The sequence below is a fragment of the Mycobacterium sp. BMJ-28 genome (genome assembly GCF_054404835.1).
In genome coordinates this window covers 1-230,686 of sequence record NZ_CM136783.1, presented here as the reverse complement: position 1 = coordinate 230,686, position 230,686 = coordinate 1, and the positions used below count along the sequence as shown (strand labels likewise).

Annotated in this window: 210 protein-coding genes, 4 tRNA genes and 3 pseudogenes (1 of these 217 cut by a window edge); 99 read left to right on the top strand and 118 right to left on the bottom strand. The window is 67.4% G+C overall.

Going from position 1 to position 230,686, the window contains the following annotated elements:
• Nucleotides 1-1,301: the 3' portion of a DUF4185 domain-containing protein gene (locus tag ACXPWS_RS01085; RefSeq protein ID WP_458710671.1), read on the top strand. The gene continues 79 nt to the left of window position 1, outside the view; 1,301 of the gene's 1,380 nt are visible here — the last part of the coding sequence; the start codon falls outside the window, past its left edge; the stop codon is at nt 1,299-1,301.
• Between the two features lie 10 nt (nt 1,302-1,311).
• On the opposite strand, the gene ACXPWS_RS01080 is transcribed toward ACXPWS_RS01085, so the two are convergent.
• Together ACXPWS_RS01080 and ACXPWS_RS01075 are read right to left on the bottom strand one after the other, a co-directional pair.
• On the bottom strand, nt 1,312-1,521 hold the full coding sequence (locus ACXPWS_RS01080) for a hypothetical protein (protein ID WP_458710670.1): 210 nt from the start codon (nt 1,519-1,521) through the stop codon (nt 1,312-1,314).
• Nucleotides 1,522-1,750: 229 nt separating this feature from the next.
• Nucleotides 1,751-3,667, bottom strand: a complete 1,917-nt coding sequence (locus ACXPWS_RS01075) for a potassium transporter Kup (protein WP_458710669.1) — start codon at nt 3,665-3,667, stop codon at nt 1,751-1,753.
• A gap of 52 nt (nt 3,668-3,719) precedes the next feature.
• Between ACXPWS_RS01075 and ACXPWS_RS01070 the strand changes: the two genes are divergently transcribed.
• Both ACXPWS_RS01070 and ACXPWS_RS01065 read left to right on the top strand, forming a co-directional pair.
• The gene (locus ACXPWS_RS01070; RefSeq protein ID WP_458710668.1) at nt 3,720-4,607 is read left to right on the top strand and encodes an alpha/beta hydrolase; all 888 of its coding nucleotides are present in this window, start codon (nt 3,720-3,722) and stop codon (nt 4,605-4,607) included.
• 5 nt (nt 4,608-4,612) lie between these two features.
• On the top strand, nt 4,613-5,236 hold the full coding sequence (locus ACXPWS_RS01065) for a hypothetical protein (protein WP_458710667.1): 624 nt from the start codon (nt 4,613-4,615) through the stop codon (nt 5,234-5,236).
• Between the two features lie 57 nt (nt 5,237-5,293).
• Here ACXPWS_RS01065 and ACXPWS_RS01060 read toward each other — a convergent pair whose 3' ends face one another.
• The 3 genes from ACXPWS_RS01060 to ACXPWS_RS01050 form a co-directional block, all read right to left on the bottom strand.
• A complete protein-coding gene (locus ACXPWS_RS01060) occupies nt 5,294-6,013 on the bottom strand; it encodes an ANTAR domain-containing protein (RefSeq protein ID WP_458710666.1) in 720 nt (239 codons plus the stop codon).
• A 215-nt stretch (nt 6,014-6,228) separates the two neighbouring features.
• Nucleotides 6,229-6,315: transfer RNA gene (locus ACXPWS_RS01055), tRNA-Ser, on the bottom strand.
• Between the two features lie 19 nt (nt 6,316-6,334).
• Nucleotides 6,335-6,847, bottom strand: coding sequence for a MarR family winged helix-turn-helix transcriptional regulator (locus ACXPWS_RS01050; protein WP_458710665.1), 513 nt, complete (start codon nt 6,845-6,847; stop codon nt 6,335-6,337).
• Nucleotides 6,848-6,888: 41 nt separating this feature from the next.
• Between ACXPWS_RS01050 and ACXPWS_RS01045 the strand changes: the two genes are divergently transcribed.
• Nucleotides 6,889-7,860 (top strand): NAD(P)H-quinone oxidoreductase, encoded by a 972-nt coding sequence (locus tag ACXPWS_RS01045; RefSeq protein ID WP_458710664.1) that lies wholly within the window; start codon nt 6,889-6,891, stop codon nt 7,858-7,860.
• Here ACXPWS_RS01045 and ACXPWS_RS01040 read toward each other — a convergent pair.
• On the bottom strand, nt 7,857-9,053 hold the full coding sequence (locus ACXPWS_RS01040; RefSeq protein WP_458710663.1) for a cysteine desulfurase-like protein: 1,197 nt from the start codon (nt 9,051-9,053) through the stop codon (nt 7,857-7,859). The two genes, ACXPWS_RS01045 and ACXPWS_RS01040, sit on opposite strands and share 4 nt — an antisense overlap.
• A gap of 111 nt (nt 9,054-9,164) precedes the next feature.
• Between ACXPWS_RS01040 and ACXPWS_RS01035 the strand changes: the two genes are divergently transcribed.
• From ACXPWS_RS01035 to ACXPWS_RS01010, 6 genes are all read left to right on the top strand, one after another.
• Nucleotides 9,165-11,132 carry a DUF6541 family protein gene (locus ACXPWS_RS01035; protein WP_458710662.1) on the top strand — a complete coding sequence of 656 codons (1,968 nt, stop codon included), beginning with the start codon at nt 9,165-9,167 and terminating at the stop codon, nt 11,130-11,132.
• Nucleotides 11,133-11,152: 20 nt separating this feature from the next.
• Complete coding sequence (locus ACXPWS_RS01030; protein WP_458710661.1) at nt 11,153-11,650, top strand: bacterial proteasome activator family protein; 498 nt, start codon at nt 11,153-11,155, stop codon at nt 11,648-11,650.
• A gap of 9 nt (nt 11,651-11,659) precedes the next feature.
• Nucleotides 11,660-12,460: a galactan export ABC transporter ATP-binding subunit Wzt/RfbE gene (gene wzt / locus ACXPWS_RS01025; protein WP_458710660.1), complete on the top strand. Its 801-nt coding sequence runs from the start codon at nt 11,660-11,662 to the stop codon at nt 12,458-12,460.
• Nucleotides 12,453-13,415 carry a galactofuranosyltransferase GlfT1 gene (gene glfT1, locus ACXPWS_RS01020; protein ID WP_458710659.1) on the top strand — a complete coding sequence of 321 codons (963 nt, stop codon included), beginning with the start codon at nt 12,453-12,455 and terminating at the stop codon, nt 13,413-13,415. Before wzt ends, glfT1 begins: the two co-directional genes overlap by 8 nt.
• Nucleotides 13,412-14,242, top strand: a complete 831-nt coding sequence (wzm, locus tag ACXPWS_RS01015; protein ID WP_458710658.1) for a galactan export ABC transporter permease subunit Wzm/RfbD — start codon at nt 13,412-13,414, stop codon at nt 14,240-14,242. The genes glfT1 and wzm overlap by 4 nt, the downstream gene beginning before the upstream one ends.
• Before the next feature lie 94 nt (nt 14,243-14,336).
• Complete coding sequence (locus ACXPWS_RS01010; protein ID WP_458710657.1) at nt 14,337-14,942, top strand: hypothetical protein; 606 nt, start codon at nt 14,337-14,339, stop codon at nt 14,940-14,942.
• A gap of 99 nt (nt 14,943-15,041) precedes the next feature.
• On the opposite strand, the gene ACXPWS_RS01005 is transcribed toward ACXPWS_RS01010, so the two are convergent.
• Entirely contained in the window at nt 15,042-15,869 is an 828-nt protein-coding gene (locus ACXPWS_RS01005; protein ID WP_458710656.1) for an oxidoreductase, read from the bottom strand.
• A gap of 143 nt (nt 15,870-16,012) precedes the next feature.
• Between ACXPWS_RS01005 and ACXPWS_RS01000 the strand changes: the two genes are divergently transcribed.
• Complete coding sequence (locus ACXPWS_RS01000) at nt 16,013-16,858, top strand: helix-turn-helix transcriptional regulator (RefSeq protein WP_458710655.1); 846 nt, start codon at nt 16,013-16,015, stop codon at nt 16,856-16,858.
• A gap of 11 nt (nt 16,859-16,869) precedes the next feature.
• On the opposite strand, the gene ACXPWS_RS00995 is transcribed toward ACXPWS_RS01000, so the two are convergent.
• A complete protein-coding gene (locus tag ACXPWS_RS00995; protein WP_458710654.1) occupies nt 16,870-17,340 on the bottom strand; it encodes a carboxymuconolactone decarboxylase family protein in 471 nt (156 codons plus the stop codon).
• Nucleotides 17,341-17,389: 49 nt separating this feature from the next.
• On the opposite strand from ACXPWS_RS00995, the gene pdxR reads away from it, so the two are divergent.
• Nucleotides 17,390-18,808 carry a MocR-like pyridoxine biosynthesis transcription factor PdxR gene (gene pdxR, locus ACXPWS_RS00990; RefSeq protein WP_458710653.1) on the top strand — a complete coding sequence of 473 codons (1,419 nt, stop codon included), beginning with the start codon at nt 17,390-17,392 and terminating at the stop codon, nt 18,806-18,808.
• Here pdxR and ACXPWS_RS00985 read toward each other — a convergent pair.
• Nucleotides 18,798-19,433 carry an HD domain-containing protein gene (locus ACXPWS_RS00985; protein ID WP_458710652.1) on the bottom strand — a complete coding sequence of 212 codons (636 nt, stop codon included), beginning with the start codon at nt 19,431-19,433 and terminating at the stop codon, nt 18,798-18,800. The genes pdxR and ACXPWS_RS00985 overlap by 11 nt on opposite strands.
• A 54-nt stretch (nt 19,434-19,487) precedes the next feature.
• Between ACXPWS_RS00985 and ACXPWS_RS00980 the strand changes: the two genes are divergently transcribed.
• From ACXPWS_RS00980 to ACXPWS_RS00955, 6 genes are all read left to right on the top strand, one after another.
• Nucleotides 19,488-19,889, top strand: coding sequence for a GtrA family protein (locus ACXPWS_RS00980; RefSeq protein ID WP_458710651.1), 402 nt, complete (start codon nt 19,488-19,490; stop codon nt 19,887-19,889).
• A gap of 40 nt (nt 19,890-19,929) precedes the next feature.
• Entirely contained in the window at nt 19,930-21,330 is a 1,401-nt protein-coding gene (locus ACXPWS_RS00975; RefSeq protein ID WP_458710650.1) for an FAD-binding protein, read from the top strand.
• A gap of 19 nt (nt 21,331-21,349) precedes the next feature.
• Nucleotides 21,350-22,129 carry a decaprenylphospho-beta-D-erythro-pentofuranosid-2-ulose 2-reductase gene (locus ACXPWS_RS00970; protein ID WP_458710649.1) on the top strand — a complete coding sequence of 260 codons (780 nt, stop codon included), beginning with the start codon at nt 21,350-21,352 and terminating at the stop codon, nt 22,127-22,129.
• Entirely contained in the window at nt 22,129-23,988 is a 1,860-nt protein-coding gene (locus tag ACXPWS_RS00965; RefSeq protein ID WP_458710648.1) for a galactan 5-O-arabinofuranosyltransferase, read from the top strand. The genes ACXPWS_RS00970 and ACXPWS_RS00965 overlap by 1 nt, the downstream gene beginning before the upstream one ends.
• Nucleotides 23,985-27,197, top strand: coding sequence for an arabinosyltransferase domain-containing protein (locus tag ACXPWS_RS00960; protein WP_458710647.1), 3,213 nt, complete (start codon nt 23,985-23,987; stop codon nt 27,195-27,197). Before ACXPWS_RS00965 ends, ACXPWS_RS00960 begins: the two co-directional genes overlap by 4 nt.
• A 184-nt stretch (nt 27,198-27,381) precedes the next feature.
• Nucleotides 27,382-28,980, top strand: coding sequence for a DUF7159 family protein (locus ACXPWS_RS00955; RefSeq protein WP_458710646.1), 1,599 nt, complete (start codon nt 27,382-27,384; stop codon nt 28,978-28,980).
• A 4-nt stretch (nt 28,981-28,984) separates the two neighbouring features.
• Here ACXPWS_RS00955 and ACXPWS_RS00950 read toward each other — a convergent pair whose 3' ends face one another.
• Nucleotides 28,985-30,475, bottom strand: a complete 1,491-nt coding sequence (locus ACXPWS_RS00950) for a GMC oxidoreductase (protein ID WP_458710645.1) — start codon at nt 30,473-30,475, stop codon at nt 28,985-28,987.
• 258 nt (nt 30,476-30,733) lie between these two features.
• Here ACXPWS_RS00950 and ACXPWS_RS00945 point away from each other — a divergent pair, with 258 nt between their 5' ends.
• The 3 genes from ACXPWS_RS00945 (at nt 30,734) to ACXPWS_RS00935 (ending at nt 38,429) form a co-directional block, all read left to right on the top strand.
• Entirely contained in the window at nt 30,734-31,894 is a 1,161-nt protein-coding gene (locus ACXPWS_RS00945; RefSeq protein WP_458710644.1) for an alkane 1-monooxygenase, read from the top strand.
• Nucleotides 31,895-31,968: 74 nt separating this feature from the next.
• Nucleotides 31,969-35,226: an arabinosyltransferase domain-containing protein gene (locus tag ACXPWS_RS00940; protein WP_458710643.1), complete on the top strand. Its 3,258-nt coding sequence runs from the start codon at nt 31,969-31,971 to the stop codon at nt 35,224-35,226.
• A gap of 29 nt (nt 35,227-35,255) precedes the next feature.
• Entirely contained in the window at nt 35,256-38,429 is a 3,174-nt protein-coding gene (locus ACXPWS_RS00935) for an arabinosyltransferase domain-containing protein (RefSeq protein ID WP_458710642.1), read from the top strand.
• Between the two features lie 90 nt (nt 38,430-38,519).
• On the opposite strand, the gene ACXPWS_RS00930 is transcribed toward ACXPWS_RS00935, so the two are convergent.
• The gene (locus ACXPWS_RS00930; RefSeq protein WP_458710641.1) at nt 38,520-39,665 is read right to left on the bottom strand and encodes an ankyrin repeat domain-containing protein; all 1,146 of its coding nucleotides are present in this window, start codon (nt 39,663-39,665) and stop codon (nt 38,520-38,522) included.
• A gap of 160 nt (nt 39,666-39,825) precedes the next feature.
• Here ACXPWS_RS00930 and ACXPWS_RS00925 point away from each other — a divergent pair, with 160 nt between their 5' ends.
• On the top strand, nt 39,826-40,734 hold the full coding sequence (locus ACXPWS_RS00925; protein WP_458710640.1) for an MBL fold metallo-hydrolase: 909 nt from the start codon (nt 39,826-39,828) through the stop codon (nt 40,732-40,734).
• Here ACXPWS_RS00925 and ACXPWS_RS00920 read toward each other — a convergent pair.
• The 18 genes from ACXPWS_RS00920 to glf all read right to left on the bottom strand — a co-directional run bounded on the left by ACXPWS_RS00920 (nt 40,731) and on the right by glf (nt 66,208).
• Nucleotides 40,731-41,732 carry a DUF4331 family protein gene (locus tag ACXPWS_RS00920; RefSeq protein WP_458710639.1) on the bottom strand — a complete coding sequence of 334 codons (1,002 nt, stop codon included), beginning with the start codon at nt 41,730-41,732 and terminating at the stop codon, nt 40,731-40,733. The two genes, ACXPWS_RS00925 and ACXPWS_RS00920, sit on opposite strands and share 4 nt — an antisense overlap.
• 9 nt (nt 41,733-41,741) lie before the next feature.
• On the bottom strand, nt 41,742-42,167 hold the full coding sequence (locus ACXPWS_RS00915) for an RDD family protein (protein ID WP_458710638.1): 426 nt from the start codon (nt 42,165-42,167) through the stop codon (nt 41,742-41,744).
• A complete protein-coding gene (locus tag ACXPWS_RS00910; RefSeq protein ID WP_458710637.1) occupies nt 42,160-42,597 on the bottom strand; it encodes a hypothetical protein in 438 nt (145 codons plus the stop codon). Before ACXPWS_RS00910 ends, ACXPWS_RS00915 begins: the two co-directional genes overlap by 8 nt.
• Nucleotides 42,597-43,982, bottom strand: a complete 1,386-nt coding sequence (locus tag ACXPWS_RS00905; protein ID WP_458710636.1) for a serine/threonine-protein kinase — start codon at nt 43,980-43,982, stop codon at nt 42,597-42,599. The genes ACXPWS_RS00910 and ACXPWS_RS00905 overlap by 1 nt, the downstream gene beginning before the upstream one ends.
• Nucleotides 43,983-44,063: 81 nt before the next feature.
• Nucleotides 44,064-45,479: a phytoene desaturase family protein gene (locus ACXPWS_RS00900; protein ID WP_458710635.1), complete on the bottom strand. Its 1,416-nt coding sequence runs from the start codon at nt 45,477-45,479 to the stop codon at nt 44,064-44,066.
• Nucleotides 45,479-47,062 carry an acyl-CoA carboxylase subunit beta gene (locus tag ACXPWS_RS00895; protein ID WP_458710634.1) on the bottom strand — a complete coding sequence of 528 codons (1,584 nt, stop codon included), beginning with the start codon at nt 47,060-47,062 and terminating at the stop codon, nt 45,479-45,481. The genes ACXPWS_RS00900 and ACXPWS_RS00895 overlap by 1 nt, the downstream gene beginning before the upstream one ends.
• Entirely contained in the window at nt 47,059-52,422 is a 5,364-nt protein-coding gene (gene pks13 / locus ACXPWS_RS00890) for a polyketide synthase Pks13 (RefSeq protein WP_458710633.1), read from the bottom strand. The genes ACXPWS_RS00895 and pks13 overlap by 4 nt, the downstream gene beginning before the upstream one ends.
• 58 nt (nt 52,423-52,480) lie before the next feature.
• Complete coding sequence (gene fadD32, locus ACXPWS_RS00885) at nt 52,481-54,370, bottom strand: long-chain-fatty-acid--AMP ligase FadD32 (RefSeq protein WP_458710632.1); 1,890 nt, start codon at nt 54,368-54,370, stop codon at nt 52,481-52,483.
• Between the two features lie 195 nt (nt 54,371-54,565).
• Nucleotides 54,566-55,576 (bottom strand): carboxylesterase Culp6, encoded by a 1,011-nt coding sequence (gene culp6, locus ACXPWS_RS00880; RefSeq protein ID WP_458710631.1) that lies wholly within the window; start codon nt 55,574-55,576, stop codon nt 54,566-54,568.
• 65 nt (nt 55,577-55,641) lie between these two features.
• Nucleotides 55,642-56,142, bottom strand: coding sequence for a DUF732 domain-containing protein (locus tag ACXPWS_RS00875; RefSeq protein WP_458710630.1), 501 nt, complete (start codon nt 56,140-56,142; stop codon nt 55,642-55,644).
• A gap of 115 nt (nt 56,143-56,257) precedes the next feature.
• On the bottom strand, nt 56,258-57,163 hold the full coding sequence (locus ACXPWS_RS00870) for an esterase family protein (protein ID WP_458710629.1): 906 nt from the start codon (nt 57,161-57,163) through the stop codon (nt 56,258-56,260).
• Between the two features lie 159 nt (nt 57,164-57,322).
• Nucleotides 57,323-58,327: an esterase family protein gene (locus ACXPWS_RS00865; RefSeq protein WP_458710628.1), complete on the bottom strand. Its 1,005-nt coding sequence runs from the start codon at nt 58,325-58,327 to the stop codon at nt 57,323-57,325.
• A gap of 154 nt (nt 58,328-58,481) precedes the next feature.
• Nucleotides 58,482-59,438 carry an esterase family protein gene (locus tag ACXPWS_RS00860; RefSeq protein WP_458710627.1) on the bottom strand — a complete coding sequence of 319 codons (957 nt, stop codon included), beginning with the start codon at nt 59,436-59,438 and terminating at the stop codon, nt 58,482-58,484.
• Between the two features lie 176 nt (nt 59,439-59,614).
• Nucleotides 59,615-61,597: a flagellar motor control protein ZomB gene (gene zomB, locus ACXPWS_RS00855; protein ID WP_458713781.1), complete on the bottom strand. Its 1,983-nt coding sequence runs from the start codon at nt 61,595-61,597 to the stop codon at nt 59,615-59,617.
• Entirely contained in the window at nt 61,581-62,498 is a 918-nt protein-coding gene (locus ACXPWS_RS00850; protein ID WP_458710626.1) for a decaprenyl-phosphate phosphoribosyltransferase, read from the bottom strand. The genes zomB and ACXPWS_RS00850 overlap by 17 nt, the downstream gene beginning before the upstream one ends.
• Nucleotides 62,495-63,019 carry a phosphatase PAP2 family protein gene (locus tag ACXPWS_RS00845; protein ID WP_458710625.1) on the bottom strand — a complete coding sequence of 175 codons (525 nt, stop codon included), beginning with the start codon at nt 63,017-63,019 and terminating at the stop codon, nt 62,495-62,497. Before ACXPWS_RS00845 ends, ACXPWS_RS00850 begins: the two co-directional genes overlap by 4 nt.
• Before the next feature lies 1 nt (nt 63,020).
• Nucleotides 63,021-64,973 (bottom strand): glycosyltransferase, encoded by a 1,953-nt coding sequence (locus ACXPWS_RS00840; protein WP_458710624.1) that lies wholly within the window; start codon nt 64,971-64,973, stop codon nt 63,021-63,023.
• Entirely contained in the window at nt 64,970-66,208 is a 1,239-nt protein-coding gene (gene glf / locus ACXPWS_RS00835) for a UDP-galactopyranose mutase (RefSeq protein ID WP_458710623.1), read from the bottom strand. Before glf ends, ACXPWS_RS00840 begins: the two co-directional genes overlap by 4 nt.
• A gap of 256 nt (nt 66,209-66,464) precedes the next feature.
• Between glf and ACXPWS_RS00830 the strand changes: the two genes are divergently transcribed.
• On the top strand, nt 66,465-67,457 hold the full coding sequence (locus ACXPWS_RS00830) for a hypothetical protein (protein ID WP_458710622.1): 993 nt from the start codon (nt 66,465-66,467) through the stop codon (nt 67,455-67,457).
• A gap of 140 nt (nt 67,458-67,597) precedes the next feature.
• Nucleotides 67,598-69,196 (top strand): N-acetylmuramoyl-L-alanine amidase, encoded by a 1,599-nt coding sequence (locus ACXPWS_RS00825; protein WP_458710621.1) that lies wholly within the window; start codon nt 67,598-67,600, stop codon nt 69,194-69,196.
• Between the two features lie 20 nt (nt 69,197-69,216).
• Here the strand turns inward: ACXPWS_RS00825 and ACXPWS_RS00820 are convergent, their stop codons facing one another.
• Genes ACXPWS_RS00820 through ACXPWS_RS00810 form a run of 3 tightly spaced genes read right to left on the bottom strand, consistent with a single transcriptional unit; the run spans nt 69,217 to nt 71,551 of the window.
• The gene (locus ACXPWS_RS00820; RefSeq protein ID WP_458710620.1) at nt 69,217-70,029 is read right to left on the bottom strand and encodes an HAD family hydrolase; all 813 of its coding nucleotides are present in this window, start codon (nt 70,027-70,029) and stop codon (nt 69,217-69,219) included.
• Nucleotides 70,029-70,775: a lysophospholipid acyltransferase family protein gene (locus tag ACXPWS_RS00815; RefSeq protein WP_458710619.1), complete on the bottom strand. Its 747-nt coding sequence runs from the start codon at nt 70,773-70,775 to the stop codon at nt 70,029-70,031. The genes ACXPWS_RS00820 and ACXPWS_RS00815 overlap by 1 nt, the downstream gene beginning before the upstream one ends.
• A gap of 5 nt (nt 70,776-70,780) precedes the next feature.
• Nucleotides 70,781-71,551, bottom strand: coding sequence for a lysophospholipid acyltransferase family protein (locus ACXPWS_RS00810; RefSeq protein ID WP_458710618.1), 771 nt, complete (start codon nt 71,549-71,551; stop codon nt 70,781-70,783).
• A 90-nt stretch (nt 71,552-71,641) separates the two neighbouring features.
• Here ACXPWS_RS00810 and ACXPWS_RS00805 point away from each other — a divergent pair, with 90 nt between their 5' ends.
• The 3 genes from ACXPWS_RS00805 to ACXPWS_RS00795 are packed head-to-tail and all read left to right on the top strand — an operon-like array spanning nt 71,642 to nt 73,716.
• Nucleotides 71,642-71,815 (top strand): hypothetical protein, encoded by a 174-nt coding sequence (locus tag ACXPWS_RS00805; protein ID WP_458710617.1) that lies wholly within the window; start codon nt 71,642-71,644, stop codon nt 71,813-71,815.
• An 18-nt stretch (nt 71,816-71,833) separates the two neighbouring features.
• Nucleotides 71,834-73,381, top strand: a complete 1,548-nt coding sequence (locus ACXPWS_RS00800; protein ID WP_458710616.1) for a Rieske 2Fe-2S domain-containing protein — start codon at nt 71,834-71,836, stop codon at nt 73,379-73,381.
• Nucleotides 73,378-73,716 carry a hypothetical protein gene (locus ACXPWS_RS00795; RefSeq protein WP_458710615.1) on the top strand — a complete coding sequence of 113 codons (339 nt, stop codon included), beginning with the start codon at nt 73,378-73,380 and terminating at the stop codon, nt 73,714-73,716. The genes ACXPWS_RS00800 and ACXPWS_RS00795 overlap by 4 nt, the downstream gene beginning before the upstream one ends.
• 3 nt (nt 73,717-73,719) lie before the next feature.
• Here the strand turns inward: ACXPWS_RS00795 and ACXPWS_RS00790 are convergent, their stop codons facing one another.
• From ACXPWS_RS00790 to serS, 5 genes are all read right to left on the bottom strand, one after another.
• Entirely contained in the window at nt 73,720-74,058 is a 339-nt protein-coding gene (locus tag ACXPWS_RS00790) for a thiocyanate hydrolase (protein ID WP_458710614.1), read from the bottom strand.
• Nucleotides 74,055-74,771: a thiocyanate hydrolase subunit gamma gene (gene scnC / locus ACXPWS_RS00785; protein WP_458710613.1), complete on the bottom strand. Its 717-nt coding sequence runs from the start codon at nt 74,769-74,771 to the stop codon at nt 74,055-74,057. Before scnC ends, ACXPWS_RS00790 begins: the two co-directional genes overlap by 4 nt.
• Nucleotides 74,771-75,610 carry an SH3-like domain-containing protein gene (locus ACXPWS_RS00780; protein WP_458710612.1) on the bottom strand — a complete coding sequence of 280 codons (840 nt, stop codon included), beginning with the start codon at nt 75,608-75,610 and terminating at the stop codon, nt 74,771-74,773. Before ACXPWS_RS00780 ends, scnC begins: the two co-directional genes overlap by 1 nt.
• Before the next feature lie 109 nt (nt 75,611-75,719).
• A complete protein-coding gene (locus tag ACXPWS_RS00775) occupies nt 75,720-76,520 on the bottom strand; it encodes a DUF5718 family protein (protein ID WP_458710611.1) in 801 nt (266 codons plus the stop codon).
• Nucleotides 76,517-77,770, bottom strand: a complete 1,254-nt coding sequence (gene serS, locus ACXPWS_RS00770) for a serine--tRNA ligase (protein ID WP_458710610.1) — start codon at nt 77,768-77,770, stop codon at nt 76,517-76,519. Before serS ends, ACXPWS_RS00775 begins: the two co-directional genes overlap by 4 nt.
• A gap of 101 nt (nt 77,771-77,871) precedes the next feature.
• Here serS and ACXPWS_RS00765 point away from each other — a divergent pair, with 101 nt between their 5' ends.
• Complete coding sequence (locus ACXPWS_RS00765) at nt 77,872-79,296, top strand: septum formation family protein (protein WP_458710609.1); 1,425 nt, start codon at nt 77,872-77,874, stop codon at nt 79,294-79,296.
• Nucleotides 79,297-79,303: 7 nt separating this feature from the next.
• Nucleotides 79,304-79,654: a metallopeptidase family protein gene (locus tag ACXPWS_RS00760; protein ID WP_458710608.1), complete on the top strand. Its 351-nt coding sequence runs from the start codon at nt 79,304-79,306 to the stop codon at nt 79,652-79,654.
• Nucleotides 79,655-79,657: 3 nt separating this feature from the next.
• Here ACXPWS_RS00760 and ACXPWS_RS00755 read toward each other — a convergent pair whose 3' ends face one another.
• The 3 genes from ACXPWS_RS00755 to pheA are packed head-to-tail and all read right to left on the bottom strand — an operon-like array spanning nt 79,658 to nt 81,506.
• Nucleotides 79,658-79,864, bottom strand: coding sequence for a hypothetical protein (locus ACXPWS_RS00755; RefSeq protein ID WP_458710607.1), 207 nt, complete (start codon nt 79,862-79,864; stop codon nt 79,658-79,660).
• A 47-nt stretch (nt 79,865-79,911) separates the two neighbouring features.
• A complete protein-coding gene (locus ACXPWS_RS00750) occupies nt 79,912-80,583 on the bottom strand; it encodes a histidine phosphatase family protein (RefSeq protein ID WP_458710606.1) in 672 nt (223 codons plus the stop codon).
• Nucleotides 80,580-81,506 carry a prephenate dehydratase gene (gene pheA, locus ACXPWS_RS00745; RefSeq protein ID WP_458710605.1) on the bottom strand — a complete coding sequence of 309 codons (927 nt, stop codon included), beginning with the start codon at nt 81,504-81,506 and terminating at the stop codon, nt 80,580-80,582. Before pheA ends, ACXPWS_RS00750 begins: the two co-directional genes overlap by 4 nt.
• Before the next feature lie 115 nt (nt 81,507-81,621).
• Here pheA and ACXPWS_RS00740 point away from each other — a divergent pair, with 115 nt between their 5' ends.
• The 4 genes from ACXPWS_RS00740 to ACXPWS_RS00725 all read left to right on the top strand — a co-directional run bounded on the left by ACXPWS_RS00740 (nt 81,622) and on the right by ACXPWS_RS00725 (nt 85,135).
• Nucleotides 81,622-82,419: a DUF2470 domain-containing protein gene (locus ACXPWS_RS00740; protein ID WP_458710604.1), complete on the top strand. Its 798-nt coding sequence runs from the start codon at nt 81,622-81,624 to the stop codon at nt 82,417-82,419.
• Between the two features lie 26 nt (nt 82,420-82,445).
• Nucleotides 82,446-83,207 (top strand): CPBP family intramembrane glutamic endopeptidase, encoded by a 762-nt coding sequence (locus ACXPWS_RS00735; RefSeq protein WP_458710603.1) that lies wholly within the window; start codon nt 82,446-82,448, stop codon nt 83,205-83,207.
• Nucleotides 83,208-83,238: 31 nt separating this feature from the next.
• The gene (locus ACXPWS_RS00730) at nt 83,239-84,456 is read left to right on the top strand and encodes an LCP family protein (protein ID WP_458710602.1); all 1,218 of its coding nucleotides are present in this window, start codon (nt 83,239-83,241) and stop codon (nt 84,454-84,456) included.
• A 127-nt stretch (nt 84,457-84,583) separates the two neighbouring features.
• Entirely contained in the window at nt 84,584-85,135 is a 552-nt protein-coding gene (locus tag ACXPWS_RS00725) for a ferritin (RefSeq protein WP_458710601.1), read from the top strand.
• On the opposite strand, the gene ACXPWS_RS00720 is transcribed toward ACXPWS_RS00725, so the two are convergent.
• From ACXPWS_RS00720 to ACXPWS_RS00710, 3 genes are read right to left on the bottom strand one after another with little or no spacing between them, the layout of a single operon-like run.
• Nucleotides 85,132-85,986 carry a glycerophosphodiester phosphodiesterase gene (locus ACXPWS_RS00720; RefSeq protein ID WP_458710600.1) on the bottom strand — a complete coding sequence of 285 codons (855 nt, stop codon included), beginning with the start codon at nt 85,984-85,986 and terminating at the stop codon, nt 85,132-85,134. The two genes, ACXPWS_RS00725 and ACXPWS_RS00720, sit on opposite strands and share 4 nt — an antisense overlap.
• 4 nt (nt 85,987-85,990) lie before the next feature.
• Nucleotides 85,991-87,052: a DUF4328 domain-containing protein gene (locus ACXPWS_RS00715; RefSeq protein ID WP_458710599.1), complete on the bottom strand. Its 1,062-nt coding sequence runs from the start codon at nt 87,050-87,052 to the stop codon at nt 85,991-85,993.
• 20 nt (nt 87,053-87,072) lie between these two features.
• Nucleotides 87,073-87,414 (bottom strand): rhodanese-like domain-containing protein, encoded by a 342-nt coding sequence (locus ACXPWS_RS00710; protein ID WP_458710598.1) that lies wholly within the window; start codon nt 87,412-87,414, stop codon nt 87,073-87,075.
• A 439-nt stretch (nt 87,415-87,853) separates the two neighbouring features.
• On the opposite strand from ACXPWS_RS00710, the gene ACXPWS_RS00705 reads away from it, so the two are divergent.
• The 5 genes from ACXPWS_RS00705 (at nt 87,854) to ACXPWS_RS00685 (ending at nt 91,320) form a co-directional block, all read left to right on the top strand.
• Entirely contained in the window at nt 87,854-88,009 is a 156-nt protein-coding gene (locus ACXPWS_RS00705) for a hypothetical protein (RefSeq protein ID WP_458710597.1), read from the top strand.
• Between the two features lie 161 nt (nt 88,010-88,170).
• Entirely contained in the window at nt 88,171-88,794 is a 624-nt protein-coding gene (locus ACXPWS_RS00700) for a superoxide dismutase (protein WP_266047188.1), read from the top strand.
• 173 nt (nt 88,795-88,967) lie between these two features.
• Entirely contained in the window at nt 88,968-89,501 is a 534-nt protein-coding gene (locus ACXPWS_RS00695) for a peptidase (RefSeq protein ID WP_458710596.1), read from the top strand.
• A gap of 267 nt (nt 89,502-89,768) precedes the next feature.
• Nucleotides 89,769-90,485 (top strand): TMEM165/GDT1 family protein, encoded by a 717-nt coding sequence (locus tag ACXPWS_RS00690; RefSeq protein WP_458710595.1) that lies wholly within the window; start codon nt 89,769-89,771, stop codon nt 90,483-90,485.
• A 436-nt stretch (nt 90,486-90,921) separates the two neighbouring features.
• A complete protein-coding gene (locus ACXPWS_RS00685; RefSeq protein WP_458710594.1) occupies nt 90,922-91,320 on the top strand; it encodes a helix-turn-helix domain-containing protein in 399 nt (132 codons plus the stop codon).
• 55 nt (nt 91,321-91,375) lie between these two features.
• Here the strand turns inward: ACXPWS_RS00685 and ACXPWS_RS00680 are convergent, their stop codons facing one another.
• The 3 genes from ACXPWS_RS00680 to ACXPWS_RS00670 form a co-directional block, all read right to left on the bottom strand.
• Complete coding sequence (locus tag ACXPWS_RS00680) at nt 91,376-92,554, bottom strand: hypothetical protein (protein ID WP_458710593.1); 1,179 nt, start codon at nt 92,552-92,554, stop codon at nt 91,376-91,378.
• Nucleotides 92,551-93,042 (bottom strand): ImmA/IrrE family metallo-endopeptidase, encoded by a 492-nt coding sequence (locus ACXPWS_RS00675; RefSeq protein ID WP_458710592.1) that lies wholly within the window; start codon nt 93,040-93,042, stop codon nt 92,551-92,553. Before ACXPWS_RS00675 ends, ACXPWS_RS00680 begins: the two co-directional genes overlap by 4 nt.
• A 62-nt stretch (nt 93,043-93,104) precedes the next feature.
• Nucleotides 93,105-94,121 carry a hypothetical protein gene (locus ACXPWS_RS00670; RefSeq protein ID WP_458710591.1) on the bottom strand — a complete coding sequence of 339 codons (1,017 nt, stop codon included), beginning with the start codon at nt 94,119-94,121 and terminating at the stop codon, nt 93,105-93,107.
• A gap of 184 nt (nt 94,122-94,305) precedes the next feature.
• On the opposite strand from ACXPWS_RS00670, the gene ACXPWS_RS00665 reads away from it, so the two are divergent.
• The 7 genes from ACXPWS_RS00665 to rraA all read left to right on the top strand — a co-directional run bounded on the left by ACXPWS_RS00665 (nt 94,306) and on the right by rraA (nt 98,576).
• Nucleotides 94,306-94,962 (top strand): DUF6474 family protein, encoded by a 657-nt coding sequence (locus ACXPWS_RS00665; protein ID WP_458710590.1) that lies wholly within the window; start codon nt 94,306-94,308, stop codon nt 94,960-94,962.
• Nucleotides 94,963-94,973: 11 nt separating this feature from the next.
• Nucleotides 94,974-95,483, top strand: coding sequence for a hypothetical protein (locus ACXPWS_RS00660; protein WP_458710589.1), 510 nt, complete (start codon nt 94,974-94,976; stop codon nt 95,481-95,483).
• A 41-nt stretch (nt 95,484-95,524) separates the two neighbouring features.
• Nucleotides 95,525-96,178: a YcnI family copper-binding membrane protein gene (locus tag ACXPWS_RS00655; RefSeq protein WP_458710588.1), complete on the top strand. Its 654-nt coding sequence runs from the start codon at nt 95,525-95,527 to the stop codon at nt 96,176-96,178.
• Nucleotides 96,175-96,678, top strand: coding sequence for a copper resistance CopC family protein (locus ACXPWS_RS00650; RefSeq protein WP_458710587.1), 504 nt, complete (start codon nt 96,175-96,177; stop codon nt 96,676-96,678). The genes ACXPWS_RS00655 and ACXPWS_RS00650 overlap by 4 nt, the downstream gene beginning before the upstream one ends.
• On the top strand, nt 96,675-97,586 hold the full coding sequence (locus tag ACXPWS_RS00645) for a CopD family protein (RefSeq protein WP_458710586.1): 912 nt from the start codon (nt 96,675-96,677) through the stop codon (nt 97,584-97,586). Before ACXPWS_RS00650 ends, ACXPWS_RS00645 begins: the two co-directional genes overlap by 4 nt.
• Nucleotides 97,587-97,647: 61 nt before the next feature.
• Nucleotides 97,648-98,073, top strand: coding sequence for a hypothetical protein (locus tag ACXPWS_RS00640; protein ID WP_458710585.1), 426 nt, complete (start codon nt 97,648-97,650; stop codon nt 98,071-98,073).
• A gap of 23 nt (nt 98,074-98,096) precedes the next feature.
• Nucleotides 98,097-98,576 carry a ribonuclease E activity regulator RraA gene (rraA, locus tag ACXPWS_RS00635; RefSeq protein WP_458710584.1) on the top strand — a complete coding sequence of 160 codons (480 nt, stop codon included), beginning with the start codon at nt 98,097-98,099 and terminating at the stop codon, nt 98,574-98,576.
• Nucleotides 98,577-98,645: 69 nt separating this feature from the next.
• Here the strand turns inward: rraA and ACXPWS_RS00630 are convergent, their stop codons facing one another.
• Nucleotides 98,646-100,115, bottom strand: a complete 1,470-nt coding sequence (locus ACXPWS_RS00630) for a flavin-containing monooxygenase (RefSeq protein ID WP_458710583.1) — start codon at nt 100,113-100,115, stop codon at nt 98,646-98,648.
• 50 nt (nt 100,116-100,165) lie between these two features.
• Here ACXPWS_RS00630 and ACXPWS_RS00625 point away from each other — a divergent pair, with 50 nt between their 5' ends.
• From ACXPWS_RS00625 to ACXPWS_RS00615, 3 genes are all read left to right on the top strand, one after another.
• Entirely contained in the window at nt 100,166-100,834 is a 669-nt protein-coding gene (locus tag ACXPWS_RS00625; RefSeq protein ID WP_458713780.1) for a TetR/AcrR family transcriptional regulator, read from the top strand.
• Nucleotides 100,835-100,857: 23 nt separating this feature from the next.
• Entirely contained in the window at nt 100,858-102,072 is a 1,215-nt protein-coding gene (dinB, locus tag ACXPWS_RS00620) for a DNA polymerase IV (RefSeq protein WP_458710582.1), read from the top strand.
• A gap of 166 nt (nt 102,073-102,238) precedes the next feature.
• Complete coding sequence (locus tag ACXPWS_RS00615; RefSeq protein WP_458710581.1) at nt 102,239-103,660, top strand: RNA polymerase sigma factor; 1,422 nt, start codon at nt 102,239-102,241, stop codon at nt 103,658-103,660.
• On the opposite strand, the gene ACXPWS_RS00610 is transcribed toward ACXPWS_RS00615, so the two are convergent.
• On the bottom strand, nt 103,639-104,079 hold the full coding sequence (locus tag ACXPWS_RS00610) for a hypothetical protein (RefSeq protein WP_458710580.1): 441 nt from the start codon (nt 104,077-104,079) through the stop codon (nt 103,639-103,641). The two genes, ACXPWS_RS00615 and ACXPWS_RS00610, sit on opposite strands and share 22 nt — an antisense overlap.
• 10 nt (nt 104,080-104,089) lie before the next feature.
• Nucleotides 104,090-105,094: a PHP domain-containing protein gene (locus tag ACXPWS_RS00605; protein ID WP_458710579.1), complete on the bottom strand. Its 1,005-nt coding sequence runs from the start codon at nt 105,092-105,094 to the stop codon at nt 104,090-104,092.
• A gap of 74 nt (nt 105,095-105,168) precedes the next feature.
• Between ACXPWS_RS00605 and ACXPWS_RS00600 the strand changes: the two genes are divergently transcribed.
• The 5 genes from ACXPWS_RS00600 (at nt 105,169) to ACXPWS_RS00580 (ending at nt 109,356) form a co-directional block, all read left to right on the top strand.
• Nucleotides 105,169-106,173: an EspA/EspE family type VII secretion system effector gene (locus ACXPWS_RS00600; protein ID WP_458710578.1), complete on the top strand. Its 1,005-nt coding sequence runs from the start codon at nt 105,169-105,171 to the stop codon at nt 106,171-106,173.
• Complete coding sequence (locus tag ACXPWS_RS00595) at nt 106,166-106,489, top strand: ESX-1 secretion-associated protein (protein WP_458710577.1); 324 nt, start codon at nt 106,166-106,168, stop codon at nt 106,487-106,489. Before ACXPWS_RS00600 ends, ACXPWS_RS00595 begins: the two co-directional genes overlap by 8 nt.
• A 7-nt stretch (nt 106,490-106,496) precedes the next feature.
• A complete protein-coding gene (locus ACXPWS_RS00590; protein ID WP_458710576.1) occupies nt 106,497-106,985 on the top strand; it encodes a hypothetical protein in 489 nt (162 codons plus the stop codon).
• A 225-nt stretch (nt 106,986-107,210) separates the two neighbouring features.
• Complete coding sequence (locus ACXPWS_RS00585) at nt 107,211-108,437, top strand: hypothetical protein (RefSeq protein ID WP_458710575.1); 1,227 nt, start codon at nt 107,211-107,213, stop codon at nt 108,435-108,437.
• A gap of 76 nt (nt 108,438-108,513) precedes the next feature.
• Nucleotides 108,514-109,356, top strand: coding sequence for an LLM class F420-dependent oxidoreductase (locus ACXPWS_RS00580; RefSeq protein ID WP_458710574.1), 843 nt, complete (start codon nt 108,514-108,516; stop codon nt 109,354-109,356).
• Nucleotides 109,357-109,506: 150 nt separating this feature from the next.
• Here the strand turns inward: ACXPWS_RS00580 and ACXPWS_RS00575 are convergent, their stop codons facing one another.
• From ACXPWS_RS00575 to gltB, 3 genes are all read right to left on the bottom strand, one after another.
• A complete protein-coding gene (locus ACXPWS_RS00575; protein WP_458710573.1) occupies nt 109,507-109,734 on the bottom strand; it encodes a hypothetical protein in 228 nt (75 codons plus the stop codon).
• A gap of 656 nt (nt 109,735-110,390) precedes the next feature.
• Nucleotides 110,391-111,857: a glutamate synthase subunit beta gene (locus ACXPWS_RS00570; protein WP_458710572.1), complete on the bottom strand. Its 1,467-nt coding sequence runs from the start codon at nt 111,855-111,857 to the stop codon at nt 110,391-110,393.
• The gene (gltB, locus tag ACXPWS_RS00565; protein WP_458710571.1) at nt 111,850-116,460 is read right to left on the bottom strand and encodes a glutamate synthase large subunit; all 4,611 of its coding nucleotides are present in this window, start codon (nt 116,458-116,460) and stop codon (nt 111,850-111,852) included. Before gltB ends, ACXPWS_RS00570 begins: the two co-directional genes overlap by 8 nt.
• A 563-nt stretch (nt 116,461-117,023) precedes the next feature.
• Between gltB and ACXPWS_RS00560 the strand changes: the two genes are divergently transcribed.
• The gene (locus ACXPWS_RS00560) at nt 117,024-117,869 is read left to right on the top strand and encodes a PaaI family thioesterase (protein WP_458710570.1); all 846 of its coding nucleotides are present in this window, start codon (nt 117,024-117,026) and stop codon (nt 117,867-117,869) included.
• Between the two features lie 124 nt (nt 117,870-117,993).
• Nucleotides 117,994-118,764, top strand: coding sequence for an aquaporin Z (aqpZ, locus tag ACXPWS_RS00555; RefSeq protein ID WP_458710569.1), 771 nt, complete (start codon nt 117,994-117,996; stop codon nt 118,762-118,764).
• Here the strand turns inward: aqpZ and ACXPWS_RS00550 are convergent, their stop codons facing one another.
• Both ACXPWS_RS00550 and ACXPWS_RS00545 read right to left on the bottom strand, forming a co-directional pair.
• Complete coding sequence (locus tag ACXPWS_RS00550; protein WP_458710568.1) at nt 118,765-119,649, bottom strand: DNA-3-methyladenine glycosylase family protein; 885 nt, start codon at nt 119,647-119,649, stop codon at nt 118,765-118,767.
• A gap of 10 nt (nt 119,650-119,659) precedes the next feature.
• On the bottom strand, nt 119,660-120,019 hold the full coding sequence (locus tag ACXPWS_RS00545) for a DUF427 domain-containing protein (protein ID WP_458710567.1): 360 nt from the start codon (nt 120,017-120,019) through the stop codon (nt 119,660-119,662).
• Between the two features lie 66 nt (nt 120,020-120,085).
• Here ACXPWS_RS00545 and ACXPWS_RS00540 point away from each other — a divergent pair, with 66 nt between their 5' ends.
• Together ACXPWS_RS00540 and ACXPWS_RS00535 are read left to right on the top strand one after the other, a co-directional pair.
• Nucleotides 120,086-120,559 carry an SRPBCC family protein gene (locus tag ACXPWS_RS00540; RefSeq protein ID WP_458710566.1) on the top strand — a complete coding sequence of 158 codons (474 nt, stop codon included), beginning with the start codon at nt 120,086-120,088 and terminating at the stop codon, nt 120,557-120,559.
• Between the two features lie 84 nt (nt 120,560-120,643).
• Complete coding sequence (locus tag ACXPWS_RS00535) at nt 120,644-121,618, top strand: aldo/keto reductase (protein ID WP_458710565.1); 975 nt, start codon at nt 120,644-120,646, stop codon at nt 121,616-121,618.
• Nucleotides 121,619-121,621: 3 nt separating this feature from the next.
• On the opposite strand, the gene ACXPWS_RS00530 is transcribed toward ACXPWS_RS00535, so the two are convergent.
• The 5 genes from ACXPWS_RS00530 to ACXPWS_RS00510 all read right to left on the bottom strand — a co-directional run bounded on the left by ACXPWS_RS00530 (nt 121,622) and on the right by ACXPWS_RS00510 (nt 126,367).
• Nucleotides 121,622-123,010, bottom strand: coding sequence for an NAD(P)/FAD-dependent oxidoreductase (locus tag ACXPWS_RS00530; protein ID WP_458710564.1), 1,389 nt, complete (start codon nt 123,008-123,010; stop codon nt 121,622-121,624).
• 74 nt (nt 123,011-123,084) lie between these two features.
• A complete protein-coding gene (locus ACXPWS_RS00525; protein WP_458713779.1) occupies nt 123,085-123,858 on the bottom strand; it encodes a class I SAM-dependent methyltransferase in 774 nt (257 codons plus the stop codon).
• A gap of 107 nt (nt 123,859-123,965) precedes the next feature.
• Complete coding sequence (locus tag ACXPWS_RS00520) at nt 123,966-125,012, bottom strand: NAD-dependent epimerase/dehydratase family protein (protein WP_458710563.1); 1,047 nt, start codon at nt 125,010-125,012, stop codon at nt 123,966-123,968.
• Entirely contained in the window at nt 125,009-125,515 is a 507-nt protein-coding gene (locus ACXPWS_RS00515; RefSeq protein WP_458710562.1) for a nuclear transport factor 2 family protein, read from the bottom strand. The genes ACXPWS_RS00520 and ACXPWS_RS00515 overlap by 4 nt, the downstream gene beginning before the upstream one ends.
• Before the next feature lie 42 nt (nt 125,516-125,557).
• Nucleotides 125,558-126,367, bottom strand: a complete 810-nt coding sequence (locus ACXPWS_RS00510) for a DUF4349 domain-containing protein (protein WP_458713778.1) — start codon at nt 126,365-126,367, stop codon at nt 125,558-125,560.
• 82 nt (nt 126,368-126,449) lie between these two features.
• Between ACXPWS_RS00510 and ACXPWS_RS00505 the strand changes: the two are divergent.
• The 3 genes and pseudogenes from ACXPWS_RS00505 to msrA all read left to right on the top strand — a co-directional run.
• Nucleotides 126,450-126,932 (top strand): annotated as a pseudogene (locus ACXPWS_RS00505) (alpha/beta fold hydrolase); the annotation flags it as partial.
• 475 nt (nt 126,933-127,407) lie between these two features.
• Nucleotides 127,408-127,860 (top strand): peptide-methionine (R)-S-oxide reductase MsrB, encoded by a 453-nt coding sequence (gene msrB, locus ACXPWS_RS00500; protein WP_458713777.1) that lies wholly within the window; start codon nt 127,408-127,410, stop codon nt 127,858-127,860.
• Nucleotides 127,857-128,369, top strand: a complete 513-nt coding sequence (gene msrA / locus ACXPWS_RS00495; RefSeq protein WP_458710561.1) for a peptide-methionine (S)-S-oxide reductase MsrA — start codon at nt 127,857-127,859, stop codon at nt 128,367-128,369. Before msrB ends, msrA begins: the two co-directional genes overlap by 4 nt.
• Here the strand turns inward: msrA and ACXPWS_RS00490 are convergent.
• A complete protein-coding gene (locus ACXPWS_RS00490) occupies nt 128,366-129,688 on the bottom strand; it encodes a cytochrome P450 (RefSeq protein WP_458710560.1) in 1,323 nt (440 codons plus the stop codon). The two genes, msrA and ACXPWS_RS00490, sit on opposite strands and share 4 nt — an antisense overlap.
• A gap of 104 nt (nt 129,689-129,792) precedes the next feature.
• On the opposite strand from ACXPWS_RS00490, the gene ACXPWS_RS00485 reads away from it, so the two are divergent.
• Nucleotides 129,793-130,368 (top strand): TetR/AcrR family transcriptional regulator, encoded by a 576-nt coding sequence (locus ACXPWS_RS00485; protein ID WP_458710559.1) that lies wholly within the window; start codon nt 129,793-129,795, stop codon nt 130,366-130,368.
• On the opposite strand, the gene ACXPWS_RS00480 is transcribed toward ACXPWS_RS00485, so the two are convergent.
• A complete protein-coding gene (locus ACXPWS_RS00480) occupies nt 130,354-130,923 on the bottom strand; it encodes a TetR family transcriptional regulator (RefSeq protein WP_458710558.1) in 570 nt (189 codons plus the stop codon). The two genes, ACXPWS_RS00485 and ACXPWS_RS00480, sit on opposite strands and share 15 nt — an antisense overlap.
• Before the next feature lie 53 nt (nt 130,924-130,976).
• Between ACXPWS_RS00480 and ACXPWS_RS00475 the strand changes: the two genes are divergently transcribed.
• Nucleotides 130,977-131,627, top strand: a complete 651-nt coding sequence (locus tag ACXPWS_RS00475) for a class I SAM-dependent methyltransferase (RefSeq protein ID WP_458710557.1) — start codon at nt 130,977-130,979, stop codon at nt 131,625-131,627.
• A 60-nt stretch (nt 131,628-131,687) separates the two neighbouring features.
• Nucleotides 131,688-133,004: a cytochrome P450 gene (locus ACXPWS_RS00470; protein WP_458710556.1), complete on the top strand. Its 1,317-nt coding sequence runs from the start codon at nt 131,688-131,690 to the stop codon at nt 133,002-133,004.
• Here ACXPWS_RS00470 and ACXPWS_RS00465 read toward each other — a convergent pair.
• The 4 genes from ACXPWS_RS00465 to ACXPWS_RS00450 all read right to left on the bottom strand — a co-directional run bounded on the left by ACXPWS_RS00465 (nt 133,001) and on the right by ACXPWS_RS00450 (nt 136,625).
• On the bottom strand, nt 133,001-134,074 hold the full coding sequence (locus ACXPWS_RS00465; RefSeq protein ID WP_458710555.1) for a prenyltransferase: 1,074 nt from the start codon (nt 134,072-134,074) through the stop codon (nt 133,001-133,003). The two genes, ACXPWS_RS00470 and ACXPWS_RS00465, sit on opposite strands and share 4 nt — an antisense overlap.
• Before the next feature lie 3 nt (nt 134,075-134,077).
• Entirely contained in the window at nt 134,078-134,791 is a 714-nt protein-coding gene (locus ACXPWS_RS00460; RefSeq protein ID WP_458710554.1) for a class I SAM-dependent methyltransferase, read from the bottom strand.
• Nucleotides 134,785-136,020, bottom strand: a complete 1,236-nt coding sequence (locus ACXPWS_RS00455) for a glycosyltransferase family 4 protein (RefSeq protein WP_458710553.1) — start codon at nt 136,018-136,020, stop codon at nt 134,785-134,787. The genes ACXPWS_RS00460 and ACXPWS_RS00455 overlap by 7 nt, the downstream gene beginning before the upstream one ends.
• A 92-nt stretch (nt 136,021-136,112) precedes the next feature.
• Entirely contained in the window at nt 136,113-136,625 is a 513-nt protein-coding gene (locus tag ACXPWS_RS00450; RefSeq protein ID WP_458710552.1) for a hypothetical protein, read from the bottom strand.
• 135 nt (nt 136,626-136,760) lie between these two features.
• Between ACXPWS_RS00450 and ACXPWS_RS00445 the strand changes: the two genes are divergently transcribed.
• Genes ACXPWS_RS00445 through ACXPWS_RS00420 form a run of 6 tightly spaced genes read left to right on the top strand, consistent with a single transcriptional unit; the run spans nt 136,761 to nt 142,520 of the window.
• Nucleotides 136,761-138,587: a hypothetical protein gene (locus ACXPWS_RS00445; protein ID WP_458710551.1), complete on the top strand. Its 1,827-nt coding sequence runs from the start codon at nt 136,761-136,763 to the stop codon at nt 138,585-138,587.
• On the top strand, nt 138,584-138,754 hold the full coding sequence (locus ACXPWS_RS00440) for a hypothetical protein (RefSeq protein WP_458710550.1): 171 nt from the start codon (nt 138,584-138,586) through the stop codon (nt 138,752-138,754). The genes ACXPWS_RS00445 and ACXPWS_RS00440 overlap by 4 nt, the downstream gene beginning before the upstream one ends.
• Entirely contained in the window at nt 138,751-139,164 is a 414-nt protein-coding gene (locus tag ACXPWS_RS00435; RefSeq protein ID WP_458710549.1) for a hypothetical protein, read from the top strand. Before ACXPWS_RS00440 ends, ACXPWS_RS00435 begins: the two co-directional genes overlap by 4 nt.
• Nucleotides 139,161-140,435 (top strand): hypothetical protein, encoded by a 1,275-nt coding sequence (locus ACXPWS_RS00430; protein ID WP_458710548.1) that lies wholly within the window; start codon nt 139,161-139,163, stop codon nt 140,433-140,435. The genes ACXPWS_RS00435 and ACXPWS_RS00430 overlap by 4 nt, the downstream gene beginning before the upstream one ends.
• Before the next feature lie 10 nt (nt 140,436-140,445).
• Nucleotides 140,446-140,994, top strand: coding sequence for a nicotinamidase (locus ACXPWS_RS00425; RefSeq protein ID WP_458710547.1), 549 nt, complete (start codon nt 140,446-140,448; stop codon nt 140,992-140,994).
• Between the two features lie 32 nt (nt 140,995-141,026).
• Nucleotides 141,027-142,520: an HNH endonuclease signature motif containing protein gene (locus ACXPWS_RS00420; protein WP_458710546.1), complete on the top strand. Its 1,494-nt coding sequence runs from the start codon at nt 141,027-141,029 to the stop codon at nt 142,518-142,520.
• 6 nt (nt 142,521-142,526) lie between these two features.
• Here ACXPWS_RS00420 and ACXPWS_RS00415 read toward each other — a convergent pair whose 3' ends face one another.
• Nucleotides 142,527-143,324, bottom strand: a complete 798-nt coding sequence (locus ACXPWS_RS00415; RefSeq protein WP_458710545.1) for an enoyl-CoA hydratase/isomerase family protein — start codon at nt 143,322-143,324, stop codon at nt 142,527-142,529.
• Between the two features lie 180 nt (nt 143,325-143,504).
• Here ACXPWS_RS00415 and ACXPWS_RS00410 point away from each other — a divergent pair, with 180 nt between their 5' ends.
• Genes ACXPWS_RS00410 through ACXPWS_RS00395 form a run of 4 tightly spaced genes read left to right on the top strand, consistent with a single transcriptional unit; the run spans nt 143,505 to nt 145,913 of the window.
• Nucleotides 143,505-143,954 (top strand): MarR family winged helix-turn-helix transcriptional regulator, encoded by a 450-nt coding sequence (locus ACXPWS_RS00410; RefSeq protein ID WP_458710544.1) that lies wholly within the window; start codon nt 143,505-143,507, stop codon nt 143,952-143,954.
• Nucleotides 143,951-144,763, top strand: coding sequence for an ATP-binding cassette domain-containing protein (locus tag ACXPWS_RS00405; protein ID WP_458710543.1), 813 nt, complete (start codon nt 143,951-143,953; stop codon nt 144,761-144,763). Before ACXPWS_RS00410 ends, ACXPWS_RS00405 begins: the two co-directional genes overlap by 4 nt.
• Nucleotides 144,723-145,565, top strand: a complete 843-nt coding sequence (locus ACXPWS_RS00400) for an ABC transporter permease (RefSeq protein WP_458710542.1) — start codon at nt 144,723-144,725, stop codon at nt 145,563-145,565. The genes ACXPWS_RS00405 and ACXPWS_RS00400 overlap by 41 nt, the downstream gene beginning before the upstream one ends.
• Before the next feature lie 51 nt (nt 145,566-145,616).
• Nucleotides 145,617-145,913, top strand: a complete 297-nt coding sequence (locus tag ACXPWS_RS00395) for a Rossmann-fold NAD(P)-binding domain-containing protein (RefSeq protein WP_458710541.1) — start codon at nt 145,617-145,619, stop codon at nt 145,911-145,913.
• Here the strand turns inward: ACXPWS_RS00395 and ACXPWS_RS00390 are convergent.
• Together ACXPWS_RS00390 and ACXPWS_RS00385 are read right to left on the bottom strand one after the other, a co-directional pair.
• Entirely contained in the window at nt 145,905-147,695 is a 1,791-nt protein-coding gene (locus ACXPWS_RS00390; protein ID WP_458710540.1) for an ArnT family glycosyltransferase, read from the bottom strand. The genes ACXPWS_RS00395 and ACXPWS_RS00390 overlap by 9 nt on opposite strands.
• An 82-nt stretch (nt 147,696-147,777) precedes the next feature.
• Nucleotides 147,778-148,995 carry a maltokinase N-terminal cap-like domain-containing protein gene (locus ACXPWS_RS00385; RefSeq protein ID WP_458710539.1) on the bottom strand — a complete coding sequence of 406 codons (1,218 nt, stop codon included), beginning with the start codon at nt 148,993-148,995 and terminating at the stop codon, nt 147,778-147,780.
• A 73-nt stretch (nt 148,996-149,068) separates the two neighbouring features.
• Here ACXPWS_RS00385 and ACXPWS_RS00380 point away from each other — a divergent pair, with 73 nt between their 5' ends.
• Nucleotides 149,069-149,884 carry a HugZ family pyridoxamine 5'-phosphate oxidase gene (locus ACXPWS_RS00380; RefSeq protein ID WP_458710538.1) on the top strand — a complete coding sequence of 272 codons (816 nt, stop codon included), beginning with the start codon at nt 149,069-149,071 and terminating at the stop codon, nt 149,882-149,884.
• Between the two features lie 33 nt (nt 149,885-149,917).
• Nucleotides 149,918-150,484, top strand: coding sequence for an orotate phosphoribosyltransferase (locus ACXPWS_RS00375; protein WP_458710537.1), 567 nt, complete (start codon nt 149,918-149,920; stop codon nt 150,482-150,484).
• Here ACXPWS_RS00375 and eccD read toward each other — a convergent pair.
• The 12 genes from eccD to ACXPWS_RS00315 form a co-directional block, all read right to left on the bottom strand.
• A complete protein-coding gene (eccD, locus tag ACXPWS_RS00370) occupies nt 150,481-152,010 on the bottom strand; it encodes a type VII secretion integral membrane protein EccD (RefSeq protein ID WP_458710536.1) in 1,530 nt (509 codons plus the stop codon). The genes ACXPWS_RS00375 and eccD overlap by 4 nt on opposite strands.
• Complete coding sequence (locus ACXPWS_RS00365) at nt 152,007-153,404, bottom strand: MinD/ParA family ATP-binding protein (RefSeq protein WP_458710535.1); 1,398 nt, start codon at nt 153,402-153,404, stop codon at nt 152,007-152,009. The genes eccD and ACXPWS_RS00365 overlap by 4 nt, the downstream gene beginning before the upstream one ends.
• Nucleotides 153,405-153,493: 89 nt before the next feature.
• Nucleotides 153,494-153,781, bottom strand: a complete 288-nt coding sequence (locus tag ACXPWS_RS00360) for a WXG100 family type VII secretion target (protein ID WP_458710534.1) — start codon at nt 153,779-153,781, stop codon at nt 153,494-153,496.
• A gap of 40 nt (nt 153,782-153,821) precedes the next feature.
• Entirely contained in the window at nt 153,822-154,133 is a 312-nt protein-coding gene (locus tag ACXPWS_RS00355) for a WXG100 family type VII secretion target (RefSeq protein ID WP_458710533.1), read from the bottom strand.
• A 206-nt stretch (nt 154,134-154,339) separates the two neighbouring features.
• Nucleotides 154,340-155,524 (bottom strand): PPE family protein, encoded by a 1,185-nt coding sequence (locus ACXPWS_RS00350; RefSeq protein WP_458710532.1) that lies wholly within the window; start codon nt 155,522-155,524, stop codon nt 154,340-154,342.
• 47 nt (nt 155,525-155,571) lie between these two features.
• The gene (locus tag ACXPWS_RS00345; RefSeq protein WP_458710531.1) at nt 155,572-155,868 is read right to left on the bottom strand and encodes a PE family protein; all 297 of its coding nucleotides are present in this window, start codon (nt 155,866-155,868) and stop codon (nt 155,572-155,574) included.
• A gap of 149 nt (nt 155,869-156,017) precedes the next feature.
• Entirely contained in the window at nt 156,018-157,808 is a 1,791-nt protein-coding gene (eccCb, locus tag ACXPWS_RS00340) for a type VII secretion protein EccCb (RefSeq protein ID WP_458710530.1), read from the bottom strand.
• On the bottom strand, nt 157,805-160,045 hold the full coding sequence (eccCa, locus tag ACXPWS_RS00335; protein ID WP_458710529.1) for a type VII secretion protein EccCa: 2,241 nt from the start codon (nt 160,043-160,045) through the stop codon (nt 157,805-157,807). The genes eccCb and eccCa overlap by 4 nt, the downstream gene beginning before the upstream one ends.
• 16 nt (nt 160,046-160,061) lie before the next feature.
• Entirely contained in the window at nt 160,062-161,588 is a 1,527-nt protein-coding gene (eccB, locus tag ACXPWS_RS00330; RefSeq protein WP_458710528.1) for a type VII secretion protein EccB, read from the bottom strand.
• Nucleotides 161,589-161,592: 4 nt separating this feature from the next.
• Nucleotides 161,593-163,314 (bottom strand): type VII secretion AAA-ATPase EccA, encoded by a 1,722-nt coding sequence (gene eccA, locus ACXPWS_RS00325; protein ID WP_458710527.1) that lies wholly within the window; start codon nt 163,312-163,314, stop codon nt 161,593-161,595.
• Nucleotides 163,307-163,852 carry a hypothetical protein gene (locus ACXPWS_RS00320; RefSeq protein WP_458710526.1) on the bottom strand — a complete coding sequence of 182 codons (546 nt, stop codon included), beginning with the start codon at nt 163,850-163,852 and terminating at the stop codon, nt 163,307-163,309. The genes eccA and ACXPWS_RS00320 overlap by 8 nt, the downstream gene beginning before the upstream one ends.
• 11 nt (nt 163,853-163,863) lie before the next feature.
• Nucleotides 163,864-164,715, bottom strand: coding sequence for an ESX secretion-associated protein EspG (locus ACXPWS_RS00315; RefSeq protein ID WP_458710525.1), 852 nt, complete (start codon nt 164,713-164,715; stop codon nt 163,864-163,866).
• Between the two features lie 637 nt (nt 164,716-165,352).
• Between ACXPWS_RS00315 and ACXPWS_RS00310 the strand changes: the two genes are divergently transcribed.
• Nucleotides 165,353-166,690, top strand: coding sequence for a MinD/ParA family ATP-binding protein (locus ACXPWS_RS00310; RefSeq protein WP_458710524.1), 1,338 nt, complete (start codon nt 165,353-165,355; stop codon nt 166,688-166,690).
• Between the two features lie 7 nt (nt 166,691-166,697).
• Here ACXPWS_RS00310 and ACXPWS_RS00305 read toward each other — a convergent pair whose 3' ends face one another.
• Nucleotides 166,698-167,375 (bottom strand): transcriptional regulator, encoded by a 678-nt coding sequence (locus tag ACXPWS_RS00305; RefSeq protein ID WP_458713776.1) that lies wholly within the window; start codon nt 167,373-167,375, stop codon nt 166,698-166,700.
• Between the two features lie 352 nt (nt 167,376-167,727).
• Between ACXPWS_RS00305 and ACXPWS_RS00300 the strand changes: the two genes are divergently transcribed.
• Nucleotides 167,728-168,018 carry a WhiB family transcriptional regulator gene (locus tag ACXPWS_RS00300; RefSeq protein WP_458710523.1) on the top strand — a complete coding sequence of 97 codons (291 nt, stop codon included), beginning with the start codon at nt 167,728-167,730 and terminating at the stop codon, nt 168,016-168,018.
• A gap of 57 nt (nt 168,019-168,075) precedes the next feature.
• Here the strand turns inward: ACXPWS_RS00300 and ACXPWS_RS00295 are convergent, their stop codons facing one another.
• Nucleotides 168,076-168,516, bottom strand: coding sequence for a hypothetical protein (locus tag ACXPWS_RS00295; protein ID WP_458710522.1), 441 nt, complete (start codon nt 168,514-168,516; stop codon nt 168,076-168,078).
• Between the two features lie 283 nt (nt 168,517-168,799).
• Between ACXPWS_RS00295 and ACXPWS_RS00290 the strand changes: the two genes are divergently transcribed.
• Together ACXPWS_RS00290 and ACXPWS_RS00285 are read left to right on the top strand one after the other, a co-directional pair.
• Nucleotides 168,800-169,756 carry a pirin family protein gene (locus tag ACXPWS_RS00290; protein ID WP_458710521.1) on the top strand — a complete coding sequence of 319 codons (957 nt, stop codon included), beginning with the start codon at nt 168,800-168,802 and terminating at the stop codon, nt 169,754-169,756.
• Nucleotides 169,746-170,024: a GNAT family N-acetyltransferase gene (locus tag ACXPWS_RS00285; protein WP_458710520.1), complete on the top strand. Its 279-nt coding sequence runs from the start codon at nt 169,746-169,748 to the stop codon at nt 170,022-170,024. Before ACXPWS_RS00290 ends, ACXPWS_RS00285 begins: the two co-directional genes overlap by 11 nt.
• On the opposite strand, the gene ACXPWS_RS00280 is transcribed toward ACXPWS_RS00285, so the two are convergent.
• Genes ACXPWS_RS00280 through ACXPWS_RS00270 form a run of 3 tightly spaced genes read right to left on the bottom strand, consistent with a single transcriptional unit; the run spans nt 170,021 to nt 171,838 of the window.
• Entirely contained in the window at nt 170,021-170,521 is a 501-nt protein-coding gene (locus ACXPWS_RS00280; protein WP_458710519.1) for a pyridoxamine 5'-phosphate oxidase family protein, read from the bottom strand. The genes ACXPWS_RS00285 and ACXPWS_RS00280 overlap by 4 nt on opposite strands.
• A 43-nt stretch (nt 170,522-170,564) precedes the next feature.
• Complete coding sequence (locus tag ACXPWS_RS00275) at nt 170,565-171,230, bottom strand: enoyl-CoA hydratase-related protein (RefSeq protein WP_458710518.1); 666 nt, start codon at nt 171,228-171,230, stop codon at nt 170,565-170,567.
• Nucleotides 171,227-171,838: a TetR family transcriptional regulator gene (locus tag ACXPWS_RS00270; RefSeq protein ID WP_458710517.1), complete on the bottom strand. Its 612-nt coding sequence runs from the start codon at nt 171,836-171,838 to the stop codon at nt 171,227-171,229. Before ACXPWS_RS00270 ends, ACXPWS_RS00275 begins: the two co-directional genes overlap by 4 nt.
• Nucleotides 171,839-171,996: 158 nt before the next feature.
• Between ACXPWS_RS00270 and ACXPWS_RS00265 the strand changes: the two genes are divergently transcribed.
• On the top strand, nt 171,997-172,932 hold the full coding sequence (locus ACXPWS_RS00265) for a DUF808 domain-containing protein (protein ID WP_458710516.1): 936 nt from the start codon (nt 171,997-171,999) through the stop codon (nt 172,930-172,932).
• Between the two features lie 31 nt (nt 172,933-172,963).
• Entirely contained in the window at nt 172,964-173,386 is a 423-nt protein-coding gene (locus tag ACXPWS_RS00260; RefSeq protein WP_458710515.1) for an EVE domain-containing protein, read from the top strand.
• On the opposite strand, the gene ACXPWS_RS00255 is transcribed toward ACXPWS_RS00260, so the two are convergent.
• Both ACXPWS_RS00255 and ACXPWS_RS00250 read right to left on the bottom strand, forming a co-directional pair.
• On the bottom strand, nt 173,367-173,729 hold the full coding sequence (locus tag ACXPWS_RS00255) for a hypothetical protein (RefSeq protein ID WP_458710514.1): 363 nt from the start codon (nt 173,727-173,729) through the stop codon (nt 173,367-173,369). The genes ACXPWS_RS00260 and ACXPWS_RS00255 overlap by 20 nt on opposite strands.
• Before the next feature lie 39 nt (nt 173,730-173,768).
• The gene (locus ACXPWS_RS00250) at nt 173,769-174,332 is read right to left on the bottom strand and encodes a TetR family transcriptional regulator (RefSeq protein ID WP_458710513.1); all 564 of its coding nucleotides are present in this window, start codon (nt 174,330-174,332) and stop codon (nt 173,769-173,771) included.
• A gap of 83 nt (nt 174,333-174,415) precedes the next feature.
• On the opposite strand from ACXPWS_RS00250, the gene ACXPWS_RS00245 reads away from it, so the two are divergent.
• Entirely contained in the window at nt 174,416-175,291 is an 876-nt protein-coding gene (locus ACXPWS_RS00245; RefSeq protein ID WP_458710512.1) for an SDR family oxidoreductase, read from the top strand.
• 59 nt (nt 175,292-175,350) lie between these two features.
• Here the strand turns inward: ACXPWS_RS00245 and katG are convergent, their stop codons facing one another.
• The 5 genes from katG to ACXPWS_RS00220 form a co-directional block, all read right to left on the bottom strand.
• Complete coding sequence (gene katG / locus ACXPWS_RS00240) at nt 175,351-177,540, bottom strand: catalase/peroxidase HPI (protein ID WP_458710511.1); 2,190 nt, start codon at nt 177,538-177,540, stop codon at nt 175,351-175,353.
• A 38-nt stretch (nt 177,541-177,578) separates the two neighbouring features.
• Nucleotides 177,579-177,983, bottom strand: coding sequence for a Fur family transcriptional regulator (locus ACXPWS_RS00235; RefSeq protein WP_458713775.1), 405 nt, complete (start codon nt 177,981-177,983; stop codon nt 177,579-177,581).
• 142 nt (nt 177,984-178,125) lie between these two features.
• On the bottom strand, nt 178,126-178,404 hold the full coding sequence (locus ACXPWS_RS00230; protein ID WP_458710510.1) for a GlsB/YeaQ/YmgE family stress response membrane protein: 279 nt from the start codon (nt 178,402-178,404) through the stop codon (nt 178,126-178,128).
• Nucleotides 178,405-178,475: 71 nt separating this feature from the next.
• A complete protein-coding gene (locus tag ACXPWS_RS00225) occupies nt 178,476-179,180 on the bottom strand; it encodes a GAF and ANTAR domain-containing protein (protein ID WP_458710509.1) in 705 nt (234 codons plus the stop codon).
• 35 nt (nt 179,181-179,215) lie between these two features.
• Nucleotides 179,216-180,211 (bottom strand): helix-turn-helix transcriptional regulator, encoded by a 996-nt coding sequence (locus ACXPWS_RS00220; RefSeq protein ID WP_458710508.1) that lies wholly within the window; start codon nt 180,209-180,211, stop codon nt 179,216-179,218.
• A gap of 206 nt (nt 180,212-180,417) precedes the next feature.
• On the opposite strand from ACXPWS_RS00220, the gene ACXPWS_RS00215 reads away from it, so the two are divergent.
• Both ACXPWS_RS00215 and ACXPWS_RS00210 read left to right on the top strand, forming a co-directional pair.
• Complete coding sequence (locus ACXPWS_RS00215) at nt 180,418-181,173, top strand: STAS domain-containing protein (RefSeq protein ID WP_458710507.1); 756 nt, start codon at nt 180,418-180,420, stop codon at nt 181,171-181,173.
• Between the two features lie 134 nt (nt 181,174-181,307).
• Nucleotides 181,308-181,985 (top strand): PAS and ANTAR domain-containing protein, encoded by a 678-nt coding sequence (locus tag ACXPWS_RS00210; RefSeq protein ID WP_458710506.1) that lies wholly within the window; start codon nt 181,308-181,310, stop codon nt 181,983-181,985.
• A 9-nt stretch (nt 181,986-181,994) separates the two neighbouring features.
• Here ACXPWS_RS00210 and ACXPWS_RS00205 read toward each other — a convergent pair whose 3' ends face one another.
• A complete protein-coding gene (locus tag ACXPWS_RS00205; RefSeq protein ID WP_458710505.1) occupies nt 181,995-182,432 on the bottom strand; it encodes an STAS domain-containing protein in 438 nt (145 codons plus the stop codon).
• Nucleotides 182,433-182,846: 414 nt separating this feature from the next.
• Between ACXPWS_RS00205 and ACXPWS_RS00200 the strand changes: the two genes are divergently transcribed.
• Entirely contained in the window at nt 182,847-184,679 is a 1,833-nt protein-coding gene (locus tag ACXPWS_RS00200) for a fatty acyl-AMP ligase (protein WP_458710504.1), read from the top strand.
• A 32-nt stretch (nt 184,680-184,711) separates the two neighbouring features.
• Here ACXPWS_RS00200 and ACXPWS_RS00195 read toward each other — a convergent pair whose 3' ends face one another.
• Nucleotides 184,712-187,123 (bottom strand): VCBS domain-containing protein, encoded by a 2,412-nt coding sequence (locus ACXPWS_RS00195; protein WP_458710503.1) that lies wholly within the window; start codon nt 187,121-187,123, stop codon nt 184,712-184,714.
• Between the two features lie 675 nt (nt 187,124-187,798).
• Here ACXPWS_RS00195 and ACXPWS_RS00190 point away from each other — a divergent pair.
• Together ACXPWS_RS00190 and ACXPWS_RS00185 are read left to right on the top strand one after the other, a co-directional pair.
• Nucleotides 187,799-189,505, top strand: a complete 1,707-nt coding sequence (locus ACXPWS_RS00190; RefSeq protein WP_458710502.1) for a hypothetical protein — start codon at nt 187,799-187,801, stop codon at nt 189,503-189,505.
• Between the two features lie 12 nt (nt 189,506-189,517).
• Nucleotides 189,518-189,967 carry a hypothetical protein gene (locus tag ACXPWS_RS00185; RefSeq protein WP_458710501.1) on the top strand — a complete coding sequence of 150 codons (450 nt, stop codon included), beginning with the start codon at nt 189,518-189,520 and terminating at the stop codon, nt 189,965-189,967.
• 555 nt (nt 189,968-190,522) lie between these two features.
• Here the strand turns inward: ACXPWS_RS00185 and ACXPWS_RS00180 are convergent.
• The 6 genes from ACXPWS_RS00180 to ACXPWS_RS00155 form a co-directional block, all read right to left on the bottom strand.
• The gene (locus ACXPWS_RS00180) at nt 190,523-191,803 is read right to left on the bottom strand and encodes an IS3 family transposase (protein WP_458710500.1); all 1,281 of its coding nucleotides are present in this window, start codon (nt 191,801-191,803) and stop codon (nt 190,523-190,525) included.
• A gap of 309 nt (nt 191,804-192,112) precedes the next feature.
• Nucleotides 192,113-192,478: a hypothetical protein gene (locus ACXPWS_RS00175; RefSeq protein WP_458710499.1), complete on the bottom strand. Its 366-nt coding sequence runs from the start codon at nt 192,476-192,478 to the stop codon at nt 192,113-192,115.
• Between the two features lie 120 nt (nt 192,479-192,598).
• On the bottom strand, nt 192,599-193,543 hold the full coding sequence (locus ACXPWS_RS00170; RefSeq protein WP_458710498.1) for a GTP pyrophosphokinase: 945 nt from the start codon (nt 193,541-193,543) through the stop codon (nt 192,599-192,601).
• Nucleotides 193,540-194,550 (bottom strand): nucleoid-associated protein, encoded by a 1,011-nt coding sequence (locus ACXPWS_RS00165; RefSeq protein ID WP_458710497.1) that lies wholly within the window; start codon nt 194,548-194,550, stop codon nt 193,540-193,542. Before ACXPWS_RS00165 ends, ACXPWS_RS00170 begins: the two co-directional genes overlap by 4 nt.
• A 645-nt stretch (nt 194,551-195,195) precedes the next feature.
• On the bottom strand, nt 195,196-196,419 hold the full coding sequence (locus tag ACXPWS_RS00160) for a hypothetical protein (protein ID WP_458710496.1): 1,224 nt from the start codon (nt 196,417-196,419) through the stop codon (nt 195,196-195,198).
• A complete protein-coding gene (locus tag ACXPWS_RS00155; protein ID WP_458710495.1) occupies nt 196,416-197,243 on the bottom strand; it encodes a glycosyltransferase family 2 protein in 828 nt (275 codons plus the stop codon). The genes ACXPWS_RS00160 and ACXPWS_RS00155 overlap by 4 nt, the downstream gene beginning before the upstream one ends.
• A gap of 238 nt (nt 197,244-197,481) precedes the next feature.
• Here ACXPWS_RS00155 and ACXPWS_RS00150 point away from each other — a divergent pair, with 238 nt between their 5' ends.
• Nucleotides 197,482-197,634, top strand: a complete 153-nt coding sequence (locus ACXPWS_RS00150) for a hypothetical protein (protein WP_458713789.1) — start codon at nt 197,482-197,484, stop codon at nt 197,632-197,634.
• A gap of 49 nt (nt 197,635-197,683) precedes the next feature.
• Nucleotides 197,684-197,819, top strand: a pseudogene (locus ACXPWS_RS00145) (IS3 family transposase); the annotation flags it as partial.
• A gap of 330 nt (nt 197,820-198,149) precedes the next feature.
• On the opposite strand, the gene ACXPWS_RS00140 reads toward ACXPWS_RS00145, so the two are convergent.
• The 4 genes from ACXPWS_RS00140 to ACXPWS_RS00125 form a co-directional block, all read right to left on the bottom strand.
• Complete coding sequence (locus tag ACXPWS_RS00140) at nt 198,150-201,431, bottom strand: type I restriction endonuclease subunit R (RefSeq protein WP_458710494.1); 3,282 nt, start codon at nt 201,429-201,431, stop codon at nt 198,150-198,152.
• Between the two features lie 44 nt (nt 201,432-201,475).
• Nucleotides 201,476-202,771, bottom strand: coding sequence for a restriction endonuclease subunit S (locus ACXPWS_RS00135; protein ID WP_458710493.1), 1,296 nt, complete (start codon nt 202,769-202,771; stop codon nt 201,476-201,478).
• The gene (locus ACXPWS_RS00130; protein WP_458710492.1) at nt 202,768-204,318 is read right to left on the bottom strand and encodes a type I restriction-modification system subunit M; all 1,551 of its coding nucleotides are present in this window, start codon (nt 204,316-204,318) and stop codon (nt 202,768-202,770) included. The genes ACXPWS_RS00135 and ACXPWS_RS00130 overlap by 4 nt, the downstream gene beginning before the upstream one ends.
• A gap of 383 nt (nt 204,319-204,701) precedes the next feature.
• Nucleotides 204,702-204,784 (bottom strand) — tRNA-Leu (locus ACXPWS_RS00125).
• A 213-nt stretch (nt 204,785-204,997) separates the two neighbouring features.
• Between ACXPWS_RS00125 and ACXPWS_RS00120 the strand changes: the two genes are divergently transcribed.
• The 7 genes and pseudogenes from ACXPWS_RS00120 (at nt 204,998) to pknB (ending at nt 214,452) form a co-directional block, all read left to right on the top strand.
• Nucleotides 204,998-206,428 carry a DUF3662 and FHA domain-containing protein gene (locus tag ACXPWS_RS00120; RefSeq protein WP_458710491.1) on the top strand — a complete coding sequence of 477 codons (1,431 nt, stop codon included), beginning with the start codon at nt 204,998-205,000 and terminating at the stop codon, nt 206,426-206,428.
• 70 nt (nt 206,429-206,498) lie between these two features.
• Entirely contained in the window at nt 206,499-206,966 is a 468-nt protein-coding gene (locus ACXPWS_RS00115; RefSeq protein ID WP_458710490.1) for an FHA domain-containing protein FhaB/FipA, read from the top strand.
• Nucleotides 206,963-208,507 carry a PP2C family protein-serine/threonine phosphatase gene (locus ACXPWS_RS00110; RefSeq protein ID WP_458710489.1) on the top strand — a complete coding sequence of 515 codons (1,545 nt, stop codon included), beginning with the start codon at nt 206,963-206,965 and terminating at the stop codon, nt 208,505-208,507. The genes ACXPWS_RS00115 and ACXPWS_RS00110 overlap by 4 nt, the downstream gene beginning before the upstream one ends.
• Nucleotides 208,504-209,913 carry an FtsW/RodA/SpoVE family cell cycle protein gene (locus tag ACXPWS_RS00105; RefSeq protein ID WP_458710488.1) on the top strand — a complete coding sequence of 470 codons (1,410 nt, stop codon included), beginning with the start codon at nt 208,504-208,506 and terminating at the stop codon, nt 209,911-209,913. Before ACXPWS_RS00110 ends, ACXPWS_RS00105 begins: the two co-directional genes overlap by 4 nt.
• Nucleotides 209,910-211,385 carry a D,D-transpeptidase PbpA gene (gene pbpA, locus ACXPWS_RS00100; RefSeq protein ID WP_458710487.1) on the top strand — a complete coding sequence of 492 codons (1,476 nt, stop codon included), beginning with the start codon at nt 209,910-209,912 and terminating at the stop codon, nt 211,383-211,385. The genes ACXPWS_RS00105 and pbpA overlap by 4 nt, the downstream gene beginning before the upstream one ends.
• Nucleotides 211,382-212,554: pseudogene (locus ACXPWS_RS00095) on the top strand (protein kinase domain-containing protein); the annotation flags it as partial. The gene pbpA and the pseudogene ACXPWS_RS00095, both read left to right, overlap by 4 nt.
• Before the next feature lie 20 nt (nt 212,555-212,574).
• A complete protein-coding gene (pknB, locus tag ACXPWS_RS00090; RefSeq protein WP_458710486.1) occupies nt 212,575-214,452 on the top strand; it encodes a Stk1 family PASTA domain-containing Ser/Thr kinase in 1,878 nt (625 codons plus the stop codon).
• Here the strand turns inward: pknB and ACXPWS_RS00085 are convergent.
• Nucleotides 214,449-215,108 (bottom strand): aminodeoxychorismate/anthranilate synthase component II, encoded by a 660-nt coding sequence (locus ACXPWS_RS00085; protein WP_458710485.1) that lies wholly within the window; start codon nt 215,106-215,108, stop codon nt 214,449-214,451. The genes pknB and ACXPWS_RS00085 overlap by 4 nt on opposite strands.
• Nucleotides 215,109-215,138: 30 nt before the next feature.
• Nucleotides 215,139-215,966, bottom strand: a complete 828-nt coding sequence (locus tag ACXPWS_RS00080; protein ID WP_458710484.1) for a DUF881 domain-containing protein — start codon at nt 215,964-215,966, stop codon at nt 215,139-215,141.
• Here ACXPWS_RS00080 and crgA point away from each other — a divergent pair.
• Nucleotides 215,965-216,246 carry a cell division protein CrgA gene (gene crgA / locus ACXPWS_RS00075; protein ID WP_024452501.1) on the top strand — a complete coding sequence of 94 codons (282 nt, stop codon included), beginning with the start codon at nt 215,965-215,967 and terminating at the stop codon, nt 216,244-216,246. The two genes, ACXPWS_RS00080 and crgA, sit on opposite strands and share 2 nt — an antisense overlap.
• 155 nt (nt 216,247-216,401) lie before the next feature.
• Nucleotides 216,402-216,818 carry a PH domain-containing protein gene (locus tag ACXPWS_RS00070; RefSeq protein ID WP_458713774.1) on the top strand — a complete coding sequence of 139 codons (417 nt, stop codon included), beginning with the start codon at nt 216,402-216,404 and terminating at the stop codon, nt 216,816-216,818.
• A gap of 65 nt (nt 216,819-216,883) precedes the next feature.
• Here the strand turns inward: ACXPWS_RS00070 and ACXPWS_RS00065 are convergent, their stop codons facing one another.
• On the bottom strand, nt 216,884-217,411 hold the full coding sequence (locus ACXPWS_RS00065) for a peptidylprolyl isomerase (RefSeq protein WP_458710483.1): 528 nt from the start codon (nt 217,409-217,411) through the stop codon (nt 216,884-216,886).
• Between the two features lie 136 nt (nt 217,412-217,547).
• Here ACXPWS_RS00065 and cwsA point away from each other — a divergent pair, with 136 nt between their 5' ends.
• Nucleotides 217,548-217,874, top strand: coding sequence for a cell wall synthesis protein CwsA (gene cwsA / locus ACXPWS_RS00060; protein ID WP_458710482.1), 327 nt, complete (start codon nt 217,548-217,550; stop codon nt 217,872-217,874).
• On the opposite strand, the gene ACXPWS_RS00055 is transcribed toward cwsA, so the two are convergent.
• From ACXPWS_RS00055 to dnaA, 11 genes are all read right to left on the bottom strand, one after another.
• Nucleotides 217,871-218,497: a hypothetical protein gene (locus ACXPWS_RS00055; RefSeq protein ID WP_458710481.1), complete on the bottom strand. Its 627-nt coding sequence runs from the start codon at nt 218,495-218,497 to the stop codon at nt 217,871-217,873. The genes cwsA and ACXPWS_RS00055 overlap by 4 nt on opposite strands.
• A gap of 286 nt (nt 218,498-218,783) precedes the next feature.
• Nucleotides 218,784-218,856, bottom strand: a tRNA-Ala gene (locus ACXPWS_RS00050).
• 123 nt (nt 218,857-218,979) lie between these two features.
• Nucleotides 218,980-219,053, bottom strand: a tRNA-Ile gene (locus ACXPWS_RS00045).
• 93 nt (nt 219,054-219,146) lie between these two features.
• Nucleotides 219,147-219,956 carry a DUF3566 domain-containing protein gene (locus ACXPWS_RS00040; protein WP_458710480.1) on the bottom strand — a complete coding sequence of 270 codons (810 nt, stop codon included), beginning with the start codon at nt 219,954-219,956 and terminating at the stop codon, nt 219,147-219,149.
• A 51-nt stretch (nt 219,957-220,007) separates the two neighbouring features.
• Entirely contained in the window at nt 220,008-222,572 is a 2,565-nt protein-coding gene (gene gyrA, locus ACXPWS_RS00035) for a DNA gyrase subunit A (RefSeq protein ID WP_458710479.1), read from the bottom strand.
• 16 nt (nt 222,573-222,588) lie between these two features.
• Nucleotides 222,589-224,601 carry a DNA topoisomerase (ATP-hydrolyzing) subunit B gene (gene gyrB / locus ACXPWS_RS00030; protein WP_458710478.1) on the bottom strand — a complete coding sequence of 671 codons (2,013 nt, stop codon included), beginning with the start codon at nt 224,599-224,601 and terminating at the stop codon, nt 222,589-222,591.
• A gap of 219 nt (nt 224,602-224,820) precedes the next feature.
• A complete protein-coding gene (locus ACXPWS_RS00025) occupies nt 224,821-225,369 on the bottom strand; it encodes a DUF721 family protein (protein ID WP_458710477.1) in 549 nt (182 codons plus the stop codon).
• Entirely contained in the window at nt 225,366-226,526 is a 1,161-nt protein-coding gene (gene recF, locus ACXPWS_RS00020) for a DNA replication/repair protein RecF (protein ID WP_458710476.1), read from the bottom strand. The genes ACXPWS_RS00025 and recF overlap by 4 nt, the downstream gene beginning before the upstream one ends.
• 16 nt (nt 226,527-226,542) lie before the next feature.
• Nucleotides 226,543-227,436, bottom strand: a complete 894-nt coding sequence (gene gnd, locus ACXPWS_RS00015) for a phosphogluconate dehydrogenase (NAD(+)-dependent, decarboxylating) (RefSeq protein WP_458710475.1) — start codon at nt 227,434-227,436, stop codon at nt 226,543-226,545.
• A gap of 30 nt (nt 227,437-227,466) precedes the next feature.
• Complete coding sequence (gene dnaN / locus ACXPWS_RS00010; RefSeq protein ID WP_458710474.1) at nt 227,467-228,666, bottom strand: DNA polymerase III subunit beta; 1,200 nt, start codon at nt 228,664-228,666, stop codon at nt 227,467-227,469.
• Between the two features lie 583 nt (nt 228,667-229,249).
• On the bottom strand, nt 229,250-230,686 hold the full coding sequence (dnaA, locus tag ACXPWS_RS00005) for a chromosomal replication initiator protein DnaA (protein WP_458710473.1): 1,437 nt from the start codon (nt 230,684-230,686) through the stop codon (nt 229,250-229,252).

Below are 230,686 nucleotides of genomic sequence, written 5' to 3'. Positions count from 1 at the left end.
GTGTGGCCTCCCCGGTCAGCGCGGAACCATGCACGGGCGCCGCCGCGGCGGCGCAGCCACCACCGGGTACCGCCGCGCTGCCCAGCCCCGGCGGGGGCGGCCCGCCGATCGGGCACAAACCCGCAGGCGCCAACGACAATGCCCCGCTGCCGAAACTGGGCCAGCTGACGCGCTCGCTCATCAGCGCGCTGACACCGCAGCAGATCCAGCAGCAAGCGGCTGTCGTCCCTGCCCCGAAACCGACGAAGACGCCGGCCCCGGCCGCCCCGCCCGCCCCCGCCGCCGCGCCGATGCCGGCACCGGGCACGGCGCTCATCGGCTGGGTGACCGGTCCGGAGAGTTCCAACAACACGATCGCCAAATACTCCATCACCGGAACCGACCTCGGAATCATGTGGGACAGCGGCAGTTCCCAGGTAATGATGGCTTTCGGCGACACCTACGGCTACTGCAGCACCCCGCAGAAGCAGTGGCGCTACAACGTGCTGATGCGCAGCCAGGACACCTCCCTGACCAATTCCGTCGCGGCCTCCAGCGCACCGTCGTGGCGGCCGGGACTGGCCAAACAGATCATCAACAGCATCGGCTGGGCGCCGGTGGAGAAGGGCATCATCCCGACATCGGGCATCGCGGTCGGCAGCACCCAGTACATCAACTTCATGTCGATCAAGAACTGGGACGCCGACGGGCGATGGTCGACGAACTTCTCGGCGCTGGCGATGTCACCCGACAACGGTGAGCACTGGGGCGTGTACCCGAACACCATCCGCACGCCGGGACCGGACGGCCTCGACCGCGTCGGGTACGTCCCGGGTAACGAGAACTTCCAGATGGGCGCGTTCATGAAGCCCGGCCCCGGGGACAGCTACCTCTACTCGTTCGGCACCCCGCCGGGGCGCGGCGGGTCCGCCTACGTCGCGCGGGTGCAGCCGGCATTGCTGGCCGACCTGACCAAGTACGAATACTGGAATTCCGACAACAATGCTTGGGTGCCAGGCAATCCCGCCGCCGCGACGGCAGTCATCCCCGGACCGCTCGGCGAGATGTCGGCGCAGTACAACACCTATCTCAAGCAGTACGTGGTGCTGTACGGCAACGGCCTCAACGACGTGGTGATGCGCACCGCGCCTGCACCGCAAGGACCGTGGGGCCCAGAGGCCATGCTGGTGTCACACGCGGAGTTCCCCGGCGGCATCTACGCCCCGTTCCTGCACCCGTGGTCGACCGGAAAGGTGTTGTACTACAACCTTTCCCTGTGGTCGGACTACAACGTCATGCTGATGCGGACGGTGTTGCCCTGACCCCGTGCGGTCACGGCAGATAACGTTTCGCCTCGGGGCTGACTTTTCGCGAGCGGCGGGCGGCCCGGTAACCGATCAGCACACCGGCAGCGGTGATCAGCACCAGGCCCAACGGATACCCCGGCCACCAGAACACCGTGGCGGCACCGGCGCAGGCCGTGCCCGCGACGACGAGCGCGCCGAGCGCAAGCAGGCGGCGGACCGGGTGATCAGTGGTCACGATCGCCCCCAGCCTCTCGAAGAGATCGCCGCAACCGTGCGGGTTCAGCAACGTAGGTACGTGCCTGTCAGGAATGTAACCGGATATCGGGCGGCGATCAAGACATGACTTGCCCGTCCCGGGCCAACCGCACGCCAGAGGCGTAGTCCCATTTTTTCGCACTGCCGACCCCGCGCCGCCCGGGCAAATCTCGCTCATATCGTTGGCAAAGTCCGGTTCGGTGCCGACCTCACACCTCGATGCGCGACCCCATGATGACGCTGCGATCCAGCGGCAGCCCGAAATGGCCGGCCGCGTCGGCGGTGATGTGCGATGTCGCGATGAACAGGCGCTTGCGCCACGGCGCCATGGTGGGCGCATCCCCGGCAATCAATTCCAGCTTCGACAGGTAGTACGTCGCGTCGCCGGCCGAGAGCGGCTCTTCCATCGACGGGTGGCTCTCGACGAGCCGCAACGCCGCGGGCACATCCGGACGTTCCATATAACCGAACTTCGCACTGACGAAGCTGATCCCGTCATCGGTGTAGCCCAGGTTGTCCAGGGTGATGCGTTGATCGTCGGGAACCCGGGGCACCGGCTGGATGTCCAGCGACATGATCACCGCGTGCTCATGCAGCACGTGGTTGTGTTCGACGTTGGCGCGCATGGCAAGTGGCGCCGTCTCACCGCCGCGGTTGAGAAAGACCGCGGTACCCGGGATGCGCACCGTCGCCGACGGGTCGGCAGCAAGCTTGTCGACGAACGCCTGCAGCGGCCCCTCGGCCTTCTCGCGCGCCGCGGTCACCACGTCCCGGCCCCGCTGCCACGTGAGCATCACCGTGAACGCGATGATCGCGATCAGCAGCGGGAGCCACGCGCCGTGCACCAGCTTGCTGAGATTGGCGGCGAAGAACATCAAATCGACCACCAGGAGCGCGCCGCCACCGACCACCAGGATCCACAGTGGTGTACGCCACCGGACGCGGGCCTGATACAGGAAAAGCAAGGTGGTGATGGTGATCGTCCCCGTCACCGCCATCCCGAAGGCGTAGGCCAGAGCCGCCGAACTGCGGAACGCGAACACCAGTGTCAGCACTGCCACCATCAGCAGTCCGTTGATCCACGGCACGTAGATCTGCCCGATCGACGACGCCGAGGTGTGCGCGATACGCAGCCGCGGCAGATAGCCGAGCTGCGCGGCCTGCGCGGCCACCGAGAACGCGCCGGTGATCACCGCTTGCGACGCAATCACCGTCGCCGCAGTCGCAAGCACCACCATCGGGATTCGCGCCCATTCCGGGGTGAGCAGGAAAAACGGTGCACTGACTGACTTTTCGTCACCCAACAGCAGTGCGCCCTGGCCGAAGTAGCTCAGCACACAGGCCGGAAGCACCAACGACAGCCACGCGGTCACGATGGCCGGGCGGCCGAAGTGGCCCATGTCGGCGTAGAGCGCCTCGGCGCCGGTGACGGACAACACCACCGCCGCCAGCGCGAAGAAGGCGATGTGGAAGTGACCGGCCATGAATCCCAGCGCATAGGTGGGTGACAACGCCCTGAGGATGTCGGGGTGTGCGGCGATCCCGGACAGCCCGCATGCCCCGATCGCGACGAACCAGGCAATCATCACCGGACCGAAAACCCGGCCGATGGTGGCGGTGCCACGGCGCTGAATCGAGAACAGCGTCACGATGATGACGACCGTGATCGGGATGACCCAGCGATCAAGCTCAGGCTCAACGACTTTGAGGCCTTCGACGGAGGAGAGCACCGAGATGGCCGGAGTGATCATGCTGTCGCCGAAGAACAATGCCGCGCCGAACAACCCCAACCCGGACAGCACCGCGGCCGATCGCTCGTGTCCGGCCGGGCAACACCGGCGCACCAACGTGATGAGCGCCATCACCCCGCCCTCGCCGTCGTTGTCCGCGCGCATCACCAGCGTGACGTAGGTGAGCGTCACGATGAGCATCACCGACCAGAAGATGAGCGACACCACGCCGTAGACGTGGGTCTCGCTGATCGGTACCGGATGCGGGTCACCGGGATCGAACACCGTCTGGAGGGTGTAGATGGGGCTGGTGCCGATATCGCCGAACACCACGCCCAGGGCGGCGATCACCAGCGGTGGCCGCAGGGACTGCGCATTGCTGTGCACGGCAGCCATTGTGCCGTCGCTGTCTGTAGGGTCGCAGCAGATCACGAATTGGTGGGGGCTGATGCGTCAGAACGTCGAATTTCTCAGTGCCGGCGAGCGCTGCGGTGCGTGGCTGTACCGGCCGGACTCATCGCAGGACACGCCGGTCATCGTGATGGCGCACGGCCTGGGCGCCACCAAGGCCATGCACCTGGACGCCTACGCCCAGCGGTTCACCGCCGCCGGATACACCTGCCTGGTGTTCGACTACCGACACTTCGGCGAAAGCGCCGGAACACCAAGGCAATTACTCTCCGTCCCGAAGCAGCTCACCGACTGGGAGGCGGCGATTGCGTTCGCCCGCACGCTACCCGGCGTCGATCCCGACCGGGTGGTCACCTGGGGAACCAGCTTCGGCGGCGGCCACTCGCTCACCATGGCGGCCCGCGACCACCGGCTGGCCGCCGCGATCGCCCAGTGCCCGTTCACCGACGGCATCGCCTCCGCACTGGCGGTCAATCCGGTGACCAGTGCGAAGGTGACGCTGACCGCCATCCGGGATGTCATCGGCGCGGCACGCGGAGCCGGCCCGCGCTATCTGCCCTCGGCGGGTCGCCCCGGCGAACCGTCGTTCATGAATGCGCCCGACGCGCTGCCCGGCATCAGTGCGCTCGGCGCCGAAGATGCCGACTTCGACAACCGGATCACCGCGCGGTCGGCCTTCGACGTGCTGTTCTACGCCCCCGGTCGGCACACCAAGGACATCCGGAGTCCGGTGTTCGTCGCCCTGTGCGATCCCGACACGGTGGCCCCGAACGGGCCGGCCCGGCGTCAGACGTCCCGGGCATCCTCTGCCGAGGTGCACAGCTACCCGGTCGGCCATTTCGACATCTACTTCGGCGAGCCCTTCGAGCGCGCGGTCACCGACTATCTGGATTTCCTGCGGCGGCACGTTCCGGTGGCGTCCTGAGCGGCTTGGGCCGCGGGAGCGGCGCAGCGCGACCGAGCCACCGGGCGAAGTACATCGCCGTCATCGCCGTCTCGATCGTCGTGGCGGTCGCCGCGGTGATCGCGATCGTCGCCGACGTACCCGGCCGGATCACCCGCGCGCTCGGCGGCGTCGCGAACGAGGATCTGTTCGCCTCGCAGCGGCTGGACTCGGAACTGGAAGCGGTGCGCACCAGGCTCGGTGACCTGCCGATGCGGCGCGTGCAGGTGACCACCAATCTGATCTCGATCGAGGCCGTCGCCGCCGACGGTCAGCTGCACATGTACTGGGTCCGCGACGGCGAGGTCGAGGACGTGGACTCGATTGCCGACCTGCACGCCGGAGAGGCAGCGTTCACCGCGGCAGATCTGTCGGGTCAACGGATACGAGCGGTGGTCTCACATGTCCGCGACCTCGGCAAGCCCGGCGAGCTCCAACTGGTGTCCTACGAGATGGGGCAGGGCCATCCGCTGTCGGTGGCCGTATGGATCCGGCACGACCCGGTGAGCTCGGTATTGCACTTCGATCCGCGCAGCGGTTCCACCGTGGTGCGCGAGGACTCGATCGAGACCGACGAACACACCTCGGTGTTCGGCGGCTGCTGGTGCTGATGGAGTCGGTTCCCGGGCGGTTCACGGACACATGCTGAATCAGGTAGGGGCGCAGAGTTATTCGGGTGGGTGCTCCACGAACACCAGTTTCCGAGCAAGCTCATATAGGGGTGTGTTCGATTCCTGCGACAGCTTCGTCAGCATGCTGAACGCCGCATTGGAAGGGACGTTGAAACGTTCCATGACGATGCCCTTGGCTTGGCCGATGATGTCGCGCGAGGCCAAGGCGCTTTGGAGTTCGTCGCCGCGACGAGCGCTGGCGAGTCCGACGGCGGCCTGAGCAGCCAGCGCCAGGGCGATGTCCTCGACTTCAGGGATGAAAACAGCGGCTGTTTCAGCGTACAAGTTGAGTGTTCCGAGCTCGGTTTCGTTGGTGTAGAGCTGAATGGACAAACTCGAGCGCACCGGCGTCTGCGCGACCACAGCGGCGACGAAGTCGGGCCACCGCGTCTCGGTTTCGTAGTCGTCAACACGAACGGTGCACAGGTTCCAGACGGATTCCAAGCTGGGTCCCTGTTGAATCTCCTCCTGCAATCTGGCGAGCGTTCTGGGGACCGATCCCGTGGCAGCGACCGTCTCGACCGTTCGGCGGCGGCGGTTGACGACCAGAGTCACGCCGCCATGGGCGACCCCAGGCAGCAATTGTGCGGCAGTTTGAGTCACTTCGAGCAACAGTCGATCAGAGTCGAGATCCATGACCTGCTGACTCTGTATGGTGCGCGCCAACCGCGCCAATTCCATTGAAATCCCGCTCGCAGATTCAGCGTCGGCGCCCATGACAACCCCTTCTCCTGGTCCTTTGCAGACGATGAGGCGTCCGGTTCGTCGACCGAGGTTCCGCACGGATTTTAACCGAGCGGCGAAGCACACCGGCGTGATCAGGGAGCTCGCTACGACCGCTGAACACCGCCCCCACATGTACGCCGAGGCGTTGCAGGACGGATCCGGAGCGCCCATCGACTCAACTGGACGTCGAAACCACCCCTGAACAGCGGTGGCGGAGGGATTTGAACCCCCGGTCGGTGTTAGCCGACTCTCGCTTTCAAGGCGAGTGCATTAGGCCGCTCTGCCACGCCACCGCCGATAAGCGTAAGGGGTCTAGACCCGACCGAGCCTCGCGGGCGGCGCATCCGACTGCAGACCGGCACTGATCCGGCGGCAGTTCTCTCCCACCGCGGCCATCTGCGGCCGCGACAACCGGCCCAGGTAGTGCGCCCGCACCCCGTCGCCGTAGGTTTCCAGTGCTTCCTTGAGCACCGCCCGCCCGTCTTCGGTGATGGTGGCGAGCACGCCCCGGCCGTCCTCCGGGCTGGCCACCCGCTGGACCAGGCCGAGCTTTTCCAGGCGGTGAATCTGCCGGGTGACCCGGCTGGGCAGCGACATCAGGTTCTCCGCCAGGTCGCCCATCCGGGCCGAACCTGTCATCGAACGGTCCAGAATGTCCAACAGACGCACATCATTGAGCGTCAGCCGATGCGCTTCCACCAGCGAGCGATTCAGCGTCGCGTACAGCCGTAGCGCGGAGTCCAGGAAGTTTTGCCAGGACCTCTGCTCGGCGATATCAAGACCGGGCATCGTGCTGGCGGTTCGCCCGGCGATAGTGCCTTCCATCGGCCCATCGTACGGCCCAACCACCGAGTAGCGTTGCCTGAATGCGCGCCATCCTTGCAGAGTCAACCGAACGTATGACAATTCAAGTAGTTCCCGACGTCGCAGCTCACACCCGTCAAGTTGTGATCAGGGTGGCCGCCGCGGGCGTCAACCGGGCGGATCTGCTGCAGGCCGCGGGCAACTACCCGCCGCCTCCGGGCGCCAGCGACCTACTCGGGCTCGAAGTGTCCGGCATCATCGCCGAAGTGGGCAGCGAAGTTGCCGACTTCGCGGTCGGGCAACCGGTATGCGGTTTGCTGGCGGGTGGCGGTTACGCCGAATACGTGGCGGTGGACGCCAGGCAGGTGATGCCGATACCCGACGGGGTCGGGCTGCACGAGGCCGCCGCGCTTCCAGAGGTGGCATGCACGGTCTGGTCGAACCTGATGATGACGGCGCACCTGGACCCGGGACGGCTGCTGTTGGTGCACGGCGGCGCCAGCGGAATCGGCACGCACGCCATCCAGGTAGCCCGGGCACTGGGCAGCCACGTCGCCGTCACCGCGGGCTCGGCCGACAAACTCGCCGTGTGCGCGGATCTGGGCGCCGACATCACCATCAACTACCGCGAGGAGGATTTCGTGGAGCGGGTACGCGCCGCGGGCGGGGCCGAGGTGATCCTCGACATCATGGGCGCGGCGTACCTGGACCGCAATATCGACGCCCTGGCCGATGGCGGCCGGCTGGTGGTGATCGGGATGCAGGGCGGCATCAAGGCCGAACTCAATCTGGGCAAACTGCTGGGCAAGCGGGCCGGGGTGATCGCCACCGCGCTGCGGTCCCGGCCGGTCGACGGGCCCGACGGCAAAGGCGCGATCGTCGCTGCGGTGGTGGCCAACGTCTGGCCGATGATCGCGGCGGGCCAGGTCAAACCGATCATCGGCGCCGAACTGCCGCTGGAGGACGCCGCCCGGGCGCACGCCCTGCTGGCCTCGGGCGAGGTGTCGGGCAAGGTGCTGCTGCGGGTCAGCTAACCGAGCGAGGCGAGCACCCGCACCAACTGGTCGACCTCGGCCGTCGTGGTGTACGGCGCCAGGCCGACGGTGACCGCGCCGCCGATGTCGCTGACGCCGATCAGGTCGAGCACCCGCGAGTTCGGGTCGACCGACGCCAGGATGCCGTTGTCCGCGAGCCGCTGCAGCACCTGTTCGGCGGGCACCTCCTGCACCGCGAAGCTGAGCACCGGGATGCGTTCGGCCGGGCTGCCGAGCACCATCACCCGCGGCAGGGACCGTAACGAGTTCAGCAGGTAGGCGAACAGCCGGTCCATGTAGGTGGCCGCGGACTCCATCGACACGCCCAGCCTTTCCCGCCGGGTGCCGACTGCCACCTCGTCGAGGGAGGCCAGGTATTCGATGCTGGCCACCACGCCGGCCAGCAATCCGTATTGGTGCAGACCCATCTCGAGGCGGGCCGGACCGGTGGCGTGTGGATCCAGTGACACCGAGCTGAACCGGTCGATCACCGCCGGATCGCGGAAAACCAGCGCCCCGATCGGCGGCCCGCCCCACGCGACCGCGTTCAGCGCGACCACGTCGGCGTCGATGTCGTCGATGTCGATGAGCCGGTACGGCGCCGCCGCCGAGTGGTCGACGATGACCAGCCCGTTGTTGGCGTGCACAAGTTTGGTGACCGGTTCCAGGTCGGTGAGCGTGCCCAGCGTCGAGGACGCCGACGTGATGGCCACCAACCGGGTCGGCTTGGTGATCAAGTTCTCCCACTGCCATCCCGGCAGCTCACCGGTCTCGACGTCGACCTCGGCCCACTTGACCTTGGCCCCATATCGATTCGCGGCGCGCAGCCACGGTGAGATGTTGGCCTCGTCGTCCAGCCGGGTCAGCACCACCTCATAACCCAGGCCCACCCGGGACGAGGCGGCATCCGACAGTGAGGTCAGCAGCACCGCCCGATCGGCGCCGAGCACCACACCGTCCGGGCTCGCACCGACCAGATCCGCGATGGCCTGGCGGGCGGCCGCGAGCACCGTCTTACTACGCCGGGCGGACGGGTGCGGGCCGGCGGCCGACGGCATCGAGCCGCGGAACGCGGTGGACACCGTCGTGGACACCGAGTCCGGCAGCAGCATCCCGTCCGGGGCGTCGAAATGCACCCAACCGTCGCCTAGTGACGGGTGCAATCCGCGCACCCGGGCGACGTCATAAGCCATGCAAGCCACCTTAGAGCGTCTGCGATTCACGCAAACGGACACAGTTCAGGTAAGTGCCCGGACGCACCCTACTGTCCCGAGCCGGATCACTTCGGCAGCCATACTAGTGCAGTGGGCTTGTCGTTCGGGGTGCTAATTGCCCTGCTGTTGCTGGTGTGCCCGGGAGCAATTGTCGCGCGGACGGCAGGCCTGACCTGGCCGACTGCGGCCGCGGTCGGTCCGGCCGTGACGTACGGCGTTGTGGCGCTGGCGATCGTGCCGCTGGGCGCGGTCGCCATCCCGTGGAACGCCTGGACCGCCTTGGCGGTGCTGGCCGTTGTGACCGGCGTCACTTTTGGTTTGCGAAAACTGCTCGGCCGGTTCGGCGACCAGGACGCCGAGACGCTGGCTGCGAGCCGCGGACCAGCGCTGGTGGTGGCCGCCGGGGTGGCCCTCGGCGCCCTGGCGATCGGGTTCGCGGCCGTGCGCGGCCTGCCGAACTGGCAGTCGATTCCCAGCAACTGGGACTCCGTCTGGCACGCCAACACCGTCCGCTGGATGCTCGACACCGGGCAGGCATCGCCCACCCACATGGGCGAGCTGCGCAACGTCGAGACCCATGACGCGCTGTACTACCCGTCCACCTTCCACGCGCTCGCCGCGATCTTCAGCCAGCTCAGCGGCGCCGCGGCCACCACCGCGTACACCGTCAACTCGCTGGTCGCCGCGATCTGGCTGTTCCCTGCCAGCGCGGCGAGCCTGACCTGGCTGATGCTGCGCCGAGTCACCTCGCAATGGCGCACCGCGGGCTGTGCGGCCGTCGCGGCCGCGCTGTCCGCGTCCTTCACGGCCGTTCCCTACGTCGAATTCGACACCGCCTCCATGCCCAATCTGGCCGCCTACGGCATAGCGGTACCGGCGGCGGCGCTCACGATCTCCGCGCTGCGGCACCGCGACCGGATCCCGTTGGCGGTGCTGGCCGTGCTGGGCGTCTTCTCGGTGCACATCACCGGCGGAGTGGTGGCCGTCCTGCTGGTCGCGGCGTGGTGGTTGTTCGACGCGTTGTGGCGGCCGGTCCGTGGCCGGCTCGGGGATTTCCTCACCCTGCTGGCCGTCGGCGTGCCGACCCTGGTGCTGCTGCTGCCCCAGTTCGTCGGCGTGCTGCGACAGGCGGAGATCATTGTCGGGCATGCGTTCATCACCCATGAGGGCAAGAAACGGGGGTTGATCGACGCCGTCGTCCAACACACCCGGCACCTCAACGATTTCCCGATCCAGTGGTTCCTGGTGCTGGCCGCGGCACTCGGTGCGGTGGTCCTGGTGTACCGGCGGATCTGGTGGCCGCTGGCGGTGTGGTGCCTGCTGGTGGTGTCGATCGTGCATTCGTCCGCACCGTTCGGCGGCATCATCGGCACCGTCACGGGCCGGTTCAGCGACCTGTTCTACAGCGACCCGCGCCGGTTGTCGGCGGTGGTGACGATGCTGATGACGTCCGCGGCCGGCATCGGGTTGTTCACCTTGGTCGCGCTGGCGGTCGCCGCGGTCCGCCGGCTGACCGATCGGGGCACCCCGCGGCTGTGGCAGGCAGTGACCGCCGCCGTCCTGGTCGCGGTGACCATGGCCAGCGCCTGGCACTACTTCCCGCGACACCGTTACCTGATCGGCGAAAAGTACGACCGGGTGATCATCGACGACAAGGACCTGGAGGCCTTCGCCTATCTCGCCGCCCTGCCCGGCGCGCGGGAGACCATGATCGGCGATGCCAACACCGACGGCACCGCGTGGATGTACGCCGTGGCGGGGCTGCACCCGCTGTGGACGCACTACGACTATCCGCAGCAGCAGGGGCCCGGTTACCACCGGTTCATCTTCTGGGCCTACGCCGATGACGCCGATCACGATCCCCGGGTGGCCGAAGCCGTGCACGCGCTCAACATCCGCTACGTGCTGACCAGCACCCCGGTGGTGCGCGGGTTCGTGATGCCCGACGGACTAGTGTCACTGGACAAGTCGAAGTCGTGGGCGAAGATCTACGACAACGGAGAGGCGCGCATCTACGAATGGCGCGGCGACGCTCCCTCGGCAGAACGCAACGGGTGAGGACTGGGTAAAGGAAGACGATGACGATCAATCCCGACGACGACAACATCGAGATCCTGGCGGGCGACCCGAACACCGGCGACGCGCAGGACGACAAGTCGCTGACCGACCTGATCGAACAGCCCGCCAAGGTGATGCGGATCGGCACCATGATCAAGCAGTTGCTCGAAGAGGTGCGCGCCGCTCCCCTGGACGACGCCAGCCGCAGCAAGCTGCTGCAGATACACCGCAGCAGCATCCGCGAACTCGAGGATGGTCTCGCGCCGGAACTGCGCGAGGAGTTGGAGCGGCTCACGTTGCCCTTCGGCGAGGGCGCGGTGCCCTCGGATGCCGAACTGCGGATCGCGCAGGCTCAACTGGTCGGCTGGCTGGAAGGACTGTTCCACGGTATCCAGACCGCCCTGTTCGCCCAGCAGATGGCCGCGCGCGCGCAGCTGGAGCAGATGCGCCAGCTGCCGCCCGGGATGGGCGGCCAGCAGCGCGGGCCGGGCCAATCCGGCACCGGGCAGTACCTGTAGTCCTGCCGTATGAGTAATCCGCATATCGAGACCCGCAACGCGTGGGTCGAGTTCCCGATCTTCGACGCCAAGTCACGCTCACTGAAGAAGGCGTTCCTGGGCAAGGCCGGCGGCACGATCGGGCGCAACGAATCCAACGTCGTGGTGATCGAAGCGCTGCGGGACATCACGCTGTCGCTGAAGATGGGCGACCGGGTGGGTCTGGTCGGGCACAACGGTGCGGGCAAATCGACTCTGCTGCGGCTGTTGTCGGGCATCTACGAACCGACGCGCGGGTCGGCCACCGTGACCGGTCGGGTCGCCCCGGTATTCGATCTCGGCGTCGGGATGGACCCCGAGATATCGGGTTTCGAGAACATCATCATCCGCGGGTTGTTCCTGGGACAGACGCGCAAGCAGATGACGGCCAAGGTCGACGAGATCGCGGAGTTCACCGAACTCGGCGACTACCTGTCGATGCCGTTGCGCACCTACTCCACCGGTATGCGGGTGCGGCTGGCGATGGGCGTGGTCACCAGCATCGACCCCGAGATCCTGCTGCTCGACGAAGGTATCGGCGCGGTGGACGCGGAGTTCATGCACAAGGCGCGCAAGCGGCTGCAAGACCTGGTGGCACGTTCCGGAATCCTGGTGTTCGCAAGCCATTCCAACGAATTCCTGGCCCAGCTCTGCGACACCGCGATGTGGGTAGACCACGGCACCATCAAGATGACCGGCGGCATCGAAGAGGTCGTCGGCGCCTACGAGGGTCCCGACGCCGCCCGGCACGTGCGCGAGGTGCTCGAGGAGAACGCCCGGGCCGATGGCTGAGCGTGTGGCCGATGAGCGCTCGCGCGAAGAGCGTGTTGTCGCGGTCGTCGTCACGCACCGCCGCGTCGACACCCTGGCCACCTCACTGGCCGCGGTCTGCGGCCAGGACCGCGCACCGGACCACCTGATCGTCGTCGACAACGATGCCGATGACCGGGTCCGCGCACTGGTCGAAAGCCAGCCGGTGCCGTCCAGCTACCTGGGTTCACGCCGGAACCTCGGCGGGGCAGGCGGTTTCGCGCTCGGCATGCTGCACGCACTGACCCTCGGCGCGGACTGGATCTGGCTGGCCGACGACGACGGCCGGCCCGCCGACGCTTCGGTGCTCGGAACGTTGTTGTCTTGCGCGGCAAGGCATTCGCTGGCCGAAGTGTCGCCGGTGGTGTGCGATATGGACCAGCCGCAGCGGCTGGCCTTCCCACTGCGGCGCGGACTGGTGTGGCGGCGATGGGCAGCCGAACTGCGCGAAGGCACCGAGGACCTGTTACCCGGTATCGCCTCGCTGTTCAACGGCGCGCTGTTCTCCGCGGCAGCGGTGGAAACCGTTGGAGTGCCCGATCTTCGGCTGTTCATCCGCGGTGACGAGGTGGACCTGCACCGCAGGCTGCTGCTGTCCGGCGTGGCGTTCGGCACCTGCCTGGACGCGGTGTACCTGCACCCGTACGGCTCGGATGAATTCAAGCCGATCCTCGGTGGGCGCATGCACACCCAATACCCCGACAACGACGCCAAGCGCTACTACACCTACCGCAACCGCGGGTACGTGCAGGCCCAGCGCGGCCAGCGCAGGTTGATCCCGCAGGAGTGGGTGCGGTTCGGCTGGTACTTCCTGGTGACCCGGCGCGACCCGGCCGGGCTGCGGGAGTGGCTGCGGCTGCGGCGACTGGGCAGACAGGAACGCTTCGAAAGGTTTGACCACCCGGACAAGCGAAGCGACGGGAGAAACGACCGATGACATTCACCGACGCGGCGGCACAATCCAAGACGTTCACCCGCGCCTGGGGCGACCTGGTGTCCGGCTTCGGCAAACGGGAACTGTGGCTGCACCTGGGCTGGCAGGACATCAAGCAGCGCTATCGGCGCAGCGTGCTCGGCCCGTTCTGGATCACCATCGCCACCGGCACCATGGCCGTCGCGCTCGGCGGGCTGTACTCCCAGCTGTTCCATCTCAAACTCGCCGAGCACCTCCCGTACGTCACCCTCGGCCTGATCATCTGGAACATGATCAACGCGGCGATCATCGAGGGCGCCGACGTGTTCGTCGCCAACGAGGGGCTGATCAAACAGTTGCCCACCCCGTTGAGCGTGCACGTCTACCGGCTGGTGTGGCGCCAGGTGCTGCTCTTTGCGCACAACATCATCATCTTCGTCGTCATCGCGATCATCTTCCCGCAGCCGTGGAAGTGGACCGACCTGATGTTCATCCCGGCGTTGGCCCTGATCGTGGCCAATTGTGTATGGGTCGCACTGTGTTTCGGGATCCTGGCGACCCGCTACCGCGATATCAGCCCGCTGCTGTTCAGCCTGGTGCAGCTGTTGTTCTACATGACGCCGATCATCTGGAACGACCAGACGCTGCGCGACCAGGGCGCCGGCGGCTGGGCCAAGATCATCGAATTCAATCCGCTGCTGCACTACGTGGACATCGTCCGGGCGCCGCTGCTGGGTGCCGACCAGGAGCTGCGGCACTGGATTGTGGTGCTGGTGTTCACCGTGCTGGGCTGGATGATGGCGGCCATCGCCATGCGGCAGTACCGGGCGCGGGTGCCGTACTGGGTGTAGTTCGTCCGTTCACCCGGACGCAATCGTCGATTCGGCTGCGGCGCGTTGAATGGCGCTCATCCCGCAGCCGACTTCCCAGTTTCCAGGAGCAGCCATGACCGACGTCATCAACGGCGAAACGACCGCCCCAGCCTCGGAGAACGTGATCGAGGCTGAACTCATCTCGGTACACGCCGAACCCGAGGTGAAGCGCACGGTGCCGGCGGTACGCGAGGTCCTGGAGCGGCAGTTGGCCGCCGGGCACGGCCTGTCCGGTGAGCTGGTCAGCGCCGCGACCGATGCCACCGCCGCGCTGGTCGAGGCCCCGGCCAAGGTGATCGCCGCGGTCCGCGACGGCGCCACCCTGCCCACCGCGTTCGGCGAGACCGGAGACGCCGTGCAGGCCGGCCTCGGTGCGGCGGGCGACCGGATCCGCCATGCCGTCGGCGAATACGTCGGTCAGCAGGCGACCCTGCCGAATGCGGTCATCACCGGTGCCGCCGAAGTCGCGGGCTCGTTGGTGCGCGCCCAGGGCTCACTGGCGGCGTCCGCCGTCGACGGAGCGTTCGGCATCGCCACCGTGGCCAGCGCGGGCGGCGACCTGCGCGACGCCATCGACCAGGAGTGGAGCGAGCTCAACGCCACCGCGGTCGCTGCGCGTGACGCCGTCCAGGCCCGCGTCTCGGCCGCCCGCCGGAGCATCCGCGACGCGGTCGCCTAGCTTTTCCCAGCCACCTCGGGGTGTGGGCCTAATGTGCCCGCACCGGCTCAGCTCCTCGGCACCCGCCGGGGAGCTGACTGCTACGCCGGGACGCGCGGGTCAGAAGTCGGCGGACAGCGCGACCTCACGCCATTGCTCCAGGTCTCGTGATGTCCGGGCGAGCTTGTCGGCGATGTCATGAACGGCATTGGCGCCGAGCTGGATTCGCTCCGGAAGCCGGTCCTCGGACGCGAGGCCGACGATGATCGCGGCGGCCTTCTCCGGATCTCCGGCCTGCCCGGCGTTGTTGTCGACGGCCCAGGTACGCGCCGCGCCGCCGGTCGAGGCGTAGTCGGCGATCTCGGTGGCCGCGATGTGCAGGCTGCTGCCGTCGAGGAAGTCCGTCCGGAACGGCCCCGGCTCGATCGCGGTCACCTTGATACCCAGCGGCTCCAGCTCATGTTTCATGGCGTCCGACAAACCCTCGACGGCAAATTTGGTCGCGCAGTAAACCCCCCAGCCCGGCCAGGCGACGAAGCCGCCAACCGAGGACACGTTGATGACGAGGCCTGATCCCTGGGCACGCATCTGGGGCAGCACCGCCCGCGTCACGGCGAGCAGGCCGAAGACGTTCACGTCGAATACCGCACGTGCCTCCGCATCCGAGGTCTCCTCGACGGCGCCCACCAGACCACGGCCGGCGTTGTTCACCAGGGCGTCGATCCGCCCGAATGCCGCCACCGCGGCGTCGACCGCCGCGGCGATCTGCTCGGGTCGGTGCACATCGAGTTCGACGGTGAGCAGGCGTTCGTCACCTGCCGGGAGCGCCTCGGCGAGGGCCTGCAGGTTGCGCGCGGTGGCCACGACGCTGTCGCCGCGGCCGAGGGCCGCTCTCGCGATTGCCAGGCCGAATCCACGCGATGCCCCGGTGATGAACCAGACGGTCATGATGTTCCCTTCGTGTTGTTGCTTACCTGGAAATCAACACAGCGGGACGGCTACGCGACAGCGGATTTCCCGCCCTGTTGTTCCTAGGTCTGCCAGACCTGGTTTCGGCTGCGCGCGCCGGCCGCTCGCCGATAATGGGAACCATGACGCAGCCCAATGAGCTCGGCGAGTTCCTTCGCTCGCGCCGGTCCAGGCTGTCGCCCGCCGAGGTGGGCCTGCACGGCAGCACCGCGCGCCGCGTCACCGGTCTGCGCCGGGAAGAACTGGCGGTACTCGCCGGTGTCAGTGCCGACTACTACGCGCGCCTGGAACAGGGCCGTGCCCGCAACATCTCCGACTCGGTGCTGTCGGCGGTAGCCGACGCGTTGCGCCTCGATGATCTCGAGCGGCGTCACCTCACCGAGTTGGTGCGGCCGGCACGGTCTGTGTCTTCGACAACCAGCAAGCCGCTGCGGGTGCGTGCCGCCCTTCGGGCGATGATCTACGCGCTGGATCCGACACCCGCTGTGCTGCACGGTCCGCGGATGGAGGTTCTCGCCATCAATCGCGCGGGTGCGGCGCTGCTCGACGACTTCGAGGCGATGCCACCCGCCGAACGCAACATGGTGCACTGGATGTTCCTCAACCCGAAGGCCAGGGCCGTATATCCGGACTGGTCCGATATCGCCGCGCAGTTGGTGGCGATTCTGCGGTTGGCCGCCGGCCGGGACGCCGGCGACCAGCTGCTGGCAGCTCTCATCGACGAAATCACCGCGCAGTCAGACGAGTTCGCCACCTATTGGTCCGACCACCGCGTGTCCCAGCACACGCACGGCCCCAAGAGATTCGAGATCGAGTCCGTCGGTGCGCTGACGCTGAACTACGAAGCACTGATCCCACCCAGTGATCCCGAGCTACGGGTGATCATCTACACCGCCGATGTGGGATCGCCGTCGGAGCAGAGACTCAGCGAGCTGCTGAAGTCCCGGCCCGTCGACGTAGGAACGTGAGCAGACAGGGCTCAGCGGCGCGGTGCCTTCATCCGGGTCGCGACGTTGAACCGGTTCCACGTGTTGATGGTGACGGCCATCGCGATGACCTGAGCCAGCTCCTTCTCGCTGAACACGGCGGCGGCCTTGGCATACACCTCGTCGGAGACGTGGCCGTGATGCAGTTCGGTGATGGCCTCGGTCAGCTCCAGGGCTGCCCGCTCGCGGTCGGTGAACAGGTTGCCCGCTTCCTCCCAGGCCGCGATGAGCGCCAGTCGCTGCTCGGTCTCGCCCAGCTTGCGGGCATCGGCGACGTGCATGTCGAGGCAGAACGCGCAGTGGTTGATCTGGCTCGCACGGATCTTGATGAGTTCGCCGATGGTCGGATCGACATCCTTGGCGGCGGCGCCCGAGAGCTTCATCATGGCGTCGTACAGCTCCGGCGAGACCTTGTAGATCTGGACGCGGTCGAGGGCGGTGGGGTGTTCGAGTGTTTGTGTCATGGCGACAACGCTAGCCAACAAAGAACCATCTACATGGTTCAATTCCATAGTGACTTCGTGGGCCAATTCTGGGCCGGCCAATCCGGGTTCGCGCGACCTCCATCTCGATCTGCGCGACGTCATCACCCCCGGCGCCCGCGGGGCGCGGGAACTTCTGCTAACTGCCCTGCGCGACGCCGTACGGTCCGGGCGCCTCGCCGTGGGCACCATGCTCCCGCCGTCGCGCACGCTGGCCGCGGACCTCGGCCTGGCCCGCAACACCGTCGCCGACAGCTACGCCGAACTGGTCGCCGAGGGCTGGCTGGCGTCGAAGCAGGGCGCGGGCACCTGGGTGGTCAACACCGGCACCGATCCGCTGCCGGCCCGCCCCCGCGGCACCCCGGGAACGCCGGCGCACAACCTGATGCCGGGTTCACCCGACGTCTCGCAGTTTCCGCGTGCCGACTGGCTGGCCGCCACCCGCCGGATGCTGGCGGACACGCCCAACGACGCCCTGCGGATGGGTGATCCGCGCGGGCGCATCGAATTGCGCACCGCCCTGGCCGAATACCTCGGCAGGGTGCGCGGGGTGCGCACCACACCCGACGAGATCGTCATCTGCGCGGGCACTCGGCACGCGGTCGAAATTCTCGCCCGCGCCCTCGGCGGCCCGTTCGCCGTCGAAGCCTACGGGCTCTTCCTGTTCCGCGATGCCCTTGCCGCGCAAGGCGTTTCCACAACTCCCATCGACCTCGACGACCAGGGCGCCGTCATCGACAGCGTGTCCGACGGCAGCCGGGCCGCGCTGCTGACACCGGCCCACCATTTCCCGCACGGCGTGCCGCTGCACCCGGTCCGGCGCACCGCGGCAGTGGACTGGGCCCACCGCACCGGGGGCTACCTCATCGAGGACGACTACGACGGCGAATTCCGGTACGACAGGCAGCCGGTCGGCGCCGTGCAGGGACTGGACCCCGACCGGGTGGTCTATTGCGGCTCGGCCAGCAAGAGCCTGTCCCCGGTGCTGCGGCTGGGCTGGATGGTGGTGCCCGGCGATCTGCTCGACCCGGTACTGGCCGCGATGGGCGGTGAGCAGTTCTACGTCGGCGGGCTCACCGCGCTCACCATGGCCGACTTCATCACCCATGGGAGCTACGACAAGCACATCCGGCGGATGCGGTTGGCCTACCGGCGCCGACGGGACCGCCTGGTGGCCGCCCTGGAACCGTTGGGGGTCGGTGTCAGCGGGCTTTCGGCGGGCCTGCATCTGTTGCTCACACTGCCCGACGGCACCGAGGCCGAGGTGGTGCGCCGGGCCGGGGAGGCCGGGATCGCCTTGTCCGGGCTGGCCCTGCTGCGCCATCCGGACGCCGGGCCGGGTACCCCCGCGCGAGACGGCGTGGTGGTCAGCTTCGGCACGCCCGCCGAGCACGCCTTCGCGGCAGCGGTGGATGCACTGTGCGGTGTGCTGGCCGGGATCAGTCGCTGAGCGAGCGGAGCTCGGCGGACATGTTGGATCGTGCGCTGTCCTCCCACATCCGTCTGCCCCGCTCGGTGCGGTACAACGACGGCGCCGCCAGCAGGGCGCCGATGATGCGCACCCGGCCGGCCCGGAACTCCGCGTCGGGGACGTGGCCGTACTCGGCGCGCACCTTGGCGGTGTTGCGCCGATAGTCCTGCGGAGGCAGGGCCAGCACGGCAAGGTCGGCGTCGGAGAGCACCTGCCCGTTGCGATCCTGCGGGGCCGGGTCGTGCTCGACGGTCAACCGCACCAGCCGGGCCACCTCCGCCACGAACGCCGGCGGCGCCCCCAGCGCGGTGAGATCGGCCTGGGCCAGCAGCGCGCTGTTCTCCTCGTCGTCGGGTTGCCCGGCGTAGACGGCGTCGTGATACCAGGCGGCCACCATCACCGCGTCGACGTCGACATCTGCGGCATCGGATCCCCTGGTCAGGTCCTCGACGGCGCCGAGCACCCCGCGCAGATGCGAAAGGTCGTGGTAGCGGCGGTGCGGCTCGGCCCACCGGGCGAGCAGCGCCGCACCCGTGGCCTCGATGGCAGAAGACGCGCTATGGCGCGTAAGCAACGCACACCACTGCGCGAGCAGATCCGTCACGCGCACATTGTCGCAGCCTTGCACCCGGGTGCGCCGCGGTTAAGCTTCCCGGCGATGACCGAGTCAGCAGCACTGAGCCTGAAGACCCAAGCGTGGCGATTCCTGGTCACCGGAGGGCTGTCGGCCTGTGTCGACTTCGGCCTGTACGTGCTGTTCCTCAAGCTGGGGCTGCAGGTCAACGTCGCCAAGACGCTGAGCTTCATCGCGGGTACCACCACGGCCTACCTGATCAACCGCCGGTGGACGTTCCAGGCCCCGCCGAGCACCGCCCGTTTCCTCGCGGTGATCGCGCTGTATGCGCTGACCTACGCGGTCCAGGTAGGCATCAACTACGTGTTCTATCTGAAGTTCGCCGGGCAATCCTGGCAGGTACCGGTGGCCTTCGTGATCGCCCAGGGCACCGCCACCGTCATCAACTTCGTGGTGCAGCGCGCGGTGATATTCCGGTTGAGGTAAATCCGCCCCGATAACCGGACCGGTATCGTCTGGCACTGATATGTCTACCGACCTTCCCCTCACGCCCCGATCCCTGACCGGGTTCGGCCGGACCGCGCCCACCGTCGCGCACGTCCTGTCCACGCCCGACGTCGAGGTGATCGCGGCGGCGGTCCGGCAGGTGGCCGATGCCGGCGCCACCAGTCCGTCCCATCTGCGCCGCGGCATCGTGGCGCGCGGACTGGGCCGCTCGTACGGCGACCAGGCGGGCAACGGCGGCGGCATCGTCGTCGACATGACCCGGCTGAACCGCATCCATTCGCTGTCGGCCGAAACCGCGGTCGCCGACGTGGACGCCGGGGTCAGCCTGGACCAGTTGATGAAGGCCGCCCTGCCGTTCGGCCTGTGGGTTCCGGTGCTGCCCGGCACCCGGCAGGTGACGGTCGGCGGTGCCATCGGCTCGGACATCCACGGCAAGAACCATCACAGCGCGGGCAGCTTCGGCAATCACGTGCTGTCGCTGGATCTGCTGATGGCCGACGGCGAGGTGCACACACTGACCCCCGACGGCCCCGAGCAGGAGCTGTTCTGGGCCACCATCGGCGGAAACGGGTTGACCGGCATCGTCATCCGCGCCCGCATCGCGATGACCCGGACCGAGACCGCCTACTTCATCGCCGACGGTATCGCCACCGCCGACCTCGATGAGACCGTTGCCGTGCACCAGGACGGCAGTGAGGACAACTACACCTACTCCAGTGCGTGGTTCGACCTGATCAACCCGCCGCCGAAACTGGGCCGCGCCGCGGTGAGCCGGGGCAGTCTGGCCAAGCTGGATCAACTGCCACCGAAGCTGGCCAAGGACCCGCTGCAGTTCAGCGCGCCCAAGCTGCCGGCGGTGCCCAACCTCTTCCCGGTCAGCGTGATGAACAAGCTGTCGCTGGGCCTGGTCGGCGAGGCGTTCTACCGGGTCAGTGGCAACTACCAGGGCAAGATCGTCAACCTGACGCAGTTCTACCACATGCTCGACATCACCACCGGATGGCAATATGCCTACGGCCCAGCCGGTTTCGCGCAGCATCAGTTCCTGGTGCCGCCCAATGCCCTTGACGATTTCAAGGACATCATCCGGTGGATCCAGACCCAGGGCCACTATTCGGCGCTCAATGTGTTCAAGCTGTTCGGCCCGGGCAACCGGGCACCGCTCAGCTTCCCGATGGCCGGCTGGAACGTGGCCATGGACTTCCCGAACAACCCGCGCGTCAACCAGTTCCTCAACGAACTCGACGACCGCGTCATGGAGTTCGGCGGCCGGGTGTACACCGCCAAGGACTCCCGGGTCAGCGCGGAGAAGTTCCACCGGATGTACCCGCGCATCGATGAATGGATCGCCGTGCGGCGCAAGGCCGATCCGAACGGTGTCTTCGCCTCAGATATGGCCCGCCGTCTCGAACTGCTGTAGAAAGGCACACCGCGTAAACATGATCGACGCCACCGGCAACCCACAGACCATCCTCCTGCTGGGCGGGACATCCGAGATCGCACTGGCCATCGCCGAGCGCTATCTGCGCAACGCGAAGGCCCGGGTCATCCTGGCCGACCTGCCCGATGCACCCAAGCGCGACGCCGCCATCGCCCAACTGGAAGCCGCCGGCGCCAAGTCGGTGCAGTACCTGGAGTTCGACGCCCTGGACCCCAAGTCCCATCCCGCGGTGATCGAATCCGCTTGGGCCGATGGCGATGTCGATGTCGCGGTGGTGGCGTTCGGGGTGCTCGGCGACGCCGAGGAACTGTGGCAGAACCAGGCCAAGGCGGTGGCCGTCGCCCAGATCAACTACGTGGCGGCAGTGTCGGTGGGTGTGCTGGTCGGGGAGAAGCTGAAGGCCCAGGGCTTCGGGCAGATCATCGCGATGTCCTCGGTCGCCGGCGAGCGGGTGCGCCGCTCCAACTTCGTGTACGGCTCCACCAAGGCCGGGCTGGACGGCTTCTACCTGGGACTGGGAGAAGCTTTGCGCGAGTTCGGCGTTCATGTGCTGGTGATCCGGCCCGGGCAGGTGCGCACCACCACCACACTTGAGCACTGGAAGGCCACCGGCGCCAAGGAGGCGCCGTTCACGGTGGACAAGGAGCAGGTCGCCGAGTTGGCGGTGAGCTCTGCGGCCAAGGGCAAGAGCCTGGTGTGGGCGCCAGGGCAGGTGCGGGTGTTGATGTCGGTGCTGCGGCACATCCCGCGCCCCATCTTCCGCAAGCTGCCTATCTGATGCGCACCGTGCTGGCCGACCCGGCACGGGTCGTGAGCCAGATGGTGGTCGCGGTCCTGCTGTCGGCCACGGTCACGGGCGTCGCACTGATCGCGATCGAACGGGTCGAATGGCCTGCGTACAACTCGTCCAACCAGTTGCATGCGCTGACCACCGTCGGCCAGGTGGTCGCGCTGGCCGGGATATTCGGCGCCGGCCTGCTGTGGCGCCGCGGCCGGCGGGTGCTGGCCCGGATCGCGGCAGTGTCGATGATCTCGGCGCTGTCGGTGGTCACCCTGGCGATGCCGCTGGGAGCCACCAAGCTCTACCTGTTCGGCATCTCGGTCGATCAGCAGTTCCGTACCGAGTACCTGACCCGGCTGGCCGACAGCCCGGCCCTGCACGACATGACCTATCAGGGCCTGCCACCGGCGTACCCGCCCGGCTGGTTCTGGATCGGCGGCCGGCTGGCCGCCCTGACCGGCACGCCGGCCTGGGAGATGTACAAGCCGTGGGCGATCGTCTCGATCACCGCCGCGATCGCCGTCGCCTTCGTGCTGTGGAAGGCGATGATCCGGTTCGAGGCCGCACTGGTGGTCACCACCGCCACCGCCGTCGTCACGCTGGCATACACCTCCACCGAGCCGTACGCGGCTGTCATCACGGTGCTGCTGCCACCGATCTTCGTGCTGGCCTGGTCCGGGCTCGGCGGGCGCAGCAGGAACGGTGGCTGGGGCGCGGTCCTGGGCGTCGGGATGTTCCTGGGCGCCGCCGCACTCACCTACACCCTGCTGCTGGCGTACGCGGCCTTCACGGTGACACTGATGGCGCTCCTGATCGCCATCGCCCGGCGCAGTGTCGAACCCCTGCTGCGGCTGGCCGTCATCGGCGGCATCGCCGTCGCGATCATGTTCGTCGGCTGGGCGCCCTACCTTCTCGCGTTGGCGCACGGCACCCCCTCGGACAAAGGGACGGCGTTCCACTACCTGCCCAATGATGCTGCCGTCCTGACCTTTCCGATGTTCCAGACCACCCTGCTGGGTGCGCTGTGCCTGCTCGGCACCGTCTGGCTGGTGATCTACGCCCGCACCTCCACCCGCGCCGGAGCCCTGGCCGTCGCCGTGCTGTCGGTCTACGCATGGTCACTGCTGTCGATGCTGACCACGCTGGTCGGTACCACCCTGTTGTCGTTCCGGCTGCAGCCCACCCTGAGCGTGCTGCTCTCGGCCGCCGGCGCTTTCGGTTTCATCGCGGCGACCCGGGCCGCGACCGCGCGGTTCCAGCATCCCGGCCGGCACGTGGTGGCCGTCGCCGCGACCATCGGTGTCATCGGCGCCATCACGTTCACCCAGGACGTGCCCGACGTCCTGCGCTCCGATATCAACGTCGCCTATACCGACACCGACGGTTACGGGCTGCGGGCCGACCGGCGCCCGCCCGGCGCCGAGCAGTACTACCGGCAGATCGACGCCCGCATCCAGCACGTCACCGGCCGTCCGCCGCGCGACACCGTGGTGATGACCGCCGACTACAGCTTCCTGTCGTACTACCCGTACTACGGGTTCCAGGGCTTGACGTCGCACTACGCCAATCCGCTTGCGCAGTTCAAGCAACGTTCGGCGGCCATCGAGAGCTGGGCCCTGTTTACCAAACCCGACCAGTTGATCGGCGCTCTCGATACCTTGCCCTGGGCGCCGCCCACGGTGTTCTTGATGCGCCGCGGCGGACCCGACACCTACACGCTGCGCCTGGCGGCCGACGTCTACCCGAACCAGCCCAACGTGAAGCGCTACCAGGTGGAGCTCAACTCCGCCATCTTCGACGACCCGCGCTGGGACGTGTCCACCGCGGGTCCGTTCGTGGTGGCGATCCGGTCATGACCAGCCCCGCGCGCACCCCGCTAGCATCTTCACCCGTGACGAACCACCGGACCGCACGGCTGATCGCCATCGTCACGGGATTGCTGGGCACCGTGCTGGCGGTGGCGACCCCCTTTTTGCCCGTCACCCAGACCACCGCACAGCTGAACTGGCCGCAGAACGACACCCTGGCCAGTGTCGACGCACCGCTGATCGGCTACGTCGCCACCGATCTGACCATCTCGATCCCGTGCAGCGCCGCCGAAGGCCTGGCCGGTAGCCGCAACATCCTGCTGTCCACGGTGCCCAAGCAGGCCCCCAAGGCCGTCGACCGCGGGTTGCTCATCGAGCGGGTCGGCAATGATCTGCTGGTCATCGTCCGCAACACCCCGGTGGTCAGCGCCCCGCTGAGCCAGGTGCTCAGCCCTGCCTGCCAGCGGCTCACCTTCACCGCACACGCCGACAAGGTCACCGGTGAGTTCGTCGGATTGGTCAACGGTCCCGACAGTGACGCCCCCGGTAAACCGCTGCGCGGGGAACGCGGCGGGTATGACTTCCGGCCGCAGATCGTCGGCGTCTACACCGACCTGTCCGGCCCCGCCCCGCCCGGGCTGACGTTCTCGGCCACCATCGACTCGCGCTACAGCAGCTCGCCGACCTGGATCAAGATGCTGGCGATGATCCTGGCCGTGGCCATGACGGCGATCTCCTTGATCGCCCTGCACCGCCTCGACGTCGCCGACGGCGTGAAGACGCGGCGAGCCCTGCCCCCGCGCTGGTGGTCGATGGGCCCGCTGGACGGACTGGTCGCCGCGATCCTGGTGTGGTGGCATTTCGTCGGCGCCAACACCGCCGACGACGGCTACATCCTCACCATGGCCCGGGTCTCCGAGCACGCCGGCTACATGGCCAACTACTACCGCTGGTTCGGCACTGCGGAAGCCCCGTTCGGCTGGTACTACGACCTGCTCGCGCTGTGGACCCACGTGTCCACCGCCAGCGTGTGGGTGCGGCTGCCCACCCTGGTGATGGCCCTGGCCTGCTGGTGGGTGATCAGCCGTGAGGTGATCCCGCGCCTGGGCCACGCCGTCAAACACAGCCGGGCCGCGGCCTGGACGGCGGCGGCGATGTTCCTGGCGTTCTGGCTGCCGCTGAACAACGGGTTGCGGCCGGAGCCGATCATCGCGCTGGGCATCCTGCTGACCTGGTGCTCGGTGGAGCGCGGGGTGGCCACCAGCCGGCTGCTGCCGGTGGCGATCGCCATCGTCATCGGTGCCTTGACACTGTTCTCCGGCCCCACCGGAATCGCCGCGGTCGGTGCGTTGCTGGTCGCCGTCGGGCCACTGAGAACCATTGTGGCCGCGCACACTTCCCGCTTCGGACACCTGGCGCTGCTGGCGCCCATCGCGGCCGCCGCCACGGTCACCATCGTGCTGATCTTCCGCGACCAGACGTTGGCCGGGGAGATCGAGGCCAGCACGTTCAAGTCCCTGGTGGGGCCGAGTTTGAGCTGGTTCGACGAGCACATCCGGTATGAGCGGCTGTTCACCACCAGCCCGGACGGGTCGGTGGCCCGCCGCTTTGCCGTGCTGACCCTGGTTCTTGCACTTGCCATTTCGGTGGCGATGACGTTGCGCAAGGGCCGGATTCCCGGTACTGCGCTCGGTCCGGCGCGGCGCATCATCGGGATCACCATCATCTCGTTCCTGGCGCTGATGTTCACCCCCACCAAGTGGACGCACCACTTCGGGGTGTTCGCCGGGCTGGCCGGCTCGCTCGGCGCGCTGGCCGCCGTGGCGGTGACGGCCGCGGCCATGCAGTCCAAACGCAACCGCACCATCGTCACCGCGGCCGTGCTGTTCATGATGGCGTTGTCCTTCGCCACCGTGAACGGCTGGTGGTACGTCTCCAATTTCGGTGTGCCGTGGTCGAATCAGTTCCCGGAATGGCATTTCGGTTTCACCACCATGCTGCTCGGGCTCTCCGTGCTGGCCCTACTGGTGGCGGCGTGGCTGCACTTCTCCGGCCGGGACCGGCCCCGGCCGTGGGCCCGCTTCACCAGCGCCCCGCTGGCGGTGGCCGCGTGGGTGGTGGTGATCTTCGAGGTGCTGTCGCTGACCCTCGGCGCGACCGAGCAGTACCCGGCGTGGTCGGTGGGCCGGTCCAACCTGGACGCCCTGACCGGGAAAACCTGCGGCCTCGCCGATGACGTGATGGTCGAGCAGGATCCCAATATCGGCCTGCTGACGCCCGTCGACAAACCGGTCGCGGACGCGCTGGGCGGGGTGACCGCGCAGAATTTCAGTCCCAGTGGCATTCCCGCGGATGTCTCCGCCGACCCGGTGATGGAACAACCCGGCGGCACCAACTTCGCCGACAGCGACAACGGCCCGAACACCGCGAGCGAGCCCGGCACCGAAGGCGGCACCACCGCCGCGGCCGGGGTGAACGGTTCCCGGGCGCGGCTGCCGTACAACCTGGACCCGGCCCGTACCCCGGTGATGGGTAGCTGGCGTCCCGGCGCCCAGCAGCCGGCCGCGCTGCGCTCGTCCTGGTACCGGCTGCCGCCCCGCGGTGAACGCGGCCCACTGCTGGTGGTCGCCGCGGCGGGCCGGTTCGATCCGGGCGAGGTGGTGGTGCAGTGGGCCACCGACGAGCAGGCCGCCAAGGGCACCGCCGGCGGCGGTCTCGGCTTCGCCGACGTCGGTGCGGCCCCGGCGTGGCGCAACCTGCGGGCACCGATGTCGGCGATACCGCAGGACGCCACCCAGATACGCCTGATTGCCACCGATGATGATCTGGCACCGCAACACTGGATTGCGGTCACCCCGCCACGCATCCCGCAGTTGCGGAGTTTGCAAGAGGTGGTCGGCTCCTCGGACCCCGTGCTGCTGGACTGGTTGGTGGGCCTGGCGTTCCCGTGCCAGCGCCCGTTCGGCCATCAGAACGGCGTCACCGACGTACCCAAGTGGCGCATCCTGCCGGACCGGTTCGGCGCCGAGGCAAACTCGCCCGTGATGGACTACCTCGGCGGTGGTCCGCTGGGGATCACCGAGTTGCTGCTGCGTGCCACGCCGGTGCCGACGTATCTGAAGAACGACTGGTTCCGCGACTGGGGGTCGCTGCAGCAACTCACGCCGTTCTATCCCGGCGCCGCGGCGGCGCGTATCGATCTGGGCACCGCCACCCGCAGCGGATTGTGGAGTCCGGCACCGCTTCGCCCCTCCTGAACCGAGTGCCTGCGCGTATTTCCTTGGCAGAGTTCTGATCCCGCTCTAAGCCGGCGTTAAGGAAAAGGCCGCATTCCGGCGTGCCCGCTATCGTGGACTGCGGGACTGCACTTCTGGTGCGTCGGATCATTTGCTGACAACGACGTCACGCGCACGGAAAAAGACAGACAGGGACTCGGTGGTAATGGACGTCGTCCTAGGTGTGGCGCTGACGGTCGACAGCGTCCGATTGGTTCTGGTCGAGGCGTCCGGCGGTGACGGTGCCCTGATCGATCAGGACACCTTCGATATCGACCACGGTGGTGGAGTCGAAAGCGCCACTGTCACAGAACATGTCGTGAACGCCGTGCTGGGCACCTACGGGGTGGCCGCGGCGGGCGGGCACACCGTGGAACGGATCGCCGTCACCTGGACCGAGGCCGCGGCCGCCGATGCCGAGTTGCTGGTGGAGGCCCTCGGCGAGGTAGGGCTCACGAATGTCGTTGCCGTGACAGGCTGCGACGCCGCCGAGACCTTCGTCGAGCAGATGGCCGCGGCGACCGGCGAGAGCTGCGCGGCCGCCTGCCTGATCGAAGGCACCGCGGCACCCGTGGCATATATCGCGGTCATGCACGCCGGTGCCGGCGGTGTGCGGCGGATGCGCAGCCGGGTGGTGGACGCCGCCGATCACCGGCAACTGGCCCTGTCGGTGCGCGGCGCCTGCGCCGAGTGCACCGCCGAAGCCGACCAGGTCGCGGTGTTCGCCGCGGGCTCGGCCGGAATGCTCACGGGAATGCTCGCCGGAGAGCTCAATTCGACCTTGTCGTCGCAAGTCACCATTCCGCAGCACGCCGCACTGGCCTTCGCGCACGGTGCCGCCCTGACCAATGCGGGCGCCCACCGGCGCCTGCACGTCGTCGGGGCGCGGTCCGCGATCGCCGTCGGTGCCGGCGCGGCACCACCGGCGGTGTTCGTGCCACGCACGGCGAAGTTGATGGCCATTCCCGGGATCACCGACGCCTCCGCACCCGCCCCGGCCGTCGCCGCCGACAGCTCCCGCCAGGTTCGGGTGTTACAGGCCGTGGTCGGCGCCGGAGTGCTGGCTTTCGTTGCGGCCCTTTCGATGTTCATCGGCAGCCAGTTCCGCGACAGTGGTGCCCCAGAGACCGCCGAAGCCAAACCCCGCCCGGCCGACGTGGCGCCGGCAGCCGTCGTGGAGGCCAAACCCGAGGCGGCGCCGCAGCCTCCACCGGCCGCACCCCCGCAATTGCCCCCGCCGCCCGCAGCGCCGGTGATCCCGGCCGCGGTGACCGTCGCCGCGCCGCCCGCAGCGCCGGCAGCGCCCGCGCCGCCCAATCCGCTGCAGCTGCTCGCCGCGGTCGCCGGCCCCCAGCTGGCCGCATTGAACCTGGGCCTGCACGGGGGCAACGCGCCCGGTGCGAATCCGTTGAGCGCGTTGACACCCGGCGCCGTCCCGGCCAACCCGGCGACGGCCGATCCGGCCCTCGACAACGCCGCCTTCCAGGTGGCCCAGGCCGTCGTACCGCCGGCGTTGGACCGCGCCGATCAGCCGGTCGACCTTCCGGCCGTGCCGCCGGTCACCGACAAGCCGATCAATCTTCCGCCGCTGCGCGACATCATCGACGGTGTGCGGCCGGACCGGCAGAACGAGGACGCGCACTTCGGGGTGAACGTGCCCAAGCCGGACACCCCCTATTACCAGCCGCCGGGCGCGCCACCGGTGGACGCGGCAGCACCACCGGTCGATCAGCCGCTGCCAGCGGAAGCTCCCGCTCCTCAGTAGCGGCTCAGTGCCGGCCCGCCAGGATCGCCTCGATGTTGCGCTCGGCCAGCGCGGTGATCGACATGTACGGATTGCAGCCGATATAGCCGGGAATCAGTGCGGCGTCGTTGACATACAGGTTGTCGTAGCCGTTCACCCTGCCGAAGCCGTCGGTGGCCTTGCCCCGCACGCAGCCGCCCAGCGGGTGAACGGTGTTGGAGGCGAAAACTTCTCCGGAGAACAGGTCGTCACGATAGTCGACACCGTTGGCCTGGGTGATCTTGTCGAACACGATCTTGGCCCGCTCGACCAGGTGATCGGTGTGGCTCTGCGGCCAGTCAATCCGGATCGAGTCCGAGGCCTTGTCGAAGGTGATGTCGGAGCGATCGCCCGTCTTGACCATCACGTAGTAACCCAGCGCATTCGTCTCCACCGGCAGCGGTAAGGAGAACATGCTGGCGTACACCGGATTGTCCGGATCGTCACGGCCGTCCAGGTTGATCATGCCCAGCAGGGACTGCTTGGTGCCGACCGGATCGGCGTCCTTGGTGTTGTGCGCGACCATCACATCGCCGTTGTTCCCGTAGCCCCGGCCGACCTCATCGGACAGATCCGGCAGCGCCCCGGTCTCCCTGGCACGCAACAGCAATTGGTTGGTGCCCAGCACGCCGGCCGCCAGATAGAGCTGCTCACAACCGATTTCGTCGCGAGACTGCTCTGCGCCCCATCGGTCGATACGCCGGGTGGACACCACGTACTCACCGGAGGGTTCCCGCCGGATTCCGGTGACCTCGGTCAGCGGCTGCAGCGTCACCTTCCCGGTCTTGACCGCCTCGGCGATGTAGGTCGCGTCGACGCTGCCGTCGCGGCCGTAGTTGTTGCCGAACTGACACTCCCAGTCCAGGGCCGACAGCGGCACCTCGCCGTTGGCCTCGCGCACCATGTAGTCGAACGAGTACGCGCTGCCGTTGTAGTCGACCTGGTATCCGGCGGTGTCGGCGTACTTGCGGCCCGTGCGGGCGTACTGGAAGTACGGGGTCTGCTCGAACCAGTCCATGTTCCGGTAGCTGATGCGCAGCGCGGACTTGGCCCGCTCGATGTAGGTGCCGAGGAATTCCGCCGGATCGATATCGGGGAACGCGGCGCGCACCTGGTCCGGGGTGGGGATGGCCGCGATCGCGGCGTTCACCATCGACCCGCCGCCCACCCCCGTCCCGCGGAACACGTGGTGGGCACCGTGGGTGACCTTCTCGCAGATGCCGGCCTGCTTGGGCTGTGCGGACGGATTCTGTGCGGCGACCGCGTCGATGGACACCCCGCGGAACGACGTCACGATGCTGGGCGGGACATCGGAGAACCAGCCGGCGCGGGTGTCCGCGGGCAGCATCTTGGTGAACCGTTTGCCGTCCGCGTCGGGGGTGTCCCACAACCTGCCCCGCTCCAGCACCAGGGTCTGCACACCGGCCTGTCCCAGCCGCAGCGCACTCACGCCACCGCCGTAGCCGCTGCCGACCACGATGGCACGGTAATGCTGCCGCGGCGGCGCGCGATGTTCCGGTTGTGAAAGGAGGTACGCCCCGGCGCCGGCACCACCGAGGACGATTCCAGTGGCAGCGCCCAGAAATTTACGCCTGGTCAACTTCGATTGCGGTAGTGTCACGCACACCCTCTCAGCAAATACACACCTGGCGGTCGCTCGCCTTTGCGTAGCGCCAGATTCCAGGTTAAATAGTCATCACAGCTAATTGCACGCTTCAACTCCCGAGGACAGAACGTGGCAGATCAAGAGGGGCTCCGCACGCCTACGTGGCGTGACGCGAAGCGATACCTCTGGCTGCTCGGAGCCATTGTGCCCGGCCTGGTGCCGCTGGCGTGGCTACTGGTCCAACTGACCGGCCAGTCCGTGTTCTGGTGGATCGGGCCGGTCATGGCCTTCATCATCGTCCCTGTGGTGGACCACCTGGTGGGAACCGACACCTCCGGTGAGTCCGAGCGAACCCTGGAATGGCTCGAAGACGACGCGTTCTACCGCTGGGTGACCTACCTCTACCTGCCGAATCAATACCTGTCCCTGATCTTCGCGTGCTGGCTGTGGAGCGGGGGCGGCTGGGTCTCGATGAACGCGGTGGATGACGCCGGGCTGATGCTCACCGTCGGCATTGTGGGCGGAATCTCAATCAATGCCGCACATGAGCTAGGTCACCGCCGGGCCGCCGCCGAACGACGGCTCAGCAAGCTCGCGCTGGCGCAGACCGGCTACGGGCACTTCTACGTCGAGCACAACCGGGGCCACCATGTCCGGGTCGCCACCGTCGACGATCCGGCCAGCGCCCGCCTCGGGGAGACGCTGTATCACTTCATCCCGCGCTCGGTCCTGGGTGGCCTGCGGTCGGCGTGGCGGCTGGAAGGCGAACGCCTGGCCCGGGCCGGCAAACACAAGTGGAGCCTGCGCAACGAGGTGCTCAACGCCTGGCTGCTGACTCTCGCCATCTTCGTCGGACTGATCGTGTGGTTCGGCCCCGTCATCACGCCGTGGTTGCTCGGGCAGGCCGTCATCGGGGTGTGCCTGCTGGAGTCGGTGAACTATCTCGAGCACTACGGGTTGCGCCGGCAGCGGCTGGCCAGTGGCCGCTACGAACGAGTCGGGCCGGAGCATTCCTGGAACAGCAACACGCTGATCGCCAACGTGTTCCTGTTCCATCTGCAGCGGCACTCCGACCACCACACCAACCCACAGCGCCGATATCAGACCCTGCGGCACGCCGACCAGGCCCCGCAGCTCCCGCACGGGTACGGCACGATGCTGTTGCTGGCCTGGTGCACACCCATCTGGCGGCGCACCATGGACCACCGGGTGCTGGCCCATTACGGCGGTGACGCCGGTCGGGCCGCTGTCGGCCCGGCCCGATCCCGTTCGGGCGCCGGGCTCGCGTAACCCGCCGACAAAGTCGGCCACCGCCGCGGGTCGCCCGGTGGAGCCCATAGCTACGTCGCCTACTCTCGAGCATCGTGCCCGCCAGGACTGCCCGACTCGTCGCCATCATCGCGGGCATCGTCGGCCTGCTGCTATGCGCACTCACCCCGCTGCTTCCGGTCAAACAGACCACCGCCGCCATCACGTGGCCGCAGGCGCCGACCGCGGACGGATTCGTCGGTGATCTGACCGCGCCGCTGGTCTCCGGCGCGCCGCTGGCCCTCGATGTCTCCATCCCGTGCCTGACGGTGGCCACCCTGCCCGCCTCCGGCGGTCTGGTGTTCGCCACCATCCCGGCCGGCGGTATCGACGCCACCCGCAACGGCCTGTTCGTGCGGGCCACCTCCGACACCGTGTTCGTCGCGTTCCGTGACGCCGTCACCGCCGTCGCGCCGCGCGCCGCGGTCAACTCGGGGGCCTGCAGCACGCTGCACGTGTGGGCCAACTCCGGCGGCGTCGGCGCCGACTTCATCGGGATCCCCGGCGCGGCCGGCACCGCGGCCGCCGAGAAGAAACCTCAGGTGGCCGGGATCTTCACCGATCTCAAGGTCGCGTCCCAAGCCGGGCTGAGCGCTCGAGTCGACATCGACACCCGGTTCATCTCGAAGCCGACCGCCCTGAAGGCCGTGGTGATGGACCTCGGCCTGCTGAGCGTGCTGATCTCGATCGTGGCGCTGGCGGTGCTGGACCGCCGCACCGGGCACCGGGTGCGCCACGGCTGGCGCCGGTTCTGGCGGGTCGGCCCGGCGATCTGGATCGCCGATGTCGCCGTCGTCGGCGGTCTGGTGTTCTGGCACGTGGTCGGCGCGATCTCGTCCGACGACGGCTACAACCTGACCATGGCCCGGGTGTCCGGGGACGCCGGCTACGTGGCCAACTACTACCGCTACTTCGGTGCCTCGGAAGCCCCGTTCGACTGGTACCAACTGGTGCTCAAACATCTCGCCACCGTGAGCACGGCCGGGGTGTGGCTGCGGCTGCCCGCACTATTGGCCGGCATCGGCACCTGGATCCTGCTGTCGCGCTGGCTGATACCCCGGATGGGGCGCCTGCTGACCGTCAACCGCATCGCCGTGTGGACCGCGGCGGCGGTGTTCCTGGCCGCCTGGTTCCCGTTCAACAACGGTCTGCGGCCCGAACCGCTGATCGCCTTCGGTGTGCTCGCGGTATGGGCGCTGGTCGAATACACCATCGGGGCGCGCCGGTTGTGGCCGGCCGCGCTGGCCATCGTCATCGCCGTGTTCACGGTGACACTGGCACCGCAGGGCCTGCTCGCCCTGGCCCCGCTGCTGGTCGGAGCCCGCGCCGTGGTCGGTGTGGTCCGGGACCGGCGCGCCGTGCTGCCCGCGGTGGCCGCGTTCGCCGCCGCCGCGTCCGTGCTGGCGATCATCGTGTTCCGGCGCCAGACGCTGGCCACCGTCGCCGAGGCGGTGCGGATCAAATACACCGTCGGTCCCACCATCTCCTGGTACCAGGAGTTCCTGCGCTACTACTTCCTCACCGTCGAGGACAGCACCGACGGGTCGCTGAGCCGCCGGTTCTCGGTGCTGGTGCTGATGCTGTGCTTGTTCGGCATGATCGCCGTGCTGTTGCGCAAGGGCCGCATCCCCGGCCTGGCCGGCGGCCCGGTCTGGCGGCTGATCGGGATCTGCGCGGTGGGCCTGCTGCTGCTGACCTTCACCCCGACCAAGTGGGCGGTGCAGTTCGGCGCGTTCGCCGGGATCTCCGGCGCGTTCGGTGCGGTGACGGCGTTCACCTTCGCCCGGGTGGGTCTGCACAGCCGCCGCAACCTCGCGCTGTACGTGACCGCCCTGCTGTTCGTGCTGGCCTGGGCCACCTCCGGGATCAACGGCTGGTTCTACACCGGCAACTACGGCGTGCCCTGGTTCGACCGCCAGCCTGTGCTGGCCGGTCAGCCCGTCACCACGATGTTCCTGGCACTGGCCATCCTCACCGGTCTGATCGCCGGCTGGCTGCACTTCCGCATCGACTACGCCGGACACACCGAGGTGGCCGACACCCGCCGCAACCGCGCACTGGCCTCCACCCCGCTGCTGGTGGTGGCCATCATCATGGTGGTGCTCGAAGCGGGCTCCATGGCAAAGGGTTTCGTGCAGCGCTATCCCGCCTACACCACCGCCAAGGCCAACCTCTCGGCCTTGAGCTCCGGGCTGTCGAGCACCAGCTGCGCGATGGCCGACGACGTGCTGGTCGAGTCCGACCCCAATGCCGGTATGCTGCAACCGGTTCCGGGCCAGACCTTCGGCCGGTACGGACCGCTCGGTGGTGAGAATCCGGTCGGATTCACCCCCACCGGTATCAGCAACACCCTGGAGCCCCCCAAACCCGTGGTCGCCAATCCCGGCACGGTGAACTCCGACGGCTCCCCCAACAAGCCCAACGTCGGCATCGCCTACGCCGCGGGCACCGGCGGTGGATACGGGCCCGTCGGCGTCAACGGCTCGAATGTGTTCCTGCCGTTCGGGCTCGACCCGGCCCGTACCCCGGTGATGGGCAGCTACAACGAGCCCGGCGCAGAAGGCGGACGGGTGGCCGCCAAGGCCACCTCGTCCTGGTACCAGCTACCGCCCCGCACCGAGGACCGCCCGCTGGTGACCGTCGCCGCCGCCGGAGCCATCTGGTACTACGACGAGGAGGGCGACTTCCACTACGGACAGTCGCTGAAACTCCAGTGGGGTGTGCACCGTCCCGACGGCAGCTACCAGGCCCTGAACTCGGTGCAGCCGATCGACGTGTTCGCCCAATACGCTTGGCGTAACCTGCGATTCCCGCTGGCGTGGGCACCGCCGGAGGCCAACGTGGCGCGGCTGGTGGCCGACGATCCCAACCTGTCCGACGATCAGTGGTTCGGCTTCACCCCGCCGCGGGTGCCGCAACTGCAGACCGCCCAGCAGTTCCTCGGATCGCAGACCCCGGTGATGCTGGACATCGCCACAGCCGCGAACTTCCCGTGCCAGCGGCCGTTCTCGCAACACCTCGGTGTCGCCGAGCTTCCGCAGTACCGCATCCTGCCCAACATCAAGCAAGTGGTGGTGTCGTCGAACATGTGGCAGTCCGCCCAGAAGGGTGGCCCCTTCCTGTTCATCCAGGCACTGCTGCGCACCTCGGCCATCCCGACGTATCTGCGCAACGACTGGTATCGGGACTGGGGTTCACTCGAGCGCTACGACCCGGTGGTGCCGTCGGCCCAGGCGCCGGTCGCCGCAATCGAACAGGGCACCCAGCGGGTGTTCGGGTGGACCAGGCCCGGACCGATCAGGGCACTGCCGTGACCGGGGCTATGCAGTCCGTGAGTGGGGCCATGAAGGACGACGTGAAGGTGACCCGCTGGGTGGCGATGATCGCCGGCCTCGTCGGGTTCCTGTGCGCGGTGGCCACTCCGCTGCTGCCGGTGGCACAGACCACCGCGACGCTGAACTGGCCGCAAGCCGGACAGTTGAACAGCGTCACCGCGCCGTTGATCACCCAGACGCCGGTGAACATGACGGTGACGGTGCCGTGCACGGTGATCAGGTCGGCGCCGCCGGCCGGGGCCATGGTGCTCGGCACCGCGCCGAAAGCCGGTAAACAGGCCGCACTCAACGCGCTGTTCGTCAACGTCACGAATGCCCGCGTCGACATCACCGACCGCAACGTGGTGATCGCCAGCGTGCCGCGCGCGCAAGCCGCGACATGTCAGCGCATCGAGATCACCTCGTCGGCCGACGGCACGTTCGCCACCTTCGTCGGCCTGCCCGGACCCGACGGCAAGGACCTGCGCAGCGGGTTCGCCGACCCGAACCTGCGCCCCGGCATCGTCGGGGTGTTCACCGAGCTGACTGGTCCTGCCCCGCAAGGGCTTTCACTATCGGCAACGATCGACACCCGGTTCACCACCAAACCCACCGCGCTCAAACTGACCGCGATGCTGCTGGGCATCGTGGCCACCGTGGTGGCGCTGTTCGCCCTGTGGCGCCTGGACCAGACGGATGGGCGCCGCATGCAGCGGCTCATCCCGACCCGCTGGCGTACGGTCACCCCGGTCGACGGTGTGGTGGTCGGCGGATTCCTGCTGTGGCACGTGCTCGGCGCCAACTCGTCCGACGACGGCTACATCCTGCAGATGGCCCGCGTCGCCGACCACGCCGGATACATGTCGAACTACTTCCGCTGGTTCGGTAGCCCGGAGGACCCGTTCGGCTGGTTCTACAACCTGCTGGCGCTGATGACGCACGTCAGCGATGCCAGTATCTGGATGCGGTTGCCGGATCTGGTGTGCGCGCTGGTGTGCTGGCTACTGCTGTCCCGCGAGGTGCTGCCCCGACTGGGGCCGGCGGTCATCGCGAGCCGGCCCGCGTTGTGGGCGGCGGGCTTCGTGCTGATGGGCGCGTGGATGCCGTTCAACAACGGCCTGCGCCCGGAAGGCCAGATCGCCACCGGCGCGCTGATCACCTATGTGCTGATCGAGCGGGCCGTCATGTCCGGGCGGCTCACCCCGGCGGCCATGGCGATCATCTCCGCCGCGTTCACCCTCGGGATCCAGCCCACCGGGCTGATCGCGGTGGCGGCCCTGCTGGCCGGTGGCCGCCCGGTGCTGCGCATCCTGGTACAGCGCCGCCGTCAGCTCGGGCTGTGGCCGCTGATCCTGCCGCTGCTGGCCGCGGGCACCGTCATCCTCACGGTGGTGTTCGCCGATCAGACGCTGGCAACGGTGCTGGAGGCCACCAGGATTCGCACCGCGATCGGGCCGAGCCAGGAGTGGTACACCGAAAACCTGCGCTACTACTACCTGATCCTGCCCACCGTCGACGGTTCGGTGTCGCGCCGGTTCGGCTTCATGATCACCGCGCTGAGCCTGTTCGCGTCGATGTTCATCATGTTGCGCCGCAAGCAGATCCCCGGGGTGGCCCGCGGCCCGGTGTGGCGGTTGATGGGGATCATCTTCGCGACCGTGTTCTGCCTGATGTTCACCCCCACCAAGTGGGTGCACCACTTCGGCCTGTTCGCCGCGGTGGGCGCGGCGATGGCGGCGGTGGTGACGGTGCTGGCCTCGCGTGCGGTGCTGCGATCTGCCCGTAACCGGATGGCGTTCACCGCTGCCGTGTTGTTCGTGCTGGCCCTGTGCTTCGCCACCACCAACGGGTGGTGGTACGTGTCCAGTTACGGCGTCCCGTTCAACAACGACAAGCCCCAGCTCGGCGGAATCACGGTCAGCGCAATATTGTTCGCGCTGTTCCTGATCACCGCGGTGTGGGCGTTCTGGCTGCATATGTCACCGGGTGAGCGCGAGGACCCCCGGGTGATCCGGTGGCTGACCGCCGCGCCGATACCGGTCGCGGCCGGTTTCATGGTCACGGTGTTCGTGGCGTCCATGCTGTACGGCGTGGTGCGCCAGCACGGCACCTACTCGAACGCGTCGTCGAATCTCGAAGCCTTCGCGGGCGGCTGCGGACTGGCCGACAACGTGCTGGTGGAACCGGACCCGAATCAGGGCTTCCTGACCGCGCTGCCCGGTGACTACGGCCCCCTCGGTCCGCTGGGCGGGGTCAAGCCGGTCGGCTTCACCCCCAACGGCGTCCCGGATCACATTGTCGCCGAAGCGATCCGGTTGACCCTGCCGATGCCGGGCACCGATTACGACTGGGACGCACCGGCGAAACTCAAGGCGCCCGGTATCAACGGTTCGACCGTGCCGCTGCCGTACGGCCTTGACCCGACCCGGGTGCCGCTGGCCGGCAGCTTCGCCGACGGCCCGGCGCAGCAGGAGGCCCGGCTGGCCACCGCCTGGTACCAGTTGCCGCCACCGGACGCCGGGCATCCGCTGGTGGTCGTCACCGCGGCGGGCACCATCACCGGTAACAGCATCTTCAACGGCCTCACCCAGGGCCAGCCGGTCGAGCTCGAGTACGGGCGCCCCGGACCCGACGGCGCGCCGGTACCGGCGGGGCGGGTGACGCCGTATGACATCGGCCCGCTGCCGTCCTGGCGCAATCTGCGCTACGACCGCAGCCAGATCCCGGCCGACGCGACGTTCGTCCGCGTCGTCGCCGAGGACAAGTCGCTGTCCCAGGGTGACTGGGTGGCGATCACGCCGCCCCGGGTTCCGCAGGTGAAGACGATCCAGGAATACCTCGGATCGCAGCAGCCGGTGCTGATGGACTGGGCCGTCGGCCTGGCCTTCCCGTGCCAGCAGCCGATGCTGCACGCCAACGGCGTGACCGATGTGCCCAAGTACCGGATCACGCCGGACTACAACGCCAAGATGAAGGACACCGACACCTGGCAGGACGGCATCAACGGCGGTCTGCTGGGGATCACCGATGTGCTGCTGCGGGCGCACCTGATGGCGACGTACCTGAACAAGGACTGGGGCCGGGACTGGGGTTCGCTGCGCCAGTTCAAGACCATCGTGGACGCGGAACCCGCCGAGATCGAGTTGGGCACGCAGACGCACTCGGGCCTCTACTCGCCGGGGCGGATCCGGATCAAGCCGTAACGCCCGCCCCTTCCCCCGCCCCCCGCGAGAGTGCGTGTCTGCACACCGACGCGCCGCACTTAGTGGCATTTTGCGCACGCTCGCGGCCGGTCAGGGTGACGTGCGGTCGCGGAGCAGTTCGGCGGCCTCGGTCTGGTAGGCGTGCTCGGCCCACCCGAGCGGTGTCGCATCGAATCTCAGATCGGTGATGCCAGGGTCGGCACCGGCCTCGAGTAGCCGCCCGATCAGCTCCAGGTCGCCGTCCCAGGCCGCGTGGTGCAGCGGGGTGGCGCCGTCGGCATCGCGGTGGTTCGGGTCGGCCGGGAACCGCACCGGCCGCAGTTCCGCGGTGGAGGCGTCGATGCCGTGCCGGGCCAGCAGTGCAAGCCGGTCGGCGAATCCGTGCTCGGCGGCCCAGTCCACCTGGCGCTGCCACATCTGCGCGCGGGTCTCCATCGCCTCACCGAGCCGACGCTCCCACGGACCCGGCGCCGCGTCGGCCAGCCCGTGGGCGAACAGCAGGAGCAGATGCGAGTCATCGGCGGAGAACATCCGGTTGTACAGGGTCTGCTGATCCACCGGGTGCGCGCCGCGATCCAACAGCAGTGCGGCGAGCTCGTCGGCCTGCGCATGCCGAGGCTGTCGGCGCGGGCCCTGCTCTCCCTCACCGAACACCCCGGTCAGCACAGTGAACGGGGTGGACATGCCGCACCACAGATAGCCGTCGTTCGGGTCGGCGGCGGCGTCGAGCAGCAGGCGCGCGGTCGCCACCGCCGCGCCGGGCACCCGGCTGTAGGCCAGATACATCAGCGGGGACCAGCCGTACGGGCCACCTTTGTCGGTGGCCCGGGCGGTGCGCAGGTGATACCGCACCGCGTCGGGATCGGCGGCCGCGGCCGCTGCCCAGATGTGCCGGCCCACCAGATCGGGATGATCGCCGAGCAATTCGGCAGCGCCCAGCCACCGGGGTGGCGCGTCGGCGCCGTCGTAACGCAGGGCCGCCAGGGCGCAGAACCGGTCCGCCGGCTCCAGCGTGTCCGTCTCGATGCGGCCGGGGTCCAGGCTCAGGCCGGCGGCGACCCGCAGATAGCGCACCAGCGCAGGCCATCCGCTGAAGCCGTACCGCCGCGCCGTCGCCAACTGCGCTTCATGTAGTGCGAAATGCTCATGACCCGAGGCGATCTCGGCTCGCTGCAGGGCACGGGCATCGGCACGGAGCCGGTCCAGGGACGGATTGTTGGGCAGTGTGCTGGCCACGACGGCCTCCTCTCGCAAGCCCGGCGTCCGCGAAGTCGGGCCGAGAAGAGGTGGGTCTCGGTCGGTACTGCTGCAGGAGGGCTGGGCCCCTTCGAGCGGACGTCGGGCGGTCCTGCGCGCCTTCACCGCAACATACCCGAAACGGCCGTACCGTCGGGGCATGGCCGACCCTGAGCTGCCCGCCGGCTGCGCCGAGCATGTGCACCTCGGCACCGCGGTACTCACCCGGGTGGTGGAGACCACCTTCGACGTACCGGCCGCGCTGTTCGCCGACACCCCAACGGACGCCTGGACCGAACAGGCCGACCTGCTGGCGCCCACCTTCTACTGCCCGGACACCCAGCGCTGGCGTGTCATCGTGCAGTCCTGGGTGATCGACGTCGACGGGCTGCGAATCCTGGTGGACACCGGAGTCGGCAACGGCAGGCAGCGCGCCGTGTCCGCGTTGAATCAGCTGGACACCGATTTCCCGGCGGCGCTGACCCGGGCCGGTGTCACCCCGGCCAGTGTGGACGTGGTGATCAACACCCACCTGCACAGCGACCACGTCGGCTGGAACACCTGGCGAATCGGGGACGGGTGGGACCCGTTCTTCCCCAACGCGCGATACCTGTTGCCGGAGAACGACTTCCGGTACTTCGAGCCCGGTGGCGCCGGTTCGACGGACGCCACGGCACTGGTGTTCGACGACAGCATCGCGCCGGTGCACGCGGCGGGCCAGGTCGAGCTGTTCGCCGGCGAGTATCAGCTCAGCGAGTCGGTGTGGCTGCGCCCGGCGCCCGGGCACACACCCGGGTCCTCGGTGGTGTGGCTGGACGCGGGCAAGCCCGCCGTACTGGTCGGCGACCTCACCCATTGCCCCATCCAGATCCCGCGGCCCGCCGACCCGTGCGCGTTCGACGTAGACGGGCCGGCCGCGGCCGCCACTCGGCACCGGGTTTTCACCGAGGCGGCCCGGCGGCGTGCCGCGGTGATCCCGGCCCATTACCCCGGCCATGGCGGCGCGACCATCGTCGCCCGCGGGGACGCGTTCATGGTCGACGACTGGCTGGGCCTGGCTCCGACCTAGTGCGGGGTGCCCAGGTAGGGAAACACGCCCAGGGTGTCGGTGTGCGGACGGAGCCCGCTGGGCGGACAGTCGCCCTTGGTCAGCGAGGCCAGCCGGTAGTCGATGACGTCATCGGTGAACACCCGGCCGTTCGGGTACTTGGCCGGTTTCGCCGGGTTGTAGGCCAGCATGTCGGGCAGAATCCCCTCGGCATCGATCGCCGCCACGGCCTCGTCATGTGAATATCCGCCGGTGTGCCCGAGCAGGTGGATGAACTGGCCCAGCCAGCGGCCGCGGTCTCCGATGGGCTCGCTGGCGTTGTACTCCTCCTTGGTCTCGTCGGTGTTGAAGAAGCTGCTCACCGAAGGATGCCCGGCCCGGTCCACATGCACCAGCTCGCCGTCGCGGCGCACGCTGCACCGGCCCCAGATCCGGATGTCGGGATCGGCAAGGAGTTTCACGGTCGGCAGCTCCAGCACCATCGCGATCACGTTGGCCTCGGTGTTGGAATCCACTCCGGTCCAGGGCGATTCGTCACCGAGATGCGGGGCGGTGAAGTTGCGTCCGCCGGTGATGTCGAACAGGTTCTTGATCCCGTCGAAATCGAAGAAGAACGCATCACTGCGGGCGCCGGCGAAGAACAGGTACTCGCCCTCGCGTGCGATCACCGGATCCTTACCGAAGGACACCTGTACCGCGTCGAAGATCTTCTCCCCCACGGCTTCCGGCGATTCGGCCTGCTCGTCGGCGGACAGGTAGACACCGACGGTCTGGCGCCCGTCCACGGGTTCGGAGAACACGTAGCTGAACGCGATGTCGTTGCGCAGGTCGCCGTCGTTGTCGATGGCGAGCCGGTAGATGGCGCCCGGATGCAGGGCATCGGCGCTGGGGTTGGCATTGAGGATGAGCACGGTGTTGGCCGGGTTGGCCGGTGACTGGAACGCGTACAGATCGCATAGATCGAGGCGCTGATCGCCCAGCGGCGGACCGAGCGACAGGCCGGTGAAATGGTTCGACATAGCGGTATCCTACGGCCGTGCATAGCTGACGCGAGTGCCGAATGCAATGTCCTGCAAGGATCTTCGCCGTCGGTCGACGGCCACCCACAGCAGCCCGACGGGCAGCAACACACAAGCCACCGCCCGCAGCAGCGCGACCGCGGGCGACAGCCGATTCCCGCGCCGGCCAGTTACCCGCAGGCCCATGGTCACCGACCCGACCGTGCAGCCCGACACCGCCCAGCACGCGGTGAGGTAGCAGACCGCGACGGTGAACAGCACCGCGGTGGAGAAGACGGCGCTCATGGTGGGCGCGCGGAACGCGGCAGGGTGGAACATCAGCCGGGTCAGGACCAGACCGAGGTAGATCGCGGCCAGCACGAGGCCGACAACGATCAGATCGATCACCGCCGCGACGCCGCGGCTCACCACGCCGGCGGTGCGGGCATCAGTCACGGGCGCGCCCCAGCAGCCGGTCCACCAGGCCCGCCACCAGGTCGTCGGCCCGTTCACCCTGGCTGCGGACATCGGTCATCACCTCGGCGGTCACCGAATCGGTGGATTGCCGGATGATCGCGGGCAGGTCGATACCGTCGACGACTTCGTTGGCCAGCCCCACCAGATCCACCCGCTTGCGTACCAGTTCGTTGAGGTCGAGTTCATCGAGCACCCGTTCCACGATCTGCACCGCGACAGCGGCCACCGCGGCCTTGACCGGTTCGATCGCGCGCTCCCCGCGGGCGGACAGTGCCACGCGGGTCTGGTGCAGGAGTCCGCCGATGACGGGTAGCCGTTCGGCTCCCCGGTAAGCCGCCAGGGCGCCGCCCACCGCAGTGGCGGCGAGCCCGGCCGCCACCGTCACCGCCGGGGCGGGTTCGCCCGTCATCACCGAGCGCCGTTGCCGCGCATGATGTCCTCGAAGCACTTGAGCCGGCTCTGGTGTGTCTGGTCGACGCACACCTGGACCGGGCGCTCGGTTTCGGGTGCGTAGGTCTGCTCGCCGGCGGCGGGCGTGCCGGCGGGCGCCGACGGTTCGGCCACCTGCTGGTTCAGCGACCAGATGGTGGTCACCGAGTTCGGCAGCTGGGCGCAGTACGCGGGGGCGCCGCTCTCGGCCAGTCCGGCGCCACCCAGGGTGGCGCAGTTGGCCCCGATGACGACCACCGGGACCGTGGGCGCCGGGCCGGACGGCGGCGGTGCGGGCGGCGCCGTCCGGGTGGCCGTTGTCTTGGCCGCCGGTTCGGCGGGCCCGCTGTTCGGGCCGCCGAACGCGCCGAAGGCGAACGCCACCGCCGCCGCGACGATGACCACCGCCGCCAAGGCCACCGCCGGCACGAGCAGTCTTGACCGCCGCGCGGCCGGGGCGGGATGCGCCCTGGCATGCCGGGGACCGGATGTGCGCACGGCGAGCATGGTGGCATCGGCACCCGCCGCACCGGCGCAATGCTCCAGGGCCCGGGCAAAATCCACGCACTTGCCGTACCGATCGGCGGGGTTCTTGGCCAGCGCACGCACGAAAACCGGTCCCAGACCGGACAATTCGGGATGCCGATCGCCGATCGGTGGTGGACTGGCGGTCAGGTGCGCACTGATCACCACCGCCGGATTGGAATGCTGGAACGGCGGCGCACCCGTGAGCAGCTGGTAGGCCGTGGACGCCAGCGCGTACTGGTCGGCGCGGCCGTCGATCTCGGCGCCGGTCAGCTGCTCGGGCGCCGCGTAGGCCACGGTCCCGACGGTCATGTTCGTGCCGGTGAGATTGCTCGTCTCGCCGGTACGGCGGGCAATGCCGAAGTCGGCCAGCAGAACTCGCTCCTCGGGGGCGCCCGGGTTGGCGATCAGGATGTTGGCCGGTTTGACGTCGCGGTGCAGCAGGCCCTTTTGGTGGGCGTAGTCGAGCGCCTCGGCGACGGCGGTGATGATGCGCACCACCTCGTCGGGTGGCATCCCGTCCGGGTAGCGGTCGGCCAGCAGCGCCCCGGCGTCGGTGCCCTCGACGAAATCCATCGCGATCCACAACTGGCCGTCGACGTCACCGCGGTCGTGCACCTCGACGATGTGCGGGTGCCAGAGCGTGGCAGCGATATCGGCCTCGCGTTCGAAGCGCTGCCGGTACTCGGAATCTGCGCAAACCGTGGCGCCGAGCACCTTGAGCGCGTCCCGGCGGGGCAGCCGCGGGTGCTGGGCCAGGTAGACCTCGCCCATGCCGCCGGCACCGAGTGACCGCACGACGGTGTACCCGGCGATCACCTGGCCTTCCTCGAGCGGCATGGGCGAAGTGTAGTGGCCGATCAGAGATGCTGTACCGCATCTCGGCATCCCCCGGCTTTCTCGGCGTATGCGGCGCACCACTCATCGCCGCAGATACGCCAGGGCCTCGGCGGCAGCGTTGGCCCCGCACATCCCGTGCGCGCCGGGGCCGGGTGGGGTGGCGCCGGAACAGATGTACATGCCGGGGACGCCGAGCCGGTACGGGTGCAGGGTTGGCCGTGGTCCGAACACCAGCTGCCGGATGTCCTTGGCGCCGGTGCAGATGTCACCGCCCACATAGTTCGCGTTGCCCGCCGACAGCTCGGTGGTCGAACGGACCGCCATCCCGATCACGCGGTCCCGGAACCCTGGTGCGAAACGTTCGAACTGGCCGATGATCGCCGCGGTGGCGTCCCCGGTGAATCCGTGCGGCACATGGGCGTACGCGTAGACAGGATGGACGTCGCCGACCGATCGGCCCGGGTCGGCCAGGTACTGCTGGCCGACCAGGACGAACGGCCGCTCCGGCATCCGGCCGGCGTGGATGTCCCGCTCGGTGGCGGCGATTTCGTCGAGATGGCCGCCCAGGTGCACGGTGCCGGCCCGGCCGGCGTCCGGGTCGGTCCACGGCACCCCGCCCTGTACCGCGAAGTCCACTTTGAAAGCACCTGGGCCGTAGCGGAACCGGCGCAGCGCCCGGCCGGTGCGCCGCGGCAACCGGTCCCCGAGGATGCCGGCAACGGCCGTCGGGGTGAGATCGAACAATGTCACGTCGGCCGGCGGCAGCTGGGCCGCGGCCGTCACCCGCACACCTGTCTCCACGGTGGTGCCCAACTCGACCAGTGTCGCCCCGAGCGCATCGGTGATCGCCTGTGAACCACCCTCGGCGACTGCCCAACCGTGCCGGTGCCCGGCGGTGATGATGCCCAGCCCGATGGCCGAGGTCATAGGTAGGTGCAGGGGCCGGAAAGTATGCGCAGCCACCCCGCCGAACAGCGCGGCGGCCGCCGGAGTGCGGAACAACCGGGCCAGCACCGTGACCGGCAGCATCGTCGGCACACCGAAACGGGCAAGCACCAGTGGATGTTTCGGCACACGCAGCAACGGGCCCATGATGTCCTCGGACAACAGGTCGAACCGGCTGACCGGCCGGCCGAACAAGGCCCGCCACCGCGGGCCGTCGGGCCCCAGCGCCGCGGCGGTGTCGTCCACACTGCGATACAGCAGCCCGGCGCGGCCGTCGTCGAGTGGATGGGCGCAGTCGATTTCCGGCCACCGCCAACGTAATCCGTGCCGGTCGAGGTCCAGCCCCGCCAGGAAAGCCGAGCCGACGGCCATCGGGTGGATGGCGGCACAGTGGTCGTGCAGCAGGCCGGCAATGATCGCTTCGCCGGAGCGCACCCCACCGCCGATCTGGTCGGCGGCCTCCAGCACGGTGACCTCGACCCCGGCGCGGGCCAGCGTGATGGCGGCGGCGAGCCCGTTCGGGCCGCCGCCCACCACCAGCGCCGTGCTCATTACAGCGGAGTCAAGCCGTGCTTGCGCTGTACCTTGTAGAGGTTCTGCTTGTCCCGCAACAGATGCAGCGACTTGCGCAGCAACAGTCGCGTCTCGTGCGGTTCGATGACACCGTCGATGTAGCCGCGCTCGGCGGCGATCCACGGGGTGGCCAGGTTCAGGTTGTAGCCCTCGATGAAATCGGCGCGGATCTTCTGCACCTCGGGGGCGGTCGGATCCGGGAACCGTTTCACCAGCAGCTGGGCCGCACCCTCGGCGCCGATCACCGCGATACGCGCGGTGGGCCAGGCGAAGTTCAGGTCCGCCGACAGCTGCTTGGAGCCCATGACCGCATATCCGCCGCCATAGGCCTTGCGCACGATGATGGTCACCTTCGGCACGTCGGCCTCGACGATGGCGTTGAAGAAGCGGCCACCGCGTTTGATGATGCCGCCCTTCTCCTCCTCGACACCCGGCATGGCGCCGGGGGTGTCGACGACGAACACCAGCGGCAGGTTGAACGAGTCGCAGAACCGGATGAAGCCCGCGGCCTTGTCGGACGCCTCGTTACCCACCGCACCGGACATGTGCATGGGCTGGTTGGCGATCACCCCGACCGGGCGGCCGTCCACCCGGGCGAACGCGGTGATCATGGACGGACTGCGCTGGTCGGCGATCTCGAAGACATCGCCGTCGTCGAAGATCCGCAGCAGGACCTCGTGCATGTCGTAGGCCATGTTGTCCGAGTCCGGCACGATGGTGTCGAGTTCCAGGTCGGACGGCGTGATCTCGGGCTCCAGGCCCGGGTTCACGATCGGCGCGTCGTCGAAGTGGTTGGGCGGCAGGAAGCTCAGGTAATCGCGCACATACTGGTAGGCCGCGGTCTCGGATTCGACCACCTTGTGGATGTTGCCGCGCTGCGCCTGCACATCGGCACCGCCCAGCTCGTCGAAGGTGACATCCTCGCCGGTGACGTCCTTGATGACGTCGGGACCGGTGATGAACATGTAGCCCTGATCGCGGACCGCGACCACCAGGTCGGTCTGGATCGGCGAATAGACCGCTCCGCCGGCACATTTGCCGAAGATCAGGGAGATCTCCGGGACCAGACCGCGCAGCATCTCGTGGCGGCGGCCGAGTTCGGCGTACCAGGCCAGCGACGTGGCGGTGTCCTGGATGCGGGCGCCGGCCGAGTCGTTGATGCCGATGATCGGGCAGCCGACCATGGCCACCCACTCCATCAGCTTGGCGACCTTGCGGCCGAACATCTCGCCGACCGAGCCCTGGAACACCGTCTGGTCGTGGCTGAACACCCCGACCGGGCGGCCGTCGATGGTGCCGTGCCCGGTGACGACGCCGTCACCGAAGTAGGCGTTGGGGTCACCGGGGGTCTTGGCCAGTGCACCGATCTCCAGGAAGCTGCCCGGGTCGAGTAGCGCATGGATGCGGGCACGCGCCGACGGGATGCCCTTTTTGTCCCGTCGGGCCCTGGCCTTCTCGTCGCCGGGATCCTTGGCCAGTTCCAGCTTTTCGCGTAGTTCGGCCAGCTTCTCAGCGGTGGTCGCGGCGGGCCTGGAGGCGGGGACAGCCGGGGTTTCCGTCACTTGTTCGCGTCCTTTTGTTCGGCTTCGATTCGGTTGATGGCCTCGCTCATGTGCGCGCCGACCTTGGCGATGATCGGTTCGTCGATGACCTGGATGTGCTCGCCACCGACGGGCACCACCTCCAGGTCCTTGACCGCGTCGCCCCAGCCGCCGTCGGGCTGACGGGTGGCGTAGGCGGGTTCGAACACGATGGCGTCATCGTGGTAGCGGTCGGCCATGTACAGCGTCACGTGCCCGTCGTAGGGCTGGAGCTCGATGGTGTCGAGCGCGCGGTTGTCCAGGTACGACGTCCGCTGGTGCTCGATGATCCCGCCCGGGATCTGCACGCCGCTCTGCGCGACCAGATCCAGCACGAACTTGACCTGGCCCTCGTCGTCGAGCTTCTCCAGCTCCTCATAGGGGATGGCCGGCACCTCGACGTTGAAGGTGCGCTCGGCGAAGCGTGCGTAACGGTCCCAGCGGGCCCGCATGCCGGCCTGCGACTGGTCGATCGGCACGCCGGGCCGCACACAGTCGATCAGCCCGACGAAGCGGACATCGGCACCGGCCTGTTTGAGCCCGATCGCGCAGGCGTAGGCCAGCGCGCCGCCCAGTGACCAGCCGGCCAGCACGAACGGACCGTTGTGCACCTCAAGCAGTTTCGGCACGTACTCGGCGGCACGTTCCTCGATGGAACCCTCCACCCGCTCGATGCCGTACACCGGGATGTCGGCCGGCAGCCGCTTGAGCAGCGGCTCGTAGACCACCGTCGAGCCGCCGGCCGGGTGGAACACGAAGAGGGGCACGTGTGGCGAACCCGCCGAACCTTCGGTGGGTGCGCGCAGGGTGCGCACGAATCCGTCGACCACACCCTCTTCGAGCTGGTTGCGGACGACGGTGGCCAGTTCCTCGATGTTCGTGGCCGACCGCACCTCCTCGACGGTGATGGTGCCCTCGGCGCGTTCCGAAAGCCGTTGTGCCATCTTCTGGGCCGCGGTCTCGTCGAGAGCGGGCAGCTCGTTGAAGATGCCGCCCGGCGACTTGCCGGTGACGATCGCCCAGGTCGCGAAGGCGACCCGTTCGGCGGCATCGCGCGGGGGCACATCGGCCCCGAGCGCCTCGGTGACGGCCTCCTGGGTCAGCACCTTGGCCGCGGCAGCGGCCGCGGTGGCCTTGTTCGGGCCGGACGGATCGGTGGGCGGCGCAGGAACGGCCTGTGTCGGCCCCTTGGGGTCGCTGGGCGGCGCCGGGATGTCCTCCGCGGGCGCAGCCTCGGTGGCCTTGTCCGCCAACGGATGTCCAGCCTCGGCCAATTTGGCCTCCAGCTCGGCTACGGTGGACGCCCCGCCCAGCAGTTCGGCCTGGGCGGCCGCGATCTCCTCGGCGCTCTGTCCCTTCTGGGATTCGGCGATCTCGTCGACCTCGTCGCGGTGCTCGATCGCGTACTTGATCAGCTCCTCGACGTTGTACAGGTTGGCATCGCGCACCGCGGTCAACTGGATCGGCGGCAGGTCGAAGTCGTATTCGACCCGATTCTTGATCCGCACGGCCATCAGCGAATCCAGGCCGAGTTCGATCAGCGGGACCTCCCAGGGCAGGTCCTCGGGCTCGTAGCCCATGGCACCGCCGACGATGGCACCGAGGCGATCGGCCACCGTCTCACCGGATTCCGGCGACCACTTGGCGAATCCGGCGGCCAGACCGGCACCCGCGGTGAGGTTGTCCTGCAGAATCGCGGCATCGTCCTCGACGGGGGCCGGCGCTGCTTCGGCGACCGGAGCGGAAATCGCGACCGCAGCACCAGTTGCCACCGGCAGTGCCGCCGCGGTACCGCCGCGGCTCACCACCGCGTCGTACACCAGGGTGAAGGATTCATCGATACGGGCGTGCACCTGCACGGTGGCTCCACCCGGGTGCCGGGACAGCGTGGTGACCAGGCGGGCATTCTCGGCGGGCACCGCACGCTGCTCGAAGGCGGTCAGCACCGCATCCGGAAGCACCTGTGTCGCAGCGGCTTTCACCAGCGCGGCCAGGTCGGTACCGCCATTGGGCGCGTACTCCCACACGTGCCTGCCATCCGGGGTGGCCACATGCGTGCCAGGGATGAGCACCGCGCTGTCGCCGGCGAACCGGGCATCCAGCCAGTGCGACTTGCGCTTGAAACGGGTCGGCGGGATGTTGGCGAATTCGCCCTGGCCGAAGAGCGTCCAGGGGTCGAGATCGTGACCGTGCACGTACAGGTTGGCCATCGCGACGGTCATCGAGTCGACCTCGTCCTGCTTGCGCGCCAGCGTCGGGATCAGTTGCCCGTCATGCAAACCCGCCGCCGCGGTGGTCAGGCCGACCTGCATGAGCGCCACCGGATTCGGCGCGAGCTCCAGGAAGGTGGTGTGCCCGTTGTCGACGGCGTTGCGGATGCCGTGGGTGAAGTAGACGCTGTGGCGCAGCCCCTTCTTCCAGTAGTCCACGTCGTGGATCGGCTCGGCGCCGGCCCGGATCAACTTGCCCTCGTGCACGGTGGAGAAGTACGCCGTCTTCAGCGGGTGCGGCTCGATGCCCTGGATCTCCGCCGAAAGCTCACCGAGCAGCGGGTCCATCTGCTGGGTGTGGCTGGCGCCCTTGGTCTGCAGCTTGCGGGCGAACTTGCCCTCGGATTCGGCACGGGCGATGATCGCGTCGATCTGCTCGGGCGGACCGCCGATGACGGTCTGGGAGGGGGCGGCGTAGACGCACACCTCCAGCCCGGGGTAGTCGGAGAAGACGGTCTTGATCTCGTCTGCCGAGTACTCGACCAGCGCCATCAGCCGGATGTACTCACCGAACAGCATCGCTTCGCCCTCGCCCATCAGGTGGGCGCGGGAGCAGATGGTGCGCGTGGCGTCGGCCAGTGAGAGACCACCGGAGAAGTAAGCGGCGGCCGCCTCGCCGAGCGACTGCCCGACCACCGCGCCTGGGCTGGCGCCGTGATGCTTGAGCAACTCGCCGAGCGCGATCTGGATGGCGAAGATCACCGTCTGGACCACTTCGATCGGGTATTCGCAGGTCTCGTTGGTGTAGTCGATCGCGTCGTCGAGGATCAACTCGACGACGGAATAGCCCCGCTCATCCTGGATGTGGGCGTCGACCCTGTTGATCCAGTCGGCGAACACGTCGTCGCGCAGGTACAGGCTCTTGCCCATCTTGCGGTGCTGGGCACCGAAACCGGCCAGCACCCAGACGGGTCCGTTGCTGACCGGACCGTCGGCCGCCAGCACCAGCGGGCTCTGCTTGCCTTCGGCCACGGCCCGCAGGCCCTTGATCGCCTCGTCGTGGTCGTGGGCCAGCACCACCGCGCGCGAGCGGCCGTGGTTGCGCCGCGACAGCGAGCGGCCGATCGATTCCAGCGACGAGGACCGGCCTTCTTCGCTGTCGATCCAGTCGGCCAGCTCGGCGGCGGCGGCCTTCTTGCGTGAGGTGAGGAATCCCGAGATCACCAGGGGGATCACCGGATTCGGCTGCTCCTGCGACTCCAGTTCCTGGCGGGCCTGCTCCAGCAGCCGCTTGGCCTCATCGGTCAGGCCGGGCAGCTCATGGCTGGCCTCGTCATAGGCCCCGTAGCCACCGTCACCGGCGTCGGCGGCCACGAACTCGCCGTACTCGTCCATCCGCACCCCGCCGACGAACACGGCGTCGGAGTCGTCAGATGCCGATTCCAATTCGGCCGCTTCAGGTTTCGGCTCGGGCTCGACCAGATCGGCGGGCAGCACCTCACGCAACACCAGGTGCGCGTTGGCGCCGCCGAAGCCGAAGCCCGACACACCGGCGATCGCGTGCCCGCTGTAACGCGGCCAGTCGGCGACGGTGTCGTTGACCTTGAGGTGTTCCTTGTCGAAGTCGATATACGGGTTTGGGCCGGCGTAGTTGATCGACGGGGGCAGCTTGTCGTGCTGCAGGGACAGCGCCATCTTGGCCAGGCTGGCCGCACCCGCGGCCGATTCCAGGTGGCCCACATTGGATTTCACCGCACCCAGCAGAGCCGGCTTGTCGGCGGCCCGGCCGCGGCCGATCACCCGGCCCAGCGCGTCGGCCTCGATCGGGTCGCCCAGGATGGTGCCGGTGCCGTGCGCCTCGACGTAGTCGACGTCGCGCGGATCGATACCGGCGTCTTTGTACGCCCGGCGCAGAACAGCTTCCTGCGCATCGGGATTGGGCGCCAGCATGCCGTTGGACCGACCGTCGTGGTTGACCGCGGAGCCGGCGATGACCGCCAGGATGGGATCGCCGTCGCGGCGGGCGTCCGAGAGCCGTTTGAACACCAGCATGCCGCCGCCCTCGGAGCGGGCGTAGCCGTCGGCGTCGGAGGAGAACGATTTGATCCGGCCGTCCGGGGCCAACACGCCGCCGACCTCGTCGAAACCGATGGTGACGATCGGGGTGATCATCGCGTTCACCCCGCCGACCAGTGCGACATCGGCCTCACCGGAGCGCAGTGCGCGCACACCCTGGTGCGCGGCCACCAGCGAGCTGGAGCACGCCGTGTCGACCTGTACCGACGGGCCCCGGAAGTCGTAGAAGTACGAAACCCGGTTGGCGACAATGGCACTGGAGGTGCCGGTGATGGCGTACGGGTGCGCCACCGTCGGGTCCATCAGCGCCAGGAACTGGTAGTCGTTGTTCGAGCTGCCGATGTAGACGGCGACGTTGCCACCGCGCAGGCTGGACGCCGGGATCCGGGCGTGCTCAAGGGCTTCCCAAGTCAGCTCCAGTGCCAGGCGCTGCTGCGGGTCGATGTTGTCGGCCTCCATCTTCGACAGCGCGAAGAACTCGGAGTCGAAACCCTTGATGTCGGACAGATAGCCGCCGCGGGTGCGGGCCTTGGCCACCCGCTCGGCGATGCGTGCCTCGCCGAGGAACTCCTCCCAGCGGCCCTCCGGCAGATCGGTGATCCCGCTGCGGCCTTCCAGCAGCGCGGTCCACATCTCGTCGGGTGTGTTCATGTCCCCGGGGAAACGGGTTGCCACTCCGACGATCGCGATGTCCTCGACATCGTCGGGCCGGGACCAATCGTCATCGCCGGTGTCCGCGGGTTCGGGCTCACCTTCGATGAGGACCTTGGCCAGCGACTCGATGGTCGGGTTCCGGAACACCACGGTCGCGGTCAGCGTGACACCGGTGACGTCCTCGATGTCGGAGGCCATCGCGACGGCGTCGCGCGAGGACAGGCCGAGCTCGACCATCGGCGCCGACTCGTTGATGGTGTCGGGCGACTGGCTGGTGGCGTTGGCAATCCAGTTGCGCAGCCATTCGCGCATCTCGTTGACCGTCATGTCGGTGCGGGCCGGAACCGCAACCGCGTCGGCAGGTTGTGAATTGCTCTGCGAATTCTCGCTGTTTTCAGTCATTTTCATTCACTTTCGCCGCCGTGCGGCCTGGATGACGGGCCGGTTTGTCTGGCGGGGGTCAGTCAGCTTCGTCCGGGAAGGCGTTGGCGATCTTGCCGCTGCGCAGGCTGCCGTCGAGGTAGGCCGCGCGGCATGCGCGACGCCCGATCTTGCCGCTGGAGGTACGCGGAATGGCTCCCGCCGGGGTGAGCAGCACGTCGCGCACCGTCACACCGTGGCGGACCGCGATGGCGGCGCGGATATCGTCGACGACGGGGGCCAGGTCGAGCTTGTGCGAGCCGGGCGCGCGTTCACCCACGATGACGAGCTGTTCGGAGCTGTCCTCCGCGTCGAATTTCAGCCCGGCGTGGGTGTTTTCGAACACCTCGGCCGGCAGCTGGTTGGCCGGCACCGAGAATGCGGCGACGAATCCGGTGCGCAGCGCCTTGCTGGATTCCTGCGCCGAGTACTCCAGGTCCTGCGGGTAGTGGTTGCGGCCGTCGATGATCACCAGATCCTTGACGCGGCCGGTGATGTAGAGGTCGCCGTCGTAGAACGCGCCGAAGTCGCCGGTGCGCACCCAGGTGGCGTCGTCGGCGGCGCCTTCGGCATGCGACGGGTTGGTCCGCGACTTGAGGGTGTTCTGGAACGTCTCGCGGCTCTCCTCGGGCTTGCCCCAGTAGCCGGTGCCCATGTTCTGCCCGCTGATCCAGATCTCACCGATCTGGCCGTCGGGCAGCTCGGTGGCTGACTCGGCGTCGACGATGACGGCCCATTCCGAGATGCCGACCTTGCCCGCCGAGGCCTGCGCCACCGCCTTGGGTGAGTCGGCGGGCACCTCGACGATGCGGCCGGTGTTCAGCGCGTCACGGTCGACGGTGATGATCTTGGGCTCTTCGGCGGCCGGAGTGGTCGACACGAACAGCGTCGCCTCCGCCAGGCCGTAGGACGGCTTGATCGCCTTGGGCGGGAAGCCGAACGGCGCGAACGCCTCGTTGAACCGGCGCACCGTGGCCGCCGAGATGGGCTCGCTGCCGTTGAGGACGGCCTTGACGTGGGACAGGTCCACGGCGTCGGCGCCCTCTTTGGGAACCCCACGGGCCGCGGCATGGTCGAAGGCGAAGTTGGGGGCCACCGAGATGACGCCACCGGTGTCGTCGGGCTTGAAACCCATCTCCCGGATCCAGCGCTCGGGCCGGCGCACGAACGCGGCCGGGGTCATGAAGGTGAAGTAGTGGCCGATCATCGGGGCGATCAGCGCGGTGATCAGCCCCATGTCGTGGAAGAACGGCAGCCAGGACAGACCGCGGTCGCCTTCCTCGCCTTCCAGCGCCTCGACGACCTGCAGCACGTTGGTGGCCAGGTTCAGATGGGTGATCTGCACGCCGGTGGGGATGCGGGTCGAGCCGGAGGTGTACTGCAGGTACGCGATGGTTTCCTCGGTGGCCGTCTCCTCCACCCAGGTGGCGGCGACGTCCGCGGGCACGGCGTCCACGGCGATGACCCTGGGGCGCTGGTTGGCGGGCCGGCTGCGGAAGAACTTGCGGACGCCCTCGGCGGCCTCGGTGGTGGTCAGGATCGCCGACGGGTTGCAGTTGTCCAGCACCGCATGCAGGCGCCCCACGTGACCGGGCTCGGACGGATCGAACAGCGGCACCGCGATCCGGCCTGCGTAGAGCGCTCCGAAGAATGCCACCAGGTAGTCCAGGTTCTGCGGGCACAGGATCGCCACCCGGTCACCGGGCTGGGTGACCTGCTGCAGCCGTGCGGCGACGGCCTTGTTCCTGGCGCTGAATTGCGCCCAGGTGAGGTCGCGGGCCACACCGTCGCGCTCGGTGGAGTAATCGAGGAAGCGGTACGCCAGCTTGTCACCGCGGACCTTGGCCCAGCGCTCGACGTGGGACACGATGCTGGCGCCGTCGGGGAACTTGATCTGACCGTCCTTGATGAACGGGTTATGGAACGGCATCAAACTCTCCTGTCACAGCACACTCTTCGCACGGTCGTCGCGAGCCCCGGCGATCGTACCGGGGCCGCTCGATCTCCCCCCTCGGACGACCGACACCACTCTTAGTTTTCTCTTAATGTTAGGTGACCGTTTCTCGCAGGCCAAATCCGGTTACCGGCGAGTCGGGTTCGAATCGGGCATGGCACGAGCGAACGCTCAGCTGTGCTTGGGATGCGGCGCGTTCTCCACCAGGTTGCGCGCCCACTGCTCGGTCCATTGGGTGGCGGTCTGCCCGTCCAGACTCCAGAACTGGGGAGTGTTGTACAGCGCGTGCACCGGCCCGGCGGTGCTGCCCAGCAAGGTCTCCAGGGTCTTGGGCAGATTGCCCACGGAGAACGCCTGCTCCGGTGCGGCGCAGATCAGGTCGCCGTTGCCGCAGATCTGGTAGGTGCGGTCGTTGAGGGACCCGAAGCCGCCGTCCCGGGGACCGGTCATGGCCAGTCCCAGCGCCGACAGCATCGGCACCTCGTGCAGAGTCACCTCGGCGCCCTGCCCTGGCGGGTTGGCGGGCAGGTTCTGGCCGACACCGTCGGTGCGACGGCCGTCGGCGATCAGCGTCACGCCGAGCACCAGATCCGCATCGACCGGGCCGCGGCCGTTGCCGATATCGCTGGCGATATCGCCGCCGATCACCGCGCCCTGGGAGAACCCGGCGATCACATAGCTGGTCAGCGGGCACCGGTTGTTGATGTCGGTCAGGGCCTGGAGGGCCTTCTTGGTGCCCTCGGCGCGCGAGTCGTTGTAGGACATCTGCCCGTCCGCGGCGAACGGGTTATGGAACTGCGCCGTGTAGGGCACGGTGTAGACCTGGATCCGGTCCGGGCCGAATTGCTGCAGCAGCGGGTTGGTGACATTGAGCAGCAGCGCCGCAGGGAACTGCACCGGATTGTTGGGATCCATCGCCGGCGCGGACTCCCAGGTGCCGGGAATGGACAGCACGAACACGTCCGGGCAGCTGGCGTCCTGGGACTCCGGGCGCGGCTTGCTCGGCGAGGGACCCGCGCTCGGCACGCCGGATGGTGGCACGACGGGCGGGGTGGCCAGCGGCGGCGCTTCCGGCTGACGCAGCCAGACCACCAGCGCGGCGACGATGACCGCCACCAGGACGGCGACCGCCGCGGCCGCTGCCACCGCGAGAATCCGGTGGCGTTTGCGGTTGTTCGCCATAGTTCGGTGCGCTCCTCAGGTCAGCTGGGTTCCCAGAGCACTGCTGTCATATCCGCGGGATGCGGTCAGCAGAGCTGTTCGCTCGCGATGCGAATGTAGTCGGCGGTGACGGAGTCCACCTCACCCGCCGGCGGGGCCACCGAACTGACGTGCACTTCGCGGACGTCGGCCCGGACCAGCGGCAGGACGAAATCCCACACCGCCTGATCGCTCTGCTTGGCCGCGCGCGCCTGGCACACGTAGGACCCGATGGTCAACGCGATGATCTCGTCGGATGGGTGCACCCCGGCAGTGCCCAGGGCATCCAGGTAGGACTGCTGTTGATGGGACACCGGCATGTGCTCCTCGCGGCCGCCGGCCGCGCTGGCGGCCGGCGGGGCGATACCGCCCAACCCGTCGGCCGAGTGCCCCACGGACTGCGTGGAGGGCAGCCCGATGGTGGTGATGACGTCGTCACTGAACGAGCAGCCGCACACCGCGGCCGCGGTCGAGGCCAGCATCAACGGGGTCAACATCAGCGCGGGCCGCTTTGCCAGACCCGTAGACCACCGACGCTTACGCTGCACGGAGTCCACGGTACCGGCTGTGCGCGCGCACCCACCGGCCGAGACGATCCCGAGACGATGCCGTAACTGTGATCTTGCCTGGCGCTCCGCTCGCCCCGGGCAGATCCAGCCCCGGCTACTTGATGGCGGCCGACAGGTCGCCGGACAGCGCCGCCAGTTGCGGGCCCCAGTTACCCCAGTCGTGCTGCCCGCCCGTCGGGAAGTCGAAGTGCCCGTTGCGGCCGCCGATCGAGCGGTAGTGCGAGTAGAAGGTGCGGTTGCTGCCCTGGGCCTGCTCGCAGTAGCCGATCATGGCCGCGGGATCGCTGCATGTCAGGGTCTGCGGGCTGAACACCCAGAGCCGGGTGTTGTTGTCCACCAACAACTGCGCATGCACATCGGGGTCATGCCACTTCCACCGGCCCAGCTGCGCCGCGCCCCACATCGCCTGGGTGTTGACGCCACCGAACTGCGCCATTCCCGCGGTGATCGCGCCGTTGACGAAGGTGTTGGACGGGGTGAGGAAACCCGACAGCGACCCGGCGTAGCGGAACCGGTCCGGGTGGAAGGCGGCCAGCGTCAGAGCCGCGGTGCCACCCTGGGCGGCACCGACGATGCCGTGCCCGGTCGGCGCCAGACCCTTGTTGGCGGCCAGCCAGTTCGGCAGCTCATCGGTCAGGAAGGTCTCCCACTGCTTGCTGCCGTCGGCCTCCCAGTTGGTGTAGAGACTGAACGCGCCACCGGCCGGGGCGGCCACCGAGATGCCCTTACCGGCGAGCGTGTTGAACGCCCCCGCGCCCACCCAGTTGCTCACGTCCGGGCCGGCGTTGAAGGCGTCCAGCAGGAAGACGGCGTGTGGGCCACCGCCCTGGAAGGCCACCGGGATGTCACGGCCCATCGCTGCCGACGGCACCTGCAGGTACTCGATGCCGTCGGCCCTGGCGGGGTTGTCCACCGCCCCCGATGCCGACCACAGTCCCAGCGCCAGCAAGACCGCACAGGTCGCCTGCACGGTCCTGCGGATCGTCGAGTGCAGCCTCATATCCCACCTCATTTTTGCTCGCATCTCTGGCCTCGAATCCCCCACCACCGCGTTGTAGTGAATCACATCACCTCAGCACGGTGCTCTGGAAACGACGGACGGCGGTGCCCCCGAAGGGTCACCGCCGCCCGTTGTCAGACAGTTGCCGCTACGCCTCGATCAGGCGGTCGGCACCGCGCCCAGCACACGCTGCATGTCCGGCTTCATGGCCTGCAGCTGCTGGCCCCAGTACGGCCAGTCGTGCACACCGTTCTCCGGGAAGTTGAACACCGCGTTGGTGCCGCCGTTGGCGATGTAGGTGTCCCGGAAGGTCTTGTTGGTCCGGATGGTCAAGCCTTCGAGGAACTTCGCGTTGAACAGGTTGCCCTGGCTGGCACCGCCACTGAGTTCCGACGGGGTGCCGTTACCGCAGTAGACCCACAGCCGGGTGTTGTTGGCGATCAGCTGGCCGATGTTCACGAACGGATCGTTGCGCTTCCACGCGTTGCCCGCATCGCCGGTCTTGCCCCACATGTCGTCGGCCTTGTAACCGCCGGCGTCGCCCATGGAAATGTTGACCAGGAACGGCCACCAGCCCTCGGACAGGTTCAGGAAGCCCGACATCGAGCCGGCGTAGATGAACTGCTGCGGATGGTAGATCGCCAGCGTCATCGCCGCCGAGCCGGCCATCGACAGGCCGACGGCCGCGCCACCGGTGGGCTTGACCTGACGGTTGGCCTGCAACCAGGCGGGCAGCTCCGAGGTCAGGAAGGACTCCCACTTGTAGGTGGTGCAACCGCTCTTACCGCAGGCCGGCTTGTACCAGTCCGAGTAGAAGCTGGACTGGCCACCGACGGGCATGACCATCGAGATGCCCGAGCCGTTGTACCACTCGAAGGCCGCCGTGTTGATGTCCCAGCCGTTGAAATCGTCCTGCGCGCGCAGGCCGTCCAGCATGTAGACCGCCGGCGAGTTGGCGCCACCGCTCTGGAACTGGATACGGATGTCGCGGCCCATACCGGCCGACGGGACGTCCAGGTACTCGACCGGCAGGCCCGGCCTGGAGAAGGCACCAGCAGTCGCCGAGCCTCCGACAACGCCCACCAAACCGGGCAGTACCGCGGCCGCTGCGGCCGCGACCACCACTCGGCGCGAGGCGCCGCGAATTTTCCCAACGAAACTCATAACTGCTTACCTATCTATTCTGTCGTGTGCCGCACCCGGTCGGTGTGCGCCGGTCCGGGCCGCGCTGCCCGTGTAGTCAATCACAAGTCTGTGAGTCTCTCTCTTCCGCGAAAGTCCCGCCTGGTCACCGAAACCGCCTCTGATCACTCCTGCATCAGCCGTTCAGCGTGGCGATCAGATCGGGTTTGAGAGCCTGCAGTTGAGCGCCCCAGTACGCCCAGGAGTGGTTCCCCGATGACGGGAAGACGAACGTCGCGTTGCGGCCGCCGGCCGCGGTGTAGCGGTCCTGGAACCGCTTGTTGGCGCCGATCGCCAGGCCTTCCAGGCTGTCGGCGTTGAACTGCTGGCCGGGGTCGGCGTTCTCGTCCAGCGGGGTCGATCCGCCCGGCGCGCAGTAGATCCACAGCCGGGTGCCGTTGGCCACCAGCTTGCCCACCTGCTCGACGGGGTCGTTGCGCTTCCATGCCGGATCCCATGGCGGACCCCACATGTTGTCGACGTTGTAACCGCCGGCGTCGAGCATGGCCACCCGGATGGCCTGCTTCATGAACACCGTCGACGGATTGAGGAATCCGGACAGCGATGCGGCGTAGCTGAATTGCTGCGGGTGGTAAGCAGCCAGGGTGAGGGCGGCACCGCCGGCCATCGACAGGCCGACCACCCCGTTGCGTGAGGTGGAGACCTGTTTGTTCGCAGCGAGCCATTGCGGCAGCTCGCTGGTCAGGAAGGTCTCCCACTTATAGGTGTAGCCCTGGTTGTTGAAGCTCGACGGCGAATACCAGTCGCTGTAGAAACTGGACTGTCCGCCGACCGGCATGACCACCGAGATGCCCGAGCCGAAGAACCATTCGAAGGCCTGTGTGTTGATATCCCAGCCGTTGTAGTCGTCCTGGGCGCGCAGGCCGTCCAGGAGGTACACCGCTCTGGAGCCCGCGGCGCCGGTCCCCTGGAACTCGACCCGGATATTGCGATTCATCGCCGTGGAGAACACGTCGAGGTATTCGACGGGCAGACCGTCGCGGGAGAAGGCGTGGGCGGGCGCCGGCAACACCAGCGCCGTGACGGCGGCGACGAGGGCCACCACCGCAGCGCGCAGCGGTACTGTGACCATCCCCACACCAGCGGTCCTGCGCATGCGTCGCTCAATCCATTCCGTTTCACGGGCAATGCGATGCTTCGCATTTCGAGGCCGGAAGCTCGTTGCGGGGGCGCCGGCGTATCGACGCGGTGCCACCACGCTTCTTGTATCGCCTCAACATAGCCGGGGCGTTACGCCGCCCGCAAAACTCAGGGGCCGGTGGCGGGCATCCCGGTGTACGCCGGCGACTTGCGCGGCGGCGGTTGTAGACCGCATCGGTGCAGCTCATAGAGCGGAACGCGGTCGATTCGGTAGCTGCCGAACTGCAGCGCATGGGTGAGATTGGAAAGAAACAGTCGCGGCGTCAGGTTGCCGCGCACAGAATTCAGGATCACGTGGGTTTCCGGACATGTCAGGGCCACCTCGGCTTGGGCGATCCAGTCTTCGTCCAGGTAGGCGGGGATGTACGGCCGTTCCTTCAGGAACGGGCCCTCGGCCACAGCCCAGTCCGGGAACAGATTCTTGTCGTGCCCGATGCGCGCATCCTCCAGCCGGGCGGTGTGCGCGGCCAGGGTATTGACCAGGCCGATCTGGTCGATCACCCGGACATCGAGGCCGACGTTCATCCCGAGCATGCCCATATTGGTGAAAAATACTGTGTGCGGACCGGTTTCGCCGTTTCGGTAGGGCTTGTCCGCGGGCGGCGGGATGGCAGGCACCACATCCCAGCGGTCGTAGTCACCGGACGGCAGCAACAGCGCGCCGTCGGGCGTGTTGTTGATGGCGGTGAGCACCGCGCGCATCCGCGGATAGTCCAGGTAGTCGGCCGCGGTGAGCGGATGGGCGTGGCCGGTGGCCTGGGCGTAGAACCGGCGCTCATCGACGATGCCGGAGTAGGTGACGCGGGTGGCGTCGGCGCCCATACCCGGCGAATTCGCCGCCCACAGTGACCATCCCGCGATCGACAGCCAGAGCACGCTGGTGGCACCGGCCAGCAGCAAGCCGGCCCGGCGGCCGACCCGGTCTTCGTCGGGCATCCTGATCGGGATCACCGAAACCGGTGCCAGCACACAGAACAACGCGGTCAGCAGCACCCGGCCGTGCATGAAGTCGCCGCCCTGACGCACCCAGTACACGGCCTGCAGCAGACCGCTCACCACGATGAAAACCACTACCGCGGAGGGATTCCGGACGAACCGGGCGAGCCGGCCCGCGCGTTCGGCCTGCGCCGACTGGATCAGCCACGGATGCGAGCGCGACCGCAGCAGCACCACGGTCAGCGCGATCACCAGCACCAGCGGCACCCACAGCAGGTAGGGACCGTTGAAGTTGGCCAGGTACTCCAGCCCCTGCGCCCATTTCGATCCGGAAGCGTCCTTGGCGATCGCGGTCTGCGGGACTGCCAGCGCGTAATAGCCCATCCGAAAGATCTGATATCCCACCGGAAGTGCCCCGCCGGCCGCCACGATCAGGATCCGGCGCCACCAACCCCGCTCGGCCACCAGCATCATCACCAGCGCCAGCCCGCCGAGCAACGCCAGTTCCGGGCGCACCAGCACGCTCAGCCCGGCAACTCCGGCCAGCACGGCCAGGAACACCGGGCCCTGGCGCCGGTGCGCGGGCAGTCGCGGCGCTTGCGACCAGCACACCATCAGCCACCACAACAGGCCGATATATGCCAGCACCAGACCGTTTTCCAGACCGGAGGTGGCAAAATCGCGTGCCGGCGGGACGGCGAGATAGATGAGCGCGCCCGCGGGCAGCAGCAGCGCCTGCCTGCCCTGCAGGCCGGGCGCATACAACCGGCCGGTGCCCAGCATCAGCATCACCACACCGGCGACCGACAGCACCAGGGCCAGCGTCAGCGCGACGTACTCCAGCCGGACCGGTCCGCTGACCCAGCTGACCGCATAGATCAGGTACGTCCACAGCGTCGAGGTGTTGGACTCCACCCGTTCCCCGGCATTGAAGACCGGTCCATTGCCCGCCAACAGATTTCGCACCGTGCGCAGCACGATCAGGCCGTCGTCGGCGATCCAGCGCCGTTGCCAGGCACCCCAGCCGAACAGCCCGGCGACCACCACGACCGATACCCACAGACTGATCCGCACCGACACGCTGTAGCGAAACGACGGCCAGCCCGACAGCCGGGTCGCGATGGCGGCGCCGGCGCGGTCAGCCGAAGTAGACAGCGGCACCGACGGTTCCGATCAACGCCAGGGCGAGCAATTGCAGGACGCGGTCATGCAGGGCGATGTCCTCGGGTTCGCCGGCGTCGCCACCGTCGATGTCGACGGCGTAGCGCAGGATCCCGATGGTGAACGGGATGATGGACACGGCCCACCAGGAGGCCGAGCCGCCGTCGCGCTCGAAGGCGAACAGGGCGTAGCACAACACCACGGCGGTGGCCGCGAGCGTCCAGACGAAACGCAGATACGAACTGGTGTAGCTCTCCAGCGATTTCCGGATTTTGGCGCCGGTGCGTTCGGCCAGCTGTAGTTCGGCGTAGCGCTTACCCGCGGCCATGAACAGCGACCCGAAGGCCATCACCAGCAGGAACCACTGGGACAGCTGGATGGAGGCGGCCGCACCACCGGCGATGGCCCGGATCAGGTAGGCCGACGACACGATGCAGATATCCAGCACGGCTTGGTGTTTGAGCCCGAAGCAGTAGGCCAGCTGAATCGCGATGTACACCGCGATGACGATGGCCAGACTCGGGCTCACCAGGTAGGAGAGCGCCAACGCGGCCACGCCCAGCACCACCGCCAGCGAGTAGGCCAGCGATTCCGGGACCACGCCGGCCGCGATCGGGCGGAACCGCTTGGTGGGGTGCTGGCGGTCGGCCTCGACATCGCGGGCATCGTTGACCAGGTAGATGCAGGAGGCCGCCATCGAGAACACCACGAATGCCGCGGCGACGCGGGTGGCCAAAAACGCGTAGTCGTAGTGGACGTCGGTGCCGAGTGCGGCCAGCGGTGCCACGAGCACCAGCAGGTTCTTGACCCACTGCCGCGGGCGCAACGCCTTGATGATGCCGCTGGCAAGATTCTTCGGCGGCCCAAGAGTCGATACCGGCGCTTCTTCGCTCACTGCGCGACTCCGTTCTTTTCGCCGACGGTCTGCACCAGTTTTGCGGTGGCCGCGCCGACCGCCACCCCGGTGAGGACGTCGGTTGGGTAATGCACTCCGAGAACCAGGCGCGACAACGCCATCGGCGGGATCAGCAGCCACGGCAACCGGGTGCCGGCCGCGCGGCCGATCAGGATGGCCGCCGCGGTGGTGGAGGTGGCGTGCGCGGAGGGAAAGCTCAGCCGACTCGGCGTGCCCACGTTGACTACGATCGCCGGGTGATGCGGGCGTTCACGTTTCACCACCCGCTTGATCAGCACCGCCGCCGCATGCGCGGCGAAGGCGCCGATGCCCGCGGTGAGCCAGGCCCGCCGGCGCCGCGGCGCCAGTACCGCACCCAGCGCGGCGACGCCGACCCAGCCCGCGCTGTGCTCACCGAAATGCGAAAGGGCGCGCGCGGCCGGGAGTACCCCCGGCCGGCCGGCCAGCGTGGACTGAACCACCACCAGCGCGGTCTCTTCGCGCGTCAGATCGCCAGCCATTTCAGGCCTTTTCCAGGGAGGGCGCGCTGACGTCGGTGTCCGAAGCGGAGGGCAGCAGCACATCCTCCCACCGCTGGGTGCTGGTCAGTTGCGGCAGCGCCGCGCGGTACACCTTGCGCATCCGGTTGAACTTGCGGGCCAGCAGCGCCTGGCGCTTGACCGACTCACGCAGCAGCTCGAACATCTTGTCCCGGTCACGCTGGCGGTACACGACTCCGCGACCGTCGGCGGTGGTGACGGTGACACCGTCGACCTTGCACAGCGAGAACCAGCGCGCGTCCTGGGTGGCGACGTTGACCTGCGGCCGGACGTGATGCTCGGGATCGTGCGCCTTGAGCTGGTGCAGCACACCGCGGGCCAGCCGCAGCGAGATCGACACCGGACCGGTGGGAATGGCCACCTTCTTGCGCCACTTCTTGTCCGACGGCGTGGGCAGCATGGTCGCGCTCGGCAGCACCACGGCGTCCGGGAATTCCTGGCGCATGGCCCGGACCTCGGGCAGCGCCGACTCCAGGATGGAGAAGATGTGCTCGGGGCCGGCCAGGAAGTCGTCCATCGCCTTGTTCTGAATGGCGACCGTCGAATACTCAAGGCACAGAAGGTGTTTGAGGGTGGCCTTGAGGTGACTCGCGACGAGGCCGGTGATGTTGCCGTCCCAGTGCATGGCCGCCACCACCAACCGGTTGCGCAGGTGGAAGTAGGCCTGCCAGTCGATGGCGTCGTCCTTGTCACTCCAGGCCATGTGCCAGATGGCCGCACCGGGCATCGTCACCGTGGGGTAGCCGTGCTCGCCGGCGCGCAGGCCATACTCAACGTCATCCCACTTGATGAACAGCGGCAGCGGCTGACCGAGCTCCTCGGCGACCGACCGCGGGATCATGCACATCCACCAGCCGTTGAAGTCGACGTCGATGCGGCGGTGCAGGATTCGGCTGCGATACTGCTCCTCGTCGTTGAGCGAGTACTTGGCGAAGTTGTGGTCGTACTCGGTGTTGACCGCGCCGGTCCACATGAAATTCTCCGCGTCGACCATCTCGCCCATCACGTGCAGGTGCGAGGGCTCCTGCAGATTGAGCATCTGCCCGCCGACCAGGGTGGGCACCTTGGCGAACCGGCTGAGCGCCAGCGCGCGCAGGATCGAATCCGGCTCGATGCGGATATCGTCGTCCATGAACAGGATCTGCTGGCAGTCGGTGTTCTCCAGCGCCTCGTACATCACCCGGCTGTAGCCGCCGGATCCACCGAGGTTGGGCTGGTTGTGGATGGTCAGCCGGTCCCCCAGCGCCGCCGCCGCGGCAGCGAAACCAGGATGGTCCTTGGCCTTCCTGGTGCCCTGGTCGGTGACGATGACCGCGCTGATCACCTTGTCCACCAACGGATCCGAGGTCAGAGCGGCAAGCGCGTTGACACAATCCGACGGCCGGTTGAACGTGGGGATACCGAGCGCGATATTGGCCACCCCCGGTGCGGGCACCGGGGCGTACCAACCCGCGCTGCGCACCGTCACCGCGGTGTCGGTGGTGATGTCGAACCAGATCCAGCCGCCGTCCTCGAACGGGTCAAGCTCCATCTCGAATTCGGCCACCCCGGAGTCCATGATGCCGGTGCCGCCCACCGTGATCCGGGCCCCGGTGGCCTTGGACCGGTACACGTCGATGCGGGCGCTACCGGTGATCTCGACCCGCAGCACCACCGAGTCCAGCGTCGACCAGCGCCGCCAGTAGCTCGCCGGGAAGGCGTTGAAGTAGGTGGCGAACGACACCTCCGACTCGGCGCCGATCTCCAGCGTGGTGCGGGTCGGGGCGTGCGCGCGCCGGGCGTTGGTGGCCGACTCCTCGATGTAGAGCTGGCGCACGTCGAGCGGTTCACCGGGCCGCGGCAGGATCACCCGGGACAGCAGGCTGACCGCCCGCGACTCGGCGCCGTCGAGCGCGCCGGAGGGGATGTCACTCATGCGTTACTGCTTTCGTCTGAGGCCGGCAACGGCGCGCCGTCGCGCAGATGCGGAGCCAGGATGTTGTCGAACATGTTCAGTGCGCTGGCGATCGCCATGTGCATATCGAGGTACTGATAGGTGCCCAGCCGACCGCCGAAGAGCACCCCCGCCGTTGCCGTTTCGGCGCGGGCGCGCTCGCGGTAGCCGGCCAGCAGCGTGCGGTCGGCTTCGGTGTTGATCGGGTAATACGGTTCGTCGTCGTTCTCGGCGAACCGCGAGTACTCGCGCATGATGACGGTCTTGTCGGCCGGGTAGTCGCGTTCGGGATGGAAATGCCGGAACTCGTGGATCCGGGTGAACGGCACGTCGATGTCGTTGTAGTTCATCACCGGAGTGCCCTGGAAATCGCCGGTCGGCAGCACCTCGGTCTCGAAATCGAGCGTGCGCCAGCCGAGCCGGCCGTCGACGTAGCCGAAGTAGCGGTCCAGCGGTCCGGTGTAGACGACCGGCGCATCCGGGCTCTCGGCCCGGAGTTCGTCCCGGACGTCGAACCAGTCGGTATCCAGCCGGACGTCGATCCGGTCGTCGGCGGCCATGTTCTGCAACCACGCCGTGTAGCCGTCGGCGGGCAGGCCTTCATAGGTGTCGTTGAAGTACCGGTTGTCGAAGTTGTACCGCATCGGCAACCGGTTGATCACCGCGGCGGGCAGGTCGGCGGGGTCGGTCTGCCACTGCTTGGCCGTGTAGCCCTTGACGAACGCCTCGTACAGCGGGCGTCCGATCAGCGAGATGGCCTTCTCTTCGAGATTCTGGGCGTCGGCGGTGTCGATCTCGGCGGCCTGCTCGGCGATCAGCGCCCGCGCCTCCTCCGGAGTGAAGTAGCGGCCGAAGAACTGGGACACCAGCCCCAGCCCGAGCGGGAACTGGTAGGCCTGGCCCTTGTGGAGGGCGAACACCCGGTGCTGGTAGCCGGTGAACTCGGTGAACTGGCGCACGTAGTCCCACACCCGTTGATTACTGGTGTGGAAGAGGTGCGCCCCGTACTTGTGGATCTCGATACCGGTTTCCGGTTCGGCCTCCGAGTAGGCATTGCCGCCGAGATGGGACCGGCGGTCGACCACCAGGACCCGCTTGTTCAGTTGAGTCGCGGCGCGTTCGGCGATGGTCAGGCCGAAGAAGCCCGAACCCACAACGAGGAGGTCGTAACGACCGGTGGAAGGGCGTGCATCGACCCGGGCAGATTGATCGGTCATCGGCAGCAAGGGTATCCGACCGGCCCCCACCCACCCGAAACGTGTGACGGCGGGACGTTCTCGGCAGGTCGCAATTCGCTCACAATTCAATATCGTCACTCTAGTCGCAGTAATCACACCAGTAACATCGACCTCGTTGGAAGACGGCGTTTTCGGAGCTGATGGCAAGGCGCAGGACCCTCAGAAAGTCAACGTCGCCGACGCTCCACCGAAAAACACACCGCAAACACGTAGTCCATGTATTGAGGAGACTTCCGTGCCGAACCGACGTCGACGCAAGCTCTCGACAGCCATGAGCGCAGTCGCCGCCCTGGCCGTCGCAAGTCCAGTCGCAGTTGCCGCACTGTCAGAACTACCCGCGAAGAACGAAGCACCCCAGCACCGGCAGTTCGTGCAGGCCGCGTTGATCACCGACCTGCCCGGTGAGCTGATCTCGGCCCTGTCCCAGGGACTGTCGCAGTTCGGGGTCAACCTGCCCCCGATGCCCACCGGCATGCTGACCGGATCCCCGGCGGCCAGCCCCGTGCTGACCTCACCCGGGCTGGGTGCCACCGGTCTGACCTCGCCCGGCCTGACCTCACCCGGTCTGACGCCGGGCCTGAGCACGCCGGGCCTGGGCACGCCCGGCCTGACGCCGCCCACCGGCCTGACGCCGGGCCTGCAGGGCTCGGGGACCACGTCGCCGCTGGCCCCGGGGCTCAGCGTGCCGCCGATCAACTCGACGACACCGTCGTTGAGCCCGGCCTCGCTGACCGATCCCACCAACACCAACCCGGCCCTGACCGGGGCGGCACCCGGCCTTTCGTCGCCGCTGTCGCCGCTGTCCACCCCCGCCGGGTTGGGCACCACCGGGTTGGGCACCACCGGACTGGGTACGCCCGGCCTGGGCGCGCCCGGCCTCGGAGCCACCAGCCTCGGCGCACCCGGTGAGGTGCCGATCTCGGCACCGATCGGCCTGGATCCGATGGCGGGCACCTATCCGATCCTCGGCGGCGCCGACCCGTTGGCCGCACCTGCGGCTGCCAGCGGCGGTGGCGGATTGCTCGGTGACCTGAACAGTGCGGCGCAGCAGCTGGGCGCCGGTCAGGCCATCGACCTGCTCAAGGGCATGGTGATGCCGGCCATCCAGTCGGCCATCAAACAGGGCGCCCCGGCCGCGGCCGCGGCCGCTCCCGGAGCAGCGGCCGCACCTGCGCTGGCTGCCGCACCGGCCGCGATAGCTCAGGTCGCCTCGGGCGCTGGCGCCTGATCCGTCACAGCTTGTCACCGAACGGCACCGCAGAAGCCACCCGGCTCTGCGGTGCCGTTGTGGGTGAGCCTGGAATTTTCGTCACATTTACGGCCGTGTCGAAACTCTGGTAACACCAGACACATACGTAACATCGTGGCGTGTTGCGTCGTCGTCCTGCACCTGCGCTGCTGCTATCGGCAGTCGTCGGCACGGTCGTGATTCTGCCGTGGGCCGTCAACGGGGTACCCGAGACGCAGACCCGGCCGCCCGTCGCCATCAGCCAGCAGCCCCTGAGCGGCCTCGGCGGTGCCGATTCGACCGGCGAGACCATCCGCGAAGTGCACCAGGACACCCCCTTCTCGATGGTGGCCATCACCGCCGACGATCTCGACGGCACCACCGCGCGGGTGCGGGCCAAGCGGCCCGACGGCTCATGGGGGCCGTGGTACGACACCGAGACCCTGGACGGCGTCGGGCCGGCGACCAAGGCCACGCACGGCACCGAACCGGTCTTCGTCGGACGCACCACCACCGTGCAGATCGCGGTCACCCACCGGCCCGCCGCCCCGGCGCCCGCACATCCCAAACCGGATCTGGGCTACATCCCCGCCAATGTGGAGCAGCCGATACCGCAGACCGTCAACGCCGTGCTGATCAGCCCACCGCAGGCGCCGGTCGACGCGCAGTTCAACCCGCCGGCCGCCGCGGCCACCATCCCCGGTCAGCCGCCGAACATCATCAGCCGCGCCCAGTGGGGTGCCGACGAATCGATGAAGTGCGGCGCGCCCATCTACGACGCGGGTGTCCGGGCCGGGGTGGTCCACCACACCGCAGGTAGCAACGACTACCTCCCCGAGGACTCCGCCGCGATCGTGCGGTCGATCTTCGAGTACCACGCCCGCACGCTCGGCTGGTGCGATATCGCCTACAACGCCCTCGTCGACAAGTACGGGCAGGTCTTCGAGGGCCGGGCCGGCGGGATGGACCGGCCCGTCCAGGGCGCGCACACCGGCGGGTTCAACACCGACACCTGGGGCGTGGCGATGCTCGGCGATTTCGATGTCGTACCGCCCACCCCGGTCCAGCTGCGCACCGTGGGCCGGCTACTGGGCTGGCGGCTGGGACTCGACCACGTCGACCCGCTCGGCACCGTCACCCTGACCTCCGCGGGCGGGGGCTTCACCAAATTTCCGGCGGGTGCCGTGGAAACACTGCCCACCATCTTCACCCACCGCGACGTCGGCAACACCGACTGCCCGGGCAATGCCGCCTACGCCCTGATGCCGGTGCTGCGCGATATCGCCGCCCGGTTCAACCGGCCGGCCGGCCCCGCCGATCTGGTCGACACCCTGCGTGGCGGCGCGATCTTCGCGCGCTGGCAGGCGATGGGCGCGGACAAGGGTCCGCTGGGCGTGCCCACCTCACCGGAAGCCGCAGGCGACGGTGCGGCCCGGTACGTCACCTTCGACCGCGGGGCCATGTACTGGTCACCGGTCACCGGTGCCCAACCGCTCACCGGAGCCATCTACGACGCTTGGGGCGCACTGGGTTTCGAGCGCGGCGCACTGGGGCTGCCCACCAGCGGGGAGATCAACGAGCCACAGTGGATCGTGCAGAACTTCCAGCACGGCACGCTGAACTTCGACCGGGAGACCGGCGAGGTCACCCGGGTCACCGACGGCGTGCCGCTGAAGCTGCCGCCGCCGAATCACTCACCGATCCAGATGGAGCGGTTCACGCCCATCGACGCGCGCTGATCCCGGCGTCCGGTCGCCCGTCACATCCACCAGCGCTCGAGCACCCGCGCCACGCCGTCCTCGGCGTTGGTGGTGGTGACCTCGTCGGCGGCAGCCAGCGCATCCGGATGGGCGTTGCCCATCGCCACCCCCAGCCCCGCCCAGCGCAGCATCGGCACATCGTTGGGCATGTCGCCGAAGGTCACCACGTCCTCGGCGGTGATTCCGAGCGGCCCGGCCACCTCCTCGATCCCCGACGCCTTGCTGATGCCCAGCGGGACCACCTCGATCAGCCCGTTGTTGGTGGAGTAGGTCAGATCCCCTTCGACACCGATGTGCGGCGCCAGCGCGGCGGCCATATCGGCACTGGTCGCCCCCGCCTTGCGGATCAGCAACTTCACCGCCGGCGCACTGAGCAGGTCCTCGACGGAGACCTCGGTGTTGTCCGGGTTCAGCCACGCATGCTCATATCCGGGGGAGCTGACGAACTGCGGGGTCGCGGCGTCGTGCGCGCTGCGGCCCACCCGCTCCACGGCCAGCCCCGCACCTGGGATGATCCGGGTCGCGATATCGGCCAGTGCGGCGAGCACCTCCGTCGAAAGCGTGCGGGCCGACACGATCCGGTCGGCCGCCGAGTCGTAGATCACCGCACCGTTGGCGCAGACGGCCATCGGGGCGAAACCCAGCTGCTCCACCACCGGCGGAACCCACCGCGGCGGGCGGCCGGTGGCCAGCACGAATTGTGCGCCGGCGTCGACCGCTGCCCGCACCGCCGCCCGCGTCCTGGCCGTGACATGTTCGCCTTCATCGAGCAGTGTGCCGTCGACGTCCGTGGCGATCAGAGCAGGCAGCATCAGTGTCGTCCCAGCTGTTTACGGCCCCGCTCGGCCAGTTCGGCCTTGTCGAGACGCTTGGCTTCCTCCGGTGACGGGGCCCCGCCGCCGAGGCGCCGCGGCACCCAGTAGGCACCCGCCGGATGCGGGTAGGCCTCCTGCACCCGGTGCAGCAGTGTTTCCATCTCCCGGCGCAGGTCGGCCATGATCCGGTCCACCCCGCCCTGGCCGGCCAGCGCCGGACCCGCGGTAACGGTGACCGGAATATTGTTGCGGCCCAAAGCTTTCGGATGGTCCTTGGTCCAGACCCGATGTACACCCCAGACGATGAGCGGAATGATCGGCACCCGGGCGTCCAGCGCCATCCGGGCCGCACCGGTCTTGAAATCCTTCAGCTCGAAACTGCGGCTGATGGTGGCCTCCGGGTACACGCCGACCAATTCACCGGCGCGCAGCCGGTCCACCGCCACCGGGTAGGCGTGGCCACCGGCGCTGCGGTCCACCGGGATGGTGCCGGCGTGGGTGATCAGGAAGTTGACCCCCCGCACGTGCTGCATCTCGGCCTTGATCATGAACCGCATCCGGCGATTCCGGGCCGTGGCGGCCAGGGCCGCGGGCAGAAAGTCCACATAACTGGTGTGGTTGATCGCGATGACCGCCCCGCCTGACGTCGGAATGTGTTCCAAACCCTGAAAATCCAGCCGAGTGCCGGTGGCGCGCATGGCCGCCTTCCCCGCGATCTCAAGGGAACGAAAAACCGGCTCCATACTCGCTACTCCGGCGCCTCACGGGCACGTTGGGCCCGGCGGGCCGCCTTCTCTGCCGCTTCGTCGGCGTCCATCCGGTTGGCCTCGGCCAGCGTGGGCGCACCGCCGCCGAGCCGGTTCGGCACCCAGAACTCGCCCGCCGGGTGCTGGCCGTACTCGTCCTGCACCCGTTCGAGCAGGTGCTGCATCCGCGAATGCAGCAGCGCGGTCAGCTCGGCGGCCGGCAGGGTCGGGTAGATCGGCTCACCGACGGCCACCGTGATCGGCACCTTGGGCCGCCACATCTTGCGCGGATGGCCCTTGGTCCACACCCGCTGGGCGCCCCAGACGATATGCGGGACGATCGGCACGTCCGCGGCGATCGCCATCCGGGCGGCTCCGGACTTGAATTCCTTGATCTCGAAGCTGCGGCTGATGGTGGCCTCGGGATACACCCCGACCAGCTCACCGGATTTCAGGGCCTGGCAGGCGGCAGTGAACGATTCGGCGCCGCTGTCGCGGTCCACCTCGATATGGCGCAGGCTGCGCATGATCGGGCCGCCGACCTTGGAGTCGAAGACCTCTTTCTTCGCCATGAAGCGGACCTTGCGACCCCGGTGCTGCAGGTAGGCGGGCAACCCGGCGAAGGTGAAATCGAAGTAGCTGGTGTGGTTGATCGCGATCACCGCGCCCCCGGTGACGGGCAGATGCTCGACCCCGGTCACGGTGAACTTCAAGCCCTGCAACCGCCAGATCAGGCGGGCGGCTTGGATGACAGTTCCGTATACCGGCTCCACACCGCACAGCCTAGTGCCGGACCATCACCGGCCTCATGAGAAGGGGGACGCAATGACCTTCCCACCGCACCCCAGCCCGTTCCGGACCTGGTGACGGCCATCGCGCAGGGGGCAAAGGTGCGAGCGGTCCGGCTCAACGAACTCGGTGGCGTGACGTTCCGCATCGAGGACTTCGACGGCGACCACACCGCGGCCCTGCTCGACGTAGCCGCGCGACTTCGGCAATCGCCGGACGGCCATTACGCTGGTACCGCACGACGGTAAACACGCGAAGGGGTATTTGTGCAGGTCACGAGCGTGGGTCACGCAGGATTCCGGATCGACACCTCGGCCGGGAGCATTCTGTGCGACCCCTGGGTCAACCCGGCGTACTTCGCGTCCTGGTTCCCGTTCCCCGACAACAGCACGCTGGACTGGGACGCACTCGGCGAGTGCGACTACCTCTACATCAGCCACCTGCACAAGGACCACTTCGACCCGGTGCTCCTACGCAACCACGTCAACAAGGACGCGGTGGTGCTCTTGCCCGACTACCCGGTGCCGGACCTGCGCCGAGAGCTGGAAACGCTGGGGTTCCACACGTTCGTCGAGACCACCGATTCGGTGAAGCACAGGGTCAGCGGCGCCAAGGGCGACCTGGACGTGATGGTCATCGCGTTGCGCGCGCCGGCCGACGGTCCCATCGGCGACTCCGGTCTGGTGGTGTCCGACGGGACGACGACCGCTTTCAACATGAACGACGCCCGCCCCGTTGATCTGGACATGCTGGCCCGCGAGTTCGGCCACGTCGACGTGCACATGCTGCAGTACTCGGGGGCCATCTGGTACCCGATGGTCTACGACATGCCGGCGCGGGCCAAGGAGGCGTTCGGCATCCAGAAACGGCAACGCCAGATGGACCGCTGCCGCCAGTACATCGCCCAGGTCGGCGCCACCTGGGTGGTGCCCTCGGCCGGCCCGCCCTGCTTCCTGGATCCGGAATTGCGTGACCTGAACGACGACCATGGCGATCCGGCCAACATCTTCCCCGACGAGATGGTGTTCCTGGACCAGATGCGCACCCACGGGCATGACGGCGGACTGCTGATGATTCCCGGATCGGTGGCGGATTTCACCGGCTCCCAACTGAATTCGTTGACGCATCCGGTCGACGAGCCGGAGACCATCTTCACCACGGGTAAGGCCGCCTACATCGAGGACTACGCGCAGCGGATGGCGCCGGTACTGGCCGCCGAGAAGGACGCCTGGGCGCCGGCCGAGGGCGAGCCGCTGCTTGAGCCGCTGCGGGCCCGGTTCGAACCCATCATGATCCAGTCCGACCAGATCTGTGACGGTATCGGGTATCCCGTGGAGCTGCGAGTGGGACCCGAGACGATAGTGCTGGACTTCCCGAAACGTACTGTGCGCGAACCTATCCCGGACGAGAAATTCCGCTACGGTTTCGAGATCCCGGCGCAGCTGGTGCGCACCGTGGTCCGTGACAACGAACCGGACTGGGTGAACACCATTTTCCTGTCCACCCGTTTCAAAGCCTGGCGGGTCGGCGGCTACAACGAGTACCTGTACACCTTCTTCAAATGCCTCACCGACGAGCGGATCGCTTACGCGGACGGCTGGTTCGCCGAGGCGCATGACGACAGTGCCTCGACCACCCTGGACGGTTGGGAGATTCAGCGCCGCTGTCCCCACCTGAAAGCAGACCTGTCGAAATTCGGTGTGGTGGAGGGCAACACGCTCACCTGCAACCTGCACGGCTGGCAGTGGAACCTGGAGAACGGTCGCTGCCTGACCGCCAAGGGGCATCAGTTGCGGAGCTCGAGACTGTCATGACCGCGGCGGTGTCCTACGATGACGGGCTGATCCAGCTGGATCGCCAGGCCCTGACGCTACGCCGCTACCATTTCCCGTCCGGCACATCCAAAATCATTCCACTGCAGTCGATTCGGGGTTACAAGGCCGAATCGATGGGGCTGGCCTTCGACCGGTTCCGGATCTGGGGGCCCTCCGATGATCCGCGCCGCTGGCTGCCGCTGGACGTGTGGCGCCCGATCAAATCAACCCTGGTGGTGCTCGACATCCCGGGCACCCGGCCCAGCCCGGCGTTCACCCCGCTGCGGGTCAAGGAGTTCCTGACCGTGCTGGACGAGTTGTTGAGCCTGCCCTGACCGTCAGGCCTGCAGCCGGGCCCGCACCGTCGCCAGGCGCTGTGCCAGTTCGTCCTCGCCGATGACCCCGCGAGCCAGCAGCGAATGGGCCAGGGCGACGAGCTGGTTCTCCGGGTACGGGACCCCGGCGTAGACCGTCGCCGAGAGTTCGTCCTCCTCGTCGCGGCGCTGCTTGAAGTCGGGGACGCCGTCGCAGGCGGTCCGGTCCAGCGCGTCGCACAGGCCGTCGAGGCTGGTCTTCCACGGGGGTACCGGATTCTCGACGCCGTACTTGGCGGCCATCCGCGACCACACCTGATTTCGCTCGACGATGCCTGCCAGGGGTTCGGGCGGGGTGCTCATGCGCCGTTGGGGTGGATGGCGGCCCGGGTCTCCACGATGACGTTGGTGGTCACGCCCGGCTTCGGCAGTGCGACGCCGATCAGGCTGTCGCGGGTGACGATCTCGGCCAGCTGATCCTCGGTCCAGTCGTCGGTGCCGTCGGGGCGTAACGGCATCACCATGAAGCGATGCTTCTGGTTGGAATCCTGCACCCGCACCTCGATGTCGTCGCCCAGGTACAGCCCGAACTCGGAGAGCACCTGCCGGGGCCAGCGGACGAGGCGGCGCCGGTAGTTGGGCGTGCGGTACCACTCGGGTGAATTGCCCAGAATCGGCCGCGGGTAGCAGGAGCACAGTGCGCACACGATGACGTGGTGCACGGTCGGGGTGTCGGCCAGGATCTCGAACGCGGTGAAGTCACTCGGGGTGCCGAACCCGGTGGGCTCCAGCCAGTCGACACCCACCTCCTTGCTCGCGGTCATCGGCTCGGCCAGCGCCAGCGCCTTGAAGTCGGGATCCAGCCAGGCCCGCGCCACCAGCCGCGCCGCGGGCGTCGGCCCGATCTGTTCGGCGAATTCGGTGAACCGGCGGTGCTCCTGCGCGGTGAACAGGCCCTTCTCGATGCACAGTTCGCGCAGCGCGATCTCGAGCACCTCGAAATCGGTGATCTCGTCCACCATCGGCTTTACGGTGCGGTCGTGGTCGTGGTCGTGGTCGTGGTCGTGGTCGTGCATCATGCGCCTCGCAGCCAGTGTTCGGGAATCTCAGTCCGCAGGGTGTCCGTGGGTGCGCCGGTGTAGTCGTCCCACAGCTCGGCCATCTCGAACTGCACGACGTAGAACCACTCCGGCAAGGCATCCGGCCGGTCCCACGTCTCGTCCTCGGCCGCCGGGCTTTCGTATGCGACGACGGCGATCTCACCTTCGGCGCCGCGGCAGTACTCCGGGGTGCGGGTGTAGAACAGCACCGGCAATTCGTCGCGCACCACCACGCGGTCGCCGACCTTGAACTTCGCCTCGCCGGCCTGGCCCGCGTAGACCTGCGGATCGCCCGAGCCGACCGCGCGAATGTGGTGCTCGTTGCGCAAGACGGCCGCCCCGTCGCCTTCGCTCTTGGGTTCGGCCTTGAGTTCGCGGCCCGCGAGTCCTCCGGCGTAACGGTCGGCCACCTCGGCCATCCGCTCGGTGAGTTCGGTGAGCCCGATGTGGTGCTTCTCGACCAGTACCCGCGCCACCGACAGCAGCCAGCGGCCGTAGTACGGAAACCCTTGGTAGACAGCGCGCCCCACGTCGACGTTGCCGATCCTGCGCCGCTCCTCGGAAAGCCAGATGCCGCGCCAGGCGAGAACTTCGCACATGACGTAGGTCATGTGCTCCCAGTACTCGTACGCCTTGTTGACGTACTTCATCGGCGCGTCGGGCTCACCCCCGACGTCGTGCACCGGCTTGGTCAGCGCGACGATCCGGCCGTGATCCATCAGGTCGGGGTACGGAGCGTCCGGGATCTCGGGATATGCCGACTTCAGGCGGCCGACCAGATCAAGTTGTGCAGCGCGTTCGGCAGCCGAACTCATGCGCGTTCCCCCTCAGCAAGCTGCATGGCCATCGCGTCGGGTTCCAGTACATCGCACATCGGCGCACGACGTGTGTGGAAAAGCCGCAATTCGTTGCGGACTGTTGCGCTCAGCGGACTTTCTGGCGCAGTTCGGAGTACGCGTCCGAGGCGGTGTCGTACACCCGGACCACGGCCTCGTCGCCCGGCTTCAGGAACGTCGACTCGCCCAGCGGCGTGTACCGGGTGGCGCCGATACCGATCAGCACGTGCTCGGGATGCCCGGAGGCGACCATCAACGCACCGACATCCTCCAGCGGGGTGTCCGGAGAGCCCTTCTGGTTGGCCAGCCGCTCGGTGATCCAGTCCAGCAGCACCTCACCGTAGTAGGAGTAACCCAGCAGTGGGCTGTCCATCCCGTACTCGTGCTCCTGGCCGTCGGCGGTGTTCAGGTGGCATACCAGCCGCAGGGTGGCGGTCGGGCCGTCCGGCGTCAGATCGTGCGCCTCGAAGAATTGGCGCGCAACGCCTTTCGACGCCGGTCCCCAGTTCTTCTTGTGGCTGATCTTGGGGGCGTTGGGCCTCCGGATCGAGCAGTCGTTGAACGCGCCCAGTGCGAACGGTTCCAGTGCGGAGACCGTGTCGCCGTGCCAGCGCACCCGGCAGGCCAGTCCCACCTCGGGCTCGATCTGCAGGTTCAGCGGGGTATCGCTGGCCGGCAGCGCGATCTCGTCGTGCGACAGCGGGAACTCGCCCAGGAAACCGTCGGATCCCGGTGCGTACCAAGGGAAGATGCCCTTGGGGGCGGTTCCTTCGGACTTCACGTTCGCGAAATCGACTGCCTCGCCCGCCTGTTCGAGGTGCCCGGCGAAGTTGCCCGCCACCCCGAAGCCGAACCAGTTCCGCAGTTCCGGGTAGTCGAGTTCGATCATGGCGCCAGGACCTCCGTACCGACGTAGGGCACCAGCGCCGCGGGCACCCGCACGCTGCCGTCGGGCTGCTGATGGTTCTCCAGGATGGCGACCAGCCACCGGGTGGTGGCCAGGGTGCCGTTCAGCGTCGCGGCGATCTGCGGCTTGCCGTCCTCGTCGCGGTAGCGGGTGGACAACCGGCGGGCCTGGAACGTCGAGCAGTTCGAGGAGGAGGTGAGTTCGCGATAGGTGCCTTGCGTCGGCACCCAGGCCTCGCAGTCGTACTTTCGCGCGGCCGAGGAGCCCAGATCGCCCGCGGCGACGTCGATCACCCGATACGGCACCTCGATCGCGGCCAGCATCTCGCGCTGCCAACCCAACAGCCGTTCATGTTCGGCGGCAGCGTCTTCGGGTTTGCAGTAGACGAAGGCCTCGACCTTGTCGAACTGGTGCACACGGATGATGCCGCGGGTGTCCTTGCCATAGCTGCCCGCTTCACGGCGGAAGCAGGACGACCATCCGGCGTAGCGGCGCGGTCCCTGCGACAGATCGAGGATCTCGTCGGCGTGATATCCGGCCAGCGGCACCTCGGAGGTGCCGACCAGGTACAGATCGTCATCGTCGAGGTGGTAGATCTCGTCGGCGTGGGCGCCGAGGAATCCGGTTCCGGCCATCACCTCGGGCCGGACCAGCACCGGCGGGATCATCAAGGTGAATCCGTTGGCGGTGGCCAGCCGGACGGCGAGTTGCAACAGGCCCAATTGCAGCAGCGCGCCGTGGCCGGTGAGGAAGTAGAAGCGCGAACCCGACACCTTGGCGCCGCGCTCCATGTCGATCAGGCCCAGCGCCTCGCCGAGTTCCAGATGGTCTTTGGGCGATTCGATGACGGGGGTGACACCGACGGTGTCGAGCACCACGAAGTTGTCCTCGCCGCCGGCGGGCACCCCGTCGACGATGACGTTGCCGACCGCCATGTGCGCTGCGGTGAAGGCGGTTTCGGCCTGTGCCTGCGCCGCTTCGGCGGATTTGACGGCGTCGGCGAGTTCCTTGGCGCGGGCCAGCAGGGCCGGGCGGTCCTGCGGCGACGCCTTGCCCACCGACTTGCTCGCGGCCTTCTGTTCGGCGCGCAGGTTGTCGGCGGCCGAGATGGCGGAACGGCGGGCGGTATCCGCCTCCAGCAGCGCGTCCACCAGGCCCGGATCTTCACCGCGGGCACGTTGTGACGCACGCACCCGGTCGGGATCGTCACGCAGCAGCTTGAGGTCGATCACGGCGGTAACCCTACTGTGCGGGCCGGGCCGTGCCACAACCACATAACATTACATCTGCATCACTTGTCACAGACCGTGACACGCCTGTCACAATAGAGCCGATGTTGGACGCACCCGAACACCCGGAGCCGTTCCTGTACGACGGGACCGCGCAACCGTCCCCGCCGCGGCGGCTGGCCTGGTTGCGTGATGCGCAATTGACCCCGACCCGGCGCGCGCTGCTGCTGACCGCGCTCGGCGGACTGATGATCGCCGGCGTCATCACCGTGCTCCCCGATACCGCTGCCGGTGGCCGGTTGGCCGGGCTGAGCTCCGGTGCGGGCGGCCTGTCGCGTTCCAACAGCACCTTCGACCATGCCGCCGGCGGCGCCTGCCTGAACTGGCCGGACCGCACCCCAGATGCCGCCCAGATCGTGGACTGCACCACCGAGCACCGGTTCGAGGTCGCCGAGGCGATCGACCTGCGGGCCTTCCCGGGCACCGAGTACGGCGCCAACGCCGCGCCGCCCACCCCGGCCCGCATTCAGCAGATCAGCCAGGAGCAGTGCCAGAGCGCCGTGCAGCGCTACCTCGGCGACAAGTACGACCCGAACGGCCGGTTCGCCGTGAGCCTGCTCTGGTCCGGGGAGAAGGCATGGCGGCAGAACGGCGAGCGCCGCATGCTGTGCGGCCTGCAGCTGCCCGGGGCCGACAACCAGCAGCAGGCCTTCCAGGGCAAGGTGGCCGCCATCGACCAGTCCAAGGTGTGGCCCCAGGGCACCTGTCTCGGCATCGACCCCGCCACCAACCAGCCGACCGACGTCCCTGTCGACTGTGCGAGCCCGCACGCGCTTGAGGTCACCGGTGCGGTGAATCTGGCCGAGAAGTATCCCGCCGGCGTCCCGCCCGAGCAGGAGCAGGACGCCTACGTCAAAGACACCTGCGCGAAGGTCACCGACGCATACCTGGCCCCGCTGAAGCTGCGCACCACCACGCTGACGCTGGTCTACAGCACCATCTCGCTGCCCAGCTGGCTGGCCGGCAGTCATCAGGTGTCCTGCAGCATCGGCACCACGCTCGGCAACGGCGGCTGGTCCACGCTGCTCAACAGCGCCAAGGGTGCGCTGATGATCAACGGCCGGCCCCCGGTCCCGCCGCCGGACATTCCGGACGAGCGGCTCGACATGCCGGCGATTCCGCCGCCGTCGATCGACCTGTCCCAGAACCAGTACGACTCCGGCAGTCAGTCCTCGCAGACGTCGCAGTCCACCCAGCAGACGCAGTCCAACGAGCACCTGCCCGGGCAGTCCACCCAGACGCCGTCCACGCAGGCCAGCCAGCCCTCGTCACCGGCACCGGCACCGCCCGGTGGGGGCAACACGTTCCTCAACGGACCGCCGCCGGCGGCGCCCGGTGACGTGCCTCCGCCGGCTGACGCGCCGGCCCCCGGAGGTCCTCCGTTGGACGGGCCACCGCCACCGGCCGATGCGCCCGCGGCGCCCCCGCCGGCCGGTCCGGCGCCCGGCCCGGTTCTGCCGCCGCAGTAGTCGCCACATGCCGGTGCAGATGAGCCGGAAGCGGTTCGACGAGTTGGTCTCCGACGCCCTGGACCTGATCCCGCCGGAGTTGGCGGCCACCGCCGACAACGTGGTGTTCCTGGTGCAGGGTCGCCATCCGGACGAACCGGAGCTGCTCGGCCTCTACGAGGGTGTGGCGCTCACCGAGCGGGACTCGTCCTACGGCGGCTATCTGCCGGACACCATCACCATCTACCGCGATGCCCTCCTGGAGATGTGCGACACCGCCGAGGACGTGGTCGAGGAGGTGGCGATCACGGTGGTGCACGAACTGGCCCACCACTTCGGCATCGATGACGACCGGCTGCACGAATTGGGTTGGGCCTGAAGCTCACCCGCGTGGGAACCCCGGCTTGTCGGTGCGCGGTGCTAGAAACGAATCATGAGCTTCAGCGAGCAGCCGCCAGGCCGATCGCGCACCGACGGCGAATGCCGGGAATGCGGCGACGGCCTCGCGCACTGCCATGGCACGGTGATTCTGCATGTCGGCCGCCGCGTCGAATGCACCGACGACTGTGGTGCCCCCGAGATCGAGCACACCTTCACCATCGACTGCGTCGCCATCGGGTGTCTCTGTGCCGAAGTTCAGCCCATCGGGTCGGGCACTGTCTCCTCGGGCGGCTGGTCGGCGTAGAACGGCGGGGTCAGCACGCCCCACTGCACACAACTCCACCGGCCGTCGGTGATCGGGCTCAGCACCACGGCCTCGGCATTGGCCAGGTGGTGGTCCATCGCGAACTGGCCGTCCACCCCGGCGAGTACGGCCGCCACCAGCCGGATCGCCGCACCGTGGCTGACCACCACGATGTCGTCCAGCCAGTCATGGTCGTCGAGATGCTGTATCCGTAGTTTGGTGAGGACCGGGACGATCCGGTTGAGCACCTGGGTCCCGCTCTCCCCGCCGGGCATGGACGCGTCGAGATCGCCGAGATGCCAGCGCTTGTAGATCTCGTCGAAGGTCTCGATTGCGGCGTCGTCATTGCGGTCTTCCAGGTCGCCGACCTGGACCTCGTAGATGTCGTCGAATTCGTGCGGCGTCTGACCCAGACCGGCGCCGATACCGGCTGCGGTCTCGCGGGCCCTGGTGGCCACCGAGTGCGCCACCCGGCCGACCGGGTGTTTCCAGTCGCGGGCGAAGATCTGTGCCTGCTCGTGGCCGAGTTCGGTGAGCGCGGCGCCGGGCGGGCGGGTGTCGAGGCGGCGTTCGACGTTGCCGAAGGACTGCCCGTGTCGTACCAGTACCAGCCGCCCGCTCATGATCGCTCCCCCTGCCACAGTGCCGTCAACCATTCCGCCGCCTCCCGCGACGCTTCCGACGGCGGTACCGATCCGGCCGCGGCACCGGTCGGCCAGGACCCCAGGTAGCGCACATCGGCACAGCGCCGGTGCAGCGCCTTCAGCGCCTCGGCGACGGCATCATCGCCGATGTGCCCGACGCAGTCGAGAAAGAACTTGTATGTACCCAATTCCGTTCGGGTGGGCCTTGATTCGATACGGGTGAGGTCGATGTCACGGACCGCGAACTCGGTCATCGCGGACACCAGCGCCCCGGGCACGTTGGCCAGGCTGAGCACCACGGAGGTGCGGTCGGCGCCGGTGCGCGCGGGCGGCGGCCCCGGTGGGCCGGCGAGCACGAACCTGGTGCGGGCATTGGGCTCGTCGACCACGTCGGCGGCCAGCACCGCCAGGCCGTAGCGCTCGGCCGCCAGCGCGGTGCTCACCCCTGCGTCGGCGCGGCCCCCGGCGACGTCCGCGGCGGCCGCGGCGTTGGACCGGGCCGGCACCACTTCGGCGTGCGGCAGTTCGGCGGCCAGCCAGCGCCGGACCTGGGCGGCGGCCACCGGGAACGCGGCGACGGTGGAAATGTCCGCGGCGGCGACACCAGCGCGGGTGACGATGCTGAATGCGACATCGAGGGTGTGCTCGGCATAGATCTGCAGCGCCGACCCCGCGGCCAGGCCGTCGAGGGTCGGCAGCACCGATCCTTCGATGGAATTCTCGAACGGGACGCATGCGTAGTCGGCGTCTCCGGCCCGGACGGCCTCGAGTGCGGCGGCGGGACTGTCGTGCGGCACCGGGGTCACCTCGGCACCGCCGGGAACCATTCCACCGGCCGCCATCTGCAGCAATGCCGCTTCGGTGAACGTTCCCTCCGGTCCGAGATAGGCGATGCGCGGCACGCCATCAACCCTAGTGGCTGATTGGCGCGGGTCCGGTTCAGCCGAGAGGAAAACCTTGCACACCGCCGATGATGTGGTTAAGTAAGGCTTACCTCACTAGCCGAAGGATGGTCAGATGACGACTGTGATGGCCGCACCGACAACTGCCGAGCGGATCCGCAGCGCCTGCGCGCGGGCCGGCGGCGCGATGCTGGCGGTCGAAGGGCTGGAACCGACCACCACGCCCGTGCACCACCTGCTGGCCGACGGCTCGTTCGCGATCACCATCCCCACCGACGGCCCACTGGCCGGCGCGCTGGTCTCCGCCGGCGCCGGCGGAATGCAGGCCGTCCTGGAGATGACCGACTACGCGCCGTTGCCGCTGCGCGAACCGGTGCGCTCGCTGGTCTGGATCCGCGGCCGGCTGTTCACCGTTCCCGCGGGCGAGGTCGCCGGCCTGCTCGACCTGATCGCCACCGAGCACCCCAATCCCGCTCTGCTGCAGGTGAATACCGACAGCCAGACGGTTTCCGGCCAGGATACCGCGTACGCCCTGGTGCGCCTGGAGATCGAGTCCGTCGTGGTGGCCGACTCGACCGGCGCCGAATCCGTCGCCGTCGGCGCCCTGCTAGAGGCGCGGCCCGACCCGTTCTGCGGCCTGGAGTCCTGCTGGCTGCGGCATCTGGAGTCCGCGCACCGCGAGGTGGTGGAGCGGCTGTCGGCCCGCCTGCCGATGACGCTGCGCGGCGGCCGGGTGCGTCCACTGGGGCTGGACCGCTATGGCGTGCAGCTGCGCGTCGAGGACGAGGCCGGCGACCACGACGTGCGGTTGCCGTTCGCCAGGCCCGTCGATGACGTGACCGGTCTGAGCCAGGCGATCCGGGTGCTGATGGGCTGCCCGTTCCTCAACGGGCTGCGCGCGCGCCGGATCTGACCGCCCCGGCGGCTACCGTGTCTGCGGTGACCGCCGACCACCCCGCCGAATTACCTCGGCGCACGCTGCGCCTGGAAATCCTCGTCGTGCTGGCGGTCAGCTTCGGCCTGAGTGCCTACACCGCCCTGCTCGATCTCGTCGAGGCCGTACTGCTCGGCTTGTCCGGACGCCGGGTGGCGTTGAACCAGCGCAGGTCCCCGTTCGATCTCATCGACTTCGGCCTCAACATGGCCTCGGTGTTCCAGCTGCTCGCCTGGGGCGCGCTCGGTCTGTATCTGTTGTGGCGCAGCGGTTCAGGACCCAAGAGCATCGGGCTTGGTCGCATCCGCCTGCATCCCGACGTGACCGGCGGGTTGGCGCTGGCCGCTCTGATCGGGCTGCCCGGACTCGCGCTCTACGTGGCGGCCCGGGTTTTGGGGCTGAGCGCATCGGTGGAGCCCGCACAGCTGTACGACACCTGGTGGCGCATCCCGGTGCTACTGGCCCTGGCTTTCGCCAACGGCTGGGCCGAAGAGATCATCGTCGTCGCCTTCCTGATCACCCGGCTGCGCCAGCTGCGCTTCAACCCGGCGGCCGTGCTGGCCATCTCCGCGGTACTGCGCGGCGCCTATCACCTGTACCAGGGCTACAGCGCCGGGTTGGGAAATGTGGTGATGGGCCTGGTGTTCGGCTACGTCTGGATGCGCACCGGACGGCTGTGGCCGTTGATCATCGCGCACGGACTGATCGACGCGGTCGCCTTCGTCGGGTACTCGCTGGCCGCCGGGCACTTGAGCTGGCTCGGCTGAATATGCGCGCGTTACCCGTACATTCGCAGCTGTGAACGTCTACCGGCCGCCCGGCCCGGAGCCGGAGCCACCCGGGCGCCGGCCACCGCCGCGGGAGCCGTCCCAGGTGATCCGGCGCGACGCCGGCCACCGGCCGCCGCCGCCCTGGCCGCCCAATCCCCCCACCCCGCACCGGGCGCCCGCACCGCCGGCCCCGCCACCACCGCGTCGCCGTCCGCCACCGCCACCGCCACCGCGTCAGGTCGCACCGCCGGCCCCCATCCCGGTGCCGAAGCCGCGGCGGCGCGGCCGCGTCCGGCGGGTGGCCACCCTACTGTTGGTGGCGCTGCTGACCGCGCTCGCGGCGGGGGTCGCGGGTGCGGCCTGGTTCGACACCACACTGCACCGGATCCCCGCGCTGGCCGACTATCCGGACCGGCCCGCCCCCGGTAAGGGCGTGACCTGGCTGCTGGTCGGCTCCGACAGCCGACAGAATCTCTCGCCCGAGCAGCAGACGGAACTCGCGACGGGCGGCGACATCGGCAATGGCCGCACCGACACCATCCTGTTGATCCACATCGGCGCGTGGGGATCGGGCACCCCGACCACGATGGTGTCGTTACCCCGGGACTCCTACGTCGAGATTCCCGGGCACGGCGAGGACAAGATCAATGCCGCCTTCGCGATCGGCGGCGCGCCGCTGCTCGCCCAGACCGTGGAGCAGGCCACGGGCCTGCATCTGGATCACTACGCCGAGGTGGGCTTCGACGGTTTCGCCGAACTCGTCGACGCCGTGGGCGGAGTGACCATGTGCCCGGCCGAACCGGTGAGCGATCCGCTGGCCGGCATCGACCTGCCCGCGGGCTGCCAGGAACTCGACGGCCGCAATGCGCTGGGATTCGTCCGGACCCGCGCTACCCCGCGGGCCGACCTGGACCGGATGGTCAACCAGCGGGCGTTCATGTCGGCGCTGCTGCACCGCGCCGCCAGCCCGGAAGTACTGCTCAACCCGTTGCGCTGGTACCCGATGGTGCATGCCGTCGGCGGGGCGCTCAGCGTGGATCAGGGCGGTCACGTCTGGGACTTGGCCAGGCTGGGCTGGGCGCTGCATGGCAGCGCCGTCACCACCACGGTGCCCATCGGGGAGTTCACCAGTAGCGACTCCGGGGCGGTGGTGGTGTGGGACAGCGATGCGGCCGGCCGACTGTTCGGCGCTCTCGCTGCCGACACCCCGGTGCCGGCGGACGTACTCAACACGGGCCAGCCCTGACTCGCCAGCAAACTTTTGCGACCCGCCACAGCCAGGTGTAACTGGAGTCACTCCAGTTAGGAAACGCTAACCTGAATAAGGGTGACCTTGGCTGACAATGCCTCTGACCAGCGTTATTGTCGTGATCATGACCGACGGGACCGCTCTCGACACGAAGTTCAACACCCTGCTCCGCGAGCAGATCCGCAGCGAATTCACCGCGTCGCAGCAATACATCGCCATCGCCGTGTACTGCGATGGATCCGACCTGCCGCGGCTGGCCACGCACTTTTACGCCCAGGCCGTCGAAGAGCGCAATCACGCGATGATGCTGGTGCAGTACCTGCTCGATCGCGATCTGGACGTCGAGATCCCCGGTACCGACGCCGTGCTCAACAAATTCGACACCCCGGCACAGGCGTTGCGACTGGCGTTGGAGCAGGAGCGCACGGTCACCGAGCAAATCACCCGGCTGGCCAGCGTGGCCCGCGACGAGGGTGACTACCTGGGCGAGCAGTTCATGCAGTGGTTCCTCAAGGAGCAGGTCGAGGAGGTCGCCACCATCTCGTCGCTGGTCCGCATCGCCGAGCGCGCCGGGGCCAACCTGTTCCACCTGGAGGATTTCGTCGCACGCGAGCTGGCCGGCGGGGCCACCGATCCGGGTGCGCCCAAGGCGGCCGGCGGCGCGCTCCAGCTTTAGTCCCGCCCCACCCCGGTCAGCCCGTTCTGCAGCCAGTCCTTGGTGCGGCCGGGGTGGTTGGTGGCGACCCAGCCCACCCCGACGTCGCGGCAGTACCGGACGTCCTCATAGTGGTCGACCGTCCAGCAGTACAGCGCCCGTCCCTGCGCGGCGGCGCGGTCGACCAGCTCGGGGTGCTCTCGCAGCGTGGCGATCGACGGACCCACCGCGGTGGCCCCGACCGTCGTTGCTGCACTCCCACCCAGATACCGCGACGTCTCCCCCAGCAGCACGGTGGGCAGCATCGGCGCGGCGCGCCTCGTCCGCCACACCGCGGCCGCGGAAAACGACATCACCACGGCGCGAGCCAGGTCAGCCGACGGCGGCGCGGCGATCCCGTAACGGTGCAGCACTGCCAGCACCTTGCTCTCGACCAGCGCCCCGTATCGCACCGGGTGCTTGGTCTCGATGAAGATCTTCACCGGCCGCTTCCAGTCCAGCACCAGGGTGATCAGCGTGTCCAGGGTCAACAACCCGGTGTCTCCGGTGGCTGCGCTGTCGCGCCAGCCGGCATGCCATGAGCCGTAGTCGAGTTCGCGCATCTGGGCCAGCGTCATCTCGCTGACCAACCCGGTCCCATTCGAGGTGCGGTCCACCCGGCGGTCGTGCACGCACACCAGGTGCCCGTCCCTGGTGAGCCGGACATCGCATTCGACGCCGTCGGCACCTTCCTGGAGCGCCAGCTCATAGGCGGCGAGGGTGTGCTCCGGACGTTCGGCGGACGCGCCGCGATGGGCGACGACGAAGGGATGGCGATGCTCGGTGGATCCCGGTATCGGTTCCGATCCGGCTCCGGCGTCGCCCGCGGTCATATGGCTATGCTGCCGGGTTTTGGTCTTCGTCCTCAACCGCTGGCGCGGAATCGGCCGGTTCCGGCTCGGATTCCGGCCGCTGCGGGCCGGTGGCGACCATCACCCAGCGCTTGACCGGACGGTCGACGGGTCTGCGCTCGAAGCCCTGGAAGACCTGCAGCAGCAGCACGACGGTCGCCAGCGCCAGCAGGTAGGCGACCGTGGTGGTCACCGTGTTGTTCGCGATGCCCTGCGCATCGCTGACGAAGCTGGTCGCGATCGACAACACCGAGACCACGGTGCTGAACACCCACGCGATCCACCAGGGCGCGATCCGCAGTCTGGTGCGGCCTTCGGCGCGGGCCAACTCGATCAGATAGACCGGCGCCCAGAACAGATTGACCACCGGGACCAGACAGCCGGCCCACAACTGCAGTTTCGACCGCAGTTCCGGCCGGCCGTTGTGGGCGAATACCGCGGCCCGCCGCGCGATCAGCCAATTGGTCAGCACCACCGCCGTCGCGATCATCGCGAACACCGCCAGCACGCTGGCCACCACACCGCCCCACGTCACCACCGCGGCGACGACGGGGTTCAGCAGCACCGTGCGATTGACCAGCAGCAAGGCGTACCGCACGACGTGCATGAGCGCCGCGAAGCCCAGGATCGCCATCGTGGTGACCAGGGTGGCTCGCACCATCGTGGCCGACGGACCGCCACGTGCTTCGGCGTCGACCGCGCCCTCGGCGGGGTGTTCGCCGCCCGGCGGGTACAGGCTCCAGCGCGGCACACTCCCGTAGCGGGGGGTCGGCCCCAGCGGCCGGCGTTGCGGCCTGGGCGGGGGCGCCGCACCCGGCCGCACCGCGATCCATTTGAAGCCAGCCGGGAGCGGTCCGGGTTGCGCCCTGTTCGGCCCGGCTGCCGGTGTCCGCCAGCGCGGATCCGGATTCCCCGGCTGCGGCGGGCCCGCGGGCGCCGCGGGCATCACACCGGGCGCAAGCAGGGTGCCTCGGCAGCGCGGGCACCAGACCCGCTGGCGGTCGCGGACGTTCCACCGCGTCCCGCACTGGGCGCAGACCTGAATCACGGCACCAGCCTACGGCGTGGTCAGACCGTGCCCGCAGAGCCGCCGTCCGTGGTCACCGGCCGTCCGGCCTGCGCCCACGCCAGCATCCCACCGGTCACGTTGATGGGTTCGAAGCCGTTGCGCACCAGATACTGCGCAACCCGCAGCGACCGCCCGCCGGCGTGGCAGACCACATAGAGCGTCGCATCCCGGTCGATCTCGTCGATCCTGGCCGGAACGTCGCCCATCGGGATGTGCTGGGCGCCGGCGACGTGCCCGCGCTGCCATTCGTCGTCCTCGCGGACGTCCAGCAAGACCACCGAGTCGTCAAAAGTCAGCGGAACCTCGGTCACTTCGGCGTGCGCCACGTCAACGTCAGACATGGCACCCATGCTGGCATGGGCCACCGGCGGCCGCACCTGTTTGGTGGACAGCCGTCCAGAGCCAGCAATTTCTGCACTATCCACAGTTTCCACAGGTTTATCCACAGGCACCGGATACCGGAGAACGGGCCCGAGCGTGCGATTCCGCGCCAAGGCTGTGGATAACCTGAGGCCTGAAAACGCCGACAATCAACAAGAGTCGGTGCGGCTGAGCGAAAAAGGTTGCTTAGCTAATTTTCGTCACGGGCTATTCACGGCGCGTTCGACTGGAATTGTCCGATACCCACGCTCGCCGGGTTTCACACATCGACCCCGAGCGCGCCGCCGGCTAACGCCGATTTCACCTGTCGGCCGAAAGGGGTTTATGATCACCGTCACAACAGCCGTGTGACAGATCTCACTTGGGGGATGTTTCGATCGTGCAGGTCAGGAGCTTGTGATGGCAGCGCACCCACTACGCCCCGGATCAGCCGCGCCGCCGTCGGACTGGCAGGGGCCGTCGCGGATGTACGGCAACCAGGCCATGGCCTGTTTGCGCGCCGGAGTGATCGCGCTGGTGCTTCTCGCAGTTCTCGCCCTCATCGTCCTGACCTGACGCAGCCAGGTTTTATTCCCCGTGTGCAGTAACTGCACACGTCCTTGCGATGCCAGCCGTGATGAGGCAAGGATGGTGTTGAGCTTGTTGTCGATATACGCGACGCCGAACTCCACCGCCTATCAACACGATGCGGATCAATATGAATAGGAAGGAAGCCGGTGGCTGAATACACCCTCCCGGAGCTTGATTACGACTACAGCGCCCTGGAACCCCACATTTCCGGACAGATCAACGAGATCCACCACAGCAAGCACCACGCGACGTACGTCAAGGGACTGAACGACGCGCTGGCCAAGCTCGAGGAAGCCCGCGCCAAGGACGATCAGTCGGCCATCTTCCTGAACGAGAAGAACCTTGCGTTCCACCTCGGCGGTCACGTCAACCACAGCATCTGGTGGAAGAACCTGTCGCCCAACGGTGGCGACAAGCCCACCGGTGAGCTCGCGCAGGCCATCGACGACCAGTTCGGTTCGTTCGACAAGTTCCGCGCTCAGTTCACCGCCGCCGCCAACGGGCTGCAGGGCTCCGGCTGGGCCGTCCTCGGCTACGACAGCCTCGGCGACCGCTTGCTCACCTTCCAGCTGTATGACCAGCAGGCCAACGTGCCGCTCGGCATCATCCCGCTGCTGCAGGTCGATATGTGGGAGCACGCCTACTACCTGCAGTACAAGAACGTGAAGGCCGACTATGTGACGGCGTTCTGGAACGTCGTCAATTGGGCCGACGTGCAGGATCGCTTCGCCAAGGCGACCACCAAGACCGGTGGACTCATCTTCGGCTGAGGCCGCTGACGCCGACGAAAGCCCCGTACGTGAACCGCGTGCGGGGCTTTCGCGTTGCATAACGGTTTACCGCTGGCAGTCGTGTCCTCTTGCGTGCTAACCACATGGTGGCTCATCCTGATCGGATCGACCCACAGCAGTGTCGTCAGGTTCCAGCACTGTCGGGAGGCCAGATGGATACCGGACCCCAACGGGCGGTGGAGATCGCCCCGTTCCACACCGGTGGTTCCCTGAAAGGGTTTGTGGTGTCCGGACGTTGGCCGGATTCGACGAAGGAATGGGCCCAGCTCCTGATCGTCGCCGTCCGCGTCGCTTCGCTTCCTGGATTACTTTCCACCACAACGATTTTCGGCGTCCGCGAGGAGCTTCCCGACCAACCCGCCCCGGGCACGGTGGGTCTGGTGCTGGCCGAGGGTACCGTGGTCGGCGAATCCGCTGTTCCGCCTGGCTTTTTCGCCGATCGTCAACCGGCCGCCCTGCTGATGTTGCACCCGCCGTCGGAAACCACCCCGTCACTGCCCGAATGCACCGGCGCGGCTTCGGGTTGCGTGCTACTGCCCGGCTTGCCGCACCTGGGACTCGAGCACCGGGCCGCCTGGGTCGAGGCGGAGTCCGATGGCACCATCACCTCAATGGTCAGCCGGGTCGGCGTCGACCCGATCAGTCATCCGGACACCGCTATCCTAGCGATGTTACTTGCCGCATAAGGCTTTTCGCATAGCGTCCGAACAAAGTACGGGTGCCCGAACTCCGTGCCCGAAGTGGCGCCGGCAGCACGCAGCCGTTATCGTCGAAAGCATCAGCGAAGGGGAGTAGCCCGCAATCGCCGAGTCGACATACTGGCAGCGCGCACGCGAGAGCGATGCACCAAGCCCGGCCCGGCGAACCGCACCGCGGTGGGCGAGACCTTCGACCGAACGTCCGTTGGACCGAGAGCACTCGGTCCGTCGGCGCCGCGTCGAAAGGTCGTCACCGTGCTCAGCGCCGCACTCGTCAGTCTCGGAGTCGTGTTTCTCGCCGAACTCGGCGACAAGTCCCAACTGATCACCATGACCTATGCGCTGCGCCACCGCTGGTGGGTGGTGCTGTCCGGGGTCGGTATCGCCGCCTTCCTGGTGCACGGCCTGTCGGTCACCATCGGTCATTTCGTGGGGCTGACGCTGCCGGAACGGCCGATCGCGTTCGCCGCGGCCATCGCCTTCCTGCTTTTCGCGGTGTGGACCTGGCGGGACAGCCGGGCCGGCGACGGCGACCCGGACGAGGTCCGCGTCGCCGAGCCACGATTCGTGGTCTTCGCCGTGGTGTCGTCCTTCGTACTGGCCGAGCTCGGCGACAAGACGATGCTGGCCACCGTGGCACTGGCCAGCGACCACAACTGGGCCGGGGTGTGGATCGGCGCGACCATCGGCATGGTGGCCGCGGACGGCGCCGCGATCGCGGTCGCGGCACTGCTGCACCGGCGCCTCCCCGAACGCTTCCTGCACAGCATGGCCGCCGTGCTCTTCGCCCTGTTCGGGCTCTGGCTGCTCTTCGACAACGCGCTGCACCTGCCCTGGGTGGCCGTGGCGGTCACCGGCACGCTGGCCGTCACCGCCATCGGCACGGCGCTGGTGCGGTACCTACGGGCCCGAACGGAATCCGGTGCCGAAGGCGCCCCGGCACCACGGGATTCGTCGCCGGAGTATCGCTGAACCACGACTGGCTACTGTCATCCGTTCGGATGACAGTGGACTTCGGCCGTGACGCCCATGCCCTTACGTGGCGGTAAGCGGATTTACGGCGGTGACGCTCGATATTTCGCCAGCGTCGATAGCAAATCCCATTTTCCGCTTTGCTGCAGCTAGCACGCCCAGCTAGGCGCGGGCCGTGGGCCGACTGTGACAACACACCCCTGGGCATCAATACGGGCAAAACAACGCATCCGTTATTTTTTCGGTTGCCGGACCGCCGGTCCTAGGTTCTCAAAACTGCTTGACGTGCTGCTGACGGGCCTCGCGGCGTAGTGTGCGTACACGTGTTATGACTTTTAAGTGGTTTGCACTTGGTTGTGACGACAACACTCGCTACGATGATCAGCAAATACGAGACTAACGTGCACCACTCGTGAGTTATGTGGAGGAAAGTTAGATGAGCAAGACGTTCGCCGCCCGGCTAAACCGGTTGTTCGAGACCGTTTACCCGCCGGGACGCGGCCCGCACACATCTGCTGAGGTCATCGGCGCGCTGAAGGCCGAAGGCGTGACCATGTCGGCCCCGTACCTGTCCCAGCTGCGGTCGGGTAACCGGACGAATCCGTCGGTCACCACCATGGCGGCACTGGCGAACTTCTTCCGGATCAAGCCGGCGTACTTCACCGACGACGAGTACTACGAGAAGCTCGACAAGGAGCTGACCTGGCTGGCCAACATGCGGGACGAGGGCGTGCGTCGCATCGCTGCCCGCACCGTCGGCCTGTCCGCCGAGTCGCAGCAGGATCTCGCCCTCAAGGCCGACGAACTGCGCCGCAAGGAGAACCTGGACAGCTGACCCGGCTCCGGCCTGGGTCGCCACCCACCTCACCACGAACGGTGTCACCGCGCTTTCAGCGCCCGGTGGCACCGTTCGTGCGTTCCAGCTCGCAATACTGTTCCGCGATCGCCAGGATCCACTCGCGATCCGAATAGGTCGGCGGCTGCCGCAACCAGTTGAGTCCGGGGAATCTCTCATCGGCGGTGTCGCGGCCGTCGCCGCGCCCGTCGTAGATCCACTGCGCGATACCCCGGGCCTGTTCGGTCGCGGGCACCGGCGGAGCCTCCAGATCGGCGAGATCGCCGATGTCGACCACGTGCTCGGGATCGTCGCCCTCATCCGGGGCTGCCGCACCGTTGGACTGCACCCGCCGTCGGGTGGTCTCAGCGGCGGAGGCCTCCAGATAGAGCGAATCCGAGATCAGCGACATCTGCTCGGCGACCCGGAACAGCAGCGGGCCACGCGGCCGCACGCCGATGCCCACGTCGGGATGACGGCCACTGAGCTCGGCCAACAGCGGGGACACGGTACGCAGTTCGCGGCGAGCGCCGAACCAGTCCTCCACACTGGGCAGCAGCGATCCACCCGCGACCACGAGCATCGCGCATCCCAGCAGCGTCGCTGCCGACCCCACGCCGAGCAGGTTTGTGTTCCCCACCGCCCGCAGCAGGAAGAACGCGCTGGCCAGCACGATCAGCACGATGCCGACACTGAATACGAAAAGCGCCCGGCCGCGGCGGGTCCGGTTGGAATGCCGCACGCCCGCCCAGGCCACCAGGGTCAGCGCCAGGAGCACATAGAGCAATGGCAGCAGCCAAGCCGACAAACCGCCCGCGGAGCCCAGATTCCGGCGCAGATACTCCTCCGGCGCCATTTCGGGTTCCTGTCCGGAGACGAAGAACGCGACCATGGTGACGATCGCGATCACCGCCGCCACCAGATACTGCGCCATCGCGATCCGCCTGATCGTCACCGGTTTACGGTCGGAGGCGACCGTCGTGATCATCACGCAGCTGCCTGCCGCGCAGGAGATCAGCGCCACCTGGCTCAGCGCCACGGCGATGTTCGGCCAGTGCAGCGCGGTGTCGATCAGCAGCGTCAAAGGCTGCCAGTTCAAGGCGGCGACGGTGCCGAGACTGCCCAGCGCCAAGATCATGGCGCTGCTGACCAGGGATTGCTTGTTGACCAGAGCCCATCCGATACGCAGGCCGGTCGCCAGTCCCAACAGACCGGCGATCACCCAGACGATCAACCAAACGCCTCTCCGAGCCGCACCTGCACGATCGATGATCGATCCGACGGCAACCGGCCGAGACGGTAGATCAGCAGCGCGGCGAAATCCTCCGCCTCCTGCTCGGCATCCTCGCCGGCAGGCCCCATGCAGCCGGTCCGCTGATTCAGCATGTACCCGATCAGGTCCGAGCCGGCCAGTTCCATCGCGCCGCGGGCCGCCTCCACCACGGGGATGCCGTCATGCCCCAGCACCAGGTGGCCGAGTTCGTGGGCCAGGGTGCGGTCCCACGCCGGCAATCCCTTCTGGATGAGGAAGACATCGTGGTCGGCGTACTGGCGCCATTGGCCGCACACCCCTGCGGGCAGGTCGGCCATCTTCAGTTCGATCGGTCGGCCGCGGTCGGCACTGACGGCGTCCACCAACCGTGGCAGGGACACCTCTCCCTTGCGTGGGGCAAGGTCCAGTACGGCACCCACGGCCTTGGTCACACGGCGACTAGCAGGCATTTCGACCCCCTTCAGATACTTCCACTATGGCGCTGCGCGACGCCGTTAGCGAGCAAATCCGATCAACTCGTGAAACGCGCGGACCGCGTCGACCGCACGGCGAGCGCCGACCGGGCCTGGCGATAGCCAATGATCCCACCCGCTCCGGTTAACACCATGATCCCGGTGAATCCGGGAACCGCCACCGCAACCACGTGTGAGATGTCCGCGGTGCGCAGGTATTCGCCGTACCCGGCCCGGTAGGACGCAGGCAGCAGCGGATTGTCGACCGCCTGGACGGGCGTGCGCGGTGGTGGCGCCGGTGTGGGTGGTGCGCCCGGGGAATGAGAAACCGGCGGCGGTGGCGATGGATCGGGCGGGGGGCCGCCCGCGCCAGGGGACACGGTGATTCCGGGCAGCGCTACCGGTGGAAGTGCGATGTCGGGAACGGCGGTCAGCGCCGGGGCCTCACCATTCGGGGTCGGCTTGGGCGCCCGTTCGGGCAATTGCATCACCGGAGGGCGAGCCGGCCGGCCGGTGGGCGCTTTGGGCGCGCCGCTACCGACACCTCCACCACCGTTACCCGGGTGGGTCGCCCCGGGTTTCGGCCACCACCACGGCAGGCAGTCGTCGGGATCATCGTCGGGATCCTGCGGGTCCGCCGGATCCGGCTGCTCACCTTTCGCAGCGTCCTGGTGGCCTTCCGGCTGTTCGCCCGCGCCGTCCGCGGGGCCGGTCCCCCGGCCTCCCCCAGCGCCCTCAGATTGTTTGCTGGAACTGTCGTCAACGGCGCTCTTGGGACCCGGCGTCATCCCGTCGGGGCTGCCTCCCGCGCCGATCCGGGACGGGTGCGGATGCGGGCCGCGCCGCCCGGCACGGGTGCCCGGTGCACGCACTGCGGGAGTGGCTGCCGAGGTGGCCGCGCCGGTCTCTCCCGTGCCGCCCCCGACGGCCCCCGCACCGCCGACACCATCGGATTCGTCGGGATCGGCAAACGCCACCGCACCGCAGGCAGCACCGGCGAACAGGCCGGAAGCCATCAGACAGGCCGCCGCCGCGACTCGCACCCGCGAACCCACGTCGTGACCGCCTCTCACCACACCGCACACCGCGGCGGCAGAAATTTACCCGATTGTCGCATATTGCCGGCACATTGTTTGCTGCACGATATGACTGGGCGACGCGACCGGACTCCGGCGGCCGACCCGTGGCACGAGCGATAGTGTTGGCCACACTGCCGTCCGGTGATCGCGGCAGTCGATGAGATTCCGGGAGGCAACGCCGATGGCCCTGTTCACGCGACGCAAGAGCCGGGCGACCCGCCGGGCCGAGGCCCGCGCCATCAAGGCCAAGGCCAAGCTGGAGGCCAAATTGGGCGCGAAGAATGACGCGCGCCGCATCAAGGCCGAGCTCAAGGACCAGTCCCGGGCGCTCAAGGCCCAGATCAGGGCACAGCGTGACACCGACCGCGCAGCGCTGAAGGTTGCTGAGACGCAGCTCAAAGCCGTCCGGGACGGCAAGCTGCTTTCGCCGGCCCGCATTCGCCGGACTCTGACGGTGTCGCGCCTGCTCGCGCCGATCCTGGTGCCGGTCGCCTACCGCGTCCTGGTGGCCGGCCGGGGTCTGATCGATCAGCGTCGCGCCGACCGTCTCGGCGTACCGCTCAGCCAGCTCGGCCAGTTCTCCGGGCACGGCGCCGCACTGTCAGCGCGGATCGCCGGTGCCGAGCAGACCTTGCAGCAAGTCGCGGCCAAGAAACCCAAGGACGCCGAAACCCGCCAGTTCGTCGCCGCGGTCACCGACCGCCTGACCGATCTCTCGGCCGCGGTCACCGCCGCCGAAAACATGCCCGCCGAGCGCCGCCGCCCGGCGCACGCCGCGATCGGTGCCCAGCTCGACGGCATCGACGCCGACCTGCTGGCACGCCTCGGGCTCGGCTGAGTTCACCGCACATGACCGCCGCTTCACCCCGTCGGCCCGCGCTGCTGCGTGGCGGTGCGGTCGGGGCGCTGACGGCGGCGCTGACGCTGGCCGCCCACGGGGCCGCGGCAGGCACACCCCCGGCGGGCGCGGCCGTCGCCCAGCTCCTGGTGCTCGCCGGCGCGCTCGCCGCGCTGGCCGCCAGCACCGGCGCCGGACTGTGGCCCGTGGTCGCGGTGCTGTCGGTCGGTCAGGCGCTCGGACACCAGCTGCTGAGCATCGGGATGCACCCCCACGCTCAGGTCGATCCGGCAGCGATGCTGGTCGCCCATCTGGCCGCTGCACTGGCCGGCGCCGTCCTGATCTGCGCGGGGGAACGGCTCTGCGCGGCGTTGTCCCGCACCGTTGCGGCCATCACCGGTCCGGTCGCCCTGCGGGTGCCGCCGGTGACACTCACCTACCGCGCCGAAGGCCAACCGCTGCATTCGGTTTCGTTGTTGCGAGCGTCGATTTCGCATCGGGGTCCCCCGGTCTCGGCTTGACCGCCGAACCCTCGACCCTCCCGCAGAAAGCCGAAAACAGAATGCGATACCTCCATCGGGCGTCCTCGCGCGCCGTTCTCACGCTGGCCGCCGCCGGCGTCGCCCTGATCACCGCCGCCCCGGCGTGGGCGCATGTGCACGTCGACGCGGACGACGCCCATCCGGGCGGTTCCGCGGTGCTCACCTTCCGTGTTCCCAATGAATCGGAAAAAGGCGCGCTCAGCACCGGGCTGACCATCACCCTGCCCGACGTCACGTCGGCGCGCACCGAGCAGATGCCCGGCTGGACCGCGCGTCTGGATCGGGATGCCGCGACCGGCACCGTGCGGTCGGTCACCTGGACGGCCGCCGCTGCGAACGGGATCGGCCCGGACCAGTTCGGGCTGTTCCGCGTTTCCGTGACACTGCCCAAGGCGGACAACGTCAGCTTCCCCGCCACCCAGACCTACTCCGACGGCACCGTGGTGCGCTGGGATCAGCCGCCCCTGCCCGGTGGCGGTGAACCCGAACATCCCGCGCCGGAACTGTCCTTGACGGGAGCGCCCGAGGCCGCACCGGCGCCCACTGCCGCCCCTGCGGTGGCAGCACCACCGGTGGGCCACGCCGACAACAGTGCCCGCTGGCTGGCCGGCGGCGCGTTGGCCCTGGCCGCCGTTGCGGTGGCCGTCGCGCTCGTCGGCCGGCGACGGGCGTGAGGACGCGGCTGGCCGCACTGCTGACCGCCGTCCTCGCGGTCGCCTCGCTGGCGGGTGCCGGGGCCGCCTCGGCACACGCGGTGCGGGTGTCCAGCGATCCCGCGGCGGACGCGGTGCTGGCCAAGGGGCCGGACCGGATCACCGCGACCTTCAACGAGCAGCTCCAGACGGCGTTCGCCTCGATGACGCTGGTCGGTCCGGACGGCAACCTGTGGTCGACCGGTGAGGCCCGGGTGCAGGGTCCGGCTGTCCAGGTCGACCTTCGTCCGCTGGGCCCGGCCGGCACGTACACCGCGAATTACCGGGTGACCTCGGCCGACGGGCACGTGGTGAGCGGCTCGTGGTCGTTCCGATTGTCGGTGGCCGGTGCCGGCACTCCTGGACCGCCGGTGGCCGCGCCGCAGGGCAGTGGCGGCGAGCTGCCGGTGTGGCCGTTCGCGGTACTGGCGGTGGCGATCGTGGGTGCGGGAGTCTGGTGGAGCCGGCGCCGGCGAACATGAGGAGAGCGCTCGGCGGCGCGGCGATGGTGCTGGCCGGGTTGCTGCTGGCCTGGGCGCTGACCTACCCCCGGCAGGAGGTCGCGGCGACCCTGACCCGCGCCGCCGCTGACGTGGCCGCCGTGGTGGTGCTGGGCCTGGCCCTGGTGCCGCTGCTGGATATCGCCCGCTACCGGGCCGAGTTGGCCCGGCGCAGTGCGCCTGCGCTGCTGATCGCGGCCGCGGTCTGGCTGGCCGCCGAACTGGCCCGCCTGGTCACGGCGGCGGCGGCCACTGCCGCCGTGCCCCTGGGCGCCCTCGGGGTGCCGACCACCGTCGAATACACCCTGTCCACCGTGGCCGGGCGGGCCGACCTGATCTGCGTGCTGGCCGCGGCTCTGGTCGGCGCCGTCACGCTCGCACTGCGGACGCCGGCCGCCGGGGTCGCGGTGGCAGGGATCGCGGCGGTCGGCACCACGGCGCGCACCCTGGCGGGCCACCTCTCCGAGAATGCCTTCGGCGGTGTCGCGGTCACTGTGCACGCCCTGGCGGCGGCGGTGTGGTGTGGCCTGCTGGCGGCCTTGGTGCTCACCGTGGGTCATCGCGGGCAGTGGGCGCGGGTGTTGCCGCGGTTCTCGGCATTGTCGCTGTGGTGCGTGGTGGTGCTGCTCGTGGGCGGAATCGGCAGCGCGGTGGTGACCCTGGACGCCCCCGCCCAGTTGTGGTCCACCGGATACGGGCGGCTGATCCTGGCCAAAGTGCTGCTCACCGCCGCGCTCATGGTGCTGGCCTGGCACAACCGGACGGGGTGGCTGCCGTCGGCCCGCGGGCACCGGGTGTCGGCCGCGGGCTCCACCCGGCGTTCCTACACCGAACTGGCATTGATGACGGTGGCGCTGACGCTGGCAGCAGCGCTGGCGGTCACCGGTTAGCCGAAGCCCGGCTGGCATGATGGAGCCACTGTCTGTGCCACACAGCGAAGGAGCGCCCCACATGGCCGACGAGCCGGACCGGCCCGACGAGACGCCGAGCGATCAGCCGCCGGTTCCTCCCGCCAAGAAGGTCCCCGCGAAAAAGGCCCCGGTGAAGAAGGCCCCCGCGAAGAAGGCCACGCCGGCCAAGAAGGTGGCACCGGTCAAGAAGGCAGCACCCGCCAAGAAGGCGGCCCCGGTACAGAAGGCCCCGCCGGTGAAGAAAGCCACGCCGCCGCCACCGCCGGCACCGGAAGCGGCTCTGCCTCCCGTCAAAGAGGTTGCCGCGCAAGCGAAATCCACCGTGGCATCGGCTCCGCCGACGCTGACGGCGGTGCCCGCACCGGACCCCGAGCAGTCCCGTCTGCCGCTCATTGCGGCGCTGCTGGCCGGTGCTCTCGCGGTGCTGGTGGTCTACCTGGCCCGCCGCGGGTCCGAACCGGCCTGAGCGTCCTGGCTAGCATCGATGGTGTGAGTATCGAACCCCGCGCGACCGCCGACCTGGTCGACGAGATCTATCCCGACGTCCGCAGTTGCGATCTACAACTGCAGAACTACGGTGCCCGTAGCAGCTTCGCCGGCCGGATCACCACGGTGCGCTGTTTCCAGGACAACGCCCTGCTGAAGTCGATCCTGTCCACACCGGGCGAAGGCGGCGTACTCGTCGTCGACGGCGACGGCTCGCTGCACACCGCGCTGGTCGGCGACATCATTGCCGGCCTGGCTCACGACAATGGCTGGGCCGGGATCGTCGTGCACGGTGCGGTGCGCGATGCCGCGACCCTGCGCACCATCGATGTCGGCATCAAGGCACTGGGCACCAACCCGCGCAAGGGCACCAAAACCGGCGCGGGAGAACGGGATGTGCCGGTCTCGTTCGGTGGCGTGACGTTTGTTCCCGGCGATATCGCCTATTGCGACGAGGACGGCATCGTCGTCGTTTCGTCCTGACTTCGCAGACGCGACGTCCCCCACCTCCTCGCGGAAGTGGGGGACGTCGTGTCTGTCTGGCGAAGTCGGTCAGACCTTCACGGCTGCACGGTGTTTGGTGAAGTGCAACGACTCTTCGTCAACCTTGCCGTACCGGATGGTGCGCAGGTCGATGAAGTAGTTCTGTTTGAGCCGCCACGGCGCTTCCGACCCGGACTTGGGCAGGGTGTCCATGGCACGCCGGAAGTAGCCGGGGGTGAAGTCCATGAAGGGCTCCTCGCCGACGGAGGCCCCCGGATGCTGAGCCTCGACCCTGTCGAAACCGTTGTCGTCCATGAAGTTCAGCACGCGGCAAATGAACTCCGACACCAGATCGGCCTTCAGCGTCCAGGACGCATTGGTGTAACCGAAGGTGATCGCCATGTTCGGCACGCCGGAGAGCATCAGGCCCTTGTAGCACATCGTGCTCGGCAGATCGATCGGCTCACCGTTGCGCAGCGCCTTCGCGCCGCCGAACAGCTGCATGTTCAAACCGGTTGCGGTGATGATGATGTCGGCGGCCAGCTCCTCGCCGGAGGCGAGCTTGATCCCGGTCCCGGTGAATCGGTCGATGGTGTCGGTGACCACGTCGGCCTTGCCGGAACGAATGGCCTTGAACAGATCGCCGTTAGGCGCCAGGCAGACTCGCTCATCCCACGGGTTGTAGCGCGGGCTGAAGTGCTTGTCGTAGTCGAAGTCGGCGGGCAGCCGCCGGGTCGCCATCTCGCGCAGCGCCTTCTTGAAGACCGCCGGGAACTTACGGGCGAGTTGGTACTGTCCGGTGGCGTACGCGATGGCCTTCCAGCGGTTGACGAAGTGCGCCATGTTCTTCGGCAGGTATTTGTTGGTCTGCTTGGCCACCGGATCTTCCAGCGGCAGCGAGCCGATGTAGGTGGGCGAGCGCTGCAACATGGTGACATGCCCGGCCCCGCCGTTGATGAGTGACGGGATGAGGGTCACGGCGGTGGCGCCCGAGCCGATCACGACGATCTTCTTGCCTGCGTAGTCCAGATCTTCCGGCCAGTGCTGCGGATGGATGACCTGACCCTGGAAATCCTCGGCGCCCGCGAAGGTGGGCGTGTAGCCCTCGTCGTAGTTGTAGTAGCCGCTGCACACCGACAGGAACGAGGCGGTGACCTGCTTCTGCTCGCCGTCGTGTTCGACGGTGACGGTCCACTTGTTGTCGGCGTCGGACCAGTCGGCGGCGGTCACCTTCTGGCCGGTCCGGATGTGCTTGTCGATGCCGTTCTCGACGGCGGCCTCGTTGATGTAATTCCAGATGGACGGTCCGTCGGCGATCGAGCGGGCCGAGGTCCACGGCTTGAACCGGAAGCCCAGGGTGAACATGTCCGAGTCGGACCGGATGCCGGGGTACTTGAACAGGTCCCAGGTGCCGCCGATGTTCTCCCGGCGTTCCAGGATCAGGTAGCTCTTGGACGGGCAGCGCTCTTGCAGGTGCCAGGCGGTGCTGATGCCGGAGATGCCGGCCCCGACGATCACGACGTCGAAGTGTTCGTTCATGGGACCGACGGTATCAACATGGTGTTGAGTCGGTCAACAGTGTGTTGAAAATTTCGACATGCAGTAAAGTCGGGACCGTGACCACCGCCAGTCAGGCCCGCGCACCCCGCGGCCGACGCTCCGCCCGTCCTTCCGGGGACGATCGCGAAGCGGCCATCCTGGCGACCGCGCAGCGCCTACTGGAAGGGCGCGCCTTCGCCGACATCTCCGTCGACGACCTGGCCAAGGGCGCGGGCATCTCCCGGCCCACCTTCTACTTCTACTTCGCCTCCAAGGAAGCCGTCCTACTCACGTTGCTCGATCCACTGATCAAGCTCGCCGACACCGGCTTCGACAACGCCATGGAGGACATGCCGTCCGATCCCAGAAGCGCGATCCGGCGGGGCATCGAGATCTTCTTCAGCTCGTTCGGTTCGCATCCGGCCACCGCCCGGGCCGGAACCGAGGCGGTGAAGAACCACCCCGAATTCCGGGCGTTCTGGGCGGGGCTGATGCAGAAGTGGATCGCCATGACGGCCGCGCTCATCACCGTGGAACGCCGGCGCGGTGCCGCGCCCGAATCGATCCCCGCGATCGACCTCGCCACCTCGCTCAACCTGATGAACGAACGCATGATGATGGCGACATTGGCCGCCGAACAGCCCGCCGTCGAACACGACAAGGTCGTCGACACCCTCACCCACATCTGGCTGACCAGCATTTACGGCGCCGCCGACTAATTGTCGGCACTCGATGCGAACATATGTTCGTGTCATGGCCCCCGCCGCAAGCCCACATCCTGCACGCGGATCTCGACTCGTTCTACGCCTCGGTGGAGCAACGCGATGATCCCGCGCTGCGCGGGCGCCCCGTCATCGTCGGGGGCGGTGTGGTGCTGGCGGCCAGCTACGAGGCCAAGGCCTACGGCGTCCGCACCGCGATGGGCGGCCACCAGGCCCGGCGGCTGTGCCCGCACGCCATCGTCGTACCGCCACGTATGTCGGCGTATTCGCACGCCAGCCGGGCGGTGTTCGACGTGTTCGGTGACACCAGCCCGCTCGTCGAGCCCCTCTCGGTGGACGAGGCGTTCATCGACGTGTCGGGCCTGGGCCGCGTCGCGGGCACACCCGTGCAGATCGGCGCGGCGCTGCGCCGGCAGGTCCGAGACCGGGTGGGTCTGCCGATCACCGTCGGCATCGCCCGCACCAAGTTCCTGGCCAAAGTGGCCAGCCAGCAGGCCAAGCCGGACGGCCTGCTGCTGGTCCCACCCGACCGCGAACTCGCGTTCCTGCATCCGCTGCCGGTACGCGCCCTCTGGGGCGTGGGCGCCAAGACGGCCGACAAGCTGCACGCCCACGGCATCCGCACCGTCGCCGACGTTGCCGAACTGAATGAGAGTTCGCTGGCCGCGATGGTAGGCGGCGCGATGGGCCGTCAGTTGTTCTGTCTGTCCCGCAATATCGACCGCCGGCGGGTGGTCACCGGGGTGCGGCGACGCTCGGTGGGCGCCCAGCGCGCGTTGGGCCGGGCCGGAAACACCATGTCCGACAATGAGATCGATGCGGTCGTCGTCAACCTGGTGGACCGGATCACCCGGCGCATGCGGGCGTCCGGGCGTACCGGTCGCACGGTGGTGTTGCGGCTGCGGTTCGACGATTTCGGCCGCGCCACCCGCTCACGCACCCTGGCCCGGGCCACCGCATCCACCGCGGTGGTGCTGGCGGCCGCCCGTGAGCTGGTCGCGGGGGCGGCACCGCTGATCGGCGAGCGCGGCCTGACGCTGGTCGGATTCGCGGTATCCAATATCGACCGGGACGGCGCCGCGCAGCTGGAGCTGCCATTCGGCGCCGGCGCCGACCCGCTGGCCGTCGATGCCGCCGTGGACCGGGTGCGGGAACGTTTCGGCAACGCGATGCTCACCCGCGGTGTGCTGCTCGGGCGCGACCCGGGCCTGGAGATGCCCACCCTGCCGGATTGACGTCGAGAAAAGTGAGGGAATCGGGCGCCGCGGTTCCTCCTACCTGATGAACGGGCCGCAACCGGCGGCCTCGCGCGGGAGGAATCCTGACAGCTATTGCGCAGCAACCGCACACAAACGATGATTTTCCTGCTGGCAACAGTCAGCCCCGCACAAGGGATGTCCGATGGCAAATACTCCATCGCTATCTGCCGACGATGACGCCACGCTCGCCGTCGCAGCCGCCGCCGGTGACCGGGTGGCATTCGCCGCCATCTATGACCGTTACGCCAACCGATTGCACGACTTCTGCATCGGCATGCTGCGCGACCGCGATGCGGCCGCCGACTGCGTCCAGGACGTCTTCGTCATCGCCGCAACCAGGCTGGTGCAGTTGCGCGAACCCGATCGACTCCGGTCCTGGCTGTACGCGATCGCACGCAGTGAGGCACTGGCCCGGATCCGTGCGCGGCGCCGCGAGCTGCCCAGCGAGGAACTTCCCGAGATAGCAACGGGTGAACCCGATATGGATACTCTGGCCGCACGAAGCGAGCTGGCCGACCTGATCAGCGCTGCCAGCGGCGGGCTGTCCGAGCGCGACCGGCTGGTACTGGAACTCGCCTACCGACAGGGGCTGGACGGACCGGAACTGGCCGAGGCCCTCGGTGTCACCGCCCGCAACGCAAACACCCTGGTGGAGCGCCTACGCGAGACGATCGCCCGTTCCCTGGGCGCACTGCTGGTGTGCCGGCGAGTCAGCGCCGACCCGGAGCGCTGCCCCGAACTGGCCGCCATCCTCGGCGACTGGCACGGCGAACTCACGGTGCTGCTGCGCAAACGCGCGGCGCGCCACATCGAGAGCTGCTCCATCTGTGATGAGGAACGGGCCCGGATGATCACCCCGGCCGCACTCCTCGGTGCGGCGCCGGTTGTCATCCCCGCACCGGCCTGGTTGCGGGACAAGACGCTGCGGCAGGCCGTTCCGGGGGGATCGGCGGTGGGCGTCGCCGGCGATTCCTGGTGGCCCGAAGACGATGTCGACGTCTCCGATCTCGGTGGACGGCACCGGGTGCGCTGGGCCGCGCTCGGCGCGGGCATCGTGGTGGTCGCCATTCTGGCGGTGTACCGCGCCGTGAGTCCGCCGGATGTGGTGCCGATGCGCTCGCCCGGCGTCGTCACGTCCACCACGACGACAACCGCGGGGCCGCCCGCGCAGTTCGTCCCCCCGCCGCCCACCAGTTCCGAGTCGCCGGCGATCCCGCCGCCGACGACACCGTCGGCCATCCCGCGTACCGCACCGTCGACCACCGAGGCACCGTCGCCGGTTCCCGAGCAAGCGCCACCGAGCGGGCCGACCACCACGATTACCCGCGGCGGATCGTCCTTCCACCCGACACCCAGACCGGAATCACCGGTGCAGCAGGAACCGTCGACCGAAGAGTCACCGATCACCGAGGAGCCCCAACCGTCGTCTAAGGCTCCCCCGACCACATCCAAGCCGCCCAAGAGCACCCCGCGGCCGCCCACCATGCAACCGCCGCCGAAGAAGTCGCCGGACAACGACTGCCCACCGGACAACCCGCAGTGTCAGCCGCCGGTGTTCAGCTGACCTGCCACGAAGCCGGCAAGCAGGACCAGGAATCCGCCGATCTCACCGGCCATCAGCGCCTGCATGCCGGCATGCAGGCCGGGCGCCGGCTCGGCGAATTGATTGGTGGTGTCGCGCCGCAGACCATGCTGCACATAACTGGCGATGGCCACCACGAAGAAGAACACCAAAACCATTGCAGCCGTGAGGTTTACCCATGTCGGCCAGGCGCTGAGCTGAACGAATGCCGCGATCAGCAGTGTCGCGAACGAGTACAGCAGCGCCGCCCGGTGCGCGATGTCCACATAGGGATGCGCCAGATGGTCCGGGCTGGTGGCCATCTGCCGGTACTTCCAGACGCCCAGGATGAGCGCCGCCAAGAAGATCAGGCCCGCCGCGAACAGCGTGATGGCGGTGTCGGTACCGAGATTCGCTCCCATCGCGCCGAGTCTAGGGAGCGGCCCACTCCAGGAGACGTTCGGCCGTCCAGGTGTTGACGATCCGGTCCTGCGGCACGCCGGCATCCAGCGCCCGCTGAGCTCCGTAGCCGAGGAAGTCCAGCTGACCGGGGGCATGGGCGTCGGTGTCGATGCTGAACACGCAACCGATCTGGAGTGCCAGATTCAGCAGTCGGTCCGGCGGATCGCAGCGTTCCGGGCGTGAATTGATCTCGACGGCCACTCCGTTGTCACGGCAGGCAGTGAATACCTTCTCGGCGTCGAATTTCGACTCTGGCCGGATGCCCCGACTGCCCTCGACCAGCCGGCCGGTGCAGTGCCCGAGGACGTTCGCCTGGCCGCCGGACACCGCGCGGACCATCCGGCGGGTCATCGCTTCGGCGTCCATGGCCAGCTTGGAGTGCACGCTGGCCACGACGACGTCGAGGCGTTCCAGCAACTCGGGTTCCTGGTCGAGGCTGCCGTCGTCGAGGATGTCCACCTCGATTCCGGTCAGGATGCGCATCGGCGAGAACTGTTCGCGAAGGCTGTCGAGGACCTCGAGCTGGTGGCGCAGCCGGTCGGGCGACAGTCCGTTGGCGATGGTGAGCCGCGGCGAATGATCGGTGAGCGCACAGTATTGGTGGCCCAGCCGCTGCGCTGCGGCCATCATCTCGGCGATCGGCGCCGACCCATCGGACCAGTTCGAGTGCAGGTGCAGGTCACCCTTGAGTGCGGCCCGGACGTCGCCGCCGCCGAGATCGGTTGCCTTTTCCCGTAATTCGATTAGGGCGTCCGGTTCACGGCCAGCCCACGCCTGGGCGATGACCTTCGCGGTCTTGGGCCCGACGCCGGGCAGCGACTGCCAGCCGTTGGTGTGGCCCAGCTTGTCCCGCTGTTCGTCGGTCAGCGCCTCCACCACATCGGCGGCCTTGCGGTAGGCCATCACCCGCCGGGATTCCTCGCGTGCCCGGTCCTTGTAATAGGCGATCTCGCGCAATGCGGTAACCGGATCCATGAATTCAGTGTGCCGCGAAATCCCGCCCATGCCCACGGTCATGCCTTGTTAGGCTGATCCGCGGGGGGTGTCGGATGGGTGTCGGCGGCGGCGATCTGCTCAAGGATCTGTTCGAGCTGGGCAATGGCATCAGAAGCGGCGTCCAGGACGTCCCCAAGCTGTTCCAGGACGTCGTGAGTCTGGATGCCCACGGTGTGCTCACCGACGGCCGCAAGGTAATCGGTGACGTGGGTGATGTCCTCAACGGGTTGGGCGGCCTCGGCATGGGGTTGACCAAGGTGCCTCAGCAGATCGCCGAGAAATACGCCGGCTCCACGATCGGCAAACTCGCGGATTCGCAGATCCTCTCCGCAGCTCAGATGGCCATCGACGCCGAGAAGGCGACCACGGGTTCGGGGGAACCAGAGGATGGGAATGGTTACCACGAGTCGGCGGTCCGGATGCAGGACGTGGTGCAGACCCTGTCGGATGCGGATCCGCGGGGCGACCGGTGGAACGGCGAGGCGGCGAAGTCATACGAACGCACCAACAGCGCGCACAGAACCCACGCGTCGGCTGTCCAAGGCGCCGATGGAGAGATCGGCCGGGTTCTCAGCATCGAAGCGGGGCAGGTCAGCCGGGCCCGTAAGACGTTGGACGAGACCAATCAGTACCTGTCGGACTTCGGCGCAGCCACGGCGTGGATGAACTTCGTGCCGGGGCTCCGGCAGGCCAAAATGGTGGCCGATCTGGCCGCGGCTTCGGCCGCCCTGGCGACGACGAACACCACCATGGCCGTCCTGGTGAAGAATGCCGCGGAGAACGCGGCACGAATCGAACTTCTCACCGGCAAGTACACCGATGCCAATGGCGACAACAGCGGCAAGGTGCAGGACAAGCACGGTAACCCCGTTCCTGGCGCACCGTTCGTCACCCAGGAAGTCGACACGGGGAAACAATCGCGGCCAGAGCGTCTTGATCCGTCCCGTCCCTACTGGGTTCCAACTCCCGACACCCCGCCAAACACCCCGGGCATCCCGTATGGAGCGGAGGCTCCATCGCCAGCTTCAGACAGGATCGTTGAAGGCAACCATGACTGATCAAGAGCGAAATCTGCACGTTCTGACCGACCACGTCAGTGACCTCGCCGCCAAACAAGAGACCGCCGCAAACCAGATCACCGGCGCTAACCGCGCGATTGGCGACACGGCCACGCGAGTCCGCGATACCCACGGATTAGTGTGCTCGATGACCAGCGCCGCACTGTCTGCAGCCGATACCGCACGCACGGCCGCCGGATCAACCTTGCACAAGGTGTCCAGTGAACTTTCCGAGAAGCTCTGCACCGCCGCCTCCAACTACCAGAACGCTGACTACCGGGCGGGCGCCCATATCAGTCAAGCCGGCAATATGTGAGCATTCGATGCCTGACACCGATTGGGACGACGATGACGAAATCTATTCGCCCGGAGAAAATTCCGGCATCAGCGCCTTCGACATGTTCATCCCTGACGAACATTCGTACGGCGACATGGAGTCCTGGCCCCTCCCGGAGTCGTCCGGCGAGGACAACGATGTCCTGACAGTCACTTTTTCCGCCTCCAACCCAACGGAGACGGTGGTGGTCACCGCTTTGATGGATGGCAAGATCCTCAAAGTCGATCTGGCACCGCAAGTCGTGGTCATGACCGAAACCGAGCTGTCCCAGGAGATTGTGCTCCTTGCGAATTTGGCTCGCATGCAAGCACAGGCCGCTCAGCACGCCCTCATCGCAGCGATGATGCATCGCGCCGGGCTGGATCCCGCAGCGACTCGCAGCTTCATCGAGCGGGACCTGCATTTGCCGTCACCCGCGACTGCCAGAAAGCGTCGCGCCGAGATTCTCGCCGACCGATATCTTGTTGATGAGTAGTCAAATTCAAATGCGAAAGCATGAACGGTGAATCACCCTTCCACAAGCGACACGCGCCAACGCCGTAGAACCCGGTGGCCTCTGGTCGCGAGCGGCGTAGCGTTCGCCATAGTCCTCACCGCCGTGAGCGCAGTCGTTGTTCTACGGAAGGACGGGTCCGAGGCTCGGCCGCAGACCCCAGAGTGGACTCCTCCAGCCCAGACCGTCCTTACATCTTCGATGCAGATGAGACCAATCGTCGGTTGGCGCTCTAGCCTGGCCACTCTGGGCGTGATATCCGCGGCCAATGACTCACTGAGCCGAAACATCTTTGCCACGAATATCTCTCCGTTCGATTCCAGTCCGCTCGTAGGCAACCTCGGCGACAACGCCTACTTTATGGCCGGAGATCCTGCCTCGGTGTCCCCGAAGTGGTGGCTGGTCGGTATTGACGTACGAGACGGTCGTCGCCTATTTCCAGCTGTGCAGCTGACCGAGTCCGAGCGGCCTCCACAGTGTTATCTCAACGGGCTCGACGCCCTCTTGTGCGTCGCGAACGACACCGACAACGTCACCGCGTGGACAATCGACGCGCACAATGGTGCGGTAATCTATACCGGCCCAACGGATTTGCGAACCTTTACCGGCAAGCTCGGCACACATCAGGTCGGTATCTACGCCGTCGCCGCGACTGAATCCTCAGGCGTGTACGGCGTAGGGCCCCACGCAGAAACCACCTGGTTCGTTCCCGGGAACGGTGATATCGATCAAGCCTATCCGGGTACCCGAGACTTCCAATCGCAGACGCTGGCCACCCAAGGTTCTGGCCAGTCCGCCGATTCGCGAGTGGTCTTCTCTGTCAAAGATGGCGCGGTGCTCAAACCCCGGATCGACGACGGCGGCACGCTGACGGGAACCGCAATCTATCCAGGTGGCTTCGCAGCCGAGATTGCCAACCGCAATGACAGCTCGACTGTCCAGTTCTTCGATGAAGCCGGCGCACGAGTGGGTGAGGAAGTTCCCGGAGGCACGCTCGGTGAAGGCACGCTGAACCTTCCTATCGTGAAGTTAAAACAGGACGAATGGGCCGCATACTCGGTGCAGGGGCGAAAGCTGATCCAACAATCCACTTCAGCTCCTTCGCAGACTCGGCTAATTGGGACCACCCTTTTCGCTATGGGTGATTCAGGCTGGCATCAGTACGATCTTGAGTCCGGCTCCGAAGGGAAGCGTTGTAATTACGGGCTGGGCGAGGGTGGGTACATCGCAAATGCCGGTAACGTCGTGGTCTTGTCATCTGGCAATGCCACCGTGGGTTTGGAGACGACAGGTGCCGATTTGGCATCTTGTGACACACTCTGGACACTCAGCTCGGCCGCCGGTTCCTTCCGCCATGTGTGGCGCATCAACACCACCCTCGTTCAAATCTCCGACGACGGAACGGAATTGATGTCGCTCGTGGCACCGGGATAGTCGCCGCCGCCGATTCACATCAAATTGACAACAACAACCCGGAATGGATCCCCCAACCCGACTAGTTTCGGTTGGTGTGAGATTCGCCTTCAAGACATCCCCGCAGAACACGACATGGGCCGACATGCTGGCCATCTGGAAAACTGCCGACGACATCGACGTCTTCGAATCAGGCTGGACGTTTGACCACTTCTATCCGATCTTCTCCGACTCCACCGGTCCCTGCCTGGAGGGCTGGACCACGCTCACCGCGCTGGCCCAGGCCACCACGCGGCTGCGGGTCGGGGTGCTGGTGACCGGCATCCATTACCGCCATCCCGCGGTACTGGCCAACATGGCCGCAGCGCTGGACATCATTTCCAACGGCCGCCTCGAACTCGGCATCGGGGCCGGCTGGAACGAGGAGGAGTCCGGTGCCTACGGCATCGAACTGGGCAGCATCAAGGAACGATTCGACCGGTTCGAGGAGGCGTGCGAAATTCTCAAGGGCCTGCTCAGTCAGGAGACCACGACCTTCGACGGCAAGTTCTATCAGCTCAAGGACGCCCGCAACGAGCCCAAGGGCCCGCAGCAGCCGCACCCACCGTTCTGCATCGGCGGCAGCGGCGAGAAGCGCACCTTGAAGATCACCGCCAAGTACGCCGACCACTGGAATTTCGTGGGCGGCCCGCCGGAGGAGTTCGCACGCAAGCGTGACGTGCTCGCCGCGCACTGCGCCGACATCGGGCGCGATCCCAAGGAAATCGCGTTGTCCGCGCACGTCCGCCTCGGTGCGGACCGCGATTACGCGAAGGTCGTCGCGGAGGCTGCCGCACTCGGCGAGGAAGGTCTGGACCTGGCGATCATCTACCTGCCACCGCCGTACGACACCGCGGTGCTCGAACCGCTGGCCGAGGCCATCCGGGACGCCAAGCTCTGACCAGGGGACGGTTCCCGCAGGGGGCAGGTCACCCTGCGGGAACCGCCGGTCCGGCAGAGACCAACCGGCGGCGCCGACGGTCCCTGTGTACATCCTGTGCATGGTCCGGCGGTTCTGCGCGGTGAAACGCCAAACGCGTTGCCGACTCCGTTAACTCCCGGCCGTCGCAGCCCCCACCACCGCCATCCCGGCAGGGTTGTAGCGGTCGTCGCGCACCCCCACACGTACCGCCGTCGGCCACCTCATCGGCCGAGAGTGCGACCGGGCTGGCGGCGGTGTTCTCGTCGATGGGTTCGCGGCGGCGGGTGCCGGCTTGCCGTCGACGATGTTCCAGCCGAACTTGGTGGCGATCACGACCTGCTCGCGCAGTGGCTTCAACGCCTCCCCGACGAGTCCTCGTTGACGTAGGGCCTGCAGTTCAACATCTACACCGCCCCTGCGGAGACGCCGACGGCCTCAAGCTGCTGGCGTCATGGGCGGCCAGCCAGGACGGTCTCGCCACCGAACGGGCGATCCGAAGTTAAGACTGCCCATAACGAAAAGATAACGGCGAGCAAAGTAACGCGGCCGTCAGGCGACGGCCCGCGGGAAGCCGAGATCAGACGCCGTAGCGGAGCAGCTCCGCGGCGGTGATCAGGCGCTCGTGCTTAGCTGGGAACTCGCGACTCCTGACGGGGTGGCGGAACCATGACCAGGCGATTCGACTCACTCGGGACCGTGAATCCGGGAAGTTGTACACGGCGAAAACTCCTGCAGTCGGGCGTTTAGCTGCACCGGGGGGTCACATTACCGCACGGCCCCTGCGCAATCATTAGATACCTGCTATGGAGCAAACACAGAAAGGCGCGCCGACATTAAATCCGATGTTTTTGGTGAGGCTGGAGTTGCTGGTGTGACACCGCGGGATCGGTTCGTGACCCTATCGGGCCGCCAGATTGCAGTTACGTCGCGGTTTTGCAAGTACCGCCCGCAACAACTGCAATCTCGCGGAGAGCCCCCCGCGATCTAGGCGTAACCGCTCTTCGCGCAAGCGCTCATCGCTGGGGCGCCGCGGTCGGCTTGATCGGCGCCGGCAACGCCGACTCGCCCATCAGGAACCGGTCGACACCTGCGGCCGCGGCCCGGCCCTCGGCAATCGCCCACACGATCAGCGACTGCCCCCGGCCCATATCGCCCGCCACGAACACGCCCGGCACCGTCGTCTGGAAGTCATCGGTGCGCGCCACGTTGCCGCGGTCGGTCAGCTCGACACCCAGATCGGTCAGCAGACCCTCGCGCTCCGGCCCGACGAATCCCATCGCCAGGAACACGATGTCGGCCTCGAGGTCGAAATCCGACCCCTCGACCTTCTCGAACTTCCCGGCCTTCATCTCGACCTCGTGCACCTTGAGCATCGACACCTTGCCGTCGGCCCCGACGAACTGCTCGGTGTTCACCGAGAACACCCGCTCGCCGCCCTCTTCGTGCGCGGAGGCCACCCGGAACATCAGCGGGTAGGTCGGCCACGGAGTCGAGTCGGCACGGGTCTCGGGCGGACGCGGCATGATCTCGAACTGGTGGATGCTGGCCGCGCCCTGGCGGTGCGCGGTGCCCAGGCAGTCCGCGCCGGTGTCGCCGCCACCGATGATGACGACCTTCTTGTCCTTGGCAGTGATCGGCGGCTGACCGTCGGGGCCCGCCACGTCATCGCCCTGCTGCAGCCGGTTGGCCCACGGCAGGTACTCCATCGCCTGGTGGATGCCCTCCAGTTCGCGGCCCGGGATCGGCAGATCACGCCATGCCGTCGCCCCACCGGCCAGCACCACGGCGTCGAAGTCCTCCTGCAACTGCTCGACGGTGATGTCGACGCCGACGTTGACGCCGGTACGGAACTGGGTGCCCTCGGCAGCCATCTGCTCCAGGCGCCGGTCGATGTGGCGCTTCTCCATTTTGAACTCGGGGATGCCGTAGCGCAGCAGTCCACCGATGCGGTCGGCACGCTCGAACACCGTCACCTCGTGCCCGGCCCGGGTGAGCTGCTGGGCCGCGGCCAGTCCGGCCGGCCCGGAGCCGACCACGGCCACCTTCTTACCGGTCAGCACGTCCGGCGGCAGCGGCTTGACCCAGCCCTGCGCCCAGGCGTTGTCGATGAGCTCGATCTCGACCTGCTTGATGGTCACCGGGTCCTGGTTGATGCCGAGCACGCAGGACGCCTCACACGGCGCCGGGCACAGCCGGCCGGTGAACTCCGGGAAATTGTTGGTCGCGTGCAGGCGCTCGATACCGTCACGCCAGCGGCCGCGGAACACCAGATCGTTCCACTCAGGGATCAGGTTCCCCAACGGGCAACCGTTGTGACAGAACGGGATACCGCAGTCCATGCAGCGTGATGCCTGGACCTGCAGAGTGTCCTTGGAGAAGTCCTCGTAGACCTCTTTCCAGTCCTGCAGACGCAGGTCCACGGGACGACGAGCCGGGGTCTCGCGGACCGTGTGCTTGAGAAAACCGAACGGATCAGCCACGAGCCGCCGCCATGATCGCTTCGCCGACATTCTGGCCCGAGGACTCGGCCTCGGCTATCGCCGTGAGCACACGTTTGTAGTCGCGCGGCATCACCTTCACGAACTTCGACTGATGTGCCGGCCAGTCGGCCAGGATCCGATGTCCCACAGCAGAATCGGTGACATCCACATGCGTGGTGATCATGCCGTGCAACCATTCCAGGTCGGCATCGTCCAGACCGTCAAGATCGACCATCTCCCCATTCACGTTGCCCGGTAAGACTTTGTCCGGGTCATAGACATACGCCGCGCCACCGGACATACCGGCGGCGAAGTTGCGCCCGGTGCGGCCGAGGATGACCACCTTGCCACCGGTCATGTACTCGCAGCCGTGATCACCGACACCTTCGACGACGGCGTGCGCTCCCGAGTTGCGGACGGCGAAGCGCTCGCCGACCACACCGCGCAGGAACGCCTGACCGCTGGTGGCGCCGAACAGGATCACGTTTCCGCCGATGATGTTGTCCTCGGCGACATAGTCGGCCGGGGCGCTCGCGGACGGGCGCACCACGATGCGACCGCCCGAAAGTCCCTTGCCCACATAGTCGTTGGCGTCGCCGCGGACCTTGAGCGTGATACCGCGGGGCACGAAGGCACCGAAGCTGTTGCCGGCCGACCCGTCGAAGGTGATGTCGATGGTTCCGTCCGGAAGACCTTCGCCGCCGTAGACCTTCGTGACCTCGTGGCCCAGCATGGTGCCGACCGTGCGGTTCACGTTGGCGATCTTGGTGGTGAAGCTGACGGCGGTGCCGTTGTCGATCGCTTCGCGGCTCTGCGCGATCAGCTGCTGATCCAGTGCCTTGTCCAGCCCGTGGTCCTGGACCGACGTGCAGTACAGATCCTGGTTCATGAACGCCGACTCCGGCTCGTGCAGCACCGGCGAGAGGTCGAGTTTGTAGGCCTTCCAGTGCTCGGCGGCGCGCTGGGTGTCCAGCGCACCGACCTGGCCCACCATCTCGTTGACGGTCCGGAATCCCAGCTGCGCCATCAGCTCCCGAACTTCTTCGGCGATGAACAGGAAGAAGTTCTCCACGAATTCGGGCTTGCCGTTGAACCGTTCGCGCAGCACCGGGTTCTGCGTCGCCACACCCACCGGGCAGGTGTCGAGGTGGCAGACGCGCATCATGATGCAGCCCGACACCACCAGCGGCGCGGTGGCGAAACCGAACTCCTCGGCGCCCAGCAGCGCGGCGACCACGACGTCGCGGCCGGTCTTGAGCTGGCCGTCGACCTGCACGACGATGCGGTCGCGCAGCCCGTTGAGCAGCAGGGTCTGCTGCGTCTCGGCCAGGCCCAGCTCCCATGGCGCACCGGCGTGCTTCTGCGAGGTGAGCGGTGTCGCGCCGGTACCACCGTCGTGCCCGGAGATCAGCACCACGTCGGCGTGCGCTTTCGACACACCCGCCGCGACTGTGCCGACGCCGTTCTCGGACACCAGTTTCACGTGCACCCGCGCCGCCGGATTGGCGTTCTTCAGATCGTGGATCAACTGCGCCAGATCCTCGATCGAGTAGATGTCGTGGTGCGGCGGGGGCGAGATCAGCCCGACGCCGGGCGTGGAGTGCCGGACCTCGGCCACCCACGGGTACACCTTGTGCCCCGGAAGCTGGCCGCCCTCACCCGGTTTCGCACCCTGCGCCATCTTGATCTGGATGTCGGTGCAGTTGCTCAGGTAGTGGCTGGTCACACCGAAGCGACCGGATGCGACCTGCTTGATCGCGCTGCGGCGCCAGTCACCGTTGGCGTCGGGCTCGAAGCGGTCCACGCTCTCGCCGCCCTCACCGGAGTTGGACCGGCCGCCGAGCCGGTTCATCGCGATGGCCAGCGTCTCGTGCGCCTCGGCCGAGATCGAGCCGTAGCTCATCGCGCCGGTGGAGAAACGCTTGACGATCTCGCGCGCGGATTCCACTTCGTCGAGCGGAACCGGCTGCCGCACACCGTCTTTGAACTTCAGCAGGCCACGCAACGAGGCCATCCGCTCACTCTGGTCGTCGACCAGCTTGGTGTACTCCTTGAACACCGAGTACTGCCCGGTGCGGGTGGAGTGCTGCAGCTTGAACACCGTGTCGGGGTTGAACAGGTGGTATTCACCCTCGCGTCGCCACTGGTATTCCCCGCCGACCTCGAGCTCGCGGTGTGCCCACTCGTCGGGTCGGTCCAGGTAGGCCAACTGGTGCCGGGCGGACACGTCGGCGGCGATGTCGTCCAGATCGATACCGCCCGTCGGGCAGTGCAATCCGGTGAAGTACTCGTCGAGCACCCGCTGGCTGATGCCGACCGCCTGGAACAGCTGCGCGCCGGTGTAGGAGGCCAGCGTGGAGATGCCCATCTTGGACATCACCTTGAGCACACCCTTGCCGGCGGCCTTGACGAAGTTGGCCTTGGCCGCATCACTGGTCAGCCCGGTGATGATGCCGCGGTCGACCATGTCCTCGATGGACTCGAAGGCCATGTACGGGTTGATCGCGGCCGCGCCGAAGCCGACCAGCATGGCCATGTGGTGCACCTCGCGGGCGTCACCGGTCTCGACCACCAGGCCGACCTGGGTGCGGGTGCGCTCCCGGACCAGGTGGTGGTGCACCGCGGCGACGGACAACAGCGACGGGATCGGCGCCAGCCACTCGGTGGACTCGCGGTCGGAGAGCACGATGATGCGCGCGCCGTTGCGGATGGCCTGGCTCACCTTGGCGCGGACTTCTTCCAGCGCGCGGCGCAGCCCGGGACCGCCGTCGGCGACGGGGTACAGGCAGCTCACCACGGCGGCCCGCATGCCGTGCTTGCGGCCGCGGATCTCATGGTCGGGATCGACGTGGATGAGCTTGGACAGATCGGCGTTGCGCAGGATCGGCTGCGACAGCACGATCTGACGGCACGAGTTCTCGTCCGGGTTCAGCAGGTCGCCCTCGGGACCGATGACACCCGCCAGGCTGGTGACCACCTCTTCGCGGATGGCGTCCAGCGGCGGGTTCGTGACCTGCGCGAACAACTGCTGGAAGTAGTCGTAGAGCATCCGGGGACGTTGCGAGAGCACCGCGATCGGGGTGTCGGTGCCCATCGAGCCCAGCGCCTCGGCGCCGGTACGCGCCATCGGCGCCACCAGCAGGTTGAGCTCCTCGTAGGTGTAACCAAACGCCTGCTGCCGCAGGACGACCCGGTGGTGGGGCATCTTGACGTAATCGCCGGGCGGCAGATCGTCGACGTGGAACTGGCCGGCGTCCAGCCATTCCTGGTACGGGTGCTCGGCGGCCAGCTCGGCCTTGATCTCCTCATCGGAGACGATGCGGCCCTGGGCGGTGTCCACGAGGAACATCCGGCCGGGCTGCAGACGGAGCTTCTGCACCACGGTGGCCGGGTCGAGGTCCAGCACGCCGGCCTCCGAGGCCATCACGACCAGGCCGTCGTCGGTCACCCAGATGCGCGACGGGCGCAGGCCGTTGCGGTCCAGCACCGCGCCGACGACGGTGCCGTCGGTGAAGCACACCGAGGCCGGGCCGTCCCACGGCTCCATCAGCGAGCCGTGGTAGCGGTAGAAGGCCCGCCGGGCCGGGTCCATGTCCTCGTTGCGCTCCCACGCCTCGGGGATCATCATCAGCACGGCGTGCGCGATGCTGCGGCCACCCAGGTGCAGCAGTTCCAGGACCTCGTCGAACCGCGCGGTGTCCGAGGCCCCGGGGGTACAGACCGGGAAGATCTTGTTCAGGTCGTTGTGGTAGCCGAACACGTCGGTGTGGATCAGCGCTTCCCGCGCCCGCATCCAGTTCTCGTTGCCGGTGACGGTGTTGATCTCGCCGTTGTGTGCGACGCGGCGGAACGGGTGCGCCAGCGGCCACGACGGGAACGTGTTGGTGGAGAACCGCGAGTGCACGATACCCAGCGCGCTGGTCAGCCGCTCATCCTGCAGATCCAGGTAGAACGCCCGCAACTGGGGCGTGGTGAGCATGCCCTTGTAGACCAGGGTCTGCCCGGAAAGGCTTGGGAAGTAGACGGTCTCACGACCGGGGCCGTCCTGCCCGGGCCCCTTGGTGCCCAGCTCGTGCTCGGCGCGCTTGCGGATCACGAAGGCGCGCCGCTCCAGGTCCATCCCGGAGGCGCCGCCGATGAACACCTGGCGCAATGTCGGCATGGCATCGCGGGCCAAGGCGCCCAACGAGGAATCGTCGGTCGGGACATCCCGCCAGCCCAGCAGGGTCAGGCCCTCGGCCTCGATGATCTTCTCGACGGCCTCGCAGGCCAGCTTGGCGTCACGGGCCGACTGCGGCAGGAAGGCGATGCCGGTGACGTAGCTGCCCTCCTCGGGCAGGTCGAAGTCCACCACGGCGCGCAGGAACGCGTCGGGAACCTGCAGCAGGATGCCCGCGCCGTCGCCGGTGTTCGGCTCGGCCCCGGCGGCGCCGCGGTGCTCCAGGTTCAGCAGGGCGGTGATGGCCTTGTCGACGATGTCGCGGCTGCGGCGGCCGTGCATGTCGGCGACCATGGCCACACCGCACGAATCGTGCTCATAGGCGGGGTTGTACATCCCCTGCGGACGCGGGGAGCGATTAAGCCCCGTGGGCACTGGTCCCATCCGGACACCACCTGACCCTTTACTCTCTTGCCCTGCTCGCGAGAAGCTGGGTGTGTTACTGCCTGCTGTGACCAGCGGCATCCGCCGGCGTTTCGGCCAGGCGATCGCGGTGCCTCGTGCAGCACTGAACGACGGCCAGTCCCGCTCGCCTTGAGTTGGGAAAAACGATATGACAAACACCGCCTGACATGCCAACTTAGTCGAACCTAACTAAGTTGGCCGAGGGCGATTACGGCGGCGTTCGCGTGTTCTTCGCGCTGAGGCGAAAATGGCTGCGACGCTTGCATTTTCACAGTCTGCACACTCCATGGACAGCACCGGCCGCCGGCAGCCCGCATTGCACAATCGTTTGCTGAAAACTACTTTTCATGCCCTCAACAGCACCGATGAAGCGCCTGGCAATTTGCTCAAAGCCTGGCCAGATTCTTAACCACCACGGCGCCCCGGCTGATCCCCTGCCGATCACTGACCCCACCAGCCACATCAGACACTTGGGCCGCACGTCGGCCGGGCCTGCTCGGCTGCCCGCGTCGCGACGCGAACGCCATGTCAAGCTGAGTGCCGTGTCTCATTCATCGGCCGCGTCCTACCCACTGAACACACCGCCGGGCCGGTTCGGCATCACCAACCTGGCCACCGGTGCACAGCACTGTGCGGCCACCATGCCGCTTGCCGGGCTGGACAATCCGTTCACCGGCGCCCCGAGCCTTGCTCCGCTGGCCGTGCTCGTGGACCACATCGCCGGATTCACCAATCATCTGCGCCGACCCGACGGGCACTGGACGGTGTCCAGTGAACTGACCATGGAATTCACTCCCGACGCCCAGGCCGTGTTGGCGGCCGACCCGGCCACCCCGGTACTCGCCGAGAGCCGGCCCGTGGGCGCCGCGACCACCACGTCGCTGTCGGCCTGTGATCTCAGCCACGGCGGCGTCGGTATCGGGGTGGGCACCGTCCGGACGTTCTACATCGCCGTCTCCGCGCCGGCGGCGCCTGCCACCGAGCCGACCGCGGTAGCCGAGCTACTGCCGACCACGCTCGGCGGGCTGATGGCCGTCCAGGTCGCCGAGGCCGGCGGCGCCGACCCGATGCTCGTGCAACACGCCAATCCCGCGGTGAACAACACGATGGGCGCGGTACACGGCGGCGTCGCCGCGGCCGGCCTGGAGTTGGTGGCCGCGGCCGCACTGGCCACCGGCGCGAGCGGAGCGACGGGGATGTCCACCGCCACCCCGCTGCGCACCGCATCGCTTCGGGTGAACTATCTACGCCGACTCATCTCCGGCGACCGATCCCACTACACCGCAACCGCTTTGCACAGCGGGCGCAGCAGCGGGGTCGCCGACGCCCGGGCCTTCGACGCCGACGGCCGGCTGGCGCTGGTGGGCAGGCTCACCGCGTATCTCTGACGCGCGGACTCCCCCGAATCTAGGAAACGTCTCTATCCAGCCAAGATTCGGACACATTCGCTTTTCCTGGACGCCGGCTGTGCGACTCTCACGACAGACGCCATGTCCAGCAAAGGAGCTCGTCATGTCAAGACCGTCCATGCAACACCGACTGGCAGCAGAATTCATCGGAACGTTCTGGCTCGTCCTCGGCGGCTGCGGTAGCGCCGTCTTCGCCGCCAAGTTCGTCGCCGCAGACGGTACCTCACTCGGCATCGGATTCCTGGGTGTGGCACTGGCATTCGGCCTCACCGTGCTCACCGGCGTGTACGCCTTCGGCACCATCTCCGGAGGGCACTTCAACCCGGCGGTGACCTTGGGCGCGGCGCTGGCCCGCCGGGTGGAATGGTCGGCACTGCCCGTCTACTGGGTGGCTCAGGTGCTCGGCGGCCTCGTGGCCGGTGGCGTCATCTATTTCGTGGCCGGCGGCCAGGAGGGCTGGAGCGCGACGGGCAACATGGCGGCCAACGGCTACGGGGCACACTCGCCCGGTGGGTTCTCACTGGCCGCGGTTCTGGTCACCGAGATCGTCCTGACGGCCGTCTTCCTGTTGGTGATCCTCGGCTCCACCGATGATCGCGCACCGAAAGGTTTTGCCGGACTTTCCATCGGCCTCACTCTGACGTTGATCCACCTGATCTCCATCCCGATCTCCAACACCTCGGTGAATCCCGCCCGTTCGACGGCGGTGGCATTCTTCAACGGGGACGGCGCACCGGCCCAACTGTGGGCCTTCTGGTTGGCGCCACTGGTCGGCGCGGCGATCGCCGGGGTGGCCTATCCGTTCCTGTTCGGGGTCGCCGAACAACTCGCCGACCGCCCCGACCGCGACGACGCGCTGGAGCGTACCAGCTAGCTACAGTGCCTTGAGGTCCGGAATGGCCTGGCGCGCACCGAATCTGGGATTGCGCGCCAGGCCGCTGGCCTCCAGCAGCCGCACCGCGCGCTGGCGGTGCGGCCGCAGCGGTTCCAGTAGCTCGACCATGGCCTCGTCATCGATGCGATGGCCCTGCAACGTCATCCCCACCATGTTGGACAGGTGGTAGTCCCCCACCGAGATCGCGTCGGCGTCACCGAAGGCGCGCTGCATCGTCTCGGCCGCGGTCCATACCCCCACCCCGGGCAGCGATCGGAAACCCGCCTCGGTGCGGCAACGTTCCAGTGCGTCGGCCCGCTGGGCACAGCCGACGATGGCGCGCGCCCGCCCGGGATCGATGTTGGCGCGGTGGAACTCCCAGGACGGGATGCGCCGCCAGACCTCGGCCGCGGGCGGCACCCGCATGCCCGCCGGTGCCGGCCCGGGTGCCGGTGCTCCGTATTTCGTCACCAGCAGCCGCCACCCGCGGAAGGCGTCCTTACCGGCCACCCGTTGTTCGATGATCGCGGGGATCAGCGACTCCAACACCCGGCCGGTGCGCCCCAGACGCAGGTGCGGGACCCTGCGGTGGGCTTCGGCGACCGTCGGCTCGAGGGGGCGGAAATCCGAGGCGTCATCCTCGGCCCCCAGGTATGCCGGCAGCCCATCCAGGAACTCGGCGGCGCCGGCACCCCAGGCCTCGCATTCGGCGACGCTGCGGGTGCTGGTGATCCGTGCCGTCACCGGACCGGTGGGCATCAGGCTGGCCCGCCAGATGACACCGTCCACCACGCCGAAGCACGGGTCGCCCGGGCCACGGCGCAGCGGCGCGAGTGTCAGACCCGGGCTGACGGGACCGGTGAAGGCCACACTGCTGGTGGGCACCGCTCCAAGGTTAGAGGAGTTGGATGTCCGTCTTGTCCGGGTAGAACGCCACCCGGCCCGCGATCGCGGCCACCGCCGGGTAGGGCTGCTCATAGGTCCAGACGGCGTCGGACACCCCGGCCACGTCGTAGTAGCTGGCATCACCCTTGAACGGGCAGTAGGTCTGGGTGTCGCTGCGGGTGAGGACGCCGGGCGCGACGTCGGTCAGCGGCAGGTACTGCACCGCCGGGTAGGTCGATTCCTGCAACGTCAGCGCGTCCTCGGTGTCGGCGACGACGTCCCCGTTGACGCGCACGGTGACGCGCCGTCCGGTGGGGGTGATGGTGATGGGATGCGCCGGGCTGGGCTCGAGCACAGGGCGTTCGGTCATACCGTCAACAACGTGCGGCAGCCGGTGTGTGATTCCCGACACTTACCGGGGTTTAGCATCATCGGCATGGCTACATCCGGTCCGGCCGCCGCAAGCGCTGAGGTCACCATCGCCGCCCCACCCGACGCGGTGTACGCGCTGATCACCGACTTGCAGGCGATGGCCGCACTGGCCGAGGAGACCCACGCAATGGAGTGGGTGGCCGGCGCCGCGGCGGCCCCGGGCGCGGTGTTCAAGGGCCACAATCGCAACGGGTCGAAGACCTGGACCACCAAGTGCACGGTGACGGCCGCCGAGCCGGGCCGCACCTTCGCCTTCGATGTGCGGTCGACGGGCCTGCCGATCGCGCACTGGCGCTACGACATCGTGGCCACCGACGGCGGTTGCACCGTCACCGAGCAGACCTGGGACCATCGGCCGGGCTGGTTCAAACCACTGGCCGGACTGGCGACCGGTATCTCGGACCGGACCAGCGCCAATGCCGAGCACATCAAGCTCACCTTGGCTCGGCTGAAGGCCACGGCCGAGTCCGCCGGATAGGGGACCTGGCAGTACCTGTTCCAGCAGGTCCTGTCGCCTCGGTGCACGGTGGCGTTCACTGGTGGGCGAGGAAAGGACTTTTCGATGGAACAAGCGAAACTGGGCGACCTCGTGGTCGGCCGTATCGGCCTGGGCACCATGGGTATGTCGTTCGCCTACGGCAGCGCCGGACGTGACGACGAGGAATCGGTCCGCACCATCCACCGCGCCGTCGATCTCGGTGTCACGCTGATCGACACCGCCGAGGTGTACGGCCCTTACGTCAACGAGGAGCTGGTCGGCCGGGCCCTGGCAGGCCGCCGTGACCAGGTGGTGCTGGCGACCAAGTTCGGGATGATCTCGCACACCGGCCGGGCGGGAGTGGACAGCAGCCCGGCGAGCGTCCGCACCGCGGTCGAGAGATCGTTGCGGCGCTTGGGCACCGACCACATCGACCTGTACTACCAGCACCGGCTGGATCGCCAGACGCCGATCGAAGACACCATCGGGACGGTCACGGAACTGATCGCCGAGGGCAAGGTGCGCCACATCGGCTTGTCCGAGGTGGGTGTGGAGACCATCCGGCGCGCCAACGCCGTGCATCCCATTTCCGCGCTGCAGTCCGAATATTCGCTGTGGACACGGGATTCCGACGGCGACATCCTGGCCACGCTGCGCGAACTGGGTATCGGGTTCGTGGCCTATTCGCCGCTGGGCCGCGGGTTCCTGACGGGTGCGATCCGTTCGGTGGACGATCTGGCCGACGACGACACCCGCAGGCAGAACCCTCGTTTCGAGGGCGAGAACTTCGACCGCAACCTGGCCCTGGCCGACGAGGTGCGCACCATCGCCGATGCGGTCGGTGCCACCCCCGCGCAGGTTGCGCTGGCCTGGCTGCTGTCCAAAGGTCCTGACATCGTGCCCATTCCGGGGACCAAACGGGTGTCACGGCTGGAGGAGAACGTCGCCGCCGATTCCGTGACGCTCAGCGCGGAGCAACTGGCCACCCTGGATGCGATGGCACCGGCCGCGGGCGGCCATCACAGCGACGCACAGATGGAAATGATCGACCGGAGCTGACGGCTACGGCCGGCCGGTGATCAGGTCGGCCACCCGTGCGATCGGCGACGTGCCCGCCCGGCCACCGGCCTCGTGCCGGTCGGCCAGTTTGTAGGCGATGTAGAGCCCGCGCACACCCAGCCAGCGCAGCGGTTCGGGCTCCCAGTCCCGTGATTGGTGGTCCACCCAGGGCAGCCTGGTGATATCGGTGGCCCGCCGCAACACCAGATCGGCCAGGGTGCGTCCGGCCAGGTTCGTGGCGGTAACGCCATGTCCCACATAGCCGCCCGCCCAGCCCAGTCCGCTGGACCGGTCCAGGGCCACCCCGGCGTCCCAGTCCCGCGGCACCGCGAGCACCCCGCACCAGCCGTGCGCGATCGGCACCTCGCGCACCTGCGGCAGGATGTCGTGCAGCACCTGGGTCAACGCGGTGATGGTGCGCTGCGGCACCTGCCCGTCGTGGTCGGTGCGTGAGGCGAAGCGGTATGGCACGCTGCGTCCGCCGATGGCGATCCGGTCATCCACCGTGCGCTGCGCGTAGAAGAAGCCGTGCGCCGTGTCTCCGACGGTCTCCCTTCCGGCCCAACCGATTTCGTCCCATACCGGTGCCGGGATCGGTTCGGTGGCGATCATCGAGCTGTTCATCGGCAGCCAGCGCCGCCGTAGCCCGCGCATCCGGGCGGTGAATCCCTCGGTGCAGCGCAGCACGATCGGAGCGCGCACGGTGCCCCGGAAGGTGACCGCCCGGCCGGGCGCGATCTCGGTGACCAGGGACCGCTCGTAGATGTCGACGCCGAGCCGCTGCACGGTGTCGGCGAGCCCATGGGCCAGCCATGCCGGCTGTATCCGCGCGCAGTGCGGGGTGTGGAAGGCCGAGACCACCTTGGTGAACCGGATTCGTTGTGCCGCTTCGGCACTCGTCAATTCGGTGATACCGTCGACCTGCCAGTCGCGCTCCTGCGCCAGCGTGGCGGCCAGCCGCGCGGCTTGGGCCGGGTTGCGGGCGATCTCCAGGGTGCCGCCCTTGACCACACCGGCGTCGATGCCTTCCCGCGCGGCGACGTCGATGACCTCGTCCACCGACTCGTTGAGCGCGCGCTGCCAGGCGATGACGCCGTCGCGGCCGTGCCGCTTGGCCATCGCGTTGCGGTCACCGGGCACCAGCCCGGACAACCAGCCGCCGTTGCGGCCGGACGCCCCGAATCCGGCGAACCGCGCCTCCAGCACGGTGACGCGCAGCGACGGGTCCAGCGTCTTGAGGTAGTAGGCCGTCCACAGCCCGGTGTAGCCGGCACCGACGATGACCACGTCGGCGTCGCGGTCCCCCGGCAACGGTGGCCGCGGCGTCGGCAGCGTGCCGAACCAATGAGAGACCTGACCATTGACCACGTGACCATCACCAGGGGCGGGCATCGGTCGATTCTGGCAGGCGCCGGTTGTCGGCCATCGGGTCACCCGGGGAAGCGGCCGCCTTCGCCCGTCCTGAGTCAGAAGGCGTAGCGGTGATACTGCGCCATGTACTTGGTCGCCGGGAACGCGGACATCACCCGGGCCAGCACCCGGAACGGCAGCGACACCTGCCGGAAGCTCGGCGTTTCGAACGGGGACTGCCAGGCCAGCAGTCGCACGCCGGGCACCGCCGCGATGATCTCCTCGGGCCGGGTGATGCCCCAGTGCAGCGTCGCGCCGGCGCGGCGCACCACCGCGTTGCTCCACTGCGTCCTGATGCCGAAACGGCTGAACGCATCGAATTGCAGTTCGCCCGTTGGGAACTGCGCGACGACGCGTCGTAACAAAGCCACCCCGTCGGCCGCGGTCAGGTACATGGTGAGGCCCTCGCCGAGCATCAGCACCGGCCGGTCCGCGGGAATCTCCGCCAGCCACCCCGGGTCGGTGACCGAGGCGGCCACCAGATGGTGGCCCTGCGGCGACGGGTACAGCTGCCCCCGCAGCGCGGTCACATCCGGGTAGTCGATGTCGTACCAGTCCACTCCCGCACCGGGCGCCACCCGGAAGTAGCGGCTGTCCAGCCCGCAGCCGACGTGCAGCACCACGGCGTCCTGGTGCGCGGCGAGGAACTGGCGCGTCCAGTGGTCGAAATGCGCCGAACGGGTGGTCACGGCCGCCGAGTTCCGCGGGGTGATGGTGGTGCGGGACCAGTCGTAGTCGATGCGGTCGACGATCTGTTTGGCCCACCGATCGTGCAGGATCGGGTTCGGCAGATCGGCGTCCAGCGCCTTGGCGTAAAAGGTCGCGAGCATGGTCTGCGGGGCTCCGCTGAGGTCGACTTCCACGTGGTCGGTCACCCCCCGAGGCTAACCCTGCCGCAGCGCGGGCTGGACGGGCTGAACGCCGACCGGCGTGGCGTTCAGCCGGCCTTGCTCTTGCGCCGCGCCTCGCGTAGCCCGACCCAGAATCGCGCGGCCTCTCGAATCGCGTCTTCGACAGGCCTTGGTGCCCAGCCCAATTCGCGTCTTGCCTTGCTGCAGTCAACCGGCGCCTCGGCACGCATCAGCCGCACGGACGCCAACGACAACTTCTCGTCGGTGCCCCGCAACGCGCCCTTGGCGGTGCCCAGCGCGGCCAGCAGGTAGGTGAGCGGCAGTGGGATCGATCTGGCCGGTGCGGGAACACCCGCGGCGTCGGCCGCGATCCGCGCCACCTCGGCATTGCTGATCATCTTGTCCGAGATCAGGTAACGCTCACCGATCTTGCCCTTGTCCGCGGCCAGGATCAGGGCCCGCGCCGCATCGTTGACGCCGACGGCTTCGAGTTCGATCCCGCGCATCACGAACGGCAACTTGCCGAATGCCGCCGCCGCGATGATCTCGCCGTGCGGAGTTCGGCCCCAGTCCTTTCCGCCGTAGGTGGTGGACACGCACATGGCCACCGCGGGCAGATCGCGTTCACGCGCATAGTCCAGCACCAACCGCTCGGCTTCCACCCGGGACCGGACATACGGCGTCAGGCCCCGCCCGGAGATCACGTCGGCCTCGGTGGCCACCCGTCCGCGCCGCCGCCCGACGGTGGCGTAACTACTGGTGAACACGAATTTCTTCAAATTCGAAGCGATTTCGGATTCGGTGGCGATGTCCAGGACGTTGCGGGTGCCCTCGACGTTGGTGTGGAACAGCGGCGACGGGTCGCGCAGCCAGCCCCTGGTGTCGACGACGCAGTAGTAGACGACATCGACGCCCGTCATGGCTTCGCGCAGCACGGCGTTGTCCCAGATGTCACCGACGAATCGCTGCACGTCCAGGTCGTCAATGCCGACGGTGTTGGCACCGTCGCGCACCATCACCCGGACCTGCTCGCCGTCCTCGACCAGCGCGCGCACCACGTGCGAGCCCAGGTATCCGTTGGCCCCGATCACCAGTTTTGGGGCGAGCGAAGCGACGGGAGATGAGTCGGTCATTGGGCACCCCTGATGTCCTGCATCCACGCCGCCGCCTCGTCGGGCAGCGTGCCCAGGGCCTTTGCTAACTTGCACCACTTCATCGCCGCCGACACGAAGCGCAGCGGGTTGTAGATGTCCTCCTGACGCCGCCACTGGCCGTCACCGGCATAGGTGACGATCGAGATGTTGGTGGCGCTGATGATGGTGCCGTCGCCGGGGTCGCGCATCGGGTTGTCCAGCTCGCAGATCACCCGTCCGGTGGACTCGTCGAACACCGTCCACAGCGACGGGAACGCGGTCATGTGGTTGCCGGGGAAGGACTCCATGGTCTGCCAGATCCACGGCCGCACCTGTTCACGGCCGCGCATGGTGCCCGCCGCGTGCTCGATGTACTCGACGTCGGGGGTGTACTGGTCGACCCAGGGGTCCCAGTCCCGCGTCTGGGCGGCCCGCGCCACCGTCTGCTCGAACTGCGCGAATGCCTCTGCCAGCTCGTCGCGGGTGAACAACCTACTCGTCACACCTCAAACTAGAACACGTTCTAATGGCTCTTGTCGAGATTTTCACGAACGCCGGGAGCGCACCAGCCGCACGATCCCGTAACCGATCCCACCGAGCACGGCCACCGCCGCCAGCCAGGGCAGCAGCAACCCGAACGCCAGCACCACCTGTCCGACGGCGGCCACCAACAGATCCCAGCCGCGTTCGACCTGCCCGAAGAATCCGCGATACTGCTCGGGCGCAGGCCCACCGATCCGTTCGGCGCGGATCTCCACGTTCAGCGTGCTGTAGTCGATCTGGGCGCCGAGGGCCGCCCGCTGCGCACGCAGGCTGTCCAGATCGGCCTGCCGTTGCGACAGCGCCTCCTCGGCTTTGATCAACGCCTCGGGGTCTTTCGCGTCCCGCATGATGCCCAGCAGCCGATCCACCGATGTCTGCAACGCGGTGATGCGCGCGTCCAGGTCCACCCGCTGCGCGGTGACGTCGTCGGAGCTGATCTGCACGCTCTCCACGGTGCCGAGCTTCTTGAGGTCACCCAGTGCCGCATCGAGTTTGGCCGCGGGTACCCGCAGCACCAGCGACACGTGCGCGCGCCCGGTACCCGAACCAGCGTCCTCGGACCGGTTGTCGACGCGGCCGCCCGCGGTGGTCGCGATCGCGGCGGCCTTGTCCGCCGTGGCCGGTACGTCGGCGGCGGTCATCGTGACGGTCGCGGTCTTGATGACGTCGCGCTGCACCTGCGGTGCAGGTGCACCGGGTGGGGCAAGTGGTGGGCCACCGCCGGCATCGGACATCTTGGATTCGGGTGCACCGGCCATCGGTGCCACGGAGTCCCGCGCCGGCGCTCCCCCCGCGCATCCGGTGAGCGCCACCAGGAGAAGGACCAGAGCCAGGGCTTTTGCCATAAACCGAATGTACCCATAGCTGTGAGTGCGCTGGACGTATCGTGACCGGATGTGGATCCGGCCGATCCTGGTCGCCGCCGTGCTCATCGTCGCCTCCGGCGCCGGTCTGCCGAACGCAGCCGCCGACACCTCCGGCCTGATCCCCATCGGCGGTGGCCATTCGCTGTTCCTGGACTGTCAGGGCTCCGGCGCCCCGACGGTGTTCGTCATCCCCGGCAAGGGCAGTTACGCGCAGGCCTGGAACGCCGCGGTGCCGCCCGACGACCCGGCCCGGTCGTCCCCGTACGACGTGATCGACGAGGCGCAGCCGGCGCTGAGCCCGGTCTCGGTGCAGCCGCTGGTCGCCGAGACCACCGCGATCTGCACCTACGATCGCCCCGGCACCCGCCCGGACGGCAACGACCGATCCACCCCGGTACCGCAACCCCACCACCTGCGCGACGACGTCGACGACGTGGTGAAACTCATTGCCGCAGCACACCTTCGGACACCCATGATGTTCGTCGCGCATTCCTACGGCGCGTTGATCCTGGATCTGCTGGCCCGCACACATCCCGAACTGGTCAGCGGAATGGTGTTCTCCGAGCCGACCTCGGAGTTCCTGATGGCGCTGGGCCGGCCGGATCAGAATGCCGCCTTCGACACCGACGGCATGGTGGTCGACCCGCAGAGCCCCGAGGCGATCCTGGCCGACGACGCCTTCGCGCAGATCGCCGCGGCACCCCCGCTGCCCCGGGTGCCCGCCATCGTGCTGAGCGCGGACAAGTTCGCGCCGCCGTGGGTGTTGAAGCCGGACAACTACACGCAGGCGCAGATACACGGGGCCAACGACCTGCTGGCCGCCGCGCTGGGCACCACCAACGTGATCATCCCCGGCACCGGCCACAACCAGATGCTCTATCAGCCGCAGGCCGTCGCCGACCAGATCACCGGGGTCGTCGCGCGGGCACCGCCGGGAACTAACCGCACGTCAGCGGGGTTGTACATGTGCCACGCAAAGGAGGCACATGCAATTTCACAAAAACCCCGCAGCGGTGGACGCCCTGACCCCGGAGCAGTACCGGGTGACCCAGCGCGACGGCACCGAGCGGGCGTTCACCGGCGAGTATTGGGACAACCACGAACCGGGTATCTATGTGGACGTGGTGTCGGGCGAGCCGTTGTTCGCCTCGGTCGACAAGTTCGACAGCGGCAGCGGATGGCCCAGCTTCACCAAACCCATCCAGTCCGAGAACGTGGTGGCCAAGCGCGACTTCTCGCACCTGATGATCAGAACCGAAGTGCGTTCGGCAGGCGCCGACAGCCACCTCGGCCACCTGTTCACCGACGGTCCCCGCGACCGCGGAGGGTTGCGCTACTGCATCAACTCGGCTTCGCTGAAGTTCATCCACCTCGATGACCTCGAGGCGCAGGGCTATGGCGAGTATCGGACGCTTTTCACGACGCAGGAGGACAAGTGAACAACAACCAGAAGGCGATTCTGGCGGGCGGCTGCTTCTGGGGCATGCAGGATCTGATCCGCAAGCAACCGGGAGTGGTGTCCACCCGAGTGGGTTACACCGGCGGGACGAACGATCACCCGACCTACCGCAATCATCCCGGCCATGCCGAGGCGATCGAGATCATCTACGACCCCGCGTCGACCGATTTCCGCGCACTGCTGGAGTTTTTCTTCCAGATCCACGATCCGTCCACCAAGGACCGGCAGGGCAATGATGTCGGCAGCAGCTACCGGTCGGCGATCTTCTATGTCGATGATGACCAGAAGCAGGTGGCACTGGACACCATCGCCGATGTGGACGCGTCGGGTTTGTGGCCCGGCAGGGTGGTGACCGAGGTCGTGCCCGAGGCCGACTTCTGGGAGGCCGAGCCCGAGCACCAGGACTATCTGGTGCGCTACCCGTCGGGCTACACCTGCCATTTCCCGCGGCCCGGCTGGAAGCTACCCAAGCGGGCCGAGATCAGCTAGCTCCTGCGGGCCAGCGTCACCCGGCCACCGCGTTTCGGTGTGAAGGCGACTCCACGGGAGTGCACCTTCTCAGCGGGCGCGGTGGTGGTGGCGATGGTGAAGTGCCGCAGCACCGTGCGCAGCACGACGTCCATCTCCACATTGGCGAAAACGGCGCCGACGCAGCGCCGGGTGCCGCCGCCGTAGGCCGCCCAGGCCAACGGCGGGCGTGTCCCCATGAACCGCTCCGGATCGAAGCGGTCGGCGGCGGCGAACTCGCGCTGGTGCAGCTGGGACAGGCTGACCATGATGGTATGACCTTGCGGCACAACCCATTCCCCGAGCTCGAAGGTCGGCGAATGAACGTGCCGGCCCGCGAAGTCGATCACGGTGCGGGCGCGCTGAGTTTCCAGGATGACGGCTTGGCGGTATTCGTTCGAGTCGCCGGCGGCCTCCTCGACGAGTCGGGCCAGCACCTGCGGATGGCGACTGATCCGCTCGAAAACCCATGCCAGAGTGGACGCCGTCGTCTCATGCCCCGCGGCCAGCAGTGTCAGCAGTTCGTCGGCGATGTCCTGTCCGGACATCACCGTCTCGTCCTCGTAGGTACTGCGCAGCAACAGCGCCAGGACATCGTCGCGGTCCGCCAGTCCCGGGTCGGCGCGCACCTCCTCGATCAGCCGACCGACCACCGCGTCGTAGCGGCGGCGGTACTCCGCCAGCCGCCCCCACGGACTGAGTCGCCCGTAATCGCGTTTCGGGCTGGGCATGGTGGCCAGCCGGGATCCCAGCGTCACCCACGGCGGAATGATGTCGCGCAGTTCGTCCAGGTGCGCGCCGTCGGCGCCGAACACCGCCCGCAGGATCGCGTTCAGGGTGATCCGCATCATCGGCTCCAGCGTCGGAAAGTCTTGTCCGACAGGCCAGTCCGCGGCTTCTCGGAGCGTCTCCTCTTCGAAGATGCGCTCGTAGTTCTTGATGCTCTTGCCGTGGAACGGCGGTGTCAGCAGCTTGCGTCGGCGCCGGTGCTCGGCGCGGTCCAGCGCGAACACCGACCCGGGGCCAAGCACCCGGGACAGGTTGGGCTGGATATTGCCGACGTCGTCGGTGTTGGCCGTGAACAACTGTTTGGCCAGTTGCGGGTCGGCGACGATGACGGTCTCGCCGAACACCGGCAGGCTGATCGTGACGGCGCTGCCGTAGCGCCGGACCAGCATCTCCGTCATCGGCCGCCGGAACAGGGCGAACGCGATGCCTTGCGCGGATCGGGCGATCCGCGGTCCGGGCGGCACCCGCACCGCCCGCGGTGTGACCGACGCCTTCAAGGTCGCTTCGCTCATGGCCGACTCCAACCCATACGTTGGTACTGCTCTGTACCAGTGGTGTGTGGGTTACGGTACTCCGTGGTACCGAGAAGCCGCAAGACCCAGTCTGGAGTGGGCACATGACGACGTTTCGGGCCCGGCTGCTCGACGGCCTGGCCGCCTCCATCGCCGAGCGTGGCTATCGGGCCACCACGGTCGCCGACATCGTCCGCCATGCGCGGACCTCCAAACGCACCTTCTACGGTGAGTTCACCGGTAAAGAGGAGTGCTTCGTCGAGCTGCTGCGCGCCAACAACGACGAACTGATCGCGGGTATCCGGGCCGCCGTCGACGCGGACGCGCCCTGGCAAGAGCAGATCCACCAGGCCGCGCGCTCCTATGTCGAGCACATCGCGGCCCGCCCGGAGATCACGCTCAGCTGGATCCGCGAGCTGCCGGCGCTGGGGTCCTCGGTGCGCACCATCCAGCGCTCGGCGATGAGCGCGCTCACCGAGATGCTCGTCGAACTGTCCGACAGTGCCGGTTTCCGCCGCGCCGGGCTGGCCCCGGTGTCGCGCCCGCTCGCGGTCATCCTGCTCGGCGGGTTGCGTGAACTGACCGCCCTCACCGTCGAAGACGACAGACCGGTGCAGGACATCCTGGAGCCGGCGATCACCGCCTCGCTCGCGATATTGGGTGCCTCAGCGCAGGATTAACCGCGCCGAGCGTTCCAGTCGGGCCGCGATGTCAGCGTAGGACACGTATCCCATCCCGGCCCGCACCAGAACCCCCGAATACAGCAGCTCGAGCGTTTCGATGACTTCCATATCGGTGCCCGGTCCCAGCGCCGCCATCAGCCGCTCCCGGATGTCGAGGCCGATGCGCTGCCGCAGCACTTCCACGTCGGGGTCCCGCGCGAGCAGAGCAGTCGTCACGGCACCGGCGAATTCGGGTTCATCGGCGACCAGCAGCGCGATGTGGCGCAGCACCTCGACCGCGCGCAGCACCGCATCACCGTCGCCGTGCTCGGTCGGCGGTGATGCCGCCAGCCTGCGCCAGAAGACCTCGGCGACAAGGTGTTCCTTGGAGGAGAAGTAGGTGTAGGCGGTGGCCGCTCCCACGCCGGCGTCCGCGGCCACCCGGCGCACGGTCAACGCGGCGAAACCTTCGCGGTTGAGCAGACCGATGGCGGCATTGCCGAGACGCTCGACGGTATCGGCCTGCTTGGCGCTCAGACGGCGCCGCGTCGACTCCACAGCCGCGTCGGACACGTGTCTGGACGCTACTACAACCACCGGGTACCAGCAACGGTAGGTTGACTGCCATGAGTGCCGCCGACACCGCCCTGCCGCCCGACGCCGCCCGGCTCTTCGAGTTCGCCGAGACGGTCACCGGCTTCATGCCCGCCGACGAGGGCCGCGCGCTGTACGACGCGGCCCTGCACTATCTGTCCGACGGCGTCGGCGTCGAGATCGGCACCTACTGCGGCAAGTCGACGGTCCTGCTCGGCGCGGCCGCCCGGCAGACCGGTGGGGTCATCTACACCGTCGACCACCACCACGGTTCCGAGGAGCACCAGCCCGGCTGGGAGTACCACGACACCACCCTCGTCGACCCGGTCACCGGACGGTTCGACACCCTGCCTACCCTGCGGCACACCCTCGACCTGGCGGGTCTGGACGACCACGTGGTACCCATCGTCGGCAAATCCCCCACGGTGGCGCGGGCGTGGCGAACACCCGTGCAGTTCCTGTTCATCGACGGCGGCCACACCGAAGAGCACGCGCAGCGCGATTACGACGGCTGGGCCAAGTGGGTCACCCCGGGCGGCGCCCTGGTGATCCACGACGTCTTTCCCGACCCGAACGACGGCGGCCAGGCGCCGTACCACATCTACCGCCGGGCAATCGATTCCGGCGACTTCCGCGAAGTCTCGGTGACCAACTCCCTGCGGCTGCTGGAGCGGGTGGGCTGAACCACCGGACGCCTGCCGTCCACCCGCTCGACGTTTCGGCGGTCTACCGTGCGCGGCGCGATGACCACACATACCCCCGCCCCGGTGGTGCACCTGCCGCCCGGTCCACCGCTGCCGCGGGCGCTCCAGGGCGTGCTCGCCGTCTCCGACCGGATCCGTGCGCTGCAGATGCTGCGCGCCAGGTACGGCTCGGCGTTCTCGATCGACCTGCCCATCTTCGGTCCGCTGGTGGTGCTCAGCGACCCGGATCAGCTGCGTGAACTCCTGCGCTGCGGCCCGGCCGTGGTGGACACCACCGAGGCCAATCTGGGCCGGGTGATGGGACCCGATTCATTGTTCGCGCTGACCGGGGATCGCCATCTGGCGCAACGCAGACTACTGACACCGCCCTTCCACGGTCGCCGGCTGGCGGCATTCGAGGACATCGTGCGGCGCGAGACCGTCGCCGAACTCGCCACCTGGCCGCAGGGCCGCACCGTCGCGGCCCTGCCGTCGATGATGCGGATCACCCTCAACGTCATTCTGCGCGCGGTGTTCGGGGCCGACGGCCACGAGCTGGAGCGGCTGCGGCAGATGTTGCCGCAGGCGATCCGCCTCGGTTCCGCGCTCTCGCTCATACCTGTCCCGCAATGGGATTGGGGACGCTGGAGTCCCTGGGGCAGGGTATACCGGTACCGCGCAGAGTACGACGCCATCGTCGACCGGCTGATCGCCAAGGCACGCGCCGATCCCGCTCTCACCGACCGCGACGACGTGCTGGCCACCTTGCTGACGAGCAGCTACGACGACGGCAGCCCGATGACCCGCGATGAGATCGCCGATGAACTGATCACCATGCTGGCGGCCGGGCACGAGACGACGGCGACCACCCTGGCCTGGGCGGTGGAACGGCTGCAACGTCATCCGGTGCTGCGCGACCGGCTCGCCGCCGAACTGGACCGGGGTGACGACGAGCTGCTGGACGCCACCATCCGGGAGACACTGCGGGTTCGCCCGGTCATCGATGTCACCTTCCGGCAGGTGAAAAGTCCACTGCTGCAGCTTGGCCCGTGGGTGTTGCCACAGGGGCAGACGATCGTCGCCGCCATCGGCCTGGTGCATTCGGATCCCGCGCTGTTCCCCGATCCGCAGCGCTTCGACCCGGACCGATTCCTGCACCGGCCACCCGGCCCCGCCGAGTGGATGCCCTACGGCGGTGGGGTTCGCCGCTGCATCGGTGCGGCATTCGCGACCATGGAGATGCGAGTGGTGCTCAGAACTCTGCTGCGCGAGTACGTCATCGAGACGTCCACCGCACCGGACGAGCGGTGCCGGTCCCGCGGCGTGGCGATCGCGCCCGCCGACGGAGCACTGGTACGGGTCCGCAGACGCGGCTAGCGCCGCCCGTAAGGGGCACAGGCGCAGTCGAATTCGTTCTCCAGGCCGCGCGGCAGCCCCACCCCGCGAAAGATGCCGCTGGCCGGTGTGGTCGAGGACAATGCGTCGGCGGCCAGGATCATCGCCGCGCCGGTCCAGGTGGTGCGCTCCTCGGGCCAGCGCTTGCCGTCGGCGAACACCAGCCCGGTCCAGTACGAGCCGTCCCGCTCGCGCAGGTGCTGCATCGCCGCGAACTGCTCACGCGCTCGCGGATGATCCCCGATCGCGTCCAGCGCCATCACCAGCTCGCAGGTCTCGGCGCCGGTCACCCACGGCCGGTGATCCACGCACCGGATACCGAGGCCGTCCACCACGAAGTCGTCCCAGCGTTCGGCGATCCGCGCGTGTGCGGCGGCACCGCGGACCGCGCCCCCGAGCACCGGGTAATACCACTCCATCGCGTGGGTGTCCTTGGCGCTGAAGGCTTCCGGATGGTCGGCGATCACGTGGCCGAGCTGACCGACCGCAACTTCCCATTCCGGCTGCGGTTCGCCCAGGTAGTTCGCCAGGGCCAGGGCGCACCGGATGCTGTGATAGATGCTGGCACACCCGGTCAGCAGCGCCTCGTCCATCATGGCGGCATCGCTTCTGGCCCAGCTGATCTGGCCACCGGGCAATTGCATGCTCAGCACCAGTTCGACGGCCGCGCTGACCGTCGGCCACATCTGCACGGCGAACCGCCGGTCGCCGGTGACGAGCACGTGATGCCACACCCCGGTGGCGATGTAGGCGCAGAAGTTGCTGTCGGTGTTGGCATCCTCGATGACGCCGTTGCGCAGCTGGATCGGCCACGATCCGTCGGCCCGCTGGGTAGCGCGGCACCAGTCGAAGCCCGCCCGGGCGGGCTCGAGCAAACCGGCGGCCGTCAGGGCCATCAGGTTCTCGACATGGTCCCACGGGTCGGTGTGGCCGCCGACAGACCACGGGATGGCGCCATCGGATTCCTGGGTGTCGGCAATCGACTGGGCAGTCTGCCGGCATTGCTGCGGCGTCAGCACACCTGGCACACCGGGAATCTCGTGTCGCCGCATGAATCAGGCGGGCTTCTCGAAGTACAGGGCCACGCTCTTACCGATCAGCGGGTTGAGCACTTCTTCGGCGGTGCGGGTCAGCCACGGCCGGCTCATCATGTCCCAGACCAACAGCTTGTGATACGCCGTCACCGCCGGGTGCTTCGGCTTGTCCACCCCGACAGCACATTTGAGCCACCAGAAGGGGGCGTGCAACGCGTGCGCGTGGTGGGTATGGGCGAGTTTCAGGCCGCGCGAGGTGATCTTGTCGCGCAGTTCGTCGGCGCGGTAGATCCGGATGTGCCCGCCCTCGTTGGCGTGGTACTCATCCGACAGCAGCCAGCACACCTTCTCCGGAAGCCAGCGCGGTACCGTCACCGCCAGCGTGCCACCGGGTTTGAGTACCCGCACCAGTTCGGCGATCGCCGCATCGTCTGCGGGCACATGCTCCAGGATCTCCGAGGCGATCACGACATCGAAGGTGCCCTCGGCGTAGGGCAGATCGAGGGCGTCGCCCTTGACCACCTCGGCCCGGGCGCCGGCCGGGGCCTCGCCCTGCTCCTTCATCGCGGTCAGAATGGCGTCGACGTCGTTGAGGTCTTCGACGCTCTGGTCGAAGGCGATCACGTCCGCACCCCGCCGATAGGCCTCGAACGAATGCCTGCCCGCTCCGCAGCCGACGTCGATCACCGATGTTCCGGGTCCGACGCCCAGCCGGTCATAGTCGACGGTCAGCACGACTTCGTCCTCTCGATTGCCTTCTCGTACACTGAAACCGTCTGGGCGGCAACAGATTCCCAACTGAATACGTCCAACGCCCGCTGTCGGCCGGCCGCGCCCAGCATCCGGCGCTGAGCCGGCGAGTCCAGCAGCTCACCCAGCACGGCGGTCAGCTGGTCGATATCGCCTGGCGGCACCAGCCGAGCGCATTCACCCGCGTCGCCCAGCACCTCGGGCAGCGCACCCGCCCGGCTGGCCACGATGGGCGTTCCGCTGGCCATCGCCTCCACGGCGGGCAGCGAGAAACCCTCGTAAAGCGATGGGATACAGGCAATCTCGGCAGATGCCAGCAGTCCGGCCAGCTCGTCGTCCGGCAGGCCGCTGGAACTGTGCACGATATCGGAGATACCGAGTTCGGCGATCAGCTTCTCGGTGGGCCCGTTGGGTTCCAGTTTCGAGACCAACTGGACGTCCAGATTGTGGTGGGCCCGCAGCCGGGACACCGCGTGCAACAGATTGCTGACCCCCTTGAGCGGCACGTCGGCACTGGCGATCGCGATGATGCGGCCGGGCACCCGCACTTCGGCCGGCCGGAACAGCGCGGTGTCCACGCCCAGCGGCACCACATGCAGCTGGTCACCGGACACCCCGAAGTCCTCGGCGATGTCGGCGCCCGAGGTCGTCGACACCGTCAGCAGTTCGGGAATCCGGCGCGCGACCCGCTTCTGCATCTCGGCGAATCCGTACCAGCGGCGTACCAGCGGCTTGCGCCACCAGCTGGCCGCGGCCACGTCCAGCAGGCGGTCCCGGGTGATCGGGTGGTGCACGGTGGCCACCAACGGCATCCCCTGCCCCGCGATCCCGAGCAGGGCGCTGCCCAGGCTCTGGTTGTCATGCACGACGTCGAACTCGGCGCGGCGTTCGGCCAGGATCCGGGCCACCCGCATGCAGAAGGTGCGCGGCTCAGGGAAGCCGGCCGACCACATGGTGAACAGCTCCAGCAGATCGATGTGGTCCCGGATCTCGCGGGGATGCGGCACCCGGAACGGGTCGGGCTCGCGGTAGAGGTCCAGGCTGGGCACCTTGGTCAGCCGGACGCGGGGGTCGAGTCCCTCGGGATAGGGCTGGCCGGAGAACACCTCGACGTCGTGGCCGAGTTCCACCAGACCGCGGGACAGGTGGCGCACGTACACGCCCTGACCGCCGCAATGCGTCTTGCTCCGATAGGACAGCAGGGCGATACGCACGTCAGCTCACTCCGCTGAACTGCGGCGGGACACACTGGACATGTGTCCAGACTATAGTTTGACGAGCTAGCAGACGCAACGCGGCCGGACCGTCATGCCCTCCGGGGCAGCACGAAGGCAAACGGTGTGGGAAAACCCAGGCCGGTCAGCCCACCGCGCCGGACCGCCGTCAGGTCGAGCTCGCGCACCTGTCCGGAACTGGGTTCATAGCTCTGCAATCGGCCCTCGCCCGCGCCCACCAGCAGCACCCAGTGCCGGGGCACGAACCGGCCGACCAGCATCGCCACCGGACGGCCGGACCGCACCGCGGCCAGCACATCGGCCAGGCCGTCGCCGGCGCCGGGCCACAGGCCGCCGAACAACCGCCACCGGTACCGGACCGGGCTGTGCGCGTTGATGGCCCGCACCACGCCGGATGGCGTCGTGCCCAGCCGGCGCGGCCAGAAGCGGTTGACCAACCGGTGCACCCGGTCCTGCTCGGCGTCGAACCAGTCCGGGGTGTCCAAGCGGGCCCGGTAGGCCGGATCCAGCATCGCCCCCGCCACCACCGCCACGGTCGGTCCACATGTGACACCGTCGCGCTGGCGCAGGCCGGCGAGTTTCATCGAATTGAGGCTAGCCGCGGCGCCAGCAAACTGCCTACCCTCATAAACGCGACCGGTACCCCTGGTTTCGGATACAGCTTTCTGACAACATTACCGGCGAGTAGGCACAGGCTCTTCGATGTAACGGGGTGGAAAATGGCAGGACACATCTCTGTGCTGGCCGCGGCCGGGGCCGAGGGTGGAGGCGCGGCCCTCGACCAGGTCATCGGGATGTCGGTGGCCACCGCCATCATCACCGCGGGGCTGCTGTGGATCGGGTACCTGCACCGCCAGCGCCGCATCACCTGGCTGCAGAACCTGGCCGAGCTGGCCGGGCGCAAGATGAACCGGCCGCCCTGGGTCGCCCTGCCCGCGCTGCTGTTCACCTCGACGATCATCTGCGCGATGTTCGGCTTCATCTGGGATGTCAGCCTGCACATCGGCAAGGGCCGCGACGCCGGCCCGCTGGCCAACCCGGCGCACTACTTCATCCTGGTCGGACTGTTCCTGCTGTTCATCGCGGGCTCGCTGTCGATCATCCTGCCCTACGACAAACCCGGCCCGGCCGCGGTGAAGATCACCCGGACCTGGTACGCGCCGGTCGGCGGCATCCTGATGGCCGGCTGCGGCCTGTACGCCCTGATCGGCTTCCCGCTGGATGACATCTGGCACCGCATCTTCGGCCAGGACGTCACCCTCTGGGGTCCCACCCACCTGATGTTGATCGGCGGGGCGGGCCTGTCACTGGTGGCCACCCTGTTGCTGACGCGCGAGGGCGATATCGCGATGGGCGGCGGCGCGCCCACTCAGCGCCGCAGCATCCTGGCCTACCTGGCGTGCGGCGGCCTGGTGATCGGCCTTTCGGTGTTCCCCGTCGAATACGACTTCGGCGTCGAGCAGTTCCGGCTGGTGCTGCACCCCATGCTGATCGCCGCAGCCGCGGCCATGTCCCTGGTCGTCACCCGACTGTTCCTCGGTCGCTTCGCCACCTTCGGCGCCATCGCCTTCGCCCTGCTGATCCGCGGCCTGGTCGCCTTCGTGGTCGGCCCGGTACTGGGTGCGCCGCACAGCTGGTTCGCGCTCTATCTCGGGGCGGCCGTCGTCGTGGAACTCATCGGACTGACCCCACTTGTCAAGCGGCCCATCCTGTTCGGCGCGGTCGCGGGTCTGGGCATCGGATCCGTCGGCATGTGGCTGGAATCGTTCTGGGTCGACGCCGTCTTCCGCAATCCGTGGCCGCAGAGCATGTGGGGTGAGGCGCTGGCGATGTCGATCCCGGTCGCCATCGCGATGGGGATGTGCGGCGCGCTGCTGGCCATCGTCCTGACCGGCCAGAAGCTGCCGCGGCGCCCGGTCGGCATCGCCGTCGTGACCGCCACCGTGCTGATCATCGGAGGCGCCATCGCCAACGGGCTGAATGTCACCGTCCCGGAGAACGCCAGCGCACAGATCACCCTCACCGATGTGCCTTCCGATCAGGGTCAACGCCTGGCGAATGCCGATATCCAGATCACCCCGGCGAACCTGATCGGTGACGACCCGGAATGGGTGTCGATCCTGGCCTGGCAGGGCAAGCTCGAGCATGACCGCGGACTGGTGATAGACCACCTCGAGCGGGTCGGTCCCGGCCACTACCGCTCCACCCGGCCCATCCCGGTCTGGGGTACCTGGAAGACGGTGCTGCGCGTGCAGGATGGCCGGACCATGGCCGCCGTCCCGGTCTTCCTTCCTGCCGATCCCGGTATCGGCGCCGAGGAGACCCCGGCCCTGGCCTCGACAACGCGCAGCTTCTCCGAGGAGATCAAGGTGCTGCAGCGCGAGCGCAATCTCGACGTGCCGTCCTGGCTGTACAGCGCGGCGTCCCTGGTGGTGCTGGTGTGCTCGCTGATCCTGGTCGCGCTGCTGAGTTGGGGTGCGGGACGGATCAATTCACGCGAGGAGCACAGCACGGCGCAGACCCGGGAACCCGTCGGGCAGCCGTGACCGTTCTCGCCGACCACTCGCTCTGGCTGGCGTTGCCTGCGTTCGCCCCGGCCGTCGTGGTGGCCGGCGTGGTGGCGTGGGTGGCCATGCGCGACCGGCGCGCGGGTGACGATGGCGAGTCTGACAGCGAGAACGCAGGTTCGACCGACGAGGATGGTTCAGCGTGACGCTACTGAAGACACTCACCGCCGTGGCGGCGGTGGCCCTGCTGGTGGCCGGCTGCGGCAGTTCGACATCACCGGATGACTCCAGCACGGCCTCGAGCACGGGAACGGCCGCTCCGGAGATGACCGATCAGCAGGCCCCGCCGGAGCGCGTCGTCATCGACGTCGCCGTCGCCGGCGGCAATGTCTCGCCCACCAACCAGCAGGTGCAGGCGAAGGTCAAGCAGCCGATCATCGTCCGGGTGAACAGTGACGCCGCCGACCAGTTGCATGTGCACTCCAATCCCGAGCACACCTTCGACATCAAGCCGGAAAACGGCCAGGCGTTCCAGTTCACCGTGGACGTGCCGGGCAAAGTCGACGTCGAACTGCACCACCTGGACAAGACCGTCGCGACCATCACGGTGCAGTGACGGTACTGGCTCACGGGCTCGGCGGTTCCACCGATCTACCGATCCCGCTGACCTACGCGCTGATCGGCGCGGCGTGGGCACTGACCTTCACCTTCGCGGTGGTGGCGCTGGCGTGGCGTGAACCTCGCTTCGATCCTCAGACTCCGGGGCGGGCGTTGCCACGCTGGGTGACCTCGGCGGTCGACTCGGGTGTCACCCGCTGGGCGGTCGGCCTGCTGGGCCTGGCGTTTGCGGCGTGGGTGGCGGCCGCCGCCGCTCTCGGTCCGCAGAACTCGTCGAATGCGCTGCCCGGCGTCTTCTATGTGCTGCTGTGGGTCGGAATCGTGGCACTGTCAGTGCTTTTCGGGCCGGTCTGGCGGGTGCTGTCGCCGGTGCGCACGCTGGCGCGGCTGGTCCGGGTGCGCGCCGATTCCTACCCTGCCCGCCTGGGCTACTGGCCCGCGGCCGCCGGGTTGTTCGCCTTCGTCTGGCTCGAGCTGGCCAGCCCCGACCCGGGTTCGCTTGGCGCCGTGAAGATCTGGCTGTTGATCTACCTCGGCGTGACACTGGGCGGTGCACTGGCGTTCGGCACCCGCTGGTGCTCGCACGCCGACCCGTTCGAGGTGTACAGCGTGGTGGCGTCGCGGTGCGCCCCGGTGCGCCGCAACGCCGACGGACAGATCGCCGTCGGCAATCCGTTCCACCATCTGCCCACGTTGCCGATCCGGCCGGCGACGGTGACGGTGCTCGCGGTGCTGCTGGGCTCGACGGCCTTCGATAGTTTCTCGGCGACGCCGGCGTGGCGTGGGTTCGTCGACGCCCACACCTCGGGCACCTGGCAGCCAACGGCTTTCAAGACCGTCGGGCTCGCGGTGTTCGTCACCACCGTGGCCGTGACGTTCAGCCTGGCGGCGCGGGCCACCGGCGGGGTGGACGCGGACCTGCGCCGCCGGCTGCCGGGCATCATGGCGCATTCGCTCATCCCCATCGTCATCGGCTACGTGTTCGCGCACTACTTGACCTATCTGGTGGAGAAGGGCCAGCGAACCTTCTACGCGCTGCTCGGGATGCACGACGCGCACGTGTACTACGTGTTGTCCCTGCATCCTTCGGTACTGGCCACCACCAAGGTGCTGTTCGTCGTCATCGGCCATATCGCCGGAGTGATCGCCGCTCACGACTGTGCGCTGCGCGTGCTGCCGAAGCGGCATCAGCTCACCGGGCAATTGGCGATGATGCTGGTGATGGTCGGCTACACCTTTACCGGTCTGTACCTGTTGTTCGGCGGTTAGGCTTTTCGGTATGCGGGCCTTGATCGTCGTCGACGTGCAGCGGGACTTCTGCGAGGGCGGATCGCTGGCCGTGGCCGGCGGGGCCGACGTCGCCAGGGCCGTGACCACCTTGTTGAGTGCCCACGGCTATGACCATGTGGTGGCCACCAAGGACAACCACATCGATCCGGGATCGCATTTTTCGGACACGCCCGATTTTCAGGTGTCCTGGCCGCGCCATTGCGTGGTCGGCACGCCCGGCGTCGAGTTCCACCCTCAGTTCGATCCGTCGGCGGTGGAGGCGGTGTTCACCAAAGGCGAGTACTCCGCGGCCTACAGCGGTTTCGAAGGTGCGGACGCATCGGGGACCGGGTTGGCTTCTTGGCTGCGCGCCCGTGGTGTCGACGAAGTGGATGTGGTCGGGATCGCCACTGACTATTGCGTGAAGGCCACTGCCACCGACGCCGCGGCCGAGGGTTTCCGTACCCGCGTGCTGCTGGATCTCACCGCGGGGGTGGCGCCGACCAGCACCGATGACGCCATCGCGGCGCTGCGTGCGGCCGGCGTCGAGGTCGTCTGAACGTGTCATAGGGTCCCGATAGACTCGAACGCATGTTCGATTTGGTCGGCTTGGGCGATGCCGAGTTGATCGATGCGTTGCGGGCAGCCACCCGCGCCGAGGCGGTGGCCGCCGGTGCGCGGTTGGCGGTGATCGCCGAGGCGGTTGCCCGCCACTGCGATGACCAGGATGACGCGATCGTGCACGCAGCGTTGGACGGCTGGGAGTGCGCCGCCGCGGAAGTGTCCGCCGCATGCGGGCTCTCACGTCAGGCCGCCTCGGGCCAGATGCGTATCGCGGTGGCGCTGCGAGACCGCTTGCCGAAAGTCGGTGCGCTGCTGGAACACGGCGAGATCTCGGCCAAGACTGCCGCCGCGATCACCTGGCGTACCCGGCTGGTCACCGATGAGGATGCGTTGGCGTTGGTCGACGCCGCGCTGGCCGGCATCGCCCCCACCCTGGGGGTGTTGTCGCAGAAGAAGACCGAGGACGCCATCGACGTATGGATCGAGAAGTTCGATCCCGCCGCGGTGCACTGCGCGCGCAGCGCCGCCCGCTCACGGTTCGTCGAATTCGGCGACGAGGCCGACCCGGCCGGCACCGTCTCGTTCTGGGGGCGGCTGTTGGCCACCGACGCGAATGCCCTGAACGCCCGCCTCAACGCGATCGCACACACCGTCTGTGACGGTGATCCGCGCACCGCGCGGCAACGCCGCTCCGACGCCATGGGGTTGCTCGGTGTCGACCCGAACATCGACCGGTTGACGTGTCTGTGCGGGGACCCGGACTGCCCGGCCGCGGGGACCGATCCGCGTTCCGCCGCCGTGACGGTGTACGTGCTCACCGATACGGTGCCGGCTGCCCCCACAGAAACCACCGGACCGGGTTCCGCCCCGGCACCGCGGGATCCGGCCATCAACGGCGAGGAGGGTCGACCGCGCACCCCGGCCGCGGTCACCGGTTCCCCGGGGGTGCTCCTGGGTGGCGGTGCGCTGCCGGCCCCGCTGGTCGCCGAACTCATCGCCACCGGGGCGCGGGTCAAGACGCTGGCTTCCGCGCCGGATCTACCCGCCGAGCCGCGCTACCGGCCCTCTGCCACACTCGCGGCGTGGGTCCGCACCCGCGACCTGACGTGTACGTTTCCCGGCTGCAACCGGGCCGCCCAGCATTGCGATCTCGACCACACCGTGCCCTGGCCGGCCGGGGCCACCCACCCGGGAAACCTGTCCGCCAAATGCCGCACCCACCATCTGCTCAAAACATTCAGCGACTGGACCGACACCCAGCACCCCGACGGCACCCATACCTGGATCAATCCCACCGGCCACAGCTACAACACGGTGCCCTTGAGCCGGATCTTGTTCCCGGACAGACCCATTCACACACCACCCCCACTGACGGCCTCGGTCCAGCCGACCCGCGGGCGCGGCCTGGCCATGCCGCAGCGCCGCCGCACCCGAGCCCAAAGCGAGACAGCCCGCATCAACGCCGAACGCGGGCTCAACCAGAAGACCCTCGACGAGAACGCCCAATCGCCACCGTTCTAGAGGAACTCAGCGCGTCGGATCCACCGGGCGTCCCGTCCACCGCGGGGCCCGTCGGTCCTGGTGCGCGCGCACACCTTCGCGGGCATCGTCGTGGGCCATCACCTCGAGGTGGATAGCGGTCTCCCGGGCGCCGACCTGATCCCGGGTCAGCCCGAATGAATCCCACAGCAACCGTTTGCTCGCGGCCACCGACATCGGCGCGGTGTTGACGGCGATATCGCGCGCGACCGCCAGGGCGGCGGGCAGTACCTCCGCGGCGTCGAGCGCCCTGCTGCCCAGGCCGAGCTCCACCGCCCGCCGTCCATCGAAAGTGGCTCCGGTGAACAGGATTTCCGCCGCCCTGGAGATCCCCACCAGTCGCGGCAACACCCAGTGCGAATAGGCATCGCCTACCACGCCGCGGCGCACCTGCACGACACCGTAGCGGGCATCCGCCGCGAAGATCCGGATGTCGCACTGCAGTGCCAGCGTCAGCCCGAGCCCGATGGCGTGGCCGTTGACGGCGGCGATGACCGGTTTGTCCAGGCTCCATGCCGGCACGTCGATACCCGCGGCGCTGAATCCCGGGCCGGGTTCGGTGAAGGTGCGGTCCCCGGCGCCCAGGTCGGCCCCCGAGCAGAATGCCGGCGGTGCGCCGGTGAGTACCACGGCGCGAATCGTGTCATCGGCATCGCAGCGGCGGTAGGCGTCGGCCAATTCCTCGCGCATGCCGTCACCGATCGCGTTACGCCGCTGTGGTCGATTCAGGGTGATGACCGCGACTCCGCCGTCGGTATCGAGCAGCAAGGTCCGGTATCCATCCACCGCACCATCATGGAGCAGCCTGGATACGGCGCGGGCGGAACGGCGCATCGCTTGGCTCGTCAATATGACGTCGCCCTGGTGATGGTGGTGGTCGTCGTCGCTGAGCGACTGTCCCACAAGGTAATTGCGCGCCGGAGCGCGGTTATGCAGAAACCTCTGTAACAGAGGTAATATGTCACGGTGGATGCCGATCTGGTCACCGAACTGTTCAGCGTGGTGGGGCGGTTCCGCCGGCAGCTGCGCCGGTCCACCGGCGGCGCCGGCTTCGACCGCTCCGGACTGACCCATTCCCAGGTCGAACTGCTGCGCCTGGTCGGCCGCAAACCGCACATCTCGGTGCGGGAGGCCGCCGCCGAACTCAGCTTGGCCGCCAACACCGCGTCCACCCTGGTCTCCAAACTCGCCTCCGACGGCCTGCTCATCCGGGCGGTGGACGACGCCGACCGCAGGATCGGCCGACTGCAACTGTCGGCGCCGGCCCAGCGCATCGCCGACGACTCCCGTCATGCCCGCCGCGCCGCCATCGCCGACGCTCTCGACGAGCTCGCTCCCGCCCAGATCGACGACTTGGCGAAAGGGCTGACCGTCATCGCCGAACTGACCCGGATACTCCAGGAAAGGCAGTCATGACCGACACACCTCCGGCGATCGAGTGCCGCCGGCTCACCCACCGTTACGGCCAGTTCACCGCCGTGCACGAACTCGATCTGCAGGTGCGCACCGGCGAGACCATGGGCCTGCTCGGCCCCAACGGTGCGGGCAAGACCACCGTCATCCGGGTGCTCACCACACTCACCCCGGTGCAGGACGGTGACGTGCGGATCTTCGGGCTGGATTCCCGTCGCGACACCATGGATATCCGGTTCAACATCGGCTATGTGCCACAACAGCTTTCCATCGAGGCGGCGCTGACCGGCCGGCAGAATGTGGAGTTGTTCGCCCGGCTGTACGACGTGCCCCGCCGGGAACGGGCCGATCGGGTCGCCGGGGCACTGGCCGCCATGCAACTCTCCGAGGTCGCCGACAATGTGGCGGGTACCTACTCCGGCGGCATGGTCCGGCGGCTGGAACTGGCGCAGGCCTTGGTGAACCGGCCGTCGCTGCTGCTGCTCGACGAGCCGACGGTGGGCCTGGACCCGATCGCCCGGGACAGCGTGTGGGAGCAGGTCGGCCGGATGAAGGCGGAGTTCGGCATGACGGTGCTGCTGACCACGCACTACATGGGCGAGGCGGATGCACTGTGCGACCGGGTGGCGCTGATGCACCATGGCCGTCTGCAGACCGTCGGCACCCCGGCGGAATTGAAGGCGACCGTCAGCCCCACCGCCACACTGGAAGACGTCTTCCGGCATTACGCCGGATCCGACCTCGACGAGCCCACCTCCTCGGGTCTGCGCGATGTCAAGGCCGCACGACGGACGGCGCGCCGTGTCGGCTGAAACTCTCACCTTGATCAGGGCACCCCGCGGCTGGCGCCGGCTGCGCGGCCTGACCCTGCGGATCGGCGCCTTCGCCCTGGTCGAATTGCAGAAACTGCGGCACGACCGCACCGAGCTGTTCACCCGGATGGTGCAACCCGCGCTGTGGCTGCTGATCTTCGGCCAGACCTTCAGCCGGCTGCGCGTCATCGACACCGGGCACGTCGACTATCTGGCATTCCTGGCACCCGGCATCATCGCCCAGTCCGCACTGTTCATCTCGATCTTCTATGGCATCCAGATCATCTGGGACCGCGATGCGGGCATCCTGGCCAAGCTGATGGTCACCCCCGCGCCACCGTCGGCGCTGGTCACCGGAAAGGCCTTCGCCGCCGGTGTGCGCTCGGTGGTGCAGGTGATCGGCGTGGTACTGCTGGCCTATCTGCTCGGCGTGCACATGACCGTCAACCCGCTGCGCATCCTCGGCGCGATGGTCGTGGTGGTGCTCGGATCGGCGTTTTTCGCCTGCCTGTCCATGTCGCTGGCGGGCCTGGTGCGCCAGCGGGACCGGCTGATGGGCATCGGCCAGGCCATCACCATGCCGCTGTTCTTCGCCTCCAACGCGCTGTACCCCGTCGACGTGATGCCGCAGTGGTTGCGTTGGCTGTCGGCGGTGAATCCGCTGAGTTACGAGGTGAATGCGTTGCGCGGCCTGCTGATCGGCACACCGACCAACGGCTGGCTCGACATGGCGGTGCTGCTCACCGCGGCCGTCCTCGGCGTGGCCACCGCGTCGGCGCTGTTACGCCGCCTGGTGCGTTAAGACATATCCGTCGCATATCGGGCACCCAGCTTGGCGGCGTTGACTCGAGTCATGAACACCGATAACCGTTACAGCCCAGGCAGAGTCGTCGTCGTGCTGGACGCAGGCACGGCGGCGGGCTACCGCGCCGCCCGCGCCCTGCTGGCCGACGGTTGCCGGGTGGTGGCCACCGACAGGCAGGCCGCCGCCCTGGTGCGCATCCTGCACGGCCAGCATGCCGAGCGCCTGCTGCTGCTGGCCGCCGCCGACTGCCAGCTGGACCTGGTGCTGGCCAAGGCGAAAGCCCGCTTCGGCCGGGTGGATTCGGTGCTCCGACCCGCCGAACTGCCGCTGCCGCTGTCAGCGTGACGGTGTCGACAGGTCGTACACCGTCGTGGACCCGACGACCGTGGCGGGAAAGTGTGCGGCCACCCACTGGGTGATGTCGCTGTGGCTGCGGGTGTTCAGCGACGGGCCGTGCCCCGATGCCTTCTCGATCAGGTAGTACCCGATCTGGTGGCGGCCCACGTCGTCCTGGAACTGCGCCAGCGTCGGAGCCGGATCGGTGCCGGAGAAGCCGCCGATCGCCATCACGGCGGTATGCGTCGACAGTTCCAGGGCCGCGGCGCTCGCGGAGCGCTCGACGGCCGCCGACCACGGCGCCGGGCTGCCCGACAACAACGATTGCAGCTGCGGGGAGTCGCCGTCGCGGCCCCACATTCCGGTGTCCTTACCCGTTCGGTGCGGGCCGACGGTGGGACCGCCACCCTGGTGCGCGTTCGCGACGGTGGCCACGGCATAGGCCGCGGGCCCGAGCAGCGCGGCACCCAGCGCGAGCACCAGGGCACCGCGCGCCACCGCGGGCCTGCGCACCCAGCACGCCGGCGCCGCGACCGCCAACGCCAGCACGGCCCAGCGGATGCCGGGCAGCCAGTGCGCGTTCCGCTGCAGCAACCACCAGCCCCAGGCCGCGGTGCCGGCCAGAAGCACGGTCAACCCGATTCTGCCGAACCATCTTTCGCGCCCAACCCACATCTGGCGCGCGCCGATGGCGAACATCGCGGCGACCGCCGGCGCCAGGGAAAGACAGTAATAGGCGTGCACGGTTCCGTGCATCAGACTGAGCACCAATCCGTCCACCAGGATCCAGCCGCCGAACAACACCGCACCCGCGCGGACCCGATCGGTGCGCGGCGCCCGGCCGCGTTCCACCAACACCAGCACGATGGCCAGCAGCGCCCCCGGCAGCAACCAGCCGATCTCGAAGCCGAACTCGCCGTTGAAAAGCCTTGTCGCACCCTGGGACTGAGTGCCCCAGTCGCCGAAGCCGCTGCCCTGAACTCCCATCGACCCGAAGCTGGTCGAGTTGTGCCGCCCCAGTACCCGGGCAAAGCCGTTGTAGCCCAGCACCAGGTTCATGAAGTTGTTGTCGGTGGAACCGGCCAGATACGGCCGCGTCGACGCCGGCCAGACCAGGGTGAGCAGGACGAACCACCCCGCCGAGGCCAGGAATGCCGCGAGGCTGCCGAGCAGGTGCAGCAACCGCCGCCGGAGCGAGCCGGTTGCGGCCACCAGATAGACCAGCCCGATCGCGGGCAGCACCATCAGGCCTTCCAGCATCTTGGCCAGGAACGCGAACCCCAACGCCACCCCGGCCAGGGCGATCCAGCGTGCGCCACGCTCACCCAGGGCCCGCACCGCGCAGTAGGCGGCCGCCGTCATCAGCAGCACCATCACCGCGTCGGGGTTATTGAACCGGAACATCAACGCCGCCACCGGCGTCAGGGCCAGAGCGGTCCCCGCCAGCACGCCGGCCCACTGCCCGCTGATCCTGCGCACCGCCCCGTACACCAACCAGACCGCACCGACGGCCATCAGCGCCTCCGGCACCAACATGCTGGCACTGCTGAACCCGAACACCTGACCGGACAAGCCCATCACCCACTGCGACACCGGCGGCTTGTCCACCGTGATGAAGTTGTGCGCATCCAGCGACCCGAACAGCAACGCCTCCCAGTCCACCGAACCGGCCTGCGCGGCCGCGGCGTAGAACTGATTGCCCATCCCATTGACGGTGATGTTCCACACGTAGAGCAAGGCCGTGCCGATCAACAGCGCGGCCAGGACGGCCCTGTCCCGAAGGTTGGTCACACGCAACAGTCAGCCATCGCGACCGTGGGCGAACCTGTGAGCCCGCCGTGAGGCGGCTGCGGATGGGACGGGAGAGCCGGGACTACCCGGCCAGCACCCGCGCGACGGCGCCCAGCGGTATCGGCAGCCAGTCCGGCCGGTACCGGGCTTCGTAGCCGACCTCGTACACGGCCTTGTCCAGTTCGTAAGCGGCCAGCACCGCCGCGTCACGGCGGGGATCGGTGCCGCTGACGGCGGCGTACCCGTCACAGAAGGCCGCGCAGTTGCGGTCCACCCAGTCCCGCTCGCCGTGCGCGGCATAGTCGTAGGAGCGCAACATGCCTGCGACGTCGCGCAGCGCAGAATCCGGGCGTCGGCGTTCGTCCAGTGGCTGGCCGGGCTCGCCCTCGAAGTCGATCACCAGCCAGGTGTCCGGGGTGCGCAACACCTGACCGAGGTGCAGGTCGCCGTGGATCCGCTGGACGGTGGACGGTGCGTCGGTCAGCGCGCGGTAACGCGTCTCGATCTGCGGCACGTAGTCGCGCAGTTGGGGAACCGCGGCAGCCACCGCCCGCAGCCGCTGGATCCAGGTGTCGACCGGGAACGCCGCGCTCGAGGTGCCCAGCACCGCGGCCAGTGCGGTGTGCACGCGCCCGACGGCTTCACCGAGCCGGTACGAGTCGGCGGTGAAGTCGGCGGTCTGATCGCGTGCGGCGGCCAGCGCCAGATCCCACCCGTCGGTGGAGCCGGCGGCGAAGGTGGTGAGCATGCCCAGCGCATAGGACTGCGCACCGGTGTTCAGGTGGTAAGAGCCCAGCAGTGGCGTCACATGCGGGTTGCCGGTCAGCGCGCGGGTCAATTCGATATCGGGATTGGTGCCGGCGATGACGCGGCGGAAGACCTTGAGGATGGCCTGGTTGCCGAACACCACGCTGGTGTTGGACTGCTCGGCGCCGAGTCGGCGGCCGGCCCGGTCCGCGGGGAGCTCCGCACCCGGTTCGCGGACGAACGTCAGCGGTCCGACGGCCTGGCCGGCCTCGAGCAGGGTGAGCAGCACGCCGGCTGCCGCCGGGTCGGCCATCGCGTCATATCCGACGCGGTCACCGTCCGTCCCGATCCGGGCGTCGTCCGCGCCGGTCCCCCACCGCACCAGCACCTGGTACTGCTCCGACGGCCCGTCGGCGAAACGGACGTCCAGCAGCGCCAGCTCCAGATCGTGGGCCAACGGCACCGTCTGCGCCGGCACCACCGCGCGCAGTTGTCTGCCACGTCCCGAGTACCACCGCTGCGCGGGCAGCCACGCGTCGAATGCAAGATTCACCAAAGCCACGTGTCCATCCGTACCCGACCGCCGACGTTCGTACACCCCGCAGGTTTGTGGGTATGGTGCCGACGTGGCTGATTCCGGCTCTATCCTGCGCGATCACGGCGACCCGGGCGATGCCCCGAGCATCCCGCCGGCCCTGACCCCCGTCATCAACGCGACCCGGCCGTCGGCGGCCGAGGAGGCCCGCACCATCGCCTCCTCCACCAATGCCGGCACCCTGGCCACCCTCACCGCCGAGGGCGACCCGTGGGCGTCTTTCGTCACCTACGGCCTGGTGGGCGGAGCGCCGGTGTTGTGCGTGTCCAATATGGCCGAGCACGGCCGCAACCTGGCCGGCGATCAGCGCGCCAGCATCTCGATCGTGGCGCCGGACGCGCCGGAGGATCCGCTGGCGTCGGGGCGGATCACTCTGGCCGGTACCGTCACCCGGCCGGCCGGTACCGACCTGGCGGCCGCCCGGCAGGCGCATCTCGATGCCGTGCCTGCGGCGAAGTACTACATCGATTACAGCGACTTCACCCTGTGGGTGCTGCAGGTGCAGCGGGTGCGCTGGGTCGGCGGCTACGGGCGGATGGACTCCACCAGCGGCGCCGACTACGCGGCCGCCGAACCCGATCCGGTCTCCCCGCACGCGGCCGGCGCCATCGCCCATCTCAACGCCGACCATGCCGACGCCCTGACCGCCATCGCCCAGACGCTCAGCGGGTATCCGGACGCGACGGCGGCGACCTGCACCGCCGCCGACCGCTACGGACTGGATCTGCGGGTGCTCACGCCGCGCGGGATGGCCTACACCCGGGCCGGCTACGCCGCGCCGATCAACGGGATCAACGAATTGCGTTCGGCCTCAGTGGAATTGACGCGACGGGCCCGGCAGGGCTGAACGGTCCAACGAGGGTGCAATACGATTCGGGGTATGCAGCGTCCGGACACCTGGCAGGCAGCCTTCGATCTGATCCGCACCCGCGCCCATGAGCGCCGAGAAGAACCGTTCCGGCTGGTCAGCGGACAACTGAGTCACGACTACATCGACGGCAAGTACGCCATCGACACCGGCGAGCGGCTCACCACCGTCAGCCGGGCCGTGGCCGACCTGGCCGCCCTCAACGGTATCGAGTTCGACGCCGTCGGCGGACTGACCATGGGCGCGGACCCGTTGGCGCACGGCATCGCGATGGTGACCGGCAAGGCCTGGTTCTCGGTGCGCAAGGAGCAGAAGCAGCGCGGGCGGGAGCAGTGGATCGAGGGCACCCGGCTGCAGAGCGGCGACCGGGTGCTGCTGGTCGACGACGTGATCAGCACCGGTGGGTCGACGCAGAAGGCCTACGACCGGGTGCGGCAGGTCGGTGCCGAGGTGGTTGGGGTGATCCCGATGGTGGACCGCGGCGACGTGGCCGCCGGGCTGTTCGCCGGCTTGGGTGTGCCGTTCGTCGCGCTGGTCACCTACAAGGATCTGGGCATCGACCCGGTGCAGGCGGTCTAGAACCGCAGGTTTCGCAGCAGGTCGTACACCCCGGCGATCCACAGCAGCAGTGGGATCACCGCGGCGATCGCCGCGCCGTCGAGCAGTTCGAGGATGCGCTTGGTCACCGGGGAGACCCGCTGCACATCATCGGTGGCGCCGATGATGATCAGGGCCACCCCTGCCAATGCCACGTAGCCGGCCAGCACCAGCCATGCCGACTGCGGATACCAGAGGCACAGCCGGATCATCACGCCGGTCGGCACCACCACCGCGATTGCCAAAAGGGCCCAGGCACACCACCGTTCGGCGTACAGCCGGGACCGGAAGCCGCTCACCGCGGCCACCAACCCGGCCACGATCAGGCTGTGCACAAAAAAGTGGCCCTGCTCCACCACCGCGATCGCGCCGGCGGCCAGCACGATCGCACCGGCGGTGAGAAAGCCGTTGAGCAACTGCTTCGACAGCTGGCTGCGCTCGCTGAGCCTGGCCGCCGATTCCGGGACCGACGCGATGATGGCCTGCCAGGTGGGGCTTTCCTCGTCGGCACCGTCGGGATGCAAGACGGGATCGAGCAACTCGTCGTTGGCCACCGTCTCGCCGGGTGCCGGAATCGGCGGCAACGCGATGCGGGCCACGGCGACGGTCAACTTCGCGGCGTTCGTCACCACGATCAGGCCGAAGGCGATGGCACCGGCGGGCACCCACTCCGCAACGCCATACCCGTAGGCAATGGCCGCCGCGGTGAGTGCGCTGGCACCCACCGCCAGGAAGGACGCCAGATCGGCCCGCCGGCGCGGACCACCCCGGGTGGCCAGCGCGTAGAGCAGGACGAGGCCGGCCGCGCCGGCGATCTGGGGCGCCCCGAGCCCATCGGCGTCCCTGGGCAGCGGCACCGCCAGTGCCACGGCGCCCGCCAACGCGGGAAGGGACGCCGCCAGCAGACTTTCCGCCATATCCAGATTTCCGAACCGGTTCTTGGACAACAGGCTTCCACCGAGCAGACCGAGTCCCAGCACACCGACCGCGACCGCCCACCACCACGGGTGCCCGGACTGCGACCACGCGACCAGTGCGGTGACCACGATGACGGTCGAGACCACCGGAAGTGCCAGCCCGACGAATCGGTTGAGTGCGGTCCGATCGAACACCGGCGACTCGTCGAGCACGGCGATGGCGTCGATCACGTCCTCGACCAGCGGCCGATAACGTTCGGTGCGACTGACCGACACCAACGTCAGCAGCGATCCGTCCACCACTCCCGCGTCGTCGAGCGATTCGGTGGCCTTGAGCGGTGGCGCTCCTGGCCGAGCGAAGGCCCACTCGCCCTGCGCCTTGAAGTCGAATCCCGCCAGCACGTCGGCGGGTGTGTCATCGAGCAGGTCGGCGAGCACGTTGACCGTCTCATCGATGTAGGTCTCGATCGAGGCGGACGCCGGTAACACCAGGTCGGTCATGCGGCGGCCCGTCAGGATGGTGACCCTGGTGGTCGACGGCCGGCCCGGGGTCACGCTCGAGGACGTGGGGGCCGCGGAGGTGGCGGTCAACGGCGCTCGAGCCGGTCGAAGTCGTCGGACAGTGCCGCGGCCAGTTCCAGGATCCGGCGCTGGAAGGTGCTGCTCAACAATTCCAACTGGATCTCGGTGCCGGCGGCGATGTGCTTGTCCCACGGCAGGACCACCACCCGGCCGGGCGCGACATGCCGCTCGAACTGCTGCACGAGATCTTCCACGTCGATATTGGTCTTGCCCGGCGTGACGTGATTGACCACGACGCAGGACCGGCCCAGCAGATCCTGATATCCGTTGCTGCGCAACCAGTCCATCGTGACCGCGGCCTGCCGGGCCCCGTCGATGGAGGCGCTCGCCACGATCACCAGACCCGACACCGTGGACAGCACACCGCGGGAGGCCGGCTGGAACAGACCGGCGCCGCAGTCGGCGAGCACCAGGTTGTAGTAGCGCGAGACGATGCCGACGGCACCCTTCCAGTCCTCGTCGTTGAACTCCCGGCGGGCCGCGCTGTATTCCTCGGAGGACAGCACCTCGAGGTTGGCGCCGTTCATGCTGGTGTACGCGCGGATATCGTTGTAGCGGGCCAACTCCTTGTCCGACAACAGATCTGAGACCGTCGCGGCGGACTGCCTGCCGGCCCGATCGGCGAGGTTGCCGGCATCCGGGTCGGCGTCGATCGCCAGGATACGGTCACCGCGAACCCGGCTCAGTGCCGAACCGAGCGCGACGGTGACGGCGGTCTTGCCGACGCCGCCCTTGAGGCCGAAGACGCCGATCTGGTAGGAATCCCTGGCGTTACGCCGGATTCGTGCGTTGAGCTCCATCTCGTACGTCTCGTCGGGCGAAAGGCCGAGGTTGATCCGGGTGCACAGGTAAAGCCAGTGCCGCCAACCACGTTGGGACGGCATCTTCACCGCGGTGCGGACGCCGACGTGCGACAGCGCATCGATGGCGCGGTGGTTGCCCATGCTGGCCGCCGACGTCGGGGCGGGTTGGCCGGCAGGCGGCTGGTTCTGCGACCAAAACTGTTCGGGCGCCTCGGCGAAGTGCTGACTGGGCGACGGAGCGGGAGCACTCCGGGGCTGCGGAGCCGGAGCGGGCCGCTGCTGTTCGTACCGCGCCCCCGCCGCGTGGGCGGGCGGCGGGGTGCGCAGCGCCCCACTCTGCGCCCGCTGCGGGCCGGTGTGCTGGCTCGGCCGGATCTGCGCGGTGATCTCCGATTCGCGCGGCGCCGGAATCCCGGTTGCCTGAGTCTGGGTGGGTGCGACGGGCATCGAAGGCGGCGTCACCTCGCTCGCCCGCGGGGCCGATGGATGGATCGGCATCGGCGGTGGCGTGACAGTTGTTGCCGCGCCCTCGGTTTCGTTGCTGGCCTCGCCGTCGGCTGGGCCGGCCGAATGGAAGAGCCGGTCATAGTCGGCCGACATGATTGCCTCTCGTAGGTGATTCGCGCGTATCCGCGCAGGAGGTGGGCGGACAGCCGAAAGCTGATCCGCCCACCCTGCGCGCAACGGCCTTATCCGTGGAACATTCCTTTGACGTGGAGTTCGGTCTGCGTCATCTGTTGGGCAGCCTCATCAATGGTCTGCGCCAGGTTCTGCAGGGCCGAGTTCAGTTCCGCCGCAGTGCTGTTCCAGCGGGTCTGCAAGGTGTGGTAGGACTCTTGCGCATCGCCGGTCCAGGTGGAGGCGAGCCGGCCCAGGGACGCCTCACCCTCTTCGAGCAGGCTTTGGGTGGTACCCACGGCGCCGTGGATATCGTGCGCTCCGGCGGTGATGGCGGCGAAATTCCATGTCTGCAACATGATATGAGACTCCGTTTCTTGGTGGTCGGTGGTTTGGGTGCTACAGCATCCGGCTGGCGAGGGCGCTGGCCTGGTCTTCGTCGGTGCTGCCGTACTGCGTACCACCGATACCCAGGTTCTCCGAGATGTCGTCGAGCTCACGGTTCTGCGCGGTGGCGGCTTCGTGGAAGCGCAGCAGAGCGGCCTGGGCAGCGAGCGCTGACGAGCCCTTCCACTGTGGTTGCAGCCCACCGGCGACCTGCTCGACGTGGGCCATCACACTTCTCAACTGGTCGGCGATCCGCTGAAAGTTCCCCGATTCACCCGCGATGACGGAGAGATCGGCTTCCATCCCCTGTCCTGCAACACTCATGATGAAGCTGCCTTTCCTTTTCCTGTTTCCTCACCACGTGTTGGCGAGTCTTCCAGCCCCCTCGGCCGGGAAGTTTGTGTGTTGCCGGCGCCGACCACCGGCCGTCTACCAGTCGTCATCGTCTTCATCGAAACCATGCGCCAGCGGTGACGGCGCGGCGAGCGCCTTGCGGGTGCCACCGTCCTTCTCCCGGTGGCGTCCTCCGTTCATCGGGCCACCACTGCCGGATCCCGAACCGGCACCCACCGGCGCCAGTCCCGCGCCGGTGCCCCCGCCGGCGCCGGGGAACCCACCAGGCTCGACATCAGCGGGGTACGGGCTAGCGTGCCGCCCGCACCGGGCAGCGACGCAGCACGCACCAGCCCGGCGCCCGACGACGCGCCGGACCCACCCAGCAGCGGATGCTCGGAGAATGGGCTGGCGCCGGCCAACCCGAACTGGCGCGCCCCACTGCCACCCATCTGGCCGAAGATCGAACTGACCTGTTGCAGTGGCTGGGTCAGCGTCTGCGCGCCCTGGGTGACGCCCTGCGTCATCTGCTGGGGCGCTTGCAGCAGCGTCTGCCCGAGCTGGGACGCAATCTGCATGCCCTGTTGCATTCCCTGCTGCAGCAGCTGCTGGGTCTGCTGGCCTTGGGCCTTGTCCGCTTTCTGCGCCGCGCCCTGCGCCCGTTGCTCGGCCTGACCGGCGAAGGCTGCCCCGCGGCCCACCGTCAGGCCCGCCGATTCCAGCGTCGCCTGCATCGTGGTGTGCGCGAACGCGACCTCGCGCAGCGCCGAGCCGGGCAGTGTGGCAGCGAGCTGGCCCGTGACCATCCCCAGCCCGGCTTCCCCGACACCGGGTACCACGATCGGTTGCATCGGCGGGATCGGTTCGAAGATGGTGTTCGCGGTGGTCTCGGCCTGGTATCCGAACATCACGGCGGCGGCCTGCTCCCACATCCGGATGTAGTCGGCTTCGTTGACGCCGATGGGCACCGCGTTCACGCCGAGGAAATTGGTGGCGTTCAGCACCGCATTCGTGACGTGGTTCATCGCGATCTCGGGCAGCGGCGGAGTGACCGCCATCGCGAGCATGTACGAATTGGCTTGTGCGACAGCCTGCATGGCTCGCTTCTGGGCCTGCAGGGCGGTGCTGCGCAACCACACCACCATCGGCGTGGTGGCGGTGACGGCTTGTTCACTGGCCTGGCCCTGCCACGAGCCCGTCAGCGAGGCCAGGCTCGCGGCCAGTTCTTCGGCCTGGGTCTCCAGCGAGATCGCCAGGGTTTCCCAGGCCGCCGCCGCCTGGAACATCGGCGTCGGGCCGGCGCCGGCCATCAAGCGGCCGGTGTTGATCTCCGGAGGCAAAGCCTCATAGAACATCGCCAACATTGCGGGGACTGCAGACATTGTTTGCCAGCTTCGGTCTCGTCAATTTCCAGCGGACGATGAGCGAGTTACGTGAGGGTGGCGGCGCCCTCGGCGTCCACCGTCGTGTAGATCCCCGAAGACTCCAGGTAGGCGGCCCCGGCGCGGGACAATTCCTGCTGGGCGTAGGCGTTCAGGGCGGCCACCTGTGCCGCCTCGCTAGCAAACGCCAGGGCGGCCTGGGCCGAGACCTCTTCGGCCCCCGCAGGCAGTAGCGCCATCGCCTCGCTTGTCGCAGCGGTTCCGGCGCTCAGACCACGTGACCCGTTGGCCACCACCTGGCCGCCGATCCCCAGCACTGCGGGTGAATGCTCCATAGGTTGCATGTGCAGCTCCTCCTCAAACGTTCCACACGAACTGGATGACATCTAATGGATGGGGACCGCATGTACCGCAGAATCGCTTCAAAACCAGACCCCCCGATCCGTTTGCTACCCCGCCGCCGTCAATTTTGCTAAGCGGCTCGAAATCCATACTAACCGTGGTTGTGCGGTGCCACTAACACTTCTTCTTCCGGTGGATCCACGTAGGCCGCCTGAATCACTTCCTTGGCGTCCGGCGAGACGAGAATTCCCTGGCCAGGAGGCCTGCGCTTGAGCTTGAAGGCGCTCGTCGGAAACTCCGTCTTATCGCCGGACAGGAACAACGTCGGGCTTCCCGCGCCGTACGCCGCACCGACGAACCGGTCCATGGTGGCCCGCTGCGCCTGGCTCATCTGGCAGGTCACGATGAGGTGCAAGCCGATGTCGGCGGCCGCGGGTAGCAGGGGCCACAACGGGGCCATCGGGGGCATCCCCCCGGCCGCCGCCACGACCATGTGCCAGTCGTCGACGAGCAGCACGATATCTGGTCCGGACCACCAGGATCGCGATCGCAATTGGGTGGTGGTCAGGTCCGCCGGTGGCAGTCGCTGCTGTAGCAGCACCGCGAGCGCCTTGACCGACTCGTCCAGGGCCGCGGCGTTGCGGTTGATGGCTCCGGCCGCCAGCAGATGGCTGTCCGGAACCGCATCCAGCAAACCGGACCGGAAATCTCCGACCATGAACCGAACCTGATCCCGATTGTTGCGCAAGCAAATAGCTCGGGTGATCGCGTGCGCAATCCGGGTCTTGCCGGACTTCGGTGCACCGAACACCAGCACGTGCGGGCTGCGCTGCATGTCGGTGTAAGCCACCGACAGATCCGACTCCCGTACCCCGAGCGGAATGGCCCACCGGGTGCGGTAGTCGGCCTCGGGTGTGGGTGGGTTCGGGTCCATCTCGTGTAGATGAATCCTGCTCGGCAGCACCCTGACCTGCGGGGCTTCCTCGGTGTGCAGGGACGCGATGTGCTCGACGGCCGCGGTGATCGCCGGCACCAGGTCGGCGCCACTGTGCACACCGTCCAGCCGGGGCACGCCGATCATCAGATGGTGTTTCTCCGTGGAGATCGCGCGGCCGGGCCGATTCGCCGGGATCTCCCGGGTCATCCGGTCGACCTGTGTCTCGTTGACATCTCCGAGCCGGAACTCGACCTTGGTGCCCAGATAATCGCGGACCCGGGAGCGCAGTTCCGTCCAGCGCGGGGTGGCGATCACGGTGTGCACGCCGAATGCCAGTCCCTGCGCGGCCAGGTCTTGCACCACCGGCTCGAGATCGGGGAATTCGCCGACGAACGCCGGCCACCCGTCGATGACGAGGAACACGTCGCCGAACGGGTCGGCGGATGCCGGATGGTTCGGGTCCTCGCGCATCTGCCGGTACGCCGCGATCGAACCCACCCGGTACTGCTTGAAGGTCGCCTCCCGCTGTCGCAGCACGGCCTTGACCTCGGCGACCGCCCGGTTCACCCGATCCGGCTCGGCGCGCGTGGCGACACCGCCGACGTGCGGCAGTCCCTCCAGGTACATCAGGCCGCCGCCGCCCATGTCGATGCAGTAGAACTGCACCTGCCGGGGCGTGTGCGTGGCCGCCGCCGAAAGCACCAGGGTCTGCAGGAACGTGGACTTCCCGGTCTGCGGCGCCCCTCCGACGGCGATGTTGCCGCCGGCGCCGGACACGTCGACACCCCAGACCTCCTGGCGGTGCCTGCGCGGCTCGTCCATGATGCCCAGCCCGAAGCGCAACGGCTGGCGGTGATCCCGCTCGACGAGCTCATTCACCGGGGTGGGATCGGCCAGCGGCGGCAGCCACATCGCGTACGCCCGGACCTCGCCGGTGGTCAGCTGCTCGAGGACGACCTCGCGCAGCACTCGCTGGTCACCGAAGTCGGTCAGGCCGTTCGTCATGACGAAACTCCTGCGGCGTGCGTGGCGTCCAGAAGCGGTGCCGCGGTGAAGGGCTGGATCCGCACCACCTGGCGCTTGGTCTGGACGCGCGGGGCGTCATCGCCCGCGTCGGCAACGGTGGGCACGTAATTGGTTCCGGTGTACACGCTGTGGAACTTCACCGGGTCCTCCATCCCGACCCGGAGGAACCCGACGCCACTCTCCTTGTTGGTGATGTACTGCGCCTCCGGCGTGCCGATGACCGCCTTGGACTCCGAAGAACTGGTGGTGCGCAACGCAATACGGTATGTCAGGTTGGGTTCCAGCTTGTCGATCCGGACACCGCCGGTATTGAGTGACTGAGTGGCCAGCAACAGGTGGACCCGCAGTGACCGGCCGACGCGGCAGATTCGGTCGAACAACGCGATGAAGTCCGGGTGGTTCTGCAGCAGTTCGGCGAACTCGTCGACGACGACGAAAAGCGTTGGCAGTGGGGCCAAGTCGGCACCGCGTTCGCGGTGCTTCTCGTACTCGGCGACGCCGGAGAGCGCACCGGCGGCGCCGACCTGCACACCGGCCTGCCGGAGGATGGACTGCCTGCGGTCCAGTTCGCCGGTGAGCACCTCACCCATCCGGCTGACCAGTTCGGCCTCCTCCTCCATATTGGTCACCACCGCGGCGGTATGCGGCAGCTTCTCCATGCCGAGAAAGGTGGAGCCACCCTTGAAGTCGGTGAGCAACAGGTTCACCTGATCCGGGTGATGGGTGGCCGCCAGCGACAGGATCAGCGTGCGCAGGAACTCTGACTTGCCGGATCCCGTTGTACCGATCAGCATTCCATGCGGGCCGGCGCCGAACTCGGCGCCCTCCTTGATGTCCAGGTGCATGATGTCACCGGTCTTGAGTTCGTGGCCGAACGGGATCCGCAGCCGATCCCGGTCGGTGTCGGTGAACATCCGCCAGCGCGCCGGGGTGACCTCCTCCACGGTCTGGGCGCCGACCAGCTGGTGCCACTCGGTGGCGACCTTCTTCTGCACCCGGGTGGTCTTGTCGATGATGGTGCCCGTGATCGACCAGCCAGCCAGCTTCCTGGCGATCCGGGCCGCCTGGGCCGGCGTCATCGCATCCGCGGCACTGGCCACCTGGCGCCAACCCTGTTGGGCCAGTTTGTCTTCCGCCGAGCCGTCGGCGTCCACCTTGAGCTTGTACGCCGACCCCCGGTGGTTGCCCAGCGTGATCACCGTGACCCCGGCGCGGCCGTCCACCGGGAACCCGGCTCGGCCACCGGTGAGATCGACGACGACGACGTAGGCACCCGACGGGGCGGCATCGGCGGTGTGCGGGCCGCGTGCGGTGAGGTCGGACAAGCCGTCCGGCCTGGTGAACACCAGCCGCGTCGGGCCGGCTGCGTCGGTGTCTGACTGGTGCTGCACATGCGGCAGCCACTTCAGCCACGCCCACGCCGGATCCTCCGGGCTGTCGGTGAGCACGCGGATCTGCAACAGATCCGGCGGATGCAGCACCGCCAGATGGCAGATCATGGCGGTCAGCAGGCGCGCCGCTCCGACCGGCTCACCACCCACCGCGATGGTCGGGAAAGTGCGCAGCTGCACCAGTTTCGGGCAGTCGTGGATCAGCCCGTGGGTGCGCAGGAACTTGATCAGCCACATGTGGCTGACCGGCTCCAGGTGCGGCTGCGGTGCGCCCTGGGGCCCCGCCAGCTCGCCGCCGACCGCGGGTTTGAGCAGCCTGTCGACGGCGGGCTCGGCGCCGATACCGATCCGGGTGGCCGCGAAGAAGTCGCCGTTGGCCGGACGCGACCACTGCCGGTTGGTGCCGACCAGCGACAACAGATCCCCGGGATGCGGTGCGTGATAAGCGAAGAAGGTGACCTGCGCGGCCGCCGAGGCCGTGACGCGGGACCGCAACCCGGCCAGATAGCGCAGGTACTCCTTGCGGTCGGCGTTGATCTCCGGGACCTTCTTGCCGCCGGGACCGCCGCCGGCCATGAAGCCGACCGTCCCCATGATCATCATCAGCGGCATCATCAGCATGTACGGGGAAAGCTGCCGGATGCCGGTGAAGATCATGATCGCGAGCATGCCGAGCATGCCGCCGCCCATGACGTACGGCAGCGCCTTCTGCAGACCCGACGGCGGGATCTCGATACCCAGGTCGTCGGGTGGGGTGACGGTGATTTCGCCCGGGGTCAGGCGCGGGCCCCGCCGGATGGTCGGAGTGAACTTCTTCGTGGTCATCGCACCGACTCCTTCCCTAACGTATCGGTGCGCCCGGCGCGGGCATCGGTAACGGTGCGGCACCATTAGGCGCCGCCGGATCGCCGGCCGCCGGCGCCTGCTGGGCGGCGGCCCCATCGACGACCTTGCGGGGATCGGGGTCGGCGGGCAGGGTGTCGTGCTCGAGCAGCGCGGCCTCCTTGGACAACACCGGACCGTCGACCAGCAGGCTGACCACCTGCCACGGCGCGGTCTGCGGCGACGCCAGTCCCAGAATGCCGGCGGTGTCCAGGTTCGGCAGGCCGTACCGGATGCCCTGCGGGTCGATGTAGTACAGCGCCTCGCCGTAGCGCGGGTCCGGTGACTGCAGCCGAATGAACTGCCCGCCATCGATGTACACCGTTGTGGTGCCGGCGATCTGGCGGATGCCCGCGTTCATCCTCGCCGCCGGAACGGGCAGATGACGGCCGCTCATCACGGTCTGGCGGGGTGACTGGTCGCCGGGCTCGCGCTGCCAGGACCAGCACAACGTCGGGGCGTCATGGCGCAGCCGGATGTCCATCGGCTGATCGGGCAGCGGCGAGACGAAGATCTGTTCGGGGATCTTGGCGACGTCGCTGGCCTCCACGGACGGCGGCGAGATCAGCCCGAACGAGTTGGACGCACGCAACGCGGCCGCGGTGGTGCCGTTGACCTTCGCGACACCGTCGGGAAGCACCACGTACTGCTGTTCGGTGGAATCGGTGATGGTCTTGAACACCGACCCGATCACCAAATTCGGTGGCAGCCCGACGGTATTGGGCGCCCCAGCCGCGGGGACGTCGGATAGCTGCCATGGCCCGGCGTTGGGCAGGGCGTTGAACAGGCCTTCCGAGATGGGCGTCGGGCGCGCGGTGACCGGGATGCCGACCGCGCTCGTGACGGCCCGGTTGGCCAGGTCGATCGAATGCCTGCCGTCGTCGGTCACCAGCCAATTGCGGTCCTGGTAGGACACCAACACACCCTGACTGGGCCGGATCGGGCCAACCGAGGAGTCGACCGCCGGCGGCATGATCAGTACCGCGGTCTGCACCGAGGGCGCCACGCTGTCGGGTTTGGTCACCGTGTCACACAAAGTCCACGTCGAGGCCGGGGCACCCAGTGGGGTGGCATACGGCGCGCCGGGGATACCGACCGGCTGGCCTTTCGACATCCGGTTCAGCTCATCGGATTTCACCGCCGACGGGGTGTTGGCGTTGCCCAGCACCAGGCGCGCCGAGGTCAGGTTGTAGACGGGCCGCAGTTCGCCGTTCCCCGGCAGCACGACGTAGAGCTGATTGGTGGTGCGGTCCACCAGCAGGGCGTCTTCGCCCCGCTTTCCGAGCGGTTTGAAGTAGGCCAGCAGCGCGGCGCCCAGACAGACCAGTACCGCGATGACGATGCCCGCGCCGACCGCCCGGCTGTAGAACTGCAGCGGGTCGTCATACATCCGGGTGTCCCGGCGCACGATCGCATGCTCGACCCGGCGCAGCAGAAATCGCCATCCGCTGACCTGGACCTTGGTGGTGAGCCGGAAGCCTGCCATCCGGTCAGTCGCCGATGTTCAGTCGGGCGTGCACGGCGTCGATCGCGGCGGCCATGTCCTCACCGGTCACTTCGCTGAGCGCATCGACGTCCAGGTTCTCGAAGTCGATCGAGCGGGCCAGCCGCATGTCTCGGCTCTGCTCGCCTGCCTCGACCAGCTGCCGGGCGTACCGGCCGTTACCCGCGATGTCCAGTGCCGGCTTACCGTTCAGGTCGCGCTGGCCCAACAGCGTCGCGGCCTCCAGCACGCGCTTGGCCGCCTCCTCGCTGAGGCGTGAATCATTGGCTTCGGCAATGACCTTGGCGATATCGACGATCTCCTCCGGAGCGTAGGAATCGAACTCCACCCGGGTGGAAAAGCGTGAGCGCAACCCGTCATTGGTCTCCAGCAGTCGGTCGATGTCGGCGCTGTACCCGGCGATGATGACGACCAGGCGGTCGCGGTCGTTCTCCATCCGGGCCAGCAGGGTGTCCAGCGCCTCGGTGCCGAACGGGTCGGCCCGCCCGTCGCGTTCCTGCACCAGGGTGTACGCCTCGTCGATGAACAGCACGCCGCCGACAGCCCGGTCGATGGTCCGCGACGTCTTGACCGACGACTGCCCCTCGTACTCCGCGACGAAATCCTTGCGGGAGGTCTCCACGAGTTTGGGTTCGGTGATGACACCCAGCCCGGCCAGGATGTTCGCGACCACGCGGGCGATGGTGGTCTTGCCGGTACCGGGTGGCCCGGTGAAGATCATGTGCTTGGACTGCTGGGCGACCTTCATCCCGCGGGCGGCCCGAACCTTGGCCATCTGCGTCGCGGCACGGTACTTCTCGATCTGCTCCTTCACCCGGCTCAGCCCGATCTGCCGATCGAGCTCGGCCTGGGCCTGCGCCAGCAGCAGTTCCCGGCCCGAGTTGTCCGCGGTGACACTGGCCGGATCCCACGGGTCGGTGCGTGCGGCGATCTTCTCGGCTGTGGTGGTCTCCATCCGGTAGGCCGGATCTCGCAGGGCGGCAGTCACTTTGGGTGACGGGTGGGTGGCCTGCAGCCACTCCAGCAATGCAATGGCCGCGTCCTCGTTGCCCTGGCTGCGCCGGGTCATGGCCAGGAACCAGGCGATCGCCGGTGCACACGCCTCACCGGCCGGTGCCGAATTGGCCTCGGTCAGCCGGCGTTCGGCCTCGGTGAACAAGCCCAGATTGGCCACCGCGACGCCGTGCGCCACACTCGCGGCCGCGCCCAGGAACTTGTCCGGCCAGCCGGCCGCACCGCGCACCTGGTCGATCACGTCGGTCCAGCGTTCGGCGGCGCCGTAGATGACGGCCTTGATCCACGCCACCAGGTACTCCGCACCGGCGGCGGGTGCGTCGTCCAGGGCCTCGATGGCGTCCGCGTAATTACCCTCGGCGGCTTCGCGCACCGCGAAGGCCATCGTGATGGCCAGCGGCGAATTCACCGGATAGGTGATGTCGCCGTACAGCCCACCGATCGGGATCCTGGCTCCGACGCTGTTCATCGACACCTCGGCGCGGCCGGCGAGCTGCCCGAAATTGCCGCGCGAGAACCAGGCCCGGAACAGGGTCACCCGGTCGGTGTCCCCGCACCGGATCCGCCCCACCCAGGCGTCACAGGCCGTCTCGTCCGCCGCGGTGATCTCGCTGAACAGTTCCAGGGACCGGGCAGGGGAACCGGGCAGCATGCCGACAGCGGTCCCGAACAGATTCGCCAGATGTTCAGTCATGGTCACCTGCATACCTGTTGGCGAAAACCCGGGCCTGGGCGGCATCGACCTCTTCGGGTGACGGCAGATCGAGATCCCGCTTTAGGAAGTCGCGGGTGACCACATCGTCCTGGCCCTCGCGGCGCATCCCGTCGAGCATGTAGGTGAACTGCGCGGAGCGGGCCCGCTGGGTGGCCAGCCCCGCGATCACCACGATCTCGTCGGCCAGCTGCTCCTCGGTGGCCAAGACCGCCGACGGCGCCAGCTCGATCCGCTGCACCCGGCCGTCCATCAGTGTCGTCACCGTCACGGTGCCGGGCGGGTTGGTCACCGAGAACAGTGCTCCACCGGGTTCCGCGTCATCGGCATGCGCCGGACCGGTTTCGTTCGTGTCGGCGGGCACCGTGAGGTACACGTCGAACGCCTCGAAGACCAAGCCTTCGGGCTCGGTTTCGGCCACCGAGAAATCCAGTGCCGCCAGGTTGTCGATCTCACTCTCGGTCCCCCCGGGAAGTGGATCGGGATAGTCATCGTCGTCGTACGACTGAGTCCCCGCCATCGATGCCCTCTTCAGTCCCCGTCGAAATAGTCGATGTCGGCCGTGGGCTCGAACCAGGTGCCCGACGGCAGGAATTCGACCAGCCCGTCCAATGCGCGCTGCAGATTTTCCTGGGTGCCCGGCAGGAAACTGCCGAACAGTTCACCGTTGACCCGACGCGGGATCGAGACGATCCGGCCGGCCGCGGAGTCCAGCACACCGGCGGCCACCCCGGCCTGGCTGTAGGTACCGCCCGAGTGCCGCTCGTTGGCAGTGATCTCGACCCAGCTGTCCGGCTCCGCTGTCGCCTGGGCGTACACCCGGGCCGACGATTGCGCGATGCCGAACTGGGCCAGCTGATTCGGCGTGCGGGCGTCGGCGAGCTGCGAAGTCACCGCGGTCATCGGTTCGACGTCGGCAGGTGTGGCGCTGCCCAGCACAGCCATCACCATGCCGGCCAACCCGACCTGCGGCGCCACCCGCTGTAAGACCAGCATTTCCCCATCTCTGGCGGCAATGACATGACGCTCCCCCTTGCGACACACCACGAATCGCACCATCTTCCCACCGACGTCGCGTCGCCACCACCGGCCCTCCAGAGTCCGGTCGGGACGGGCCAGGGTGTCGGTCATCGCAGCCACCTCGGGATGCGGTGCACCGAAGACATCCAGCACGCCTTGCGCGGTGAGGTCCCGCGCGACCTGCTCCCACACCAGATCCCGCAATTCCGGCTGCGGAATGTTGGGCCGAATGCCCAGCGATATCGGGAACTCCACCAGGTTGAGCCGGTCGGCGATGACCAGCATGCCGTCGATCGTGACCTCGACGGCGACCACGTCGTCGTAGTGGGAGGGTTCGCCGTGGGAGGGGTATGAACTGGTCATCGCTATCTCCCGGGAATCGGCGCGGCGGCCACGCCGTGCATCGTTCGTACCGCGGCGACGCGCAGATCGTCGGACACGTTGTCCTACCTCCAGGTCAGAGATCGTTGCGTGGCGGCGTCCAATACGGGCGTATTTCTCGCGTTCAACTTAGCCGGGCCAGCCCCGTCGGAACCAGCGTCTTCTTCGCTCGCGTGAATCACCTCGGGCGCGGCCGGCGCCTGGGCACCGTCAGCACCGGAGCGCGGGAGCCGCTTCCCCGGACCGCCCCGCACGCCCACCAGGTATCCGGCGCGCCCGAATCTCACTTTGCCGACTCCGTTTCGGTCCATCGCGGCTGGTCGGCCGACCCGCCGCCGGAATCGACCATAACAGCGGCGACGCACCCCACCGCGCACCAATTTATCGACCCCGATCCGGAAGATACTTCCACTTCAGCATGGATTTTTTGGCTCAGGCTAGGGCCACTGCCACCGCCTCACATGCAGCGGTCCGCCACCGGAACATCGGCCCGCCGGGCGCAAGAGCCCCTCCCGAGATGTTTGCTGGCTGGTTCGGCGCAATCCTGTCATCGAGCACGGTGGTTGATACTGGTGAGACCTGACACCCGTGTCGGGAGACGGCTCAGAGGAGGACCGCGGTGAGCGACCGCGATGACGCGCTGCGTCAGGAGCTCGGCTGGACCGGGCCCGAGGAATCGGATTACGAACCGCCGGCCAAGGCGGTGCCGCCACCGGTACCTGCCGCCCCGGTGCCACCGCGCCCGCCCGTCGACTTCATCCCGCCGAGAAGGGAGCAGTCGGCCCCGGCTGACGCACAACGTCCGGGTGGCTCTTTCCGTGCACCTGCCCCGCACCCGAGCAGCGACTCCGCCGAGGACACCGGACCGATCGCCGGGGTGCGGCCGGAGTGGCCGGCACACCCGCCCCACCCCGGGCCGCCGCGTCCGCCGGGTCCCGGCCAGCCGTACGCCGGACAGCAGTGGCCACCGCCCGCGGCAAGGCCAGGCCCCGGGCTGCCCCCGCCGCCGCAGTCCTATGCCGACCGCATCCCGGTCCGTGATCTGGTGCGCACCCGTCCGGCACCGCCGACCCGGGGCTGGCGCCGGGCGCTGCACACCCTCACTTTCGGACTGGTGAATCTGGGCCCCTCCCCCGACGAGATCCGTGCGGCGGAGCTCGAGGCGAGTATTCGCGGCGTGCTGCGCGGCCACTACAAGATCGGCGTCATGGGCAAGGGCGGTGTCGGTAAGACGACCGTATCCGCAAGTGTGGGTTCTGTTTTCGCCGAATTGCGGCCCGATGACCGGGTGGTGGCGATCGACGCGGACACCGCGTTCGGCAAGCTGGGCAGCCGGGTTGATCCGCGCGCCGTCGGCTCGTATTGGGAACTCGCCACCGATCAGCACCTCGACACCTTCGCCGACATCCGCAACCGGGTCGGCAACAACGCCGCCGGCCTGTTCGTGCTGGCAGGCGAGGCCAGCCCGGCGCGGCGGCGCATCCTCGACCCGGCCATCTACCGCGAGGCGACGTCACGGTTGGACCGGTACTTCTCCATCTCGATCGTGGATTGCAGCTCGACCATGGACAGCCCGGTCACCCAGGAGGTGCTGCGCGATCTCGACGCGCTGATCGTGGTGTCCTCACCGTGGGTGGATGGTGCGGCGGCTGCCGGGCAGACGATGGACTGGCTGGCCAGCCGCGGGTTGACCAACTTGCTCCAGCGCACCGTCGTGGTGCTCAACGATTCGGACGGACACTCCGACAAACGCACCCGCTCGATCCTGGCCCAGCAGTTCGCGGGACAAGGCCAGGCCGTGGTCGAAGTGCCGTTCGACGGTCACATCCGTCCCGGCGGGGTGATCTCGGGTACCAGGGAGATGTCACTGCAGACCCGGCGCAAATTCGTCGAGATCGCCGCCGCGCTGGCCGCGCACTTCCCCCGCACCGACGACCGCAATCGCGAGCGCTTCTGAAACTCGTTCAGCGCCAGTCGATCTGATCGATCAACTGTTCGACCGCGGCGCAGGATGCGGCGGGTACCGGCTCTTCGGCTTCCAGGCGGGTGACGACGTCTTCGGGTACCGCCGCGGCCTGCGCCGTCTCCGCGATGGTCAGATTGGCCCGGCGCCGGGTGGCATAGAGCCGCTGTCCCAGCGTCGCTCCGGGGGCGGACGCGGCGCGGAGCGTGAGCACGTCCGTCAGATTGCGCACCGAGCTCAGCGCCTTGATCAGTGCCGGTGTCACCTGGATGCGGGCGGCCCGCGCGGCGACGGCTTCGAGTTGCCGCAGATCCGACAGGATTCCTGTTGCGCGCGGGATGAATTCGGGATTGTCGGCCCCGGGGAGTGACTCGATGGTGGACGCGAGGGTGTTCGCCGCCGCGACGACGGCCTGGGCGATCAGCGGCACCTCGTCGGCTCCGGCCCGGCGCTCGGGGCCGGTCTCGACCGGTTCCCCGCGGCGCAGCCGTTCGATGGTGCCCGGCGGCCATTTCAGTACCGCTTCGAGCTTCGTCCGCGTCCCTTCCCGCGGCCAGCTGCGGCCCTTCTCGAAGGCGATCAGGGCGCCGGCGTTGATCACGCCCTCGGCCGCCAGGCTGCGCTGGCTGACGTTGAGTTCGCGCCGGCGGGCAGCCGCGACGGAACCGGCACGCACCATCCCGGGGTCCTCGCCAGGGCCGGGCTCGACCACGCGCTTGACCTCCCTGGACCGCGGACGGGGTGCCGCATCGGTGCGGCCATAGTAGCGAAATCCACATATCGCTATGCCTTGATCGGCCTCCGGGCGCCTCAGTCAATGCACAAACCGTTGCGTTGCGGCGGCGAGTTCCGTTGCGGAGCGCCTTACCGATGACGGCATTTCTGCACGTAACTGGCCTGCATGCCTGGATCGCGGCCGGCGCATCGCCGAGATTTGCCCGTCGATCCATACGTTAACTGTTGCATCGCTACGGTTTGTGTCCTACATTCGTCTGCAACGCGGCGGACACGCTGCTGACAGGAGACACACGATGAACGCAATCGGCGCGGACGGACTGCCGATCGGCGACTGCACGCGAGATCCGGAACGCTGGACCTCCGCCGCCGACGAAGACGCCAAGACCATCTGCCGGATGTGCCCACGCCGGTGGGCGTGTGCCCGGGAAGCCTGCGAACTGCCCCGTGCCGAGGGGCTGTGGGCCGGCATCGTCATTCCGGAAGGCGGTCGGGGTCGCACCTTCGCCTTGAGGCAGTTGCGCTCGCTGGCCGAACGCAACGGCTACCCCATCCGGGGCCGCCGGCTCTACCTCGAGTCGGCCTGAGACCGGCCGCTCCCGCTGCCGCATTCGAGGGGCCGGTAGCGGGAGCGGTCTTTCAGATCAGATCTTGGCGATGAAATCCGAGGTGTACGCCTCGGCCGGCTGCTGCGACCGGTCGCTGGGCCGCTCGATAGACACCCAGACACCGGTGGCGCCCGGATTGATCGCCGACCGGATGGTCGCGTGCGCGTTGCCGACACCGTCGGTCTGCATCAGCACCGGCGCGACGCCGCAATCGGCGGAGGCCCGCGGCATCTGGAACACCCGGACGAAGTACGGCGCGTCGGGCCGGGCGGTCAGCAGTTCGACATCGACGACCAGGGTGTTGCCCTCGGTGTGCAGGTGCGCCAGCGGCCGGGCATAACCCGTCGCCCAGGTCCGCTCGGCGGGGGTGTAATCGCAGGCCCGCACCGTGCTGGTGAACGGCATGACGGTCGCGTCGGCGGCGGCGACACCACTGGAGAGCAGCGCCAGGGCGGCACCCAATCCGGCCGCAGCCACAGTTCCACGCCGACCCATATGTCCAACTTCCGCAAGTTACTTGGCCGTAATTTTAACGGTGTCGTCACTGCAGCAGGAAGGCCTCGCGGCGGTGATGCTGCTCACCGCAGCCCACCTGGAATAGCCGGGGCAGCCATCCCGTTGAACCCTCCGACGGTGCCGGTCATGCCCCGGGTACCACATCAAAACCGTCGCTTCGAGCGACCACCTGCCGAGAGGCGTCATGCCGGCACCGTCCCCCAACTCTCCCCCACCCGGTGATACCGGGTCTACCCTGGAGCGGGTGAGCAACACCGATGCCGCCCCGCGCGAAGTCGACTGTGGCGCATCGCGATTCGCCGGCGTTCTGCAGGCCCGCGAAGTTCCACTCGGCGGCCCCCGGGCCATGCTGGTTCGACGCACCCTGCCCGCCAAGGAACGGTCCATGATCGGCGCCTGGTGCTTCGCCGACCACTACGGACCCCAGGATGTGCGCGGCGGTCCCGGGATGGACGTCCCACCGCACCCCCACACCGGGTTGCAAACGGTCAGTTGGCTTTTCGCCGGCGAGATCGAACACCGCGACAGCGCCGGGGTGCACGCCATGGTTCGGCCCGGTGAACTGAACCTGATGACCGCCGGGGCGGGTATCTGCCACTCCGAGGTGTCGACGCCGGCGAGCACCGTGCTGCACGGTGTCCAGCTGTGGGTGGCGCTGCCGGAATCCGCCCGCAACGGCGGCCGCGATTTCGCGCACTACACGCCGCCCGCCGTCTCGGTCGGCGCCGCCACCCTACGAGTGTTTCTCGGCGAACTGGCCGGCAATCGTTCTCCGGTACGCACCTTCACCCCGCTGCTCGGCGCCCAAGTCGACGTGGCGCCCGGCGCGACCCTCGAACTCGACGTCGACCCTGTCTTCGAACACGGGGCGCTGCTGGACCACGGCAGCGTCGAGGTGGCCGGCTCTGCACTGCGGGTCGCCGACCTGGCCTACCAGGAGCCGGGCTGCGATCGCCTGCAGATCGTCAACCGCGGTGACTCGGCCGCCCGGCTGATCCTGCTGGGCGGTCCGCCCTTCCCCGAGCGGCTGGTGATGTGGTGGAACTTCGTCGGTCGCAGCCACGACGAGATCGTCGCGTACCGGCAGGCATGGCAGGCCGCCGACCAGCGTTTCGGTGCCGTCGAGGGCTATACCGGCGCCGTCACCCGGCTGCCCGCACCGGTGTTGCCCGGCGTTAGGCTCAAACCCCGTGAGCGCTGACAACGACGCCCCCGACGTGGAAGTCACTCCCGGCGGGAACCGGTACACCATCGCGCTGAACGGCAGGCAGGTCGGGCTGATCGACTTCCACGACCGTGACGGCGTGCGAGTGTTCACCCACACCGAGATCGACCCCGCCGTCGGCGGCCGCGGCCTGGGCACCCAACTGGTCGCCGAGACCGTGGCGGCCACCCGCGCCGCCGGGCTCCAGATCGAGTCGCACTGCTCGATGGTCACCCGGTACCTGGCGAAAAACCCTGTCCGCTAACCCAGATACTGCGCGGTGCTGCCGCTGACCGGCATCTCCGGCATGCCCAGTTTGCGGTGATCCCAGCTGCGCCGCCGCGACTCCACCACCCGCACACAGACCCGGTTGTTCATCATCTGGTCCACGAAGGGTTTCATCTCGTCGGTGTAGGGGCCGGTATAGCGCTCCCACACGCTGATGCCCACCCGCAGGTTGGTCTCGGGATCGTCGATGATCTCCGCGGTTCCGTCGATCGACACCCCACGCAAGGTGTTGTAGGTCAGCCCGTCCTCGATCATCACGGTGACGGTCGGATCGCGGCGCAGGTTCACCGCCTTCTGCGATTTGGCCTTGGTCTCGAACCAGATCTCGCCGTCGAGCACGGCGTACCACATCGCCACCAGGTGCGGCCGGCCGTCGGGCAGCACCGTCGCCATGGTGGCGGTGCGGCTGCGCTCGATGAACTCGGTGATCTCGTCGTCGGCCATCACGATCTTGGCCCGCTGGTTCTCGCCCATGGTCAATCCTTACCAGGGACCCGCGGTGCCGACCGGCACCGGGTCAGTGCGGCGTTGCGGCCTTGAGGGTTTCGGCCGCGGCACCGAACATCGTCTGCTTGATCGCCCCGAGGGTGCCGGGATCTTTTCCGGCCAACGGGCGCAGGATGTCCAGCGCGGCGCCGTCGACGGCGCCCTCCCCCGCGGTGGCGTCGACGATCGCGTAGGACGCGGCATCGGCTCCGCCGAACCGCCTGCCGGTGGTCATCGATGCGACGGCCGCCTGCGGGGTGAGCTTGGCCTGGATCAGCGCCGCCATCCCGTCGGTGAACGGGATGCGGATGTCGGCCTCCGGGAAACAGAAGTACCCGCGGTCGGCGCGCATCACCCGGAAGTCATGCGCCATGGCCAGCATCGCCCCGGCGCCGAAGGCGTGCCCGACGATGGCCGCCGCGGTGGGGATGGGCAGGGTGAGCACCCGGGCCAGCAATCCCTGCACCTGCCCGACGTACCACTGGGTGCGGTCCCCGTTGGCCATCAGCCAGTCCAGGTCCAGTCCGTTGGTGTAGAACTTGCCGGCCGCGGTGGTCAGCAGCGCAGCGGCGCCGTCGGCGAGCACCTTGTCCAGATGCCCGTTGAGCACGTCGAGAAACTCGGGTGCGAAACGGTTTTCGTCGTCACCGAGATTCAGGACGGCGATGTTGTCGACGTATTCCAGGGTGGATGTCATGGACGGGTTCCTTTCGGGGGTGGTGGTCCGATATCGAGCACGGCGCGCACGGCGGCGCCGAGTTGGGCACGTGCGGTGGGGCTGGCCAGGCGGTCGCGGGACAGCAGGATGGCGGTCGGCAGGTCGACGATGCAGATGGTGATGGTGTCGGCGGCGGCCCGGTCCCGGCGGCCCCACAGGTTGTGGGCCAGCCGAACCATGGTCGCGACCAGGCGTTCCTGCAGGGCGTGCAGATCGCGTGCCACCTCGTCGGGCATCTCGGCGTCCAAGATGTCCTCCCGGCGCACGGTGAGCACCAGTCGCCCCGACGCCGGGTAACGGTCGGCGATCACGCCCGGCGCGCCCGCGGCGGCCACCACCGCGTCCACCGGGTCACCGGCGTGGTCGATCAGGGTGTCCAGGATTTCCAGGAACCGGTTGCCTGCCCGCAGCCAGGCCCGGCCCAGCAGTTCCGAACGCGACGAAAAGTTGTGGTAGAGCGCGCCGTTGGAGATGCCCGCGGCGGTCGCCACGGCGCGCACGGTGACGGCCGACGGCCCGTGCGCAACGGCCAGCGTCTCGACGGCGTCCAGCACGGCATCCGGGTCGTAGAGGCGGGGCCGTGGCATGCCGCCACCATAACAGAGCGTTTGCTCTGTTATCAACGACGTTCGGCCCGCACAGCCGACGGCCAGGAAGGTAGCCTGCGGTACATGCGGGGCAACGCCATGAGTGCGGCAGCGAGAAGCGCAGCGGGATCGCGCATGAGTGCACAGCGGGATCGCGCGTGAGCGCCGGCCTGTTCGGACTGCTCGACGACATCGCCGCATTGGCACGGCTGGCGGCCGCCTCGATCGACGACATCGGCGCGGCCACCGGCAAGGCGACGGCCAAGGCGGCCGGCGTGGTGATCGATGACACCGCGGTGACCCCGCAGTACGTCCACGGCATCACCGCCGACCGCGAGCTGCCGATGATCAAGCGGATCGCCATCGGGTCATTGCGCAACAAGCTGGTGTTCATCCTCCCGGCCGCGCTGTTGCTCAGCCAGTTCGCGCCGTGGCTGCTCACCCCGATCCTGATGATCGGGGCCACCTACCTCTGCTTCGAGGGCGCCGAGAAGGTGCTGGGCCGGTTCCTGCACCACGACGCCGACGCATCGCACGGGGCGCCCGGCGCCGCGGTCGACGAGAAGGCGATGACGTCCGGCGCCATCCGGACCGACTTCATCCTGTCCGCCGAGATCATGGTGATCGCGCTCAACGAGGTGGCCCACCAGCCGTTCGTCCCGCGGCTGATCATCCTGGTGATCGTGGCGCTGGTGATCACCGCCGCCGTCTACGGCGTCGTCGGCGTCCTGGTGAAGATGGACGACGTCGGCCTCAACCTGGCGCAGCGCCAATCCCGCCTGGTGCAGAAAGTCGGCCGAGGGTTGGTGACCGGCATGCCCATGGTGTTGGCCGCGCTGTCCACCATCGGCACCGTCGCGATGCTGTGGGTCGGCGGGCACATCCTGTTGACCGGTACCGACACCCTCGGCTGGCATGCCCCCTACGGCCTGGTGCACCATGCCGAGCAGTTCGTGCATCACGCCGCGCAGGGCATCGGTGGGCTGCTGGCCTGGCTGACCAACACCGCCGCCTCGGCGGTCGTCGGCCTGGTGGTCGGGTGCATCGTGGTCGGCGTCATCCAGGTGCTGCCGTTCGGCAAGAAGTCCGACTGAATCTGTCAGACCGTGTCCGTAACGTGCGGGCATGACGTACTGGATCAACACCGTGAGCCGCGGCCACGTCGAGCGCGGCGTCGCCGGCGGCTTCACCCAAGCCAACCACGGCAAGCCACACGGACTACGCAAGCTGGCCCGCGATGACTGGATCGCCTTCTATTCACCGAAGACCGATTACCCCAATGGTGAACCACTGCAGGCATTCACCGCCGTCGGCCGGGTCGCCGACGACGAACCCTATGAGGCCGACAACGGGCACTGGCGCCGCCGCGTCGAATTTCAGCCGTGTACCGAGACACCGATCCGGCCCCTCTTGGAACGGCTGGCCTTCATCGTGGACAAGGCCCGGTGGGGTTACCGGTTCCGGTTCGGGCTGTTTCCGATAGAGCAGTCCGACTTCCAGGTGATCCAGACGGCCATGTGCGGCACCGTCATCGAGGGACCGCGCTGAGCATCAGGAAGGCCAGGCACAGCAATGCGTTCAGCGCGACCAGGGCCACTGCCACGAAGATCAGCCCTTGCACGGCGCTGCTCCTGGCCTGGCGCATCGCGGTCTGATGCCGCTGCGCTTCGATGTCCAGAGCGGTGAGCGCGAAGCGGACATCGGTCATCTCGTCGTCGGTCGCGGTGGTGCCCGCGACCAACTGCCGGAGCCGGGCCGCGGTGATGGTGACGCCGACGCCGGAAAAACGCCGACTCCAGTGCCGCGCTTGCCATCGGCTCAGCGTTCGCGTCCGGCCGTGCGTGTAGTGCGGCGCAATCCCCCATTCGCCGGCCCATACCGGGAATGACACACCTAAATGGTAGGCCGATTTGCGCTGCGGGGGAACAGTTTAAGCGCTGGCGACGGCTCTCAATTCGTCGATCGCCTCGGCGATCGCGTCGACCAGTTCGGCATCGTCATCGGTACCGATCCACCGTTCGAAAGCCACCTTGAACACCGCGACACCCGCCTCGGCGGTGAGCCGCGCCGTCAGCTCCGCCTCCCCGCGTGCGCGCAGCGCATCGGTGAGCGCGACACCGAGGGCGGCCAGCTTGATCAACTCACGTTCCTGCAGTCCGGTATTGGCAGCGATCACCGCCTGACGCTGCCGGGCACTGTCGCGGCGACCGCCGATGGCCATCCCCGCGGCGCGCAGCGCGGCGCCCACCGCATCGATCGGGGCGGTACCGGTGGGCTGCCCGGCCACCGCGGCAACCATCGACTCGGTGAGCGCGGTCTGTCCGGAGAACAACACCTCGCGCTTGTCGGTGAAATGCCGGAAGAAGGTGCGCTCGGTGAGCCCCGCCCGTTCGGCGATCTCGGCCACCGTCGTCGCGTCGAAACCGCGCGAGGCGTAGAGCTGCAGGGCCGCCTCTTCCAGACGGCCTCGGGCGTTGGGCTGCCACCGGCTCACGCCAGAATCCTAGCCGCCGGGAATGACAGCGACTGCCATCGTCGTTGTAGCGATGACAGCTACTGACATCACTGGAGGATCTCATGCGCATCTTCGTCACCGGGGCATCTGGATTCATCGGCTCGGCGGTGGTCGCCGAGCTGGTCGCGGCCGGCCATCAGGTCACAGGTCTGGCCCGCTCGGCCGAATCGGCCGAATCGATCCGGGCGGCCGGGGCCACCGCGCACCTCGGCGATCTCGACCGACCCGACACCTTGCGGGCGGCCGCCGAGCACGCCGACGCCGTCGCGCACCTGGCCTTCCACCACGATTTCACCGACTACGCGCGGGCATCCGAACTGGACCGGCAAGCCATCGAGGTGCTCGGCGACACGCTCGCCGGTTCGCACCGCACGCTGATCGTGACCTCCGGGATGGCCGCCCTCGGCTCGGGCGGGCTGATCACCGAGACCGACGCCGCCTCACCCGGTGTCCCCCGGCAATCCGAGGCGGCGGCACTGGCATTCACCGAACGCGGGGTCCGGGTGCTGGCGCTGCGGCTGCCGCCGACCGTGCACGGCACCGGGGATCACGGCTTCGTACCGCGGCTCATCGAGATCGCCCGCGAAACCGGGGTGGCCGGCTACCCCGGCGACGGGTCCAACCGGTGGCCTGCCGTGCATCGACTCGACGCCGCCCGGGCGTTCCGGCTCGCGATCGAAGGCGACCTCCCGGCCGGCACCTTCCTGCACGCGGTCGCCGAGGAGGGCATCGCGACCCGCGATATCGCCGGGGCGATCGGCAGCCAGCTGGGGCTGCCGGTGCGGCCCGAACCGTCCGAACACTTCGGTTGGCTCGGGGCGTTCTTCGCGCTGGACATGGCGGCCTCCAGTGTGCGGACCCGGGAAGCGCTGGGCTGGAAGCCGATTGAGATCGAGCTGCTGCAGGATCTGGCGCAGGGCCACTACTTCGCCGGCTGACCCCACAGATGAATCCAGGCCGGCCCCCGAAGGGACCGGCCTGGATCAGGGGGCTGCAGTTAGAACAGGTCGGCGTCGGTGACCTTGGTCCACGCGGCGACGAAGTCCTTGACGAACTTCTCCTTCGCGTCGTCCTCGGCGTACACCTCGACCAGCGCCCGCAGCTGCGAGTTCGACCCGAACAGCAGGTCGACGCGGCTGGCGGTCCACTTCGGCGCACCGGTGGCCCGGTCAGTGCCGACGTAGGTGCCGTCCTCGGCCGAGGACGGCGTCCACTTGGTGCTCATGTCCAGCAGGTTGACGAAGAAGTCGGTGCTCAACTGCCCCGGCTTGTCGGTGAGCACACCGAGGTCGGTGCCCTGGTAGTTGGCGCCCAGCACGCGCAGACCGCCGATCAGCACCGTCATCTCCGGGCCGGACAGGTTCAGCTGGTTGGCCCGGTCGATGAGCACGTACTCCGACGGCAGCGGCAGACCCTTGCCGGCGTAGTTGCGGAAACCATCGGCCTTGGGCTCCAGGTAGGCGAACGACTCGACATCGGTCTGTTCCTGGGTGGCATCGCCACGCCCGGAGGTGAACGGCACGGTGATATCGAATCCGGCTGCCTTGGCGGCGGTTTCGACACCCACGTTGCCGGCCAACACGACCAGGTCGGCGAACGACACGTCGACACCGGCGGACGCCTGGATCTCCTCCAGCTTGGCGATCACCGGGACCAGCTCGTCGGTCTCGTTGGCTTCCCAACCCAGCTGCGGCTGCAGCCGGATCCGCCCACCGTTGGCGCCGCCGCGCATATCGCTGTGCCGGTAGGACGCGGCGGCCTTCCATGCCGTCGAAACCAACTGCGGCACAGTCAGGCCCGAGTCGGCGATGGCCGCCTTGAGCTTGGCGACATCGGCATCGCCGATCTTCTTGCCGGCGGGGACGATGTCCTGCCACAGCCAGGTCTGCTGGGGCACCAGCGGACCGAGGTAACGCGAGACCGGACCCAGGTCACGGTGCAGCAGCTTGAACCAGGCCTTGGCGAACGCGTCGGCCAGCTCCTCCGGGTGGTCCAGCCAACGGCGGGTGATCGCGCCGTAGATCGGGTCCATCCGCATGGACAGGTCCGTGGTCAGCATCGCCGGATGGGTCTTGCCGTCGCCCTGCGCCATCGGCACCGAGTTGGCCCAGCCGCCGTCCTTGGGCCGCCACTGGTTGGCGCCCGCCGGGCTCTTGAACAACTCCCACTCGTTGCCGTACAGGATCTCGAGGAACGAGTTGTCCCACTTGGTCGGGGTGTGGGTCCAGGTCACCTCGAGGCCACTGCTCACGGTCTCGTTGCCGACGCCCGAGTTGGCCCAGCCCAGGCCCTGCATCTCCAGCGGGGCGGCCTCGGGCTCCACACCGTTCTCCACCTCGGTGGCGCCGTGGGTCTTGCCGAAGGTGTGGCCGCCGACGATCAGCGCGGCGGTCTCCTCGTCGTTCATCGCCATCCGGCCGAAGGTCTCGCGGATGTCGATGGCGGCAGCCACCGGATCCGGGTTGCCCTCGGGGCCTTCGGGGTTCACGTAGATCAGGCCCATATGGCTGGCCCCGAGCGGGTTCTCCAGCTTCGTCCGGTCGCTGCCTGAACCGGCGTAGCGCTCCTGCGAGCCCAGCCACTCGTGCTCGGCGCCCCAGTAGATGTCCTCTTCGGGCTCCCAGTAGTCCGGGCGGCCGAACGCGAAGCCCGCGGTCTTGAAGCCCATGTTCTCCAGGGCCCGGTTGCCCGCGAACACCAGCAGGTCGGACCAGGACAGCTTCTTGCCGTACTTCTTCTTCACCGGCCACAGCAGCCGACGGGCCTTGTCCAGGCTGACGTTGTCGGGCCAGCTGTTCAGCGGGGCGAACCGCTGCATGCCCTTACCGCCACCGCCGCGGCCGTCCTCGACCCGGTAAGTGCCGGCGGCGTGCCAGGACATCCGGATGAAGAACGGGCCGTAGTGCCCGAAGTCGGCGGGCCACCAGTCCTGCGAGTCGGTCATCACGGCGTCGACGTCGGCCGCCAGCTGGTCGAAGTCCAGGGTCTGCACCGCGGCGCTGTAATCGAATCCGGGGTCGAGCGGGTTGATGACGTCGGGATCCTTCTGCAGGATCTTCAGGTTGACCGCGTTGGGCCACCAGTCGCGGTTGCTGCCACCCTCGACGGGCGGCTTGATCCGCATGGGACAACCGCTTTCAGCGGGCTCTGTCTGGGCTTCACCGATGGGCGGGGATGTTTCGGGCATGTGATCCTCTTCGGGGCTGTCGGACTGGTTACTGATGATCAAACAGGTTGTGCCAGAGCACAATCGGGGCAGATGCCCCAATAGATGACTTCGGCCTCGTCGATCTTGAAGCCGAGGTCATCCGATGCCGTCAGACACGGTGCTTCGCCTGCCGCGCAGTCGACGTCGGCGATCACACCGCATGTACGGCACACCACATGGTGGTGGTTGTCCCCGACCCGCGACTCATAGCGCGCCACCGAACCGGAAGGCTGGATTCGGCGGACCAGGCCCGCGGCGGTCAACGCGTTGAGCGCGTCGTACACCGTCTGATGCGACACGTCGGGCAGATCCGTCCGCACTGCGCGGATGACCGTCTCGGTATCCGCGTGTGGGTGGGCATGCACGGCGCTCAGCACCGCGACCCGCGGACGGGTGACGCGCAGAGAGGCATCCCGCAGCATCTGCTGGAACTCCTGCACGCCATCCACGCGGACGAGTCTCGTCCCTTAACTGGAATTAGTCAAGAAAAAGGTTGGCGACATCCGGATGACATCCAGACATGCGAAAGCCCCGGCCGCGGCCGGGGCTTTCGGGTGAGAGAGGTCAGTGCGTGACGTGTGACGAACGGCCGCGGACGGCCAGATACACCGCGATCAGCACGGCCGCAACGACGATGCCGACGACGAACGGGATGATCTCCCAACCGCCATTGGCATTCTGATAGCCCAATTGGTAGGTCGCCCAGCTGCCGATCAGCGAACCGACTGCGCCGAGCGCGATCGTCATGAGGATGCCGATGTCCTGCTTGCCCGGCATGACCAGCCGAGCCAGGACACCGATGATCAGCCCTACCACGAGGGCGCTGATGATGGTCCCGATCATGGTCGTACTCCTGTCTGCAGGGAGCACCCCGGTGGCGCGCCCACATCGGGATTGCCCGCTGCGGACCTCGCTCAAACCAGGCCGTCGGTGGCCGTCTCGCCACGCTCGGTCAACCGCGCCGCGATTTCCTTCACCGAGGTGTTGGACTCCTGGGAGATCCGCCGCAAAAGGTCGAAGGCCCGGACGGCATCCACGTTGAAACGCTCCATGATGATGCCCTTGGCCTGCCCGATCAGATCCCGGCTGGCCAGTGCCGACTCGAACTGCAACTGGCGGTTCGAGGCAGCCAGCGAGACGGCGGCATGCGTGGCGAGCATCGCGCCCAGCGCTTCCGGTTCCGCGGTGAACGACCCGGTCCCGAACCCGAACAGATTGAGCGCGCCGCTGTCCACGCCCTGGGTGTAGAGCCGGAAGGACATCACGCTGAGCACACCGGTCGATATCGCGATCTCAGAGAACCGCGGCCAGCGGCTGTCCGCGCGCAGATCGTTGCAGCGCACGATGACGTCGCGCTCGGCGGCGTCCACACAGGGCCCCTCACCGGTGTCCCGCTGGGCCTGGTCCAGGGTGCTGGCCACCGCCGAAGTGCCTGCGACAGAGATGAACTCGCCGTCCTTGATCAGCAGCACACCGGCGCAGTCGACGCCTTCGACGAGTTGCACCGCGGCCTCGGTCAGTTCCGACAATGTCAATTCGATCGGCTTGCGTCCGTCCACGGCGAAGCCGGCCAGGTCTTGCATCGCCGCCGCGAGGGCGTCGTCGTAACTGTGCGTCACCGCACCGCATCCTGGGTCATCTGCACACTTTCCTCCTAGCCGCGCAACGTCATATGCGGGCTGACACCATAAGTTTCGCGGTAGAGCACGGCGAATCGGCCGGTATGGCCGAATCCCCAGCGCCGGGCCACCTCGGACACCGTGGTGGTGCTGTGATGGCCGGCCACCAGATCCAGGTGGGCACGCTGCAGCCGCACCCGGCGCAGATGTTCGGTAGGGGTCTCGCCCAGGTGCTTGCGGAACAGGTACTGGACGGCCCGCGGCGACAGGTGCACCGCTCCCGCCATCTCCTGCACACCGACCTCGTCACGCGCACTGGCGGCGATGAAGGCCATCGCCCGGCGCAACGACAGCGGCAACGCGGGGTCCTGGACGGCCGGCACAGTGGGCGCATCCGGCCGGCCGAAACAGGACAGCACGGCCGCGGCCAGCACCTGGCCGGAGGCGTCGATGAGCGGGCGCGGGGCTCCCGCCGCCATGGTCTGGACCACGTAGACCACCGTGTGTTTCCAGATTTCGCCGAACGCCGCGGTACTCGGATAGGGCAGCAGTGCCTTCAGCGGATCCGCGTGCGAATACAGCTGCTCGTCCGCGGCCTTACGGAGCAACCACGGCTCGACGGTGATCACCTGGATGGTGGCGGTGTCCACCACCGCGGACCAGTTCCTGCGCTCATCGGTGAGCACCGAGTCGCCGGGGTGGGTCTCGGGTCCACCGCCGAAGTGCACCGTCGCGTCGAGTGCGGTCCCGATCATCACGCCGCTGCGCGGGCGCGCCACGACGCGGGCCCTGTGCCGGATGCTGATCTCGTCCACGGCGAACCCGACGGCGGCGCTGCGCCGGTGCGTCACCTCGTTTCCCGGACCGATTCCCTCTACGAACAGGGCCTCGCCGTACAGATCATCCAGGTATGCGCGTTCGGCGGCCGTATCGGTGGCGGTGAACACGGTCGTTCCGACTCGGGGGACCGACCCGATTCGTTCGCCGTTGGGCGCGACAGCCTGGGGCTGTTCGTCTCCGGTGGTGGTCATGCCGGGAGCCAAATTCACGATCGGTCCGCTCTGCCAAGGTGGGCCAGTTGACACCGGACCTGTTCACCTGACGGCGAGCAGGACGGGGACGGCTTTTGCTCAGCCGGACAACGGAAGCATACCGTTCACCGCGGCGCGGGTGTTTTACCACCGCAGTGCCGGGTACGCCTGACGTGTGGTGGTTCACGGAGTTGATGGCAGGGCCGGTGACTGAGTCGCTCCGGATCGACGGACCCGCCGTCGGCCGGTCCGGGGATCGCACGCTGTACTGCACCGGAATATTGGACGGGCGCACCTACCGGACGCTGCGTGACGCCGTCCTCGAGGCGGCGCTGGCGGAGCCCCCCGTGGTCATCGTCGACGTCAATGCCCTGTCTGTTCCGGCCGCATCCGCATGGTCGGTGTTCACCAGCGCGCGCTGGCATGTTCGCGTCTGGCCCGGGGTGCCGATCGTTCTGGTGTGTGCCGACTCCGGGATTCGTGACGCCCTTCGGCGCGACGGCATCAGCCGTTACGTCCCGGTGTACCGCTCGGTGCGGGAGGCGCGTGCCGAGTGTGCCACGCAGGGATACCGAGCCCGCCAGCGTGCCCGCGCCCGACTTCCCGCCGCGGCGCTCAGCCCCGCCCGGGCCCGGCAGTTGATCGGTATCTGGCTGACCGCGTGGTCGCGGAAGGCGATGATCCCTGGAGCCTGCACCGTCGCGTCCGAGCTCGTCGAAAATGCGGTGCTGCACACCGATTCCGCCGTTGCCCTGATCGTGGAGTGCGACGGCGACCACGTCACCGTGGCCGTGCAGGACGCCAGCCCGGCACCGGCACAGCGCAGGGAGCAACCCGGCGGTGGCGCCAGCCCGGTGTCGGGACTTGCGGTGGTGGCGGCGTTGAGCCGGGCCTGGGGGTCGGCGCCGACGACATCGGGTAAGACGGTGTGGGCAGTGTTGGGTCCGGAGAACGCGTTGTAGGCGGGACTCGATGTGTGCCAAGCGGTTCGGGTCGCCGGAGGGCCGCAGTTCGTTCGGCGCATTCGTTAGCCAGGTAGCGAAGAGCTCTCGTGGCGTGTGCGCATCCACCGCCGCATCCGATTTACGGTGTCGCGATGGTCGACGACGCGCCGGCACACAACTCGCTACCTGCCGGCTCCTTTCGGTACCTCTCCGCATCGGACACCTGGGAGTGGTCGGATGAGGTGGCACTCATGCACGGCTATCAACCGGGGAGCGTCACCCCGACCACCGAACTGATGTTGGCGCACAAGCATCCCGACGACCGCACCACGGTGGCCGAACTGATCGAAGAAGTGCGACTGCACGGGGCCGCGTTCAGCAGTCGGCATCGCATCGTCGACGCGTCCGGCCAGACCCGCCTGGTGGTGGTCGTCGGTGATCGCAGTTTCGACACGAACGGCGCACCGATGGGCACCGCCGGCTTTTACGTGGACATCACCGATGGATTCAACGCCGACATGCAGCAGGAGATCACCGCCGAGCTGGAGTCGATCAGCAAGCGCCGCGCGACCATCAACCAGGCAGTCGGCATGCTGATGCTGCGCTACGGACTCAACGCAGGGCAGGCCTTCCGGGTGATGACCTCGCTCTCGCAGAACGCGAACATCAAACTGCGGGATCTGGCCGAGCGGCTGGTGGCCAAGGCCCAGGAACTCGACACCCCGTTGCTCACCGGCAGCGCGGCCATGCTCTTCGACCAATGGCTGAACGCTTCCGGCCGGCCAGGTGACGGCAACTCACGCTCGGACGAGGCCGCAGCGCAGAACTGACGGCGCCGATCAGGCGCTGCGGCCCGCGCCGGCCTTGTGCGTGATCTGGACGATCGGAACGTGCAGTTCGGCCGCGGCGAACGCCGCTTCGAGGCTTTCGGTGGTCGGCACTTCGCCGACGGTGTCGAACCGTCGCAGCAGCCGTTGCACCGACGGGGACGGGATCACGGTCCACCGCGTGTCCGCGACCTCGCACCGGGCATGCAGCAGCCGCAGCGCCTCCAGTCCGGACACCGACATGTAGCGGACGCCGCGCAGGTCGACGATCATCGAACAACACAGCATCGCCCGGTCCAGCACGATGTCGATGAGACGCTCGACATTCGCGGCGTCGACGACGCCGTCGACGGTCACCACCGTGACGGCCGGGTCGTACCACTGGGTTGCGACCGTCATGACGGTCTGCGCGCGCCGGTGCCCGTCGTCCCGATACTGCACCTGTGCCATAGGCCACTTCCTGACAGTGAGGACGCCCGGGCCGGCAGACCAACTGCCGTCCCGAACATCAGCGGGAACAAGTCAGCTGTTGGCTCAACCACAATCAGAATAGTGACCCAGGACACATTTGACGAATCGGCCTTCGAGCACTTCGGTTTGCGGACCAGTGCCTCGCCCGCTCTGTCATAGCGGATGAACAGGTACGCCCGCCACGGGTCCGTCATTCAGCCATTAGCCCCCGCGGGCGGCGTCGCGCACGCAGATCGGCGGCTGTCCGCAAAACGAACGCCGACGTCGGGCACGGACAGCTCCCGGCGGTAGTCTCAATGCACATGCAGTGTGCGTCACAGCGTGGCCAAGGAGTGACAACTCCCATGTCTCCACGATTCTCCGAATAGTTAGCGCTGCTACTATATTTGTGCTATGGGTCGGGAAGCGTTGAGCGACAATCTTGTTGAAACTGCCGTGCCGAGTATTGAAGAATACGTTCGCGCCGACGGCACCATCGTCATACCAGATGGCGTCACGCTGACCTCTTTTCTGGACCGCAACCGCGCCGCTTATGGCGAAGCGCCGTCCTATCGGTTCCTGGACTACTCGCAGGACGCGGACGGCCGGGCCATCGTTTTGAGCTGGAACGCACTCTGGGCCAAAGTCAGCGCAGTGGGCGCACGCCTGCAGCAGGTCACGTCCCGCGGAGACCGGGTGGCGATCCTGGCGCCGCAGGGCGTGGAGTACGTGGCGGCGTTCTTCGCGGCGATCCATGCGGGCAATATCGCGGTGCCGCTGTTCGCGCCGAGCCTGGCCGGGCACACCGAACGCCTGGCCGCCGTGCTGGCCGACGCCAAACCCACCGTGGTGCTGACCACCACCGCCGGGTCGGAGGCGGTACGCAGTTTCCTGCGCACCCTGCCCGCCGCCGAACGGCCCCGGATGATCGCCGTGGACGCGGTGCCCGACACGGTCGCCCAGACCTTCACACCGGTGCCCCTGGCCACCGATGACATCGCCTATCTGCAGTACACCTCGGGCTCCACGCGCACCCCCGCCGGGGTTGAGATCACCCACCGCAATGTCTGTACGAACGTCCTGCAGATGGTGCTGGCCGGCGACCTGGACATGGGCGTGCGCAGTGTCAGCTGGCTGCCGCTGTACCACGACATGGGCTTGATCATGATCATGTTCCCGGCGCTGTGCGGCGCACACATCACGCTGATGGATCCCATGGCGTTCGTCCGCCGGCCGTACCGGTGGATCAAGCAGCTGGGCATCGAGTCCGCCTATGGGCGCACATTCGCCGCCGCGCCGAACTTCGCGTTCGAGCTCGCCGCCGAGCGCGGACTGCCGCCTGAGGGCGACACCCTGGACCTGACCAATGTGGTGACGCTGCTCAACGGCTCGGAGCCGGTGACGCTGTCGTCGATCGAGAAGTTCACGACGGCCTTCGCGCCGTACGGCCTGCCACGCAGCGCCATCAAGCCGTCCTACGGGATGGCCGAGGCGACGTTGTCGGTGGCCAGCATCGCCCCGTCGGCCACCGCCGAGGCGGTGTACCTGGATCGCGCCGAGCTCAACGACGGGCGCGCCGTCGTGGTGGCACCCGACGCCGAGGGTGCGGTGGCCCATGTGTCCTGCGGCCAGCCGATCCCCAGCCAGTGGGCGGTGATCGCCACCGCCGACGGGGACGAGCTCGCGGACGGCAGCGTGGGCGAAATCTGGCTGCACGGCAACAATGTCGGGCGCGGCTACTTCGGCCGGCCCGACGAATCGCTGCGGGTGTTCGGCAACAAGTTGCAGACCCGGTTGCGCACCGGCAGCCACGCCGATGGCGTGCTGGACAACGGATTGTGGCTTGCCACTGGCGATCTCGGTGTCTACCTGGACGGGGAGTTGTATCTCACCGGCCGGATCAAGGACATGATCATCGTGGACGGGCGCAACCACTACCCCAACGATATCGAGACCACAGTCAGCGCCGCCTCGCCCGCGGTGCGATCGGGTTACGTTGCGGCGTTTGCGGTACCCGGAACCTCGAGCGAGGAGCTGGTGATCGTCGCCGAGCGCGCCGCCGGATCCGGCCGGGCCGAGCCTGGCCCGATCGTCGAGGCGATCCGGTCCGCGGTATCGCGACAGCACCAGGTGCGCGTCGCCGACGTCCGGATGGTCGCCGCCGGGGTCATCCCGCGTACCACGTCGGGCAAGCTGGCCCGAAATGCTTGCCGCACAGAGTATTTGAACGGCAAGTTCGACCGCTGACGGTCGGTGACCGTCAGCGGCCGATCAGCCTGTCAGAGTAGGCTTTTCGCCAGGATCGGCACCGTGATGGTGGCGACGGAACTGGTGAAGTCGCCGTTGGTGACCGTCACGGTGAAGGTGTCGGACTTGACCAGACCGGGGAATAGCGACGCGCCCATGGCCAGTGCCGTCGGCGTGTAGGTGTAGGTGTTGCCCGAGATGCTGACCGAACCGGTGAGCAGCAGTGGCCCCAGCACCACGTTGTAGGTCAACGCCTGATTTCCCGGATTGGACGAGGTCGTCAGCGTGCCGGTGACCACCCCGGTGGTCTTGTTCTGCACCTGGTTGATCGAGCTCGGCTTGCCCGGGGTGTCGTGACTGGCGCCCGAGATCGGCAGCGTCACCGTGGTGGCGGCGCTGGACGTGGTGCCGTTGTTGGCCACCACCGTGAACGAGTCGGTGGTGGTCACTCCCAGATCGGCCGTGCTGCGGGCGATATTGCTCGGCTTATAGGTGTAGGTGTTCCCCGAGATCGTGAGGGTGCCGAACACCGGGCCCAGCACGCTGTAGGTCACCGGCTGACCGTCGGGGCTGGTGGAGGTCAGGGTTCCGGTCACCACGCCACTGACCAGATCCTGCGTCTGCCCCGAGGCCACCGGCTTGCTGGGTGTGTTGGCGGAGGCCGGTGAGATCGGCACGGTCACCAAAGTGGCGCCGCTGGTGTAGGTCCCGTTGCTCGCGGTGACCAGGAACGTGTCGGTGGTGATCACGCCGAGGTTGGCGGTGAGCCGCGCGGCGTCGCTCGGCTTGTAGGTGTACGTGTTGCCCGAAATCGTGAGCGTGCCGAGCAACCCACCGATCACCGAGTAGGTGACGGGCTGTCCCGCCGGATCGGTGGAGGTGAGGGTGCCGGTGACCACGCCGGTCGCGGCGTTCAGCACCTGGTTGGACGCCACTGGATTGCTCGGGGTGGCGTTGCCGGCGGTGATGGGCACGGTGATCAATCCCGGCAATCCCGTCAACGACCCATTGGTGGCCACCACGGAGAACACATCCGAGGTCTGCAGGCCCAGGCCGGCCAGGGCCATGGCGAGCGCCGACGGCTTATAGGAGAAGGTGCCGTCGCTGTTCAGCTTCAACGACCCGAACACCGGGGGAGTGAGGACCGAGTAAGTCATCGATGCGCCCACCGGTGTCGACGAACCGACCTGCCCGGTCACCTCACCGGTGCCGGTGTTGACGCTTTGCGAGATCTTGGTGGGGATCCCCGGGACCGCCGAACTGGCCGCGCCGACCTTGACCGAGTAGATCGCGTAGTTGGCCGCGATGCCGTTGGACACGGTGACCGTGAACAGGTCGTTGACCGGCACGATCACCGCACCGATACGGGCCGCCAGGGACGGCGTGTAGGTGTAGTTGCCGGTCTTGGCGTCGACGGTGACGGTGCCCAGGATCGGCTTGATGGTCACCGTGTACGTCAGCGGCAGCCCCAGCGGATTGTTGGCGTTGAGATTGCCGGTGACGGTGCCGTCGTTGGGATCGGGTTCGGTGGCCGTCGGGGTGCCGCCCGTCGGCGGTGCGTAACCCCACTCGGTCTGCAGGTCGCGGAACCAGGTCCAGGCCGCGGCCAGGCCAAGATCCAGCGGAGGCAGGGGAGTGTTGGTGTTCAGGCCGAAGAGGTGCAGGAACGAGCTGACGAATTGCAGCACCGGCGCCGCGATCGCCTTGGGGACGGCCGGTGTCGCGGCGGGCGCGGTGGCCGTGGTGAGTGCGCCCGCGGTGTCGGCGGTGGTCAGTGCGGCAGCGCTGAACGTGGTGGCGTTGGCGGTGGCGGTGACCTTCGACCCGGTGGACGGCTTCGCTTCGGCGCCTGCCGCGTCTTCGTCCTTGGCCGACGTGGTGTCGGTGTCCTTCGCCGGCGCGGATGCGCCGGGCTTGGCCGACTGGTCCGAATTCTGTTTCTTGGTACCGGATTTCGTGCCGCCACGGTGATGGGTGGTGCCGGCGTCCGGGGTGGAGGTGTCGGGGGTGACCTCCGGGGTCTTGGTGCCGGGGTCCGTGCCGGGATCGGTCTCGGTGCCGGTGCCGGTGTTCTCCGGCGAGCCGGGGGTGCCCGTGGTCGCACCGTCGGTGGGCCCGGCGGTGCCTGCAGTGGGGTCGGTGACGGGCGCGGTGACCGGCTTTTTCTTTTTCTTCTTCGGCGGGGTGCCGGTCGAGGCTTGGCCGTCGGTGGCACCCGTCGAGGCGGTGGAGTGGCCGGTGGCCGAGGACGACGTGCCGTTGTCGGCGTACGCGATACCGCTGCCGCTGGCCAACGCGGCGCCCAGGCCGAGGGTCACCGCACCGGCACCGAGCCAGGCATAGGGCTCGGGATGACGGGGTGCGGCACGGTGCGCGCCACGTCCTGCGCGCTTGCCGGTGCCCTTGGTCTTGGCGCCCTTGGGCAACCGGTGTCCACCTGCCATCAAAATCCCCCACTTTTGGTCAGAGCGCTGCAGTGACGAGTGGCACAGGAGGCAGCAAGGTGGATATTAACGTCTCCGTTAGCCAGACGTGCGCCGGATCGTCATTTTTGCCGGATTGTTCATCGGGCGTTGTGGTGGGGGCGTAGCCGCGGGCCGGCGAAACGGCCGCAACGTGGTGTTTGGACTTCGACGATTCTGGGCCTGCGGCATCGACACATAAAGGTCCGCAGGATGCGCTCCTTGTGCCGCAGATCACTCTTCGCTGACGTTCGGTTCCCCGGCTGGTTTCCGACTACCCCTTGCACAGTCCGCCCTTGCTGACGGACGTCATTTCGTTTGGTTATAGGGGGATTCGTCGTGGGGGACTTTTTGCCGGGTGACCGGCCGTGGTGGGCTGTCCGGTGGTGGGCGCAGTTAGCCATCACCTTGGTGGCCACATTGGCATTGGTGGTCGGCGGGGTGCACTGGTTGACCCCTGCCCAGACCACCACCGCCAAGGATCTCCCAGCGCCATCGGATGCACAGACGGTGGCATCGGCCGCATCTGCGGCGTTCGCCGGGACCGCCCTGGCCTCCGATGACACGCTGAGCGCCGCGGCGCGCTCGGCGAACATCCCTACTGATCCGGTGGCTGGTTGGGATCTACCCACCACCGACGGACGTCGCGTCCAACTGGTGCTGCCCGCCGGGCTGGGGGCCGCCGAACACACCCCAGACGGTCAGGTGGTCTACCCCGATCGCGGCGCCGGTTTCAGCGTGGTCGCCGAGAACCGCGGCGCGGGTGGACGCACCATCACCCGCATCCCGGGACCCGCCACGAACGCCACGACCGCTTCGGGGGCTGCGACCGCCGACGGGCAGGCGCTGCCGACGGTGCCGATGTTCCTGCGCACCCCGGCGGATACGGTGATGCTGGCCCACACCGACGGGAGCATCACCGTCAATCAGGCCACCCCGGCGGCCACGACCATCGCTACGATCGCCGACCCGCAGGCCCGTGACAGCCATGGCACTCTTGTGCCGAGTGCCTTTGTGACACAGCAGATCCGGCCCGGACTGTATCTACTGGCCCAGGTGGTCCATCCCGACGCCGCCACGGTGTGGCCGGTGTACCTCGACCCGTGCTTCTCTTGCATGCTCGACAGCGTCACCTCCGCGGCTCAGACGGTGGCGGACGCGACCGTGGTCGGCGCCAAAGCCGTCGGCACATTCGTGAAGAACAATCCGCTGGAGTCCGCCGAGATCATTGGTGGCTCGGTGCTGATGGTCACCGGTGTCGGTACCGGTTTCGGGGCCAGCCTGGTCCTGTCAGGAACTACGGGGCTGGTGCAGAAAGCCGCTGCCGCTGATCCGACCAACGAGGTCTTGGCGGCCGCAGGGGACGCCCTGGAAGTCGCCAACTACATCAGCCCGGCTCGCAGCGTGCAGAAAGGGTTGACCGCGGCCGTTGAGCGCGGGGCGCAGAAATTCGGTGATGACGTCGCAGAAGGCGCCCTGCGGGACGCCACAGTGGTTAAACCGGTCACCCCCACCCCCTCGCCGCAGCTGGCAAACGACATCGCGGGCGCCGTGACACCCAAACCCGGTGTGGGCACCCCTGCCGCGGCCAACGCGCCACCGGCAGGCCCGCTGCGCTCACCAGATGGCCGGTATCCCACAGAACTACCGATAGGGCCGGTGCCGCCCAAGACGGACTACCGGCCGCCGAGCTTCTCGCAGCCTGCCGGAACCCGAAACGATTGCGGCCACACCTGCGAGAACCCGGCGACGATTTACAGCGAGGAATGGACCCCCGGCACCTTCAACAACAAGCTGTCCGCGGTCGACGAAGGGCGCGCCCCGGTCACCCTCAACCGCGAAACGGACAAACCGACGATCGATGCCAACCGGTACGGGGCTACCGGCAAGGCGCCCAGCTACAAGTGGTGGCAGCGGGATGAAGACCCGCTTGCTTCCTCCCTTCAGTCCACCGCCAATGGCGGCACCGAGTCGCGCGTCGAACACGTTCCAGCATGGGAAGGTCCGCGAGAATCCGAACAAATTCTCAAGACCTTCAAAGATCAGAGCATCGGGCACGGCGATGCCTACGATCGAGTATTCCGCGGCAACGATAGCCAAGTACGGTGTGCGGCATGCGCGATCGATCGCCGCAACCGACAGGACGCGTCCGCCGACGCAGCGCGTGCCCGCGCTCAAGCCAATGCTCGCGAGGCCAACAACCTCCCCAGCCAGGGCAACGCATCAAAAGCGAACGTCGCCAACAACACACAGGACAGCACCGGTCGCCGTAACGACAAACACGGATCCAACAGCGGTAAGAAAAAGAAGAGCAGAGCACCAACAAAAAACACCGCAAAGGTCAGAAGTAGAAGCGCTCAGTAAGGTCAATTGATCATGTCCATACAGCTCATCGCCCAACTCGAGGTCTTCCCGTCGGACAGCATGGTTCGTATCGAAGACCCGGGACACTCCGGTCCTGATCCCGATATCGCAGGCAGCGGTGCGGACTTCGGGGATCCTGCAACATTCATGGCAGGTCGCCACTCGATTCGAGTCGTCACGATGTCCGCCGATGCTGCCGAGAGCGCCGGCAGAAATGTCATCGTTCGCGTCTACCGGGGTTCCGACCCTGCCGGGCTGGGAAACCTGATCTACTCAGGAATACTCGACCTCACCGAACCCACGTTGGCTATCGGAGAGATGCTGGTTGGTGATGAATGGCTTCATCAGGTGAGCGTGGGCCGAACTGGACCAACCGAGATTCAGGTCTATGCCCAAAACACCATCCCTGCGCTGGCCGATGAGCCTGATACACCTACCGACCTCAACATCCTCCTCGGGTAGCAATCGGCGACGTCGGCAGCACTGTCATTACTGAGCTAAACCGCGCTGTACCATTCGCAGCCGGTCGACCGGGTTATCACGCGATCGAGCGCTGGCGAGACGGCACCTGGGCTTCATTGTGGTCCCAGTCAGCTTCAAGAGGTTCGAGTAATGAGTTGCGACTCTTTTGACGCGTGCCCCGCAGGTGTAACGGGAAGCTAGGTAGTGAAACGCCCAGCGAGGGATGGTATTTCGGGTTTTGGCATGTTTCGGTCTGACGGATGTAGCCATCGGAGGCAATCCGAAGCGACTCGGCTTCGTCAAGCCTTCACGTTCGAACTTCAAATCTCTTTCCCCGAAAGCAACGCATACCCCAACCCCGCACAACTGAGCGACGAGATCAACACCACTGCAAACCCAAGCGCTAGATGGAAGGAGCTGAGACTTGATGGCTCGCACCCCCTGCACCAAGCGGCCGTCCGAGGAACTCAAGACAGTGTCCGTGAAACGATCGCCGAAGGCTTCGATGTCAACGAAACCGATGCCGACGGCCTCACCCCCTGCACGGGGCCGCAACTAACGCGAACCACGAACGTCGCAACGTTCAAGAGCGATACCGCAGACCTCGGGTAGCTCAGGCGAGCGACGCACGTAGATGAATGGATGAGAGGGGCGCGACGAAGTGGGCAAGGAGTACTGGCGTGTTCCCACTGAATGAGACCAGCTGATCCGTGCCCGCCGTTTCGAGCCAAGATCATGCGAGTTGAGGGATCGAATAGGTGGATGTCCAGAGCGTTTCGTACTCTGTGGGGCTGATGTTACCGAGGTAGCTGTGCCGGCGTTCGACGTTGTAGAAGTTGTCGATGTAATCGGCCATGGCGGCAGCCAATTCGATGGTGGTGCCCACTTACGGGTATTGAGCAGCTCGACTTGCATCCGTGCCCAGAACGACTCCATGGCGGCAATATCGAAGCAGTCGCCCACGGTACCGAACGAGCCGAGGAAGCCCCACCGCCGCATGTTCTCACCAAAGCTCCAGGACGTGAACTGACTACCATGGTCGGCATGCAGAATCGTTGGGCCACTGCGGTTTCTGCTATTGACGGCCATGTTGACCGCATTGTTGACCAGGGCGGTGTCGGGGGTGGTGGAAAAGGTGCGGGCGACGATCATCCGCGAGAAGCAGTCCAGGATCGCGCAGCAATACACCTTGCCGTCACGCGCGGGATGTTCGGTGATATCCGTACACCACAGTTCGTTCGGCTTGATGGCGGTGAACTGCCGATTGACCAGGTCAACGGGGGTGTCGACACCAATCAGGTTGGGTTTCCGCCGCCCGGGACGCGGCAACCCGTACAGGCCGTGCTCGGCCATTATCGAGTTGACGAGCTTGTGGTTGACGTTCATCTCGTAGTCGGCCAACAGCGCCGCGCGGACCCGCCGGCGCCCGTAGGTGCCGCGGGAGCGTTGGTGGATCTCGGTGATCGTGTCGGCCACAATGAGGCGACGCACCTCGCGGTCCGGGACAGGGCGGCGCCGGTGATACTGTAATAGAGAACGCGTCAATCCTGTTATCCGGCAAGCAGATCGGCCTGAGTGTCCTCGCGCGATCAGCCCTTCAGTGATCGCGCGTCGGCGTTTTGGGGGCACCACCGCCTGCTCGTCGAACAGCTCGCACGCGTCGCGGGTCAGAGCCAGCTCGGCCTCGAGCGCCGCAATCCGCTTGTGAGCCGCGGCGAGTTCGTCAGCCTCCACACTCGGAATGCCCTCGATGACCCCAGCGTCGATGAGTGCCTGACGTTTCCAACGGAACAGAGTTGCTTCACAGACCCCGGTCTCGACCGCAACGGCAGCCACCCGTTCACCCGATCGCAGCCGCGCGACGATTTGCCGACGGACCGACGATGAGTACTGACGGGGCATGTGACCTCCTGATGATCACTCTGCCCTCTACTCGTATGACCGTGGACCAACAACACGGGTACAGATCTGCTGGTCTCATTCAGTGGGAACACGCCACTGTGGTTGCGGGCTATGTTGACAATGTAGCCGTGGGGGTGGGCGGCGGGGCCAGGCGAGGTAGCCGGCGTCGTCGTCGCGGAACTCGCGCGCGTATGGACGTCGGTCGCCCTGCAGCAACCTTGCCGTTCGGCGGTCAAGGACCGGCTACCGCGGCGGACGCGCCGTACCAGCACCGTCCATGATTCGGACGGGTAGCGGTTTACCCAGCACGTAGTACATCGCCACGCGATGGTGCCCGTCGACGATGTGCAGGTCTCCATTCCAGTCGCGCCAAAGTTTGGTCACGTACCCCTCGCGGATGGGCTCGGCACCGCTCGTCACCCTATCTATGCTGCTTCGTTTCAGTGTTTCCTCATTGGCCTGCAGCGTCACCCCCACAGGCAATAACTCGACGGGGAGCCCATCCCACAGTGACTCATCCACGCTGCGCGCGCGCTCGACGACGTATACGTTATTCGGGTCGAAGCACATCCCGTACTCGTCAGAGCGCACACGCTCGCCGGCAGTCACAGTTGTTGCCTCAGTAGGGGTTTAGCTGCCATCGAAACGAATCACCTTTCACGGGAAACTACGTGTCATTGGCGCCTCACCGCAGCATCTCGACAAGGTGGGGAGAACGACCGTCGCGTGCTAGCCGCCCCAAATGGCCTCAAGAATGTCCAGTTCATCGGTGGGCAGACGATCTTCCCAGACCGCGCGAAACGTGTGGCGGTCGGCTTCGAGCCGTTCGAAGATAATGATGGCTTCGGGCTGATGCACCAGCTGCGAACTATCGCTGTCGCGGTAGCGGTCGAAAATGCCGGCGAGCTTAACCTCATGGGCGTCGGCGAACGTCAGTAGCCGTGTGTCGTACCCGGGGGAAAGGTCACCGGGTAGCGTTTCGGCAATCTCGGACAGGATGATCATGCTCAGCGCGCGGTCGTACTTGACGTCGGCGAACCGGTAGAACTGTGCCTCGGCAGTGTTGATCAGTTCTTGGATGGGATATCCGGCGCTGGACACGATGAGCTTCACACGACGTCTCACCTCCTCATCGAAAATCTCCATCAGCACAGCAAGACGCAGCAGCGCACGCTGTGTTTCAGCATCGGGTTCAACGCCTGGTTTGTACAGCAGCTTGTGCGACATCTCCGACCACACGTTCTGCGCTGCGGTTCGGACCTGAATCTCGCACTCGCCACCGGTGGTTTCGGCGTCGGCTTCCAGCCGGATCTGCATGTGGACGCCGCCGTAGCCGATTTGCTCATGCTCGCGCAATTCCTCGTCTTTATTCTCGATTCGGACTGTCTCATACCGCTCCGACAACAGGTTCACGACTGCGGCGATGTTGTTCGAGTCACTGACGATGATGCGGACGCCGACTTTGTCGGTAACTTGATTCCACGGGTCGGTGTATTCCTTGCGCAGGCACTTGCTCGCGAAGCTGGCAACCTCTTTGGCCCGACCGCTGACCTGGCAGTCCAGCCCGTGCGAGCCCACCAGGGACCGGATCTCTGTTTCGACCCGCTTCGCGGCGAGGACGAACTGCGGGCGCTGTTCCTTGAATCGTTGGCGTGCTTCAGAGATGGCGCTCATCCGCGGCTGTTCAGCCTCTTCAGGTTGTCGACGACCTGTAGTTCGGTGCGGCCGTCGGCGCGCCCGCTGACGCTGACGACATCGTCGGGCGTGTCGGCGGGATAGCTGACCTTGACACCCTGCATGAACTCGTACTGGACGCGGACCAGTTTGGTCAGACCTGTGTCTTTGACGAAACTCCGCGCCACCCCGGCGGTGGCAACCGCATCCTCGAAGGGAGCGCGGTCGTGCAGGTCGAGGTAGCGGGTGGCGAACGATCGTACGTTGATCTCGGTGGAGTTTCCTTGCAGCTCGGCGACCAAGGCGGTTTCATAGCGCATCTTGGTGGCCGGATCCGTGACGTGGGTGTTGATGAAATTCTCTGCTTCTGTGTGGAATTGGCGGGTGGTGATCTTTGGATCGTCGACCAGTGCGCAGCCGAGGAAGGCATCCAGGAAGAAGTCGGCAACTGCGATGCCCCGGGACTGCGGATCGCTGATCCAGCCCCGTAGCGCCGGCGGGTCGGCATCATTGACCATGAACACGGCGACTTTGAACACGCGGGTGCGGCCGGTGAGGAAGAGGTCCTTCATGTATTCGACCGAGAAGGTGGACCGGCCGTCGATCTCGGTCGTGGCGGCGCGGGCACCTTCTTCCTTCTCCAGTTTCAGGACTGCGACGAACGGCGCCGCACTTTGGTAGGTGCCCTCCATGACCACCAGCAGCCCCGGAGACATTGCGCCGGACTGTGCGGCGAACAGGTGCCCGGCTAGGGACGTTGACGCGTCGAGAAGCCCGTCATCCAGATCGGCTAACTGATCTGTGATCAGAGTGGGGACGGGTCGTTCATCGTCGGCGGGCTGGATCTCGTGTTTGGATTTGCTGAGGCTCTCGCTGATCTTGCGTTCGAAGAAGCGTGCGACCTCCGCGTCGAAAGGCGACACGATTTCGCTGAGTTTCGGCCTGACACTGTCGCGATCGCGGGTTACTTTCGGGATCTCGTGGATGACCCACCGCGTCACCTCCATGTTGCCCGTGTCCAGTGTCGCTGACACCCATCCTCCTCTGCGCTGCGTCGATCGCGGTTAGTCGCTAGCTGTGATCATGCATCCCGTGCAGCATTATGGTCAGTCGTGTTGTCTACCGGACCATGTTGGCTGACAAGGCAGTCTGGTGTCTGCGGTGTCTGCGGTGTCTGCGGACTTCTAACACCCGCTGGCCGACCCCCGACTTAAGGACGGGGCGACGCCCGACCTGACGGATACCCGGAACCGATGTCCAACGACAACGCCGCCTCGCCGACACGGGTGCACGCGCGACCGGGCAGTGCGCGCCGCGGCGTCAACGGCCGTGGAATCGTCGATGTCGAAGCCGCCGGCCGGGGGCTCGGCGACGCTTGGTCATCAGCCCCGAGGAAACTTGAAGATCCGCTGAGATCCAGAGGTCTCTGGGGGCATCGGCAGGTCGTGCCGACGTCAGAACCGTAGAGTGCGTCGGGTAGCCGGCCTCTACCGAGGGTGACACCGAGGGGGCGATCCGACGCTGAAAATGCCTGCGACCGCGACGTATTGACACTTCGCGAACGTTGTAGGTTGACTCTTCGATTCGTGAATCGCGCCCGGTCCGGAGTCGCGCGTGAGGAGAGTCCTCGGATGGACAGCGGGCGAGCGATGTTAGGACACCGTGGGCCAGGGCTGAGCCGGAACGTCGCCGGTGAGCCTGTCGACGAGTTCTCGGCCCGCCGTCAGGTGTTTGGGAGCCAGCGATTCCAGAAGCGTTTGCGCAGTTTGAATGTGGAGATCCCCCTCGGCCGAGTCGTCCGTCATCTCGGCCAGCCGCGCTGACGACAGGAAGTAGAGCCAGACGTCACTCTTCGGGTCGTTAGGGTAACCCTCGTCGAGGGCGGACGCGATTCCGACCGATCGGCGGAGCCCGTCCAGGCCCGCTTCGCGGTCGTCGTAACGGGACACCCACAGATCGCAGAACAGCCTCATCGACACTTCCTGGTGCGGCGACGCGCTCTGACTGCGTAACAGACGATTGATGCTCGACGCTGCTTTGGCGCCGGGCCGCCGATTTGCTCCGTGAGTCTGGTTGCGTCGCCACGACGCGATCGCACCAGTCAGCGTTGCCTCCTGGGTCGTCTCCGTGCCGAGAGCAGAGGCGTCGTCGCCCACCGATCGCAGTACGCTGATGGCGTCGCTGAACTGTCCCAGGTGCAACATTGCGTTGCCGGCGCTCAGTGCACCCTGGCCGCGCAGAATCGCGCCCACCGCAGTGTCACGGTAATCGCCGGAACGACCAGCGTGTACGAGGTGCAGACCGCCGACTACACGGTCCATAGGCGAAGCGGCCGAGGTCGCGGCCCACATGGCTTCGTCGATGGTCATCTGATGGTCGCCTATCACGACCAACTCGAGTCCCACCCCGTCGGGTTGATGGACATTCACCAATTCGTACGGGCTCCAGATCTCATCGCCGAGATCGACGAAATGGAGAGCGAGACTCTTTCGGGCATCGGCAGGCGGCAACATGTGTTCGAACTGCGTGACTTTGACTGCGTCCCTTCCGAACCCGCTTGCACTCACCAAAATACCGATGACAGCGCGATCCGGACGATGAGCCGCGATGTCGGTACACGCGGCTGCGAAACGGACTATCTCGGAGTCGTCGACGTTGGCGCCCCAGGCCTTGCACTCGATCGCGACGGCCGCATCGGGTGACTGACCGAATACGTCGACTTGATGTCGTCGGTAGACGCCCTGGACTCGGACGTCATGAAAAAATACGAGGTCTGCGCCCGGTCGACCCGTGGCGACTTCGTAGAGTTGCCGCGCGTTGCTGTACACGCGACGCTCGAAGCGTCGCCACGCCGGCTCGGAACTGATGTTCCTCACGACCGGTACAGCTCACCCCCTCGATCAAACAGTGCGACCACGGCCTCACCGAGAACACCGTGGTGCTTCCGATAGTACTGACGCTCGCTGCGACGACGGTGCTCGAAGACCCGCCGCCCATCGCCGGCACTGCTTCCGAACTTACGATGACGTACCAGCGACTGACGGCTCGCAATCACCCGTCGGCCACGGGCGATGAGGACCTTGCAGAGGTCCACGTCCTCCCAGTACAGGAAGAACCGCTCGTCGAATCCTCCGACTGCCTCGAAGTCGCTGCGCCGGACGAACATCGCGGCACCGAGCACCCAGTCGCAGGCGTACTCGTGCAGGCCGGGTTCGAGCCGGTTTAGTTGGATGCGCTCGGGCTGTCCTCGGCCCAGAAGAGCTCGCAGCCAGGCGGCCATCAAGCCGAGCGGATTGTGCGGAAGCGCAAAGGCGAATGCGGCCTCGTCGCCGTGCCAATCCACGATCGCAGGGGAGACGACCGCGACATCGGGATCGCCGAGGTGACGCACTAGGCCGCCAAGCGGTGATTCTGCACGCGCGTCGGGATTCAGGAAGAGCAACCAGTGGGAGTCGGCGGCGCGCGCAGCGTCGTTACAGGCCTTAGCGAATCCCAGGTTCGAGCCGCTCGACTTATGGCGAGCGATTCGGCCCGCGTCGAGTAGCGCCCGGATCTCGTCGTCCGTGCGATCGGTGGACGCGTTGTCATGGACGTGGATGACCAAGTCAATCTCACCTCTCCAGACGTCGAGTGACTCAACGCAGGCGCGGAGGTCGTTCGCGGAGTTGTGGGTGACGATGACGACGTCGACGGAGGTCACGCCGCGAGCCTATACGTCGGCGTTCCTCGCCCGTGCCGCAACGAAGCGAGAGGCGGACGACGACACCTTGGACGACGTCCGCCGTCACAGAGTCAACACTCGGGCGGATTCCTGGAGTCACTGCCGCAGATCGCCGGATCAGCCGAAATACATTGTGAAAGAAGATTATTCAGATGTGACCGCGCCGTGACGCGGCACGCCAAACGTGAGTATTCTGAGTAACCCCAACGACAACAACATGTCCATTGTCGTGCGGATCCACGTTGACGACGAGCCCGAGATCCTGCTGCCCGAAGAAGTCGACGCTGAGGATTTCGCGCGAAGGCTGCAACGTCCTGGACCGGCAACGGTCGGCCACCGGTCAGAGTTGCGATTGGCGATCATCACCTAGATCGGACGCACGCCTCGTCGACCGCAAGTTCCGCGCAGACCGTCGTGACGAGGTTTGGTTGACCGACATGACCGAGCACCGCGCCGATGAGGGCAAGCTCTACTGGCGCCGTCAAGGACGTGCACTCCAACAGGATCGTCGGCTACTCGATCGACTCGCGGATGAAGGCGTCACTGGCGGTGGCCGTCGCAGCAGGGCGAAGAACGACTCCATGGTGGCGTTGTCCCATAGGCTCCGACGCCAAGTGACGCTTTTACGCACGTACCTAGATCTGGAAGCCAGAGGTATTCCCGTTTATGTCGTGCCCATCGATCGCGCAGTTTGAACTGCGACTCCCCTCGGTGCCGACGGACCCACATCTGCTCAGAACTGGCGGCATGCCAACCTCACGGTGTCCCAGGATCTGAACGGTCAAGATCTGAGTATCGACCCCAAGACCCTCTAGACAAACCCGGACTCTAACCGAGAACCGCCCGCAGACTCCTTGCCAAGCTCGTCGTAGGATCACACATTCGTCACTCAGCCGCGTTTGGCTGGTCCAGTAACTGCTGCGCAACGTGCTCGGCGAAGGCGGGATCGGCGTGGATGCGCGCCACGACGTCATCGGCGATCTTGTCTACGTCAATCGGACCCAAATGCACTGTCCCCACTGTCTGAGGTGGAAAGCCGACGTCTACGCGTCTGGTGTATACACTCTCGCCGTCATCTCCGTACGCACTCAGAACATGGTCGTAAACCAGCTGGACCTTCTCGCGGAAGACATCGACGGTGTAGGGCGTCTCGGGTAAACCCTCGTCGAGTACGCGGCGGATGGTGCTGTTGACGTCGTTCATCACGTCGACCTTGCGTCGCCAATCCTGGACGAGCTTTTCATGCAGGTGCTTGAGAAGTGTCTTCGCGCTCGCCTGAACTATCTCCCGTTCCTCGGCGGTGAGCACGGGATTGGGTTGAGTTAGGAGGTCGAAGATCGCCAGTTCTTCCTCGGTCATGCCTTCGCGGACCGCTCGTTCCTCTTCGGCCGTGAGAGTTCTTGAAAGCTCGATGAGCCGACGCAGATACTCATCGATATTGACGCTGCCCGCGTTGTAGTCAGCGATCAGCTGCTCAATCCGCTCGACCAGCTCGTAGCGCGTCGGGTTCCGCAACGCGGCCCGGATGGCTTGCTGCCGAAGAAGCTGAGCCATTCTGTCTGTCTCTGCGCGCTTGCGGCCGCCCAATCTCGCTGCGAGTCCGTCGAAATCAATCTGCGATAGGTCGATCAGTGGATCCCGCTCGCGGCCCTCGGCAGCAGCGCGGATGACGTACTCCTCGGCGCCCACTGATCGATCCAACAGGGCGTCGACAGCGTCGGCGACAGCTCCAATGTCAGGTGTCGGCGGCTTAGTGACGTCGTGGATCCGCTCGGCCAACACCCGAATCGTCGCAACGTTCCGTTGCTGTGCCGCGGCTTTCGGGTTTGGAAGTAGTGCCTTGAATAGTCGGCGGACCTGCCGAGCCTTAACAGTAAAGTCGTTGCGGGTGTGTTCGTCCACCAACAACGCCTCGACCGCGGCGTCCCGCTTGGCAATGTGGTCGAAGCCTTCGGCATCGCGCACTGCGATCAAGTGAACACCGACGCCCGCACAGAAAGCGATCAGGTCTGCGACGACAGCGTCGAGTTCTCGCGCGAGAGCATCGATAATCTCGATAGGCGATTCCCCTTCCTTGGCTGCGCCGTAAACGGCGAGGGCCTTCTCCAAGTTCCGGAAGACTCCGACGTAATCGACAATGAGACCGTTGTCCTTCTCCGGGAAGACTCGGTTGGCGCGGGCGATTGTCTGCATCAGGGTGTGGTTCTTCATCGGCCTGTCGAGGTAGATCGTCGACACGCTCGGGGCGTCGAAGCCGGTCATCCACATCGCGCACACGAACACCAGCCGCAGCGGGTCATTTGGGTCTTTGAACTTTTCGGCGAGGTCTTCGCGGTTCATCCGCTCGCGGTGGGGTCGGATGTCGAGGCCGAGGTCGTCGAGCATCTTCAGCTCATTCTGGCTTTGGGAGACCACGACTGCCATGTCGGTGGATTCCATCAGCTCAATCCGCGATGCCAGCCACGGACGCTCCAGCTCGGGCAGCGCGTCGTGCTGGCGTCGCAGATCGGCGAGGTGCTCGGCCCAGGCTTCCTGGACGAGGTTGTGCATTCTCACGGCCGCGGCTTTATCGAGGCCGACGTACATCGCCTTGCCTGAGAATCCGCGTCCAACGAAGTGTGAAACGAGGTCTTGTGCGAGGGTCTTCAGGCGTTCGGGACGCGTCAGCAGGGTGTACTGGGTACCGAATTTGCGTGCCAGCGCACCCTCCGCGTCTTCATCGAGCTCGGCTTCCTCCAGGAGCGCGTCGAGTTCATCGGCGAACTCGCCGTTCGTGAGTTGTAGCTCTGGGATGCGGTTTTCGTAGTAAAGGGGGACCGTGGCGCCATCTTCGATGGCGTCGCCGAAATTGTAGATACTGACGTAGTCGCCGAACTGCTGGCGGGTCGCCTGCTCTTCGCCAGCGATCAGTGGGGTTCCGGTAAAGCCCATCATCGAGGCGTTGGGCAGCGCGGTTCGCATGTTGAGCGCGAGGGTGTCGTACTGGCTGCGGTGTGCCTCATCGGTGATGACGATGATGTCTGACCGCTCCGACAAGACCGGCATCTGGCGTTCACCCTTGGCTGGCTGAAACTTCTGGATAAGCGTGAAGACGTAACGGTGGTCGGCCGCCAGTAGTTCACGCAGATGCGCTATGGAGTCCGCGTGGACCCGTGCTTCGGGCGGCATCGCGCCGGCGTCAGCGAACTCTCCGTGGAGTTGCGTGTCGAGTTCGGTTCTGTCAGTGACCATTACGAAAGTCCACTTGCCTCGGACATGACGGAGCACCTTCTGGGTGAACCACAACATCGATAGACTCTTGCCCGACCCCTGGGTATGCCAGAAGACGCCGAGGCGTTTGTCGTGCACAGCGCGTGCCCGTTTAAGATTGTCGATCGCAGCGGTGACGCCGAGGTACTGGTGCGAACGCGCGAAGATCTTGATCAACCCGCCAGGACGCTCCATGTAAGCGACGAAATTCTCAAACAGGTCGAGCAGGTTCTCAGGATCGCAGGTGCCGCGCAAAGCTGTCTGCAAGGCAATCTCGCCGCGAGTTCCGAAGGCATCGACGACCTTCCAGTCCGAGAAGAAGTCCCATGGCGCATACGTCGATCCGACTTTCGCCTCACTCCCATTGGACAGCAGAACAAAACAGTTCGATACGAAGAGCTGCGGGATGGTGTCGCGATAATCGGTCACGTTGTCGTCGTATGCCGACTTGACTGGCGCATTGGGCTCTTTGAACTCGAGTACAACCAATGGCACACCATTGGCGAAGAGAGCGACGTCAAGACGGCGGCTGTGCAGTGGGCCTTTGACCCACATTTGCTGAACCGCAAGCAGATCATTGTTTAGGCGGTCTCGCAGATCGAGGTATCGCAAAGTCTCAATCCGCTTGTCTCCGTTGTCATCTATCCACTCTGTCTGGTAGCCGTCGCGCAGCAGGTCATAGACTTCGCGGTTGGCGCGGACCCGATCCATCACCGAGCGGTCCTTCGTCAGCGCCTCAATCGCCTCGTTGATCGCGAGATCGGGGACGAATTCGGCGTTGATTCTTCGCATCGCTAGGCGCAGGCGATGGGTCAGGATCACATCGTGCTGAGAATCACGTCCCAGGGTGCCCTGGGCCCCGAGGATTTCGTGGAATGCATCGAGCGGGGTCCAGCCCAGCTCTTCCAACAATTCCATGCTGGGCTTCTCGACGTAATCGTACTCCGGACCCCTTGCCATCATTACGCCACCTTTTCTCCGGTCACGGCGTCAAGGTCGAGTGCGGACACATCAAGCTGGCCAGATACTAACTTTGGCAAGAGGAGGTCACGTAGCGTCGCGAGGCGATGGTTCTCGCGTTCCAGACTGACGGCCAGATCAGTCAGCGGCAGAGCCGAATCAGAGTACAGGTGCTGGAGCCTGCGCGGCGGAATGATGATGAGGAATTCGCGCAGCAGTCTCAGATTCACATGAGGAACTCCAGCACTCATTGCTTGCGCGATAAAGCGCTGTGTCACCTGCTCTGAACACAGTTGTGCGTACACAAAGTACGGAGCCACGCGCTCTTTGTCGACCGTCACTTTCATTTGGCTTTGCGAGAGCACGTAGCGATCGAATCGGGCTCCAGGTGGAATACGGCCAACTTGACCCAAAGTCCCGCGCTGAGTGACCAGGATGTCGCCTTGCACTGCCGTGGCCGATCGAAGCTCGGCTGCTTTGGCCTCCGACACAAACACGAAGTCGGTCTCGTCAAAGCCACCGCCGACCCGAAGGTTCGCTCCGCGAATCACCGGAACCCCGTCGGCCTGGTAATCCTTCCTCCCCAGCTTTGAACCGAAAGGTCCACTCGCCGTGGAGTATCGCTCGCTGGACGCTACTGAATGGACAGTGCCGACCGTCCACCCGTCAGGTATCGGGCCGAGGGCTGAGTCGACGAGGGGGACGTCTATGTGGCCGGGGTAGCGGAACTTCACGAACCACTCGCGGTAGATGGCTCGCGACATCTCCTTAAGCACCTCCACCCGCCGCCGGCTGTTTTCGATCAGGTCGTCGATCGCGTCCAGGATGACTCCGACGGCCTCTTGCGATGACCTCGCCAAAAGTGGAACCTCAACAGCCTTGAGCTCCGGCTGGCGAATTCCACTCACCGTAGTTCCGCTAGAGCGCCGACCAAGCGCCGCTTGGGCTTGCGGAGACCGTAGGTAGTGGAACAAGAAGCTTGGATCGACTTTGCTGGCGTCCGGCCGAAGCAGAATCACACGCTGTGCAAGCGCAATACGTGGATCGCTAACGCGCGCAACCTCCCCGAGCGGGGCCTCGGTGGTGATAAGAATATCGCCGCGAGCGGGAAGGCCCCGGCGCATCCATGCATCGTACTCATTCTCTGCGATGTACTCTCGCGGTTCCGCCAAGATGGTTCCGCCTTTGATCACCTTTGCGGTGATTAAGGGCACCCCCGACTTCGTTTTTGTTGGTGTCTTACCCCTGTAGTCAATGAGCGTCTCGATGAGTTCGCCGACAGTCGATTCCGCTGTCATGCTTCGAGAATCCCCTGAACAGCCGCATCTACTTGGCCACGCAGACTCACTGCATCATCGCTGAGACGGGTGAATTCCTCGTACAGCTCTTCGAGTTTCGCCGCAAAGTCCCCATCGTTTTCCGCCACGACCGTGGAACCGGTGTAGCGGCCGGGGTTCAGACTCCACCCCTGCTCTTCAATCTCGGAACGCGTCGCAACCTTGCAAAGTCCGGAAACGTCTACGTACTTGCCGTTGGGGAAGTGCTCCTTGAGCAGTACTTCACTGCCTGCGACGGTCTCAACGGTTTCGCCTCGGTAGAGACGCACGACATTTGCGAGGAACTCGACCTGTTCCGCCGTGAATTCGCGGTGGGCGCGGTCTATCTGCCGGTACGTATGCCGCGCATCAAGGAAGAGCACGGCGTCCTCGCGCTGCGTTCCTGCCTTGGCCTTGTCCAAGAACCACAGCGTCACTGGGAGAGTAACCGTATAAAAGAAATTGGAACTGATTGCAACCATCACGTCTACCGCACCAGATTCGACGATCTGCTTACGGATTTCCTTTTCCGAATGCCCCGCGTCACCCGCTGAGTTGGCCATGACGAAGCCGGCGCGGCCCTTTGGCCTGAGCGCCGAGTAGAACTGCTGAATCCAGAGATAGTTGGCGTTATCAGGTTTGGGAATTCCGAAGGCGAAGCGCTTGTCACCGGCGATCTGATCCTTCTTAACTTTGTCGACGTTGAAGGGCGGATTGGCCATTACGTAGTCGAAGGCGCCGACCGCCTTGTGTGGGTCTTCGTAGTAGCTGTTGGCTTGCCGGATATCACCAGAAAGCCCGTGCAGTGCGAGGTTCATCTTCGCTAGCGGGACGGTGTCCTCCGTTTTCTCGGTACCGAAAACCGAGAGCTTTCGCGTTGCTGATTCATTGTGGCGCTCAACAAATTTCGCGCACTGGACGAACATTCCGCCGGATCCGCACGCAGGGTCGAAGACGCGACCGTGAAACGGCTCAAGAATCTCTACGATGAGCCGGACGATCGAGTAGGGCGTGAAGTACTCGCCACCGCCCTTGCCTTCTTGCGCGGCGAAGTTGGAGAGGAAGTCTTCATAGATGAAGCCGAAGGCGTCACCTTCGATCTGCGTGGGTAACGGCGCAAACAAGCGCAGCAGCTCGATCAGAGTCGAACGCTCGAGCTTCTGGTAGCCACGCGGCAGGATGTCCTTGAGTTCGGGGTTGGCGGCTTCGATCGCCTTGATCGCCACATCGACTGCCTTGCCGATGTCGTCACCCTCCGGAAGGTCGTTGAGGTACGACAGGCGCGATTCCTCCGGCACGAACAACACCGACTTCGCCTTATAGTCAGCGGCCGTCGCAGGGTTGCGAGCAGACGCCTTTGCCTCGACCTCACCACGGACAGCCTCGAAACGGTTCTCCGCGTAAGCGAGGAACACCAGGCCGAGTACTGGATTCCGGTACTGGACCGGCGTCAACTTAGAGTTCGCTCGCAACTCGTCAGCGGCGGCCCACAGCGTATTGCGCACCTTGGCGAGGTCAGTTGTCTTCAACCTGGTTCCGTTCTCTCAGTTCGAGGCGCCTCGCCCACAAACACAGCACTGACCGTGCTTAAGGTGGCCGTGACGTGCCCGCGCGAGCACAAGTCTGAAACAACTGCGAGCACCGACAGCCGTCCAGCGCGGATCATCGCACAGCTGTGGTACCGGTGGGGCGGGGGTGCCCGGGTTCCAAACACGGTGTCGAAGGCCCCGGGTTGCGATGCGGGCAGAGGGCCTTGCAGAACCGCTGAACGATCTCGCTGGGGACTTGCCCAACTAAATCCCGCAGCGGACGATTTGCCAACGTCCACCGCCGCTACCCACCAAAACACAAAGGTCACGACCCCTTTCGAGTTCGTGACCTTTGTGGTCGCAGTTCATAGAACCGCTCATTGTGGGCGAAGGGGGACTTGAACCCCCACGTCCCGAAGGACACTGGCACCTGAAGCCAGCGCGTCTGCCATTCCGCCACTCGCCCGAATGACCGCGCAACCGTATCACCACTGCGGCATTCGCCTCAAACCGCGTGATCACAATCAAGATCACCCGCGCTGACCTGCCGCTAACCGATTCTCAGAGTTCTGTTGGTCACGCATTGACGCACTTGGCCGATAACATGCGTGTGAGCAGTGTGGCCAGAGCGACACGCAACGCGGGGGCACAGCACGACGACAACAGAAGGGGCGGTGATATGGGCCTGGCGGACCGTATCGAACGTCGCCTCGAGTCGACAGTCGGCGACGCTTTTGCCCGGGTCTTCGGCGGATCGATCGTTCCGCAGGAGGTCGAAGCCCTGCTGCGGCGCGAAGCCGAGGCCCACACCCGCCAAGTTGGTGGTGGCCGTATTTTGGCCCCGAACGACTACATCATTACGCTCAGTGCAACCGACTACCAGAACGTGAGCGCCGATCCGGAACGGACGTCGTCAACTTTTGCCCGGCACCTGCGAGGTTTCATTCATGACCAGGGTTGGCAAACGTATGGTGATGTGGTCGTCAGGTTTGAGGCCGCATCGACGCTGCACACCGGACAGTTTCGTGCCCGCGGCGCGGTCAACCCCGACGCGACCACCGGCACGCCCGTCCCAGCACAGCACGACCGCCCGTCCACCGCACAATCAGGAGTACCAGCGATGACCGACAACCCGAGCTACCGCGGCCAGGGACAGGGACAGGGACGGCCCGGCGACGACCAGTACGACGAGCGTCACCGCCCGCAGGAGGAGCCGCGCGGCGGTTACCCGCCGGAGCAGGGTGGCTACCCCGCCGAGCAGGGCGGCTACCCGCCGCGTCAGGGCGGCTACCCGGACCAGGGTTACCCGCCACCGCCGGCCCAGCCGGCCCACGAGCAGCGCCCGCCGGCCGGTTACGGCCAGCAGCCCCCCGCCGGCTACCCCGATCAGGGTTACCGCCAGCCGCCGCCGGCCGGTTACCCGCAGCCGCCGGCCTCGCCGCCTCCGGGCTACGGCGAGTACGACTACGGCCGCCCGCCGGCACCGCCGCGCCAGGATGAGGGCTACGGACGCCCGCCCGCTCCCGCAGCGCCGCCCTACGAGCAGCCGTCCTACCCGGACCAGGGTGGTTACCCCGACCAGGGCGGCTACGGTCGCGCCGACTACGGCCGCCCCGAATACGCCGCGCCGCCTGCCCCGCCGGCACCGGACTACGGCCGCTACGCCGAGCCGCAGGCCGCACCCGGGTACGAGCCCGGCTACGGCGAACCCGAGGGTTACGGGCAGGGCTACGGCCAGGGTTATGGCCAGGACTACGGACAGGGCTACAGCCCCGAGCCGGCAGCCCCGGCGCCGGGCGCATACGGCGGCTACGCCGGCGGGGCGGCCACCGTGACCCTGCAGCTCGACGACGGCAGTGGCCGGACCTACCAGCTGCGCGAAGGCGCCAATGTGATCGGCCGTGGCCAGGACGCCCAGTTCCGGCTGCCCGACACCGGGGTGTCGCGCCGTCACCTGGAAATCCGCTGGGACGGTCAGGTCGCGCTGCTGTCCGACCTGAACTCCACCAACGGCACCACCGTGAACAACGCCCCGGTGCAGGAGTGGCAGCTCGCCGACGGAGACGTGATCCGGCTGGGCCACTCCGAGATCATCGTCCGCGTCCACTGAACGGCCCGAGCTGGGGAGAGGCGGAGCACTTCGCCACACAAGCCGGGGAACGAGGCGGGAAGGACGTCGGATGCAGGGCCTAGTACTGCAGCTGACGCGGGTCGGTTTCCTGCTGTTGCTCTGGCTGTTCATCTGGTCGGTGCTGCGCATCCTGCGCACGGATATCTACGCCCCGACCGGAGCGGTGATGGTGCGGCGCGGGCTGGCACTGCGCGGCTCGCTGCTGCCCAACCGGCAGCGCCGGCACATCGCCCGGCACATGATCGTCACCGAGGGCGCGCTGGCGGGCACCCGGATCACCCTGGGCAGCCAGCCGGTGCTGATCGGCCGGGCCGACGACTCCACCCTGGTGCTCACCGACGACTACGCATCGACACGGCACGCCAGGCTGTCCCCACGGGGCTCGGAATGGTACGTCGAGGACCTAGGATCGACCAACGGTACATACCTTGACAGGGCGAAGGTGACGACGGCGGTAAGGGTTCCGATGGGAACGCCGGTACGAATCGGCAAGACGGTAATCGAGTTGCGGCCGTGACACTTGTTCTACGGTATGCGGCGCGCAGCGACCGCGGTCTGGTCCGCGCGAACAACGAGGATTCGGTGTACGCGGGGGCGCGCCTGCTGGCGCTCGCCGACGGCATGGGTGGCCACGCCGCGGGCGAGGTCGCCTCGCAGCTGGTGATCGCGGCGCTGGCACATCTCGATGATGACGAGCCCGGCGGCGACCTGCTCAAGAAGCTCAACGATGCGGTGCACGAAGGTAATTCGGCCATCGCCGCGCACGTGGAGGCCGATCCCGAACTGGAGGGCATGGGCACCACGCTCACCGCGATCCTGTTCGCGGGCGGCCGGCTGGGCCTGGTGCACATCGGTGACTCCCGCGGCTATCTGCTGCGCGACGGGGAGCTGACCCAGATCACCAAGGACGACACCTTCGTCCAGACACTGGTGGACGAGGGCCGCATCACCGCCGAGGAGGCGCACAGCCACCCGCAACGGTCGCTCATCATGCGGGCCCTCACCGGCCACGAGGTGGAGCCCACGCTGATCGTGCGGGAAGCCCGGGTCGGTGATCGCTACCTGCTCTGTTCGGACGGCCTGTCCGACCCGGTCAGCCACGACACCATCCAAGAGGCGATGCAGATCCCGGATGTCGTCGACTGCGCGGACCGGCTGATCGAACTGGCTCTGCGCGGCGGCGGACCCGACAACGTCACCGTGGTGGTGGCCGACGTCGTCGACTACGACTACGGCCAAACCCAGCCGATCCTGGCCGGGGCGGTGTCCGGGGAGGACGACGACACCCTCCCACCGAACACCGCGGCCGGCCGGGCATCGGCGTTCAACCCCCGCCGGATCGCACCCAAACGGGTGGTGACACAAGCGGAGGAACTCCCAAAAGCGCACCGCCCCAAGCGGCGCCTGGTGATAGCGGGAGTGGTGGTGTTGTTGGTCGTGCTGGCCGGCTTGGCGGTCGCACGGGAGATCATCCGTAACAACTACTACGTCGGTGAGCAGGGCGGCACCGTCTCCATCATGCGGGGCGTGCAGGGTTCGTTCCTGGGTCTGGCCCTGCAGGAACCGTTTCTGGTCGGCTGCCTCAACCCGCGAAACGAGTTGTCGCTGATCAGTTTCGGCCAGTCCAAGGACCACCTGGACTGCGAGCTGCTCGGCGTGGACGACATCCGCGAATCCGAGCGCGCCCAGGTTGCCGCGGGCCTGCCGGCAGGCAGCCTGGATGACGCGATCAGCCAGATCAACGAGCTGGCGCACAGCTCGCTGCTGCCGATCTGCGCCCCGCCGGCCACCACCCCCAAACCGACACCCCGCCCGGCCCCGGTCGTCACACCGCCCGTCCCCGCACCGACCACCTCGGGGGCACCGGCGCCGACGAGCACCCCGAAGGACCCCGCGGCCCCGGACACCGGCACCAGCCCCACTCCGGCGCCCACCTCCGGCACCCCGTCGCCTGCACCCGCGCCCGCCCCGACCACCACCTCCACCCAGGCGCCGACCGTTACGGCGCTGCCGCCCTCACCGCCGGAGCCGGGCACCACCTGCCGGACGGCGTCATGACAACCGCACCCCAGTCGCCCGTCGCCGTCACGCCACCGCTGCCGAACCGGCGCAACGCCGAACTGGGGCTGCTGGGCTTCGCCGCGGTCATCACCACCGTCGCCCTGCTCATCGTCGAGGCGAATCAGGAACAGGGCATCAGCTGGGATCTGCTGCAGTACACCGTGGCCTATCTGGCCCTGTTCGCCGGCGCGCATCTGGCGGTACGCCGGTTCGCGCCGTACGCCGACCCACTGCTGCTGCCAGTGGTCGCGCTGCTGAATGGCTTGGGACTGGTCATGATTCACCGCCTCGACCTGGCCGCCGCACCGATGAATCCGGACAGCCCGACCGCCAACCAGCAGATGCTCTGGACGCTGGTCGGCGTGGTCGCGTTCTCTGTCATCGTGATCGCCGTGCCCGATCACCGGGTGCTGGCCCGCTACGGCTACCTCTGCGGTTTGACCGGCCTTGTGCTGCTTGTGATTCCGGCGCTACTGCCGTCGAAGTACTCCGAGCAGAACGGCGCCAAGATCTGGATCCAGTTCCCCGGCTTCTCCATCCAGCCGGCCGAGTTCTCCAAGATCCTGCTGCTGATTTTCTTCTCCGCCGTACTGGTGGACAAGCGCGAACTGTTCATCAGCGCCGGAAAGCACGTGCTGGGAATGGATTTGCCGCGACCGCGGGACCTGGCCCCGTTGTTGGTGGCCTGGGCCGCCTCGGTCGGGGTGATGGTCTTCGAGAAGGACCTGGGCACCTCCCTGCTGCTGTACACCTCGTTCCTGGTGCTGGTGTACGTGGCCACCGGCCGGCTCACCTGGGTGCTCATCGGCCTGGGCCTGTTCGCCCTGGGAAGCGTTGTGGCATACCACCTTTTCGGGCATGTCCGGGTCAGGGTGCAGAACTGGATCGACCCGTTCGCCGACCCCGACGGTGCCGGATTCCAGATGGTGCAGTCACTGTTCAGCTTCGCCACCGGCGGCATCTTCGGGACCGGCCTCGGCAACGGCCAGCCCGGCACCGTGCCTGCTGCCTCAACGGATTTCATCATCGCCGCCATCGGTGAGGAACTCGGCCTGGTGGGCCTGGCCGGGGTGTTGATGCTCTACACCATCGTGATCATCCGGGGGCTGCGGACCGCGGTCGCCGTGCGCGACAGCTTCGGCAAGCTGCTCGCCGCCGGCCTGGCGTCGGCGCTGGGCATCCAGCTGTTCATCGTCGTCGGCGGGGTCACCAAGCTGATCCCGCTGACCGGGCTCACCACCCCGTGGATGTCCTACGGCGGCTCGTCGCTGGTGGCCAACTACATTCTGCTGGCCGTCCTGGCACGGATATCGCACGCGGCCCGGCGACCCATCACCTCCTCCCGCGGACCGAATCCCGCCCCGATCGCCGCGGCCAGCACCGAGGTGATCGCGAAGGCATGAACACCGCCCTGCGCCGCCTCTCCGTCACGATCATGGTGCTGATCGTGCTGCTCCTGGCCAACGCCACCTTCACCCAGGTGTTCACGGCCGACGGCTACCGCACCGACCCGCGCAACCAGCGGGTCCTGCTCGACGAGTACTCCCGCCAGCGCGGCCAGATCTCCGCCGGCGGCCAGCTACTGGCCTACTCGGTGTCCACCAACGGGCGCTTCCGGTTCCTGCGGGTCTATCCGAACCCGCTCGCCTACGCACCGGTCACCGGTTTCTACTCGCTGCAGTACTCCAGCAGCGGCCTCGAGCGCGCCGAGGACGCCATCCTCAACGGTTCCGACGAGCGGCTGTTCGGGCGGCGGCTGGCCGACTTCTTCACCGGCCGCGACCCGCGCGGCGGCAACGTGTCGACCACCATCAACCCGCAGGTGCAGCAGGCCGCCTGGGATGCCATGCAGCGCGGCTGCGACGGCCCGTGCAAGGGGTCCGTCGTGGCCCTGGAACCGTCCACCGGAAAGATCCTGGCGATGGTGTCCGCACCGTCGTACGACCCCAACCAGCTGGCCAGCCATGACGGCGCCGAACAATCCGCCACCTGGCAGCAGCTGCGGGACAACCCGGACACCCCGCTGGTGAACCGGGCGATCTCGGAGACCTACCCACCCGGCTCGACGTTCAAGGTGATCACTACCGCCGCGGCGCTGCAGGCCGGCTCCACCCCGGACACCCAGCTGACGTCCGCGTCGCGCATCGCGCTGCCGGACAGCACCGCAACGCTGGAGAACTACGGTGGCTCCTCCTGCGGGAACGGCCCGACGGCCTCGCTGCGGGAGGCGTTCGCGCGGTCCTGCAACACCGCCTTCGTCCAGCTGGGCATCAACACCGGGGCCGACAAGCTGCACGCGACCGCCCGTGCGTTCGGACTCGACGAACCCCCGACCCCGATCCCGCTGCAGGTGGCCGACTCCACCATCGGCCCGATCGACGATCGTGCCGCGCTGGGGATGTCCAGCATCGGCCAGAAGGATGTCGCGGTGACACCGCTACAGAACGCGATGGTGGCCGCCACCATCGCCAACGACGGCGTCACCATGACGCCATACCTCGTCGACGGCCTCAAGGGGCCGGACCTGTCCAATATCGCCACCACCGCCCCGCAGGAGTTGCGGCGGGCAGTGTCACCGCAGGTCGCGGCTACACTTACTGATCTGATGGTGGGCGCCGAGCAGGTGACGCAGCAGAAGGGAGCCATCGCCGGCGTGCAGATCGCATCGAAGACGGGCACCGCTGAACACGGGACGGATCCCCGCAACACCCCGCCACACGCCTGGTACATCGCATTCGCCCCGGCGCAGGCCCCCAAGGTGGCGATCGCCGTGCTCGTGGAGAATGGTGGGGACCGATTGTCGGCCACGGGCGGCGCGGTGGCCGCCCCGATCGGGCGAGCGACCATTGCGGCCGCTCTGCGGGAGGCATCATGACGGCCCGGGTGGGTGTGACGCTGTCCGGACGCTACCGGCTGCAGCGACTGATCGCGACCGGCGGTATGGGCCAGGTGTGGGAGGGATTGGACACCCGGCTCGGCCGCCAGGTGGCGATCAAGGTGCTCAAGGCGGAGTTCTCCGAGGACTCCGAGTTCGTGGACCGCTTCCGCGGTGAGGCGCGCACCGTCGCCATGCTCAACCACCCCGGCATCGCCAGCGTGTACGACTACGGCGAGACCGAGATCGAGGCCGGCGAGGGCCGGACCGCCTATCTGGTGATGGAGTTGGTCAACGGCGAGCCGCTGAACTCCGTCATCAAGCGCACCGGCCGGCTGTCGCTGCGGCACGCCCTGGACATGCTCGAGCAGACCGGCCGCGCGTTGCAGGTCGCACACACCGCCGGGCTGGTGCACCGCGACGTCAAACCCGGCAACATCCTGATCACCCCGACCGGCCAGGTGAAGCTGACCGACTTCGGCATCGCCAAGGCCGTGGACGCAGCCCCGGTCACCCAGACCGGCATGGTGATGGGCACCGCGCAGTACATCGCGCCCGAACAGGCGCTGGGCCGCGACGCCACCGCGGCCAGTGACGTGTACTCACTCGGCGTCGTCGGCTACGAATCCCTTTCCGGCAAGCGGCCTTTCACCGGTGACGGTGCGCTGACCGTCGCGATGAAACACATCAAGGAGCAGCCCGCGCCGCTGCCCGCCGATCTGCCGCCCAATGTGCGCGAGCTGATCGAGATCACCCTGGCCAAGGAACCCAACCACCGGTACCGCTCCGGTGGCCCGTTCGCCGACGCCGTGGCCGCGGTGCGGGCCGGACGCCGGCCGCCGCGCCCCAACCATGCGCCCACCATCGGCCGGGCCGCCCCCGCGGCGATTCCGTCGACCACGCAGGTCCGGGCAGCCGCGGCCGCCGAATACCGGCCACCGCCAACCGCCGCGCGGCCCCGCCCGGCCACCGGCAGCCACCGCACCCCGCCGCCGCGGCGCACCTTCTCGCCGGGCCAGCGGGCCCTGCTGTGGGCCGCGGGTGTGCTGGGCGCGCTGGCCATCATCATCGCCGTGCTGATCGTGCTCAACGCGCAGGACAAGAAGGATCGTCCGGTGCAGCAGGAGACCTCGACCAGCACCACCGTCGTCGGCGTGCCCCCCGTGACGCCACCGCCCAGCGGGTCCCCGTGACCACACCCCAGCACCTCTCGGATCGCTACGAACTCGGGGAGATCCTCGGCTTCGGCGGAATGTCCGAGGTCCACATCGCCCGGGACACCCGGTTGCACCGCGATGTCGCGGTCAAGGTGTTGCGCGCCGACCTGGCCCGCGACCCCAGCTTCTATCTGCGTTTCCGCCGTGAGGCGCAGAACGCCGCGGCGCTGAACCACCCGGCGATCGTCGCCGTCTACGACACCGGCGAGGCGGAGACACCCAACGGCCCGCTGCCCTACATCGTCATGGAGTACGTCGAGGGTGTGACGCTGCGCGACATCGTGCACACCGACGGGCCGATGGAACCGAAGCGGGCCATCGAGATCATCGCCGACGCCTGCCAGGCCCTGAACTTCAGCCACCAGCACGGCATCATCCACCGCGACGTGAAGCCCGCGAACATCATGATCAGCAAGAGCGGCGCGGTGAAAGTGATGGACTTCGGCATCGCCCGTGCGCTGGCCGACACCGGCAACAGTGTCACCCAGACCGCAGCGGTGATCGGCACCGCCCAGTACCTGTCCCCCGAGCAGGCCCGCGGTGAACCGGTGGATGCCCGCTCCGACGTGTACTCGCTGGGTTGCGTGCTGTACGAAATCCTCACCGGGGAACCACCTTTCGTCGGTGACTCACCGGTGGCGGTGGCCTATCAGCATGTCCGCGAGGATGCCCATGCACCGTCGACCCGGCACCCGGGTATCTCCCCGGAGCTCGACGCGGTGGTGCTCAAGGCGCTGACCAAGAACCCGGAGAACCGCTACCAGAGTGCGGCCGAGATGCGTGCCGACCTGATCCGGGTGCACAGCGGCGAGGCACCCGAGGCGCCCAAGGTGCTCACCGAGGCCGAGCGCACCAACATTCTGACGGTCAGCCAGCCGCACGCCCGTGCGCTGCCGACCGAGCACATCCCGGCGGCGGGCAATTACAACCCGTCGGCCGGCGGGGGATCGGTGGGACGCTGGCTGATCGCCGTCGCGGTGCTCGCCGTGCTGACCGTGGTGGTCACCATCGCGATCAACGCGATCGGCGGGAAACCCCGCGACGTGCAGATCCCCGATGTGGCGGGCCAGGCCTCCGCGGACGCCATCGCCACCCTGCAGAACCGCGGCTTCAAGACCAACGTGGCGCGCAACCCGGACTCCAAGGTGCCGCCCGACCACGTCATCGGCACCGACCCGAATGCCAACACCTCGGTCAGCGCCGGTGACGAGATCACCGTCAACGTCTCCACCGGACCCGAGCAGCGCGAAGTGCCCGACGTGTCCGGGCTGAGCTACGCCGAAGCGGTTCGCAAGCTCACCGACGCCGGCTTCGGCAAGTTCAAGCAGGCGCCGTCATCGTCGACGCCCGAGCTGAAGGACCGGGTGGTCAGCAGCGTGCCGCCGGCCAATTCCACCTCGGCGATCACCAACGAGATCACCATCGTGGTGGGCACCGGGCCGCAGACCAAGGCGGTGCCCGACGTCGCCAACCAGACCGCCGACGGCGCGTCCACCAACCTGAAGATCCTGGGATTCACCACGGTCATCACCGCGCCGGTGGCCAGCCCGCGCCCGGCCGGGGAGGTGGTGGCCACCGATCCGATCGCCGGGACCGTCGTCCCGCTCGATGCCACCATCACGCTGAAGGTGTCGCTGGGCAACCAGTTCGTGATGCCGAGCCTGGTGGGTCAGTTCTGGGTGGACGCCGAGCCGATCCTGCGCAGCAAGGGCTGGACCGGAACGTTGATTCCCGGGCCCCCCGTCACCGGGCTCCCGGATCAGCAGAAGGCGCGCGTCCAGTCGCAGAGCCCGTCACCGGGCGCCGGCGTCGGCTTCAGCGACGACATCACGCTCAGCTTTGCGTCCTAGCCGACCGTCGTAGCGCGCCGGACCGTGTCGGCGACTTCCTGCTCGAGCTTGGCGACCAGGCTTTCCGCCGGGGCCGCACCGAAGTAGCCCAGCCAGTTCGCCAGCATCCGGTGACCGCCCTCGGTGAGGATGGATTCCGGGTGGAATTGCACACCGTGGATGGGCAGCTCCGTGTGCCGGACCGCCATGATCACCCCGCTGTCGGTGTGCCCGGTGGACTCCAGCGCGTCGGGCAGGGTGTCGGGCAGGATGGTCAGCGAGTGGTACCGGGTGGCCGTGAACGGATCCGGAAGTCCTTGCAGCACACCGGTATTCGCATGGTGGACCAGGCTGGTCTTGCCGTGCAGCAGTTCCGGCGCGCGGTCCACCGTGCCCCCGAAGGCCACCCCGATGGCCTGGTGTCCCAGGCACACCCCGAGCAGCGGGGTACCCGTCTGCGCGCTGGCGTGCACGAGAGGGATGGAGGCCCCGGCCCGTTCCGGGGTGCCGGGGCCGGGGGAGAGCAGGATGCCGTCGAAGTCGTCGGCGACGCGGCGCGGGTCGGCCAGCCGGTCGTCGTCGTTGCGCCAGACCTGGGCCTGCACGCCGAGCTGACCCAGGTACTGGACCAGGTTGAACACGAAGCTGTCGTAGTTGTCGACGACCAGAACCTGCATGCGATCAGGCTACTTGGGCCCGCAAAGCGGTTAATACCCGAGCGGACCGGCGGGTTTGGCGTACTTCATGCGTACCGGCGCGGTGTATCCGGCGAGTTCGACACCCGGGCGAGGCACCTCGGTGTAGCCCAGACCGAACCGCACCGCGTACTGCTTGTAGAGCGTGACCAGCGGCGCGGCGGCCAGGGCGGCCTGCATGGCGGCGACGTTGCCGATGGCGGTGACGACATACGGCGGGCTGTAGGTCCGGCCGCCGAGCAGCAGCGTGTTTCCGACGCAACGCGGCGCCGAGGTGCCCACGATTCGCTGATCCTGCATTTGGATGCCCTCGGCGCCCGCACTCCACAGCGCGTTCAGCACCGCGACGATGTCCTGTTGGTGCACGACCAGATCATCGGGTGCGGCGTCACGCGGGAACCGGCCTTCGGCGTCGCGCTGCGCGTCGTTGAGCGTGACCACCAGCCCGGGCCCGCGCTCCGGGTTCAAACCGGCCTGTTCGGCCAGCTGATCGGAGCGCCGGGTGATGGCGTGCAAGGCGGCGTCGGCGCCCGGCGACCCGCCGTGATGATTGTCGATCGCGGCGACCAGCTGATCGCGCTGGGCGGTGAGCCGATCCACCCCGCTCTGCGCCTCTCGGACCAGGTCGACCAGGCGGGGGGCGTCGCTGCGGCGGATCTCACCGCCGGCGGAGACGCCGTGGGTGGTGGCCAGCAGCAGGCCGGCCAGCAGACACACCACCGGAACCGCGAAACGCCAGGCCGAGAGTGGTCTCGCAGAATTCCCGGCCCGGGCAGGTGCTGCGTTAGGCTCGGTAGTCAATCTCGGCCGCCGTCTTCCATCGTCTCCAAAGGTAACCATGCCCAAGTCCAAAGTTCGCAAGAAGAACGACTTCACCATCAACCCGGTGAGCCGGACCCCGGTCAAGGTCAAGGCCGGGCCGTCGAGTGTGTGGTTCGTGGTGCTGTTCGTCGGCCTGATGCTCATCGGTCTGCTGTGGCTGCTGGTGTTCCAGCTGGGCGCCACCGGCCTGAACGCCCCGACTTGGCTGAACTGGATGGCTGATCTCGGTCCGTGGAACTACGCGATCGCCTTTGCCTTCATGATCACAGGATTGTTGCTCACCATGCGGTGGCGCTGACACTCGATCCCGCCGAGATGAATTCATTTTGGCTCCGCAGTGTTACCCGACTCGCAACCAGGCCGTCATCCAATCACAACGTTGTGATTCATCCCCATTGGGGATAGCGCCTGTGGATAACCGCAAACCGCACGGTGAGACCCGGTATTGAGGCGATGCAGCAAACAACTTGGGGCCCCGCGACCGCCGGCATCGTCGGCATCGGTGCTGCCGGACTCGTCATGGCGATTGCCGTTGTGACTGTGGTCACAGATGGTCCGGGACGTGTTCTGGGCGGCGTTGCCGCAGTGGGTTTGCTGGTGTTTGCAACTATGTCGTGGGTCTCACGGCCGAAACTGGCAATCTCCAGTGAAGGTCTGGTGATCCGCGGTTGGTGGCATACCCGGGTTTTGCGGCGCGACGAGATCACCGTCATCCGGATCACCGAATTCCGCCGACTGGCGCGCAAGGTACGACTGCTCGAGGTGGACACCACCGACGACCGGCTCTACGTGTTCACCCGGTGGGACCTGGGCACCAGCCCGCTCGATGTGCTCGACGCACTGACCGACGCGGGGTATGCCGGGCCATGACACACATCAGCGCACGCCCGCGGTAGCGAGCGTGCGCTGAGAGAGTGTGGGTCAGGCGGTGTGGATCAAGACACCGTGATCGACTCGATGACCACCGGCTCGGCGGGCCGATCGCTGCGATCGACGGCCGTGGTGGCGATGGCGTCGACGACCTTCTGCGACTCGGGATCGACGACCTCACCGAAGATGGTGTGCTTGCGGTTCAGGTGCGGGGTCTGGCCCACGGTGATGAAGAACTGCGAACCATTGGTGCCCGGGCCCGCGTTGGCCATCGCCAGCAGGTAGGGCTTGTCGAACTGCAGCTCGGGGTGGAACTCGTCGGCGAACTTGTAGCCGGGGCCGCCGCGGCCGGTGCCGGTCGGGTCGCCGCCCTGGATCATGAATCCGTCGATGACCCGGTGGAAGACCGCGCCGTCGTAGAACGGGCCGGAGGTGCCGCCGGAGGCGTTCTCGGTGCTGTAGTCCTTGGTGCCCTGCGCCAGGCCGACGAAGTTGGCGACCGTCTTGGGGGCGTGGTTACCGAACAGGGCGATCTTCACATCACCGCGGTTGGTGTGCAGCGTTGCGGTGGCTGTCTGAATGGGGCTCGTCACGACTTGCAGTCTGCCACCTTCGGATCGGCGGGTTGCCGTGGCCCCACTGTGGCCCGCTGCGACATCCCGTACCGCACCGGCGCCGTTGGTGGCAGGCTGGAGGCGCGTTTCCTGCCCGTCTGCGAAAGAGGTGCCCATGAGTTCCGACACGGATGTCCGGCTGACGCCCGGCCAGCGGCTCGCCCGCGGCCTGAAGTACACCGTGGTGGGCCCCGTCGACCTCACCCGCGGCACCCTGGGCGTGGGGTTGACCTCGGCCAGCGCGTCGGCTTCCTGGCTGGGACGGCGGCTGCGCAACGAGCCGGTGGCCGAGCCGCCGCGCCGGCGCAAGCCGCTGCTGTGGATCGCGGTCGGGGCTGTGGTGCTGGCCGGCGGCGCCGTGACGTTCTCGATCGTGCGCCGCTCGACGCGGCCCGACCCGTCACCGTTGCCGCCGAGCGTCGAGGTGTCCCAGCGGCCTTAACCCAGTGCCGGCAAGCCGGTGGTCGGCAGACCGATGGTCGGGACCGAAGGGACTCCGGTCGTCGGGAGGCCGGGGATGCCGGCCGTGGTGCCACTGAGTGTCTGCAGCGGGGCGGCCGCTCCCGTGAGGGCCTGCAGCGGATTGGTCGCCGCGCCCGTCACGCTCTGCATCGGGTTGAGCGCCGAGGTGGCACCGGTCAACACGCCGGGCACGTGGCCGTTGGCCAGGTCGTTGATCCAGGACGGGCACTGGTTCTGGATGACCAGATTGGTCACGCCGCCCGCCACCGCACCGCCGAGCGCGTTGCCGTTGGCGTTGTAGGAACCGCTGGCGAAGTTACTGCCGGCCTTGGCGAGCAACGGGCAGAACATCTCACCCACTTGGGCGATCATCGAGCTGATCGGTCCGTTGTTGCCGACGCCCACGTCGTTGAGGACGGTGGTGACGGGGTCGGCCGCGGCACGCGGCACGGACCACCACATCGCGGCGATCAGGATGGCGACCGCCACCAACACCGGCCGGAGCACCGTGGCGAGGACGTCGCCGGTGCGCACCAGCGCGCGGCCGAGCCTTCGCCGGCTGGCCCAGTCCGGCAATGTCTGGTGATACAGCGCAATCGTCATACCGTTCCCCTTCGTTCCCCGATGGCATCGTGCGGATCGAGACGCGATGTCACTTCGGTAACGTTGGGCTACAAAGGTCACATTTTTAACACGGCACGGTAACCGTTCGAACCCTATGCGTTTCGCACCCTTGAGCTGTGGCGGATTGCTGAGAAGATGACCGGTTTACTAAACGGGGAGTAAGAGATCAGGCGGTTACCTTAACGAAAATTGCGCGCGCTCAACCGAATTCGATAGGTGGTTGAGGTAGCCGACGCAGACAGGGCGCGACGTGAAAGAGAGATTGTGGAGCCTAGGAGATTCGAACTCCTGACATCTGCCTTGCAAAGGCAGCGCTCTACCAACTGAGCTAAGGCCCCTTAAGGGTTTTCCGCGGTGTGCCAGACTTCGGCGCCGTGTCGCGACCGCCAGAGCAAAGCGGCGGCGATCGCGGACGCCGCCATCGCGAGCACTACCACCAGCCTCAAGGTGTAACCCTTCCGTGGGCCTAGGAGGACTCGAACCTCCGACCTCTTCGTTATCAGCGAAGCGCTCTAACCACCTGAGCTATAGGCCCGTAAATACCGCTCTACGGCCGAGCGACGAGATTACCGTAACGGCGCCCGTCTACCCAAACCGGCTGCCGCCGGCCACGCCGGCGGGCCGGCCATCAATCCCTGTCGGCCAGCGTGACCTCGACCCCGCCGACCAGATCGGTGGTGAGGTTGTAGATGAACGCGCCGGCCGTCGCCATCGCCGTCAGCAGCACGATGTTGACCAGACCGATGAGCGCGGCTCCACCGAAAATCGTTCCGCTGGAGACCAATTCGCCTCCGGTGCCGCTGTTGCTGGTGAGCAGATCGCCCACGTTGCTGTTCAGCTTGCTCCACACACCCATACCGCCGAGCACCAGATACAGGAACGCCACCGCGATCATCCACACGAAGAACAACGCGCCCGACAGCACCAGCGACACCTTCAGCGTGCTCCACGGGTCGATGCGGCGGATCTGCATGCTGGCCCGCACCGGACCCTGCTTGCGCGCGGTGGCCTGCACCCGGGTGGCCGGGGGAGCGGCGGGCCGCTGCTCGGGCTGCGGCGCCGGTGCACCCGCCGGACGAGCCGGGCGCGGGGCCGGGCCGGACAGGTCCGGCAGTTCGCTGGCGTAATTCTCCGACCGTGCCGGCTCGGGGCGTTCGGTGCGGGTGGGCAGCACCTCGGTCTCCCGCGGAGCGGCCTCCCGGGCCGGCCCGTTACCGCCGGCGATGAACCTGTTCAGCCTGGCGTCGACACCGGGGGCATGCGGTGCGGGCCGCACACCGCCCTCGGCAGGGCGGGCCGCGCCGGCGCGGGCCGCCGGGCCGCGCTGCCACGGGGGCGCTTCACCTTCGGGTGTCGCACCCGGCGCCCCAGCGGCGCTGTTGGCGCTGCCGGGGCCCTCGCTTGCCCGCGAGTGGCCGGGTTCCTTCGGTGACGTCACCTACGGCTCCTTAGCTCAATCCGGTTGCCTCGGTGGCAATCGGCGGTCACGCTACGCGTCGGTCTGCTCATCGCCTTCTGGCTCAGTGCTCGCCGGCTGACTGTCCTCGGGCTGAGCGCCCTCGAGCTGCTCGCCTTCGGGCTCGTCGCCTTCCTCCGCATTGCGTGCGATGGCAATCAGTGTGTCGCCCTCGCCGAGGTTCATCAAGCGCACCCCCTTGGTCTGCCGCCCGGCCTTGCGCACCTGGCGCGCGGCCGTGCGGATCACACCGCCGCCGGAGGTGATGGCATACAGCTCGGTGTCGTCGTCGACGATGAGGGCGCCGACCAGGCTGCCGCGGCGCCGGTCGTACTGGATGGTCAAGATGCCCTTGCCGCCGCGACCCTGCGCCGAGTACTCCTCGATGTCGGTGCGCTTGGCATATCCGCCCGCCGTGGCGACCAGCAGATAGGTACCCTCGCGGACCACGTTGAGCGACAGCAGCCGGTCGTCCTCGTTGAACCGCATGCCCTGCACACCGGAGGTGGCCCGGCCCATCGGGCGCAGCGCATCGTCGGTGGCGGAGAACCGGATGGACTGGCCGTTGGCCGAGACCAGCAGCAGATCGTCCTCGGCGGAGCACAACACGGCGCCGACCAGTTCGTCACCGTCGCGCAGGTTCACCGCGACGATGCCGCCGGAGCGGTTGGAGTCGAAGTCGACCAGCTTGGACTTCTTCACCAGTCCGTTGCGGGTGGCGAGCACCAGGTACGGCGCATCCTCGTAGCTCTGGATCTGGATGACCTGGGCGATGCGCTCCTCCGGCTGGAACGCCAGCAGGTTGGCCACATGCTGGCCGCGCGCCGTCCTGGACGCCTCGGGTAGGTCGTAGGCCTTGGCCCGGTACACCCGGCCCTGCGTGGTGAAGAACAGGATCCAATCGTGGGTGGAGCAGACGAAGAAGTGGTTGACGATGTCGTCGGCCTTGAGCCCGGCCCCCTGCACGCCCTTGCCGCCGCGCTTCTGGCTGCGGTAGAGGTCGGTCTTGGTGCGCTTGGCGTACCCGGTCTCGGTGATGGTGACGACGACGTCCTCGCGCTGGATGAGGTCCTCGTCCGCGACGTCGCCGTCGGCGGCGATGATGCGGGTGCGTCGCGGGTCGCCGTGCTTGTCGACGATCTCCTTGAGCTCGTCGCGCACGATGGCACGCTGGCGCTCCGGCTTGGCCAGGATGTCCTCGAGATCGGCGATCTCGGCTTCGATCTTGGCCAGATCGTCGACGATGCGCTGCCGTTCCAGGGCAGCCAGCCGGCGCAGCTGCATGTCGAGGATGGCCTGGGCCTGGATCTCGTCGACGTCGAGCAGCTCCATCAAGCCGCTTCGGGCCACATCGGCATTCGCCGAAGCCCGGATGAGGGCGATCACCTCGTCGAGGGCATCGAGGGCCTTGACCAGACCGCGCAGGATGTGGGCGCGCTCATTGGCCTTGCGCAGCCGGTAACGGGTGCGCCGGTTGATCACGTCGAGTTGGTGGGCGACGTAGTACCGGATCATCTGATCCAGGCGCAGCGTGCGCGGCACCCCGTCGACGATCGACAACATGTTGGCGCCGAAGCTGGTCTGCAGCTGGGTGTGCTTGTAGAGGTTGTTCAGCACCACCTTCGCGACCGCATCGCGCTTGAGCTCCACCACGATTCGCAGGCCGACCCGGTCACTGGACTGGTCCTCGATATTGGAGATCCCGGTCAGTTTGGCGTCGCGGACCTGCTCGGCGATCGAGGTGATGAAGTTGTCGTGGTTGACCTGATACGGCAGCTCGGTGATGACGATGCCGGTGCGGCCGCGCGCGTCCTCTTCGATCTCGACCACACCGCGCATCCGGATCGAGCCGCGGCCGGTGGTGTAGGTGTCGTTGATTCCCTGCGAACCGACGATCAGGCCGTGGGTCGGGAAGTCCGGGCCCTTCACCCGCTCGCAGCATGCGGCGAGGGTGGCCTCCTCGTCGGCCTCGTGGTTCTCCAGGCACCAGTAGACGGCCTCGGCGAGCTCGTTGAGGTTGTGCGGCGGGATGTTGGTGGCCATACCGACGGCGATACCGCCGGAGCCGTTGGCCAGCAGGTTCGGGAAACGGCTCGGCAAAACCGTCGGTTCCTGCACCCGGCCGTCGTAGTTGGGGATGAAATCGACTGTCTCCTCGTCGATTTCGCGGAGCATCTCCATGGCCAGCGGGGTCAGCCGGGCCTCGGTGTATCGCATCGCGGCCGCCGGGTCGTTACCCGGCGAACCGAAGTTGCCCTGCCCGTCGACCAGTGGGTAGCGCAGCGACCAGGGCTGCGCCATCCGGACCAGGGTGTCGTAGATCGACGAGTCACCGTGCGGGTGGTAGTTACCCATCGTCTCGGCAACCGACCGCGCCGATTTCGCGTGCCCGCGGTCGGGCCGGAACCCGGAGTCGTACATGGCGTAGAGCACGCGGCGGTGCACCGGCTTGAGGCCGTCGCGAACCTCGGGAAGCGCGCGGCCGACGATCACGCTCATGGCGTAGTCGATATAGCTGCGCTGCATCTCGTGCTGGATGTCAACCGGTTCGATACGGTCTGCCGGGCCGTCGCCGGGCGGCAACGTGGTGTCAGTCATATATTCCTCGTATCAGCTAAACGTCGAGAAAACGAACGTCTTTGGCATTGCGGGTGATGAAACTGCGGCGCGCCTCGACGTCCTCGCCCATCAGGATGGAGAACAGTTCGTCGGCCGCGGCGGCGTCATCGAGGGTGATCTGGCGCAGCACCCGCACCGACGGATCCATGGTGGTCTCCCACAGCTCCTTGGCGTCCATCTCGCCCAGACCCTTGTACCGCTGGATGCCGTCGTCGACATTGATTCGCTTGCCCGCCTGCTTACCGGCCGCGATCAGACCGTCCCGTTCGCGGTCGGAATATGCGAATTCCGGTTCGGAGCGTTGCCATTTCAGTTTGTACAGCGGTGGCTGGGCCAAGAAGATGTGGCCGTTCTCCACCAGCGGCTTCATGAACCGGAACAGCAGGGTCAGCAGCAGCGTGGAGATGTGCTGGCCGTCGACGTCGGCGTCGGCCATCAGCACGATCTTGTGATAGCGCAACTTGGCCAGATCGAACTCGTCGTGGATGCCGGTACCCAGCGCGGTGATGATGGCCTGGACTTCGGTGTTCTTCAGCACCCGGTCGATGCGGGCCTTCTCGACGTTGATGATCTTGCCGCGCAACGGCAGGATCGCCTGGAACATCGAATCGCGGCCGCTCTTGGCCGAGCCGCCGGCCGAATCACCCTCCACCACATACAGTTCGGACTTGCTCGGGTCGGTGGACCGGCAGTCGGCCAGCTTGCCGGGCAGCCCGCCGATGTCGGTGGCGCTCTTGCGGCGCACCAACTCCCGCGCCTTACGCGCGGCCATCCGGGCCTGAGCGGACGAAACCGCTTTGTTCACCACGGTTTTGGCTTCAGCCGGGTTGGCGTCGAACCAGTGCTGCAACTCCTCGTTGCAGATCTTCTGCACGAACGACTTGACCTCGGTGTTGCCCAGCTTGGTCTTGGTCTGGCCCTCGAACTGCGGCTGGGCCACCTTCACCGAGACGACGGCGGCCAGACCTTCGCGGATGTCGTCGCCGGTGAGGTTGGGATCCTTGTCCTTGAGGAGCTTCTTCTCCTTGGCGTACTTGTTCACCACGGTGGTCAGCGCGGCGCGGAAACCTTCCTCGTGCGTGCCACCTTCATGGGTGTTGATGGTGTTGGCGAAGGTGTGCACGGACTCGGAATAGCCGGCATTCCACTGCATCGCGACCTCGACCTCATGGCCGGGGCCCTTCCCCTCGAAATCGATGACGCTGGGCTGGATGGCGGTCTTGGTGCGGTTGATGTGCTTGACGAAATCGACCAGGCCGCCGGGATAGTGGAACACCCGGTGCTTGACCCGGTGCGGCGCGGCGCTCTCGGCCGCCTTCTCCTCCGCGGACTTCGGGGCTTCGGCATGGTCGCTGACCACCTCGTCGACGACCTCTGCGGGGCTGACCCGCTCATCGGTGAGCTCGATGGTCAGGCCCTTGTTGAGGAAGGCCATTTCCTGCAGGCGCCGGGCGATCGTCTCGAAGTCGTAGGTGGTGGTCTCGAAGATGTCCGGATCGGCCCAGAACCGGATGGTGGTGCCGGTCTTCTTGGTCGGCTCCCCTTGCCGCAGCGTGCCCGGGACCGACCTGTCATAGGTCTGGTGCCATTCCATCCCGTCCTTGCGGACATCGGCTTCCAGCCGGGTGGACAGCGCGTTGACCACCGAGACGCCCACGCCGTGCAGACCGCCGGACACCTGATAGGCGCCCTCTTCGAATTTTCCGCCGGCATGCAGCACCGTCATCACGACGTCGATGGTGGGGATGCCGGTGGAGTGCATCGCCACCGGGATGCCACGGCCGTCGTCGGTGACCTGGACGCCACCGTCCTCCAAGATGCGGACGTCCACCTTGGTGGCGAAGCCGGCCATCGCCTCGTCGACGGCGTTGTCCACGACTTCCCAAACCAGGTGGTGCAGGCCACGTTCGCCGGTCGAGCCGATGTACATGCCGGGACGTTTCCGGACCGCTTCCAGGCCTTCTAGTACCTTGATCGAATCGGCACCGTACTCATTCTGGGCAGCCACGTTGGACGCGTCTCCTTGGGGTTCGCGGGGGGCGGTATCCAGTACCGCCCGCAGATCTCGTCACAGTCTACCGTCACCTGCCCACCGGACTGATTCTGTGGCGGCGTTTCCACCTATCTAAACGCGGCGCCTGTCGAATTTCGCGATACAAGGTGCGTCCTGACGCCTGAGAAACTCCTTTGTCGGATTCTGGCGGCTTTCAGCGGACATAGTTCGCAGCTATCCGTACGTATCCCTTGGGCCGCGGCCGGAGATGTGATATCGGCCCTTCTTCCACGACGGGGCCTGCGGACCGAGGATCTTCAGCGAGGTCACCACGCCGTCGCCGACGGCGGCGGCGATCTTGGCCAGAATCTGGGCCTGCATCATTCGGAGTTGGGTGGCCCACGCTGTCGATTCGGCCGCCACGGTCAGCACACCGTCGTGCAGCGCCGTCGGTGTGGCGTGGTCGGCGATATCGGCGCCCACCACCACGTTCCACTGCCCGAGCACCGAACCCTCGGCGACCTGCTTGGACCAGCCGCGGTTCTGCGCCAGGTCGCGGGTGGCCGCACCGAAAGCCTGCGGGTCCCGGACGTCGGGTCCCGGGCCCGACCAGGCGCGGCGCCTGCCGGCGTTGGGGGTGCGCCGGGCCGGCGACGTGCGCCCACGCCCGACATCTTTGCCTTGACTGCGCGCCGCTCCGCGGGCCTCCTCGAGTACCCGGCGGACCATGTCCCTGGGATCTTCGGGCTCCGGTGACTCCGGTGTGGCGGAATCTTCGCTCATGACAGCACCTCCGATATCCGTCCCGTGTCATCGTCGCGCATCCCGACCTCGATACGCCGCGCATCCCAATCGGCCGGCAAGTCGGCCGGCACGGCGGCGGTCACCAGTACCTGCTCCGCGGAGGCCGCCACCTGGGCCAGGGCCAGCCGGCGCGCACTGTCCAGCTCGGCAAACACATCGTCGAGCAACAGCACCGGGTCCGTCCCCTCGGTGCGCAGCAGCTCATAGGAGGCCAGCCGCAGACCCAAAGCCATCGACCACGACTCGCCATGGCTGGCAAAACCTTTGGCGGGTTGGTCACCGAGTCGCAGCTCGAGGTCGTCGCGGTGTGGCCCGACCAGACACACCCCACGTTCCAGCTCGGCCGAACGGCGCCGGCCCAGTTCCTCGAGCAGCGCGGCCTCATAGACCGCCGGGTCGACGGTGCCCGCGGCCGCCTGTTCCTCCACCGCCTCGGTACCGCTGCGATACCTGATGGCCGCCGGCCGGGACGCCGGAGCCAGCAGCTGGTAGGCCTTCTCCACCTCGGGGGCGAGCTGGGTCACCAGCTCGATCCGCGCGCAAAGTAGTTGTGCGCCATGGGATGCCAGATGTCCGTCCCACGCCTCGAGGGTGTCCAGCAGTCCGGTGTCACCGCGGTGGCGCGCCGGTCCCGCGGATTTCAGCAGCGCGGTGCGTTGCCGGACCACCTTGTCGTAGTCCGCCCGAACTCCGGCGATCCGCGGCCGCCGGGTGGTGGCCACCTCGTCGAGGTATCGGCGCCGTTCCCCGGGGTCGCCCCGCACCAGCGCCAGGTCCTCGGGGGCGAACAACACCGCCCGCAGCACCCCGAGCACCTCTCGCGGACTGCGCACCGGTGACCGGTTCAGTCGCGCCTTGTTGGCCCGGCCGTTGGTGATCTCGAGATCGACCGCCAGTTCGCGTCCCTCGTTCGCGACGATGGTTGAAATCACCGCGCGTTCGGCACCGGCCCGGATCAGCGGGGCATCGGTGGCCACCCGGTGCGAACCGAGGGTGGCCGTGTACCACAGTGCCTCAACGATATTCGTCTTGCCGTAGCCATTCGGTGCGACGAACACGGTCTGACCGGGACCCAGCTCGAGATCGGCCCGCGGCCACGAACGGAAGTCCGTCAACACCAGATGACGTACGTACAAATTGTGTTCCCGGGGCTCAGCCCGACTCTGAAACTCGTTGCACCGCGTGCCCACCGAACTGGTTACGCAGCGCCGCAACGGCTTTCATTGTCGGTGAATCATCTTGCCGGGAAAGGAATCTGGCGAACAGTGCGGCCGCGATACCGGGGACCGGCACTCGCAACCTGATCGCCTCTTCGACGGTCCAGCGGCCCTCGCCGGAGTCGTCGGTGTAACCGGTGATGTTCGACAGGCCCGGATCGTCTTTGAGCGCCTTGGCCAGCAACTCCTGCAGCCAGGACCGCACCACGGTGCCGTTGCTCCAGGCCTGGTACACCGCTGCGGGATCCTTCACCAGGGGCTCGGCCGCCAGCATTTCGTAGCCCTCGGCATAGGCGGTCATCAAGGCGTACTCGACACCGTTGTGCACCATCTTGGTGAAATGGCCCGCACCGACCGGTCCCGCGTGCACGAAGCCGTCGGCCACATCGCCGGCAGGGCGCAGGGTGTCGAAGATCGGCATCGCCGCAGCCACGTCCGCATCACTGCCGCCGACCATCAGGCCGTAGCCCTCGGTGAGCCCCCAGATACCGCCGGACACTCCGGCGTCGATGAACGCAATGCCCTTGTCGCCCAGAAGTTTTGCGTGTGGAGCGTCTTCGGTGTAGCGCGAGTTGCCGCCGTCGATCACCAGATCGCCCGGGCGCAGGTGCTCGGCGAGTTCCACGATGGTCTGGTGGGTGACGTCACCCGAGGGCACCATCACCCACACCACGCGTGGCTCCGCGAGAGCGTCCGCCAAGGCACCGAGCGTGGGAACGTCGGTGACTTCGGGCCGCGGGTCGTAACCGATGACCTCATGACCGCCCGCACGCAGGCGTTCCCGCATGTTGAAGCCCATTTTTCCCAGGCCGACCAACCCGAGCTGCATATATGTCCCCTTTACCGCGAGTAGGACCGGTCAGCCAGGAAGACGTACCGGCATCAACAGATAGACGTAGTCGGTCTGACCGGCCGGGAACGGCCCGGATGAACCGACGGTCTCATCATTCTCGCCTGCCGGCCGCAACACCGCGGGACGGCTCGGTGTCGTGAAGCCGAACGTCACACGCTCGGAGTGCAACGAGCTCAGCCCATCGGTCAGATAGCCGGGGTTGAACGCGATGGTGAGCGGTTCGCCGGCGAACTCGACCTGCAGATCTTCCTCGGCACGCCCGACATCGTCGGCACCCGCGGAAAGCCGAACGTGGTCGGTGTCGAATTCCATCCGCACCTGCGCACCGCGGTCGGCGACCAGGGCCACGCGTTTGATCGCTTCGGTCAACTGGGCCACGCCCACGGTGGCGATCGCGGTGTGTTCGGTGGGCAGCAGCTGGCGGAACTTCGGGAATTCGGCATCCAGCAGCCGGGTGGTGGTCCGCTTGCCGTTGGAGCGAATACCCAGCAGCCCTTCCTTGCCGACCGCCGCTCCCGCACCGAGGGCGAGTTGCACCTCGGTGCCCGCGGTTCCGGCTTTGGCGGCGTCGGCGAGCGTCTTGGCCGGCACCAGCACCGCCGCCTCGACGCCGGCGACCGTGGTCGACCAGGTGAGTTCGCGCACTGCCAACCGGAACCGGTCCGTCGCGGCCAGCACGACCTTGTCCCCGGTGATCTCGACGCGGATGCCGGTGAGCATCGGCAGCGTGTCGTCCCGGCCCGCCGCGACAGCCACCTGGCCGATCGCCTCGCCGAACAGGTCGGCCGACACCACACCGGTCTCGTCGGGCAACGCCGGCAACGAGGGATAGTCCTCGACGGCCATGGTGGGCAGCGAGAACCGGGCACTGCCGCAGCTCAGCGATACCCGGGTGCCTTCCACGCTGACGTCGACCGGTTTGGCGGGCAACGACCGGGTGATCTCGGAGAGCAACCTGCCGGACACCAAAACGCTTCCCGGAGAAGCGATCTCGGCAGCAACGCGGATCTCGGCGGAAGTTTCGTAGTCGTATCCGGAGATCGTCAGCCCGTCATCGGATCCGGTGAGCAGCACGCCGGCCAGGACCGGGACGGTCGGGCGGCTGGGCAGATTACGGGCGACCCAGGCCACCGCGTCGGCAAAATCCTCACGTACCAGGCGGAACTTCAAATCGGTGAGACCAACGCTCGTCGTCACCACGTCCATAACGTCCCTTCGATCTACCGCATCAACAAGCACAAGAGCGCGGATGCCCAGTGTCGCTCCGAGCCTAGTCGCGAAGTGAACGGCGACCATGCCGGCTATCGAATCACCACCGTAGAGCGTTGAGCGCGAAGTTGAAAGCGATTCGCTCGCCGAAGCCGGGGGCCGACGACGGTGCCGAAACGGGACATTGCGAGCTCTGTCCCCAACAGCCTTCTTCTAAAGGAGGAACTAGGTAGAGATACAAGCAACAGTAATAGGGCCTGTGCAGGTTGGGGATAGCCCCGTGGCTGCGCTGGTGGGCCGGGTCGGCGGGGTGTGCGCATCCTGTGGAATTACCCGGGCCGCACTGGGTGCGGATGTGGATAACTTCGGCAGTGTGGAGTGAACTCCCGTTGGCCGGCCGGTTACGCGCAACTTGTACACAGCGGTGTGCACACCTTTTTCGTGTGACAAAGGGTGCGCCAGGGGCAGAAGTTTTTTCGAAAAGATTTTCCGGCGGGAGCTTCCGGGTGGTGATTTCGGCGCACGCCGAACACCGAGCCGCCGACGGGACGCCGGCACTCGAGCGGATGTGGAGAAGAGCTCAGCCCTTGGAGCGCTGACGGATCCGGGTGGTGAGTTCCTTGACGTGATCGAAGATCTCACGCCGTTCGGCCATCCCGTCACGGATCTTGCGCTCGGCGTACATCACGGTGGTGTGGTCCCGGCCGAATGCCTCGCCGATCTTGGGCAGCGACAGGTCGGTGAGCTCGCGGCACAGATACATGGCGATCTGGCGGGCCTGAGCCAGGGCCCTGGTCTTACCGGGCCCGCGGAGCTCTTCCAGCGAGGTCTCGAAGTACTCGGCGGTGGCCGCCATGATGGTCGCGGTACTGATCTGCACGGTGCTGGCGTCGGCGATCAGGTCGCGCAGCACGATCTCGGCGAGGGCCTTGTCGATCGCGGTGTTGCTCAGCGACGCGAATGCGGTGACGCGGATGAGCGCGCCCTCGAGCTCGCGGATGTTGCGCTCGATGCGGCTGGCGATCAGCTCCAGCACGTCCGGAGGCACATCGAGGCGGTCCATCTGCGCCTTCTTGCGCAGGATCGCGATGCGGGTCTCCAGCTCGGGTGGCTGCACATCGGTGATCAGCCCCCACTCGAACCGGGTACGCAGCCTGTCCTCGAGGGTGGCCAGCTTCTTGGGCGGCCGGTCCGAGGAGATGACGATCTGCTTGTTGGCGTTGTGCAGGGTGTTGAAGGTGTGGAAGAACTCTTCCTGGATACCTTCTTTGCCCTCGATGAACTGGATGTCGTCGACCAGCAGCACGTCGATATCGCGGTAGCTGCGTTTGAACGACGCCTTGCGATCGTCACGCAGGGAGTTGATGAAGTCGTTGGTGAATTCCTCGGTGGAGACGTACTTGACCCGCATGCCGGGGAACAGCTTCTGCGCGTAGTTGCCGGCGGCGTGCAGCAGGTGCGTCTTGCCCAGACCGGACTCACCCCAGATGAACAGGGGATTGTAGGCCCGCGCGGGCGCTTCGGCGATGGCCAGCGTGGCGGCGTGCGCGAAGCGGTTGGATGCGCCTATGACGAATGTCTCGAAGGTGTACCGCCGGTTGAGGCTGACATCGTCGGGTTCGGGATTGGCCGGCTGCGACCGGTTGAAGAACGTCGGCCAACTCTGTTCGGCGCTGGTGCGCGCCTCGAGATCGTCGTCGACTTCCTCGGCGTCGGCGGCCTGCGGTTCGGCCGGTGCCGGTTCGGGCTCGGCTTCCGGAGTGGAGATCCGCACGGCGAGTTCGACGCGCTGACCGAGCTGTCGGCTCAGCGAAGCGACGATCGGTTCACGGAGATGGCGCTCGATCTCGTTCTGCACGAACGGGCTGGGCACCGACAACAGGGCAAATCCCTCGGTGATGACCAAGGGCTGGACCATGCGCAGCCAGGCGCGCTGCTGCGGTGTCAGCTGCGAGGTGAGTTCGGCGACGACGTTGTTCCAGATCGTGCCGAAGGAAGCATCGGGGTCGGCGGCCAA

Bases quoted from the DNA above. Each gene is read 5' to 3' on its own strand.
- ACXPWS_RS01075 (WP_458710669.1), bottom strand. From the start codon at position 3,667: ATGGCTGCCGTGCACAGCAATGCGCAGTCCCTGCGGCCACCGCTGGTG.
- ACXPWS_RS01070 (WP_458710668.1), top strand. From the start codon at position 3,720: ATGCGTCAGAACGTCGAATTTCTCAGTGCCGGCGAGCGCTGCGGTGCG.
- ACXPWS_RS01060 (WP_458710666.1), bottom strand. From the start codon at position 6,013: ATGGGCGCCGACGCTGAATCTGCGAGCGGGATTTCAATGGAATTGGCG.
- ACXPWS_RS01050 (WP_458710665.1), bottom strand. From the start codon at position 6,847: ATGGAAGGCACTATCGCCGGGCGAACCGCCAGCACGATGCCCGGTCTT.
- ACXPWS_RS01045 (WP_458710664.1), top strand. From the start codon at position 6,889: ATGCGCGCCATCCTTGCAGAGTCAACCGAACGTATGACAATTCAAGTA.
- ACXPWS_RS01040 (WP_458710663.1), bottom strand. From the start codon at position 9,053: ATGGCTTATGACGTCGCCCGGGTGCGCGGATTGCACCCGTCACTAGGC.
- ACXPWS_RS01030 (WP_458710661.1), top strand. From the start codon at position 11,153: ATGACGATCAATCCCGACGACGACAACATCGAGATCCTGGCGGGCGAC.
- wzt (WP_458710660.1), top strand. From the start codon at position 11,660: ATGAGTAATCCGCATATCGAGACCCGCAACGCGTGGGTCGAGTTCCCG.
- glfT1 (WP_458710659.1), top strand. From the start codon at position 12,453: ATGGCTGAGCGTGTGGCCGATGAGCGCTCGCGCGAAGAGCGTGTTGTC.
- wzm (WP_458710658.1), top strand. From the start codon at position 13,412: ATGACATTCACCGACGCGGCGGCACAATCCAAGACGTTCACCCGCGCC.
- ACXPWS_RS01010 (WP_458710657.1), top strand. From the start codon at position 14,337: ATGACCGACGTCATCAACGGCGAAACGACCGCCCCAGCCTCGGAGAAC.
- ACXPWS_RS01005 (WP_458710656.1), bottom strand. From the start codon at position 15,869: ATGACCGTCTGGTTCATCACCGGGGCATCGCGTGGATTCGGCCTGGCA.
- ACXPWS_RS01000 (WP_458710655.1), top strand. From the start codon at position 16,013: ATGACGCAGCCCAATGAGCTCGGCGAGTTCCTTCGCTCGCGCCGGTCC.
- ACXPWS_RS00995 (WP_458710654.1), bottom strand. From the start codon at position 17,340: ATGACACAAACACTCGAACACCCCACCGCCCTCGACCGCGTCCAGATC.
- ACXPWS_RS00980 (WP_458710651.1), top strand. From the start codon at position 19,488: ATGACCGAGTCAGCAGCACTGAGCCTGAAGACCCAAGCGTGGCGATTC.
- ACXPWS_RS00975 (WP_458710650.1), top strand. From the start codon at position 19,930: ATGTCTACCGACCTTCCCCTCACGCCCCGATCCCTGACCGGGTTCGGC.
- ACXPWS_RS00970 (WP_458710649.1), top strand. From the start codon at position 21,350: ATGATCGACGCCACCGGCAACCCACAGACCATCCTCCTGCTGGGCGGG.
- ACXPWS_RS00965 (WP_458710648.1), top strand. From the start codon at position 22,129: ATGCGCACCGTGCTGGCCGACCCGGCACGGGTCGTGAGCCAGATGGTG.
- ACXPWS_RS00960 (WP_458710647.1), top strand. From the start codon at position 23,985: ATGACCAGCCCCGCGCGCACCCCGCTAGCATCTTCACCCGTGACGAAC.
- ACXPWS_RS00955 (WP_458710646.1), top strand. From the start codon at position 27,382: ATGGACGTCGTCCTAGGTGTGGCGCTGACGGTCGACAGCGTCCGATTG.
- ACXPWS_RS00935 (WP_458710642.1), top strand. From the start codon at position 35,256: ATGAAGGACGACGTGAAGGTGACCCGCTGGGTGGCGATGATCGCCGGC.
- ACXPWS_RS00925 (WP_458710640.1), top strand. From the start codon at position 39,826: ATGGCCGACCCTGAGCTGCCCGCCGGCTGCGCCGAGCATGTGCACCTC.
- ACXPWS_RS00920 (WP_458710639.1), bottom strand. From the start codon at position 41,732: ATGTCGAACCATTTCACCGGCCTGTCGCTCGGTCCGCCGCTGGGCGAT.
- ACXPWS_RS00910 (WP_458710637.1), bottom strand. From the start codon at position 42,597: ATGACGGGCGAACCCGCCCCGGCGGTGACGGTGGCGGCCGGGCTCGCC.
- ACXPWS_RS00905 (WP_458710636.1), bottom strand. From the start codon at position 43,982: ATGCCGCTCGAGGAAGGCCAGGTGATCGCCGGGTACACCGTCGTGCGG.
- ACXPWS_RS00900 (WP_458710635.1), bottom strand. From the start codon at position 45,479: ATGAGCACGGCGCTGGTGGTGGGCGGCGGCCCGAACGGGCTCGCCGCC.
- pks13 (WP_458710633.1), bottom strand. From the start codon at position 52,422: ATGACTGAAAACAGCGAGAATTCGCAGAGCAATTCACAACCTGCCGAC.
- fadD32 (WP_458710632.1), bottom strand. From the start codon at position 54,370: ATGCCGTTCCATAACCCGTTCATCAAGGACGGTCAGATCAAGTTCCCC.
- culp6 (WP_458710631.1), bottom strand. From the start codon at position 55,576: ATGGCGAACAACCGCAAACGCCACCGGATTCTCGCGGTGGCAGCGGCC.
- ACXPWS_RS00870 (WP_458710629.1), bottom strand. From the start codon at position 57,163: ATGAGGCTGCACTCGACGATCCGCAGGACCGTGCAGGCGACCTGTGCG.
- ACXPWS_RS00865 (WP_458710628.1), bottom strand. From the start codon at position 58,327: ATGAGTTTCGTTGGGAAAATTCGCGGCGCCTCGCGCCGAGTGGTGGTC.
- ACXPWS_RS00860 (WP_458710627.1), bottom strand. From the start codon at position 59,438: ATGGTCACAGTACCGCTGCGCGCTGCGGTGGTGGCCCTCGTCGCCGCC.
- ACXPWS_RS00845 (WP_458710625.1), bottom strand. From the start codon at position 63,019: ATGGCTGGCGATCTGACGCGCGAAGAGACCGCGCTGGTGGTGGTTCAG.
- ACXPWS_RS00840 (WP_458710624.1), bottom strand. From the start codon at position 64,973: ATGAGTGACATCCCCTCCGGCGCGCTCGACGGCGCCGAGTCGCGGGCG.
- glf (WP_458710623.1), bottom strand. From the start codon at position 66,208: ATGACCGATCAATCTGCCCGGGTCGATGCACGCCCTTCCACCGGTCGT.
- ACXPWS_RS00820 (WP_458710620.1), bottom strand. From the start codon at position 70,029: ATGCTGCCTGCTCTGATCGCCACGGACGTCGACGGCACACTGCTCGAT.
- ACXPWS_RS00815 (WP_458710619.1), bottom strand. From the start codon at position 70,775: ATGGAGCCGGTTTTTCGTTCCCTTGAGATCGCGGGGAAGGCGGCCATG.
- ACXPWS_RS00795 (WP_458710615.1), top strand. From the start codon at position 73,378: ATGACCGCGGCGGTGTCCTACGATGACGGGCTGATCCAGCTGGATCGC.
- ACXPWS_RS00790 (WP_458710614.1), bottom strand. From the start codon at position 74,058: ATGAGCACCCCGCCCGAACCCCTGGCAGGCATCGTCGAGCGAAATCAG.
- scnC (WP_458710613.1), bottom strand. From the start codon at position 74,771: ATGCACGACCACGACCACGACCACGACCACGACCACGACCGCACCGTA.
- ACXPWS_RS00780 (WP_458710612.1), bottom strand. From the start codon at position 75,610: ATGAGTTCGGCTGCCGAACGCGCTGCACAACTTGATCTGGTCGGCCGC.
- ACXPWS_RS00775 (WP_458710611.1), bottom strand. From the start codon at position 76,520: ATGATCGAACTCGACTACCCGGAACTGCGGAACTGGTTCGGCTTCGGG.
- ACXPWS_RS00765 (WP_458710609.1), top strand. From the start codon at position 77,872: ATGTTGGACGCACCCGAACACCCGGAGCCGTTCCTGTACGACGGGACC.
- ACXPWS_RS00760 (WP_458710608.1), top strand. From the start codon at position 79,304: ATGCCGGTGCAGATGAGCCGGAAGCGGTTCGACGAGTTGGTCTCCGAC.
- ACXPWS_RS00750 (WP_458710606.1), bottom strand. From the start codon at position 80,583: ATGAGCGGGCGGCTGGTACTGGTACGACACGGGCAGTCCTTCGGCAAC.
- ACXPWS_RS00740 (WP_458710604.1), top strand. From the start codon at position 81,622: ATGACGACTGTGATGGCCGCACCGACAACTGCCGAGCGGATCCGCAGC.
- ACXPWS_RS00725 (WP_458710601.1), top strand. From the start codon at position 84,584: ATGACCGACGGGACCGCTCTCGACACGAAGTTCAACACCCTGCTCCGC.
- ACXPWS_RS00720 (WP_458710600.1), bottom strand. From the start codon at position 85,986: ATGACCGCGGGCGACGCCGGAGCCGGATCGGAACCGATACCGGGATCC.
- ACXPWS_RS00710 (WP_458710598.1), bottom strand. From the start codon at position 87,414: ATGTCTGACGTTGACGTGGCGCACGCCGAAGTGACCGAGGTTCCGCTG.
- ACXPWS_RS00705 (WP_458710597.1), top strand. From the start codon at position 87,854: ATGGCAGCGCACCCACTACGCCCCGGATCAGCCGCGCCGCCGTCGGAC.
- ACXPWS_RS00695 (WP_458710596.1), top strand. From the start codon at position 88,968: ATGGATACCGGACCCCAACGGGCGGTGGAGATCGCCCCGTTCCACACC.
- ACXPWS_RS00685 (WP_458710594.1), top strand. From the start codon at position 90,922: ATGAGCAAGACGTTCGCCGCCCGGCTAAACCGGTTGTTCGAGACCGTT.
- ACXPWS_RS00675 (WP_458710592.1), bottom strand. From the start codon at position 93,042: ATGCCTGCTAGTCGCCGTGTGACCAAGGCCGTGGGTGCCGTACTGGAC.
- ACXPWS_RS00665 (WP_458710590.1), top strand. From the start codon at position 94,306: ATGGCCCTGTTCACGCGACGCAAGAGCCGGGCGACCCGCCGGGCCGAG.
- ACXPWS_RS00660 (WP_458710589.1), top strand. From the start codon at position 94,974: ATGACCGCCGCTTCACCCCGTCGGCCCGCGCTGCTGCGTGGCGGTGCG.
- ACXPWS_RS00655 (WP_458710588.1), top strand. From the start codon at position 95,525: ATGCGATACCTCCATCGGGCGTCCTCGCGCGCCGTTCTCACGCTGGCC.
- ACXPWS_RS00645 (WP_458710586.1), top strand. From the start codon at position 96,675: ATGAGGAGAGCGCTCGGCGGCGCGGCGATGGTGCTGGCCGGGTTGCTG.
- ACXPWS_RS00640 (WP_458710585.1), top strand. From the start codon at position 97,648: ATGGCCGACGAGCCGGACCGGCCCGACGAGACGCCGAGCGATCAGCCG.
- ACXPWS_RS00630 (WP_458710583.1), bottom strand. From the start codon at position 100,115: ATGAACGAACACTTCGACGTCGTGATCGTCGGGGCCGGCATCTCCGGC.
- dinB (WP_458710582.1), top strand. From the start codon at position 100,858: ATGTTCGTGTCATGGCCCCCGCCGCAAGCCCACATCCTGCACGCGGAT.
- ACXPWS_RS00615 (WP_458710581.1), top strand. From the start codon at position 102,239: ATGGCAAATACTCCATCGCTATCTGCCGACGATGACGCCACGCTCGCC.
- ACXPWS_RS00610 (WP_458710580.1), bottom strand. From the start codon at position 104,079: ATGGGAGCGAATCTCGGTACCGACACCGCCATCACGCTGTTCGCGGCG.
- ACXPWS_RS00605 (WP_458710579.1), bottom strand. From the start codon at position 105,094: ATGGATCCGGTTACCGCATTGCGCGAGATCGCCTATTACAAGGACCGG.
- ACXPWS_RS00600 (WP_458710578.1), top strand. From the start codon at position 105,169: ATGGGTGTCGGCGGCGGCGATCTGCTCAAGGATCTGTTCGAGCTGGGC.
- ACXPWS_RS00595 (WP_458710577.1), top strand. From the start codon at position 106,166: ATGACTGATCAAGAGCGAAATCTGCACGTTCTGACCGACCACGTCAGT.
- ACXPWS_RS00590 (WP_458710576.1), top strand. From the start codon at position 106,497: ATGCCTGACACCGATTGGGACGACGATGACGAAATCTATTCGCCCGGA.
- ACXPWS_RS00585 (WP_458710575.1), top strand. From the start codon at position 107,211: ATGAGACCAATCGTCGGTTGGCGCTCTAGCCTGGCCACTCTGGGCGTG.
- gltB (WP_458710571.1), bottom strand. From the start codon at position 116,460: ATGGGACCAGTGCCCACGGGGCTTAATCGCTCCCCGCGTCCGCAGGGG.
- aqpZ (WP_458710569.1), top strand. From the start codon at position 117,994: ATGTCAAGACCGTCCATGCAACACCGACTGGCAGCAGAATTCATCGGA.
- ACXPWS_RS00545 (WP_458710567.1), bottom strand. From the start codon at position 120,019: ATGACCGAACGCCCTGTGCTCGAGCCCAGCCCGGCGCATCCCATCACC.
- ACXPWS_RS00540 (WP_458710566.1), top strand. From the start codon at position 120,086: ATGGCTACATCCGGTCCGGCCGCCGCAAGCGCTGAGGTCACCATCGCC.
- ACXPWS_RS00535 (WP_458710565.1), top strand. From the start codon at position 120,644: ATGGAACAAGCGAAACTGGGCGACCTCGTGGTCGGCCGTATCGGCCTG.
- ACXPWS_RS00530 (WP_458710564.1), bottom strand. From the start codon at position 123,010: ATGCCCGCCCCTGGTGATGGTCACGTGGTCAATGGTCAGGTCTCTCAT.
- ACXPWS_RS00525 (WP_458713779.1), bottom strand. From the start codon at position 123,858: ATGCTCGCGACCTTTTACGCCAAGGCGCTGGACGCCGATCTGCCGAAC.
- ACXPWS_RS00520 (WP_458710563.1), bottom strand. From the start codon at position 125,012: ATGACCGACTCATCTCCCGTCGCTTCGCTCGCCCCAAAACTGGTGATC.
- msrB (WP_458713777.1), top strand. From the start codon at position 127,408: ATGCAATTTCACAAAAACCCCGCAGCGGTGGACGCCCTGACCCCGGAG.
- ACXPWS_RS00490 (WP_458710560.1), bottom strand. From the start codon at position 129,688: ATGAGCGAAGCGACCTTGAAGGCGTCGGTCACACCGCGGGCGGTGCGG.
- ACXPWS_RS00485 (WP_458710559.1), top strand. From the start codon at position 129,793: ATGACGACGTTTCGGGCCCGGCTGCTCGACGGCCTGGCCGCCTCCATC.
- ACXPWS_RS00475 (WP_458710557.1), top strand. From the start codon at position 130,977: ATGAGTGCCGCCGACACCGCCCTGCCGCCCGACGCCGCCCGGCTCTTC.
- ACXPWS_RS00470 (WP_458710556.1), top strand. From the start codon at position 131,688: ATGACCACACATACCCCCGCCCCGGTGGTGCACCTGCCGCCCGGTCCA.
- ACXPWS_RS00465 (WP_458710555.1), bottom strand. From the start codon at position 134,074: ATGCGGCGACACGAGATTCCCGGTGTGCCAGGTGTGCTGACGCCGCAG.
- ACXPWS_RS00450 (WP_458710552.1), bottom strand. From the start codon at position 136,625: ATGAAACTCGCCGGCCTGCGCCAGCGCGACGGTGTCACATGTGGACCG.
- ACXPWS_RS00445 (WP_458710551.1), top strand. From the start codon at position 136,761: ATGGCAGGACACATCTCTGTGCTGGCCGCGGCCGGGGCCGAGGGTGGA.
- ACXPWS_RS00425 (WP_458710547.1), top strand. From the start codon at position 140,446: ATGCGGGCCTTGATCGTCGTCGACGTGCAGCGGGACTTCTGCGAGGGC.
- ACXPWS_RS00420 (WP_458710546.1), top strand. From the start codon at position 141,027: ATGTTCGATTTGGTCGGCTTGGGCGATGCCGAGTTGATCGATGCGTTG.
- ACXPWS_RS00405 (WP_458710543.1), top strand. From the start codon at position 143,951: ATGACCGACACACCTCCGGCGATCGAGTGCCGCCGGCTCACCCACCGT.
- ACXPWS_RS00400 (WP_458710542.1), top strand. From the start codon at position 144,723: ATGTCAAGGCCGCACGACGGACGGCGCGCCGTGTCGGCTGAAACTCTC.
- ACXPWS_RS00395 (WP_458710541.1), top strand. From the start codon at position 145,617: ATGAACACCGATAACCGTTACAGCCCAGGCAGAGTCGTCGTCGTGCTG.
- ACXPWS_RS00375 (WP_458710537.1), top strand. From the start codon at position 149,918: ATGCAGCGTCCGGACACCTGGCAGGCAGCCTTCGATCTGATCCGCACC.
- ACXPWS_RS00365 (WP_458710535.1), bottom strand. From the start codon at position 153,404: ATGTCGGCCGACTATGACCGGCTCTTCCATTCGGCCGGCCCAGCCGAC.
- ACXPWS_RS00360 (WP_458710534.1), bottom strand. From the start codon at position 153,781: ATGTTGCAGACATGGAATTTCGCCGCCATCACCGCCGGAGCGCACGAT.
- ACXPWS_RS00355 (WP_458710533.1), bottom strand. From the start codon at position 154,133: ATGAGTGTTGCAGGACAGGGGATGGAAGCCGATCTCTCCGTCATCGCG.
- ACXPWS_RS00350 (WP_458710532.1), bottom strand. From the start codon at position 155,524: ATGTCTGCAGTCCCCGCAATGTTGGCGATGTTCTATGAGGCTTTGCCT.
- ACXPWS_RS00345 (WP_458710531.1), bottom strand. From the start codon at position 155,868: ATGCAACCTATGGAGCATTCACCCGCAGTGCTGGGGATCGGCGGCCAG.
- eccCb (WP_458710530.1), bottom strand. From the start codon at position 157,808: ATGACGAACGGCCTGACCGACTTCGGTGACCAGCGAGTGCTGCGCGAG.
- eccCa (WP_458710529.1), bottom strand. From the start codon at position 160,045: ATGACCACGAAGAAGTTCACTCCGACCATCCGGCGGGGCCCGCGCCTG.
- eccB (WP_458710528.1), bottom strand. From the start codon at position 161,588: ATGGCAGGCTTCCGGCTCACCACCAAGGTCCAGGTCAGCGGATGGCGA.
- eccA (WP_458710527.1), bottom strand. From the start codon at position 163,314: ATGACTGAACATCTGGCGAATCTGTTCGGGACCGCTGTCGGCATGCTG.
- ACXPWS_RS00320 (WP_458710526.1), bottom strand. From the start codon at position 163,852: ATGGCGGGGACTCAGTCGTACGACGACGATGACTATCCCGATCCACTT.
- ACXPWS_RS00315 (WP_458710525.1), bottom strand. From the start codon at position 164,715: ATGACCAGTTCATACCCCTCCCACGGCGAACCCTCCCACTACGACGAC.
- ACXPWS_RS00305 (WP_458713776.1), bottom strand. From the start codon at position 167,375: ATGGTGCGTGCCGGTTCCGTCGCGGCTGCCCGCCGGCGCGAACTCAAC.
- ACXPWS_RS00300 (WP_458710523.1), top strand. From the start codon at position 167,728: ATGAACGCAATCGGCGCGGACGGACTGCCGATCGGCGACTGCACGCGA.
- ACXPWS_RS00280 (WP_458710519.1), bottom strand. From the start codon at position 170,521: ATGGGCGAGAACCAGCGGGCCAAGATCGTGATGGCCGACGACGAGATC.
- ACXPWS_RS00275 (WP_458710518.1), bottom strand. From the start codon at position 171,230: ATGACATCCACCCTGGAATACGTCGACAACATCGCCGTCCTGAATCTC.
- ACXPWS_RS00270 (WP_458710517.1), bottom strand. From the start codon at position 171,838: ATGCCACGGCCCCGCCTCTACGACCCGGATGCCGTGCTGGACGCCGTC.
- ACXPWS_RS00260 (WP_458710515.1), top strand. From the start codon at position 172,964: ATGACGTACTGGATCAACACCGTGAGCCGCGGCCACGTCGAGCGCGGC.
- ACXPWS_RS00245 (WP_458710512.1), top strand. From the start codon at position 174,416: ATGCGCATCTTCGTCACCGGGGCATCTGGATTCATCGGCTCGGCGGTG.
- katG (WP_458710511.1), bottom strand. From the start codon at position 177,540: ATGCCCGAAACATCCCCGCCCATCGGTGAAGCCCAGACAGAGCCCGCT.
- ACXPWS_RS00235 (WP_458713775.1), bottom strand. From the start codon at position 177,983: ATGCTGCGGGATGCCTCTCTGCGCGTCACCCGTCCGCGGGTCGCGGTG.
- ACXPWS_RS00230 (WP_458710510.1), bottom strand. From the start codon at position 178,404: ATGATCGGGACCATCATCAGCGCCCTCGTGGTAGGGCTGATCATCGGT.
- ACXPWS_RS00220 (WP_458710508.1), bottom strand. From the start codon at position 180,211: ATGACCACCACCGGAGACGAACAGCCCCAGGCTGTCGCGCCCAACGGC.
- ACXPWS_RS00210 (WP_458710506.1), top strand. From the start codon at position 181,308: ATGGTCGACGACGCGCCGGCACACAACTCGCTACCTGCCGGCTCCTTT.
- ACXPWS_RS00205 (WP_458710505.1), bottom strand. From the start codon at position 182,432: ATGGCACAGGTGCAGTATCGGGACGACGGGCACCGGCGCGCGCAGACC.
- ACXPWS_RS00200 (WP_458710504.1), top strand. From the start codon at position 182,847: ATGGGTCGGGAAGCGTTGAGCGACAATCTTGTTGAAACTGCCGTGCCG.
- ACXPWS_RS00195 (WP_458710503.1), bottom strand. From the start codon at position 187,123: ATGGCAGGTGGACACCGGTTGCCCAAGGGCGCCAAGACCAAGGGCACC.
- ACXPWS_RS00185 (WP_458710501.1), top strand. From the start codon at position 189,518: ATGTCCATACAGCTCATCGCCCAACTCGAGGTCTTCCCGTCGGACAGC.
- ACXPWS_RS00170 (WP_458710498.1), bottom strand. From the start codon at position 193,543: ATGAGCGCCATCTCTGAAGCACGCCAACGATTCAAGGAACAGCGCCCG.
- ACXPWS_RS00165 (WP_458710497.1), bottom strand. From the start codon at position 194,550: ATGGAGGTGACGCGGTGGGTCATCCACGAGATCCCGAAAGTAACCCGC.
- ACXPWS_RS00150 (WP_458713789.1), top strand. From the start codon at position 197,482: ATGTCCATTGTCGTGCGGATCCACGTTGACGACGAGCCCGAGATCCTG.
- ACXPWS_RS00140 (WP_458710494.1), bottom strand. From the start codon at position 201,431: ATGGAATTGTTGGAAGAGCTGGGCTGGACCCCGCTCGATGCATTCCAC.
- ACXPWS_RS00135 (WP_458710493.1), bottom strand. From the start codon at position 202,771: ATGACAGCGGAATCGACTGTCGGCGAACTCATCGAGACGCTCATTGAC.
- ACXPWS_RS00120 (WP_458710491.1), top strand. From the start codon at position 204,998: ATGGGCCTGGCGGACCGTATCGAACGTCGCCTCGAGTCGACAGTCGGC.
- ACXPWS_RS00115 (WP_458710490.1), top strand. From the start codon at position 206,499: ATGCAGGGCCTAGTACTGCAGCTGACGCGGGTCGGTTTCCTGCTGTTG.
- ACXPWS_RS00105 (WP_458710488.1), top strand. From the start codon at position 208,504: ATGACAACCGCACCCCAGTCGCCCGTCGCCGTCACGCCACCGCTGCCG.
- pbpA (WP_458710487.1), top strand. From the start codon at position 209,910: ATGAACACCGCCCTGCGCCGCCTCTCCGTCACGATCATGGTGCTGATC.
- ACXPWS_RS00085 (WP_458710485.1), bottom strand. From the start codon at position 215,108: ATGCAGGTTCTGGTCGTCGACAACTACGACAGCTTCGTGTTCAACCTG.
- crgA (WP_024452501.1), top strand. From the start codon at position 215,965: ATGCCCAAGTCCAAAGTTCGCAAGAAGAACGACTTCACCATCAACCCG.
- ACXPWS_RS00080 (WP_458710484.1), bottom strand. From the start codon at position 215,966: ATGGTTACCTTTGGAGACGATGGAAGACGGCGGCCGAGATTGACTACC.
- ACXPWS_RS00070 (WP_458713774.1), top strand. From the start codon at position 216,402: ATGCAGCAAACAACTTGGGGCCCCGCGACCGCCGGCATCGTCGGCATC.
- cwsA (WP_458710482.1), top strand. From the start codon at position 217,548: ATGAGTTCCGACACGGATGTCCGGCTGACGCCCGGCCAGCGGCTCGCC.
- ACXPWS_RS00055 (WP_458710481.1), bottom strand. From the start codon at position 218,497: ATGACGATTGCGCTGTATCACCAGACATTGCCGGACTGGGCCAGCCGG.
- gyrA (WP_458710479.1), bottom strand. From the start codon at position 222,572: ATGACTGACACCACGTTGCCGCCCGGCGACGGCCCGGCAGACCGTATC.
- ACXPWS_RS00025 (WP_458710477.1), bottom strand. From the start codon at position 225,369: ATGAGCGAAGATTCCGCCACACCGGAGTCACCGGAGCCCGAAGATCCC.
- gnd (WP_458710475.1), bottom strand. From the start codon at position 227,436: ATGCAGCTCGGGTTGGTCGGCCTGGGAAAAATGGGCTTCAACATGCGG.
- dnaN (WP_458710474.1), bottom strand. From the start codon at position 228,666: ATGGACGTGGTGACGACGAGCGTTGGTCTCACCGATTTGAAGTTCCGC.